We start from the raw sequence: 163,573 nt of genomic DNA on the forward strand, positions 1-163,573 counted from the left end.
CGCGTCGGAGGTCCCCATGTCGAAGTTGCCGCCGTTCGACCCCGCCGATCCGCTCGGGGTCGACGACCTGCTGAGCGCGGAGGACCTGGCGGTCCGGGACACCGTGCGGGCCTGGGCGGCGGACCGGGTGCTGCCGTACGTCGCCGAGTGGTACGAACAGGGTGAGCTGCCGGGGATCCGGGAACTGGCGCGGGAGTTGGGCGGGATCGGCGCCCTCGGGATGTCACTCGACGGATACGGGTGCGCCGGGGCCTCCGCCGTGCAGTACGGCCTCGCCTGTCTGGAGCTGGAGGCCGCCGACTCCGGGATCCGCTCGCTCGTCTCCGTGCAGGGCTCGCTCGCGATGTACGCGATCCACCGGTTCGGCAGTGAGGAGCAGAAGCAGACATGGCTGCCGCGGATGGCCGCCGGTGAGGTCATCGGCTGCTTCGGGCTGACGGAGCCCGACCACGGCTCGGACCCCGGCGCCATGCGGACGTACGCGAAGCGGGACGGCGGGGACTGGGTCCTCACCGGGCGCAAGATGTGGATCACCAACGGGTCGGTGGCGGGGGTGGCCGTCGTCTGGGCGCGGACCGACGACGGCATCCGCGGGTTCGTCGTGCCGACGGACAGCCCCGGCTTCTCCGCGCCGGAGATCAAGCACAAGTGGTCCCTGCGGGCGTCGGTCACCAGCGAGCTGGTCCTCGACGGGGTGCGGCTGCCCGGCGAAGCCGTACTGCCGGAGGTCACCGGGCTCAAGGGCCCGCTCAGCTGTCTGTCCCACGCCAGGTACGGCATCGTGTGGGGCTCGATGGGCGCCGCGCGGGCGAGTTTCGAGGCGGCGGTGGAGTACGCGAAGACGCGCGAGCAGTTCGGGCGGCCCATCGGCGGATTCCAGCTCACGCAGGCCAAGCTGGCCGACATGGCGGTCGAACTGCACAAGGGCATTCTGCTGGCCCACCATCTGGGCCGGCGGATGGACGCGGGACGGCTGCGTCCCGAGCAGATCAGTTTCGGCAAGCTCAACAACGTGCGGGAGGCGATCGACATCTGCCGTACGGCGCGCACGATCCTCGGCGCCAACGGGATCTCGCTCGAATACCCCGTGATGCGCCACGCGACGAACCTGGAGTCGGTGCTGACCTACGAGGGCACCGTCGAGATGCACCAACTGGTGCTGGGCAAGGCGCTCACCGGTCTCGACGCGTTCCGGTAGGGCCCGGTGGGACGCTCCCACCGCGGTGCCGGGAACGCGGGCCGGTGAGCGGCCTTGCCTAGCTCTGGTTGAAGAAGCCGTCCGTGCGACGGGCGGCCGGTTCCCCGCTGACGATCTCGGTGTCGGCGGGGGTCAGCAGGAAGACCCGGTTCGACACGCGCTCGATGGAGCCGCGCAGGCCGAAGATCAGGCCGGCCGCGAAGTCGACGACGCGCTTGGCGTCGGCGGCCTCCATGGCCGTGAGGTTCATGATGACGGGAACACCGTCACGGAAGAGCTCGCCGATGCCGCGGGCGTCCCGGAAGCTGTCCGGGGTCACCGTGCCGATCCGGCGGCCCTTCTCCTCGGCCGCCTCCGAGGCCACCTTGACCCGCGGGTCCGTGACCCAGACCTCCCGGCTCCCGGTCTCGGATCCCTCGGCGTAGTCGTCGTCGTAGTAACGCTCGTCATCGTTGTCGTCGACGAGGCCAAGCCAGGCACTCGCCTTGCGCACCGATCCCATGGACGCCTCCTCTCACAGCGGTCTTTCTTCTGTCCGCGTCCCCATGGTCGTCCATGATGCGGATGTCGCGCCAAGGGGATAGACGCCGCGCTGGGGTTTCGTGACGGTACTGGTGCACAGCGAATCCGTCGAGAGGCCGCGTACCCCAAGGGTCGTGACGTACACCGCTGCTGACTGTGAGTGAAATATGATTTCTCACGGCGGACGGGTGACGGCTGGAGCGTACGGGTGAACGAAGCGGTCGCTACGATGCCGCAGCTCAACGTCGTTCACACCACGGGGGATCGTCTTGTTCGGAATAGTGAAGCCCTGCCGTCATCGGCTGGGAGAGAACCTCGCCACGCAATGGATGGCGCATCTGTGCGGACTTTGTCTCGCGCTGCGCGGGGACCACGGGCAGTTCTCACGAGTCGTCACGAACTACGACGGCCTGCTGATATCGGTTCTGACGGAGGCTCAGGCCGCGCCCGGAATAGAGGGACGGCGTACGGCGGGGCCCTGCCCATTGCGCGGAATGCGGAGCGCGTCGGTCGCTCAGGGTGAGGGCGCGCGGCTCGCCGCCGCTGTCTCGCTGGTCCTCGCCTCCGCGAAGATGCGCGACCACATGGCCGACGGGGACGGACTGCTTGCACGCCGGCCGGTGGCGCTCGCGGCGCGCCGCGTTGCCACGAACTGGGGACGGGCGGGCGCCAGGACCGGTTCCGCCGTCGGGTTCGACACCGCCGTACTGGTCGACGCGGTGGACCGGCAGGTGGGCATCGAGACGCTCGCCGGCCCCGGCACACCGCTGCTGACCGTCACCGAACCGACCGAGACCGCGACCGCCGCGGCCTTCGCGCACACCGCGGTGCTGGCCGGCCGGCCCGGCAACGCGGAGCCGCTCGCCGAGGCCGGCCGGCTCTTCGGACGGCTCGCCCACCTGCTGGACGCCGTGGAGGACAGGGAGGCCGACGCGGCTGCCGGGGCCTGGAATCCGCTGACCGCCACCGGGGCCTCCCTCACGGAGGCCCGGCGCCTCGCCGACGACGCGCTGCACGGGATACGGCTCGCGCTGCGCGACATCGAGTTCACCGACGGCAGGCTGGCGCACGTGCTGCTCGCGCACGAGCTGCGGAACTCGGTGGACCGGGCGTTCGGTACCGCGTCCTGTTCGCACGGCAACCCCTACGCCCCGTCCGGGCCCGGCGGTACGCCCCCGCCGCCCGAGCCGCCGCGCCGTGACCGGCGCGGGCTTCTCGCGGGGTGCGCCGTGTGGGCGGGGCTGGCCTGTACGTGCCAGTTGTGCTGCGGCGAGTACCACGATCCCTGGTCCGGGGAGCGGAAGCCCGGGTTCTGCCAGCGGTGCGACAACTGCAGTGACTGCTGTGAGTGCTGCGACTGCTGCGGCAAGTGCGGTGACTGCTGTGGGAACTGCTGTGACGGCTGCGGCTGCGACTGCAGTTGTTGACGGCTTCCGCCGGGGGCGGGAGGGGAAGGACGAAGGGCGGGGAGAGCGCGAGGGGAGGGGTGCGCGTGTGAGGGCGTCAAGGGGTGGGGGCGGTGCCGAGAACGCGGAGGGCGCCCGCCCTTGAAGGGCCCGGGCGCGCAGCGGGTCAGCTCAACAGGACGAGGACCACACTCGACCGAAGTCGATGTGGGAGCGTGTGACCAGCCACGGCTGCGAATGCATGCGCATAAGTGGAACAGGCATTCGGTTGCGCGTCAACTGACGTGAGACGCACGGCTCATAGTGTGGACGACCTTGACAGGCGGGGGAAACGCCCCCGTACTCTCGACGGACGCGGCCCTGCTGAGGGGCTCGGCCGCGTCTGCCGTACGACGCCTCCGGGCATCCGGCACACCTTGCGTGACCTGTGTGAAGGCACCACCCGTGCTCTATTCGACGCATCACGGAGCCTTCGCATGTCCTCGCACACCCTCATAGAGGTGGCCGCACCGAAGGACGCGGTACCCGCAACCGCGTCCGCCCCCGACTTCGCCCTCGGCGCCCTGCCGCACGAGGTTGCCGGAGCGCGCAGCCCGAGCCGGTGGCGCCACCGATGGAGAGTCTTGCCGCCGTGGGCCGTCGACCGCCCGGCCGGGAACGGCAGTCATGAGCGGGTGCCCGAGCCGTGGGACCCGTCGAGCGCGGCCGTACCGACGTCACGGACCAAGCAGCCGGGCCTGCCGCAGATCTGACACCGCGTCGGCGTCGCCTCGCGAGCCCCGCCGGTCCCACCCCGCCGGTCCCACCCCCGTCGACCCCGTTCCGCCGCGGCCGCTCGCCGCGGCGGAACGGGAACTCCCAGAGAGGTCCTCCCTTTCATGACTGCCCCGAACGGCCGGGGGCTCCTGCACCTGGCCGCAGCCGTCGATCAGGAGGCGCCGCACGACGCCTCGGCGCACGTCGAGCTGGCGCGGCTCGCGGAGCGCGGCAGCCTCGACTTCGTGACGCTGGGCGACACCTTCGCGCGGCCCGGCCTCGACGCGCTCGCCGTGCTGGCGCGCGTCGCGCCCGAGACGACCCGTATCGGTCTGGTGCCGACCGTGACGACCACGCACACCGAGCCGTTCCACGTCCAGGCCGCCGTGGCGACCCTCGACTGGGTGAGCCGCGGGCGGGCCGGCTGGTGTATCGACGTGTCGACGACCGAGGGCGAGGCCCGCCTCTTCGGCCGTCGGCACGCCGCGCCGGCCGACGCGCTGTGGCACGAGGCGGGACAGGTCGCCGAGGTGGCCGCGCGGCTGTGGGACAGCCGGGAGGGCGACGCCGGGACACGCGAGGGCGACCGGCCGGACGGGCTGCACCGGGTCGACTTCGCGGGCGACACCTTCGCCGTACGCGGCCCGTCGACCGTGCCCCGGCCTCCGCAGGGGCACCCCGTGCGGGTCGTCGACGCCACGGACCGGCATGCCCGGGCGACCGCGGCCCGGTACGCGGACGTGGCACTCGTCCAGGGGGCGACCCCGGCGCACATCGGCGCCGTCCGCGCCGAGTTGCACGCCTCCGCGCTCGCCCACGGCCGGGACCCGGACGAACTGCGGGTCCTCGCCGCCCTCGCCGTCGACCTCGGTGACGGTGAGCGTGCGGCCGAGCGCGGCCACGGCGGGGGCGGCCCCCGGCAGACCCCGCAGGGCCCGCTGTACCGCGGCGGCCCCGTCGACCTCGCCGAACTGATCACCGCCTGGCACGAGACCGGTACCGCCGACGGTTTCCACCTCACCCCGGTCGAGCCGAGGCGGGACCTGGAACGCCTGGTCAACGGCACGGTCGCCCTGCTGCAGCACCGCGGTCTGTTCCGCACCTTCTACCCGGGCAGCACACTCCGCGAGCACCTCGGGCTGGCCAGACCCGCCAACCAATACGCCGTGACAGGGGGAACGCCATGACCGTACGCACGCCCGCCGGACCGCCACCCGGACCACCCGCCGAATCGCCTGCCGAACCGTCCGCCCGTCGGCGGATCCATCTCGCCGCGCTCCTGCCGGAGATCGCTTACGCGTCCTGCGAGCGGCTCGCGCGCACCGCCGAACGCGGTCTGTTCGACTTCCTCCTGCTCGCCGGGGAGCCGCGGCCGGGCGGGCCCCAGGACGGGAGGCGCGGCCCGGAGGCGACCGGAGGTCCCGAGTCGCTCACCGTGCTGAACGCGCTCTCCGCCGTCACCGGGCGGCTGGGGCTCGCCGCCCCGGTCGACACCACCTTCAACGAGCCGTACGAACTCGCGCGCAGGCTCGCCACGGCGGACCATCTCAGCGGCGGACGTGCCGCGTGGCACGTGGTGTCCTCCTCCGACGCGTCCGGCGGGGCGAACTTCAGGCGCGGCGACTTCCTCGGCGGGACCGGCACCGGCCTGCCCCCTGTCCGGCGTCGCCCGCACCGGGAGGCGGCCCGCGCCCGCGCCGCCGAGTTCCTCACCACCGCACGGGAGGTGTGGGACGCCTGGACGCCGGACGGCGTCTCGCGTCCGTTCGCGCACCACGGCCGGCACTTCGACATCGCGGGCGAGTCCACCGTGCCCCGCTCCCCGCAGGGGTACCCCGTCGTCCTGTGGGCCGGGGACTCGCCCGCGGACCGTGAGTTCGCCGCCTCGGCCGCCGACGTCCTCCTCACCCGGCACGGGACCCTGGAGGAGAGCCGTGCGCTCTACGCCGACGTGAAGGGACGCCTCGCCGGGCACGGCCGTGACCGCGACGACCTGAAGGTCATGCCCGTGGCCGACCTCGCGCTCGCCGGCCCTCTCGCCTTACCCACCGCCCCGGCTGCCACCGGCGTACCCGCTGCCACCGCCGTGGCCGAGAAGCGGCGGTCCCTCACCGGCACACCCGAAGCGGTCGCCGCCGAGATCGACGCGTGCGTCCGGGCCGGCGCGGCCGACGGCTTCGTCCTCGTACCGCGGGCGACGCCGGACGGCCTCGACGCCTTCGTGGACCGGGTCGTGCCGCTGCTCCAGGAGCGGGGCGCGTTCCGGACGGAGTACTCCGGCGCGACGCTCCGTTCACACCTGGGGTTGCCCGATCCCGTATGGAAGGGTTGATCGGATGACGACGGACGCGTCGCAGGACTGGGAGATCTGGCACGAGCGCCGCACCAGGACGGTGTCCGCGCCCCACGGACCACTCGCGCTCCGCGGCACGCACTGGATCGAGAACCATCCAGAGGGGCGAATTCCAGCCATGCCCGGCCGGTGGACCGTGGACGGCGACGCGGTCGTGCTGACGGCCGGGGAGTCCGACGGCATCCTCGTGGACGGGCAGCCCCTGACCGGCGAGGTCCGGCTCGGGGCCGACCTCGGCGCGGCCGAGGACGCCCGTGTCGCACACGGCGGGCGCCGGTTCGTCGTCCTGGTGCGCGAAGGCGTGTGGGGCGTACGCGACTTCGACCCGGACTCTCCGGCGCGGCGGGCGTTCCGCGGCATCGAGGCCACCCCGTACGACCCGCGCTGGTCGGTGCCGGGGCGCTTCACGCCGTACCGGGAGAGCCGGACCGTGCGGGTGGGGAACGCCGACGGGCGCGAGCGGGGACTGGGGCTCGGCGGTGACCTCGTCTTCACGCTGGACGGCCAGGACCTCGCTTCCGCTTCCGCTTCCGCTTCCTGCGCCCGGCGGCTCCCGACACCCGGGGGCGCACGACGGTGGACTTCAACCGTGCCCTGCTCCCGCCGTGCGCATTCGCGGACCATTTCATCTGCCCGTTCCCGCCGCCGGGCAATACCCTGGGCGCGGGCATCGCCGCCGGAGAGCGCGGTCTGCTCCGGTGAACGAACGCCTTTCCACGCATCGGCGCCGACAAGATCAACTCCTCTAGGGCATACGCAAGTTGAACGCCGTACGGCCGAAAGGCGCCCTTGCGTCCGTCGGGTGCGCGGCCAAATACTCCCCCCAGCGCCTTGTCAGGGGCACGGCGTATCCGGAATCCGGACACTCTGCCTCTGGCGTGCGCCTCACGGGCCCCGACCCCACGCGGGCCCCCGACTTCCCTTTGGAGGGAACGAACAGTGAGGACCAAGCGCACCACCCCCCGTAGCGGCATAGCGAGACGGACCCGGCTGATCGCCGTGACCTCCGGACTCGTGGCCGCGGCCGCGTTCACCGTCCCCGCGGCGAACGCGAACGACGCATCGACGTTCAGTGCGTCGGAGCTGAAGAGCGCCAACTCCTCGGTGCTCAAGGCCGATGTGCCGGGCACCGCCTGGGTGACCGACGCCAGGACCGGCAAGGTCGTGGTCACGGTCGACAGCACCGTCTCCGCGGCGGAGATCGCGAAGATCAAGCAGGCCGCGGGCGACAACGCCGCTGCCCTGCAGATCAAGCACACCCCCGGAAAGTTCACCAAGCTGATCAAGGGCGGCGACGCCATCTACTCGGGCTCGGGGCGCTGCTCCCTGGGCTTCAACGTGCGCAACAGCGCGGGGACCATCTCCTTCCTGACCGCCGGTCACTGCACTGAGGGCGGAGGCACCTGGTACGCCAACTCCGCCCGTACGACGGTCCTCGGCCCGACCGCCGCCAGCAGCTTCCCGACGAACGACTACGGGCGGGTGAGCTACAGCAACACCACGATCGCCAAGGCGGGCACCGCGGGCAACGTGGACATCACCAGCGCGGCCACCCCGAGCGTGGGCACCAACGTCATCCGCACCGGCTCCACCACCGGTACGCGCACCGGACGGGTCACGGCCCTCAACGCGACCGTCAACTACGGTGGCGGCGACGTCGTCTACGGCATGATCCAGACCACGGTCTGCGCCGAGCCCGGCGACTCCGGCGGTCCGCTCTACGGCAGCAACGGTGTCGCCTACGGTCTGACCTCCGGCGGCAGCGGCAACTGCAGCTCCGGCGGCACCACGTTCTTCCAGCCGGTCACCGAGGCGCTGAGCGCCTACGGCGTCAGCGTGTTCTGACCGGTACGAAGGAGCGACACCCGCACCACCTGACCGCAGCCGGCAGCAGACGGGCCCCCGCACACCGTTCGCGGTGCGGGGGCCCGTCCCCGGTCGGCCCGGAGCCGCGGGCCGGCGCCCCTGGGGCGTCAGGGGCCGCGGTTCCGGCTCAGCCGACGGTCCGTGGTGCCGCGCACAGCCAGTCCAGTACGTCCGGGAGGGCCTCCAGCGCCGAGAAGTGGCCGCCCTTCGGGTCCAGGACCGGGCGGGCGCGGGGAATGTGCCGCGCCAGCCACTCGAAGTGGCCCACCGGCGCGAAGGTGTCCTCGGCGCCGTGCCACAGCAGCACGGGGCGGGTGATGCCCGCCGGGTCGAACCCCCAGTGGCTCAGCAGCGCGAGATGGTCGTCGAGCCAGCCGTACGCCGAGGTGCGCAGCGCCGCACGGTAGGAACGCAGCAGCAGGTCGCTCACGGCCGGCGTGGAGACGATCCGCCGGTCGGAGTCGGTGAGCCCGTCACGGATCGACGCGAAGAACTGAGCCGGGTCCGCCCGGATCGCGGCGGCCCGGGCGGCGAGCCGGTCCGCGTGGTCCAGCGGGTCCGTCAGCGCCCGCGTGAACTCCTCGACGCAGGACGCCGCCATCCCCTCGAACCAGTTCAGCCCCTCGGCGACGGGCGGCGCGGTGCTCGCCAGTGCGGCGACCCGCCGTACCCGGGCCGGCAGCAGCGCCGCACAGGCCAGCGCGTGCGGGGCGCCGCCCGCCCTGCCGAGCACCGCGAACCGGCCGAGCCCGAGTGCGTCCGCCAGCGCGGCCACGTCCCGCGCGGCCTGTGCCACCCGGCGGCCGGGGCCGCGGTCGGAGTCCCCGTACCCCGGTCGGTCGTACGCGATGAACCGCACCCCGGGCCGGGCCCCGATCAGGTCGTGCGGCACCGCCCCGAGCCGGCAGCCCGGTGTGCCGTGCAGCAGGACCACCGGCGTGCCGTCCGGGTCGCCCCACTCCTCGAACGCCAGCCGCCGTCCGTCCCGCATCCGTATCCCGCTCGGCACCTCGGTCCTCCATCTCCCCTTCGCCCGCGCGCCGGAGTTACCGTCGAAGTACACACCTTTTGCGCCCGTCACGGACCCCGGGGGGTCGTCATGGTCGAGGAACTGGTGGCGGCGGGAGTGACACTCGCGTCAGCCGGAGCGGTGTACGCGATGACCGCGGCCCGGGTCATCAGACAGTACGAGCGCGGAGTGGTCCTCCGGCTCGGAAAGCTGCGATCCGGGGTGCGCGGTCCGGGATTCACCATGATCGTGCCCTTCGTGGACCGGCTCCAGAAGGTCAACATGCAGATCGTGACGATGCCGGTGCCCGCCCAGGAGGGGATCACCCGGGACAACGTCACGGTCAGGGTGGACGCCGTCGTCTACTTCAAGGTGGTGTCCGCCTCCGACGCGGTCATCCAGGTCGAGGACTACCGGTTCGCCGTCTCGCAGATGGCGCAGACCTCGCTGCGCTCGATCATCGGCAAGAGCGAGCTGGACGACCTGCTCTCCAACCGGGAGAAACTGAACCAGGGCCTGGAGCTGATGATCGACAGCCCCGCCGTCGAGTGGGGTGTCTCCATCGACCGGGTCGAGATCAAGGACGTGTCGCTGCCGGAGACGATGAAGCGGTCCATGGCGCGGCAGGCGGAGGCCGACCGTGAGCGGCGGGCCCGGGTCATCAACGCGGACGCCGAGCTGCAGGCGTCGAAGAAGCTGGCGGAGGCCGCCGGAGTGATGTCGGAGCAGCCCGCGGCGCTCCAGCTGAGGCTGCTGCAGACCGTGGTGGCGGTCGCGGCCGAGAAGAACTCCACGCTCGTCCTGCCCTTCCCGGTCGAGCTGTTGCGGTTCCTGGAGCGGGCACAGCAGCCACCGACACCCCAGCCACCGACACCGCAGCCACCGACACCGCAGGTGTCACAACAGCAGGCGCCCCAAGGGTCCCAGGCGACGCAGGCGGCGCAACAGCCGCAGTCGCCCTCGGCCGGGACTCCGCAGCCGTCGGCCCTGCCCCCGGACCTGTCGGCGCAGGCGCAACTGCTGCTGGCGGAGTGGCAGAAAACGACGCAGGAGCAACTCCCGCCCGTGGAGGCACCGCTGGATCCGGACTTCGGAGGGTCGAAATCCAGCCAGGACTAGACCTCACGGAAGGTCATTAGTTACTCGCCCGTAGTATTTGCAATGGGGATCGACGTGGTGTGACAGCGGTCTTGTCAACGCGCGTCAACCGTGCGGGGGCGCGTGCCGGTTCTGGCGCGCGCGTCCTGAAGTCGACCTTGTGTGCTCCGGTACGGCCTCGGAATAGTGGTCGGCGTCCGTTGGCATGGACGCGGCTTTTTTCGTGAGTCGCCGTCATTGCCGTGCACCTTTCGGTCGCGGTGGTCCCCACAACCGTCGCGTCCGCCCCCCCACAGGAGGACACGAGTTGAAGCATCGACGCATACCCGGACGACGGGCGGCCGTGGCCGGCGCGGGCATCGCGGCCCTGGTCGCCGGCGGAGTCACCTTGCAGAGTGCGAACGCGAGTGAGAACGCGCCCGCTCCCGAGCCGAAGACCCTCTCGGTCACGGCGGCCGGAAAGCTCGCCTCGACGCTCGGCAAGGATCTCGGCGCCGACGCGGCCGGAACGTACTACGACGCACAGGCCAAGAGCCTCGTCGTGAACGTCCTCGACGAGGCCGCGGCCGAGACCGTCGAGTCGGCCGGCGCCGAGGCCAGAGTCGTCGAGAACTCCCTCGCCGAACTGAAGAGCGCCCGTACGACGCTGAAGCAGGACGCGACCATCCCCGGCACCGCGTGGGCGCTCGACCCCGCGGCCAACAAGGTCGTCGTCACCGCGGACCGTACGGTCACGGGTGCCGAGCTGGCCGAGCTGACCGAGGTCGTCGACGGGCTCGGCGGCACGACCGAACTGAAGCGGACGAAGGGGGAGTTCAAGCCCTTCGTCGCCGGCGGTGACGCCATCACCGGGGGCACCGGCCGCTGCTCGCTCGGCTTCAACGTGGTCAAGGGCGGCGAGCCGTTCTTCCTCACCGCGGGGCACTGCACCGAGGGGATCACCACCTGGTCCGACTCCTCGGGCACCGAGATCGGGCAGAACGCGGCCTCCAGCTTCCCCGGCGACGACTACGGCCTGGTGAAGTACACCGCGGACGTGGCGCACCCGAGCGAGGTGAACCTCTACAACGGTTCCGCGCAGCAGATCTCCGGCGCGGCGGAGGCCACCGTCGGTATGCAGGTCACCCGGAGCGGGTCCACGACCCAGGTCCACGACGGGTCGGTGACCGGGCTGGACGCCACCGTGAACTACGGCAACGGTGACATCGTCAACGGGCTCATCCAGACCGATGTCTGCGCGGAGCCGGGGGACAGCGGCGGGTCGCTGTTCTCGGGGAGCAGCGCGGTGGGACTCACGTCCGGTGGCAGCGGCGACTGCACCTCCGGTGGGGAGACGTTCTTCCAGCCGGTGACCGAGGCACTGTCCGCGACCGGTACGCAGATCGGCTGACGGCTTCGCCGTCTTGCCGAGTACGCGTGAGCCCCGTTCCCCCGGTCTGGTGGGGGCGGGGTTCTGGCGTCGTTCGGAGGGTGCGGGTCCGCTGTGGCTGGGCGCGCAGTTCCCCGCGCCCCTCAAGGGCGCCCCTGTGGGCCGGGGTGTAGGGGATTACCCCTCCGGCGTGAACCCACTGCCAGGGTGATCGCGGTGCCCACGGCCGCCCAGGCCGTCAGGACCAGGAGGGAAGCGGTGACGTCGTTGCCCTCGAAGTAGGCGATCGAGCGGGCCGCCCAGGTGCCCGCGCCCGGGGGGAGGGCCGGGCCGATCGCGTGCCAGAACGGGGGCAGCATCGGTGGGGGGAGTGCGCCGCCCGCGCTCGGGTTGCCCAGGATCACCACCAGCAGGACGGCCACCCCGATGCCGACGATGCCGAAGACGCGCTGGAGCGCGAGGGTGGCGGCGCCCACCGCGAAGGTGATGAGCGCGCCGAGTCCCCACAGGGCCGCCACGCTCCCCGGCAGGGCCCCCAGGACCGGGCCGACGACGACCGCTCCACCGAGTCCGCCGACGACCGCGACCAGGGCCATGGTGGCGAGCCGGATCACCGCGCGCCGCGGATCGGCCGGCCGCGCCCCCGCGCTGATCGCCAGCGCCGACGCGCACAGATAGCCGCCCACGCACCAGCCGACGACCAGGTAGAACGGCGTGAGCCCGTTGGCGTCCTGCGCGTCGGCCGGGGCCACGTCGACGGTCCGTACCGTGCGCCCCTGGTCCTTCTCCAGCTCGGTGGTGAGGGAGAGCAGCGCGCGGGAGAGTGCCGCGCCGCCGCCGGAGGCGACCAGCAGGGTGTCGGTGGTGCCGTCCGGAGCGATCAGCAGGGCGCCGTCGAGGTCGCGGTGCGCGATCTGCTCGCGGGCCGTCGCCTCGTCGGCGAGCGCGCGGGGATCCAGCGGGCCGCCCGGCAGCCGCTCCAGCCGGGTCACCGTCCGATCCGCGGCGGCGCCCGGTGCGACCACCCCGAACGGCACGTCCTTCGGCTTCGGATGGTGCAGCGCCCCCACATAGGAGGCGATGAAGAGCAACTGCAGGGCGACCACACCGAGGACCAGCAGCGTGGCCCGCGGGGTGACCGCGTCCTTCACCTCGTCGAGGAAGGACCTGGACGGGGCCGCCGCTGTCCGTGTCATACCCCCACGGTCCGCTTCGCGGGGTGTTTGCGCAGGTGGGACGGGTCCGAATGGACGTCGCACACGCGTTCGAAAATTGGTCTATGGTGGAGAAGAGGAAGTTGGGAACTGATGTTCGAGGGCTGGCCCGGGCCCCTGGTGGTGGAGGTGCGTGTGCCCGGTTTCACGCATCTGCACACCGCCTCCGGGTTCTCCCCGCGGTACGGGGCCTCGCACCCGGAGCGGCTGGCCGAGCGGGCCTCCGTGCGGGGCATGGACGCGCTGGCGCTCACCGACCGGGACACCGTCTCGGGCGCGGTCCGGTTCGCGAAAGCCTGCGCCGCGCAGGACGTGCGCCCGCTGTTCGGGGTCGACCTCGCGGTCGCGGGGCCCCCGCTCGCGGAGCCCGGGCGGGGGGAGCGGCGCCGGACTCCCGTGCGGGGCGGTGCCTTCGTCGACGAATCGATGCCCCGGGTCACCTTTCTCGCCCGGGACGGCGCCAAGGGCTGGGCCGATCTGTGCAGAATCGTTACTGCATCCCATGCGGGAGAAGGACGGCCGCTGCTGCCCTGGGCGGAGAACCACGCCGAAGGGCTGACCGTCCTGCTCGGTCCCGCCTCCGACGTCGGCCGAGCGCTCACCGCCGGACGCCCCGACCGGGCCGCGCGACTGCTCGCGCCCTGGCGGGAGGTGTACGGCGACGCCCTGCGCCTCGAAGCGGTCTGGCACGGACGTGAGGGCACGGGGCCGGGCTCCCTGCGGCTGGCCGCCCGTACCGTCGGCTTCGCCGCCGAGCAGGGGGTGCGCCCGGTGCTCGCCAACGCCGTCCGGTACGCCGACCCCGGCATGGGCCCGGTCGCCGACGTACTGGACGCCGCCCGCCGGCTGGTCCCCGTGGACCCCCGCAAGGAGCTGGACAGCGGCGAGGCATGGCTCAAGGACGCGGACGCCATGCTCGTCGCCGCCGAACGGGTCGTCGAGGCCGCCGGCTACCGCCTCGACACCGCCCACCGGCTGCTCGAACAGACCCGGGCCACCGCCGCCGAGTGCCGGGTCGACCCGGAGGACGACCTCGGGATCGGCGCCGTGCACTTCCCCGAGGCGCACCTCGTCGGTGCCGGACGCCGCACCGCGCAGCGCGTACTGGCGTCACGGGCGACGGCGGGCATGCTGCGGCTCGGATACGACCGTTCCTCCCAGGCGCGTGAGTACTGGGAGCGGATGCACCGCGAGCTGGACATCATCGCCCACCACCACTTCGCCTCCTACTTCCTCACGGTGTCCCAGGTCGTGGACGACATCAAGGGAATGGGCATCCGGGTGGCCGCCCGCGGCTCCGGGGCGGGCTCCCTCGTCAACCACCTCCTCGGCATCGCGCACGCCGACCCCCTCGAACACGGGCTGCTGATGGAACGCTTCCTGTCCAAGCGCCGGCCGGTCCTGCCCGACATCGACATCGACGTGGAGTCCGCGCGCCGCATCGAGGTCTACCGCGCGATCATCGACCGGTTCGGCACCGAGCGGGTCGCGACCGTGGCGATGCCCGAGACGTACCGCGTACGGCATGCCGTACGGGATGTCGGCGCCGCGCTCTCCATGGACCCGGCGGACATCGACCGGATCGCCAAGGCGTTCCCGCACATCCGCGCCCGCGACGCCCGCGCGGCGCTGGCGGAACTGCCCGAGCTCCAGGCCCTGGCGGGGGAACTCCACCGGAAAGGGGCCAGGTACGGACGGCTGTGGGAACTGGTGGAGGCGCTGGACGCCCTGCCGCGCGGGGTCGCCATGCACCCGTGCGGGGTCCTCCTCTCCGACGCCTCGCTCCTCTCCCGTACGCCGGTCGTGCCGACCAGTGGCGAAGGGCTGCCCATGTCGCAGTTCGACAAGGAGGACGTCGAGGACCTCGGGCTGCTCAAGCTCGACGTGCTGGGCGTACGGATGCAGTCCTCGATGGCGCACGCGGTGGCCGAGGTGGAACGGACGACGGGGGACCGGATCGACCTGGACGCCGTCGGGGAGGGCGACCCGGCGACGTACCGGCTCATCCGGTCGACCGAGACGCTGGGCTGCTTCCAGATCGAGTCGCCGGGGCAGCGGGACCTGGTCGGCAGGCTCCAGCCCGCGACCTTCCACGACCTGGTCGTCGACATCTCCCTCTTCCGCCCCGGACCGGTGGCGGCCGACATGGTGCGCCCGTTCATCGAGGCACGGCACGGCCGGGCGCCGGCCCGCTACCCGCACCCGGACCTGGAGGACGCGCTGAAGAGCACGTACGGGATCGTGGTCTTCCACGAGCAGATCATCGACATCGTCGACATCATGACCGGCTGCGGGCGCGACGAGGCGGACCGGGTGCGGCGCGGGCTGTCCGACGCCGAGTCGCAGGCACGGATCAGCCGCTGGTTCGCGCAGCACGCGGCCGCGCGGGGATACGACGCGGAGACGATCACGCGTACCTGGGGGATCGTCGAAGCCTTCGGGTCGTACGGCTTCTGCAAGGCGCACGCGGTCGCCTTCGCGGTGCCGACCTACCAGTCGGCGTGGCTGAAGGCGCACCACCCGGCCGCCTTCTACGCGGGGCTGCTCACCCACGACCCGGGGATGTACCCGAAGCGGCTGCTGCTCGCGGACGCCCGTCGGCGGGGGGTGCCGATCCTGCCGCTGGACGTGAACCGGTCCGCGGTCGCCCACCGTATCGAACTGGTGTCTGAATCCGATGGATCGGGGGCGTCCAAGGAGTCCTGGGGCGTCCGGCTCGCGCTCTCCGACGTGCACGGGATCAGCGAGGCCGAGGCGGCGCGGATCGAGGAGGGCCAGCCGTACGCCTCGCTGCTCGACTTCTGGGAACGGGCCCGGCCGAGCCGTCCGCTGGCCGGCCGCCTCGCGCAGGTCGGCGCGCTGGACGCCTTCGGTGCCAACCGCCGCGACCTGCAACTGCACCTGACCGAACTGCACCGGGGCGCGCGCGGTGGCGGCGGCTCCCAGCTCCCGCTCTCCGGCGGACAGGAGACCGCGCCGGCCGGGCTGCCCGACCTCTCCTCGTCGGAGCGGCTCAGCGCCGAACTGGGCGTGCTCTCCATGGACGCCTCCCGCAATCTGATGGACGACCACCGGACGTTCCTCGACGAACTGGGCGTCGTCACGGCACGCCGGCTGCGGACGGCCCGGCACGGCGAGACGGTCCTGGTCGCGGGCACCAAGGCGGCCACCCAGACCCCGCCGATCCGCTCCGGCAGACGGATCATCTTCACCACCCTGGACGACGGTACGGGCCTGCTCGACCTCGCCTTCTTCGACGACTCCCACGACACGTGCGCGCACACCGTCTTCCACTCCTGGCTGCTGCTCGTGCGCGGAGTGGTGCACAGGCGCGGCCCGCGCAGCCTCAGCGTGGTCGGGACGGCCGTCTGGAACCTCGCCGACCTGGCGGAACTGCGGCGCGCGGAAGGACTGGACGGAGTGGCGCTGAAGCTGTCCGAGTCGCAGAAGGCGCCCGAGGGCGAGGCCGGTCCCCGGGACACGGGGGACGCGACGGGCGGCCGGCGAATCCAGTTGCCCACGGGATTCGCAATGCATCCGTGGGCGGATCTGCGCCCGGCCGGCGAAGGACCCGCCGGCGGACGGAAGTTGTGGCACCAGAGCCCGGGGAGTGCGGGATGACCATCCTCTGCGTACGTTTCCAGCTGCCGCCGACGCGCGAGGCCGCCCTGCCCGGGCTCCTCGGCACGGTGGAGGAGTTCACCCCCGTCGTCGAGGCGCTGCCGCCCGACGGGGCGCTGGCCGATCTGCGGGGCGCCGAGCGGTACTTCCGGCGGGACGTCGTGGAACTGGCCGCGCTGATCCGGGTACGGGCCCTCGCCTGGCACGGCGCCGACTGCGCGATCGGGGCCGGGCCCGGCCCGATGTTCGCACGGCTGGCCCTGCGGGAGGCCGCCCTCGGGGAGACGAAGGTGGTCCCCGAAGAGCCCGGTGCCCGCGCGGAGTTCCTGGCGGTGCGGCCGGTGCGCGCACTGCCCGGAGTCGGCGCCGCCACCGCCCGCACCCTGTGCGAGTACGGCCTGGAGAGCATCGGCGAGGTGGCCGCCGCGCCGCTGTCCACGCTGCAACGGCTCACCGGCGCCCGGACCGGCCGCGCACTGCACGAGATGGCACAGGGCGTCGACCGCGGCCGGGTCGTGCCGAACGCCGTCTCCCGGTCACTGGTCGCGGAACGGCCGTTCCCGCGCGACGAGTTGGACCCCGACCAGCACCGGCGGGCGCTGCTCTCCGCGGCCGAGGAACTGGGCTCGCGGCTGCGCGCCCTGGAGAAGGTGTGCCGCACGCTCACCCTGACCGTCCGGTACGCCGACCTCCCGCCCTCCCGAACGGGCGCGGGCGGCGGGACCCCCGCCACCACGACCCGCAGCCGCACGCTCTCCGAGCCGACCGCCCATTCGCCGGCGCTCACCGGTGCGGCGTACCGCATGTACGAGGCGCTCGGCCTGCAGCGGGCCCGGGTCCGGGCGGTGGCGCTGCGGGCCGAGGGGCTCGATCCCGCCGATCGGGCTTCCCACCAGCTCACGTTCGATCCGGTGGACGAGAAGGTGCGGCGTGTCGAGGAGGTGGCGGACCGGGTACGGGCGAGGTTCGGCCCCCGCGCCCTGATGCCGGGTACGTGCGCCGCGTGACGCCCGGCCGGGGGAGCGGCTAGTTGGCCCAGGGCGGGGCGAGGGTCGTCCCGTCCGCCAGCTTCGCCCGGAGGCCGATCGAGGTGGTGACCCAGGAGACCGCGGTGTCGTCGGTCGGGTTCTCCACGGTGAGCGTCGTGCCGGGGGTGACGATCACCGTGTCGCCGGGGGCGATCCGTTCGGTGCGGTCGTCGAGTGTCATCAGCAGTTCCCCCGCGAGGAGATGGAAGATCTCCTCCCGGTCGACGGTGTGCGCGGGAGCCCTGGTGCCCGCGGGGATCTCGCCCCGCCAGGCGCACAGCTCCCTGCTTCCCCTGAGCGGACTGGCGTACGAGACGAAGCGGGCGCCATGGATCTCGTGGACGACGCCTTCGGACGAGCGGACTACGGGCACGGCTGCCTCCTGTGCTGACGCTGGATACTGGTTACCTGATGGTCAAGCTGCTTGACCATCTGCGTGAATATAGTCAATCAGCTTGACCGGTTCGTCAAGGGTGTTTCAATGCATGCGTGCAGAACTCCGAGGCCATGGCCCTATCCGCCGCCCTGCTCGCCGTCGCGGGTGAGCTCACGCAGCGCATCCATGACGGAGTCGTCGCCCGTGGCTTCGAAGGGCTGCGGCCCGCGCACGGGTTCGCCTTCGCCCGGATGGCGCCCGGCGGGGCGACGGTCACCGAACTCGCCGCCCACCTGGGAGTGACCAAGCAGGCCGCGAGTCAACTCGTCGACGAGATCGTCCGTAAGGGATACGCGGAGCGGCGGCCACACCCCGACGACGCGCGCGCCCGGCTGGTCGTGCTGACCGCGCGGGGCCGGGAGTGCACGCGGGCGGCGGAGGAGGCGGCCATGGAGGCTGTTCGGCCGTGGATCGAACTGCTCGGTGAGGGTGAAGTTCGTGCGTTGTGCGACCGTTTGCTGCGCATTGCGCCCTACGGTCCTATCAGGCCCGCCTGGTGACGGTTCAACGTCACGTGTCAGTGCTCCCAGCCAGCACGGGAAGTTTTTACTGACACACAACTTCACACTTTTACTACTCACTCGTAACTTGAAGCAAGAACAGCATCCTCGTGATCCGGATCACAGGGCGTACGCCTCGTCACTCCCTTGAGCCGCAAGGAGATCACCCGATGCTGCCCTGGAAACACCTGCTCAGACCCGTGTCCGCGCTGCTGCTCGCCCTCGCGGTCACGATCGTCCCCGCCGCCACCGCCACCGCCGACCCCTCGGCGACCGACCGGGCCGGAGCCGCGACCAGTAGGGGCTGGAACGACTACTCCTGCAAACCGTCCGCCGCCCACCCGCGCCCCGTCGTCCTCGTCCACGGCACCTTCGCCAACTCCGTCGACAACTGGCTGGGCCTCGCGCCCTACCTGGTGAACCGCGACTACTGCGTCTACGCCCTCGACTACGGGCAACTTCCCGGCGTACCGCTCTTCCACGGCCTCGGCCCCATCGACAGGTCGGCCGAACAGCTGAAGACCTTCGTCGACAAGGTGCTCGCCGCGACCGGAGCGGCCGAGGCGGACCTCGTCGGCCACTCTCAGGGCGGCCTGATGCCCCGCCACTACCTGAAGTTCCTCGGTGGGGCCGCCAAGGTGAACGCCCTCGTCGGTATCGCGCCCAGCAACCACGGCACCACCCTGAACGGGCTGGCCAACCTGCTCCCGTACTTCCCCGGTGCGGCCGACCTGCTCTCCACGGCCACCCCGGCCCTCGCCGACCAGGTGGCCGGCTCCGCCTTCCTCACCAGGCTCAACGCGGGCGGCGACACCGTGCCAGGTGTCCGCTACACCGTCATCGCCACCCGGTACGACAGGGTCGTCACGCCATACAGGTCGCAGTACCTCGACGGTCCGGACGTACGCAACGTCCTGATCCAGGACCTGTGCGCGCTCGACCTCTCCGAGCACGCGGCGATCGGACTCGTCGACCGGATCGCCTTCCACGAGGTGGCGAACGCCCTGGACCCGGCCCACGCCACCCCCACCACCTGCCTGTCGGCGATCGGCTGACGCCGTGCGGGAGCGCCCCTTCAGGGGGCGCCCCCTGAAGGGGCGCGGAGAACGGCGCGACCAGCCACCGCCGGACCCGCAGATCCCCTCCCTCAGCACCCTTTACGGCGCCCCCCGCGGAGCGGCTAGCGGCTGCCGGTGGCCCGGCGGCGGACCGAGGCGAACAACGCGGCGGCACCGACCGCCAGCGCGGCCGCTCCGCCGACCGCGATGTACGGGGTCGAGCCGGCCCCGCCGGTCTCGGCGAGGTTCTGCGCGCCGCCGGCGGGTTCGGCATCGTTCGCGGAGCCGTCCGCGGCTTCGCCGGACCCCGCCGTCTCCTCGGCTCCGGCCCCGGAAACGGTGCCGGAGTTCGCATCGGTGCCGGAGTCCGTGTCGGAGGTGGTGTCCGCGGCGGCGGCCGCGGTGACCGTGGCCTGGGTCTTCGGGTCGTCGTCGCCGTGGCCGCCGTGCTCCACGGACGACTTGTCGGTGCCGTCCGCGATCACCTCGTCGGACGGGGCCGAAGCGGTCGGCGCGGCGGAGGCTTCCGCACCCTGGCCGCCCTCGCCGAAGACGACGTCCGAGCAGGTGTAGAAAGCCTCGGGGGAATCCGAGCGCTGCCAGATCGAGTAGATGAGATGACGGCCCGACTTGACCGGGACGACCCCGCTGAAGACGTAGTCGCCGTTCTCCAGCCGCGGGTCGGTGACCTTGGCGAACGGCTTCGACTCCAGGTCCGACCACTTCAGCGGCTTCGTCGGGTCGTACCCGTCCTTGGTGACGTACAGCTCGAACGAGCCCTTGTGCGGGGCGGTCCCCTTGTAGCGGAAGGTGCGGTTGCCCGAGGTCAGCCGGCTGGCCGGCCAGTCGGCGCGGGCGAGGTCGAGACCCCTGTACTTGTCGTTGCCGGCGCTGCACAGCTTCCCGTCGGGGATGATCTCCTTCGACTTGCCGGCCGCGTTGGCGATGTTGACGCCGTTCCAGTCGTAGAGGGCCTGCGTGCCACTGGCCGCGACCGCCGCCTTGCAGGCGGCGGACCTCGGGTTCTCCGGGCCCTCCGCGAAGCATCCCGCGACCCGGCTCACCGGGTCCGTCATCGAGCCGTGCGCGGCGGCCGGGGCTGCGGCGAGAGCCGTCAGGGCGAGCGGGGCGACGCCGGCCACGGCGACGGTGGCGATGCGGGCGGCCTGGTGGCGAGCGGGCATGGGGGAACTCCTCGGACGGCGGATCGAAGGATCCGGGGGGCCTGTGATGCCTGGGGGGCGATCAGCAAGCTAGCCCCTCGAAACCGCGAAATCCCCTGCTGGGAGCGGGTGGAGGCGATCCTTATGGCGCCGTTAAGGGAGTACTGAGACTGCGCTCAGGTAGCCGCCGCCGCGGCGGACACTCACCCGTCAGGCCACCAGGTGCGACGGATGTCCTTGCGGATCTCCGGGCGCTCGGCCGGACGCTGGTCGGCCTCCTCCCGCACACGGCGGGAGTCCGACTTCCTCAGGGGCTTCTGCACGGTTGTGCGGCGCATAAGGGCCTCCTCGCGGCCACCGGGTTCCGCGTTCTCACGGAGGTGGACCGTTCCCGGGAGGGTGACTCATCGGTGGACGCCTGTCAGTGGCGGCTGTCACGTTTCACCTGTGGTGCCGTATGCCGGACAGCCTGTCGGCCGGACGAACGGCGGAGCCCGGGACCGGGCGCGGGCCCACTGTCAGTGCCGGGTGTCACTCTGGGCACATGACGAGTGACAGCGCTGGTGAAGACCGGTCCGTCGTCGACTGGGACGCCGAGTCCGCCACCTTCGACGACGAACCGGACCACGGTCTGCGGGACCCCGCCGTGCGCGAGGCGTGGGCGGCCAGACTGCGCGGCTGGCTGCCCCGCGGCCCCGTCGACGTGCTCGATCTGGGCTGCGGCACGGGCAGCCTGGCACTCCTCGCCTCCGAGGCGCGGCACCGCGTCACGGGTGTCGACCTCTCGCCCCGCATGGTGGAGCTGGCCCGCGCCAAGCTGGCCGGCCGCGACGCCGCGTTCCTGGTCGGTGACGCCGCCGCGCCACCCGTCGGGGAGCAGCGGTTCGACGTCGTCCTCGTCCGCCATGTGCTGTGGACACTGTCCGATCCCGGCCGCGTCCTGCGGCACTGGCGCGGGTTGCTGCGCCCCGGAGGACGGCTCGTCCTCATCGAGGGCGTCTGGGGGACGACGAGCCCGGTCGGGATACCCGCCGACCGGCTGACCGGTCTGCTCGCGCCCCTCGCGGCGGACGTACGAGTGGAACGGCTGTCGGACGACCCCGTGCTGTGGGGCCGGGAGGTGGCGGACGAGCGCTACGCGGCGATCGCGGTGATCGCCGCGCCCTGAGCCGGCCGGGCCGGTCGCGCGGGCAGCCGTCCGGGCAAATGGGGGCAGCCGCTCGGCTCAGTGGGTCGCGTCGGCGGGTGGGATCAGCAGTGCCTCGAAGCCGTCCTCCAGGGCGGCGCGTTCCAGTTCGTCCAGGGCGGCCCGGGCCGCCGACGCGGCCGGCGGGTCGGTGTTCTCCAGGCCGCTCTCCGCGAACTCGTCCTCGTCCAGGCGCAGTACGGTCCTGCCGTCGGCGGAGCGCCACAGGTCCAGGTCGAGGTCCTCACAGACCACCTCGCCCGCGGTCACGACGGCCGGGCGGGCGATGTCGCAGTACCAGCCCTTCAGTACGCCCTCGCCGTCCCGGACCTCCTTCACCGAGTACCAGCGGTCGCGCCAGTAGTACTCGGTGAACACGTCACCCGGCTCGAACCGCACGAAGCCGAAGTCGCGGACGCCGGCCCCCGCCCAGGCCGCCCGGACCGTGACACGCGTGCCGTCGTCGTGCAGCAGTTCCGCCCGGTAGCGGATCTTCGTGCGGCCCGCCTTGACCAGGACGACGTCCAGGACCCGCGGGGCGTCGCGGCGGCTCCCGGGGTCAGCCGAGCTCGCGGACATACTGCACCTCCGTCGCGCAGATCTCGTAGCCGAACCACTTGTTGATCGCCAGCATCGGTTCGTTGCCGGAGTCGTTGCCCGTGAACGCCTCCGTGAGACCGGCGGCGCGGGCGCGGTGCAGGGAGTCGCTCTTGGCCAGCTTGGCGAGACCCCGGCCGCGGTGGGCGCGGGCGGTGCCGGTCATCACCGTGCCGTACCGGATGCCGCCGTCGGTACGGGCCGCGCTGAAGGCGGCGGGCCGGCCGTCGACGACCGCGACGGAGGTCAGCTCATGGCTGAGGAGCGGGTGGTGCCAGGTCTCCTTCAGCCATGCCTCGTAGTCGGTGAACTCGTGCGTGATGTCGCCCGGTTCGTCCTGGAGTGTCTCCGCGTCCAGGGCGAAGAGGGGGCGCGGGTCGTCCGTGAAGTCCGCGCCCGTACGCAGTTCGACGTCCGCGGGCGGTTCCCGGCGCGGCGGCAGCGGGCTGTTCGCCAGGTCCAGGCGGAGGAAGTGCGCGGAACGGCTCGGGCGGTAGCCGCGGCGCTCGGCGAAGGCACGGTTGGCGGGCTCGTCGAGGACCCAGGCGAAGAGCTTCGTCGCGGACACCTCGGCGAGGCGTTCCTCGGCGGTCCGTACGAGCAGGGCGCCGGCGCCGCGGCCCCGGCGCTCCGGGTGCACGTACACGTTCAGACAGCCCTGGCCGGGCTGCGGGCTGTCGTACACGATGCCCGTCTGGGCCGTGCCGACGAGCTCACCGTCCTCCTCGGCCACCAGCAGCCGGTGATGCGCGTCGCGGTGGGCGTGCGCGACGTCGTGCAGGACGGACTCCGGCGTGGCGAGCATGAAGGGGAGCGCCAGCCGCCGGATGTGGGCGAAGCCACCGGCGTCCTCGGCGCGGAAGTCGCGGACGATCACGGTCATGGCATCGCACGCTACGCGCGAGGTGGGGCGGGACGCCTCTCATTTTCCCGCGGGTGCGGGACAATCACCGGGTGACGTTGAAGATCGACATCGATGACGGGACCGGGGTCGCGCCCTACGAGCAGGTGCGCGCCCAGATTTCCGAGCAGGCCAGGGCCGGGGCGCTGCCGGTGGGGTACCGGCTGCCCACCGTGCGGGGGCTGGCCGAGGAGCTCGGCCTCGCCGCGAACACGGTCGCCAAGGCGTACCGGGCCCTTGAGTCGGACGGGGTCATCGAGACGCGGGGGCGCAACGGAACGGTCGTCGCCGCCGCGGGCTCGGCGGCGGACCGGGCGGCCGCGTCGGAGGCGCAGGCGTATGCCGACCGGGTGCGGCGGCTGGGATTGTCGGAGGAGGCCGCGCTCGACGCGGTACGGGACGCGCTGCGCGCGGCTTATGGAGACTCCGGCTGAGATCTGGCCTGCCGGCCGGCTGGGCGGGCCCCGCTCGACTGCCGGCCGGCCGGGTCCGACACCGGCCCACCTGCCGGTCCGGACCGGCACCGGGCGGGTCCGACGCCGGCCGGGTTCGACACCGGACCGGTTCGATACCGGACCTGCCGGTCGTGCGCCGCGGTCCGGGGGCGGATGGCAGGGATGGAGACGGGCGGGGTGGGAAATCGGCACCGCCGGGGTGCGCCGCGGTGGTTGCTCGCCGTCTCAGCGGGAGAAACGGGCCGTGGCCCCTGCCCGCCGAGGAAGGGGCACAGCCCCTGCCCGCCGCGCGTGGGGGCAAGAGCACGGCGTCGGGTGCGGGGCCGTGCCCCTGCCGGCTGCGGGAGGGGCCGTGTGGCTACAGGTACAGGCCCGCGTCCGGGCCCTCTCTCTGGGAGGGGACCGATGTCGGGGTCGTGCCGCGGCGCAGGGCGTACAGCTCGGCCAGGGTGGCTCCGTCCCGGCCCAGGCCCTCGTCCGTGCCGAGCCAGGCGGTGGACTCCCGGCGGGTGAGGGGGCCGACCTCGATACGGGCCAGGCAGCGGCCGGGGCGGACCACCGCCGGGTGCAGGCGCTCCAGGTCCTCGTTGGTCGTGACGCCCACCAGGACGTTGCGGCCCTGGCCCAGCAGCCCGTCCGTGAGGTTGAGCAGGCGCGACAGCGCCTGCCCCGCCGTGTGCTTGGCCTCGCCGCGGATCAGCTCGTCGCAGTCCTCCAGGAGGAGCAGCCGCCAACGCCCCTTCCCCGTGCCGTCCTCCTCGCCGATGGCGATGTCCATCAGATAACCCACGTCGGAGAACAGCCGCTCCGGGTCCAGCACACAGTCCACCTGGCACCAGTCACGCCACGAACGCGCCAGCGTCCGGAGCGCCGACGTCTTGCCCGTGCCCGGCGGGCCGTGCAGCAGCAGGAGACGGCCCGCGATGTCCTCCGGGGTCGTCTTCATCAGGCCGTCCATCGCGTCCGCCACCGGCGCCGTGTAGTTGCCGCGCACCTCTTCCCACGTACCCGCCGAGATCTGGCGGGTCGTGCGGTGCGGGCCGCGCCGCGGCGACACGTACCAGAACCCCATGGTCACGTTCTCCGGCTGGGGTTCGGGCTCGTCGGCCGCCCCGTCCGTCGCCTCGCCGAGGACCTTCTCGGCGAGCTCCGCGCTGGTCGCGGTGACCGTCACGTCGGCGCCGCGGTTCCAGCGGGACACGAGCAGGGTCCAGCCGTCGCCCTCCGCGAGCGTCGCGCTGCGGTCGTCGTCGCGGGTGGACCGCACCACGCGGGCGCCCGGCGGGAGGAGCGAGACCCCGGACCGTACGCGGTCGATGTTCGCCGCGTGGGAGTGCGGCTGCTCGCCCGTCGCGAAGCGGCCGAGGAACAGCGCGTCGACGACGTCCGACGGTGAGTCGCTGTCGTCGACGTTGAGCCGGATCGGCAGAGCGTCGTGGAGGTTGGCAGACATGCCGCCATGATCTGTCACCCGGACGCCCCGTGCATCCGGTTTCCGTGTTGCGTCCCCGGACGGGCCCCGGTGTCGGCTCTGTCCGGACTTCCCGGTGTACCCCCTCCGTCCTGTTACAGGGCTGTGGAGTACGGAACCTGTTCCACCGCCGACACGCGCGGTTACTGTTGCCCATGATGGGACGTCATGGGTGGAATTCGGCAGCTCGGCGGTGGCGCCTCACCGCTCTGCTCGGCGTGGGCGTGACCGCTCTCGCCCTGGTGCTCACGCTGCTGCACACGCTGCCCGGGGACACCGGAAGCGTGGCGGGCACGACCCGCGACGGCGGCAAGGCGCACGGCACACCGTCCGTCCCGGCGAAGACCGGACCGGAAGTGGGCTGGGGCTTCACCCACACCCAGTTCAGCGCCGACGAAGGCAGCGCGGCCGCCACGAAGCGCGTGGAGCGGCGCCTCGCCGAGCGGCCCCCGCCGCAGATCCAGCACATCATGGGCTGGGGGGCGGACAATCCGGAGCCGGTCAAGGGGCGGTACGACTTCGAGGCCATGGACCGCCGGATCGACTTCGTCCGTGCGACGGGTGGCACCCCGGTCGTCACGCTGTGCTGCGCGCCGGACTGGATGAAGGGCGGCACACCCGGCTCCGACAGGACCGACTGGAGCCAGGAGGCCCTGGAGACGGCCCCGGACCGCGCCCACTACAAGGACTACGCCGCACTCGCCGCGACCGTCGCCAGACGCTATCCGGACGTGCGCCACTTCATCGTGTGGAACGAGTTCAAGGGTTTCTGGAACGACAGCGAGGCCCGGTGGGACTACGAGGGGTACACCGAGCTCTACAACCTCGTCTACAAGGCGCTCAAGAAGGTCGACGAGGACATCGAGGTCGGTGGGCCCTATCTGGTGATGGACAGCCTCGATCCGCGTCAGCGCGAGGACGCCTCCGCGTCGCTGAAGGGGAGTTGGGGCGCGATGGACCAGCGGGTCCTCGACGCCTTCGACTACTGGAACGAGAACAGGACGGGCGCGGACTTCGTCGTCGTCGACGGGGCCAGTTACACCAAGGACGACGATCTGCTGCCGGACGAGTTCACGGCGACCGAGAAGTTCACGGCGGTGAGCCGGTGGGTGCGGGAGCGGACCGGTGACCTGCCGCTGTGGTGGGCCGAGTACTACGTGGAGCCGGCGGACGCTGAGGACGTGCGGGACGGGTGGTCCGAGGCGCGCCGGGTCGCCGTGCACGCCACGGGGTTGATCGCGATGGCTCGGGGTGGGGCGACCTCCGCGTTCTACTGGAACCCGGAGACCGAGAACGGTGCCGGGTGCGCGGGGTGTCTGTGGACGCCGACCGACCGGGCGTCGGGCGGGAAGCCGTTGCCGATGCTCGGGCTGCTCACGCGGTTCGGGGCGGAGTTCCCTCCTGGGACCGCGTATGAGGGGGTTTCTGTTGCGGGGGGTGGGCGGGGGGATGTGCGGGTGCTTGCCGATGACGGGGTTGTTCTGGTGGTGAACACGGTGGGGCGGGGGGTTCGTGTGGAGGTTGATGGGCGGCGGGTTGTGTTGGGTGCGTATGGGGTGACGTGGCTCAGTCGGTAGGAGTGGGAGTGGGGTGGGGCGGGGCGGTCGGGTGCCGGCCGGTGGGGGCTTGTCGCGCAGTTCCCCGCGCCCCTAAAGGATTGCGCCGTTCCCCGCGCCCCCAAAAAAGACTGCGCAGTTCCCCGCGCCCCTTCAAAGGGGCGCGGGGAACTGCGCAGTCTTTTGTTCTAGGCCATCGTCAGGAATCTTTGGGTCAGGGAAGCGAGTAGTACGGCCAGTAGGGGGAGGGAGAACCAGAAGGTGCTCTGTAGGTAGTGGAGTTGGCGGACGCTCGGGCGGGTGGACACGCGGACCACTTCCCGCGCGGTGAGCAGGACGATCAGGGCGATCGCGGCCAGCGCTCCGACCACCGACCAGGGGGTCCAGGTGACCTGCGGGCCGACCGGCCCCGGATCCGCCTTCGCCGGCCTGCCACCGGGCTCGCCGCGCAGGGTGTAGATCGTCGCGTCGTCGTTGACGAAGACCTTGCGGAGCTCCTGGCGGGCATCGAGGTTGCGGATGAGACGCTGGTCCCAGGTCCTGGAGTAGCCGATGTCCAGCTGGAGGTAGGTCACCTGGCTGCGGTTGACGATGAGGTACGAGTTCGGGCCCGCGTCCTTCAGCGACTTGACCAGGCTCGACACGAGCACCGGGTCGGCCGGCGCGAGCGTGGGAACGTACTCCACCTTCTCCATGTCCTGCCGCCCCCACGGCATCGCGGGCGTCACGTTGTTCACCGTGTCGTCGCTCAGCCACAGCAGCCTGGCGGTCGGCTCGTCATGGGCGTAGACGTACTCCATGGCGGCGACCTCGCCCGGCCGGATCCGCTCGAACGGCTCGTTGCCCCAGCGGGCCACCAGGAAGCCGCCCATCAGGACGAGACCCGCCATCAGGGCCGCCAGCGGTGCGAGGCTCACCCGGTCCTGGTCCCGTTCCTTCGCGGTGACGCCGGTCCGCGGGAAGAGCGCGAGGCCGGCGAGCAGGGCCGCGCCCGGCAGGGCGAACATGAAGACGCGCAGCGCCATCTCGCCGCCGTACGACTGCATGCCGAAGCCGAGGAACGGGACGAACGCGAGGACGAGCAGGGACCGCTCGCGGTACTTGTGGTCGCGCCGGCGCCAGTAGCCCCAGCAGGCCAGCGCCAGCACGCCGCCCGCCAGTGCCACACGCGCGTAGAGGACGAGCTTGTGGGACGAACTGCCCTCACCGATACGGCCGGAGACCGACGACGACACATTGCCGCCGACCCCGCCGACCCCGCCGAACAGTTCGTCGAAGTGCCCCGACCAGTACGGCTCGGCGAGGAAGCCGATCCAGGCGCAGACCACGACGGCGAACAGGATGGGCAGGCCGCGCAGTTCGGAGCGGCCGACCAGGACGAGGACCGTGAGGACACCCAGCATCACGAACGGCGTCAGCTGGTGTGCCGGCACGGTCGCGACGAACAGGCCGATCAGCACCATGAGCAGGACGGCCCGTTGGCGCCGGTCGGTCGGCTCGACCTCCAGCTCGCCGGGTCGCGCCTTCGTCCACAGCACCCGCGGCGCCCGGAACCACACCAGCAGGATCGCCACGAAGACGAGGTAGAGAAGGTAGGTGAAGCCCTGCGGGGAGAAGTAGTCCTGACCGACCCAGCCGCTGAGCACGAAGATCCAGATGCCGGTCCACCGGGCGCGCCAGCTCGCCCGCATGTGGCGCACCAGCAGGAACAGCGGTGCCAGGTACAGGAGCTGCATGGCCGTCGGCCACCAGCGGATGACCTCCGTGAGGTCGTCGACCCCACAGGCTTCGGCGAAGAACGCGGCCGCCGCGAAGAAGCCCGGCCAGCTCCAGCGCGCGTCGAGGTCGGGCACGGCCGAGCCGGTGCGGTCGATGTAGTCGATGAACCCGAGGTGCTGCCAGGCCGTCGCGAACCGCGGTTCCGTCTCGATCACGGCGGGCAGCGCGTGCAGCGACACCACCGTGGCCAGCAGCGTGACCATGAGCAGGGCCTTGTGCTCGCGGCCCAGCCAGAGCAGCGAGGCGAACACCGTGACCAGCAGACCGGCCCCGACCAGGGTCGGCGTCGGCAGGACGGAGACCAGGCCGAGTCCGTCCATCCGGTCGAGATCGCGTTCCCCGAGCCCGGACACCGGCACCCAGTACAGGACGAGCGCGGCCGTCAGCAGCGAGCCGAGCAGCACGCCGAGCCGGGTCGGCCGCAGCCGCCGCCACCCGGACGCCGGCGGCTCCGGCGGTACGGGGCCGTCCGCCTCCCGTACGGCCGCCGAGGAGTCGCCCGTGCCGGACGGGCCGCCCGGACCGGCTCCGCGTACGCCCTCCGGGTGCTCGACGTCGTCCCCCTCCTCGAAGCGCCCGCCCATCGGTGACTCGAACGGGGCGTCCACCTCGATCTCGGACGGGCTCACCGAGGTCTCCGAGCCCGGTTCCCGCTTCTCCACGGGCAGGCCCACCTCCACCCGCGAGGAGGGCAGGCCGAGCGGTGCCCTGAGCGCCCACGTGGGCCGGTGGTCCGGCCGGGGCCCCGGGGCGCGGGCGGGCCGGTCGGCCGCGGGCGTACCGGCCGAGGGTGTCCCCGGACCCGGCCGCACGTCGGGCCGTCGTTCCAGGTGGTCGAAGTCGAGCTGCACGCCGAGCGCCAGCGTGTCCGTGTCGAGCCGCTGCGCCCAGGCGGGCCCGCGGCCCTTCCTCGGCTCGTCCCGCTGCGCCGCGGGCACGTCGCGGGCACCGAGGTCGGCCAGGTCCCCGTCGGGCGCCGCGTTCCGGGGAAGGTCATCGGGCGGCGCGGCCCTGACGATCCGGTACAGCCGGGGAGCGGCGAGCAGGACGATCACCGCGAGGCTGGAGATCTCCGCGACGCCCGCGCCGGTCAGTCCCATGCGGGGCAGCAGGATCAGGGTGAGGCCGAGCACCAGCGCGCACAGCAGCCCCTGCAGCCAGGCGAGTCCCGCGGTGCGGCTCTGGGCCCGCAGCACCGCGAAGTACGTCTCCATGACGACCCGCAGCACTGCGCCGACCGCGAACCAGCGCAGCAGCGGCGTCGCCGCGTCCGCGTACCCCTGGCCGAACACACCGAGGATCCACGGCGCTCCGAAGAACAGCACCCCGGCCACCGGCAGCATGATCCGCGCCATCCGCCGCAGCGCCGCCCGGGTGTTCGCCGCCAGCCGCGCCGGGTCGTGCGAGCCCTCGACGGTCAGGGAGGCGCCCATGTTGATGGCCAGCAGGTTGACCGTGCCGCCGATGGTGGTGGTGATGTAGAAGTACGCGTTGTCGGCGGAGCTGACCTGTGAGGCGACGAGCACCGGGACCAGGTAGACGACCGCGAGCGAGAACAGCGAACCGGTGTAGTCGCCCGCCAGGAACCGCCCGATCTCCCGTGTGCTGGGCGGCTCGGCGTCGTCCGCCGTCGCTCCCACGTGCCGGGGCACCAGGCGCCGGAACACCAGCCAGCCCAGCGGCAGCACGGACACCGCGATGGCCGCGATCCATGACACGAAGACGCCCATGGTCGGGATCGCCGTGGCGAACGCCACCAGCAGCGCCAGCTTCACCGCCGAGAACACCGTGTTGCCGACGGGCACCCACAGAGCGCTCCGCAGTCCGGTCAGCACCCCGTCCTGGAGGGTCAGTACCGACCAGGCGACGACGGACAGGACGAAACAGAGACCGATGAGCGGGTCGTGCAGGAAGCGGTACGAGGATCCCCAGAAGCCCAGGGTGAGCAGGAAGACGCCCGCTGCCACCGCCACGATCAGCGAACTGCCCGCATAGGTACGGAAGATGAGGCGTCCGGTGCCACGGCCGGCCACCGGGATGAAGCGGGCCAGGGCGCCCGTCAGCGTGACCGCGGTGAGCCCCGCGAGGAGCTTCATCGCGGCGATCGCGGCGGAACCCTGGCCGACCGCCGACTCGGAGTAGTAGCGGGCGGCGGCCAGCCAGTAGCCGAGCCCGAGCACGGCGGAGATACCGGTGTTGAGCATCAGGGCGTAGGCGTTCCGGAACAGCTGGCTGCCTCCGGACGACGGGCCCAGCCGGGGCAGGCGGAGGCGGCGCCCGGACTGCTCGGCCGGCCCGGGCGGGGGAGTGTCGGCCTTGGCCGTGGTCGTGTCAGACACGGGAGCGGATGGCCTTCCGGCGAACCTGTCGTGCTCTGCGGACCATGGCGTACCCCTTGGTGAGGGCACGGTCCCTGGCGAAGGTACGGGCGATCGAGCGGCCCTCGACGAGCCCCTCGAACTCCTCGATCCCGGTGCCGCGGCGCACGGTGACCCGACGCAGCGCGTACGGTCCCTGGCGGCGGCGTGCGAGGACGTTGCCCACGGCGAGCGCCTGGGCGAAGCCCGCCTCGCGCACGATCCCGCGCACCCGCCGGCTGGAGTAGCCGTACGGATACGCGAACGACGCGGGACGCACGCCCAGTTCGGCGGTGATGATCTCCCGGCACCGCAGCAGCTCGAACCGGAGCGCGTCGTCGGAGAGCTGGTCCAGCTGGGGATGCGTATGGCTGTGGCCGCCGATCTCGACCCCGTGGGTGGCGAGTTCGCGCACCTGGTCCCAGCCGAGCATCTCGTCGAGACCGCCCCCGGTGTCGTGCTCCCCGCGCAGCCAGCCCGTCGACACGAACAGCGTGGCCGCGAAACCGTGCTCGGCCAGCACGGGCAGGGCATGCCGGTGCACGCCTTCGTAACCGTCGTCGAAGGTCACCAGCACGGGCCGCTCCGGCAGCGGACCGGACGTACGCCACCCACGGGCCAGGTCCGCGGTGCCGATGGGGCTGAAGCCCGAACCGCTCAGCAGCGCCATCTGCTCGGAGAACGCCTCGGGCGTCACGGACAGGGCGCGGGTGGCGTCGTTCGGAGCCTTGGCCACCGCGTGGTACATGAGGATCGGCACGCGTGGCTCGCGTGGTCCGCTCATCCCTCGGCCCCCTCGCTCCGTGCGACCGGGACGACTGCGAACTCCGTCCCGCCCCTGCGTGCCCGGACGCTCCCGAGAACGTACCCTCCCGCCGCCGTCACCACTCCGGCGACGATGGCGGCGGCCCGGCCCGCGCCGCCGGGGCGGGCGAGCACCGCGTCGCGCAGTCCGCGCGCGACCCCGGCGGGCAGCACCCGGGTGGCGTAGCGGCGCTCCGACTGGAGCCCCTTGTCCGCGCCGACACTGCGCGCGACCAGGGCCTTCGACAGACCCTCGGCGTACGTGCGGGTGCGGAAGTACGCGAAGTGCTCGCGCACCTCCGGCACCCGGTGGTGGATCACCGCGCGGTCGTCGATCAGCAGCACCGCGTCCGGCCTGGCGCGGGTGAGGCGGATGCACAGCTCCGTCTCCTCGCAGCCCAGCGGGCGCTTGTCGCCGTCGCGTCCGATGCCGGTCGCGAAGCCGCCCGCCGCGTCGAAGGCCGTACGGCGGAACGAGGCGTTGCCGCCGAGCACGTTGCGCACCCGGACCCGGCCGGGAGGCAGGCCCCTGTACGTGCAGCCCACCACCCAGTCGAACTCGGCCGGGAACCAGGCCGGCCGGCGGCCCGACGCCCAGATGGGCACCGTCCGGCCGCCGACGGCCATCACCAGCGGATCCTCGTATCCCTCGGCGAAGTGCAGGAGCCAGTCGCGCTCGGCGACCGCGTCGTCGTCGAGGAAGGCGATGACGTCTCCGCGGGAGGCCGCGATGCCCGTGTTGCGGCCCGCGGACAGGCCGCGGGGTCCCGCGTTGGCGAGCACCCGCACCTCCCCTGTCTCCTTGTACTCCTTCGACAGCCGGTCCAGGAGCGCCTGGTTGTGGTCCACGACCAGGAGGGTCTCCCGGGCAGGCCGGGACTGCGCCCGCACCGAGGCGACCGCCGCGAGGATGTCCTCCCAGCGGTCCTCGGTGTAGACACAGATGACGACGGAGATGTCAGGCGTGCTCACGGCATGTCTCCGGAACCGGAGCCGAGCGCCACGGCGCGCGGACGGCGGCGCAGCGACCGCCGGTTGGAGCGCTCCTTGAGGATCACCTTGAGCACCCGCAGCCCGTCCCGTACGGCGCGCAGATTGCTCGCGCCGTGGATCCGCAGATACTCGTGGCTCGGTATCTCCTGGACCCTCAGGCCCGCCTTGACCACCCTGATGTTCATCAGCGTCTCCACCTCGAAGCCCGTGCAGTCGAGGTCGATCTTGTCCAGGCAGTGCCGCCAGAACGCGTTGTATCCATAGCAGAGATCGGTGTAGCGCGCTCCGAACTTGCGGTTGACGGCTGTGCACAGCGCCCAGTTGCCGAGTTTGCGGACCGGTGTCATGTCGTCCGTGCCGCCGCCGTTGGCGAACCGCGAGCCCTTGGCGAAGTCCGCGCCGGAGACCAGCGCGGAGACGTAACTGACGATCTCGTGCCCGTCGGCCGAACCGTCCGCGTCGACCATCACGATGATGTCGCCGGTGCACGCCGCGAAACCGGTGATCAGGGCGTCGCCCTTGCCTTTGCCGAGCTGGGTGACGACTTTGACGTCGGGCCACAGTTCGCGGGCCACCTGCACGGTGTCGTCGGTGGAATTGCCGTCGACGAGAACCACTTCGTGAATCCACTGCGGAAGTGTCTTGAAGACGTACGGGAGATTCTCCGCCTCGTTCATGGCGGGGATCACGACACTCACCGGCGGCGCGATGGCCAGGTGAGTGGAAATGGGCCGGTACCTGTGGGCTGACAGCGGATCTTGGCCCGAGACCGCCGGGCGCAGAAAAGAAGTCATGAGTCTGGTCCCTCTCGTCCGGTGGACCGCCCACCCCCGGGCGGTCCGGTTCTTTGTCCGGTTCGAAAGGGGGGTTTCTCACTTACGGCATGCCGAGATGGACCTCCGTGCATGCCGTGTGAGCTGGCAGAACTAGCCGACTCTCCAGGTCGGTCGCGCGGCACGACTCGGCACACTTGCGCGCCGAGCACGGCACCCCCCTACCGCGCCCCGCACCGGCCCCTCGCGCGATCCTGAGCCCTCCCCTGGATCGCATGTGCACTGATGGGCTGATGCAGGTATATCCAAGACGATATTGATGCTTGTGATGCCATGGCAAGACTTCTGACCGGACATCACCTTGTTGTTGATTTGACCGTTACCTCTCCTCTCGAACGGGTTTTCCCCATCCGTTTGAGTATCTTGTCGGCCGGCTCGAACAGCTCCGGCCGGGACAGCACCGTGTTCCGCAGCGCCCGGACGGGGGCGCGTCGCGCCCGGTGTCCGAGCGCCACGGGATGACGGCGCGTGACCCACCCCTCGGACACGGTGAGTTCCCGTGTCTTCAGGGAGTCCTTGTATTCCTTCTGCCCCCGGCCCAGATCCAGATAGGCGATGCCGTCGGCGGCTGCCGCCTCGGCCATCCGCAGATGCAGGACCAGGCCCGGGGAGTACTTGGAGAACGCCGGGTCGTACGCGGGGAACCAGCACGCCAGCACCCGCTCGGAACGGAGTCCGAAGTGCGCGGCGATCGGTCTGCCGCCCGCGTAGAGCACCGACAGGACTCCGGCGAACGACTCGGAACGGCTGTGGAAGAGCTGATGCGTCAGCCGTGAGATCCAGTCCTGTGCGAACCGGTCGCTGCGCCCGGTCCTGCGGTACTGCGCCGACTTCCACCGCATCAGCGTGTGCAGCACCTCGGGGTCGCGCTCGTCGTGCACGTACCGTACGTCCGCGTGGTCGCGGCCCAGCCGGCGTTCCTTGGCGAGCGTGCTCCTGGTGAACTTCGGTGCCCTGGCGCGCAGTTCACCCAGGTAGGTCTCGTAGCCCCGGTCGATGTCGATGACCGGGGACGGGAAGGTGCCGGAGGCCGCCGCCTCGAACGGCGGCTGGTCCGCAGCCAGGTGGTCGAACTCCCACACGGCGAGCCCGCAGGCCCGCAGCAGCTCGCGTGCGTCCCAGGTGAAGCCGGGCCGGTGGACCAGGCCCTGGCAGTCCGAGACGCCGAGCCCCACGGCTCTGCCGACGCCGGCGGCGGTCGTCTGGAACGGGAAGAACGCCGCGGGTTCGCCGTCCTCCCGGACGACCGCGATCCGCACGCCGCGGCGGCAGCGGCCCACGGCGAGGGTGAACTCCGGTGACAGGAACGGGTTCGCGAGTCCGGGCATGTCGTGCAGGTGCGCCTTCGACTGGAAGGCCGTCCATGCCGACCGGTCGGCGGAGGTCAGTTCGCCGGGGCGGTACACGCCGATGTCCACGTCAGGAAGCCCGTCTTCTCACCGTACGGCCGCGCAGCCGCCGTACCAGGACCAGCAGGAGAATGAGGGAACTGAGCGCGGCCACGGCCGCGATCCCGCCCGGGACCGACCACCGGTGCACGGCGAGCATGCCCTGGGCGACCAGGAGATTGACGGCCACCGCTGCCGACACGGACGCCACGAGGCGGCCGAACGGTTCCAGGCCGCGCAGTGCGGCCGCGACGGCGGCGGCGGGCGCGGCCAGCAGGAAGAAGAGCGTGAACGGAGCGCGCAGCGGGGAGTCCACGTCGACCAGCGCCAGGACGGCGCCGACGCCCGCGATCGTGGTGGCGGCTCCGGCGAGCAGTGGCAGCAGGTCCCTCCCCGGATCCTGCCGCGACCCGTCCGCACCGTCCGGTGTGGATGGGCCTGCTGAAGATGAGTTGACACCTATCGTCTGCATTGGCGACTTTGCCCCCTGAAGCGCCGGATGCCGGGCTTCAATGTCGCGCAGCTGTCCGGGGGCAGTCAAGACGTCTACGGCGTCTCGGCCATTTCCCTGCGGGGGAGTGGAGGCCGGGTGTATAGGCGCGGGGCCGCTGTGGCCTGTCGCCCCGCTCCCGCGCCCCCACGTCGGGTTCCGTCATCGGACGGAACATCAGACAGGTCGGTCTACGGGCGTAGCGCGGGGCGGTTGAGGGTATGTCACAACCCTGTCATGAGCACGCAATCGAACGTGTGGTGAACGGCAGGAAGAGATCCCGCTCGGTCCGGAGAAGTCTTGGCATGTGCACTTCCTGTCAACACGCGTGGCTGGTACCAAAGTTTCGGCAGAGATCCTGCTAAAGGGAGGTTCCATGAGACGTTCCCGATTTACGGCATACGTGGCCGCGTTCTTCGCCGCCACCGCCCTCGCCCTCACCGGTGCCGCGGGGGCCCAGGCGGCTCCGCAGGCCGCCGCCACGGGCTATGTGGCCCTCGGCGACTCCTACTCCTCCGGCGTCGGAGCGGGCAGCTACATCAGCTCCAGCGGCGACTGCAAGCGCAGCACGAAGGCGTACCCCTACCTCTGGTCGGCCGCGAACTCACCCTCGTCGTTCGACTTCACGGCCTGCTCGGGCGCCCGTACGGGTGATGTTCTGGCGAACCAGCTGGGCCCGCTCGGTTCCGGCACCGGCCTCGTCTCGATCTCCGTCGGCGGCAACGACGCCGGCTTCGCCGACGTCATGACGACCTGCGTCCTGCAGTCCGAGAGCGCCTGCGTGGCGCGCGTCAACACGGCGAGGGCATACGTCGACTCGACGCTGCCCGGCCAACTCGACTCGGTCTACTCGGCGATCACCGCCAGGGCTCCGGCGGCCCAGGTCGTCGTCCTGGGCTACCCCAGGTTCTACAAGCTGAGCGGCACGTGCGTGACCGGCCTCTCGGAGACGGAACGGGCCGCCATCAACGGCGCCGCGGACCACCTGAACAGCGCCATCGCCAAGCGGGCCGCCGACCACGGCTTCGCCTTCGGCGACGTACGCCCCACGTTCACGAACCACGAGATCTGCTCGGGCAGCGCCTGGCTGCACAGCGTCAACTGGCTGAACATCGGCGAGTCCTACCACCCGACCGCCGCCGGCCAATCGGGCGGCTACCTGCCCGTCTTCACCGCCGCGGCCTGATCGACAGCGCCCCCTCCTGACCGCCGCCGCGGCCTCCTCACCGCCGCGGCCTCCTCACGACCGTGGCCCGGCCGCACCGGCCGGGGCCGGCACCCGAGGAGAACCGGAGCCGGAGGTCCCGCCCGTCGGGGCCTCCGGCTCGCAGGTGACCGAGAAGGGCACCGAGTTGGACGTGGCCTCCTTCGGGCCCCGGACCTCCACACCGATCGTGTTCCGGTACGTCCCGGACTCCTCGTACGTCGTCACGACGACCGTGTTCCGTCCGGTCCTGCCCCCGCCCTCGGGGAACGAGAGGGTCCTCCAGCCCGGGTCGGACACCTCACCGGTCTCCGTCACCCAGCGGTATTCCACGTCCGCAGGCACGACACCCACGGTGAACGTCGCCGTGAAGGTGGGAGCCTCCGCGTCGGGCGGCGGACAGACGCCGGTGTAGTCGGTGTGCGAGCCCGAGACCGTCACCTTCACGGACTGGACGGGCGCGGGCGTCGTCCGGGCGCCACCGGTGGTCGCGCCGCCGTCGTCCGCTCCGCCCGTGCCGGAGTTCTCCGTCGTCGAGCCCCCGCCGGTGCCGCCCCCGCCGTCCCCTCCGTCGGTCTCCTCGCCCGCACTCCCGCCACCCGTCGAACCGCCGGTGGTCGTCCCGCTGCCGGAGCTTGTGCCGCCCTCGCCCCCGCCGTCGCGATCGATCAGCGCGTAGGTCAGACCCGCGATCGCGAGGGCGAGAGCGGCGAGGCCCGCGATCACCGCGAGCATCGCGCGCCGCGGATGAGCGGGACCAGGGGCCGTCGTCGCGGCGGTCGGGCCCTGTCCCGTCGTCTGCCGCGGGGTGGAGGCGGAGGGCGTGTACGCGGGTACGGCACTCGGCACGGTCGTGGCCGGCCGGGGGAACGCCGCCACCGTCGGCGGGTAGGCCGCGGTGCCCGCACGGGGCGTACCGCCGGCCGAGACGCTCCGCAGATCCTGCTCGGCGTCCTCGGCGGACGTGCGCTCCGCCGGATCCTTGCGCAGCAGGCCCTCGATGACCGGAGCGAGCGGGCCCGCCCGGCGCGGGGCCGGCAACTCCTCGTCGACGACCGCCCGCAGGGTGCTGAGCGGGGTGTTCTGCCGGAACGGCGAATGGCCCTCGACGGCCGCGTAGAGGAGTACACCCAGCGACCACAGGTCGGACTCGGGCCCCGGCGTACGGCCGAGCGCCCGCTCCGGGGCGAGGAACTCGGGTGAGCCGATCACCTCACCGGTCATGGTGAGCGCCGAACTGCCCTCGACCGTGGCGATCCCGAAGTCGGTGAGCACCACACGGCCGTCGTTCGACATCAGGACGTTGCCCGGCTTGACGTCCCGGTGCAGGACGCCCGCCTCGTGGGCGGCCCGCAGCGCGGCGAGCACCTCCGCGCCGATGTGGGCGGTGCGCTGCGGGGACAACGGGCCCTCGGCGTCCAGCAGATCGGAGAGCGCGATCCCGCGGACCAGCTCCATGACGATCCACGGGCGGCCGTCCTCCAGCGCCACGTCGTAGACCGTCACCACATTGCGGTGCGAGACGCGGGCCGCCGCCCACGCCTCCCGCTCCAGACGGGCGTACATCCGCTCGACGTCGGGGCCCGGCAGCCCGTGCGGGGCCCGCACCTCCTTGACGGCGACCTCCCGGTGCAGCACCTCGTCACGGGCCCGCCACACCGTTCCCATGCCGCCCTCGCCCAGAGGGGACAGCAGCCGGTAGCGGCCCGAGATCACGCGTTCACTGCCTGGTTCCCCGGACACGGGCGTCCCCCCTTCGCATCCGCACGATTCTGAACAAAAGTAGCTCAACCGAGCGCGGTTGCGGCCCCCTTGAACACCAGCCCGGCGCCGAGGGCCACCACGACGAACGCGGATCCGATGGGCGTGGCCCGGCGCAGCCGCGCCGCGGTACGGCCCCCCGACCACCTGGCGCCGTTCTCGATCGCCTTCGCGACCCTGCTGCCGACCCTGACCACGGCGAACCCGGCCGCCGTGAGCGTGAGGGCGAGCCCGGCGCCGTACGCCAGCACGAGCAGCAGCCCGAACCACGCCTTGCCGAGCGCCGCGGCGCCGACGAGCACGACGACGGCGGAGGGGCTGGGCACGAGTCCTCCGGCGAAGCCGAGAAGAAGGGTGTCCTTGAGCTTGAACGCCGGGCCGTGCGGGTGCGGGTGGGGATGGGGATGGGGATGCGCGTGAGAGTGGGGGTGGGACTCGGGCCGAGGGTGCGCCTGGTCGTGGTCGTGTCCGTGGTCGTGGTCGTGGTCGTGGTCGTGTCCGTGGTCGTGGTCGTGGTCGGGCGTGGGGCCGTGGCTGTGCGGGTGGCCGTTCCCCGGGGAGTGGCTGTGGGAGTGGCCGTGTCCGTGGCCGCGCTGTCGCCAGGCCCGGCGTACGAGGGTCGCGCCGGCCACCGTGACGATGATGCCGCTCGTCACGCCCAGCCAGGCGATGACCGAGGGGGCCGCCGCCGAACCGGCCGTGACGAGGATGCCGAGGGCGACCACACCGAGCGTGTGGGTGACGGTCACGGAGACGGCGAGCGGCAGCACGTCGCGCATCGTGGCGTCGCCCCGGGCGGCGGCCGTGGCGGCCATGATCGTCTTTCCGTGCCCCGGAGCGAGGGCGTGCAGCGCGCCGAGCAGCACGGCGATGCCGAGGGCGAGCGCGGCGAAGCCCAGGGTCAGGTCGTGGCGGGACACCAGGTCGTCCAGAGCGCGGGTGAAGCGGTCCGCGCCGCGCGGCAGTACGGAGGAGGCGGGCGCGTCGGAACTCTCCTCGACGAGCGCGGGTCCACCGGGGCGGACGCGCAGCGAGGCGGTCGACGTGTCGGCCGGGGACGACAGCAACTCGGCGGGATACTCGCTCAGTTCACCCGATATGGACTTCTCGGGTACGTCCGACGCGGCCAGCGTCGTCCGGTCGCCGCGTGCCGTGACCTCGCGCCAGCCGGGTCCGTCGTCCACGGAGGCCCGGAAGCGCAGCGACAGGTCGCCCTCGGGCAGCGGAGCCGTCCAACGGCACTCCACCCGCAGGGTCTTGAGGCCGGCCTGCCCCGGCCGCACCCTGGCACGGCTCTCGCCGGCCGTCAGGGCGACGGGCTTCCCGCCCACGGCCACCCTGCTCCTCCCGGCCGCCGTCGTGCACCGCTCGCGGGCCCAGTTCTCCCGGCCCGCCTTCTCGATGGCGGGCCCGGCCTGGGTCGCCGGGATCTCCGCCAGGTCCTCCACGTGGAGGACCCGCAGCTCTCCCGGGGCGACGACGAGCCCGTCGTACCGGTTGACGGTGAAGTTGCCCAGCGGATGCGCCGAGGCCGTCGTGGAGGGGATCAGCACGAGCGCACAGACGGCCAGGAGCACGGCCAGGCAGGACCCGGACGCACGACGGCGCACGGACGTCCTCCGCGGGACGGGCCGGGAGCGGCGGGCACGCGGGACGAGGACGCTCACCGGGCACCGCCCAGCGCCCGCAGGGTCCGCTCGGCCAGCTTCGCGCCCACCGGTGAGAAGCCCGGGTTGAGCCGCAGCGCCGACGACAGACTGTCGCGGGCCTCCTTCTCGTGGCCGGTGGCGTGTTCGATCATGCCGCGGTGGTAGCGGAACGTCGCGTCGCGGTAGCCGGTGGCCGTGGCGCGGCGGGCGTAGGGCAGGGCCTCGTCGTCGCGGCCGTTGACGTGCAGGGCCCAGGCGAGCGCGTCGGCGGTGTGGACGGTCCTGCGGCGCTCCCACTCGGCGCGCGCCGCGCGCAGGGCGGCCTTGCGGTCGCCGTGATCCGCGGCGGCCAGCGCGGTGTCCAGGTCGGCGTTCACCCCGTTCGCGCGGGCCAGCGCCGTCCAGGCGTTGACCAGGGCGTACTGGTCGCGGGCGGTCACCCGGTCGCCGGTGCCGTCGCGTGCCTCGTACAGCTCGCCCAGGACGACCAGCGGGCCGGGCAGCGGGAAGCGCGCCACGACCTCCTCCATCCCGGCGATCGCGGCGGCCGTGTCCCCGTTCGCGGCCTGCGCCCGGGCCCGCCCCTCCAGCGCCGGCAGGTAGGTCCCGTCGGCCCGCAGCGCCCGCTCGTAGTAGGTCAGCGCCGTCCCGTACGCGCCCTCGCGCCAGGAGAGCTGGCCCAGGGACGAGGCCACGTACGCGATGTCGCCGGGCGCGGTCGCACCGGCCAGGGCCTGTTCCAGGACACGGCGGGCCGTACGGACGTCGCCGCGCAGCTCGCGCACATAGGCGTACCGCGTGAAGACCGGGACGCCGGGGCGGCGGGAGTCGGCCTGGTCGGCGGCCTTCGACGCCTCCTTGTAGCGGCCCAGTTCCACCAGGGCGTCGATACGGACCGACAGCGCGCGCTCGTTGAACGCGTTCTCGTCCAGCGCCCGGTCCGCGTAGCGCAGTGCCTGCGGGAACTCGTGCCGGGCCGCGGCCAGCGCCGCCCGGCCCGCGAGCGCCGGATCGTTGTCCGGGCGCAGGCGCAGCGACCGCTCCAGCGCGCGCTGCGCCTGCGGATAGCGGGACGGGTCGCCGTTGGTGCGGGCCTGCTCGACGTAGGCGACGCCCAGCGTGGCCCAGCCGCCGAAGTCCTCGGGCTGCGCCTTCAGATGGGACTGAAGCGCGGAGATGCCCGACGCCAGGGTGCCGCTCGCCAGGAGTTCGGGAGCGAGCTCCGGCGCGGCCGACACCGTGTCCGTACCGCGGTCGCCCCTGCCGCCCAGCACCACGGCCCCCGCGGTCATCGCGACGGCGAGAGCCAGGACGCACGCCGCGAGCTGCAGCACCCGGTGACGCCCGGTCTCCCGCCGCCCCTCCGCACCGGCGCCCCGGACCCCGTTGACCCCCGCCCCCGCGCCCCCCGCGGACGGCTCCGCGGGCAGTGCCGGTCCGGGCGGCTCCGTGGGCGCGGTGCCCGGCGTCCCGGGTGCGGTGGGGGCCTCTTCGGCGGGGTTCCTCTCCTGCGCGTCGTCGTTGCTGCGCGGGGACATCGCTCTCCTCGATCGCCCTGGCGGGACGCCCTGGTGGGTCGCCCTGGTGGAAACGGTGGTTCGCGTGACGGGTGGCGCGGCCCGTGCGCCGTGGGGGACGGACACGCACGGACCGCGCCGGTCCGAGTGCGGCTCAGTAGGCCCGGCGGCGGCCGCGCCACCACAGCAGACCCGTGCCGACGAGCAGGAACCCGGCGGCGCCGGACGCCGCCGAGACGGCGATCAGCGTGGTGTCGTCCATACCGGCCGTGCCGGTCGTCCCGCCGGCGGGCTGCAGCGCGTCACCGAGCTGGTTGCGGACGTCGTTGGTGCCGGTCGTGCCCTTGGCCAGCGGTCCGCGCGAACCGGAGGTCGGCAGGGCGACGTACGGGAACGTCCCCCCGAACTTCTGGTCGTTCTCGTCGACCGCGTCACCCAGGTCGTTCTTGGCGCCGACCAGTTCGCCCTCGACGACCTGCAGCGCGATGTCCAGCACGTCGTCGCCCAGGCGGCGGCCGTTCGGGAAGCCCGCGTTGTCGCCGTCCAGCACACCGAGGCGCTTCTCCTCGGCGGCCGGCTTGATCGAGGTGTTGAGGCGCAGCATCTCCGAAGGACGCACGTTCGGCGGCTGGTTGAGGCCCTCCACGCCCTTCAGGAACACGTCGACCAGGTCGTTGCGGGGCTCGGCGGGCGCCTCGATCTTGTAGATCGCCTCGATGAGCTTCGGCAGCTCGGGGTTGGTGACGTTCTTCAGGAAGTCACCGTCGTTCCAGGGCGCGGACGCGTTGAACTTGTCCTTGTCCTTGATCGGGTTGACCACCTCGTTCACCAGCGGCATCCCGAGGCGGGAGACCTGCCGGAAGTGACCGCCCGCGTTCTTGCGCTGCGTCGTCGACCAGATGCCCACGACCGGCTGCTCCGCCGACTCCTGGATCATGTCGTTCGGCACCTGGAGGGCGACGCTGTTGACGTTGTAGCCCTTCAGCGTGTCGTTGCCGACCTCGGACAGGTTCCCGCCGTACAGCAGGTCGAAGACCCGCAGGTCCAGGAAGAACGGGTCGTCGGCCTGGCCGGCGAACGTCGTCGCCCCGCCCGGCAGTTCGTGCACCGCCTGGTCACGGAGCTTGGCGTAGTCCGGCATGGACGCCTTGCCGACGTTCGACGGCGCCACCGGCACGTCGTCCGCGACCTTCGTCCGCTTGACCAGGTGCTGGTCCTTCAGTTGCAGCAGATCTATGTCGTAGGTCTGCGTGATGTTGAGGTCCGGGTCGTCGAGGCTCTCGACCGGACCCGTGTTGTAGAGGAAGGTCTTGTCGTTCTTCGTGTGCGTCCTGAACGTGTAGCGGAAGACCAGTTCGCCCTGCGCGTCACCGTTGTTGTCGATGTGCAGGTCGTACTGGGCGTCCTCGGCGAACGGGAAGAAGTTCGGCCCGCCGGCCGGTTCCTCGAACGGGATCCAGTTCGCGACGATGGTCGTCGTATCCGGTTTGTCGGGGCTCGCGAACGCGTACACGTCCGTGTTGTCGTACTGCGGCTGCCCGGAGATCAGCGGAGCCTCCCGGTGGCTGGAGGCGCTCGCGCTCCCCGGTTGGAGCGCGGTCACACCGGCGGCCGCGAGCCCGCCGGTGGCCAGCGCACCGCAGACAAGGGTCGCGAGGCTCCTGCGTCCCACGAACCCACTGGTGAAAGGTGTCATGCCGTCCGTCCTCTGTCCCAAAGCCGTGTCCGGCGGTGATCCGGGCCGGAGCGACCTGTGGAGTGGTCCGCTCCCGCGCTCGTACCGCGGCGGTCGGTGTTGCCTGATGCACGCCATTCGGAGCCGGCGGGAGAAAGGATTGGTTCGGGATTCACCCGCGTTTTCGAGCGGTTGATCCGTAACCCCATCCGACGGCGTTCCTGCGCCGAATACGTGGGGACGGGACGGACCGTTCACAGTTGGAGAAGGGGGAGACGGGTGGAGGCGGACGAACTCCTGGTGCTCGTCGCCGGAGGCGACCAGAAAGCCTTCGAGGATCTGTACGCCCTGGTGTCCGGGCCGGTCTTCGGGCTGGTGCGCCGGGTGGTGCGGGACCCGGCCCAGTCGGAGGAGGTGGCGCAGGAGGTACTCCTCGAACTCTGGCGCTCCGCGGCGCGCTACGACCCCGGCCGGGGCAGCGCGCTCGCCTGGGTGCTGACCCTCGCGCACCGCAGGGCGGTCGACCGGGTCCGCAGCGCCCGCGCCGCCGGGGAGCGCGAACTGCGCATGGCCCGGCGGGCGAACGGCCCCGCCTTCGACCACGTCGCCGAGGAGGTCGAGGCCGGCCTCGAACGGGAATGGGTACGCCGCTGCCTCGACCGGCTCACCGCCCTGCAACGTCAGTCCGTCACCCTCGCCTACTACGACGGCTACACCTACCGCGAAGTCGCCGAACGGCTCTCCCTGCCGCTCGGCACCGTCAAGACGCGCATGCGTGACGGACTCACGCGGCTGCGCAACTGCCTGGGAGGTGTCGCATGACCAGCATCTTCCGGCGCGGCGAACTGCACTCACTGGCCGCCCCGTACGCCCTCGACGCCTTGGAACCCCATGAGCACAAACGATTCGAGAAGCACCTGAAGCGCTGCGAGCACTGCGCCGCCGAGGTGCGCGCCCTGCGTGAGGACGCGGTGCGCCTCGCCTGGTCCACGGCCGCCCCGGCCCCCGCCGCGCTGCGCGACCGGGTCCTCATGGCCGTACGGACGACCCCTCAGGAACCGGCGGGCGCACCGCCGCACACCCGCTCACGCGGGGAGCGCGCGCCGTCGCGCGCCCGCCGCTCGGCCTTCTCCCCCTTCCTCGTCCCGCTCGCCTCCACGACGGCGGCCGCCGCCCTCGTCGTCGCCGCGCTCTTCGGCATGCAGGCGTCGCGTACGCAGGACCGGCTGGCCGAGGAGCGGGCGCAGGCGCGTGAGATCGCCCACGTTCTCGCGGCACCCGACGCCCGTGCGGGCGCCGGACGCGACCCGGACGGCCAGGGGATCGGGGTCGTCGCGTCCGCCTCGCAGCGCACCGCCGTGGTGACCGCGGCCGGTCTCACGACGCCTGCGGACGAAAGGGTCCACCAGCTGTGGCTCATGCGACCGGAGGGGAAGCCGCGGTCCCTGGGGCTACTCGACGGCGACACGCCCTTGGTCGCCACCGGACTGAACCCGGACGCGACCTCACTCGCTGTCACCGTCGAGCCGCAGGGCGGCTCTCCGCAGCCCACCACCGCACCGGTTGTCCAACTCGCCCTGGAATCACTCGGATTCGGAGAGTAATCATCAACACCCGTACTGGGGAGTGGAATCCCGTGCCCGGGATACACGAGTGTGTCGAGGGAGCGATAGGGTTAACCTGCCCGGGCCGGGTGCCCTCGTATGGGTGGGGAGTGACATGGAACAGATAACAGTGCGTGGCAGGGCGCGAGTCCCTGCGATCACGTGTGGGAGCAGCGCGACCAGTTCGCGCCTCGACCGCCATCTTTCGGTGATGGGCGGCCCTGCCGTCCCGCAGCGCGAGGCGGCCGAGGCGACGTTGCTGATGCGTGAGCTGACCTCGCGTGACACCGCGCACGACCGCACCGGCAGGGGCGCGCGAGTGAGGCGGGTCTCGCTCTTCGCACCGCTGCGCCGGCTGCGCCGTTCCCTCTTCGGCGGCCGCTGACCGGCGGCCCCGGTCGCTGACAGGCGGCCGAATCCGAGCGGGAACAGCAGGATCAGCGGGACCCCGACCCGCGCTCAGGCGGACACACCGTCCCGGCGCAGTGCTGCGATCTCATCGTCCGTCATCCCCACGGCACGCAGCACCGCCTCGGTGTGTCCCCCGAGCGCGGGTACGGGCCCCATCCTCGCCGCCTCCCCGCCCGGCAGCGTGATCGGCGGCAGCAGGGCCCTCAGCGGCCCGGCCGGCGACGCCACTTCCCGCCACCGGTCCCGTGCCGCGAGCTGCGGATGCTCCGCCACCTCCGTCACGTCCCGCAACAGCGCGCAGGCGATCCCGGCCGCCTCCAGCCGCGCCACCGCCTCTTGTGCGGTGAGCGCCAGCAACACCCCGGCCACCAACTCGTCGGTACGGTAACGGTGTTCGACACGTGCCGCGTTCGTCGCGTACGTCGGATCATGGGCCAAATCCGGCCGCTCCAGCACCTGCTCGGCGAGCCGGCGCCACTCCCGGTCGTTCTGCACCGACAGCAGCACCCGCCCGCCGTCACGGGTCGGGTAGCCGTCGTAGGGGGCGATGACGGCGTGCGCGAGCCCGGTGCGCGCCGGGGGAGTTCCTCCGTGCATCGCATGGTGCAGCGGATGCCCCATCCACTCCGCCAGCGCATCGAGCATCGACACCTCCACCGGGCCGCCGCGCCCTGTCGTACCCCGCCGCACCAGCGCCGCGAGCACCCCGGAGAAGGCGTACATCGCCGCCGCGATGTCGGCCGCCGGGATGCCCGCCTTGACCGGTTGCCCGGCCGTGCCCGTCACCGACACCAGCCCCGCCTCGCACTGCACGAGCATGTCGTACGCGCGCTTGTCGGCGTACGGTCCCGAGGGCCCGTAGCCGGAGATGTCCACGGCGATCAGCCGCGGGTGCGCCGCGCACAGCGTGGCGGCGTCCAGGCCGAGCCGGGCGGCCGCGCCCTGGGCGAGGTTCTGCACGAAGACGTCGGCGCCGGCCACGAGGCGGTGCACCACGTCGAGTCCGCGCGGGTCCTTCAGGTCGAGGGCGACGGACTCCTTGCCGCGGTTGCACCACACGAAGTGCGAGGCGAGGCCGCTTGCCGCGGTGTCGTAGCCGCGGGCGAAGTCGCCGCCGTCGAGGCGCTCGACCTTGACGACCCGCGCGCCGAGGTCGGCGAGCTGCCGGGTGGCGAAGGGGGCTGCGACGGCCTGTTCCACGGCGACGACCGTGATGCCGGTCAGGGGCAGCGGCTGGGGTGGGGGGTATGGGGGTGGGGGCATGAGGTGATCATGGCTTGTGGGTGCGGGTTTGTCAGTGGCTGGTCGCGCAGTTCCCCGCGCCCCTGAAGGACTGCGCCGTTCCCCGCGCCCCTGAAAAACTGCGCAGTTCCCCGCGCCCCCTGAAAGGTCGCGCCGTTCCCCGCGGCCCTTGACGACTGCGCCGTTCCCCGTGCCCCTAGGGGATCGTGGCGTTCTCCGTGGGTCGGTGGGTGGTGGGTCAGAGTAGGGTGAATTGGCCTTCTGGGCCTTCCTCGGGGTGGGTCAGGACTGTGGCGGGGCGGCGGGTCCGGTTGGGGGGTGGGAGTACGCCTGCCTTGTGCAGGGCCTTCGTGGTGAGGGGGGAGCGCAGTTCCAGGGCGGCCTGCTGCGGGCGCAGTTCGGCGAGGAGCGCCAGTACCGTCACCACCTCCAGCAGTTCCGACGTCCACGGCTGGGGCCACGCCGTGGGACGGATCGCCTCCAGCGTGCCGGGCTCGGGGCGGGTGATCCGGCCGCCGAACCACTGCTCCAGGACACGCACTCCGCCCACCTCGAAGTCCCAGGCCGCGGGCGGGACGGGGGAGATGCGGCCCTCGTCCAGGTGGAGGGTCTCCTCGTCGCGGTCGTAGCGCAGGGCGACGGGAAAGGCGGGGAGCGGCGCCCGTACGTAGGGGCGGCGGCCGCCGGGGAGTCTGGGGCGTTCGCCGTCGCGGCGCGCCAGCCGCAGCATGCGGTGGCCCAGGTCCGTGCCGCGCGCCCACAGTTCGGGGTCGGTCGTGAGGGGGACCGTGGGCCCGTTCGGTCCCGGACGCGCGAGGGCGAGCGTCCACGCGAGGACGTCCAGGGCGGTGGGGGTGTGGCCGAGGTGCCCGGTCAGCAGCTCCAGGAGGCCCGGTACGAGGTTCGGTTCGAGGCCGCCGGGGCGCCGGTACAAGGGACGGACGCGTCCGGGGCGGGCGGCGGGGGCCGTCTTCGGATGGGGCGGGGTCACCGGGAGGACGGACGCGGCCAGCAGGGCCGGGCCGTCCGGAGCGGGGGCCTGCTCGACCGCGAAGACCTGGTGTGCGTCCGCCACCCGCCACAGCTCCGGCCGCGCCGCGTCGATGAGCCGGTGGTCGGGGATGAGCCACTGCTCGTCGAACGGCCCGGCCAGGACCCGCACCGGCTCCGCGCAGGGACCCGACGCACGGGCCAGCCGGACCGTTCCGGAGGACTGGCCGGGCAGCTGCCCCACCGCCGAGTGCAGATTCCGCGCGCGGGTGACGCCGAACAACGCCTCCCGGTCGGGCCCTTCGGCCTTCACGAGGGCGTCCCACCGTGCCTTCAGGGACGCCGCGTCGGGCGCCGCCGGCCACGCCCGGCCCAGCCGGGGAGGTGCGACGGACCACGGCATGAGGTCCGCGAGCAGCGGAGCGTCGTCGTGCGTCACGTCCGGCATCGTACGACGTGGGCCCTCGGCCGCGACCCGGTCCCGCACGGTCAGTGGGCGTCGAGGGTGACCGTGAACGAGAAACGGTCCCCCCGGTAGTGGATGCGGGCCACGTCCAGCGCCCGGCCGTCCTCACCGTGCACGACGCCCGTGTAGTGCAGGATCGGGCTCAGCAGCGGGACCTGGAGCAGCCGCGCCGTCTCCGGGTCGGCGAGCCGCGCCTCCACGGTGTCGGTGATCTGGCCGATCCGTGCCCCCGCGACGTCCCGCAGGACCTTGGTCATGGGCCAGCGGACCAGGTCCTCGGGGTCGATCAGGGCGGCCAGTTCGGGCCGGACGTAGTTGCGCGCGTGGTTGGTCGGTTCGCCGGTCTTCTCGTCGCTGCGCAGCCGGTGGTACGTCGCCACCTCCGCGAGATCGGGGAAGTGCTCGGCGAGTTCGCCCGACACCGGTTCGCTGCCGTGGTCCAGCAGTTCCGTCGTCATGCCCGACTGCTGGGCCACGATGGCGTCGACCGAGCCGAGGAGCCGGACCGGGGTGCCCCGCGTGGCGCTCGGCTCGATGAACGTGCCGCGCCTGCGGTGGCGCGAGATGAGCCCCTCGTCCTCCAGCTCCTTGAGCGCCTGCCGCATGGTCAGCACGCTCACCCCGTAGTGCTCCGCCAGTTGTTCCTCGGTGGGCAGACGCAGCGGATCCTGCGGCGACCGCCCCAGTATCGAGGCGCGCAGGGACTGCGACACCTGATACCAGAGCGGCAGCTTGCGGTTCAGGACGATCGAGTCCGGGGCGAAGGAGGTCACGAAGGTATCCGTACCGGTCGCGGGCCTTCGGTGCAACGGGCGGTCGTCCAGCGGCCGTCCAGCGGTCGTCGACGGGGCATCCGGACGGGGCATCCGGACGGGGCGTCCCATGGTGACCGGCCCGTCTCGGGCGTCACGGACGGTCGGCGGGCCGGAAGTGGCGCTCCAGGCCCCGCCACACGTCGTCGTACGCGGTCTGCAGGTGTCCGGCCCCGGCGGCCTGCGCGGTGGCGGTGACCGGCCAGCGCGTCTCGAACATGAAGGCCAGTCCGTCGTCGACCTTCTGCGGCCGCAGCTCGGCGGCGCTCGCCCGCTCGAACGTCTCACGGTCGGGACCGTGCGCCGACATCATGTTGTGCAGCGAACCGCCGCCGGGCACGAAACCCCCTTCACCGGCGGTCTTGGCGTCGTACGCGCCCTCGATGAGCCCCATGTACTCGCTCATCACGTTCCGGTGGAAGTAGGGCGGCCGGAAGGTGTCCTCGCCCACCAGCCAGCGCGGCGCGAACACCACGAAGTCGACCCCGGCCAGGCCGGGTGTGTCGGACGGCGACGTCAGCACGGTGAAGATCGAGGGGTCGGGGTGGTCGTAGCTGATGGTGCCGATCACATTGAAGAGGCGCAGGTCGTAGACGTACGGCAGGTGGTTGCCGTGCCAGGCCACGACGTCCAGCGGCGAGTGGTCGTACATCGCCGTCCAGAGGTTCCCGCAGAACTTGTTGACCACCTCGACCGGTCCCGGGGTGTCACCGTCGTCCTCGTACGCGGCGACCGGTGCCCGGAAGTCCCGGGCGTTGGCGAGGCCGTTGGCACCGATCGGGCCGAGGTCGGGGAGCTGGAAGGGGGCGCCGTAGTTCTCGCACACGTATCCCCGGGCGGACACGTTCCGGTCGTCGCCGGGCGTGGTGTCCAGCAGCTCCACACGGAAGCGCACCCCACGGGGGATCAGCGCCACATGTCCTGGCTCCACGTGCAGCAGCCCGAACTCGGTGCGCAGCAGCAGCCCGCCGCGCTCCGGGACGATCAGCAGCTCGCCGTCGGCGTCGCTGAACACCCGGCGCATGGAGGAGTTGGCGTGATACAGGTGCACGGCCATGCCGGTGCGCTGCGTGGCGTCGCCGTTGCCGCCCAGCGTCCACAGGCCGGCCAGGAAGTCGGTGCCGGGCGCGGGCTCCGGCAGCGGGTTCCAGCGCAGCCGGTTCGGGTCCGGCACCGTCTCCGTGAAGGGGGCCGTGCGCAGGGTGCCGTTGCCGGTGCGGGTGAACGCGGGATGCGCGGCCGACGGACGGATGCGGTACAGCCAGGAGCGGCGGTTGTGCGCCCTCGGCTCGGTGAACGCCGACCCGCTCAGCTGTTCCGCGTACAGCCCGAGCGGGACCCGCTGGGGTGAGTTGCGGCCGAGCGGGAGGGCGCCGGGCACCGCCTCCGAGCTGTGCTCGTTGCCGAACCCGGAGAGATACGTCAGCGCCTCGGCGGTCTTCCGCAGTGCCCCGGCGCCGTGGTGCGCGTCCCCGCTCATGATGGCTCCCTCGTTCCCGATTCCTATGCATCACCGTAGGATTCGGCGCATCGGTGCGCAAGGGGGAATCCGCCGGGCCCGGTGGGAGACCGCGTGATCCCGCCAAGGGCGCCGCGGTGGCCCGGAACCCGACCTGAGGGGGATCCGGCTGTCGGACCGGTGCTCTAATCTCCCGGGCATGTCGTGGACGCGCGTACTCCTCACCGCTGTCGCGGTCTGTGCGCTGCTCGGCGCTCTGCTCGTCGGAGCCACGGGCTGCGGGTCCGGCGGCGCGCGCGAGGACGAAGAGGACGAAGGGGTGCGGCCGTCGCCGGCGGGCGAGGTGCTCAAGGACACCGACGAGGAGGGGCGGCACTACCGTGAGATCGACAAGCGCGGCGCGCCCGGGGTCGAGATCGAGATACAGCCCGACGGCGACGACGGGTGGGACGTCCGGCTGACCGTCCACGCGTTCCGCTTCTCGCCGGCCGGTACGGCGAAGAAGGCCGAGCCGGGCCGCGGGTACGCCCTGCTGCGGCTGGACGACCGCCCCCTGTCCGTTCTGCGCGGACCGGTCCACCACCTCGCGGGCAACGTTGTCCCGCGCGGCACGCACCAGGTGACCGTGCGGCTGCACGCCGACGACGACACGGTGTGGGCCGTCGACGGCGAGCCCGTCCAGAGCACGGCCGACATCACGGTGTCCGACCCCGGCCCCGCCCGCCCGGCGCGGACCACGGCGACCGGTGTGCCGCTCCGGGCCCCGGCGGCCGGCGTGTTGCCGCCCGCCGTTTCCGTACGCGGTGGTGGACGTCAGGTGACGCGCGGCACGGGCCCCGGTGGACGAGAGGTGCGGGCAACGTCGTCGTACGCAAGGGCAACGTTCACCGGACCCCGTTCACCGGCCCTCGGCGGAGAGGCATCATGAAACCTGTGCCCCACGCCACCTCGCTGCGCCGCGCGCCCGTCCAACGCCGTAGCGCCGAACGACTCACCCGCATCCTCGACGCCTGCGCCGATCTCCTGGACGAGATCGGCTACGACGCCTTGAGCACCCGCGCGGTCGCCCAGCGCGCCGGGGTGCCCATCGGATCCGTCTACCGGTTCTTCGGCAACAAACGGGCCATGGCCGACGCGCTGGCCCAGCGCAACTTCGACATCTTCACCGACCGGGTCTCCCGGCGCCTGCGGGAGACCGGCGAGGGGGCGGGCTGGCGGGAGGCCGTGGACGCGGTGCTCGACGAGTTCCTCGCCATGAAGCGCACCGCGCCCGGATTCACCCTGGTCGACTTCGGCAACCAGATACCCGTCGGCACCCGCGACGCCGAACCCAACACCCGGGTCGCCGAGGGTCTGACGGACCTGCTCTCCGCCCACATCGACCGCGCTCCCGACGAGGACCTCCGCCGCGCGTTCCTCATCGCCGTCGAGACCGCCGACACCCTGGTCCAACTCGCCTTCCGCCTCACTCCGTCGGGCGACGAGCAAGTCATAGCGGAGACCCGGGAACTACTGCGCGCATACCTGTCACGCTCACTGGACTGACCCCCACGCCCCAGCCCCGCGACGCGCGAAGGCGTCACATGGCCGCACCGCACAACCGCGCGGCACGGCCGACCCGCCGGGGCGCGACGCATGGCCGCGCCGCGCAGGCGGGGCGCGTGGCCGGTGTCATCGCTGCGGCGCAGGGCCGTGACCCGCACCGGGGCGCAGGGCCGCGTCCCGCAGTGCGGGCGCACGGCTGCACCGCACAACCGCGTCGCACGGCCGACCCGCCGGGGCACGTGGCCGGTGCCATCGCTGCGGCGCAGAGCCGCGACGCCGCAGCCGGGGCGCGCGGCCGCGGCGCAAGGCCGCCACGCACGGCCGCGAGTCGCACCGGGGCGCAGGGTCGCGACCCGCAGTCCGGGCGCACGGCTGCGACGTACAACCGGGGCGCAGGGGCGACCCGCCGGGGCGTGACACATGGCTGCGGCGCGGGGCCGTGACGCACAACCGGGGCCGCAGGGCCGCCATGCACGGCTGCGACTCAGAGCTGCGGCGCAGGGCCGCCACCCGCAGCCGGGGCACATGGCTGCGACTCACGGCTGCGAGGCGCAGCCAGGCCGCACGGCTGCGGGGCGGGGTCGTAATCCGCAGCCCGGGCGCATGGCCGCGACGCAGAATCGCGACCCGCAGACGGTGCCCATCGCTGCGGCGCTGGGCTGCGACCCGCAGCCCGGACGTGCCGTCGCCACGCGCGACCGCGCCGCGCGGCCGGCCCGCCCAAGCGCGACGCGCAACCGCGGCGCGCAGTCGGTCCGAGTGGTGGGTTTGTGGCTCGATCGGTGGGGACCCCTCCCCAGCGTCCATACCGGTCGGTATGCTCGGCCCGTCAGTGCGTCGCCGTTGCCGCCATTCCCTTCGGGAGGACCCGTGTCCACCACCACCGACTCCCGCACAGCCCTGCGCATCTGCCCACTGTGCGAGGCCACCTGCGGGTTGACCCTGACCATCGAGGGGACCCGGGTGACGAGCGCGCGCGGTGACCGCGACGACGTGTTCAGCCAGGGGTTCATCTGCCCGAAGGGCGCCTCGTTCGGGGCCGCCGACGGCGACCCGGACCGCCTGCGCACCCCTCTCGTGCGCAAGGACGGCGAACTGCGCGAGGCCACCTGGGAGGAGGCGTTCGACGCGGTCGCCGCCGGACTGCGGCCGGTCGTCGACCGGTACGGGCCGCACTCCGTCGGAGTCGTCCTCGGCAACCCGAACGTGCACACCATGGCAGGCGCCCTCTACCCGCCCGTCCTGCTCGCCGGACTCGGCACGCACAGCGTGTTCACCGCGTCCACCCTCGACCAGATGCCCAAACACGTCTCCAGCGGCCTCCTCTACGGCGACGCGAACGCGATCCCCGTACCCGATCTCGACCACACCGACCACCTGCTGCTGATCGGCGCCAACCCCCTGGAGTCCAACGGGAGTCTGTGCACCGCCCCCGACTTCCCCGGCAAACTCAAGGCCCTCAAGGCCCGCGGCGGCACACTCACGGTCATCGACCCCCGCCGCACCCGCACCGCCAAGCTCGCCGACCGGCACGTCGCCGTCCGCCCCGGCACCGACGCCCTGCTCCTCGCGGCGATGGCGTACGTCCTCTTCTACGAGCACCTGACCGACCTCGGTGAACTGGCCGAACTGGTCCAAGGACTCGACGAACTCCGGGAAGCCGTAAGGGACTTCACCCCGGAGGCCGCCGCCGGGGCCTGCGACGTCGACGCCGACACGATCCGGACGCTCGCCCGCGAACTGGCCGCCGCGCCCACCGCCGCCGTCTACGGCCGCATCGGCAGCTGCACCGTCCCGCACGGCACCCTGGCCAGCTGGCTGGTCGACGTCCTCAACATCCTCACCGGCAATCTCGACCGGCCGGGCGGCGCCCTCTTCCCGCGGGCCGCCACCGACCGCACCCCCCGCCCCGCCGGACCCGGGCGCGGCTTCGCACTCGGCCGCTGGCACAGCCGGGTGAGCCGGCACCCGGAGGCCAAGGGCGAACTGCCGCTCGCCGCGCTGGCCGAGGAGATCGACACGGCGACCGCCGAGGGCGAGCCCGTCCGCGCGCTCGTCGTCATCGCCGCCAACCCGGTCCTCTCCGCCCCCGACGGCGACCGCCTCGACAAGGCCCTCGGCTCGCTCGACTTCATGGTCAGCGTCGACCCGTACCTGAACGAGACCTCCCGCCACGCCCACGTCGTGCTGCCGCCGCCCCCGCCCTCGCAGAGCCCGCACCACGACTTCGCCTTCAACACCCTCGCCGTACGCAATCAGGTCCGTTACACCCGGGCCGCCGTCCCGCTGGAACCCGGCAGGATGGCCGAGACGGAGATCCTCGCCCGGCTCGTCCTCGCCGCCACCGGCATGCACGGTGCCGACCCCTCCGCCGTCGACACCCTGGTCATCGACCAGACCCTCGGCAAGGCGGTCGAGGAAGCGCACTCCCCGGTGCACGGCCGCGACCCCCGCGAACTCGCCGCCGCCCTCACCGGTGACACCGGCCCGGAACGGCGCCTCGACATGATGCTGCGCCTCGGCCCGTACGGCGACGGATTCGGGGCCCGCGACGAGGGGCTGAACCTGCGCAGGCTGCTCGACCACCCGCACGGCATCGACCTCGGACCGCTCCAGTCGCGGCTGCCGGGCCCCCTCAAGACCCGCAGCGGACGGGTCGAACTGCTCCCGCGGCCCCTCGCCGAAGACCTCCCGCGCCTCAGGGACGCCCTGCGCTCGCGCCCCGGCGGCCTCGTCCTGGTCGGCCGCCGCCATCTGCGGTCCAACAACAGCTGGATGCACAACATCCCCGCCCTCACGGGCGGCACCAACCGCTGCACCCTGCACATCCACCCCGAGGACGCCGACCGCCTCGGAGTCACCGACGGGGCACCGGTGCGCGTCAAGGGCGCCGGGGGAGAGGTCGTCGCCCCCGCCGAGGTCACCGACGCCGTCCGCCGCGGAGTGGTGAGCCTGCCGCACGGCTGGGGCCACGACCGGCCCGGCACCCGGCTGCGGCACGCCGCCGCGGACCCCGGTGTCAACGTCAACCAGCTCCTGGACGGCAGCCTGCTCGACCCGCTGTCCGGCACGGCGGTGCTGAACGGCGTACCCGTCGAGGTCGCACCCGCCGGCACCACACCATGACCACAATGAACGCTGTGACCTGGAGTTCTGCGCTTATTGCTCTCACGTCAACATCTTGTTAAGGCTTGTCGGCCCGACCTAACGTCACTCGAACCGCCGGCCCTGGTGGGAGTTCAAGGGCGAACGTTAGGTATCCACTCATGCTGACCATCCTCGGCTTCACCATGATCGCGACCTTCCTGGTCCTGATCATGATGAAGAAGATGTCGCCGATCGCGGCGCTCGTGCTGATCCCGGCACTCTTCTGCGTGTTCGTCGGAAAGGGCGCCCACCTCGGCGACTACGTCATCGAAGGGGTGGGCACCCTGGCGCCCACCGCCGCGATGCTGATGTTCGCCATCGTGTACTTCGGCGTCATGATCGACGTCGGCCTCTTCGACCCGGTCGTCCGGGGCATCCTCAAGTTCTGCAAGGCCGACCCGATGCGCATCGTCGTCGGTACGGCCCTGCTCGCCGCGATCGTCTCCCTGGACGGCGACGGCTCGACCACCTTCATGATCACGGTGTCGGCGATGTACCCGCTCTACAAGCGCCTCGGGATGAGCCTCGTGGTGATGACCGGTGTCGCCGCCACCGCCAACGGCGTGATGAACACCCTGCCCTGGGGCGGCCCGACGGCCCGCGCCGCCACCGCGCTCAAGCTCGACGCCGGCGACATCTTCGTGCCCATGATCCCGGCGCTCGCCGTCGGCCTGGTCTGCGTGATCGCCCTCTCGTACGTCCTCGGCCTCCGCGAGCGCAAGCGCCTCGGCGTGCTGAGCCTGGCCGACGTCCTGGAGAGGGAGAAGGAGGAGGAGAACGAGAACGAGACGGTCCTGGTCGGTGCCGGTGCCTCCAGCGGCTCCGGTGACGGCAAGGTGCGTCTCGCCAAGGCCACGGGCGGGTCGGGCTCCGGTACCGAGGCCGGCGCCCCGGCCGGGTCCGGGGGCGGACCCGACGCGGACGACGTGGACGACGTACGCCTCCAGGGCCTGGACCCGAACCGCCCGACGCTGCGACCCAAGCTGTACTGGTTCAACGCGCTGCTCACGGCGGTCCTCATCGCCGCCATGATCATGGAACTGCTGCCGATCCCGGTCCTCTTCCTGCTCGCCGCCGCGCTCGCCCTGACGGTCAACTTCCCGCACATCCCGGACCAGCGGGAACGTCTCGCCGCCCACGCCGACAACGTCCTCAACGTCTCCGGCATGGTCTTCGCCGCCGCCGTCTTCACCGGCGTCCTCCAGGGCACCGGCATGGTCGACTCCATGGCGAAGTGGCTCGTCGACGGCATCCCCGACGGCATGGGCCCGCACATGGCCCTCGTCACCGGCGCCCTGAGCCTCCCGCTCACCTACTTCATGTCGAACGACGGCTTCTACTTCGGTGTCCTGCCGGTCCTCGCCGAGGCCGGCGCCGCGCACGGCGTCTCACCGCTGGAGATCGCCCGCGCCTCCCTCGTCGGCCAGCCGCTGCACATGTCGAGCCCGCTCGTCCCGGCCGTGTACGTCCTGGTCGGCATGGCCAGGGTCGACTTCGGCGACCACACGAAGTTCGTGGTCAAGTGGGCCGTCCTCACCTCGCTCGTGGTGCTCGGCGCCGGAATCCTGTTCGGCATCATCTGACCCATGGCCGTCCGATGAAGAACGTCACCGTGCGGCCCGGCGGGAGCCGCGGCTGGCTGCTCCGCCTGGTCATCGCCTTCAGCTTCGCGCAGGGGGCGGTGTCCATGGCGCGGCCCGCCGTCTCCTACCGGGCCCTCGCGCTCGGCGCCGACGAACGCGCGATCGGCGTGATGGCCGGGGTGTACGCGCTGCTCCCGCTCTTCGCCGCCGTACCGCTCGGCCGCAGGACCGACCACGGCCGGTGCGCCCCGCTGCTCCCGGTGGGCGTGGTCCTCATCGCCGGCGGCTGTGCCCTCAGCGGTACGGCGGGCAACCTCTCCGCGATGGCGGCCTGGAGCGGTGTGATGGGCCTCGGGCACCTCTCCTTCGTGATCGGCGCCCAGTCGCTGGTGGCCCGGCAGTCCGCGCCGCACGAACAGGACCGCAACTTCGGCCACTTCACCATCGGCGCCTCCCTCGGCCAGCTCGTCGGGCCGATCGCCGCGGGAGCCATGATCGGCGGCCCCGACATGGCGGGCACCAGCGCCCTCGCCCTGCTGGCCGCGGGCGGCGTCGCCGCGTTCTCGTTCGTGTCCCTGTGGCGCATCGAGCACCGTACGCGGGGCACGTCCCGCGGTGGACGGGGCGACCGCGTGCCCGTGCACCGCATCCTGCGCACCCGGGGCGTGCCGGCGGGCATCTTCATCAGTCTCGCCGTGCTCTCCGCCACGGACATCCTCACCGCGTACCTGCCGGTGGTCGGCGAGCACCGGGGCATCGCCCCCTCCGTGATCGGTCTGCTGCTCAGCCTGCGCGCGGCGGCGACCATCGCCTGCCGGCTGGTGATGACACCGATGCTGCGGCTGCTGGGCCGGGCCGCGCTGCTCACCACGACCTGCCTGCTGGCGGCCCTGCTGTGCGCGGCGATCGCCCTGCCCGTACCGGTCTGGGGCCTCGCCGTCGTCCTCGCCGTGCTCGGCTTCTGCCTGGGCGCGGGCCAGCCGCTGTCCATGACCACGGTCGTCCAGGCCGCTCCGGACGACGCCCGCTCCACGGCCCTCGCCCTGCGGCTGACCGGCAACCGGCTCGGTCAGGTCGCCGCGCCCGCCGCCGCCGGCCTGATCGCCGGGTTCGCCGGCGTGGCCGCGCCGTTCGTGATGCTCGGCGGGCTGCTGCTGATCGCCTCGGGCCTTGGGCTGCGGCAGGGCCGTACCGCCGCCGTGTCCGAAACGGGCCGCCGCCGCGAGGAGCCCGCCCCTGCGCCCGAACGCGGAGAACGACCCACGGAACGCCGAACGACGCGCCGGCGCCCCTGAGTTGGTTTGTCCAAAGTCTTCCCCGCGCATGCGCGGTGCGTTAGCTTCCGTGACTCACAGGTCCCGTGCGAACCCGTACGAGCCGTCCGTCCGCGGAGCACCAGCGCCCCGTGGGACCCCGGGGGTCACGTCTCATGCCACGTGCCGTCTCTCTGCACCAGGTGAGCAAGTCCTACACGCCGGGCGTCCGCGTGGTGGAGCGGCTGTCGCTCGACATCGCCCCCGGTGAGTTCCTCGTGCTGCTCGGCCCGTCCGGCTGCGGCAAGTCGACCGTGCTGCGCATGATCGCCGGCCTGGAGGAGCCCACGGAGGGGGAGGTACGGCTCGACGGCGCGTACGCCAACGACCTCCCGCCCTCCGAACGGGACATGGCGATGGTCTTCCAGAACTACGCCCTCTACCCGACCATGAGCAGCCGCGGGAACATCGGTTTCCCCCTGCGCATCGAGGCACCGGGGCAGGATCCCTCGCCGCGCGTGGAGGCCACGGCCCGGATGCTCGGCATCGAGGAGCTCCTCGACCGCTTCCCCCACCAGCTCTCCGGCGGGGAACGCCAGCGCGTGGCGATGGGGCGGGCGATCGCCCGCCACCCCTCCGCCTTCCTGATGGACGAGCCGCTGGCCAATCTCGACGCCAAGCTCCGCAACCACCTGCGGGCCGAGATGGCGCGGCTCACCCGGGACCTGGACGTCACCACCGTGTACGTCACCCACGACCAGTCGGAGGCGATGTCGCTCGGCGACCGGGTCGCCGTCCTGCGCGGCGGTGTCCTCCAGCAGGTCGGCACCCCGCGCGCGGTCTACGCGCTGCCGGAGAACGTCTTCGTCGCCGCGTTCATCGGCACGCCCAGGATCAACCTGCTCCGGGGTGTCGTCCTCGCCCCGCTCGACGGTGCCATGTCGATCGGCCTCGGCCGCCAGTCCCTCGTCCTGCCCGAACCGCTGTCGCCTGACCACCGGCTGCTCCGTGTGCAGCAGGGCCGCGAGGTGATCGTCGGGCTCCGCTCGGAGGCCGTGCGCCTTGCCAGGCCCGGGCAGGCCAGGCCCGGCGAGGTGGCGATCAGCGGGCTCGTCGAGCATGTGGAGTTCCAGGGCCACGAGGTGCTCGTGCACCTCAACACGGGGTCGCAGCCGGCGCTCGTACCGGAGCTGGAGGCGCCCAGGCCGGTGGCGCGGCCGTTTCGGCGCCGCCGTCGGGAGGGCGGGGTCCTGGACCGGCTGCGGGACCGGGCGGGCAGCCTGCGGGCCGGGCCCGTCGTGGTGCTGGACCGCGATGCGGCGGATGCCGAGGCCGAGGCGGAGCGGGTGGCGGACCGGGAGCGGATGCGGGAGCGGGCGCCGGGGTCCGCCGAGGCGCGGCTGCCGGGGGACCTCATCGTGCGGACGACGCCCGACCACGCCCTGCGCCACGGTATGCAGGTGCCGCTGCTGGTGGACCTCGCCCACCTGTACGTCTTCGACCACCACGGCGTACGCATCTGCCCGACCCCGGCCCGTCTGCCGGACCTGGAGGCGTGACGCCGGCTTCGGGTACGCCGCGGCCCATCACGCGGTTCCCCCGCGGCCCTGAACGGGCGCCTTTTGAAGGGCGCTCCTGACGGGGCGCCGGGACCGCCGGCGGGCGGTCACTGGTGTCACAAAACTAACAGCGCTAGTTTGGGGCGCGGACGACGGCTAGGTTGGGGGGCGGACGACGACGCCCACCCGGGAGGAACGCATGAAGGCACACGACGGCATGTACATCGACGGCGAGTGGCGCCCCGCGGCCGGGGCGGACACGATCGCCGTCGTGAACCCGGCCGACGAGCAGGTCATCGCCCTCGTCCCGGCCGGCACGATCGAGGACGTCGACGCCGCCGTGCGCGCCGCGCGCGCCGCCTTCCCGGCCTGGGCCGCCACCCCGCCCGCCGAACGCGCCGCGCGACTCGCCGCCCTGCGGGACGTCCTCGTCGCCCGCAAGGACGAGATCGCCGGGACGGTCACCGCCGAACTCGGCTCGCCGCTCAAGTTCTCCCAGGCCGTGCACGTCGGAGCGCCGATCGCGGTCGCCGGTTCGTACGCCGACCTCGCCGCCTCGTACGCCTTCGAGGAGAAGGTCGGGAACTCGACCGTCTATCTGGAGCCGGTCGGCGTCGTCGGAGCGATCACGCCGTGGAACTACCCGCTGCACCAGATCGTCGCCAAGGTCGCCCCCGCCCTCGCGGCCGGGTGCACGGTGGTGCTGAAGCCCGCCGAGGACACCCCCCTGACCGCGCAGATCTTCGCTGAGGCGGTCCACGAGGCGGGTGTGCCGGCCGGCGTCTTCAACCTCGTCACCGGCCTCGGCCCGGTCGCCGGCCAGGCGCTCGCCGAGCACGAGGGCGTGGACCTGGTCTCCTTCACGGGCTCGACGGCCGTCGGCCGGCAGATCGGCGCGACCGCGGGCGCGGCCGTCAAGAAGGTCGCCCTGGAACTGGGCGGCAAGTCCGCCAACGTCATCCTGCCCAGCGCCGACCTGGCCAAGGCCGTGAACGTCGGCGTGGCCAACGTGATGTCCAACTCCGGCCAGACGTGCAGCGCCTGGACCCGCATGCTGGTGCACGAGGCCCAGTACGACGAGGCGGTCGCCCTGGCCGCCGACGCCGCCGCGAAGTACGGCGAGCGCATCGGCCCGGTCGTCAACGCCAAACAGCGCGAACGCGTGGTCGGGTACATCGAGAAGGGCGTGAGCGAGGGCGCACGGCTCGTCGCGGGCGGACCCGAAGCCCCGCGCAAGGAGGGCTACTTCGTCAGCCCGACCGTCTTCGCGGACGTCACGCCCGAGATGGCGATCGCCCAGGAGGAGATCTTCGGCCCGGTCCTGTCGATCATCCGGTACGAGGACGAGGCGGACGCCCTGCGCATCGCGAACGGCACGGTGTACGGGCTCGCGGGCGCCGTCTGGGCCGGGGACGAGACGGAGGCCGTGGCCTTCGCGCGACGCCTGGAGACCGGACAGGTCGACATCAACGGCGGACGCTTCAACCCCCGGGCGCCCTTCGGCGGTTACAAGCAGTCGGGCGTCGGCCGCGAGCTGGGCTCGCACGGACTGTCCGAGTACCTCCAGACCAAGTCCCTGCAGTTCTAGAGTTCCGAAGTCCAGAGTCCTAGGAGCGTTGTACGTCATGACTCGCGCCGCTGTGCTGCCCGCCGTCGGGGCTCCCCTGGAGATCACCGGGATCGACCTGCCGGAGCCCGGCCCCGGCCAGGTGCGGGTCCGCCTCGCCGCCGCCGGGGTCTGCCACTCCGACCTCTCACTGACCAACGGCACCATGCGGCTCCCGGTGCCGGCCGTACTCGGCCACGAAGGGGCGGGGACCGTGGTCTCCGTCGGCCCCGGCGTGGCAGGCATCACGCCCGGCGACGAGGTGGTGCTCAACTGGGCGCCGTCCTGCGGACGGTGTCACGCGTGCTCACTCGGCGAGATCTGGCTGTGCGCCGACGCGCTGGCCGGGGCCGCGAACGTCTACGCCCACCGCTCCTCGGACGGCACGGACCTGCACCCGGGCCTGAACGTCGCCGCGTTCGCCGAGGAGACGGTGGTGCCGGCCGCCTGCGTGCTGCCGGCGCCGGCCGGGATCCCGCTGGCGGACGCGGCCCTGCTCGGCTGCGCCGTACTGACCGGCTACGGGGCCGTGCACCACTCGGCCAAGGTCCGGGCCGGCGAGACCGTCGCCGTCTTCGGCGTCGGCGGGGTCGGGCTCGCGGCGATCCAGGCCGCGCGGATCGCGGGTGCCTCGACGATCGTGGCGGTCGACGTGTCGTCGGAGAAGGAGACCCTGGCGCGCGAGGCCGGAGCCACCGAGTACGTCATCGCCTCGGACAGCACGGCTCGGGAGATCCGCGGCCTCACCGGCAGACAGGGTGTGGACGTGGCCGTGGAGTGCGCCGGCCGTGCCGTCACGATCCGTACCGCGTGGGAGTCCACCCGCCGGGGCGGGCGCACGACGGTCGTCGGCATCGGCGGCAAGGACCAGCAGGTCACCTTCAACGCGCTGGAGATCTTCCACTGGGGCCGCACGCTCGCCGGCTGCGTCTACGGGAACTCCGCCCCGGCCCGTGACCTGCCCCTCCTCGCCGAGCACGTGCGGGCCGGACGGCTGGACCTCGGCGCCCTCGTCACCGAACGGATCGGGCTCGACGGCATCCCGTCGGCGTTCGAGAACATGCTGGCGGGCAAGGGCGGCCGGGCGCTGGTGATGTTCTAGGCACCGGCCCCTGGAATCAGCTCGGGACCGGCGCCTGGAACCGGTCCCGGGCCGGCGCACCCCGGCCCGCCGGCTAGGAGCCCTCGGACCGCGGCTGCGGACCTGGCTCCGGAGCCGCGCCGACCGCCGTGGCGGGGGGAGCGGTCGTGGCCGTCGCGACCGCTCCCGCCCCGGGTCCGGATCCCGCCCGGGGCCCGGACCGCGACACCGCCACCCCCGCGAGACACACCAGACCGCCGACGAGGGTGATCCAGCCCGGCACCTCGTCGAGCGCCACCCAGGACATCAGCACCACCAGCGCGGGCACCGCGTACGTCGTGGCGCCCATCCGCCCGGCCGTCGTACGGGCCAGCGCGAACGCCCACGTGGTGAAGGCCAGGGCGGTCGGGAAGACGCCCAGGTACACCATGTTGAGGGTCGCGGACAGGGGGGCGTCCTGGGCGTCGGACACCAGTTGTCCCGCGAACGGCAGGCAGGCCACCGCGCCGATCACGCATCCGTACGTCGTCACCTGGAGTGCGGAGCCGTGCCGCAGGGCCGGCTTCTGCGCGACCACACCGCCCGCGTACGCCACCGCGGCGAGCAGGCAGAGCAGGACGCCGAGCACGGAGGCGCTGCCCTCGCCCGACATCGAGAGGCCGACGACCGCCGCGCCGGCGAAGGAGACCGCCATGCCGGCGAGCAGCCGTGACGGCAGCCCTTCGTCGAGCAGCCACCCGGCGAGCAGGGCCATGATCAGTGGCCCGACGTTCACCACGAGGGCGGCGGTGCCCGCGTCGACCTTCTGCTCGCCCCAGTTCAGCACGACCATGTAGAGGCCGAACCAGAGCAGCCCGGACACCACGATCCCGGGCCACGCGGCCCGCGGCGGGAGTCCTTCGCGGCGTATCAGGCAGATCACGCCGAGGACCAGCGCGCCGGAGAGGAGACGGCCGAGGGCCAGTGCGCCGGGTGAGTACGCCTCGCCGGCGCTGCGGATGGACACGAAGGCGGAGGCCCACAGCAGCACGGTGACGCCGGCCGCGGCGGCGGCGAGCAGTTCCGTACGGGGGGCGGTGGGCCGGCGGGAGATCATCACGTTCCAGAGGCTAGGCGGGGCGGTGGAAAAGGGCTCGCGGTTTTCGGACCCGTCGCTGCCGGAGGGGGCCGGGGTCGTGCCGAGTCCGCGGGCCGGTGGGGGCCGGTCGCGCAGTTCCCCGCGCCCCTGAAGGGCGCGTACGCACCAGCCCGTGTCCAGGGCGTGCCGGCACGGTCAGTCGTCATCGGACCTGATCCGCGCAGCGGCTTCGAGGGGCGCGGGGAACGGCGCGAGCACCCGTCACGGACGGTCAGCCGTCATCGGACCTGATCCGCGCAGCGACATTGAGGGGCGCGGGGAACGGCGCGAGCACCCGTCACGGACGGTCAGTCGTCATCGGACCTGATCCGCGCAGCGGCTTCGAGGGGCGCGGGGAACGGCGCGAGCAACCCCCACGGGCCGGCAGACGGCAACCCGCCCCCGCCACTACCCCCTCCGCCCCCCCGGGCCCCTACCCCCGCAACCCCTCGAACTGCAGACTCAACCCGTCCAGCAACGCGGAAAGCCCCGTCTCGAACGCCCGCTCGTCGATCTTCTCCTGCTGCTCGGCCAGCAGATGCGCCTGCCCGAGGTGCGGATAGTCCGCGGGATCGTAGGCCGTCTCGTCGTCCACGAACCCCCCGGCGAACGAGGAGAGCGCGGACCCGGTCACGAAGTACCGCATCAGCGCCCCGATGGACGTGGCCTGCGCCGGGGGCCACCCCGCGGCCACCATCGCCCCGAAGACCGCGTCCGCGACCCGCAGGCCGGCCGGCCTGCGCCCCGGCCCCCGCGCCAGCAGGGGCACGATGTGGGGATGGTCGCGCAGCGCGGCCCGGTAGGACACGGCCCAGTCGTGCAGCGCGGTCCGCCAGTCCCGTCCGTCCTCGAACATCGACAGGTCGACCTGCGCGCTCACGGAGTCCGCGACGGCCTCCAGGATCTGGTCCTTCGTACGGAAGTGGTTGTAGAGGGAGGGCCCGCTCACCCCCAGCTCCGCCGCCAGCCGCCGCGTCGACACCGCGGCGAGCCCTTCGGCGTCCACCAGGGTCCGTGCCGTCGCGACGATGCGGTCGGTGCTGAGGAGGGGCTTGCGCGGTCGGGCCATGGCGCACATAGTAGGGCTGGGCCTCAGAAACTAGCAGTGCTAATTAAAAGCAGGAGTGATCACGGTGAACCTGGAACTCAGCGAGGAGCAGACCGCCGTCCGGCAGCTGGCCAGGGACTTCGTCGCCCGCGAGATCACCCCGCACGTGATCGCCTGGGACCGCGCCGAGGACGTGGACCGTTCGATCGTCAAGAAGCTCGGCGAGGTCGGCTTCCTCGGCCTCACCGTCGACGAGGAGTACGGCGGCAGCGGCGGCGACCACCTCGCGTACTGCCTGGTGACGGAGGAGCTGGGCCGGGGCGACTCCTCGGTCCGCGGCATCGTCTCCGTCTCCCTCGGACTCGTCGCCAAGACCATCGCGTCCTGGGGGGACGAGAGCCAGAAGCGACGCTGGCTGCCGGGGCTCACCTCCGGCGAGTACGTCGGCTGCTTCGGTCTCACGGAACCGGGCACCGGATCCGACGCCGGCAACCTGTCCACCAGGGCCGTGCGCGACGGCGACGCATATGTCATCAGCGGCACCAAGATGTTCATCACCAACGGCACCTGGGCGGACGTCGTGCTGCTCTTCGCCCGCTCCACCGACGCGCCCGGCCACCGGGGCGTGTCCGCCTTCCTGGTGCCGGCCGACACCCCCGGCCTGACCCGCCGCACGATCCACGGCAAGCTCGGACTGCGCGGCCAGGCCACGGCCGAACTGGTCCTGGAGGACGTCCGCGTGCCCGCCTCGGCGATGCTCGGTCCCGAGGGCAAGGGCTTCGCCGTCGCCATGTCGGCGCTGGCCAAGGGCCGCATGTCGGTGGCGGCGGGCTGCGTGGGGATCGCCCAGGCCGCGCTGGAGGCCGCCGTGACGTACGCGACCGAGCGCGAGCAGTTCGGCAAGGCCATCGCCCGCCACCAGCTGGTCCAGGAACTGATCAGCGACATCGCCGTGGACGTGGACGCGGCCCGGCTCCTCACCTGGCGCGTCGCCGATCTCGTCGACCGCGGTGAGCCGTTCGCCACCGAGTCCTCGAAGGCCAAGCTCTTCGCCTCGGAGGCCGCGGTGCGCGCCGCGAACAACGCGCTCCAGGTCTTCGGCGGCTACGGCTACATCGACGAGTACCCGGTCGGGAAGCTGCTGCGCGACGCCCGGGTGATGACGCTGTACGAGGGCACCAGCCAGATACAGAAGCTGGTCATCGGCCGTGCGCTGACCGGCGTCTCGGCGTTCTGAGGCGCACCCGGTCCACGCCCCGGACCCGCGGCGGAGCGCACCGCCGGACCCGCCACAAAACCCGCGACCTGAGTACGCGGTCTGAGTACCCGGGCGGATGTGGTTCCGGCCACCTCCGCCGACCCTGGTCGCATGAGTGAGACACAGGTCAAGCAGCAGTCCACCGCCGCCTTCTACGGCCAGGCGGTCGCCTCGTTCGGCGTCGCCATCGTCGCGACCGCCATCGGCATCTACAAGCTGGAGGCCGACACCTGGGTGCGGGCCTTCCTGGGCATCGCCGTGCTGTACCTCGTCACCTCGGCGTTCACCCTGGCCAAGGTGATCCGTGACCGCCAGGAGGCGGGCCAGATCGTCAGCCGCGTCGACCAGGCCCGCCTGGAGAAGCTCCTCGCAGAGCACGACCCTTTCGACAAGCTGTGAGGCCGTGACGTCGTGCCGGGGTGGAGCCGCGATTCCGGGCGGCTCCGAACGGGCGCTCTAAGCGCCCGCTCAGTATCGGAGGTATGGTGTTCGTCCTGTCACTGGAAGGGGCGAGCGAGCGATGAGTACGGCGGAGGAGACGGCCGGCGGCGAACTGCAGCCGTGGGCCGAGGTCACCCCGGACGCGGCACGGCGGCTGCTCGTCGCCGCCGTGGACGCCTTCGCCGAGCGCGGCTATCACGCGACCACGACCCGGGACATCGCGGGCCGGGCGGGAATGAGCCCCGCCGCGCTCTACATCCACTACAAGACCAAGGAAGAGCTGCTCCACCGGATCAGCAGGATCGGCCACGAGAAGGCCCTCGACATCCTGCGGACCGCGGGCAGCCGCGAGGGCAGCCCGACCGAGCGGCTCGCCGACGCCGTGAGCTCCTTCGTCCGCTGGCACGCCGGGGGGCGCACCACCGCGCGGGTCGTGCAGTACGAACTGGACTCGCTCGGCGCGGACGCCCGTGCCGAGATCATCGCCCTGCGCCGGCAGGTCGACGCCGAGGTGCGCGCGATCATCGAGGACGGCGTGGCCGCGGGCGAGTTCGACGTCCCCGACGTCCCCGGCACCACCCTCGCCATCCTCTCCCTGTGCATCGACGTGGCCCGCTGGTTCAACGTCAACGGCCCGCGCACCCCGGAGATGGTCGGCGACCTGTACGCGGATCTGGTGCTCAGGATGGTCGGGGCCGAGAAGTAGCGCCGCGTCGGGGGCGCGGGAAGCCGCGCGCGCCGCGACAGCGCACCCGCGCCCGGCGGTCTGTCACCCGCGTCCGGCACCCGGCCGTCCGGCACCCGGCGGTCTGTCACCCGCGTCCGGCACCCGGCGGTCTGTCACCCGCGCCCGGCCCCCGGCCCCCGGCCGTCCGTGACCCGCCCCCGGCGCTCGGCCCTCCGTCATCCGCCCCCGGCGCCCGGCCGCCCCGCCCCCGGCCGCCCGGCACCCGCCCCCGGCCGTCCGTGACCCGCCCCCGGCGCCCGGCGTCCGTCACCCGCGCCCGGCGTCCGGCGCCCGGCGGCCCGGCGTCCGGCGTCCGGCGGCCCCGCGCCCGGCCCCCGGCCGTCCGGCACCCGCCCCCGTCCGTCAGAAGTAGTACCGGGAGACGGACTCCGCCACGCAGACCGGCTTGTCGCCGCCTTCCCGCTCGACGGTGAAGCCGACGGAGACCTGGACACCGCCCGTCACCTCGTCGACCCCGGTGATCCTCGCCGTGGCGCGCAGCCGCGACCCCACCGGCACCGGCGCGGGGAAACGCACCTTGTTCGTCCCGTAGTTGACACCCATCGTGACGCCCTCGACCGCGATCAGCTGAGGGCCGAACAAGGGCAGCAACGACAGCGTCAGATACCCGTGCGCGATCGTCGTCCCGAAGGGACCGGCCGCGGCCTTCTCCGGGTCCACGTGGATCCACTGGTGGTCACCCGTCGCCTCGGCGAACAGATCGATCCGCTTCTGGTCGACCTCCAGCCAGTCGCTGTGCCCCAACTGCTCGCCCACCGCCGCCTTCAGTTCGTCGGCGGACGTGAAGATCCTCGGCTCTGCCATGTCCCGGCCTCTCGCGTCGCAGTATGTCTAAGCAACTGCTTAGCATGGTCGCCGCGGGGTTCCCTGTCAACGGACCGGAAGCGTGCCGGGCTGGGTAGGGTTCGAGGGGTGCCCCAGATTCCCGAGAAGATCCACGAACTCACGGTCGGCCAGTTGTCGGCCCGCAGCGGAGCAGCCGTCTCGGCCCTGCACTTCTACGAGTCCAAGGGCCTCATCAGCAGCCGCCGCACCGCGGGCAACCAGCGCCGCTACCACCGTGACGCGCTGCGCCGGGTCGCCTTCGTACGGGCCGCGCAGCGCGTCGGCATCCCGCTGGCCACGATCCGTGACGCGCTCGCCGAACTCCCCGAGGAACGCACGCCGACACGGGAGGACTGGGCCCGTCTCTCCGAGGCGTGGCGCTCCGAACTCGACGAGCGCATCAAGCAGTTGGGCCGGCTGCGCGACCACCTCACCGACTGCATCGGCTGCGGCTGTCTCTCCCTGGAGACCTGCGTGCTGTCCAACCCCGACGACGTCTTCGGCGAGCGGCAGAGCGGCTCCCGCCTGATGGTGGAGCGCGGCGGACGGCACGGACGCCGACCCCGGACGCCGGAGCCGCGGCAGGAGCCCGAGAACTGCGGCTGAGCCGACCCGTCAGCCCGGCGGTGCGGTACGCCCCAGCCGCAGCGCCGTCCGTCACGACCGCCGGCGGTCGGATCCCGCATCAGCGGATCCCGCATCAGCGGATCCCGCTTCGGCGGATCCCGCCTCGGCCGCATACCGGGCCAGGGCCTCCGTCACCAGCTGGGCGTTCGAGACGGCCCGCCGGCCGTCGGGGAGGACCAGCGTGTCCTCCAGGCCGATGCGGGTCGCCAGGCCGAGGCGCGCGGCGAGGCCCAGCACGGGCCAGGCGCCGCCCTGCTCCCCGTGCAGCAGCACCGGGCGGCCGTGCGCGGCGCCGAGCGCGGCCAGCAGACCGCGGGCCGTGTCCTCGGCCGAACGCGGATCCGGGTCGGTCACCTCCGCCAGTACCCGCAGGACGCGCGGTCCGAGTGGTGAGGCCGCGAACCGCTCGGCCCCGTCCGTGCCGGACCAGATGCCCGCCTCCACCCCCACGCCCCGCTCCAGGAGCGCCGCGGCGACGTCCTCCGCGCCCGGCTCGTGCCAGTTGACGGAGGCGTGGTCCGGCAGGACGGTCCATGCGTGGACGCGCGCGACACGGGCCGCCGGGTCGGGCTCGGCCCAGGCGCCGGTGGTCACTCCGACGGGAACGGCCACCCGCGACCGGATTTCGTCCAGCGTGGCCGCAACCGCTTTCGGCGACAGGGTGTCTTCTCCACAGGGGGACTTGGGATGCACATGGATGTCCGACGCCCCGGCCGCGACCGCTTCCGCCGCGGAGCCGGCCATCGCTCTCGGGGACAACGGCACGAGCGCGCCGTCGCCCGACCCGCGCCCTCCGTTCACACAGACCTGCACCATGCCCCCGATGGTGCCAGGCGGCACGGACAACCGGAGACCGGAAGGGGAACACGCGATGAGCCTGGCCATCTGCTCACTCAAATGGGAAGCCGCGCACACGGGGGCCCAGCGGATCACGTACGACAGCGACGGGTACCACCTCGTCCGCTTCCCGTACGTCACGGGTGAGGAGCAGTACGACCGCTGGGACATGCACGACCCGGCGAAGGGCGGCGCCACCGCGTCGAAGTTCCCCGACCCCCGCTCGGGTCTCATCTGGCCGAGCCACGACGGCTGGGGCGTCCTGTCCGCGCTGGTCTTCTGGGAGGCGGACGCCGACGGACTCGAGTACCGGGCGCGCTTCGTCCGCGACCCGCTGAACCTCACGACGCGCTACAACTCGACGGCCACCACCGACTGCGCGCCCACCCGGGGCGGCCAGTACCGCACCTACATGTGGCAGATGTTCGTCCACCCGGAGACGCCGATCGGCCTGAAGGTGTCCGTGCGCGGCGCGGGGGACGTGAAGGTTCCCACACCGCTGATGTGCGCCGAGCTCAAGCTCGCCATCCACACCGACGTCAAGGTCCCCTGAGCGCGTGCCCGGGGGTGCGGTTCCGCCGACGCACCCCCGGCGCTTCTCAGCCTCCGACCGCCACCAGCAGACGTCCTCTGCGGCAGTCCGCCAGCGCCTCGGGTGTGAGGACCGGCCGGGGGACCACGATGCCGCAGGCCGTGCAGACCGGGCCCGAGGACGGCTCGTGCGCCAGATCGTACTTCCAGACGAGGCGCTCGCCCGAGCAGACCGGGCAGCCGGCTCCCGGCTCCCGCTCCAGCGCCGCGATCAGCCGGCGCAGCACCTCGGCCAGCGGCTCATGGGGGTGGACCCGCGGGTCGTCGCACCAGGCGACCCCGAAACCGCCCCAGGTGAGCCGGTGCCAGTCGTCCACGCTGCCGGGACTGCGCAGACCGTCGTGCTTCTCCTTCTTGCGGCGCCGGGCGAACCCCGCCTCGTAGGCGAGCCAGACGGAGCGGGCCTCCTCCAGTTCGTCCAGTGCGGCCACGAGCCGCGCCGGATCGGGGGACCGGTCCTCGGGGCCGAACCCGGCCCGGGAGCACAGATGGTCCCAGGTCGCCCGGTGACCGTAGGGAGCGAACCTCTCCAGGCACTTGCGCAGTGAATAGCGCCGCAGTGCCAGATCGCTCCTGGGGTCGCGCACCTGTCTCGCCAGACTCCGGAATCCCGCCATCGCCCTGCACCTCCGTCACACCTGCACCTGTACTTCGGTCACTTCGGCGTCGTCATAAGGACGTCGCCGAATAGACGTATCGACACGCGATTCGGCTCCATCTGTTTTTCGGCTGCCGCCGTAAAACCGTCGACCGGCTGGTTGTCGGCCACGCGCAAGGCGGTTGTCGGCCGTCCGCCGGGACATTCCCGGCCGTCGCCCGGTGGCGCCCGGCGGCACCGGCGGGGCTCTTCCGGCCCCTCCGGCGCCAAAATGACGCATGTTCATCTTCAAAACCGCGAGGACACCGGCGCCGACGTCCGGCGCACCCCCGTCGTGAGGAATCAGCCATGCCACGGCGTACCCCACGCACCATCCTCTACAGACTGAGAACTCCCCGCCGATTCCCCAAGTTCCTCATGGGCGCTTCCGTATGCGTTCTCATTGCCGGTCTTTTGTCACCGCTTTCCCAGTCGGTCGCCGCCGACACCACCCTCGCCGCCGTGGACGATCACTGCGGCGACCGGTGTTCCGGCATTCGCCCGGCAGGTCAGAACGGGAACACGACCCTCGCGGAGATCGTCCTCGACCGGGCGGGTGGCGGGTCAGCGGACGACGCGGCCCGCCGCCAGTACCACCTGGGCCAGTTCCCGGTGGCAGATGTCGCTGTGGGCGCCCGCGGGACGGCCACCCCGTCGCACCACCGCGGACGCGTCGACGTTCACGCACCCCGACACGGGCATCCTCGCCCGCAGCGCGTCGGAGAGCGTGAGCGCCTCCGTACCGGGCACCGCCCGCACCCCGTTGCGGCCCAACGCGCCCCACCTGGGTCCGAGAAGACGGGGGAGACCGGGGCCGGCGGCCGTCCGGTCGTCGCCCGCCGTCCGGGAGGCCAGCGGGTAGATCGTGCCGAGCGCCGAGTCGAAGCGGGAGAAGCAGCAGACCAGCGGGCCGTCGATACGGTTCTGCTGCCCGTGCAGGACACCGCTGTCCCGCACGTCGTGCGGCAGCTCGGCCGCGAACGCGTAGTGCGAGAAGGCGGCCTGGAGCAGCGTCACGGACTTGACGGTCCGCACGCCCCTGGGCATCCCGCGCAGCGCGAACGACACCAGGCGCCCACCGAAGCTGTGTCCCACGAGGTGCACGCGCACTCCGGGCGCCACCTGTGCGAGGCGCCCGATCATCCGCCCGAGCCCGCGCTCACCGACCGCGCCCGCACGCCGCTTCATCGCGAAGTACGTGGCCTGCCGCAGCAGTTCGTGCGCCCCGTCCCAGGCCCGTGGCAGTACGGGCGCCACCCCGGCCGCCCCCTCCGGCGTGGTCCCGGCGCCGGTCCCGGCAGCCGCGTCCTCCGTCAGCGCCTGCGCGAACTCCCGGCACATCCCTGCCGCGTTCCGGAGGAACATCTCCGGCTCGAAGGGCGGGCCGGCCCCCGCCGAGGCGTCCGCCACGGTGTCCGGGGCGAACGCGGCTCCCGGCGCCTCCGGCCGCAGCTCGACGAGCAGGTGCACCAGCCGCCCGTACTCCTCCAGCGCCGTCTCGCCCTCCGGCTGCCGGTCGAGCATGCGGGCGATCTGGTCGACCAGGGTGGCCCGGCCCGGAAAGACCGTCTGGAGGGCGCTGCGGGTGCCCTCGTTGAGGGCGGGGCCCACGGACACCGCGGTCACGGTCCGCTCGAAGCCGGGGACCGGCTCGTCGGTGAACCGCATCGACGGCCACAGCACGCCCACGTACCCGAGCCGGGCGTTCGGCGCGAGGGCGGGGATCGGCTCGAAGAAGCGGCTGTAGAGGCGGTTCGCGCCCGAGCGGTCGTTGTGCCGGCCGTGCGCGAACACGATCAGGTCCTTGACCCCCCGCTCCACGACCTCCCTGAGCAGCCGGTCGCGCTGCCCGGCGTGCACATCGCCGTCCGCATCGAACGTCAGCTCCCAGTAGGGAGTCACGCCCGTCCCAGGATCCGCCATGACGAGCCCCCTTCGGCCTCCGCGACCGTGCGCGGTGCACGCATCGTCCCGCCGGCAGGGCGAGTCGGCCAGCGGCCACGTCCGGTATGACCAGCCCGGACTCAGGTCTCGGCGGATGATCAGGAACAGGGGGTCCAGGATAGGTGATCCGGTGCGGGTGGGACGCCGAGGCCCCCCGGGCCGACCGTCCCGGCGATACAACGGCGGTTCCCCGGGTGACTGCCCGCCGGTGCCTCAGCGGTAGAGGAGGTATTCCTTGCGGACGCGCCGGAACGCGGCCAGTTCGTCCCGCCAGCCGGCCACGACCTCGTCGGCCGACGCGCCCGCGTCGATCATCGTGCGCACCTGCGTGGACCCCGTCAGCCTGTCGATCCAGTTGTCCGGGCGCCAGGCGAAACCGCTCCACGCCCGCCTGGCGGTCACCAGCAGCGCGATCCCGGTGCGTACGGGGTCGTACGCGGCACGGTCGTGGACGTGGACCTGCACGCCGCCCACGGTCTTCCCCTGGAACTTCGAGAACGTCGGCGCGAAGTACGCCTCCCTGAAGTGCACTCCGGGCAGGCCGAGCTGCTCGGCCTCGGCGGCCCACCGCCGGTCGACGCCCTCCGCGCCGAGCAGCTCGAACGGGCGGGTCGTGCCCCGCCCCTCCGACAGGTTCGTCCCCTCGAAGAGGCAGGTGCCGGAGTACACGAGAGCGGTGTCGGCCGTCGGCATGTTGGGGCTCGGCGGCACCCAGGGCAGCCCCGACGCGTCGTGGAAGTCCGACCGCCGCCAGCCCGACATCCGCACGGTGTCCAGCGGCACCGGTGCCGTGAGGAACTCTGTGTTGAACAGGCGGGCCAGCTCGGCGACCGTCATGCCGTGCGCCTGCGCGATCGGCTCCCGGCCCACGAAGGTCGCGAACTCCTTGTGCAGCACCGGCCCGTACGCGCCGCGCCCCGTCACCGGGTTCGGCCGGTCGAGCACCACGAACCGCCTGCCCGCGAGCCGGGCCGCCTCCATGCAGTCGTACAGGGTCCAGATGTAGGTGTAGAAGCGGGCGCCGACGTCCTGGATGTCGAAGACGACCGTGTCCACACCGGAGGCCGTGAAGATGTCGGCGAGCGGCTGCCCGCTCTTGAGGTACGTGTCGTAGACGGGCAGGCCGGTCGCCGGGTCGTCGTGGCGGCCCTCCGAGCCGCCCGCCTGAGCGGTACCGCGGAAGCCGTGCTCGGGGCCGAAGACCGCGGTCAGATTCACCCGGTCGTCGACGTGCATCACGTCGACGATGTGGCGGGCGTCCCGGGTGATGCCCGTGGGGTTGGTGACGATGCCGACGCGGTCGCCCTCCAGGAGGGCGTAGCCGCTCGCGGCGAGCTGGTCGAAGCCGGTCCGCAACCGGCGGGGCGCCGGGTGCGGGGTGGCACCGGCACCCGTGCCGGCGGCCGCGGCGGGTGTGCCCGCCGAGACCGCCGCCGCGGTCGTCGTCGCGGCCAGGAGACTCCGTCTGGACAGGTGGCGCATGGGGACCTCCGTGATCGCGGCGGGCGGCGCTGGCATGTGCACGTTAGGGCTTCCGCGGGGTGTTCGTAAGCCGCGGGCCGGCTGTGGCTGGTCGCGCGGTTCCCCGCGCCCCTGACGGGGCACGCCCGCGCCGGGTCTTCCCTCGGTACATACCGACTGGTTAGTCTGTCGTGGAGTGGAGCCGTGTTGCTCGTCGTGTCGAAGGAGACCGATGGTGGAAGCCATGCAGGATGCCCATGTGGTCGTCACCGGAGCGGGAGGTGGCATCGGGGCCGCGCTGGCCCGCCGGTTCGCCGCCGCGGGAGCCCGGGTCGTCGTCAACGACCTGGACGGGGCGAAGGCCGGGGCCGTCGCCGACGAGATCGGCGGGATCGCGCTCCCCGGGGACGCCTCCGCGATCGTGGCCGAGGCCCGGGACGCCCTCGGCGGCACCGTCGACGTCTACTGCGCCAACGCGGGCGTGGGCTCGGGCGGCACGGAAGCGGCTCCGGAGCAGGTCTGGGAGCTCGCCTGGGACGTGAACGTGATGGCACACGTCCGTGCGGCCAACCAGCTGATCCCCGCCTGGCTGGAGCGCGGCGGCGGCCGTTTCGTCTCCACGGTCTCGGCGGCCGGACTGCTCACCATGGTCGGCGCGGCCCCGTACAGCGTCACCAAGCACGGCGCGTACGCCTTCGCCGAGTGGCTCTCCCTCACGTACCGCCACCGCGGTGTGAAGGTCCACGCGATCTGTCCGCAGGGCGTCCGCACCGACATGCTCGCCGGCTCCGGCAGTGCCGGGGACCTCGTCCTGCGGCCGACCGCCATCGAGCCCGAGGCCGTCGCGGACGCCCTCTTCACGGGCATCGAGGAGGACCGCTTCCTGATCCTTCCGCACCCGGAGGTCGCCGGGTACTACCAGGCACGGGCCGCCGCCCCCGACCGCTGGCTGACGAACATGAACCACCTCCAGCAGAAGTGGGAGGCGAACCGCCGATGACCACCTCCCTGTACGCGGCCAAGCCGTGGGTCGCGCTCCTCAACGAGGTGCAGCGGGGGCCGGTCCATCCCGACGACTCGCCCGTGCACGCCCTGCGCCGGGCCGTCGCGCAGGCCCCCGACCGCACCTTCCTCGCCTACTTCGACGGAACGCTCAGCTACCGCGAGGTGGACGAGCTGAGCGACTCCGTCGCGGGGCACCTGGCCGGCCGCGGCCTGGCGCGCGGCGACCGGGTCGCGGTCCTGCTGCAGAACAGCCCGCTCTTCGTGCTCGCCGTCCTCGGCGCCTGGAAGGCGGGCGCGACCGTCCTGCCCGTGAACCCGATGTACAAGTCCGGCGAGGTGGCCCACGTCCTGCGGGACGGTGAGGTCACCGCGCTGATCTGCTCCGACCGGGCCTGGGAGTCGTACCTGCGCGACACGGCCGCCGACTCGCCCGTACACGTCGTGCTGACCGGCTGCGAGCTGGACCTCCAGACACGGGACGACCCGCGCGTGCTGACCTTCGAGCGGCTGCCGCAGGCACCGGACGCCGACGATCTCCTGACCGTGGCGAAGTCCGGCCACCCGGCCCCCGGGGACCGCGGCCTCGGCCCGGCGGACATCGCGCTGATCAGCTACACCTCGGGCACCAGCGGCGCCCCCAAGGGAGCCACCAACACCCACGGCAACGTCATGTACAACGCCGAGCGGCAGCGGACGGGCCTCGCCCTGCCCGAGGCGCCGGTGTACTTCGCGCTGGCGCCGCTGTTCCACATCACCGGCATGGTCTGCCAGTTCGTGGCGTGCCTGAACAGCGGGGGCACGCTGGTCCTCACGTACCGCTTCGAGGCGGGAGTCGTCCTGGACGCGTTCGCCGAGCACCGGCCGCACTACACGGTCGGCCCGTCGACCGCCTTCATGGCCCTGGCCGCGCACCCGTCCGTGACACCGGACCACTTCTCCTCCTTCCGCAACATCTCCTCCGGCGGTGCTCCGCTACCGCCCGCGCTCGTCGAGAAGTTCCGGGCGGGCTTCGGGCCGTACATCCGCAACGGCTACGGGCTCACCGAGTGCACCGCGCCCTGCGCCTCGGTGCCGCCCGGTCTGGAGGCACCGGTCGACCCTGTCTCCGGAACGCTCGCCGTCGGCCTGCCCGGTCCGGACGGCGTCGTACGCATCGTCGACGACCAGGGCCAGGAGGTGCCGTTCGGGGAGCAGGGCGAGATCGTCGTACGGGGCCCGCAGGTCGTGCCCGGCTACTGGCGCCGCCCCGAGGCCACCGCCCAGACCTTCCCGGACGGGGAACTGCGGACCGGCGACATCGGGTTCATGGATGCCAAGGGCTGGCTCTACGTGGTCGACCGCAAGAAGGACATGATCAACGCGTCCGGCTTCAAGGTGTGGCCGCGCGAGGTCGAGGACGTCCTCTACACCCACCCCGCCGTGCGCGAGGCGGCCGTCGTCGGGGTGCCCGACGGGTACCGCGGCGAGACCGTCAAGGCGTACATCAGCCTCCGGCCCGGCGCGGAGGAGGACCCGGCCGCACTCGCCGCGTACTGCAAGGAGAGACTGGCCGCCTACAAGTACCCGCGGCAGGTCGAGATCCTGCCCGACTTGCCGAAGACGGCGAGTGGGAAGATCCTCCGTCGGGAGTTGCGCTCCCGGCCGTGAGGCGGCCGCACGACGCGTGGAACACACAGCACAGAACACTGGAAGGCAGGTGGCGGCAGTGCCCAGGACGACGGACGGGGACGGCACGCCCGTTCCGCGGCGGCTGCTGGCCGCCGCCACCCGGCTCTTCGCCGAGCGCGGCTACGACCGCACCTCGGTGCAGGAGATCGTCGAGGCGGCCGGCGTCACCAAGGGCGCGCTGTACCACTACTTCGGCTCCAAGGACGACCTGCTCCACGAGGTGTACGCGCGCGTGCTGCGGGTGCAGCAGGAACGCCTCGACGCCTTCGCGGACGCCGAGGCGCCGGTGGAGGAGCGCTTGCGGGGGGCCGCCGCCGATGTCGTCGTGACGACGATCGACAACCTCGACGACGCGTCGATCTTCTTCCGCTCGATGCACCACCTGAGCCCCGAGAAGAACAAGCAGGTACGGGCGGAGCGGCGGCGGTACCACGAGCGGTTCCGGGCGCTGATCGAGGAGGGACAGCAGTCGGGGGTCTTCTCCAAGGCCACTCCCGCGGACCTCGTGGTCGACTACCACTTCGGCTCGGTGCACCACCTGTCGACGTGGTACCGCCCGGACGGCCCCCTGACCCAGCAGGAGGTCGCCGACCAACTGGCGGACCTCCTGCTACGGGCCCTGCGCCCGTAAAAGTTTCCAGGGGCGCGGAACTGCTGTCTCAGGGTCGCGGGGAACCGCCATCTCCGGGGCGCGGAGAGCGGCTTTTTCAGGGGCGCGGGGAACTGCGCACCGGGGCCCGGAGGCGGAGCCCCCGAGTCGGTGACCTGAGCCACCCCCCGGCGGCTCAGAGATACCGCTTCAGCTCCGCCCGCGCCAGCGACCGCTGGTGCACCTCGTCCGGCCCGTCGGCCAGCTTCAGCGTGCGGGCCGCGGCCCACAGCTCGGCCAGCGGGAAGTCCTGGCTGACCCCGCCCGCCCCGTGCAGCTGAACCGCCTTGTCGATGATGTCGACCACCGTCCGGGGCGTCGCGATCTTGATCGCCTGGATCTCCGTGTGGGCGCCCTTGTTGCCGACGGTGTCCATCATCCAGGCCGTCTTCAGCACCAGCAGACGAAGCTGCTCGACGGCCACCCGCGCGTCCGCGATCCAGTTGTGGACGACGCCCTGCTGGGCCAGCGGCTTGCCGAACGCCTCCCGCGCGACCGCCCGCCGGCACATCAGCTCGATCGCCCGCTCGGCCATGCCGATCAGCCGCATGCAGTGGTGGATGCGGCCCGGCCCGAGCCGCGCCTGCGCGATGGCGAAACCGCCGCCCTCCTCGCCGATGAGGTGGGTGACCGGGACGCGCGCGCCGTGGAAGACGACCTCCGCGTGCCCCCCGTGGGAGTGGTCCTCGTAGCCGTACACCTGCATCGCGCGCCTGACCTCGACGCCCGGGATGTCGCGCGGCACCAGCACCATCGACTGCTGGCGGCGGATGTCGGACCCGTCCGGATCCGTCTTGCCCATCACGATGAAGATCTTGCAGTCGGGGTTCATCGCCCCGGAGATGTACCACTTGCGGCCGGTGACGACGTACTCGTCGGCGCCGTCCGGGCCACCGGACGTCCGCTCGATCCGCGTCGTGATGTTCGTCGCGTCGGACGAGGCCACCTCCGGCTCGGTCATCGCGAACGCCGACCGGATCTCACCGGCGAGCAGCGGCTCCAGCCACTGCTTGCGCTGCTGCTCGTCGCCGAACTGGGCCAGCACCTCCATGTTGCCGGTGTCGGGCGCCGCGCAGTTCAGCGCGGTGGGCGCCAGGTGCGGGGACCGGCCGGTGATCTCGGCGAGCGGCGCGTACTGGAGGTTCGTCAGACCGGCCCCGTACTCGGAGTCCGGCAGGAAGAGGTTCCACAGCCCCTGGCGGCGGGCCTCGGCCTTCAGCTCCCCGACCACGGCCGGGGTGTCCCACGGTGAGGCCAGCCGCTCGCGCTGCTCGTGGGCGACCGCCTCCGCCGGATAGACGTACTCGTCCATGAAGGCGAGCAGCTTGGCACGCAGCTCCTCGGTGCGTGCGTCGAATGCGAAGTCCATGATCCGTCAGCCTTCCTGAAGGGTGGTCAGGCCGTGCTCGATGAACACGGGGACCAGGTCGCCGATGCGGTCGAAGCCCGCGCCGACGGTCTGGCCGAGCGTGTAGCGGTAGTGGATGCCCTCCAGGATCACGGCGAGCTTGAACCAGGCGAACGCCGTGTACCAGGCGACGGCGGACACGTCGCGCCCCGAGCGCGTGGCGTACCGCTCGATCAGCTCGGCCGGCGACGGGTGCCCGGCGGCCGTCGCGGTCGTGGAGACGGGGGAGTCGGTCAGCCCCAGCGGCATGCTGTACATGACCAGCAGGCCCAGGTCGGTGAGCGGGTCGCCGAGTGTGGACATCTCCCAGTCGAGGATCGCCTTGATCTGGTCGTCCTCGCCGATCAGCACGTTGTCGAGGCGGTAGTCGCCGTGCACGACCGTCGCCGTGGGGGAGTGCGGCAGCTCGCGGCCCAGCGCGGCGTGCAGTTCGTCGATGCCGGCCAGCTCACGGTTGCGGGAGGCGTCCAACTGCTTGCCCCAGCGCCGCAGTTGACGGTCGAGGAAGCCCTCGGGACGGCCGAAGTCGGCGAGGCCCACCTCGGCGGGGTCCACCGCGTGCAGTTCGACCAGGGTGTCGACGAGACCGAGCACCGCGCCGCGCGTGCGCTGCGGACCGAGCGGAGCGAGCTGCTCGGCGGTCCGGTAGGGCGTGCCCTCGACGAAGTCCATGACGTAGAAGGGCGCGCCGAGCACCTCCACGTCCTCGCACAGCAGCAGTGTGCGCGGCACGGGTACGGCGGTCGGGTGCAGCGCGCTGATCACCCGGTGCTCACGCTTCATGTCGTGCGCGGTGGCCAGTACGTGCCCCAGCGGCGGTCGGCGTACCACCCACCGCGCGGTGCCGTCCGTCACCGCGTACGTGAGGTTCGACCGTCCGCCCTCGATCAGCCGGCCGGTCAGCGGGCCGTGGACCAGCCCGGGCCGCTCGCTGTCGAGCAGGCCGCGCAGCCGGTCGAGATCGAGACCTGGCGGGTGGTCTGGACTCATCGTGTTGCCTCCGTTGGCGGGGATCAGGACCTTACACATGATGCCGACCGGTCGGTATGCCGTCCAGTAGGGGAACGAAACGTGACCGTCGTCTCGGCCACGAAGACCCCCTGCACGTCCCCGGCGACCCTGCTGAAGGTCCCGGTGTCCCAGGCAGCCGGAGGTCCCGGTGTCCTGGGGAGGCGGGGGTCCTCAGAGGACGAGGGCCGTCGCGCAGGCCGCCAGGGCGATCGTGCAGAGTGCGGCCGTGCTCGCATGCCGCGGGGTGAACGCCGCCGGGGGTACGGGCCCGGACAGCGCGCCGATCCGCCGGTGCGCGACGGCGAGGAAGCCCAGCCACAGGCCGCAGCACAGCGCGCACATCAGGAACGCCGTCGCGCCCGGTCCGTCGCGCAGCGCCGACTTCCCCGCGAGGACGGCGACCACGGTCGCCGTCAACGTCGTACGCCGCCATGCCAGCCGCGTGCGCTCCGGCTGCAGACCGGGATCCCGGTCGCCGACGCCGGTTCTGACGCCGGCTCCGGCGCGCTCGCTGTGCCGGTCCCGGGGCTCCGGGGCGCGTGCCGTCACGCCTCCCACCCGAACAGCACGACCACGACCATCGCCACGGCCACCAGGGCCACACCGATGCTCAGCAGCGCCGGAAAGCGGGACACCGGCAGATCCTCGCCCCGGCGCATCGCGCGCTCGCAGCGGACCCAGTGGTTCACCGACCGCAACGCGCACAGCACTCCGGCGGCCAGCAGTCCGAGCGCGAGACCGGCCCGCCACGCCCACCGCAGATCGGGCAGGAACTGGTCCACGGCGAAGCCGCCGCCGATCAGGGCGAGCGAGGTCCGCAGCCACGCCAGGAACGTCCGCTCGTTGGCCAGCGAGAACCGGTAGTCGGGGGTGCTCCCGTCCTCCCTGATCCGTTCGGGCACGAACCACAACTGGACGTTCCGCACAAAAGAGATCACGCCGGCGACCCTACCGGGGGGCCGCCGGCCGCTCAGGCCGCGGGGAACCGCACACCCGGCCCCCGCTCACCCGCGCGGCGAGACGGAACGGGACGGAACCCTCACCCCGCGTCCCGGACGGCCCGCAGCCGCGCATACGCGGCCAGCCCGTCCGGCACCCACTCCCACCGCGCCAGCCGCTCCCGCACCTCGTCCTCCGGCAGGAACGCGTGCCACGCGACCTCCTCCGCCTGCGGGGAGACCGCCGTCTCGCACCGCACCTCGTACACGGCCGACCACCAGCTCTTCCCGGCCCCGTCGTCGTACAGGAACCTGAACAGGAAGGACGGCCGGGCCAGCCCGGACACCCCGAGCTCCTCCTCCGCCTCCCGCAGCGCCGCGTCGTCGTACGTCTCGCCCGCCCCCACGACCCCGCCGACGAACATGTCGTACAGCGACGGGAACACCAGCTTGGTCGAGGTGCGCCGGTGCACGAAAAGCCGGCCGGCCGCATCTTTTACCTGGATGAACACACACCGGTGCCGCAGCCCCCGCTCGTACACGTCCCCGCGCCTGGCCCGGCCCACCACCACGTCGTGCTCGTCGACGACGTCGAGAATCTCGTCAGCGGAACTCATCCGGCCATCAAAGCAGTCCGCCCGCGTCAGCGCGACTGCAGATCCCGCACCCGTGCCCTGGGCGCGGCACCGGTCGGCATCGCGGGATGCAGTCCCAGCAGGACGACGCCCACCACGATCCCGGCGAGTCCGGCGGCCTCCCAGGCCAGCGCCCCGGAACCGGTCCGCAGCCGGTCGCCGAGGAAGCCCACCCCGCACGCGATCCCGGCGAGCGGCTGGGCCGCGGTCAGCGCCGGCAGCGACCTCCGCAGCGGGGCGGTCTCGAAGGCGCTCTGCACGAGGACCAGCCCGGTGATCCCGAGGGCGACGACCGCGTACACCTGCCAGCCGGTGACGAGCGCCGTCCATCCGCCGTCCGAGAACCGCTGCCCGCTCACCCGGGTCAGGGCGTCCTGCACCCCGTACAGCAGCCCCGCCGCCACTCCGAGCAGCGCGGGTCCGGCACTGAGCCGGGAGCGCTTGGCCCATGTGGTGAGCAGCAGGGCGAGACCGACCATCACGCCGATGACCAGCCAGTGCCGCAGCGGGTCGGAGACGTCGTCGCCGCCCCTCGGCCGCCCGGCCACGACGAAGGCCGTCACGCCGCCCGCGAGCAGCAGGAGCCCGCCCCAGCCCTGCCTGCCGAGCGCCTGCCGGGTCCGGTACCGGGACAGCACGAGCGCGAAGAGCAGGTTCGTCGCGAGGAGCGGTTCGACCAGGGACACCTCGCCGTGCGACAGCGCGATCGCGCCGAGCACCATGCCGGCCACCATGAACGCGATCCCGCCCAGCCAGCGCGGCACCTTCACCAGGTCGAGCAGCAGCCGGGGGGAGAGGAAGTCGCCGAGGGGGGCGTGCGCCGCCGCGTTCTGCTGGAGGACGAAGCCGAAGCCCAGGCAGCAGGCCGCGCCGAGGGAAAGGACGAGAACGAGGACCGACACGCTGCGTACCTCAAGACTTCATACGGTGACGGGGCGAGGTGTGGGTGTCGACCGACTGTAGCCCGACTGCTCGGAACCGGGCAGTTGACTGGGTCACTCCGGTGCCCAAGGATCTGACCGATCAGTAACAAGGCCGAGGAGGACCTGCTCATGGCGTACGACGCAGACGTGATCGTGATCGGAGCGGGTCTCGCCGGCCTCGCGGCGACCGCGGAACTCGTCGACGCGGGGCGCAAGGTGATCCTCCTCGACCAGGAGCCGGAGCAGTCGATCGGCGGCCAGGCGCACTGGTCGTTCGGCGGCCTGTTCTTCGTGGACTCCCCCGAGCAGCGCCGGATGCGGATCAAGGACAGTCACGCGCTGGCCCTCCAGGACTGGATGGGCACCGCGGCCTTCGACCGCCCGGAGGACCACTGGCCGCGCAAGTGGGCCGAGGCGTACGTGGACTTCGCGGCCGGCGAGAAGCGGAGCTGGCTGCACCGGCAGGGCGTCCGCTGGTTCCCGGTGGTCGGGTGGGCCGAGCGCGGAGGATATGACGCGAACGGCCACGGCAACTCCGTACCGCGCTTCCACATCACCTGGGGTACGGGTCCGGGCCTCGTCGCCCCCTTCGAGCGGCGGGTCCGCGCGGGCGTCGCCCGCGGCCTCGTCCGGCTCGCGTTCCGCCACCGCGTCACGGGCCTGTCGCGCAGCGCGGGCACGGTGGACACGGTGAGCGGCGAGATCCTCGAACCCTCGGGCGTCGAGCGCGGGCAGGCCAGCAGCCGTACCGTCACCGGTGCCTTCGAGTTCAGGGCCCAGGCGGTGATCGTCACGTCGGGCGGCATCGGCGGCAACCACGACCTCGTGCGCGCCCACTGGCCCGAGCGCCTCGGTACCCCGCCCGAGCGGATGATCTCCGGTGTGCCCGCGCACGTCGACGGCAAGATGCTCGGCATCGCGGAGGCCGCGGGCGCGCGCCTCATCAACCGCGACCGCATGTGGCACTACACCGAGGGCATCCAGAACTGGAACCCCATCTGGGAGAAGCACGGCATCCGCATCCTGCCCGGCCCCTCCTCGCTCTGGCTGGACGCCCGCGGCAACCGGCTGCCCGTACCGCTGTTCCCCGGCTTCGACACGCTCGGCACGCTCGAACACATCATGAGGACGGGCTACGACCACACGTGGTTCGTGCTCGACCAGAAGATCATCGGCAAGGAGTTCGCCCTCTCGGGGTCCGAGCAGAACCCCGACCTCACCGGCAAGTCCGTCAGGGGCGTCCTCCAGCGGGCCCGGGCCGATGTGCCGGGGCCGGTACAGGCGTTCATGGACCACGGCGCCGACTTCGTCGTCGAGAAGGACCTGAGCGCACTCGTCCGCGGCATGAACGCGCTCACCGAGGAGCCGCTGATCGACGAGGCGGAGCTGCGCCGCGAGATCACCGCGCGCGACCGGGAGATCGCCAACCCCTTCACCAAGGACCTCCAGGTGATGGCCGTGCGCGGCGCCCGCGCCTACCTCGGCGACAAGCTGATCCGCACGGCCACCCCCCACCGCATCCTCGACCCCAAGGCCGGGCCGCTCATCGCCGTCCGCCTCAACATCCTCACCCGCAAGACCCTCGGCGGGATGGAGACCGACCTCTCCTCCCAGGTGCTGACGGAGGGCGGCGACCCGCTGTCCGGGGTGTACGCGGCCGGTGAGGCGGCCGGGTTCGGCGGCGGCGGAGTGCACGGATACCGGTCCCTCGAAGGCACGTTCCTCGGCGGCTGCCTGTTCTCCGGACGGACGGCGGGGCGGGCCGCGGCGAAGGCGGTCGGCTGACGGACGGGAGCCGGCCCCTCTGCCGCGGGGGGCGCTCTGCTGCGGGGGTGGGGCGTCCGTCCGTGCTCGCTGTCAGTTGTTACGGAACACTGACGGGCACCCCCGGCCCCTGGTGTCCGGACGCCCGGGGTGCTCGAATCGGTGCGTGAACCCGGAACTGTCGTCAGCCGCCGCGGACGGACCCGCACCGCGAGCACCCGAAACGGGCGGACCAGAAGTGGGCGGCCCCGAAGCGGGCGGTGCCCCGGTGGGGCGCCGGCTCATGCTCGGGATGCTCGGACTCGGCGTCCTCGGCGTGGCCACCGCGCCCACCCTCCAACGCGGCCTGGAGTCCTTCCTCGGCGGCGCCGCGGACAAGGACCCCACGGGCCTGACCGGCCTCCTCCCCAACGGCGGCGGCTTCCGCTACTACTCGGTCACCTCCTCCGTCCCGCGCAAGGACGAGGACTCGTACCGCCTGAGGATCGACGGTCTGGTCGACCACCCCACCACGTACACCCTGTCCGACCTGCGCGCCCTGCCGCAGACGCGGATGGTCCGGGACGTCCAGTGCGTCACCGGCTGGCGGGTGCCCGACACCCCCTTCGAAGGGGTCCGCCTGTCCCGGCTGCTGGACGCGGCCGGGGTGCGCCCCTCGGCCGGCGCGGTGCGCTTCACATGCTTCGACGGCGCGTACACGGAGAGCCTGACCATGGCCCAGGCCCGCCGCGCCGACATGCTCGTGGCGCTGCGCATGCAGGACAAGGACCTGAACCACGCCCACGGCGGCCCCGTCCGCCTCTACGCGGCCCCCATGTACTTCTACAAGTCGGCGAAGTGGCTCTCCGGCATCACCGTCACGAAGGACGTCCGTCCCGGCTACTGGGAGGAGCGGGGCTACGACGTGGACGCGTGGGTCGGCCGCTCGAACGGACGGCAAGATGACGCGGCCTGAGACGGACACCTCACCGGCACCGCGCCCCGCAAGCCCCGGGGAACGCCTCGCGGATGCGGTGCGCGTGCGCCGCTTCACGCCCGCCGAGCGCTGGGTGCACCGCACGACGGCGTTCCTGATGGGCCTGTGCGTGCTGACCGCGGCCTGCCTCTACCTGCCCGAGTTCGCCGAACTCGTCGGCCGCCGCGAACTGGTCGTCAGGCTGCACGAGTGGTCGGGACTGCTGCTGCCGGTTCCGGTCCTCGCCGGGCTCGCCTCCCGCGCCTTCCGGGCGGACCTGCGCCTGCTCAACCGCTTCGGACCGCACGACCGGGTCTGGCTGCGGGCCGCGCTGCGCCGGGACGCCCGGCCCGGGTCCCGGCCGGCCGGAAAGTTCAACGCGGGGCAGAAGACGTACGCGGCCTGGATCGCCGGGGCCGTTCTGGTCATGCTCGGCACCGGGCTGCTGATGTGGTTCACCGACCTCGCCCCGCTGGTCTGGCGCACCAGCGCGACCTTCGTCCACGACTGGCTCGCGCTGACCGTCGGACTCGTCCTCGCGGGACACATCGGGATGGCCCTGGCCCGCCCGGAGTCCCGCAGGGGACTGCGGACGGGCTCGGTCGACCGGGAGTGGGCGGAGCGGGAACATCCGCTGTGGCGGCCCCGGCCGCACTCGGACGACTCCCGCCCGGAGCCGCCGGACAAGGCCCGGGACGATGAAGTGAGAGAGACGACCTAGCCCAGCGCCGCGGCCAGCAGTTCGGCGGACCTGGCGACGAGTTCGTCGTCCTTCGGGGCGTCGGGGTCGGACGTGGTGGACAGGACGGCCAGCACGACCGGAGCCCCGTCCGGCGTCCACGCGACGCCCACGTCGTTGGTCGTGCCGTACCGGCCCGTACCCGTCTTGTCGCCGAGGGACCAGTCCGCGGGCAGACCCGCCCGGAAACGGTCGGTGCTCGTGGTGTTGGCCAGCAGCCACTCGGTCAGCTGCCGCCTGTCCCGGGGCACGAGCGCGTCACCGAGGACGAGCCTGCCGTACGTCCGCCCGATCGCGCCCGGCGAGGTGAGGTCCGTCGTACGCCAGGGCTCGGCCGAGTTCAGCGCGGGCTCCCACCGGTCGAGACGGGTCGTGGTGTCCCCGATCGAACGGCAGAAGCGGGTGACGGCGGTGGGGCCGCCCAGCTCGCGGAGCAGGAGGTTCGCCGCGGCGTTGTCGCTGTGCGCGATGGCGGCGTGGCACAGCGCGGCGACGGTCATGCCGCCGGCGAGGTTGTCCGGCCGGCCCGTGACGGGGGAGCCGCCCGCGTCCTCGAGGTCCTGTGCGGTGTACCGGATCCGCAGCTCCAGGAACTCGCCGCGCCGGTCCAGGTCCCGCAGGACGGCCGCGGCGGCGAGGGTCTTGAAGACCGAGCACATCGGGAACGTCTCGGCCGCCCGGTACCGCACGGTTTCGCCGGTGACCGTGTTGCGGGCGTGGACGCCGAGGCGGGCGCCATGGGCGCGCTCCAGCTCCGCGAGGGCCTTGACCACGGCGGGTCGGGTCGGGTTTCCCTTCGCCGCCGCGCCCGCCTTCGTCACAGCGCCCTTCTTCGAGGTCGCGCCCGCCTTCGCCGCCGAGTAGGCCGACGGGGCAGCGGCTGCCGCCAGGGCGGCGCCCGCGCCTGCGCCCAGGGCGAGGACGGTTCGGCGGCTGCGGTGGGGTGTTGAGCTTTCCACGGTGGGGTCTCTCTTCCGCTGCGAACGATGATCGGCTGCGTAGAGGAAGACTTCGGAGGAGCTCGTGTGGTTCCGGTCGCGCCGTGAGGTGGCGGCCCGGGGGCGGTCCGGCACGCGCGAGCCGGCGGTGCCGGGGCCCGGGCCGGCGCGGGGACCGTACCCCGGCCGGACCCGGTGGTCACACGGTCGTGCCCGGCTAGATCACCAGTGACAGCAGCAGGACCAGGGCTCCGGCGACCACCGAGATGATGGTCTCCATGACCGACCAGGTCTTGATCGTCTGGCCGACGCTCAGTCCGAAGTACTCCTTCACCAGCCAGAAACCGGCGTCGTTCACATGGCTGAAGAACAGCGAACCGGCGCCGATCGCGAGCACCAGCAGCGAGGCGTGCGCGGTCGACATGTCGGCCGCCAGCGGGGCCACGAGCCCGGCCGCCGAGATGGTGGCGACGGTCGCGGAACCGGTCGCGAGCCGGATCGCCACCGCGATCAGCCAGGCCAGCAGCAGCGCGGGGATCGACCAGTCCTTGGAGATGTCCAGGATCATCGCGCCCACACCGGAGTCGATCAGCGTCTGCTTGAAGCCGCCACCCGCGCCGACGATCAGCAGGATGCCGGCGATCGGGGCGAGGGACTTCTCGACGGTCGAGGAGATGCGGTCCTTGGTGAAGCCGGCCGCCCGGCCGAGGGTGAAGAGGGCCACGAGCACGGCCGCGAGCAGCGCGATCAGCGGGGAGCCGATCACGTCGAACACGCGCTGCACCATGTTCTCGGGGTCGTCCACGACGATGTCGACCAGTGCCTTGGCCAGCATCAGCACGACCGGCAGCAGGACGGTGGCGATGGTGACGCCGAACCCGGGACGCTTGTCCAGGTCCTCGGAGGCGCGCTGCGGAATCATCTTCTCCGGCGCCGGGACGTCCACCCAGCGGGCCGCGTACTTCGAGAAGAGCGGCCCCGCGATGATCACCGTCGGGATGGCGACGAGGATGCCGAGGGCGAGGGTGACGCCGAGGTTCGCCTTGACGGCGTCGATCGCGACCAGCGGGCCGGGGTGCGGCGGGATCAGCCCGTGCATCACGGACAGGCCCGCGAGCGCCGGGATGCCGATGCGCATCAGCGAGTAGTTGCCGCGCTTGGCCACCATCAGGACGACCGGGATCAGCAGCACGATGCCGACCTCGAAGAAGAGCGGCAGGCCGATCACCGAGGCGATCAGCACCATCGCCCAGGGCATCGAACGGCCGCCCGCCTTCTCCAGGATCGTGTCGACGATCTGGTCGGCACCGCCGGAGTCCGCCAGCAGCTTGCCGAGGATCGCACCGAGCGCGATCAGCACACCCACGCCGGCGACGGTCGAACCGAGACCCGCCGAGAAACTGGCGATCGCCTTGTCGAGCGGCGCCCCGGCGAAGGCGCCGAGCGCCAGCGAGCCGATGGTCAGCGCGAGAAAGGCGTGGAGCTTGAACTTGGTGATGAGCAGGACGATGACGGCGATGCCCGCCAGAACAGCGATGCCCAGCTGGGCATGGCCCGCCGAGGTGATCGATTCGACGGGATCCGCTGCCAGCATCTCGACGCTGAGTCTGGTCACGGTGCTTTTCCTTGAGAGGGGAGGGGGAGAAGAGGAGAGGGCGGGGACGGGGGAGCGCGCGGGCGCTACCGGGCGAGGCCGCGCAGCGCGGTCACGGCCCGTTCGGTGATCTCGTCGGGGTCGCCGCTGACATCCACCGCGACACCCGTCTCGTCCGCTTCGAGCGGCTGCAGGGTGGCGAACTGCGAGTCCAGGAGCGCCGTGGGCATGAAGTGGCCCTTCCGCTGCGCCATGCGGTCCGCGATGAGTTCGCGGTCACCGGTGAGGTGGACGAAGACGACCTCGGGGGCGGCCGCCCTGATCCGGTCCCGGTAGCCGCGCTTCAGCGCGGAACAGCTGACCACGCCGCCGAGACCGGCCCGCCCGTGGGCCCAGACGCCGATGGCGTCCAGCCAGGGGCGGCGGTCCTCGTCGGTGAGGGGGGTACCGGCCGTCATCTTGGCGATGTTGGCCTCGGGGTGGAAGTCGTCGGCCTCGGCGTAGGGGACGCCGAGCCGGTCCGCCAGCAGGGGGCCGATGGTGGTCTTGCCCGTGCCTGCCACGCCCATGACCACGATGACGTCGGGGGTAGTCATTGCTGCCTCGCTGTCTTCTTCGACATCGGATACCGGATGAACGTCCGGTGCCGCATCCGTCACGACACTGAAACGTATAGGTCAGACGAATTCAAGAGTCTGTGACATATAAGTCTGACTTTTTGAAGCGCCTCTACTCCTCGTACCCTGAACTCATGAGCACATTGGGCCGGGGGCTGCACGGCCATGTACTGGAGAGCCTCGGTCCTTCGATCACCGCAGGTGAGTTCCCCCCGGGCAGCGTGCTGCGGACCGACGAGCTGGCGCAGCGTTTCGAGGTGTCACGTTCCGTGATGCGGGAGGCCGTCCGGGTCCTGGAGTCGATGCACCTCGTGGAGTCCCGGCGCCGGGTGGGCGTGACCGTACGCCCGACGAACGAGTGGAACGTCTACGACCCGCAGGTCATCCGGTGGCGGCTGGCCGGCGCCGACCGGCCGCGGCAGCTGCGGTCGCTCACCGTGCTGCGGTGTGCAGTGGAGCCCGTGGCGGCGGGGCTGGCCGCCAAGCACGCCACGGCCGAGCAGTGTGCCGAGCTGACCGAGTGCGCGCTCGGCATGGTGGCCAATTCGCGGGGGCAGCGGCTGGAGGGGTACCTCGTCCATGACGTGGCGTTCCACCGGATCGTGCTGAACGCGTCCGGCAACGAGATGTTCGCGCGTCTCGGAGACGTCGTCGCCGAGGTGCTGGCGGGGCGCACCCACCACCAGGTCATGTTCGAGGACCCCGATCCGGCGGCCGTCACGCTGCACGTGCAGGTCGCCGAGGCGGTGCGGGCGGGGGACGCGGTGCGGGCCGAGGCACTGACGCGGGAGGTCGTGCTCGGGGCACTGCAGGAGCTGGACATCCTCAGCCCGGAAAACTAGGCCCGCGCCCCTCGTTGCTGACGTCGCCGTCCAGGTACGTCCAGGCGCCGGCGACGCGTTCGAAGCGGCTCCGTTCGTGGAGGGCGCCTCCGGCGTAGGACGCCCGGAAGGTGACCGTTCCCGTGGTGTGGAACGGTGTGCCCTCCGTCGTGGAGAGGATCTCCAGGCCCGTCCAGCGGGTGGCCGCGTCCAGGTCGAGGCGGGGTGGGCGCGTGCGCGGGTGCCAGGTCCGCAGCAGATAGGCCACGTCCCGCCGCACGAACGCGCAGTAGCGCGAACGCATCAGCGCCTCGGCGGTAGGCGCCACGGCCTCCCCCCGATGAAACCGACCACAGCACGCTTCGTACGCCGCCACCAGCCCACAAGGACACGAGGAATCGCGCACGCCGACGGAACGACCCTGATCACGAGAGCGCGGATTACGTCGAGACATACCCCCATCCTCCCGCACCCCCCAGCCCAGCCGACACCTATCCAGCCCGGCACCACCCCCACCCCCTAGGGGCGCGGGGAACGGCGCGCCAAGCCACGGCCGGGCGGCACCCGACCACAAGGCGCCACCCCCACCCCTACACCCCGCGGGGCGGATACGGCGGCGGCGCCGGAATCCCCACCCCCACCCCCGGCGACGGCAACGGCGGCAACGCCGTCTCCTCCACCCACGCACCGAACAACGCATCCAACGGCTCCACCGCATACCGCGCCACATGCGACGTGAACGCCGAGGTGGTCACCGACCCACCCCGATGCACCGCGGCCCACCCCCGCAGCATCCGGAAGAACGCCTCGTCCCCCAGCGCACACCGCACCGCGTGCACCACCAGCCCGCCCCGCTCGTACAGCCGGTCGTCGAACATCAGCTTGCGCCCCGGATCGGCCAGCCGAAGATCCTGCGGCTTCCCGGCCAGCCCCCGGTGGGCCACCCCCGCGAGAGCCTGCGCCGAGGGCCCACCCGACCGCTCCGACCACAACCACTCCGCGTACTTCGCGAAGCCCTCGTTCAGCCAGATGTGCCGCCAGTCGGCGATGCTCACACTGTTCCCGAACCACTGGTGCGCCAGCTCGTGCGCCACCAGCCGCTCCCACCCCCGCGCCCCGTCCACATGGTTGGCACCGAACAGCGAGAGCCCCTGCGCCTCCACGGGGACGTCCAGCTCCTCCTCGGTGACGACCACCGCGTACTCACCGAACGGATACGGCCCGAACAGCTCCTCGAACAGCGTCATCATCGCCGGCTGCCGCGCGAAGTCCCGCGAGAACTCCGTGAGCAGCCGCGCCGGAATGTGCCCGGTCTGCGGCACCCCGCCCAGCCCCGGGTCGCCGAGCAGCACGGTCTGGTACTTGCCGATGGACAGCCCGACCAGATAGCTGGAGGTCGGCGCCGACTGCTCGTACACCCAGGTCGTCGTGGACGCCTTCGGCGTGCGGGTCAGCAGCCGCCCGCCCGCCACCACGGAGTACGCCGACGGCGTGGTGACGGCGATCTGGTACGAGGCTTTGTCGGCGGGCCGGTCGTTGCACGGGTACCAGGACGGCGCGCCCACCGGCTGGCTCGCCACCAGCGCCCCGTCCTCCAGTTCCTCCCAGCCGATCCCGCCCCACGGGCTGCGCACCGGCTCGGGGTTGCCCGACCACTGCACCTCCACGGTGAACGCGGCCCCGGCCCGGACCGGCTTCGCCGGGCGGATCCGCAGCCGGCCGCCCCGGTGCGTGTAGTGCGTGGTACGCCCGTCGACCCGGACCCGGCCGACCCGGAAGTCGGCGAGGTTCAGCTGGAACTCGGCGAGCGGCGACCGGCCCGCTATGGCGTTCAGGCGCGCGGTGCCGGACAGCCGGTTGGGACCCGGACGGTAGTCCAGGGCGAGTTCGTACCGGTGCACCCGGTAACGGGGATCACCGTTCCCCGGGAAGTACGGATCCGCTCCCACTGTCTGCTGAACCACTGAAGTGTCTGCTCCCCTGCGCTGTGCTCGTACGGCGGCCGGTGCGCCGACCGCTGCCCGGTCCGCCCGCGCGCCGCCGTACGGGGCCGCGTCAGGGACGCCACGCCTCGATCGGGTTGCCCAGCCAGCGGGTGTCGTCGGGAACGGATTCCGCCGCCATGACGAGGGACGCGGGTCCCAGTGTGCTGCGCGCCCCGACGGTGCTGCCGGGCAGAACGATTCCGCCCGGGCCCAGGGTGGCGCCCTCACGGAGGACCACAGTATCCGTCCGCAAGATCCGGTCGTGGAAGAGGTGGGTCTGCAGCACACAGCCACGGTTGACCGTCACCGCGTCCTCCAGTGTCACCAGATCCGTCTCGGGGAGCCAGTAGCTCTCCACCCACACACCCTTGCCGATCCGGGCGCCCAGACCGCGCAGCCACAGGCTCATCACCGGCGTACCCGGCACGTTCCCGGCCAGCCACGGTACGGCGACCACCTCGACGAACGTGTCGGCCAGCTCGTTGCGCCACACGAAACCGCTCCACAGCGGGTGCTCACCGGCCCGGTGACGCCCCACGAGCAGCCACTTCGCGACCACGGACAGCACTCCGGCGGCCGCTCCCGCACCCAGCAGCACCACTCCGGCGAGCGCCCAGGCCCACACGCCCAGCGCGCTCAGCGCCGCCACCGACAGCACGGCGAGCGCCGCCGAGCAGAAGACCGGCACGATCCGGCACAGCTCGACGAGAGCGCGCGCGACCAGCAGCCGCGCGGGCGGCTCGTACGTACGGCTCTGGTCGCCGCCCTGCGTCGAACGCGGCAGCCTGACCGGCGGCAGCCCCAGGTACGAGCTGCCCTTCTTCGCCTTCTTCGGCGTCGCGGACAGCACCCCGACCAGGCCGCCGTCCGGCACCGAACGGCCCGGCGCGGTCATCCCGGAGTTCCCGAGGAAGGCCCGGCGCCCGATCTCCGCCCGGCCGATCCGCATCCAGCCGCCCCCGAGCTCGTACGGCGCGGTCAGCGTGTCGTCGGCCAGGAACGCGCCCTCGCCGACCGTCGTCAGGCTCGGCAGCGCCAGCACCGTCGACACCTCGGCGCCCCGCCCGATCCGCATGCCGAGCAGCCGCAGCCACACCGGCGTGACCAGCCCGGCGTAGAGCGGGAACAGCGTCTCGCGCGAGCGGTCCATCAGCTGCGTGACCGTCCACGCCTGCCAGCCGATCCTGCTGTGCGTCGGATGCGTACCCGGCCGCAGCCCGAGGCTCAGCAGCCGCACCGCGACCAGCAGGAGCAGCGCGTACGCGAGACCGAAGGCGAGGGTCGCCGGCACCAGGGCCACGGCCGCGCCCCGCAGCGCCGCACCCAGCCCGGCGTCCGGCGCGACGAAGACGCTCGCCACGAGCAGCGCGGCGAGCCCCGCGACCAGCGGCAGCACCGTCAGCGCGAACCCGGACGCCCCGTACATGGCACGCCAGCGGGCCCCCTTGCGGGGCCGCTCCTTGGGCCAGTCCCGCTTGGCCTTGCCGAGCTTGGCCGCGGGCGCGCCGGCCCACCGCTGACCGGTCGGGACGTGCCCGGAGACGGCCGAACCGGGGACCACTTCCGCCCGCTTGCCCACGCGGACACCGGGGAACAGGATGCTCCGGGTGCCGACCACGGCGTGCGCGCCCACCTTGACCGGGCCGATCTCCAGCCGGTCGCCGTCCAGCCAGTGCCCCGACAGGTCCACCTCGGACTCCACGGCGGCACCCCGGCCCAGCTTCAGCATGCCGGTCACGGGCGGCAGCGAGTGCAGGTCGACGTCGGGGCCGACCTTGGCGCCGAGCGCCCGCGCGTACCGCTCCAGCCAGGAGCCGGTCAGCGAGGTCGCCCCGCTGAACTCGGCCAGCCGCTCCGCCGTCCACAGCCGCAGGTGCACACTCCCGCCCCGCGCATAGCGCCCGGGCCGTACGTCGCGCAGCAGCAGCCGTGCGCCACCGGCGCCGATCGCGAGCCGCCCGGGCGGACTGAAGAGCAGGACGGCCAGGGGCCCGACCAGCCACCAGGAGGCGGTCGGCGCCCACGGGTACGCCCCGAACCAGTGCAGCGCGTTGCCGAGCGCGGCCAGCGCCACCGACCAGCGCAGACCGAGCAGCGCGAACAGCGGGAGCAGGACGAGCAGTTGCACCACCTTGGCCCGCGTCGGGACCGGCGCGACGACCCGCTCGGCGCCGTCGCCCTGCGCGGACCTCTCCAGGTGACGGGCGAGCTTGCGCAGCACCGGCTGCTGGTAGATGTCGAGCACGGCGGCGCTCGGGTAGCGGGTGCGCAGCCTGGTGGTCAGCTGGGCGGCGGCGAGACTGCCGCCGCCGATCGCGAAGAAGTCGTCCCGGGCGGAGCCCACCGGGATGCCGAGCACCTCGCTCCACTGCTCGGCGAGCCACGCCTCGGTCCCGTAGAGCTGCTCGGCGGCGCCGGCGATCTCCAGGTTCTCCAGCGGCCAGGGCAGCGCGTTCCGGTCGACCTTGCCGGACGTACGGGTCGGCAGGTCGGACACGGGCGCGAGCAGCGGCACCAGGGCCGCGGGCAGCTCCGCCCGCAGCTTCTCCACGGCCGTCGCCTGGTCCCAGTCGTCCTGGACCACCACGTAACCGACGAGCAGCTGGTTCCCGCCGCGCGCGGTCCGCACGGCGGCCGCGGCGCCCGCGACGCCGGGCAGCGCCTGCAGCGCGGTGTCCACCTCGCCCAGCTCGATCCGGCGTCCGCCGAGCTTGATCTGCTCGTCGGCCCGCCCGAGGAAGACCAGCCCCTGCGGCTCCGCCCTGACCAGGTCGCCGCTGCGGTACGCGCGCTCCCAGCCCAGCGACTCCAGTGGGGCGTACTTCTCGGCGTCCTTCTCCGCGTCGAGGTAGCGGGCGAGCCCGACCCCGCCGATCACGAGCTGGCCGCTGCCGCCCATCGCCACGGGCTCGCCGGCCTCGTCGACGACGGCCAGCTCCCAGCCGTCCAGCGGCAGCCCGATCCGCACGGGCTCCTCGCCGGTCATCAGCGAGGCGCAGGCCACGACGGTGGCCTCGGTGGGCCCGTAGGTGTTCCACACCTCGCGCCCCTCGGTGACCAGGCGCTGCACCAGCTCGGGCGGACACGCCTCGCCGCCGAAGATCAGCAGCCGCACCTCGTTGAGTGCCTCCGGCTCCCACAGGGCGGCCAGCGTCGGCACGGTGGAGACGACGGTGATCTCCTGCTCGACCAGCCAGGGCCCGAGGTCGGCGCCGCTGCGCACCTGGGAGCGCGGTACGGGCACCAGGCAGGCCCCGTACCGCCAGGCCAGCCACATCTCCTCGCAGGAGGCGTCGAAGGCCACGGACAGACCGGCCATGACGCGGTCACCGGGCCCGACGGGGTCCTCGGTGAGGAAGAGACGGGCCTCGGCGTCCACGAAGGCGGCGGCGTTGCGATGCGTGACGGCCACACCCTTGGGCCTGCCGGTCGAACCGGAGGTGAAGATGATCCACGCGTCGTGTTCGGTCCCGGGGCGCGCGGCGGGCGTCTCGCCGCGCCCCCGCACGGTCAGCTCGTGCCCGGCCCCGACGACGGCGCGGACGTCCGCCTCGCCGAAGACCAGCTCGGCCCGCTCGTCCGGGTCCTCGGCGTCCACCGGGACGTAGGCGGCGCCCGCGGCCAGCACGGCGAGGACGGCGACGTACAGCTCGTTGGTGCCCGACGGCACGCGTACGCCGACGCGGTCGCCGAGTCCGACCCCGGCGGCAGCGAGCCGCTGCCGCAACGCCTCGACCTCCACGGCGAGGGCACGGTAGGTCAGGGCCCGGCGGCCGTCGTCCAGCGCGGGCTCGTCGGGATACTCCCGCACGGAGGCGTCGAGGATGTCGACGAGCGTGCGCGGGGAAGGTGCGGAGGATGCGGAGAAACGTGCCCGGTCGCCGAACTCGGCCCGCACTTCGTCGTCGGACAGCTGGAACGCGGGGCCGTGCTGGAGGGCTGCCATCGTGTCCTCACATGTCGTTTCCCGGTTCACCCGGGGGAGCCGGCGGGCCGCAGGTACGCCTGGGGATATTCCGGTCAGCTCCGAACAAGCGTGGAATTTTAGTACGACGCTAGCCCCGGACGCGCGTCCCAGCCATGCGGGAGGGCCGGCCGGCACCCTTCGGAGGGCTGCCCGCGCCCTTCTGACGTGGAGGTATGTCACCCTGACGAGATCTACCCCACATATGGCGGAAACACGGAGACGAACGCCGTCCGGGCGCCGACGGAGACGGACAGCGCCCGCCGCCGGGTGTCCCGAAAACAGCAGAGTGTCCCGAAAACAGAAAGACCCCGGACGGACCGGGGTCTTCACTGATGCTGGTGTCCGAGGGGGGACTTGAACCCCCACGCCCGATAAAGGGCACTAGCACCTCAAGCTAGCGCGTCTGCCATTCCGCCACCCGGACAAGGTGTCTGTCGCGCGGGGTTCCCCTCGCGGCGACGAAGGAAACATTACCAGGCTTTCCCGACCCCCCGATCACCGGCCGTCGCGGCGTGAACGGCGCGTGACGGGCGTGGTCCGGCCTTGGGCGGGGAGGACCGGAGAGAGAGGATGAGAGGGACCACCAGCAGTGACAGTGGGAGGAAGCAGCGTGAGCGAGCAGGACACGACCAGGGACATCAAGGGTGAGGACGAGGTCGTCGACCTCTGCCGCGAGCTGATCCGGATCGACACGAGCAACTACGGCGACCACTCGGGGCCGGGCGAGCGCAAGGCCGCCGAGTACGTCGCGGAGAAGCTCGCCGAGGTGGGTCTCGAACCGCAGATCTTCGAGTCGCACCAGGGCCGCGCCTCCACGGTGGTCAGGATCGAGGGGGAGGACCGCTCGCGGCCCGGACTGCTCATCCACGGCCACACCGACGTCGTACCGGCGAACGCGCAGGACTGGACGCATCACCCGTTCTCCGGCGAGATCGCCGACGGCTGTGTGTGGGGCCGCGGCGCGGTCGACATGAAGGACATGGACGCGATGACCCTCGCGGTCGTACGCGACCGGGTGCGCAGCGGCCGCAAGCCCCCGCGGGACCTCGTGCTGGCCTTCCTGGCCGACGAGGAGGCGGGCGGCACGTTCGGCGCCAAGCACCTCGTCACGAAGCACCCCGACCTCTTCGAAGGGGTGACGGAGGCGATCGGCGAGGTCGGCGGCTTCTCCTTCACGGTCAACGAGGAGCTGCGGCTGTACCTCGTGGAGACCGCCCAGAAGGGCATGCACTGGATGAAGCTGACCGTGGACGGCACCGCCGGGCACGGCTCGATGATCCACAAGGACAACGCGATCACCGAGCTGTCCGAGGCGGTCGGGCGGCTCGGCCGGCACAAGTTCCCCGTCCGCGTGACGAAGACGCTGCGGCACTTCCTGGACGAGCTCGGCGACGCCCTCGGCACCGAGCTGGACCCGGAGGACATGGACGCGACGCTGGCCAGGCTCGGCGGTATCGCCAAGCTCATCGGAGCCTCGCTGCAGAACACCGCCAACCCGACCCAGCTGGGCGCGGGCTACAAGGTGAACGTGATCCCCGGCCAGGCCACCGCGCACGTCGACGCCCGCTACCTGCCGGGTTACGAGGAGGAGTTCCTCGCCGACCTGGACCGGATCCTCGGCCCGAACGTGCGGCGCGAGGACGTGCACGCGGACAAGGCCCTGGAGACGACCTTCGACGGGGCCCTGGTGGACGCCATGCAGACCGCGCTGGTCGCCGAGGACCCGATCGCCCGCGCCGTCCCGTACATGCTCTCGGCCGGCACCGACGCCAAGTCCTTCGACGACCTGGGCATCCGCTGCTTCGGCTTCGCCCCGCTGAAGCTGCCGCCGGAGCTGGACTTCGCCGGGATGTTCCACGGTGTCGACGAGCGGGTTCCGGTGGACGCCCTGAAGTTCGGTGTGCGGGTGCTCGACCGTTTCATCGAGGCGTCCTGAATTAACCCGCTGAAACGACACTCCAATAATCGTCAGCACGTACGGAGCCGACTGAGAAGAGTGAATGCGCTCATAAGCTCGTAGCCCTATTACTCCGTCCTCGTTACTGGTGATGTGATCCGCGGCTGGGATCACCTTTGCCAACTAGGAGGAATAATGATCAAGAAGATCGTCGCCGTTGCGGCTGCCACGGGTGGCCTCGTTCTCGCCGGTGCGGGTCTCGCCGCCGCCGACTCCGGTGCCCAGGGTGCTGCCGCGCACTCTCCCGGTGTGCTCTCGGGCAACGTCGTCCAGGCGCCCATCCACGTACCGGTGAACGTCTGCGGCAACACGATCTCCGTGATCGGGCTGCTGAACCCCGCCTTCGGCAACACCTGCGTCAACGCCTGACGTTGTGCTCACCTCATGAGGGCCTTACCCCATGAAGGCTTGAAGTCATGAGGGTCTGCGTCTGCGGCCCCGGAGTGCGCGCCATGCGCTCCGGGGCCGCCGACATTCCGTATTCCGCGCACGCGCGTCTCGCGCGTGCGCATTCCTGAAGCAACAGGGCTCACAAGGCAGGGAAAAGCTATGCGACAGGTCACCCGCAAAGGTCTGATGACGGTGGCGGCGGCGACCGGTGTCCTCGCGGCCACCGGCGGTTACGCGCACGCCGACTCGGGGGCGCACGGCACCGCTTCGGGCTCCCCGGGCGTACTCTCCGGGAACTCGGTGCAGGTGCCCGTGCACGCCCCGGTCACCGTCTGCGGCAACACGGTGAACGTGGTCGGGGTGCTCAACCCGGCGGTCGGCAACAAGTGCGCCGACAAGGGCGGCGGTTCCGGCCACCACGGACCGGGCGGCGGGTCGCAGGCCGGGGGGCACACGAACGACTCGCCCGGCGTGGGCTCCGGCAACCATGTGCAGATCCCGGTGGACGTACCGGTGAACGTCTGCGGCAACAGCGTCTCCGTCGCCGGCGTCGGGAACACGGCCACGGGCGACGCCTGCGGACACTCCGGCGGCGGACACGGCGGGACGCCGCCCGGTCACGGCGGCCCGCACGCTCCGGGCAAGCCGGGGCAGCCGGGTGGCCCGGGCGATCCCGGTGAGCACGGCCAGTCCGGACGGCCGGGCGATTCAGGCAAGCCCGGTGGCCCCGACGGTGCCGGTGGATCCGGTGACGGAGACACCCGCGGCACGTACGCGAACGGCCCGGGCACCCGTGCCGCCGGCCAGGCCGACGGCACCGCGCACCTCGCACAGACCGGCAGCGACGTGCCGCTCGGTCTCGCACTGCCGATGGGCGCCGGCGCGCTGCTGGCGGGTGCCGTGCTCTACCGCAAGGCCCGCGCTTCGGCGTGACAGTCGGGTGATAACAGCCCGAACCGGGCCATTGCGGGACAAGTGTCCCTCCCGGTACGGGACATAAGCCCTCAGCAGGCCGAACGGTGCGGGCCACGCGCGCGGGCCCGCACCCTCGGGGGCCCGCTCGTTTCAGCCGTCCCGCGTCACCACGTGGCACGCACCTGGCGGATGATCCGCCGCCGCAGCCGCACCCTGCGGCTGCCGTCCCGGTGCAGGCTGAGGCGGTCCAACTCCCAGTGTCCGTACTCCGCATGGTCCGTCAGCAGTCGTGTCGCCTCCTTGCGGGAGACCCCGCGTGGCACATACACGTCGACAAATTCGTATTCCGGCATCGCATCTATTGTGCGTGCGGAGGCCGTGTACGGATAGCGTCTGCACTATGTCTGATGCTGCGCAGCCCACCGCTGCCGAGGTACGCGCCGCCGCCGAGGCGGTCAAGACCGCGCTCGACCGCCACCTGGCGGCGGTCGAGCGCAGGTCGGGTGAGGACGACCCGGCCGTCTACGAGGCGTTCAACGAGCTGGCGGCGGCCGCCGAGGAGTACGACGAACTCCTCTACGACCGCTACGACGAGGTCACCCCCTTCGAGATCCCCGGCTCCGAGGACGCCCTGCCGCCGTACACCGGTCCGGAGGAGCCCAACGCGCTGAGCGTGCTGATCCGCCGGGACTACTCGGTGGTGGAGCCGCAGCGGCTGCTGGCGCAGGCCCAGCGGGTCGAGGCCGTCGAGGAGGCCGGGGTGGTGACGGCGGGCTTCGACGCGGCGTCCGGGACCGTGCACGGTGCGCTCGGTGTCCTCTTCGGTGAGTTCGAGCCCGACGAGATCGCCTCCCGGCACAAGGAGTTCGGTCTGGAGGAGGGCGACTCCACGCTGTGGGTGACCGCCTCGGACGAACCGGCGGAGGCGGGGGAGTGGCTGGAGGCCCCGTTCGACCAGGCCGACACCCACCAGGTGGTGTGCCGCTTCGACGTCAGCGCGGTCTTCGACGACGACGCGGACGACGACATCGACCCGGACCTCACGGACCCCCTGGAAGAAGACGAAGCCCTACAACCCCACCAGGCCCCCCGCCCCTGACCCCACCCCGCGCCCCACCAGGGGCGCGGGTTCGGGGGCGCGGCCCTGCAAGGGGCGCGGGGAACGGCGCGCTCAACCCCCACCAAGCGGCACCCGCCAATCAACCACAAACGGCCCTGGGGGGCGCGGGTTCGGGGGCGCGGCCCCGCAAGGGGCGCGGGGAACGGCGCGCCAAACCCCCACCGAGCCGCACCCGCCAATCAACCACAAGCGGCCCCCCGAGCGGCGCTCTCCCAGGGCAGGGGCCGCGTAAACGGCACCCTCAACCCGCCGCCGCCGGAACCTGCGTCGTCACCAGGCCGGCGAGCCTGGTGGTCCGTGGCTTGGCCACAACCTCCCCCACCGCCCGAGGCAACGCCTGCTCCACACCGTGCACCACGGACAGATGCTGCTCGGCCCGCCCGAAAGCGGTGTAGACCCAGGGCCGCGACAGCACCGGCGCGGCATCGCCAGGCAGCACCACGACCGCGGCGGGCCAACGGACACCGACGGCCTGGTGGGCGGTGACCGCCCACCCGTGCCGCACGGTCGACTCCACCCGCTCCTTCGGCACCACGACCGCCACGCCCGCGCACTCCAGATGCAGCCCGGCGGCGTCGGCCTTCACCACCCGCCCCGGCACGGAACGCCCCGGCGCGGGGGTGTACGCGATCCGGTCACCCGGGTCGAAACCGCCGAAGCGGCCGGGCCCCGGGTTCAACCGTTCCTTCAGCGCCGCGTTCAGCACCCGCGTGCCCGCCGCCCCACCGTGCCCCGGAGTGATCACCTGGGTCTGCTCGGCCGGGATGCCGATCGCGCGCGGCACCGAGTCGGCGACCAGCTGCACGGTGCGGTGGACCGCCTCCCCGGCGTCCCGCACCGGGATGATCACCACTTCCTTGCCGGGCGCCTCGACCTGGTTCAGCTCGCCGATGCCGATGCCCGAGACCAGTTCGCCCACGGGACCCGGATCCGGGGTCCGCGAGGCGACCTGCGGGCACACCCGCGCGGCGAGCAGATCCGCGAAGACCCGCCCGGGCCCCGCCGACCACAGCACCCCGGGGTCCCCGCTCAGCACCAGCCGGGCACCGTCGGGCAGCGACTCGGCGAGCATCGCCGCGTTCTCGACGTCGAGCTGCGGCGCGTCGAGCACGACCAGCAGGTCGGTGCGGAGCATGCCGTCCGCGTCCCGCCCCGGCCCCTCCCCGCCGGCCAGCAGACCGGCGACGGTGACCACGGTCTCGTCGGCCCGGCCGCCGTCGTCCGGCCCGCGGCCCTGATCCCCGGACACCGACGCGGGCGCCGACGACGGGGCCACGGCAGGGGCCGCGCCCTGCGCCGCCCGTGCGGGGCCGAGCAGCTCGGCGAACCGGCGGCGGCCGTCCGGATGGTGGGCGGCGGCGCACACCCGCAGCCCGAGGGAACGCGCGGCGGCCACCAGGGCCGCACACTCGGCGCGGGACGCCTCACCGCCGGTGTGCAGCACGAGGCCGTGTCCCGCGACCGCCCGGATCAGCTCGGCGGCCGAGCCGGTGGCGGCCGGCTCCCAGGCCGCGGCGGCGCCGTCCTCCTTGGGCAGGGAGTTCATCACCCGGGCGAGCCCGTCGGCGAGGCTCTCCTCGGCGAGTGCGTACCGCTCGAGACCGATGAGGACGCGCACCGGACGTACGTCGTCGTCCTCGGCATCCTCCCCGCTGTCGTCCGCGTCCTCCTCCGACCGCCGGGGCGCCGGCGGCACGCCGGGCTCGTCCAGCGCGTCCTGGAAGACCAGCGCGTCACCCTCGGCCAGGGCGCTCTGCACGGCGGCGTCGGGATCGGGCACCGAGCGCTGGGCGAGCGCGGCGTGCAGCGCCGGGGCCTCCAGGGCGGTGTGGCCCGCCAGCGCGGCCTGTTCGAGAAGCCAGACCGTGACGGCGCGGCCCCGCCGCTCGTCGTCCGGCCCGGCCTCCGCGCCGAGGAGGGCCCGGGCGAACCCGTCGGCCTGCTCGGGCCGCACTCCCGCCACCCGCAGCAGCTGCCACGGGTCCGCACGCAGCTGCCCGTCCGCTCCCTCGCCGAGCGTGGCGGCGGTCTGCGGCGCCAGCGTCTCCGGGGCGCCGCCCCGGACGAGCACCGCGCGGACCGCGTCGACGGACTCGGCGGCCATCGCCACCGGGGCGCCGGAGGCGGCGGGCACGGGCTGCGGGCGCCGCACCGGCTCCGGCGCGACCCTGCGCGGTGTGGGCTCCGGGTCGCTGAAGACGCTCGCGGGCGCCTTCTCCCCGCTCTCCACCGCCCGGACGGCCGCGAGCAGATCGGCGGCCTTCCCGCTCAGGCCCGTCCCCGCCCGGACGGGTCCTTCCTTCTCCGCCTTCCGCCGCTCGATCCGCTCCCGGAGCTCCCGCTGCGCGGCCAGCTCGGCCTCGGCCTCCGACAACTGGGCCGCGCCGCCGGCGGCGCCCTCGCCGCCGCCCCCGGTGGTGCCCTCGGCGGAGCCGTCGCCCGCGTCCCCCTCGCGCTCGCCGTCGCCCTCACCCTGGTCCGGCGTGGCGGACGCGCGGGCCTCGGAGTCCGGCAGGGCCCCCGCGCCGGGACCTTCGGACTCGGGACCGGCGCTCGGCGTCCCCGGCTCGGCTTCCTCCGCGGCGGACGGCTCCGTGGTCACAGCGTGCTCCAGTCGTGATCGGGATAGTGGTGCACCGGCGCCGACACGTCGTCGAGCGCCAGGCAGATCTCGTCAGGAAGACTAAGGGTCTCCACTGACAACGCGGCCGTGAGCTGCAGCGCGTTGCGCGCGCCGATGATGGGGGCGGCCACCCCTGGCCGGTCCCGGACCCACGCCAGCGCCACCTGCAGCGGGGTCACCGCGAGGCCGTCCGCCGCCGTCGACACCGCGTCCACGATGCGGCTGGCCGCGTCGTCCAGGTACGGCGCGACGAACGGCGCCAGGTGTTCGGAGGCGCCCCGCGAGTCGGCGGGCGTCCCGTGCCGGTACTTGCCCGTGAGGACGCCCCGGCCCAGCGGGGAGGACGGCAGCAGGCCGATGCCGAGGTCCAGCGCCGCCGGGAGCACCTCGCGCTCGACACCGCGCTGCAGCAGGGAGTACTCCATCTGCGTACTGGCCAGTCGCGTGCGTATGCCGGGAGCCGCGAGCTGCCAGGTCGCCGCCTTGGCGAGCTGCCAGCCGCAGAAGTTGGAGACCCCCGCATAGCGCGCCCGGCCGCTGCTGACAGCGATGTCGAGCGCCTGCAGTGTCTCCTCCAACGGGGCCTCGGGGTCGAAGGCGTGGATCTGCCACAGGTCCACGTACTCCGTGCCCAGCCGTGCCAGCGAGGCGTCGAGCGCGGACAGCAGGTGTCCCCGCGAGCCGTCGAACCGCCGGTCCGGGTCGGGCACGCTGCCCGCCTTGGTGGAGATCACCAGATCCCGGCGCGGCACCAGGCCCTCCATGAGCTGTCCGAGCAGATACTCGGCCTCCCCGTCCCCGTACACGTCGGCCGTGTCGACGAGCGTGCCGCCCGCCTCCCAGAACGACTTCAACAGGTCCGCGGCGTCGTGCTCGTCGGTGTCCCTGCCCCAGGTGAGGGTGCCGAGCCCGATGCGGGACACGCGCAGGCCGGTACGGCCGAGATGCCTCTGCTCCATGGGGGCTGAGATTACTGGCCACAAGTCGACGTGTGGGGCCCTGTGGACAACCCGGATCACATGATCCGCAACGCTCTCCCTGCCGCTCGGCCCGGTGGCGCGCTAGGGTGCCCGACAAGGGACGTTACTGATCAGTAAGGGGAATCGGCCATGCAGCTCGGGATCAACCTCGGCTACTGGGGTGCCGGAATGGACGCGGACAACCTCGCCGTGGCCAAGGAGGCCGACCGCCTCGGATACGCGGTCTGCTGGGCCGCCGAAGCCTACGGCTCGGACGCCGCCACCGTGCTGACCTGGGTCGCCGCCCAGACCGAGCGCATCGACGTCGGTTCGGCCATCTTCCAGATCCCGGCCCGCCAGCCCGCGATGACCGCGATGACCGCCGCCACCCTGGACTCGCTCTCCGGCGGCCGCTTCCGCCTCGGCCTCGGCGTCTCGGGACCGCAGGTCTCCGAGGGCTGGTACGGCGTCAAGTTCGACAAGCCGCTGGCCCGCACCCGCGAGTACGTCGAGATCGTACGCAAGGCGATGACCCGCGAGCGCCTGTCGTACGAGGGCAGGCACTGGACCCTGCCGCTGCCGGACGGCCCCGGCAAGCCGATCAAGCTGACCGTGCACCCGGAGCGCGAGCACATCCCGCTCTACATCGCCGCGATCGGCCCGAAGAACCTGGAGCAGACCGGCGAGATCGCCGACGGCGCCCTGCTGATCTTCCCGTCCGCCGAGCACCTGGAGGACACCGCGATCAAGCACCTGCGCGCGGGCCGCGAGAAGACCGGCCTCACCATGGACGGCTTCGACGTCTGTCCGACGGTGCCGCTCGCGCTCGGCGCTGACCAGGACGTACCGGCGCTCGCCGACATGTTCCGCCCCTACACCGCTCTCTACGTGGGCGGCATGGGCAGCCGCAAGCAGAACTTCTACAACCAGCTCGCCCAGCGCATGGGCTACGAGAAGGAGGCCGCCGAGATCCAGGACAAGTACCTGGCCCGCGACAAGGAGGGCGCGGCGGCCGCCGTCCCGCACCAGCTCATCGACCAGACCACACTGCTCGGTTCCGTGGAGCGCATCGCCGACCGGATGGCGGCCTACGCGGCCGCCGGCGTCACCACGCTCACGCTGGCCCCGGCGGGCCTCACCCTGGACGACCGCCTCGCCTCGCTGCGGGCCGGCACCGACGCCCTGGAGCGGGCGGGACTCGCGTAGCGACGGGACCGGGAGGGGCGCGACCGCCCGGGATCCGGAGCGGCGCGGTCGCGCGGAACCGGGACGGAGAAGTTCTACGGCCGTGGTGGGGGCTCGGGGGTCTTCCCCGCCACGGCCGTCAGGGAGAACAACGCGCCACGGCCCGCTCGGTTACGCGCCTGTCATTGCCTGCCCGTCCTCCGTTCGGCGGATTTGTCCGACACAGATGTTGCCGCACCCCTGGCTGCCCATTTGACTCGTTCTTTGCGGAGTCCCGCACGGAGGTGGGAGCCGCGTGGAGGTGGCAGACATGCTTTCGGCCAGGAGTCTCTTCCAGGAGATCATCGACAACGACGAGTCGTTCCGGCTCTTCTGCTCCATCGCCGCCAGCGGTGAGACACAGGGAGGCTGGGAGAACGCGCGCATCGCGGCGCTCGTCCCGGAGAGCGAGCGCGCGCTCGCACCCAAGATCACCCGGCACGGCGCGGACGAGGACAAGCACGGGCGGATCTTCAACGCCCTGATGAAGAAGCGGGGCCTGACACCCGTCGAGATCCCGCCAGGCACCGACTACACGCTGCTCCTGGAACAGAACGGCATCGGCCTCGCGCACGACAAGCTCAAGCGCGACGAGCCGCTCACCGTCCAGGACATCGTCACCTACCTGTCCCACAGCAGGGTCACCGAGCAGCGCGCCGCGGACCAGATGATCATGCTCCGCAAGGACTTCGGTGACCACCCGGAGATCGGCAACGCCGTGCGGATGATCTCCGACGACGAGGACAACCACCTCGCGTACTGCCACGAGGAACTGCTGCGCTACGCCGAGGAGGGCCACGGGCGGGCCATCCAGCGGACCCTGCGCGACTGCGCGCTCGCCGAGATCGGCGTCTACCGGGACGTCAGCCTCGCCGTCATGGCCCACATGGGGCGCATCCTCGGCTGGTCCAGGCCCAAGGCGGCGCTGCTCGCCACCGGCATCCGCGCCATGTACGCGTACGAGCGGCTGGTCGGCTGGCGGCGGATGGTCTCGCTGACGATGCCGGAGCGGCGCGACGCCCTGGGCGGACCGGCGACGGCGGCACCCGGCTTCGCCTGACCGTGCGCCACGCGCGTGTGCCGTTCGGGAGCGCCACGCGCGTATGCCGCCATCGAAGGCGGCACGCGCGCGTGGTGCCCCGGAAGCCGGTCGCGGCCGGCCGCGGTCACAGCCAGCCGCGCTGCTTGAAGAGCCGGAACAGCAGGATCTCCAGGACCACCATCAGCGCGATGACCGCCGGATAGGCCCAGACCCAGCGCAGCTCCGGCATGTGTTCGAAGTTCATTCCGTAGATGCCCGCGATCATCGTGGGGACCGCGGCCATGGCCGCCCACGACGAGATCTTCCGCATGTCGTCGTTCTGCCGCACACTCATCTGCGCCAGGTGCGCCGACAGGACGTCCGAGACCAGCCGGTCCAGAGCCTCCACGGACTCGTTGACGCGGGTCAGATGGTCGTTGACGTCCCGGAAGAACGGCTGCGCCCGGTCGTCGACGAAGGGCACCGCGGGACCGGCGGCACCCGAGCCCGCGAGGCGGCTCACCGGCGGGGACAGCGGTCCGGTGGCCCGGCGGAACTCCAGGATCTGCCGCTTGAAGGTGTAGATGCGGGACGCGATGTTCCGGGACCCGCCGCCGTCCGGCGAGAACACCTCCGCCTCCAGCTCCTCCAGGTCGGTCTGCAGCTCGGTCGCCACCTCCAGATAGTGGTCGACGGTGGCGTCGGCGATCGAGTAGAGCACCGACGTCGGGCCGAGACGCAGCATCTCCGGGTCCTTCTCCAGCCGGGCGCGCAGCGACTTCAGCGGCGAACCCTCACCGTGACGCACGGTCACCACGAAGGAGTCGCCCAAGAAGATCATGAGCTCGCCCGTCGACACGGTGTCGCTGTCCGGCTCGTACGTCACCGGCTTGAGGACCGCGAACAGCGAGTCGTCGTACACCTCCAGCTTGGGCCGCTGATGCGCCTTGAGCGCGTCCTCGACGGCCAGGGGGTGCAGCCCGAACTCCGCGGTGACGAGATCGAACTCCCGCTCCGTCGGCTCGTGCAGCCCGATCCACACGAACGCGTCCCCGGAGGAACGTGCGGAGTCCAGCGCGTCGGAGAGGTCCTCCGGCCCCTCCGTCCGGTGCCCGTCCCGGTAGATGGCACAGTCCACGATCACAGAGCGTATTCTCCTGTCACTCGTTCTTCGGCGCACGTGCCCGCACGCCTACGCTGGGCCGCATGCCCACCCTGATCCTCGTCCGGCACGGACGTTCCACCGCCAACACCGCGGGACTGCTCGCCGGGTGGACCCCCGGCGTCGCCCTCGACGAGCGCGGTGCCGCGCAGGCCGCCGCGCTGCCGGGGCGCCTCGCGCAGCTGCCGCTCTCCGAGATCGTCAGCAGCCCCCTCCAGCGCTGCCAGGAGACGATCCGGCCGCTCCTCGACGCCCGTCCCGGACTGCGCGCCCACTCCGACGACCGCATCGGGGAGTGCCACTACGGGGACTGGTCCGGGCGCAAGCTCGCCGAGCTGGCGGACGAGCCGCTGATGGAGGTCGTCCAGTCGCACCCCTCCGCCGCCGCGTTCCCGGGCGGTGAGTCGATGCGCGCCATGCAGACCCGGGCCGCCGAAGCGGTACGGGAGTGGAACGCGCGCGTGGAGCGCGACCACGGCGGCGACGCCGTGTACCTCATGTGCTCGCACGGAGACATCATCAAGTCCCTCGTCGCGGACGCACTCGGTCTTCATCTGGACCTCTTTCAGCGGATCTCTGTAGAACCGTGTTCCATCACCGCGATCCGTTACACACGACTGCGGCCCTTTCTCGTGCGTCTCGGGGACACCGGTGATCTCACCTCCCTCGCGCCGCGCGAGGAACGGTCCGGCAGCGACGCGGCGGTCGGGGGCGGTGCGGGCGCACCGTGATCGTCGGCCGCAGTAGGGTGAAGCGGTCGGAGCAGGGCAGCAGTTGTCAGCAGCCGCCACAAGTGACGGCAGAAGCAGTCGATCGATCCAATGGAGACAGGACGTGTCCCGTCAGGTGTTCCTCTACGACCCGCCGGACCGTTTCGTGGCCGGTACGGTCGGGCTGCCAGGGCGCCGCACCTTCTTCCTGCAGGCCACCTCCGGCCCGCGGGTGACCAGCGTGGCCCTGGAGAAGACGCAGGTAGCGGCGCTCGCCGAACGCATGGACGAGCTTCTCGACGAGGTCGTACGGCGTACCGGGGGCAGCGCCCCCGTTCCCGCGGTGGTCCCGGCGGAGGTCTCCGACTCCGCCCCGCTCGACACGCCCGTGGAGGAGGAGTTCCGCGTCGGCACCATGGCCCTCGCCTGGGACGGTGACGAGCAGCGCATGATCGTCGAGGCGCAGGCGCTCGTGGAACTGGACGCCGACTCCGAGGAGGACCTCGCCGCCGCCGAGGAGGAGCTCCTCCAGGACGAGGAGAACGGCCCGCCGATGCTGCGGGTCCGCCTCACCGGCGCACAGGCCCGCGCCTTCGCCAAACGTGCTCTCGACGTCGTCAACGCCGGCCGGCCACCCTGCCCGCTGTGCAGTCTCCCGCTAGACCCGGAAGGACACGTATGTCCGCGCCAGAACGGATACCGCCGCGAGGCGTGACCACGGCCGAACTGCTCGCCGAGGGCGAGCTGACGGTGCGCGGCCGCATCCGTGAGGCATCGAACGCGGTGCTGTTCTGCGACGTGTCCCACCAGGGCCGCGCGGCGTCCTGCGTCTACAAGCCGGTGGTCGGCGAGCGGCCGCTGTGGGACTTCCCCGACGGGACCCTCGCCCAGCGCGAGGTCGCCGCGTACGAGGTCTCCGAGGCGATGGGCTGGGGGCTGGTGCCCACGACCGTGCTGCGCGACGGGCCGTACGGCGAGGGCATGTGCCAGCTGTGGATCGAGCCGCCGGACGGCCGGGGCGACGCCGGGACCGGCGACCCGGAGGCGGCCGACGCTGGTACGGGCGACGGGGAGGCGGGCGACGGCGGTGCCGGGCTGCTCGCGCTCGTCGACGCCGAGGAGCCGGGCGAGGGCTGGAAGGCCGTCGGCCTCGCCGAGGTCGGCGAGGGACGCACGGCGCTGCTCGTGCACGCCGACGACGACCGGCTGCGCCGCCTCGCCGTCCTCGACGCGGTGATCAACAACGCCGACCGCAAGGGCGGACACCTGCTGCCCGCCGCCGGAGGACGGCTGTACGGGATCGACCACGGGGTCACCTTCAACACCGAGAACAAGCTGCGCACGCTGCTGTGGGGCTGGGCGGGGGAGAAGCTCACCCCCGAGGCGGTGGACGCCCTGGAGCGGCTCAGGGACGCCCTGGGAGGGGCGCTGGGCGTGCGTCTGGGGGAACTGATCACCGAGGCGGAACTGGACGCCACGCGCGCGCGTGTGGCCGCTCTGCTCGCCTCCGGACGGCACCCGGAACCCTCGGGGGAGTGGCCCGCGATCCCGTGGCCGCCCGTGTAGCCGCACCGCACAGGTCGAGGCGCCGGGCAAGAGCGCCTGTCCGGCCATCCGGCCTGGTCCGGTTCGTATACGGAACATCCGTCCGGTTAGGCTCAAGGTATGCATGCCTGGCCCGCTTCCGACGTCCCCGCCCTGCCCGGCGAGGGCCGCGACCTCCGGATCCACGACACCGCGACCGGGGGTCCCGTGACCCTCGACCCCGGTCCCGTCGCCCGTATCTACGTCTGCGGCATCACCCCGTACGACGCGACCCACATCGGGCACGCGGCGACCTACAACGCGTTCGACCTCGTGCAGCGCGTGTGGCTCGACACCAAGCGGCAGGTTCACTACGTCCAGAACGTGACGGACGTCGACGACCCGCTGCTGGAGCGTGCCGCGCGGGACGACGTCGACTGGGTCTCGCTCGCCGAGCAGGAGACCGCCCTCTTCCGTGAGGACATGACCGCCCTGCGGATGCTGCCCCCGCGGCACTACATCGGCGCCGTCGAGGCCATACCCGGGATCGTCCCGCTCGTCGAGCGGCTGCGGGACTCCGGGGCCGCGTACGAACTCGACGGGGACGTCTACTTCTCCGTCGAGGCCGATCCGCACTTCGGCGGGGTGTCCCACCTCGACGCGGCGGCGATGCGGCTGCTCTCCGCCGAGCGCGGCGGCGACCCTGACCGGCCGGGCAAGAAGAACCCGCTCGACCCCATGCTGTGGATGGCCGCCCGTGAGGGCGAGCCGAGCTGGGACGGCGCCTCCCTCGGACAGGGCCGGCCCGGCTGGCACATCGAATGCGTCGCGATCGCGCTCGACCACCTGGGCATGGGCTTCGACGTCCAGGGCGGCGGCTCCGACCTCGTCTTCCCGCACCACGAGATGGGCGCCTCCCACGCGCAGGCGCTGACCGGCGAGTTCCCCATGGCCAAGGCGTACGTGCACGCCGGCATGGTGGCGCTCGACGGCGAGAAGATGTCCAAGTCCAAGGGGAACCTGGTCTTCGTGTCGGCGCTGCGCCGCGCCGGCGTCGACCCGGCGGCCATCCGGCTCGCCCTGCTCGCGCACCACTACCGGGCCGACTGGGAGTGGACCGACCAGGTGCTCCAGGACGCCGTCGCGCGGCTGGAGCGCTGGCGGGCAGCCGTGTCACGGCCCGACGGTCCCCCGGCCGAGGCACTCGTCGAGGAGATCCGCGAGGCCCTCGCGAACGACCTGGACGCCCCGGCGGCCCTCGTGGCCGTCGACCGCTGGGCCGCACTCCAGGAGGAGTCGGGCGGCACCGACGAGGGCGCCCCCGGCGTCGTCTCGCGTGCCGTGGACGCCCTCATGGGCGTGGCCCTCTAGAGGCACCGCACACGATCGGGCGCCGGACGGGGCCATGCCCCGACCGGCGCCTTCTGTCTTCTTCCGCTGCTTCCTGCTTGCTGCTTGCTGTCTTTCGCCGACCGCGTGTCACGCGCCCGGCCGACCGTGCGTCAGGTCAGTGCTTGTTGTTGCATCCCACTCCGTCGGGCCCGGCCCGGACGCTCCCGGGCTCCTCCCGGACGGACTCGTCCACCCCCGAGTTCGCCAACTGCTCCTGGCCTCAAGTTGAATTGGGTACCGTGCACATTCCGCCTTGAAGACGATGTCACGCCCCAATCAGGCCAAATGCCGAGGAGGCGGATGTCATGTGCTGGGGAGACCGGGGCGCCGCGCAGGACGCGGGAAGGGGCGGTGCGCCTGAGCGCACCGCCCCTTCCCGTGGTCGGTCCTCCGAGGAATCCGCGGTGTGCGAGGAACCCCAGGACTCCGGAAGTCCTACGACTCCGGTGAATCGGAGGGATCGGCCGGACCGGCGGAGCCCGGCGGCTCCTTCGAGGGTCCGGCGGAGTCCGAAGGCCCCGCGGAGCCCGCAGCCTCCTCGGGAGAACCGGAGGAACCGGGAGAGCCGGGTGCTTCGGAGGCATCCCCGGCCGGGCCGGCGCCGGCGCCGGTGGTGCCCCCGGCCTCGTCACCGGAGGCGTCTGTGGTCTCCGGCCGCTGCGGCCTCGGCGGCCTGGTGCGGCCGCCCGGGCTGTCCCGCAGATACGTGCCGGGGTCGCCGCTCTCCGTGGCGTGACCGCCGGGCGGCGCCGTGGGACCGCTCCCGTCCCGTCTGCGCAGATAGCGTTCGAACTCGCGGGCGATCGCCTCGCCCGACGCCTCCGGCAGCTCGGCGGTGTCCCGGGCCTCCTCCAGCGTCTGCACGTACTCGGCGACCTCGGTGTCCTCCGCGGCGAGCTGGTCCACGCCCACCTGCCAGGCACGGGCGTCCTCGGGCAGCTCACCCAGCGGGATCCGCAGGTCGATGAGGTCCTCCAGGCGGTTCAGGAGGGCCAGCGTCGCCTTCGGGTTCGGGGGCTGCGACACGTAGTGCGGCACGGCCGCCCACAGGGACACCGCGGGTACGCCCGCGTGCGTGCACGCCTCCTGGAGGATGCCGACGATGCCCGTGGGGCCCTCGTACTTGGTCTCCTCCAGATCCATCGTGCGCGCCAGGTCGGGGTCGGACGTGACCCCGCTGACCGGCACCGGACGGGTGTGCGGGGTGTCGCCGAGCAGCGCGCCCAGGATCACCACCAGCTCGACGCCCAGTTCATGGGCGAAGCCGAGCAGCTCGTTGCAGAAGGACCGCCAGCGCATCGACGGCTCGATGCCCCGCACCAGCACCAGGTCCCGCGGTTTCTCGCCGCCTACGCGGACCACCGACAACCTTGTCGTCGGCCAGGTGATCTTGCGGACACCGCCGTCCAGCCACACGGTGGGGCGGTTCACCTGGAAGTCGTAGTAGTCCTCGGCGTCGAGCGCCGCGAAGACCTCGCCCTTCCATTCACTGTCCAGATGCGCGACCGCGGTGGAGGCGGCGTCGCCGGCGTCGTTCCAGCCCTCGAACGCGGCCACCATGACCGGGTCGACCAGCTCGGGAACCCCCTCGAGCTCGATCACCCAGCGCCTCCTTCACTTCCGACATGCCCTCGCGTACGCCCCAACCTTACGACTTGCGCGGAGGGCGTCCGCAGCCCCCTCGCGTGGGGGAGTGACCGGATCACTGCCCCGTTCACCGCCTCCGGACACCAGGGCGTGCGGCCGGGTCCGAGGCCCTCACAGGGCCGAGCGCAGCCACTGCTCCACACTCGCGATGTGCACGGTCGCCCAGGAGCGCGCCGCCTCCGCGTCCCGGTCGCGCAGGGCGCCGAGGATCGCGCGGTGCTCGTGCAGCGTGCGGCTGACCGCGTCCTCCTGGGTCAGGCCCCGCCAGACACGGGCGCGGGTCGTGGGCCCGGAGAGCCCGTCGAGGAGGGAGCAGAGCACGGAGTTCCCGGCGCTGCGCACGATGCCCCGGTGGAACTCCAGGTCACAGGCGACGAGATCCTCCACCGAGGGCTCCTCGCCCAGCGCGTCCAACCGGGCGGTCAACGCGTCCACCTGCTGTTCGCTGATCCGCAGGGCCGCCATCGCCGTCGCCGCCGGTTCCAGGATGCGGCGCACCGCGAGGAACTCCAGGACCGTGTCGTCGCGGTGGAAGTCCACCACGAAGCTCAGCGCCTCCAGGAGGAGTTGCGGGTCCAGGCTCGTGACGTACGTGCCGTCGCCCTGCCGTACGTCCAGGATGCGGATCAGGGAGAGCGCGCGCACCGCCTCCCGCAACGAGTTGCGCGACAGGCCCAGGGCGGCGGCGAGTTCGCTCTCCTTGGGGAGCCGGTCCCCGGGGCGCAGCGCGCCGGAGACGATCATTCCCTTGATCTTCTCGATCGCCTCGTCCGTGACCGCCATCGCGGGCCTCCCCCTGCCACTCGGGATCGTCGCCAAGACCTCCGATGTGTCCCATCGAACGCGTGGCGATCACACAAGGCCGGACCGTGGCACGAGAGCGGCCGGCTCCGCAAGCGCGGCAGTCCCGTCGACGGTCACAGCGCGCGCTCCGCCGCCTCGGCCAGCAGCCGCAGCGCCTCCAGCGCGACCACACCGCCGCGCCGCACGCCCGCCGCGACGACCTCGCGGTGCGGGTCGTAGCCGCCGGTACCGGCCTCGCCGACCAGCTCGTCCGCGTTCGCGCCGTCGATGACGAGCACGCCGCCCGCGGTCAGCCCGCGCAGCGAGGCCGTCACGTACAGCGCGGACAGCTCCATCTCGATCGCCGCGAGCCCCGCCCCCTCGTACGAGAACAGCGGCAGCGGACCCGGCTGGAACGCGGCCCGCGTCCACACGAGACCCCGGTGGTGCGCGGCGCCCTGCTCACGCGCCGCCAACTCCAGGGCCAACACCGCCTCGGGCGTGGCGACCGCCGGGTACTCGGGCGGCAGCAGCTGCTGGGTCACGCCGTCGTCGCGTACGGCCGCCTCCGCGATGACCAGGTCGCCGTCCTGGATCCCGGGCCGCATCGCACCCGCCGTGCCGAACCGCAGGAAGGTGCTCACCCCGGCGTCCGCCAGCTCCCGGAACAGCAGGATCGCCCCCGGCGCGCCGATCCCGTGGGAGGCGACGACCACCGGCACCCCCTTCCAACTGCCGGTGAAGGCACGGTACTCGCGGTGGTACGACACCTCCGTGGCGCCGTCGAGCAGCGCGGCGACGGCCTGTGCGCGGGCCGGGTCCCCGACGACGACTGCACGCGGCGGCAGCCCGGCGCGGGGTATGCGCGTGACGGGGGCGAGGTCCTGGTCCTGCGTCATGGGGCGACTCCACTGGTACGGGTGCCGGGGCGGCGGCGACGGGTCGTCGGCAGTGCCCCGCACGCCGAGGATCGTACGCAGCGCAGGACCTCCGCCGCCGCGCACCTCGGAGGCCGGGGGGGGGCGACCGTGCGGCGAGGGGCGGCTGCCCCCGTGGCAGCCGCCCCTCGTCACCGCAGCGCGCCGTGTCCCTACTTCTCGTCGAGCAGGTCCTGCACCTTGCCCCGCACCTCGTCGTCCGCGAGCCCGCGGATCGTCAGGGTCGTACGGCGGCGCAGCACGTCGTCCGCCGTCTCGGCCCACTCGTTGTCCCGGGCGTACACGACCTGCGCCCAGATCTCCGGAGCGTCCTCGTGGACGCGCTCGGCCAGCTCCGGGTTGTCGTTCGCGAGCCGCGCGATGTCGAAGGCCAGCGAACCGTAGTGCGTCGCCAGGTGCTTCGCGGTGTCGGCGGCCATCCGCGGACCGGGCGCGGGACCGTCGACCAGGAGCCGGTGCGCGACCGCGCGCGGGTTGGCGACACCCGGCAGCGGCAGCTTCTTCGGCAGCGCGGAGACCGGCTCGAAGTCCTCGCCGAGCGGGCGGCCCGGCAGCGACTCCAGCTGCTTCATGACGGTCCGGCCGATGTGCCGGAAGGTCGTCCACTTGCCGCCCGCGACCGACAGCATGCCGCCCCGGCCCTCGGTGACGACCGTCTCCCGCTTCGCCTTCGACGTGTCGCCCGGACCACCGGGCAGTACCCGCAGACCCGCGAAGGAGTACGTGATCAGATCACGGGTCAGCTGCTTGTCCCGGATGGAGAACGCCGCCTCGTCCAGGATCTGGGCTATGTCCTTCTCGGTGACCGAGACGTCCGCGGGGTCGCCCTCGTACTCCTCGTCGGTCGTACCGAGCAGCAGCATGTCCTCCCAGGGGAGGGCGAAGGTGATGCGGTACTTGTCGATCGGCGTGGCCAGCGCGGCCCGCCACGGCGAGGTGCGCTTGAGGACCAGGTGCGCGCCCTTCGACAGGCGGATGGACGGCGCCGCGTCCGGGTCCTCCATCCTGCGCAGGTGGTCCACCCACGGCCCGGTCGCGTTCAGCACCAGACGCGCCGACACGCCGAACTCGTCACCGGAGAGCCGGTCCCTGAGTTCGGCGCCGCTCACCCGGCCCCGCGTGAAGCGCAGGCCCGTGACCTCGGCGTGGTTGAGCACGGTGGCACCCGAGTCGACGGCCGCGCGGACCGTCATCAGCGCCATCCGGGAGTCGTTCATCTGGTCGTCGCCGTACACGGCCACGGCCTTGAGGTCTTCCGTACGCAGCTCGGGGACGTCCCGCGCGGCCTTCGACGGCGAGAGCAGGTGCCCGACACCGTCACCGAAGGCCGACAGGGCCGAGTACGCGAAGACACCCGCGCCCAGCTTCGCCGCGCCGTGCGGCCCGCCCTTGTACACGGGGAGGTAGAACGTGAGCGGGTTCGCCAGGTGGGGGGCCACCTGGCGGGAGACCGCACGGCGCTCGAAGTGGTTCTCCGCCACCAGCTTCACCGCGCCGGTCTGCAGGTAGCGCAGACCGCCGTGGAGCAGCTTGGAGGAGGCGGAGGAGGTCGCGCCGGCGAAGTCGCCGGCGTCGACCAGGGCCACCCGCAGCCCCGACTGCGCGGCATGCCAGGCGGTGGAGATGCCCAGGATCCCGCCACCGATCACCAGGAGGTCGTATGTCGCCTTGGACAGCTGCTCCCGGGTCTCGGCGCGGCCCCCCGCCTTCACGTCGGCGGCGGAGCCGTTGGCCGGGTGTGTCCCGGGAGCCGGGACACTCTGCACGGTGGTCATTGCGAATTACTCCTCGTCAGAGTTTCCGTCGAGCCAGCCCATGGACCGCTCGACGGCCTTGAGCCAGCTCTTGTACTCACGGTCACGGGTTTCCGCGGCCATGTTCGGGGTCCACTCCGCGGCCCTGCGCCAGTTGGCGCGCAGGTCCTCGGTGTTGGTCCAGAAGCCGACGGCGAGACCGGCGGCGTAGGCGGCGCCGAGGCAGGTGGTCTCGGCGACCATCGGACGCACCACGGGGGCGTCCAGGACGTCGGCCAGGGTCTGCATCAGCAGGTTGTTGGAGGTCATGCCGCCGTCGACCTTGAGGGCCGTGAGCTCGACGCCGGAGTCCTTCGTCATGGCGTCGCTGATCTCACGGGTCTGCCAGGCCGTGGCCTCCAGGACGGCGCGCGCGATGTGCGCCTTGGTGACGTACCGGGTCAGGCCGGCGATCACACCGCGGGCGTCGGGACGCCAGTACGGGGCGAACAGGCCGGAGAAGGCCGGTACGAAGTACGCGCCGCCGTTGTCCTCGACCGACAGCGCGAGCGTCTCGATCTCGGCGGCGGACTTGATCAGGCCCATCTGGTCGCGCATCCACTGGACGAGCGAGCCGGTGACGGCGATGGAGCCCTCGAGGGCGTAGACCGGCTTCTGGTCGCCGATCTGGTAGCCGACGGTGGTCAGCAGCCCGCTGTAGGAGTTGATGAGCTTGTCACCGGTGTTCATCAGCATGAACGTGCCGGTGCCGTACGTGGACTTGGCCTCGCCCTCGGAGAAACAGGTCTGGCCGAACAGGGCCGCCTGCTGGTCGCCGAGCGCGGAGGCGACCGGGATGCCGCCGAGCAGGTCGCCCAGCCTGCCGCCGGTGATCTCGCCGTACACCTCGGCGGAGGAGCGGATCTCGGGCAGCATCGCCATCGGGACACCGATGGACTCGGCGATGCGCTGGTCCCACTGCATGGTGTGCAGGTTCATCAGCATCGTGCGGGAGGCGTTGGTGACGTCGGTGACGTGCCGGCCGCCGTTCACCCCGCCCGTCAGGTTCCAGATGACCCAGCTGTCCATGGTGCCGAAGAGGATGTCGCCGGCCTCGGCGCGCTCGCGCAGGCCCTCGACGTTGTCGAGCAGCCAGCGGGCCTTCGGACCGGCGAAGTACGACGCGAGCGGCAGCCCCGTCTCGCGGCGGAAGCGGTCCTGGCCGACGTTGCGGCCCAGTTCCTTGCAGAGCGCGTCGGTGCGGGTGTCCTGCCACACGAGGGCGTTGTGGACGGGCTCACCGGTGTTCTTGTCCCACAGCAGCGTCGTCTCGCGCTGGTTGGTGATGCCGATGGCCTTGATGTCGTCGCGGGTGATACCGGCCTTCTCGACGGCACTGGCGACGACCTCCTGGACGTTGGTCCAGATCTCGGTGGCGTCGTGCTCGACCCAGCCCGGCTTCGGGAAGATCTGCTCGTGCTCCTTCTGGTCGACGGAGACGATCCGGCCGTCCCGGTCGAAGACGATGCAGCGGCTGGAGGTGGTGCCCTGGTCGATGGCGGCGATGAACGGTCCTGCGCCGTGGGAATGCGTGGCGGCGGTGTGCGCGTCGGTCACGGTGTGCTCCTGGAAGGGCGTGGGTATGGGGCTGGCTTACGGCGTATTGCTCCCGGCTCCGCGCCGGCGTCCGTCCCGTACCGGAGGACGCCGGGGCCGAGCGGACGTGCGGCTCTAAGCAAAAGCGACGTTGTAGAGCCCTGCGGCGATCGCTCCGCCGATCAGCGGACCCACGACCGGGATCCAGGCGTAGCTCCAGTCCGACGCACCCTTGTTGGGCAGGGGCAGCAGGGCGTGCACGATGCGCGGACCGAGGTCACGGGCCGGGTTGATCGCGTACCCCGTCGGGCCACCGAGCGAGAGGCCGATGCTCACGACCACGAGGGCGGTGATCAGCGCACCCAGCGTGCCGAGACCCTTGCCGCTGTCGTTGAGCCCCTGCGTGAGGACCGCGAGCACCAGCACGGTGGTGCCGATGACCTCCGTGGCGACGTTCTGCCACGCGACCCGGACCTCCGGGCCGGTGGAGAAGATGCCGAGCACCGGGCCCGCCTTGGCCTCCCGCGCCTCCACGGACTTGACGTCCTGCGCACCGGGACCGCCCACGATCTCGCGGTCGGTGAGGTGCGCGAGGAACTGCCCGTAGTACGCGACCCACACGAGCGCCGCACCGATCATGGCGCCGAGGAGCTGGCCCGACCAGTAGGTCAGGACGTTGCTCCAGTCGTCGTCCTTGATCGCGATGCCGAGCGTCACGGCCGGGTTCAGGTGCGCGCCGGAGAGGGGCGCCGAGGTGTACACGGCGGTCAGTACCGCGAAACCCCACCCGAAGGTGATGGCGAGCCATCCGGCGTTGCGTGCCTTGGAGGCTTTCAGTGTGACGGCGGCGCACACGCCACCGCCCAGCAGGATGAGTATGGCGGTACCGATGGTCTCGCCGATGAAGATGTCGGAGCTGGACACCCGCGACTCCTTTGTCCTTCGTCCAGGGGAAGGCGAACCCCGGGTCCCTCCGGTGGTCCGCGACCTCAGGTGAGGTCGTTGCCGGCCCTTGGCCTTGTCACACTCTAACGCGTATTGCCGGTAGGTGTTCGACAATGCCGACCGATGGACGGGAGTCTCGCTCTGGCAATACCACCTCGTCAAGGTCTCCGTTATCGAAAACACGATCGTTATTGATTGCTGTGGGTCATCGATCACCCGGGACGCGGCGCACCGCGTACGGACAGGCACGTCGCGTGGCCGCCGAAGCGCCGGGAAGGCCGGTACGTCGACGACGTACCGGCCTTCTTCCCACACCGCTCGGCGCGGACTCCCGATCTACCGGACGGGCTCCGGCGCGGACCTCAGAACCGCCCGGCGCCCAGGTCCCTGGAGACGGCGCGGGCGCAGTCGCGGACGGCGGCGATCAGCTCGGGGCGCAGCTCACCGTCCTTGCAGACCCGCTCCACCGCCCCCGTGACCCCCACCGCGCCGACGGGCATCCGTCGCTGGTTGTGGATGGGCGCGGCCACCGACGCCACCCCCGTCCAGGTCTCCTCGACGTCGGCCGCGTACCCCCGCGCCCGAGCGAGGTCGAGGACACCCTCGAACGCCTCGGGCGCGCTGACGGTGCGCGGCGTGAACTCCTTGCGCTCGGCCTCCAGCGCCTCGCTGTGCGCCACCGGGTCGTAGGCCGACAGGACCTTGCCCAGTGCCGTGGAGTGCAGCGGCTGCATGGCCCCCACCTCCAGCACCTGCCGGCTGTCGTCGGGCCTGAACACGTGGTGCACGATCAGCACGCCCTGCTGGTGCAGCACCCCCAGATACACGCTCTCCCCGCTGGAGCGCGCCAGGTCGTCGGTCCACACCAGGGCGCGGGCCCGCAGCTCGTGCACATCGAGATACGTCGTCCCGAGGCGCAGCAGCTCGGCGCCCAGCTGATAGCGCCCGGAGGCCCCGTCCTGCTCGACGAACCCCTCCTGCTGCAGCGTGCGCAGTATCCCGTGGGCCGTGCCCTTGGCCAGGCCCAGCGACGAGGCGATGTCCGACAGGCCGAGCCGTCGCTCCCCGCCCGCGAGCAGCCGCAGCATCGCGGCCGCCCGTTCGAGCGACTGGATGTTCCGTGCCATCGCCGTCCTGCCCTCCGTCCCCTAGGTCCGCCGGTCGCCGCTTCGCTGCCACCGTTCGGCAATGTCGAACATTACCGCTCACCGTCAACCCCCCGCTAATGGGTGGTCATAGTCCGTCGCGAGCGCTGCCCCACCGGAGCGGGGTACTCATGGCTCGTCCGCCCCGTGGACGCCCTCGCCCGTCCGGCGTGCCCGCGGGCTACCCTGACGGCGTGCGTCTTCCAGGAGAAGCGCAAAGCCGACAGCCGTCGCACCCCAGGGAGCATCTTCCATGGCCTCGTTGCCGAACCCGTCCCGCACACCCGAGTCCGGCCACAGCCGGACCCGAACCGACGCCCTCCGTGAGGCGCTCGCCACCCGGGTGGTGGTGGCCGACGGCGCGATGGGCACGATGCTCCAGGCCCAGGATCCGACCCTCGAGGACTTCGAGAACCTCGAAGGCTGCAACGAGATCCTGAACCTCACCCGCCCCGACATCGTGCGCTCCGTCCACCAGGAGTACTTCGCCGTCGGCGTCGACTGCGTCGAGACCAACACCTTCGGCGCCAACCACGCGGCCCTCGGCGAGTACGACATCGCCGACCGCGTCTTCGAACTCTCCGAGGCCGGCGCCCGCATCGCCCGAGAGGTCGCCGACGAGTTCACCGACTCCACGGGGCAGCAGCGCTGGGTGCTGGGCTCCATGGGCCCCGGCACCAAACTGCCGACCCTCGGCCACGCCCCCTACACCCTGCTGCGCGACGCCTACCAGCAGAACGCCGAAGGCATGATCACCGGCGGCGCCGACGCGCTGCTCGTGGAGACCACCCAGGACCTGCTGCAGACCAAGGCGTCGGTACTGGGCGCCCGCCGCGCCCTGGACGCCCTCGGCGCCGACCTGCCGCTGATCGTCTCGGTCACCGTCGAGACCACCGGCACCATGCTCCTCGGCTCCGAGATCGGCGCCGCGCTCACCGCCCTCGAACCGCTCGGCATCGACATGATCGGCCTGAACTGCGCCACCGGGCCCGCCGAGATGAGCGAGCACCTGCGCTACCTGGCCCGCCACTCCCGCGTCCCGCTGTCCTGCATGCCCAACGCCGGCCTCCCGGTGCTCGGCAAGAACGGCGCCCACTACCCGCTGACGGCACCCGAACTCGCCGACGCCCAGGAGACCTTCGTCACCGAGTACGGCCTCTCCCTGATCGGCGGCTGCTGCGGCACGACCCCCGAGCACCTGCGGCAGGTCGTCGAGCGCGTACGGGACCTCACGCCGGCCCGCCGCGACCCGCACCCCGAGCCCGGCGCCGCCTCGCTCTACCAGACCGTCCCGTTCCGCCAGGACACCGCGTACATGGCGATCGGCGAGCGCACCAACGCCAACGGCTCGAAGAAGTTCCGCGAGGCCATGCTGGAGGGCCGCTGGGACGACTGCGTCGAGATGGCCCGCGACCAGATCCGCGAGGGCGCGCACATGCTCGACCTGTGCGTCGACTACGTGGGCCGCGACGGCGTCGCCGACATGGAGGAGCTGGCCGGGCGCTTCGCCACCGCCTCCACCCTGCCCATCGTGCTGGACTCCACCGAGGTCCCGGTCATCCGCGCCGGCCTGGAGAAGCTCGGCGGGCGCGCGGTCATCAACTCCGTCAACTACGAGGACGGCGACGGCCCCGAGTCACGGTTCGCGAAGGTCACCAAGCTCGCGCAAGAACACGGTGCCGCGCTGATCGCCCTGACCATCGACGAGGAGGGCCAGGCCCGCACCCCCGAGACGAAGGTCGCCATCGCGGAGCGCCTCATCGCGGACCTCACCGGCAACTGGGGCATCCACGAGTCGGACATCCTCATCGACACCCTGACCTTCACCATCTGCACCGGCCAGGAGGAGTCCCGCGGCGACGGCGTCGCCACCATCGAGGCCATCCGCCGGCTCAAGGAGCGCCACCCCGACGTCCAGACCACCCTGGGCCTGTCGAACATCTCCTTCGGCCTCAACCCGGCCGCCCGCGTCCTGCTCAACTCCGTCTTCCTCGACGAGTGCGTCAAGGCCGGCCTCGACTCGGCGATCGTGCACGCCTCCAAGATCCTCCCCATCGCGCGCTTCAGCGAGGAGGAGGTCACCACCGCCCTCGACCTCATCTACGACCGCCGCCGCGAGGGCTACGACCCGCTGCAGAAGCTGATGGCGCTCTTCGAGGGCGCCACCACCAAGTCCCTCAAGGCCGGCCGCGCCGAGGAACTCGCCGCGCTGCCCTTGGACGAGCGGCTCAAGCGCCGCATCATCGACGGCGAGAAGAACGGCCTCGAACAGGACCTCGACGACGCCCTGAAGGAACGCCCCGCCCTCGACATCGTCAACGAGACGCTCCTCGACGGCATGAAGGTCGTCGGCGAGCTGTTCGGCTCGGGCCAGATGCAGCTGCCGTTCGTGCTCCAGTCGGCCGAGGTCATGAAGACCGCGGTGGCCCACCTGGAACCCCACATGGAGAAGACCGACGACGAGGGCAAGGGCACCATCGTGCTCGCCACCGTCCGCGGCGACGTCCACGACATCGGCAAGAACCTCGTGGACATCATCCTGTCCAACAACGGCTACACGGTGGTCAACCTCGGGATCAAGCAGCCCGTCTCCGCGATCCTGGAGGCCGCCCAGGAACACCGGGCGGACGTCATCGGCATGTCCGGACTGCTGGTCAAGTCCACGGTGATCATGAAGGAGAACCTGGAGGAGCTCAACCAGCGCAAGCTGGCCGCCGACTACCCGGTGATCCTCGGCGGCGCCGCCCTGACCCGGGCCTACGTCGAGCAGGACCTCCACGAGGTCTACGAGGGCGAGGTCCGCTACGCCCGCGACGCGTTCGAGGGCCTGCGCCTGATGGACGCCCTGATCGCGGTCAAGCGGGGCGTACCCGGCGCGACCCTGCCGGAACTGAAGCAGCGCCGGGTCAGGCCCACCGCGCAGGCCGTCGTCGAGGAGACACCGGAAGAGGGCGCGGTCCGCTCCGACGTGGCCACCGACAACCCGGTCCCCGAGCCGCCGTTCTGGGGCACCCGTGTCATCAAGGGCATCCAGCTCAAGGAGTACGCGTCCTGGCTCGACGAGGGCGCCCTGTTCAAGGGCCAGTGGGGCCTCAAGCAGGCCCGCACGGGCGACGGGCCGACGTACGAGGAGCTGGTGGAGGCCGAGGGCCGGCCGCGGCTGCGCGGCCTCCTGGACCAGCTGCAGACCGGCAACCTGCTCGAAGCCGCCGTCGTCTACGGCTACTTCCCCTGTGTGTCCAAGGACGACGACCTGATCCTGCTGGACGAGCAGGGCAACGAACGCACCCGCTTCACCTTCCCGCGCCAGCGCCGCGGCCGCCGGCTGTGCCTGGCCGACTTCTTCCGCCCGGAGGAGTCCGGTGAGACGGACGTGGTCGGCCTCCAGGTCGTCACCGTGGGCTCCCGGATCGGCGAGGAGACCGCCAGGCTCTTCGAGGCCAACTCCTACCGGGACTACCTCGAACTGCACGGTCTGTCCGTGCAGTTGGCCGAGGCCCTCGCCGAGTACTGGCACGCGCGCGTGCGCTCCGAACTCGGCTTCGCGGGGGACGACCCGGCCGAGATGGAGGACATGTTCGCCCTCAAGTACCGCGGCGCCCGCTTCTCCCTCGGCTACGGCGCCTGCCCCGACCTGGAGGACCGCGCCAAGATCGCCCGCCTCCTGGAGCCCGAACGGATCGGCGTCCACCTCTCCGAGGAGTTCCAGCTCCACCCGGAACAGTCCACGGACGCCATCGTCATCCACCACCCGGAAGCCAAGTACTTCAACGCCCGCTGAGACGCCCCCGGGGGCGTCCCGCAGGGGCGCCTCCCAGGGGCGCGGGGAACTGCGCGAGCAACCACGACGCACCGGCACCCCCGACAGAAGATTCCCGGCCCTCCGTCGGCCCCCGCACGCCCCCGGCAGGGGAAAGGCGGCATTCCGAACGGCGACGTACACTGGTCGGTCCAGTGCAGGCCGGTCCCCACCCGGGGCCGGCCTTCTCGTCCCCCTACGGAGGTGCGCCACATGACCAGTACGGTCCCCGCGTCAGGCACCCGTACGGCCGAGGGCTCAGCCCTCCAGGCCGTGCTCCTCGACATGGACGGCACCCTGGTGGACACCGAGGGCTTCTGGTGGGACGCCGAGGTCGAGGTGTTCGCGAAACTGGGCCACGAACTGGACGAGTCCTGGCGGCACGTGGTGGTCGGCGGCCCCATGACCCGCAGCGCCGGCTTCCTCATCGAGGCGACCGGCGCGAAGATCACCCTCTCCGAGCTCACGGTGCTCCTGAACGACGGGTTCGAGGACCGCATCGGCCGGACCCTGCCGCTGATGCCGGGCGCCGCGAGACTCCTGGCCGAACTCGCCGCGCACCGCGTCCCCACGGCGCTGGTCTCCGCCTCGCACCGCCGCATCATCGACCGCGTCCTGGTCTCGATCGGCGCCCACCACTTCGATCTGACGGTCGCCGGCGACGAGGTGGAGCGCACCAAGCCCTTCCCCGACCCGTACCTCGTCGCGGCCGCCGGGCTGGGGGCGGATCCGGCCAGGTGCGCGGTCGTCGAGGACACCGCGACGGGGGTGGCCGCTGCCGAGGCGGCGGGCTGCCAGGTCGTGGCGGTGCCGTCGGTGGCACCGATCGCACCGGCCCCAGGACGGACCGTGGTGTCCTCCCTCGAACAGGTCGACCTGCCTTTTCTCCAAGATCTGATGACGCTTAAGCGCTAATCGTTCACCCACGGTGCACGAGTGAATGCGAAAAACCACGTGGTAATGGCATCGAAATTATATGATCGTCTCCGGCGGCGTTCGACCGGCCGAATTCCGTTACCCGCTAACGCAGTTGAACGTGTGACGTTCACCACTCGCGCGGGGGTCGACAGGAGCCCTCAGGTGTGACGGAGGAGCCGCTTCGATGGTGATCTGCGTGCCCTTGTGTCCGGATTCGTGGATCCCTGTACGAATCCTTCCGCTGTCGGTTTTTCGGTGTGTCCGCACCCGGTTTCGCAGCGTGATGAGAACCCCTGGCCGGTACCTGCGGGGCGCCCCGCCGACGCGGACTAATCTCATCGCGAGAACATCGACGTGACCCCCGTTTCCCGTACGCGACACCCCGGCCTGCCGGGATAGCGGGATCTACAGCCTGGAGAACTTCGAGCATGAACCGTAAGACTTTGGTGCTGCCGGCCGTGATCGGTCTGCTCGCGCCGGTCCTCGCCGCCTGTGGGGGTTCCGACAGCGGGGGCGAGGGTGCCAAGGCCATCGTTGTCGGCACCACCGACGCGTTCACCGCCTCGAAAGAGACCCCGGCGCCGTTCGACCCGGCCTACGCGTACGACGTCGGCTCCTGGAACGTCCTGCGCCAGACGGTGCAGACCCTGATGGCCATGCCCAACGGCGGCGGCGACCCGACCCCGGAGGCGGCCGAGGAGTGCGGCTTCACCGACTCGGGCAACGAGCGCTACGCCTGCACCCTGCGCAAGGACCTCAAGTTCTCGAACGGTGACGCGGTCACCGCCGAGGCCGTGAAGTTCTCCATCGACCGCGCGATGCGGATCAAGGCCGACACCGAGGTCGCCTCGCTGCTGTCGACGGTCGACGCCGTCGAGACCAAGGGCGACCGTGAGGTGATCTTCCACCTCAACACCGCCGACGCCACCTTCCCGTTCAAGCTGTCCACTCCGGTCGCGGGCATCGTCAACCCCGAGGACTACGACAAGGGCAAGCTCCGGGACGGCCTCGAAGTGAGCAGCTCCGGCCCCTACACCCTCAAGGCCGAGACCAAGGGCGAGAGCGTCTCGAAGATCACCTTCACCAAGAACCCCAACTACCAGGGGATCTCCGAAGTGAAGAACGACAAGGTCGAACTGCGCTCCTTCGCCGACGCCGACGCCATGGGCGCCGCGCTCGACAAGGGCGACATCGACATGATGACCCGCACCATGTCGCCCGAGCAGATCAAGAAGCTGCAGAACGCCAAAGACAGCAACATCGATGTCATCGAGCAGCCCGGTCTCGAGATCCGCTACATCGGCTTCGACGTCGAGAAGCCGACGCTGAAGGAGAAGGCGGTCCGCCAGGCGGTCGCCCACGTCGTCAACCGCGGCGAACTGACCTCCAAGGTCTACGGCTCCGGCGCCGACCCGCTGTACTCGATGGTCCCCGCCACGGTCACCGGCCACGCCAACTCGTTCTTCAACCAGTACGGCGAGCCGAGCGTCGCGAAGGCCAAGGCGGTGCTCGCCGCGGCGAACGTCACGACGCCGGTCAAGTTCACGATGAACTACACGACGGACCACTACGGCCCCGCCACGAAGACCGAGTTCGAGACGCTGCAGAAGCAGCTCAACGACACCGGGCTCTTCGACGTCGACATCGCGGGCGAGAAGTGGGACACCTACCGCCCCAAGCAGCGCGAGGGCAAGTTCGCGGTCTACGGCATGGGCTGGTTCCCCGACTTCCCGGACGCCGAGACCTTCCTCACGCCGTTCCTCGACAAGGACAACACCATCGCGTCGCCGTACGCGAACAAGCACATCCGCGACGAGCTGATCCCGCAGTCCCGCCGCGAGGCCGACCGGCTCACCGCCTCGGACAGCATCGTCGAGATCCAGAGCATCGTCGCCGACGACGTCCCGCTCCTCCCGCTCTGGCAGGGCAAGCAGTACGTCGCCGTACGGGACGACATCACCGGCGCCGAGTACGCGATCAACTCGTCCGCGACGCTGCAGCTCTGGGAGCTGGGACGCGGAGTGGGCAGCGACTGACGCCCACCGTGAAAGCGTGAAGAAGACAGGATGGCCGCCCCCTTCGAAGGGGGCGGCCATCCTGTCCTGTGTGCGGCCCCGCGGGGCCGCACCGCTCACTGCGCGCCCGGACGCACCAGACCGCTCTCGTACGCGTACACCGCGGCCTGCACACGGTCCCGCAGCCCCAACTTGGTGAGGACATGGCCCACATGCGTCTTCACGGTGGTCTCACTGACGAACAGGTCGGCGGCGATCTCCGCGTTCGACAGCCCGCGGGCCACCAGCTTCAGGACCTCCACCTCGCGCTCGGTCAGCGTGTGCAGGGTGTCCGGCACGGGCTCGTCGCCCGACGGCAGATGGCCCGCGTACTTGTCGAGCAGCCGGCGCGTGATGCTGGGGGCCAGCATGGCCTCACCCGCGGCCACCACACGGATCGCCTGCACCAGCTCGTTGGCCGGCGCGTCCTTCAGGAGGAAACCGCTGGCGCCGGCGCGCAGGGCCTCCACCACGTACTCGTCGAGGTCGAACGTCGTCAGGACCAGCACCTTCGCCGGACCGTCCCGGCCGGGACCGGTGATCTGCCGGGTCGCCTCGACCCCGTCCATCCTCGGCATACGGATGTCCATCAGAACCACATCGGGCTGCAGGGCCCGCACCTGATCGAGTGCCTGGAGACCGTCACCGGCCTCACCGACGACCGCGATGTCCTGCTCGGCCTCCAGAATCATCCGGAAGCCCGTGCGCAGCAGCGGCTGGTCGTCGACCAGTAGGACGCGGATGGCCACGTGAGTCTCCTTCGCTAGTCCGACCCATTCTGCCCTGCGGCCGCCACCCGGCCGGCCCGCGGGGCACCCCACGGCCCCCGCGGCTCACATACCGCCGGACATCTCACCGGACGTCCCGCCGGACACACCGCCGGAGGTCCCGCCGGACGCGGCACCGGACCCGGGCGCCCGCACCGGCAGCGGATACGGTGGGGGAGTGCCACCGAACTCCGGACAGACCGACCGGTGGTCGCACCAGCCGCACAGCTTGGTGGGCCGCGGACGCCAGTCACCGGTCTCCGTGGCGAGCCGGATCGCCTCCCACAGCGAGTGCAGCTTGCGCTCCACCCGTTCCAGATCGGCCGGCACCGGGTCGTACGTCAGCACGTCGCCGCTGCCCAGATAGACGAGCTGCAGGCGGCGCGGCACGACCTGCTTCAGCCGCCACACCACGAGCGCGTAGAACTTCATCTGGAACAGGGCGCCCTCCGCGTACTCCGGGCGCGGGGCCTTGCCCGTCTTGTAGTCGACGATCCGCACCTCACCGGTGGGCGCCACGTCGACGCGATCGATGATGCCGCGCAGCTTCAGGCCGGAGTCGAGCTGCGCCTCCACGAACAGCTCACGCTCGGCCGGTTCGAGACGGGTCGGGTCCTCCAGCGTGAACCAGCGCTCGACCAGCCGCTCCGCCTCGGTGAGCCAGCGCGCCAGCCTCTCGCCCGCGCTCTGCTCGTCGGAGTCCGCGAACAGCTCGGCCAGCTCCGGCTTCGCCGCACGCAGCCGGTCCCACTGGCCCGGGATCAGCGACTTGGCCCGCGGCGCGGTCCGCTCCCGGGCCGGGGCGTCGAAGAGCCGCTCCAGCACCGCGTGCACCAGCGTCCCGCGGGTCGCCGCCTCGCTCGGCTTCTCGGGCAGCTTGTCGATCACCCGGAACCGGTACAGCAGCGGACACTGCATGAAGTCCCCGGCCCGCGACGGCGACAACGAGGCCGGAGGCACCGCACCGGCGACCCGGCCGGACGACCCCGCCGCAGCACCGGCGGCCCCGGGCCCACCCGCACCGTCCACGGCCTGCGGCACGACCGCCTCGACGACCGCCGCGCCGCCGTCTGCCTGCTCGGCGGGCCCGGGCACGGCGGCCCCGGGGCCGGCCGGGACGACGCCGTCGGTGCTGGTTTCCATGAGGACAGACCTTACGACCCGGCACTGACAGCGCGACACACGGTGACCTGCGGGCCGCACCCCCGCACGGGAAACGGAAGGGGTGCCGGGGCCGAACACATCGCGACGGCCGCATACCATCGACCACAAGACCTCCCGCGTGCAGGACCGCGGGCGGGACACGCGTCGAACGAGGGGACATCGTGGACGAGAGCGGCGGGAGCGGGCAGCCGCGATCCGGCACGGACGAGGCGGACGAGCGCCGCACGGGTCAGCCGCGACCCGGCGACCCGGCGACCACGACGGCCCGGCCGCCCTCCGACCAGGAACCGCCCACCACCGGGCCCCCGGCGGACCCCACGGACCCGGCACACCCCGATCCGGCCCACCCCGACCCGGCGGACGACGGCACGACGACGGAACGATTCCGGAAGGCGCCGGAGACCGGGAACGCCTCGGCCGGCAATCAGGACGAGGGACGGCCGGCGCCCGCCCCACCCGCCGGCACCGGCCACCACCCCACCCCCGGACCCACCCCGGAGCCCGCCCGCGGGAAGAGCCGTAAAGGCCCCACCCGCAGAGCCAAGGAACCCGGCGGCGGCCTCCTCATGGGACGCCCCTTCGGCGTACCCGTGTACGTGGCACCGAGCTGGTTCCTCGTCGCCGCGCTCATCACCTGGGTCTTCGGCGGCCAGCTCGACCGCGTCCTGCCCGAACTGGGCATGGCCCGCTACCTCGTCTCCCTCTTCTTCGCCGTCGCCTTCTACGCCTCCGTCCTCGTCCACGAACTGGCGCACACGGTCGCGGCGCTGCGCTTCGGGCTGCCCGTGCGCCGGATCCAGCTGCAGTTCTTCGGCGGCGTCTCCGAGATCGAGAAGGAGTCCGAGACACCGGGACGCGAGTTCGTCCTCGCCTTCGTCGGCCCGCTGCTCTCCGTGATCCTCGGCGGCCTCTTCTACCTCGCCCTCCTGGCCGTCGAACCCGGCACGGTCCCCGGCGTCCTGCTCGCCGGCCTGATGATCTCGAACCTCATCGTCGCCGCGTTCAACCTGCTTCCCGGCCTGCCCCTCGACGGCGGCCGCATGCTCCGCGCCGTCGTCTGGAAGATCACCGGCAGACCCATGAGCGGCACCATCGCCGCCGCCTGGGTCGGCCGCGCCCTCGCCATCTCCGTCCTCATCGGACTGCCCCTGCTCACCCACTCCGGCGCGCTCGGCGCCGACGCCGAGGACATCGGCGGCATGGACACCGTCATGGACGCCCTGCTCGCCGCGATCCTCGCCGCGATCATCTGGACCGGCGCCGGAAACAGCCTGCGCATGGCCCGCCTGCGCGAACACCTGCCCGAACTGAGAGCCCGCGCCCTCACCCGGCGCGCCGTCCCCGTCGAGACCGACACCCCGCTCTCCGAAGCACTGCGCCGGGCCAACGACGCCGGCGCACGCGCCCTGGTCGTGGTGGACGCCGACGGCGAACCCCTCTCCCTCGTCCGCGAGGCCGCCATCGTGGGCGTACCGGAACACCGCCGCCCCTGGGTCGCCGTCGGCGGACTCGCCCAGGACCTGACCGACGGCATGCGCGTCTCCGCCGAACTGGCCGGCGAGGACCTCCTGGAGGTCCTGCGCGCCACCCCGGCGACCGAGTACCTCGTGGTGGAGGACTCCGGCGAGATCTACGGAGTCCTCTCGGCGGCAGACGTGGAGAAAGCCTTCGTCAAGGCGATGGCCCGCCCGTCCTGAAGCCCCGTGAGGGGCGCGGGGAACTGCGCGACCAGCCACGAAGCACCCGCACCCCGCCATGCCTCCCAGTGCACCGGGACCGTGGTCGGCCATCACCGCAATCGCCGGTAGGCTTGCTCACATGTCCGAACCGACCGGTGCCGCCCGCCGACGCGGGCCCTTCAAGGTCGGGGACCAGGTACAGCTGACCGACCCCAAGGGCCGCCACTACACGTTCACGCTCGAAGCGGGGAAGAACTTCCACACCCACAAGGGTTCCTTCCCGCACGACGAGCTGATCGGCGCACCCGAGGGCAGCGTTGTCCGCACCACGGGGAACGTCGCCTATCTGGCGCTGCGCCCCCTGCTCCCCGACTACGTCCTGTCCATGCCCCGCGGCGCCGCCGTGGTCTACCCCAAGGACGCGGGACAGATCCTGTCCTTCGCGGACATCTTCCCCGGCGCACGCGTCGTGGAGGCGGGCGTGGGCTCCGGATCGCTCAGCAGCTTCCTGCTCCGCGCCATCGGCGACCAGGGCATGCTGCACTCGTACGAGCGCCGCGAGGACTTCGCGGAAATCGCCCGGCAGAACGTCGAGCGCTACTTCGGCGGCCCGCACCCCGCCTGGCAGCTCACCGTCGGCGACCTCCAGGACAACCTGTCGGACACCGACGTCGACCGCGTCGTCCTCGACATGCTCGCCCCCTGGGAGTGCCTGGAGGCCGTCTCCAAGGCGCTCGTCCCCGGCGGCATCGTCTGCTGCTACGTGGCCACCACCACCCAGCTCGCACGGACCGTCGAGTCCATCCGCGAGATCGGCTGCTTCAACGAGCCGACCGCCTGGGAGTCGATGGTCCGCAACTGGCACATCGAAGGACTGGCCGTCCGCCCCGACCACCGGATGATCGGCCACACCGGCTTCCTCCTCACCGCCCGCCGCCTCGCGGACGGCGTCGAGCCGCCCATGCGCCGCCGCCGCCCCTCCAAGGGCGCCTACGGCGAGGACTACTCCGGCCCGAACGCCGACGGGGGCGCCCCCGGCCGCTGAGCCGGCCCGCACGCCTGTACCGCACACACAACGCGCGACCACGGTGGCCGAGTTCCCGGGAACCCCCCGGAACTCGGCCACCGCGCTTTTCCCTTGACCCACCGCCAGTACCGCCGACCCCACCGTTCCCCCACGGTGTGACGTGTGGCACCATGCTGGCCATCCCACCGGTACAGCCCTCACGGGAGACACTTCCTAGTGCAGCAATCCGCCGTCCCGGAACTGGCCCACACCCACACCCGCCCGATCCACTGGGTCGCCACGGCGGCAGCGCTCGCCGCGGTCGTCGCGGCCTCCGCCTTCCTGCAGCCCGACGCCGCCACGGCCGCCCAGCACGGCCCGCAGGCGAAGACCGCCCCGGCAGCCGCGACACCCCCCGACCCGGCCCGCGCCGACTTCCCCCTCGACTGCGGACCCGCGAAGGTCCTCGTCCAGAAGCAGGCATCAGGTGACCTCGACGGCGACGGCCGCCCCGAGACGGTCGCCGTCGTCCGCTGCGACGCGGGCTCCGGCACCCCGCCCAGCGGCGTCTACGTCCTCACCGCAACCGACGGCACCTCGAAGGCACGCGTCGTCGCCACCCTCGTCGACCCCGAGGAACGGCTCTCCGTCCAGGACTTCACCCTGCGCGACGCCACCATCACCGCGACCCTGCTCGGTTACTCCTCGCCCGACGTACCCAGTTGCTGCCCCGACGTGAACGAGGGCGCCAAGTGGCAGTGGAAGAACGGCGCATTCGTCCGCTCGACACCACCCGCCGCCCGGAGCATGTGAGCGACGGGCACAGACGAGGAACAGGCACGCACGAGAAACCCTCGCACGCGAGCCGTGTGTGACGAGGAAGACAGTCGAGAGCCGGTCGGGCCCCTCAGGAGAACGAGGCGCCCGACCAACTCACTCGGCGTCCGGACCGTAGACCTCGACACCGTCGGACACCCGGCGCACATGGATGCAGTCGCCCGGACACTCCTTCGCGGAGTCGGCGACATCACGCAGAAGCGTCAGGGGCACGGGCGTTGTCGCCCCCGGGGTCTGCAGAAGCTCGTCACCGGGGCTCTTCACATACGCCAGGCCGTCGATGTCCAGTTCGAAGACCTCGGGCGCGTACTGCGCGCAGATCCCGTCGCCGGTGCACAGATCCTGGTCGATCCAGACCTCAAGCGCCTCGCCGTCGACTCCGGCCTCCTGCTGCACGGTCATTTCTCCTGCCATTTCCTGCGCAGAGCGGTCCGAAGACGGGGAATCGGGCCAGCTCCGACGGGTGTTGAACACTTCGACCCTACCTCCGTCGGCTTCCCAATCATGTTGGGTGGGTATTCCACTGGCGTGAGGGAGAGCGCAAGGGTGAAGATCGGACACACCCCGACCGTCTTTATGATCTAGGGGTTTCAATCGACACCCACCCAGGTAGGGTCTGGAAGCGTCCAGCTCCCCTTGGAGGAGGTGAGGACCGTGGCAGCCCACGACGACGACATGAACCGCGGCATCCGCCCGGGACGAGGGTCCGACGACCCGTCCGGGCAGATTGCCTACCTTGAGCAGGAGATCGCCGTCCTGCGACGCAAGCTCGCCGACTCTCCGCGACACACGAGGATTCTCGAAGAGCGGATCGTCGAGCTGCAGACAAACCTGGCCGGCGTGTCCGCACAGAACGAGCGGCTCGCCAACACCCTCCGAGAGGCCCGCGACCAGATCGTGGCACTCAAGGAGGAGGTCGACCGGCTCGCACAGCCGCCGGCCGGCTTCGGTGTATTTCTCACGGCGAACGAAGACGGCACCGCCGACATCTTCACCGGAGGCCGCAAACTCCGGGTGAACGTCAGTCCCGGCGTCGAGCTCGAAGAGCTCCGGCGCGGCCAGGAACTGATGCTCAACGAAGCTCTCAACGTGGTCGAGGCCATGGAGTACGAGAGCGTCGGCGACATCGTCACCCTCAAAGAGATCCTCGAGGACGGCGAGCGCGCCCTCGTGCAGGGGCACACCGACGAGGAACGGGTGGTGCGGCTCGCCGAGCCACTCCTGGACATCACCATCCGCCCCGGCGACGCCCTGCTCCTCGAACCCCGCTCGGGCTACGTCTACGAGGTCGTGCCCAAGAGCGAGGTCGAGGAACTCGTCCTCGAAGAGGTCCCGGACATCGGCTATGAGCAGATCGGCGGTCTGGGCGGCCAGATCGAGATGATCCGCGACGCCGTCGAGCTCCCCTACCTCTACCCCGACCTGTTCAAGGAGCACGAACTGCGCCCACCCAAGGGCGTGCTCCTGTACGGGCCCCCCGGATGCGGCAAGACACTCATCGCCAAGGCCGTCGCCAACTCACTGGCCAAAAAGGTCGCCGAGGTCACCGGACAGGCCACCGGCAAGAGCTTCTTCCTCAACATCAAGGGCCCCGAGCTCCTCAACAAGTACGTCGGCGAGACCGAGCGGCAGATCCGGCTCGTCTTCCAGCGTGCCCGTGAGAAGGCCAGCGAGGGCACCCCCGTCATCGTCTTCTTCGACGAGATGGAATCCCTCTTCCGCACCCGTGGATCAGGCGTCAGCTCGGACGTGGAGAACACCATCGTCCCGCAGCTGCTCGCCGAGATCGACGGCGTGGAGGGCCTGCAGAACGTGGTGGTCATCGGCGCCTCGAACCGCGAGGACATGATCGACCCCGCGATCCTGCGGCCCGGCCGGCTCGACGTCAAGATCAAGATCGAGCGTCCGGACGCCGAAGCGGCCAAGGACATCTTCGCCAAGTACCTCACCGAGCGCCTCCCCCTGCACTCCGACGACGTCGGCGAGCACGGCGGCAGCAAGAGCACCACCGTCCAGAGCATGATCCAGACCGCCGTCGAGCACATGTACACCGAATCCGAGGAGAACCGCTTCCTCGAGGTCACGTACGCCAACGGCGACAAGGAAGTCCTCTACTTCAAGGACTTCAACTCCGGCGCCATGATCGAGAACATCGTCGGCCGCGCCAAGAAGATGGCGATCAAGGACTTCCTCGAACACAGCCAGAAGGGCCTGCGGGTCTCCCACCTGCTCCAAGCCTGCGTGGACGAGTTCAAGGAGAACGAGGACCTGCCGAACACCACCAACCCGGACGACTGGGCCCGCATCTCCGGAAAGAAGGGCGAACGGATCGTGTACATCCGCACGCTCATCACCGGAAAGCAGGGCGCGGACACCGGACGCTCCATCGACACGGTGGCGAACACCGGTCAGTACCTGTAAAAGACAGGGTGGCTGCGGGTGCCCTCACCGGGTACCCGCAGCCGACTGCTTTTCCGGGCACGGCAGGAGCCGAGCAATGACGCAAATGATCTCCACACCAGCGCAAAGGCGCTCTAGGCTCTTCGGTACCGCCGAGTCGCGCAGTGCGGGGACGGGCACCGCACACGCACCGGAGCGCCAGCGGTACGTGAGCGGCGTCCCCGACCGAGGACACCGCCGGGCAAGGAGGGCCGCATGACCGTACGGCGAGTAATGGGCATCGAGACGGAGTACGGGATCTCCGTCCCCGGCCACCCCAACGCCAATGCCATGCTCACCTCGTCCCAGATCGTCAACGCCTACGCGGCGGCGATGCACCGGGCCCGACGTGCCCGCTGGGACTTCGAGGAGGAGAACCCGCTGCGGGACGCGCGGGGCTTCGACCTCGCCCGCGAAGCCGCCGACTCCAGCCAGCTCACCGACGAGGACATCGGCCTCGCCAACGTCATCCTCACCAACGGAGCACGGCTCTACGTCGACCACGCACACCCCGAGTACAGCGCCCCCGAGGTGACCAACCCCCTCGACGCCGTCCTCTGGGACAAGGCCGGCGAACGCATCATGGCCGAGGCCGCCGAACGCGCGGCCCAGCTCCCCGGCGCCCAGCCCATCCACCTCTACAAGAACAACACCGACAACAAGGGCGCCTCCTACGGCACGCACGAGAACTACCTGATGAAGCGGGAGACGCCCTTCTCGGACATCGTGCGCCACCTCACGCCGTTCTTCGTCTCGCGCCAGGTCGTCACCGGAGCCGGCCGCGTCGGAATCGGCCAGGACGGACACGAACACGGCTTCCAGCTCAGCCAGCGCGCCGACTACTTCGAGGTCGAGGTGGGCCTGGAGACCACCCTCAAACGCCCCATCATCAACACCCGCGACGAGCCGCACGCGGACGCCGAGAAATACCGCCGCCTGCACGTGATCATCGGCGACGCCAACCTCTCCGAGATCTCGACCTACCTCAAGCTCGGCACGACCGCCCTCGTCCTGTCCATGATCGAGGACGGCTTCATCGCCGTCGACCTCGCCGTGGACCAGCCCGTGCGCACCCTCCACCAGGTCTCGCACGACCCCTCCCTCAAGCGCCTCGTCACCCTGCGCAGCGGCCGGACACTCACCGCGGTCCAGCTCCAGATGGAGTACTACGAACTGGCCCGCAAGTACGTCGAGGAACGCTACGGCGCCGACGCGGACGACCAGACCAAGGACGTGCTGGCCCGCTGGGAGGACGTCCTGGGCCGCCTGGAGACCAATCCGATGAGTCTCGCGGGCGAACTGGACTGGGTGGCCAAACGGGAGCTCATGGAGGGCTACCGGCGCCGTGACAGCCTCGACTGGGACGCCGCCCGGCTGCACCTCGTCGACCTCCAGTACGCCGACGTACGCGCCGACAAGGGCCTCTACAACCGACTCGTCGCCCGCGGCCGTATCAAGCGGCTGCTGGACGAGACGGCCGTCGAGCGGGCCGAGACCAAGCCGCCGGAGGACACCCGCGCGTACTTCCGCGGCCGCTGCCTGGAGCAGTACGCCGACGACGTCGCGGCCGCCTCCTGGGACTCCGTGATCTTCGACCTGCCGGGCCGGGACTCGCTCCAGCGCGTCCCAACCCTTGAGCCGCTTCGCGGAACGCGTAATCACGTCAAGGAGCTCCTGGACCGCTGTCGCACGGCGGAAGACCTGGTCAAGGTCCTGTCGGGCAACTGAGACGGTCACCGGGCCGATCCCGCCCCACAGGGTGGAAAAGCCGCCGTCCGGGAATCATGGAGGTGGCTCCCGGACGTTGTGACAACTGCGGGGCCGATGTCGGACCCTGCTTGTAGGGTCTGATCAAGAACGTCGAAACCGAGCGGGGTGAGGGTTATGGCGACCAAGGACACCGGCGGCGGACAGCAGAAGGCGACGCGCGAGACCGAGCAGGTCGAGGAAGCGCCCGAGGCACAGGCATCGGAGGACCTCAAGGAGCGCCAGGAGAAGCTGAGCGACGACGTCGACTCGGTCCTGGACGAGATCGACGATGTCCTGGAGGAGAACGCAGAGGACTTCGTGAGGTCCTTCGTGCAAAAGGGTGGCGAGTAAAGCCTGACCGGCCAGTGTGCCTTTGAATTGAAGGTGTGGGGGATGCCGGGAAAGCTGCCGGAGAAGCGGTGCACAGGCTGCGAGAGGGTTCTCCCTCTCGCAGCCTGTGCGGCAGGACCACCTCAGGCGTCAGTACGGCATCACCGACGCCGAGCGTGACGAGTCGGTCGCCTCGCAAATGGGGCTCTGCGTGATCTGCCTGAAAGCTCCGGCCGTTCATGTGGATCACCGCCATGAGGCGGGTAGGGTCCGTGGCGTACTGTGCTTCAACTGCAATTCGGCCATCGGCAAGTTGGGAGATGATCCCGACACAGTTCGTCGGGCTGCCGCCTACTTGGAGGGATCCTCGTGGAAGCCAACACTCGTAGCACCGGGCGTCTACCAGCTGCCTTCCTGACGCCCGGGTCGTCGTCCTTCATGGACTTCCTGTCCGCGCACCAGCCCGAGATGCTCCCGGGCAAGCGGCAGTTGCCGCCCACGCAGGGAGTGATCGAGGCCCCGCACGGCACGACCATCGTCGCCGTCACCTTCCCCGGCGGCGTCGTGCTCGCCGGTGACCGGCGGGCCACGATGGGGAACGTGATCGCGCAGCGGGACATCGAGAAGGTCTTCCCGGCGGACGAGTACTCGGCCGTCGGTATCGCCGGTACGGCGGGCCTGGCCGTCGAGATGGTGAAGCTGTTCCAGCTGGAGCTGGAGCACTTCGAGAAGGTGGAGGGCACCACGCTCTCCCTGGAGGGCAAGGCCAACCGCCTCTCCACGATGATCCGTTCGAACCTCGGCATGGCGATGCAGGGCCTCGCCGTGGTCCCGCTCTTCGCCGGTTTCGACGTCGACCGTGACAGGGGCCGCATCTTCTCGTACGACGTGACGGGCGGTCGCTCCGAGGAGCACGGCTTCGCGGCCACGGGTTCCGGTTCGCTCTTCGCGCGCGGTGCGATGAAGAAGCTCTTCCACAAGGACCTGACGGAGGAGCAGGCCACGACGCTCGTCGTGCAGGCGCTGTACGACGCGGCAGACGACGACTCGGCGACCGGTGGTCCCGATGTCGCCCGCCGGATCTACCCGATCGTCACCGTGATCACCGAGGACGGTTTCCGCCGGCTCACGGACCAGGAGTCCTCCGAGATCGCCCGGGCGATCCTGGAGCGGCGCCTGGAGCAGCCCGACGGTCCGCGTGCCGCGCTGCTCTGACAGCGGCCCGCTTTCTCAGGTGATCCAGTGACTTCCACAGAAAGGGACGGATAGCCGGTGTCGACGCCGTTCTATGTATCACCCCAGCAGGCCATGGCCGACCGGGCGGAATACGCCCGCAAGGGCATCGCCCGTGGCCGCAGCCTCGTTGTGCTGCAGTTCGCCGACGGCATCGTGTTCGTCGGTGAGAACCCGTCCCGTGCGCTGCACAAGTTCAGCGAGATCTATGACCGGATCGGTTTCGCGGCCGCCGGCAAGTACAACGAGTACGAGAATCTCCGGATCGGCGGTGTGCGCTACGCCGACCTGCGGGGTTACACCTACGACCGTGACGACGTGACCGCCCGTGGTCTCGCCAACGTCTACGCGCAGACGCTGGGCACGATCTTCTCGTCCGCGGCGGAGAAGCCGTACGAGGTGGAGCTGGTGGTCGCCGAGGTGGGGGAGACCCCCGAGGGCGACCAGATCTACCGGCTGCCGCACGACGGGTCGATCGTGGACGAGCACGGCTCGGTCGCGGTGGGCGGTAACGCGGAGACGATCAGTACGTATCTGGATCAGCGGCACGAGGACGGGATGTCGCTGGCCGCCGCTCTGAAGCTGGCCGTCCAGGCGTTGTCCCGCGACACGAACGGCAGTGAGCGGGAGATTCCCGCGGAGCGGCTGGAGGTCGCGGTGCTGGACCGGACGCGGCCGCAGCAGCGGAAGTTCAAGCGGATCACCGGGCGGCAGCTCGGCCGGTTGCTGGAGGAGGGCGGGGCCTCCACCGCGGCGGAGGCGGAGGAGCCCGAGGACGAGGAGTGAGTTCCTCGGTCGTCTTGACTGTCGTGTGCCCCCGGCCGATGTGACGGCCGGGGGCACACGGCGTTCTGGGGGCAGTGGCCGGGTGCGGCCGGCCGGGGGCGGGTCGCGTAGTTCCCCGTGCCCCTGCGGGGCTCTAGGGGGTGCTCGGTGGGGCCGTGGAGCCTCTGACGATCAGGTTCACGGGGATGTCCTGGCGGGGTGGGGTGCGGCCGTCCAGGACTGCCAGGAGGGCCTGCATGCCGTGTTCGCCGAAGAGTTCGGCGTCGAGGCGGACCGTGGTGAGTTCGGGGTCGAGGGCGGTGGCGAGGGCCAGGTCGTCGAGGCCGGTGACGGAGAGGTCGTCGGGGATGCGCAGGCCGAGCCGGCGGGCGGCCTTGTAGGCGCCGGCGGCGAGTTTGTCGTCGTCGCAGACGACGGCGGTGGGGCGGGGTCCGGGGGCGGAGAGGGCGGTTTCCGCGGCGGCGAGGGCGCCGTCGATGGAGATCGGTGCCGGGGCCGTGCGGAGTTCGGTGCCCGGGACCGCGGCCAGGCGGCGGGTGAGTTCGCGGGCGCGTTCGTCGAAGGTCCAGGACGGGATGTCGGCGGCGAGGTGCAGGAAGCGGCGGTGTCCGAGGGCGAGCAGGTGGTGTGCGACCTGCCGGACGCCGTCGCGGATGTCGAGGTTGACGGTGGCGGCGCCGGTGCTGCCGGCCGGGTCGCTGTCGAGCATGACCAGGGGCAGCTGGTCGCCGCGGATGGCGGTGAGGGCGTCGGCGGCCATGGAGGAGGCGATGACGCCGTCCAGGGCGGCCTGTGCGGAGGCGAAGGGGTCCCGGGCGGGTCCGATGCCCTCGGGGGAGGGGTAGAGGACCACGCCGAACCCGTGCTCTGCGGCCACGCGGGCGGCGCCGGTGTACACGCCGGCGAAGAACTCGGTGGTGAGGGCCGGCACCACGAGGAGGACGGTGCGGGTGCTGCCGAGGCGGAGGTTGCGGGCGGCCAGGTTGGGGCGGTAGCCGAGTTCCCGTGCGGCCTCCCGTACGCGGTCCGCGGTGCGTTCGGAGACGCGGCCGCGCCATTTCTCGCCGAGCACGAGGGAGACGGCCGCCTGGGAGACCCCGGCGGCCCGGGCGACGTCTCGGCTCGTGGGGCGGGGGCTGCCTGCTGCCACCGTCGACCTGTCTTTCTGCTGGACTCGTGGACTGCGCACATGGTACGTATGACGGACGACGTTATACGTACAACTTCCGGCGCTCGTGACACCGGCGAGCGGAACCGCGGGGCCGTGGATCGTGGGCGGCGCGGAGGCGAGAGGGGCAGGACATGGCCGCGGGATACCTGGAGATCCTCCGGACGAGACACGCCGCACGGCTGCTCGTGGGCACCCTGGTGGGCCGGCTGCCGAACGCCGCCGGGGCCATCGCCGTCGTGCTCTTCGTCCGTGCGGAGGGCGGCAGCTACAGCCTGGCCGGGGCGCTCACCGCCGTCTACGGGGTGTCCAACGCCGTGGGGCAGCCGCTGCTGGGCCGTCTGGTGGACCTCTACGGGCAGCCGCGGATCCAGTTGCCCGCGGCGCTCCTCTCCGCCCTCGGCATCACCGTGTTCGCCCTCACCGGCACCGGGTCGCTCCCGCTCGCGTACGTCCTGGTCGTGGTCGCGGGGTTCTTCACGCCGCCCCTGGAGGGCGGACTGCGGGCGCTGTGGCCCGCCGTGCTGCACAAGGAGGGGCAGGTGCACACGGCGTACGCGATGGACGCCGTGGCGCAGGAGGTGATGTTCACGGTCGGGCCGCTGCTGGTGACACTGTGCGTGTCGCTGTGGTCCGCCCAGGCCGCGCTGATCGTCCTCAACGTCATCGGTGTCCTCGGGGCGCTCTCGGTGGTCGTCTCGGGGCCCTCGCGGGCGTGGCGTTCGGCGCCCCGCGAGGCGCACTGGCTCGGTGCGCTGCGCTCGCCGGGACTCGTCGCGCTGCTGGGCGCGTTCCTTTTTGTGGGTATCGCGCTGGGGTCGATCACGGTCGCCGCCGTGTCGTACGCGGACGGTCACGGCGGCGACGCGACGTACGGCTGGCTGATGGCGGCGCTCGGGCTGGGCGCGCTCGTCGGTGGCACGGTCTACGGGGCGCGGCGGTGGAGCGGTGCGCCGGAGCGGCGGCTGCGGGTGCTGGTGGCTCTTCTGGCGGTGTGTTACCTGCCGTTGATGCTCATGCCGGATGTGGTCGCGATGACGGGGCTGGTGGCGCTGGCGGGCGTCTTCCTGGCGCCCTGTATCGCGTGTGCGTTCATCATCGTCGACCGGCACGCGCCGAGGGGGACGGTCACCGAGGCGTTCTCGTGGCTTGTGACGACGTTCACCGTGGGGGCGTCGGTGGGAACGGGTGTCGCGGGACCGGTCGTGGAGTGGGGCGGAGCGGTGCGGGGCTTCGCCGTGCCGGGGGTCGCGGGGGGTGCCGCGCTGCTGGTTCTGCTGGCCACGGGGCGGGTCCTCGCAGCTACGGGCGGCGGTGCGGTGGTTGAGGGAAGTTCGGAAAATGATCGAAACGGTGCTGCCGAACCCCGTTTCAGCACAGGCTCTCAGGCGTAATGTTCAGTCATGGACCGCCGCATTTTCGGGCTGGAGAACGAGTACGGCGTCACGTGTACGTTCAGGGGACAGCGGCGCCTGTCTCCCGACGAGGTGGCGCGGTACCTCTTCCGCCGTGTCGTGTCATGGGGCCGCAGCAGCAATGTCTTTCTGCGAAACGGTGCCCGCCTCTATCTCGACGTGGGATCACATCCGGAATACGCCACTCCCGAATGTGACAATCTGACGGAGCTCGTCACCCACGACAAGGCCGGCGAACGCATTCTGGAAGGACTCCTGGTAGACGCGGAGCGACGCCTGCACGAGGAAGGAATCGCGGGCGACGTCTACCTCTTCAAGAACAACACCGACTCGGCGGGCAACTCCTACGGCTGCCACGAGAACTATCTGGTGGCCCGTCACGGGGAGTTCTCCCGGCTCGCGGACATTCTCATTCCCTTCCTCGTCACGAGGCAGCTCCTCTGCGGTGCCGGCAAGGTGCTGCAGACCCCGCGGGGCGCGGTGTACTGCGTCAGCCAGCGGGCGGAGCACATCTGGGAGGGCGTCTCCTCGGCGACGACCCGCTCCCGGCCGATCATCAACACCCGCGACGAGCCGCACGCGGACGCGGAGCGCTACCGCAGGCTGCACGTCATCGTCGGCGACTCGAACATGTCCGAGACGACCATGCTGCTGAAGGTCGGTGCCACCGACCTCGTGCTGCGCATGATCGAGGCGGGCACGGTGATGCGCGACCTGACCCTGGAGAACCCGATCCGGGCGATCCGCGAGGTCAGCCACGACATCACGGGGCGCCGCAAGGTGCGCCTGGCCAGTGGCCGGGAGGCGTCGGCGCTGGAGGTGCAGCGCGAGTACTACGAGAAGGCCGTGGACTTCGTGGAGCGCCGCGGCATCCGTACCGGGGTCGTGGACCAGGTCCTGGAGCTGTGGGGCCGCACGCTGGACTCGATCGAGTCCGAGGACCTCGACCGGATCGGTACCGAGATCGACTGGGTCATGAAGTACAAGCTCATCGAGCGGTACCGCGCCAAGCACAACATGACGATGTCGCATCCGCGCGTCGCCCAGATAGACCTCGCCTACCACGACATCCACCGTCGCCGGGGTCTCTACTACCTGCTGGAGAAGCGGGGCCAGGCCGCCAGGATCTGCAACGACCTGAAGATCTTCGAGGGCAAGTCGGTGCCGCCGCAGACCACTCGGGCCCGGTTGCGCGGCGACTTCATCCGGCGCGCGCAGGAACAGCGCCGCGATTTCACCGTCGACTGGGTCCATCTGAAGCTCAACGACCAGGCGCAGCGCACCGTGTTGTGCAAGGACCCGTTCCGTTCCGTCGACGACCGGGTGGAGAAGCTGATCGCCGGAATGTGAGTCACCGCGTGTCCGGGACGAGGGCTCCGGTGCCGGAGTGGGGCCGGGTCCCGGGTTTGCGGAACGCAACGCTGGGCGCCGTACGTTTCCCGTACGGCGCCCTTCTCACGTCGTAGAGTTGCGCGCACGCCATCAACCAAGATCGACCGATACGAGGCCCCCACCGTGCGCCGACGCTCACTTCTTCTCACCGTTCCCGCTGGACTGGTCACTCTCGCCGGATGCGGTGACGACGACAAGTCGGACAAGGCCAAGTCCAGCGACAGCCCGTCCCCCTCGGCCTCGCCGTCGGCCTCGGCCGCTCCGCCGCCGAAGATCGTCGACGGACCGCTGCCGGCCGTCACCGCGGGGGAGAAGTTCGGTGCGAAGCCCACGGTGGCCAAGGGCGGCGGTGACCCCTCGAAGGACCTGGCGGTCAAGACGCTCATCGTGGGCACGGGCCAGACGGTCGCGGAGAACGACTACATCCAGGCCCACTACCTGGGCCAGGTCTGGTCCACGGCGAAGGTCTTCGACAACTCCTACGACCGTAAGACGCCGCTGCTCATCCAGCTGGCGCAGGGGCAGATCATCGACGGCTGGCGCTACGCCCTGACCGGCAAGAAGGCCGGCAGCCGTGTCCAGACGGCGGTGCCCCCGACCTGGGGCTACGGCACGTCGGGCAACGAGCAGGCGGGGATCAAGGGCACCGACACGCTGGTCTTCGTCGTCGACATCCAGCAGGTGTTCAACGGCAAGAGCTCCGCCAAGGGCACGTCCGTGGCGCAGGACGACACCGGTCTGCCGAAGGTCGGCACGAACACCGACGGCAAGGCCCCGTCCATCGACGTGCCGAAGAAGACCGCGCCGAAGAAGCTCGTCGCGAACTACGTGCTGGAGGGCGACGGGGACGAGGTCGGCGAGAGCGAGACCGTCCTGGTGCAGTACAAGGGCGTGCTGTGGGCGGACGGCAAGGAGTTCGACTCCACGTACAGCCGCGGGCAGCTGACGTCGTTCTCGCTGCAGCAGGTCGTCAAGGGCTGGGCGCAGGGCCTGGCGGGCAAGAAGGTCGGCAGCCGCGTCCTGATCGTGGTTCCGCCGGATCTGGGCTACGGAGACAACCCGCCGCAGGGCAGCGGCATCAAGAAGGACTCGGTGCTCGTCTTCACCGTCGACATCCTCGCGAAGATGTGACCGGCCGGGGAATGCGAGACTGTCCGTGTTGCCTTGTTGTACGAAGGCGTCGCCAGACATGTGCCTTACACGAGCAGGAGCCTGAAACGTGAGCATCGAGAAGCCCGAGATCGACTTCCCGGGCGGCGAGCCCCCCAAGGACCTCGAGATCAAGGACATCTGGGAGGGCGACGGCCCGGTGGCCAAGGCGGGCGACACCGTCTCCGTCCACTACGTCGGCGTGGCCTTCTCCACCGGTGAGGAGTTCGACGCGTCCTGGAACCGCGGTACGCCGCTCAGCTTCAAGCTGGGTGTCGGTCAGGTCATCGCCGGCTGGGACCAGGGTGTGCAGGGCATGAAGGTCGGCGGCCGCCGCCAGCTGACCATCCCGTCGCACCTCGCGTACGGCGATCGTGGAGCGGGCGGCCGTATCGGCCCGGGCGAGACGCTGATCTTCGTCTGTGACCTCGTCGGGGTCTGACGTTCCGGTCCCGGTCGGCCGGGCGACCGAGTCCGACCGGACCTGATCATTCGGAGCCCATGCCTGTCCGGGCATGGGCCCTCGGCTTTTGCCCGGACACCCCGGGGCGGTACGGTCATCGGTCGGAAGCACCATAGGAAGGGCGTCGATGGCCATTGCCAAGGCAGAGCGGCTGATGAACCTGGCGCTGTGTCTGCTCGGGACGCGGCGACCGCTCAGCAAGCGTGAGCTCCGCGAGTCCATCGAGGCATATCTGGAGGCCGGCTCGGACGACTCCTTCAACCGGATGTTCGAGCGGGACAAGGACGATCTGCGGGAACTCGGCCTGGTCATCGAGACGGTGGAGAACCTCGACGGCGAGGTCGGTTATCTGGCCCGCCGTGACAGCAACCGGCTGCCGCCCATCACGCTCGACGCCGAGGAGGCCGCCGCCCTCGGTCTGGCCGCCAAGGTCTGGCAGCAGGCCCGGCTCGCGGGCGCGGCGAGCGGCGCCCTGCAGAAGCTGCGCGCCGCGGGACTGCCCGAGGGCGTCGACCCGTACGAGCCGCACGGCGCTCTGGAGCCGCGCATCCCCGTGCACGAGGCCGCCTTCGAGCCGCTGATGCTGGCCTGCCGCGACCGGCGCCCCGTCACCTTCGACTACCGCAAGGCGACCGCGGCCCGCCCCGGACCCCGCCATGTGGAGCCCTGGGCCCTGGAGTGCTGGCGCGGGCACTGGTACCTGGCCGGCTGGGACCGCGACCGGGGGGCCGAGCGGGTCTTCCGGCTGTCCCGGATCACCGGCAAGGTCCGTACCCGCAGTGGCAGGTACACGGCCGAGGTGCCCGACGTCGTGACCGTGCGGGAGACCGTCGCGGGCTGGGCGGGGGACATCACCGACCGTTCCGCGCGGATCCGGCTGCGGACCGGCTCCGGCTACCCGCTGCGCGCCAAGGCGGCGTCGGTCCGGGAACTCGGCGACGGGTGGGACGAGTTGGAGATTCCGTACGGGCACGGTCTGGACGCCTGGCTGGTGGAGTTCGGGCCCGACGTGGTGGTCCTGGAGCCGGCCGAGCTGCGGGCCGACGTCGTGGACCGGCTGCGCGCCGTGGCCAAGGGCTGAGGGGGAACGTAGGACGTGGCAGGAAAACCGGCCAGGCCCACGAACGCGATCGACCAGACGCGGCGGATGCTCTCCCTGGTGACGTATCTGCGCGAGCGGCCCGGCGCGCGGATCGAGGACGTGGCGCGGGCCTTCGGGATCACCGAGGACGAGCTGATCTCCGACCTCGACGTGCTGCCGCTGTGCGGGACGAGTTTCCGGGGCGGCGACCTGCTCGACATCGACACCGACGGCGACCGGATCTGGTGGCACAACCCCGACGACGTCGCGGAGCCGCTGCGGATCGCCGCCGACGAGGCGACCGCGCTGCTGGTGGCCGCGCGGGCCGTGTCGACGCTGCCGGGCCTGCGGGAGGGCGACCGGCAGGCGCTGCTGCGGGCCACCGCGAAGGTGGAGGCCGCCTCGGGCGAGGCGGCGGGCGCCAGCTCCCGCCTCTCGGTCACCTTCGAGGCGGAGGGCGGGGTCTTCGCGGACGTCGACCGGGCGATCTCCGAGCGGCGCAGGCTGTGGATCCGCTACTACTCGCCCTCGCGGGACGAGCTCAGCGAGCGCGAGATCGACCCGATCCGCCTGGTCAGCGTCGGGCACACCTATGTCGAGGCATGGTGCCGCCGCTCGGAGGCCCGGCGTACGTTCCGGCTGGACCGGGTCGCCGAGATCAAGATCCTCGACGAGCCGTCCGCGCCGCCGGAGATCGAGCTGCGGGACCTCTCGGAGGGACTGGTGCAGCCGGCCGCCGAGGATCCCGAGGTGGTGGTGGAGGTCGGTCCCGCCGGCCGCTGGGTCGCCGAGTACTACCCCCACGACAGTGCCGAGGAGCTGCCGGACGGAGGGCTGCGCATCACGCTGCGCACCCCCGACCCGGCGTCGTTGCGCCGTCTGGCGCTGCGGCTGGGGCGCGACGGCCGGATCGTCTCGCCGCCGGAGGTCGCGGACAGCGCCCGCCGGGCGGCCCGTGAGGCGCTCGCGGCGTACGACGGACCGCAGGACGTGTACGAGCGGGAGGACCGGCCGGGGACGCTCCCGGGTGCGCCGCGCGACGGCGGCGCGCCCACCCCCCTCGGCGAGGGGTCGCGGCTTCCGGACAGCGGGCCGCACGCGGTTCATGACGGGCTGTACGACAGGCAGGAGCAGGGGCTGTGAGCGGGTCGGCGATGTCCGGTACGAGTGACATGTCTGTTGCGTCCGCGTTCTCGGGGATGACGAGGGTGTATCCGGTGGTCTTCAGGGCCGCGTGCCCCGACTGCCGGGCCGGCTTCGAACTTGCCGCGAGCGCCCTGCGCCTGGTGATCGGCGCCACACATCGGACCACTTTCTACTCCTTCACCTGCCCGGAGTGCCTGACGGCGGTGCGCAAGCCGGCCGGGGAACGCATCGTCGAGCTGCTCACCGGGGGAGGGGTGCGGGCCCTGCGCCTGCACTCGACGCTCTAGAGGGCGCAGGGACTAGAGTCGAGCCATGTTCTGGCCGATGTTCGCGATCGCTGTGGGTTTCCTGGGAATCGCCGTCCTCGGCGTGCTCGCCGTCCGGGTCTTCGTGGAGGCCGAGCGGCTGGGCAGGCAGGTCGACGCGTCGGCGCGGCGGATCAGCCGCGCGGCCGAGGACCTGGAGCACGCCTCCGCCGGTGCGGCCCGTGCGGCGGACGCCCTCTGAAGTCTTCCTCGCCGTACGCTTCGAGTCACTGCGACCTGTCAACTTCGCGGGGTCGGCAGGTACGCTGCTGGTCGCGGCCCGGAGAGCGAGGCGCGGACCGCGAACTGGGAGTACGCACAGGGATTGCCCCGCGTTCACCCCTGAGCGTTACGATCGCTGCCAGCACGACCTTCGGGCAGAGGTCCGACCGGTCGGGCAGCAACCCAACCACGCCGCCTCGGTGAGAAGGTAAAAGCTTATGTTCGGAAGGCTCGGCGCTCCCGAGATCATTCTCATCCTCGTCGTCATCATCCTGCTGTTCGGCGCGAAGAAGCTTCCCGACATGGCCCGCTCCCTGGGCAAGTCCGCCCGCATCCTCAAGAGCGAGGCCAAGGCGATGAAGACCGAGGGCAAGGACGACAGCGCCGCCCCGGCCGCCCCGCCGCACGACGACCAGCAGCCGCACCGCACCATCCAGGCCGCGCCCGGCGACGTGACCAGCTCCCGCCCGGTCACCGAGCCGACGGACACGACCAAGCGCTGACGCAGGGCCGGTGACCTCCGGTCCGCCGCACGAGATGGGAACGTGGGTTGCTCAAGTCCGCCCGCAAGAAGGAAGAGAAGGATCCGGAGGGGCGGATGCCCCTCGCGGAGCACCTTCGTGAGCTCCGCAACCGGCTCGCGAAGGCGATGCTGGCCATCGTCCTCGTCACGGTCGTCGCCGCCTTCTTCTACAACGACATCATCAACTTCTTCACGGAGCCGATCCTCCGCGAAGTCGGCTGTGACAAGACCTTCCAGCAGTTGGCCAGGTCGTCGTCCGACGACCCCTGTGCGCAGATCACGATCAACGGTCTCCTCACACCCTTCACGCTGGCCCTGAAGGTCTCCCTCATGGCAGGTGTCGTGCTCGCCTCGCCGGTCTGGCTCTACCAGCTCTGGGCGTTCGTCGCGCCCGGACTGCACCGCAGCGAGAAGAAGTACGCCTACGCGTTCGTCGCCTCCGGCGTCCCGCTCTTCCTCGGCGGTGCCTTCTTCGCCTACAAGGTGCTTCCCACCACCGCGAAGGTCCTGATCGAGTTCACGCCGTTCGGCGTCGACAACCTGCTGCCCCTGGACGACCTGCTCGACCTCGTGACCCGCATGGTCGTCGTCTTCGGCCTCTCCTTCGAACTGCCGCTGCTCCTGGTGATGCTCAACATGACCGGAGTGATCACCGGCAGGCGCATGGCCGGCTGGTGGCGCGGCATGATCATGGGCATCACCGTCTTCGCCGCGATCGCCACGCCCAGCACGGACCCGCTGACGATGCTGGCGCTCGCCGGCCCCATCTGGATCCTGTACTTCCTGGCCACCGCCTTCTCCCTGCTGAACGACCGCCGCCGGGCCCGTCGCGAGGCCGCGGGGCCCGACGACGACGAAGCCTCCGAGCTGGATCTCACCCCCGAGGACATCGGCGAGATCGAGCCCGTGTCGGCGAACCGGGCGCTGCCCGCGCAGGCCGACGGCGAGCGGGAGCGGGTCAACGGTTACGACGACGTGACCTGACGCCGCCGGGGACCTTGTAGGGTCCGGCCGTGACCAGCGAGATCACCCTCGTCGTCAACCCCACCGCGGGACGCGGCCGGGGCGCCCGCGCGGCGCAGCCGGCTGCCTCGGCCCTGCGGGCGGCGGGCTTCTCCGTCCGCACGGTCCTCGGCGAGAACACGCGGGACGCCCTCACACGTGCGCGGGCCGCCGTCGAGGCCGGTACCGGCGCCCTGGTGGCCGTCGGCGGCGACGGCATGGCGAACCTCGCCCTCCAGGCCGTCGCCGGGACGCGTACGCCCCTCGGGCTGGTCGCCGTCGGCACCGGGAACGACTTCGCCCGCGCCCTCGGGCTGCCCGTGCGCGACCCGGCGGGCGCCGGGCGGGTGGTCGCCGAGGCGCTCAAAGGGGGCCGGCTGCGGGACATCGACCTCGGACGGGTGGGCGGCACCTGGTTCGGCACGGTCCTCGCCTCCGGCTTCGACTCGCGGGTCAACGACCGCGGCAACCGTATGCGGTGGCCGAGCGGCCGCTTCAAGTACGACCTCGCGACCCTCGCCGAACTCGCCTCCTTCACGCCCTTCCCCTACCGGATCAGGCTGGACGACGGCGAGGTCCGCGAGGTCGAGGCGACGCTGGTGGCCGTGGGCAACGGCTCCTCCTACGGAGGCGGCATGAGGATCTGCGCGGACGCGGACCCGACCGACGGGCTCTTCGACGTCACCGTGGTCGGTGCCTGCAGCCGCGCCTCGCTGCTCCGCGTCTTTCCGCAGGTCTACAGGGGGACCCACCTGAACCATCCGAGCGTGACCGTGCACCGGGCCGCGCGGATCGAGCTGGCCGCGGAGGGCGTCACGGGCTACGCCGACGGCGAACCGCTCGGGCCGCTGCCGCTGACCGCGCACTGCGTACCGGGGGCGGTCCGCGTCGCGGGGCCCTGAACCGCGCCGCGCGCTGCGGGACACACGCCGCCATACGGACGGACCCGGATCCACGAGGTCCGATCGGATAATGATCGTCCTGTTGTCAGTGGTGGCCGGTAGTCTCGAAAGCACGATGACAGAGGACCTCTCACCGGCCGAGCGGTACGCGGCAGCACGGAAGCGCGCTGTCGAGCAGGCCACCGCGCTCGCCGGCTTCCGCGAGATGTACGACTTCGGCCTCGACCCCTTCCAGATCGAAGCCTGCGAAGCTCTTGAAGGGGGCAAGGGAGTCCTGGTGGCGGCGCCCACCGGATCGGGCAAGACGATCGTCGGCGAGTTCGCCGTCCACCTGGCCCTCAAGCAGGGCAAGAAGTGCTTCTACACGACACCCATCAAGGCGCTGTCGAACCAGAAGTACGCGGACCTCTCCCGCCGGTACGGCGCGGACAAGGTCGGCCTCCTCACCGGCGACAACAGCGTCAACTCCGACGCCCCGGTGGTCGTGATGACCACCGAGGTGCTGCGCAACATGCTGTACGCGGGCTCGCGCACCCTCCTCGGCCTCGGGTACGTCGTCATGGACGAGGTGCACTACCTCTCCGACCGCTTCCGCGGCGCCGTGTGGGAGGAAGTGATCATCCACCTGCCGGAGTCGGTCACCCTGGTGTCGCTCTCGGCCACCGTGTCGAACGCGGAGGAGTTCGGGGACTGGCTCGACACGGTGCGCGGCGACACCCAGGTGATCGTCTCCGAGCACCGGCCCGTCCCGCTGTTCCAGCACGTGCTCGCCGGACGCCGGATGTACGACCTCTTCGAGGAGGGGGAGGGCCACAAGAAGGCGGTCAACCCCGACCTCACGCGCCTGGCGCGCATGGAGGCGAGCCGTCCGTCCTACCAGGACCGCAAGCGGGGCCGCGCCATGCGGGACGCCGACCGGGAGCGCGAGCGGCGCCAGCGGTCCCGGGTGTGGACGCCGGGCCGGCCCGAGGTCATCGAGCGGCTCGACTCCGAGGGGCTGCTGCCCGCCATCACGTTCATCTTCAGCCGCGCCGCCTGCGAGGCCGCCGTCCAGCAGTGCCTGTACGCGGGCCTGCGGCTGAACGACGAGGACGCCCGGGAACGGGTCCGTGCCCTCGTCGAGGAGCGCACGGCGTCCATCCCGAACGAGGACCTGCACGTCCTCGGCTACTACGAGTGGCTGGAAGGGCTGGAGCGCGGCATCGCGGCCCACCACGCGGGCATGCTGCCGACGTTCAAGGAGGTCGTGGAGGAGCTGTTCGTCCGCGGCCTGGTGAAGGCCGTGTTCGCCACGGAGACCCTCGCGCTGGGCATCAACATGCCGGCCCGCTCGGTGGTCCTGGAGAAGCTCGTCAAGTGGAACGGCGAGCAGCACGCGGACATCACCCCCGGCGAGTACACCCAGCTCACCGGGCGGGCGGGCCGCCGTGGCATCGATGTCGAGGGCCACGCCGTGGTGCTGTGGCAGCGCGGTATGAACCCCGACCACCTCGCGGGACTCGCCGGCACGCGCACCTACCCGCTGCGCTCCAGCTTCAAGCCCTCGTACAACATGGCGGTGAACCTCGTCGAGCAGTTCGGGCGGCACCGCTCGCGTGAGCTCCTCGAGACGTCCTTCGCGCAGTTCCAGGCCGACAAGTCGGTCGTCGGGATCTCCCGCCAGGTCCAGCGCAACGAGGAAGGACTCGAGGGCTACAAGGAGTCCATGACCTGCCACCTCGGGGACTTCGACGAGTACGCGCGCCTGCGCCGCGAGCTGAAGGACCGGGAGACCGAGCTGGCCAAGCAGGGCGCCTCCCAGCGGCGCGCCGAGGCGGCCGTCGCCCTGGAGAAGCTCAAGCCCGGCGACATCATCCACGTCCCGACCGGCAAGTTCGCGGGACTCGCGCTGGTCCTGGACCCCGGGCTGCCCGCGGGGCGGTCCAACGGCCACCGGGGCTTCGAGCACCACGACGGGCCCCGGCCGCTCGTCCTCACCGCCGAGCGCCAGGTCAAGCGGCTCGCCTCGATGGACTTTCCGGTGCCCGTGGAGGCCCTGGAGCGGATGCGCATCCCGAAGTCGTTCAACGCGCGCTCCCCGCAGTCGCGCCGCGACCTGGCCTCCGCGCTGCGCACCAAGGCCGGGCACATCGTCCCGGACCGGCACCGCAAGAAGCGGGCGGAGGCCGCCGACGACCGCGAGATCGCCCGGCTGCGGACCGCCATCCGGGCCCACCCCTGCCACGGGTGCAACGACCGCGAGGACCACGCCCGGTGGGCCGAGCGCTACCACCGGCTGCGGCGCGACACCGCACAGCTGGAACAGCGCATAGAGGGCCGGACGAACACCATCGCCCGCACCTTCGACCGCATCGTCGCGCTGCTGACCGAGATGGACTACCTGCGCGGCGACGAGGTCACCGAGCACGGCAGACGACTCGCCCGGCTGTACGGCGAGATGGACCTGCTCTCCAGCGAGTGCCTGCGCGAAGGGGTCTGGGAGGGCCTGGGCCCGGCCGAACTGGCCGCGTGTGTCTCCGCGTTGGTGTACGAGTCCAGGGTCGGCGACGACGCGATGGCGCCCAAGCTGCCGTCCGGCAGGGCGAAGGCCGCGCTGGGCGAGATGGTCCGCATCTGGGGCCGGCTCGACGCCCTGGAGGAGGACTTCCGCATCACCCAGACCGAGGGCGTGGGTCAGCGCGAGCCCGACCTGGGCTTCGCGTGGGCCGCGCACGAGTGGGCGTCGGGCAAGGGCCTCGACGAGGTGCTGCGCGAGGCGGAGATGCCCGCGGGTGACTTCGTGCGCTGGTGCAAGCAGGTCATCGACGTGCTCGGTCAGATCTCGGCCGCGGCGCCGACGTCGTCCGCCGCCAGTTCGACGGTCGCGAAGAACGCGCGCAAGGCGGTCGACCAGCTGCTGCGCGGAGTGGTGGCCTACTCGTCGGTGGGCTGAGCCGCCGCGTCGGACGGACCCGGGACCCGGAGTGTGCGGGTGCCCGGGTCCCGTCGTCTCCCGAGCACGGACGCCGAGCCGTGCGGCCACCGCCGCGAGCACTCCCGCGGCCACCCCTTCCGGCCATCCCGTCGAGAAGGGGTTTCGTATGCCTGTACGCAATTACACAGTGTGTTCGTATGGATGCTGGGCGTGTGAATGGGGCAGAGCGTACTCCTGGAACGAGGGTGATTTCAGGTGCTTGCTGAATATGACACAGCGATGATCCGGTCGGTCTAAGCTCGCCCGCAGCGCACCGAGTTGAGATGCAATCGTGCGCTTGTTCCCCGAAGTTCCGAAGATCCAGTTACCTCCCCCCCCCCCCCCGACCTCCAGTCGACCTGTCTTTAGAGGGCATACATGGTGAGTGTTCAATTGCCTCCCGGTGGCCGCGAAGTTCCCTACGCGCGCGTGTTGCTGCTGCCGGCCATAGTGATGGCCGCGGCGACCGGCGCAGCCGTCGCCCTGGTGGCGCAGCCGGCCCGGACGGCCGTCGGCTGGTGCGGCGCCCTGGCGACCCTGCTCGTGATCGCGACGGCGGCCGAAGCGGTCCGCCGCGGCCGAGTCATCCGTGCGGTGCGCGCCGAGCTGACCCGCCGCACCGAGGCCATGCAACGGCGCGTCTCCCTGCACGACGCCGAGATCGACCACCTGCGCGAGCAGCTGCTGCCCACCGTGCTCAAGGGCATGCGCGGCGGCCGGGCGCCCGAGGAGGTCGTCCGGCGGCTCATCGACAGCGACCCCGCCCAGCGGAACATCCCGCGCTCCCAGCGCGCGCTCCTCATCGAAGTAATGAAGATCATCGATCACGAGGAGCTGCAGCGCGAGGCGGCCCAGCGCTCGTTCGTCAACATCGCCCGCCGCGTCCAGGCGATCGTCCACCAGCAGAACGTGGAACTCCGCGAGATGGAGGAGGACCACGGACGCAACCCCGAGGTCTTCGACGACCTGCTGCGCATCGACCACGGCACCGCGCTGATCGGCCGCCTCGCCGACTCCATCGCCGTCCTCGGCGGCGGCCGCCCCGGCCGCCAGTGGCCCGCGCCCGTCCCGCTCTACAGCGTGCTGCGCGGTGCCATGTCCCGGATCCTGGAGTACCGGCGCATCGAGCTGCACTCCATCGCCAAGGTCGCCGTCAACGGCATCCACGTCGAGCCGGTCATCCACGCCGCCGCCGAGCTCCTCGACAACGCCACGCGCTACTCGCCGCCGCACACCAAGGTGCACGTCACCGCCGTCGAGGTGCAGACCGGCGTCGCCATCGAGATCGAGGACGCCGGCGTCAGCCTCAGCGAGGAGGCCCGCACACGGGCCGAGCGGATGCTCGAGCAGGCCGCGAAGGGGCCCGACCTCAACCAGCTCGGCGAGGACCCACGGCTCGGCCTCGCCGTCGTGGGCCGCCTGATGGACACGTACGACATGCAGGTCTCGCTGCGGCAGTCCGCCTACGGCGGTGTGCGCGCCGTCCTCGTCGTACCGCGCAAGCTCCTCACGACGGACGAGGACGCTCCCGGTCTCGCCCACGGCATCGGTGCCGCGGCCGTGCCGAAGGTCGACTTCGACGGCGTCGAGGGTCCCCAGCGCCAGGAGAAGAAGCGCCGCCCCACCACCGGACCCCGGATCAACGTGCCGGAGGGCATGGAGGACGACGACGTCCCCGTGGTCACCGAGTGGACCGAGGGCGGTCTGCCGCAGCGCCGCAGCAAGGTTAAGGTCCCCTACAGCCAGCGGGTCAGGGAGGCCCGGGCCGCCGCCGCGGAGGCGGAGGCCGCGCGCAAGGAGGGGCGCCCCGTCATCGACTGGACCCGGTCGTCCACCCAGGTGCCCAAGAAGAAGAAGGAAGAGAAGGAACCCGGGCTGTGGGTCGAGGCGTTCATGGCCGGCCTCAAGGGCGGAGACGGCGACCAGCAGCAGACACCAGGAGCGACGAACAGCCCGGCCCGCACCGAGGCCGACGACGAGGGGGACCCCAAGTGATCCAGCAGCGCGCCAACTTCGACTGGATGCTCAAGGAGCTGTCCGACGGGGTGTACGGGACCCGGCAGGTCGTCGTGCTCTCCGCGGACGGCCTGCGCATCGCCCGGTACGGGGGCGACCCCGACGCCGCCGACCGCATCGCCGCCGCCTGCGCCGGGCTGCAGAGCCTCGCCGGGGCCGTCGCCACCGAGATCCCCGACACCGACGGCAAGATGCGCATGGTGATCATCGAGATGGAGGGCGGCTACTTCTACATGATGGCCGCGGGGCCCAACGCCTATCTCGCGGTGCTGGCGGAGGCCCACGTCGACGCCGGACTCATGAGCGCCCGCATGCGCGACCTCGTCGTCCGGATCGGCGCACACCTGACGAGTCCGCCCCGGCGGAACGGGCAGACCGTATGAGTCCTCCTCAACGACGCCGGCGCTTCCCCAAGGCGGCGCCGCGACAGGAGAAACCCGCGGCCCCGGCCGAGGGGTCCGGCGGTCAGGGCCAGCCACGCGATCCGGAACGGCTGTACGTCGTCACCGGCCAGGTCGAGGGCGGCGACCGTGCCGAACTCGACCTGGTGACCCTGATCGTGGCGTGCGCCGAACCCCCGCCCTCCGCCCAGCCGGAGCAGTCGGCCCTGCTCCGGCTCTGCCGGGCCCCCATGTCCGTGGCCGAGGTCTCGGCCTATCTCAATCTGCCGTTCAGCGTGGTGACCGTACTGCTGACCGAGCTGCTGACGGCTGAACTGGTGCAGGCGCGCGTTCCGATCGTCCGCTCGGAGCTCCCCGACCGTTCCCTCCTCGAAGCGGTGATGCATGGACTTCAAAAGCTCTGAGACCATCCCGGGACCTCGCGCCGAGGACCATCTCCCGCACACGGCGACCGCCGCGGTGAAGATCGTCATCGTGGGTGGCTTCGGCGTCGGCAAGACGACGATGGTCGGTTCCGTCAGCGAGATCAGGCCGCTGACCACCGAAGAGACCATGACGCAGGCCGGCATCGGTGTCGACGACAACTACGGCTCCGAGACGAAGACGGCCACCACCGTCGCGATGGACTTCGGCCGTATCAGCATCACCGAGCAACTGGTGCTGTACCTGTTCGGCACCCCCGGCCAGGAGCGTTTCTGGTTCCTGTGGAACGGCCTGTTCGAGGGCGCGCTGGGCGCGGTCGTCCTCGTCGACACCCGCCGCCTGGAGGTCAGCTTCGACGTCATCGGACGCCTGGAGGAACGCGGCGTGCCGTTCGTCGTCGCCGTCAACGACTTCCCGGACGGGCCCCGTTACCCCATGGACGACCTGCGTGCGGCGCTCGACCTGTCCGAGGAGATCCCCATGGTGAAGTGCGACGCGCGCCGGCGGGCCTCCAGCCGGGACGTGCTGATGACGCTGATGCGTTTCCTGCACTCGATCGCCATGGCCTCGACGTGAGCGCTCCGCGTCGGCACTCCGCTGTCGGTGCGGTGGTGAGCTGCGGGTTTGTGGGGGCTGGTCGCGCAGTTCCCCGCGCCCCTTCGGGGCTCGGCACGGCAGCGGGTGTGCCGGCCCTGTTCGAACTTCTGACATATCGACCCAGCTTCGAAAGCGATCATCGTGACGCCTGAAACCCCCTCCCCGACCGGCACGGACGACCTCATGGCCGGGCCGCCGCCGGGCTGCCCCGCCCACGGCACGGGTCCCGGCGGACTGCGCCGCCTGTACGGGCCCGACGCGCAGGACCTGGCGGCCCTGTACGAGAAGCTGCGGGCCGAGCACGGCTCCGTCGCGCCCGTCCTGCTCCACAACGACGTGCCCATCTGGCTGGTCCTCGGGCACGGCGAGAACCTCCACATGGTCAGCAATCCCTCGGTCTACACCCGGGACAGCCGCATCTGGACCGCGCTCCTGGACGGTACGGCAGGCCCCGACCATCCGCTGATGCCGCTCATCACCTGGCAGCCGATCTGTTCGCACGCCGAGGGCGACGAGCACCAGCGGCTGCGCGGCGCGGTGATGGGCGCCATGTCGACCATCAACACCCGCGACCTGCGGCGCCACATCAACCACTACACCCAGGAACTGGTCAACCAGTTCTGCCGGCGGGGCACCGCCGACCTGGTCTCGCAGTTCGCCGAACACCTGCCGATGGCCGTGCTGTGCGAGATCCTCGGCATGCCCGAGGAGTACGACGACCGGATGGTGCAGGCCACCCGCGACCTGCTCAAGGGCACCGAGACCGCGATCGCGAGCAACGAGTACGTCATGAGCGTGCTGATGCGGCTCACCCTCCGCCGGCGCGCCGAGCCCGCCGAGGACTTCACCAGCCACCTCCTCAACCACCCGGCCGGGCTGACCGACGAGGAGGTGGGCCAGCATCTGCGGCTCGTCCTCCTCGCCGCGTACGAGGCCACGGCGAACCTCCTCGCCAACGTCCTGCGGGTGGTCCTCACGGACCCGGGCTTCCGCGCCCAGCTCAACGGCGGCCAGATGACCGTGCCGCAGGCGGTGGAGCAGTCCCTCTGGAACGAGCCGCCGTTCAGCAACGTCCTCGGCTACTTCGCCAAGCAGGACACGGAGCTGGGCGGGCAGCGCATCCGCAAGGGCGACGGGCTGCTCCTCGGGATGGCGGCCGGCAACGTCGACCCGCACGTGCGTCCGGACCTCAAGGCGAACATGAAGGGCAACCGCTCGCACCTGGCCTTCGGCGGCGGCCCGCACGAGTGCCCTGGACAGGACATCGGCCGTGCCATCGCCGACGTCGGCGTCGACGCGCTCCTCAAACGGCTTCCGGACGTCCAGCTCGCCGTCCACGAGGACGACCTGAAACGGACCGCGTCCATCTCCTCACGGCATCTGGTGGAACTGCCGGTCGTGTTCCAGCCGGCGTCGCCGCAGGACGTCATGGACCGGCCCGGCGTCAGCGAACTGCCCCGCCCACGGCCGGACTGGGACCTCTCCGACCCGTCCCCGGACGCCGCTCCGGCTCCGCGCCCCACGATCGACATGCTGGAGACGCAGCTTCCCGACCCGGCCGCCGAGCCCGGCCACCGGCTCGGCGCCTGGCAGCGCTTCGTGCGCTGGTGGCGCGGTTACTGAGCCGGCCCGGCACCGGCCCAGTCGTCGTGGGCGGACCATGCCCGGAGCGTCCGTCCACTGCGGAAGGCATGCCTGAGTCCCGTGACCGGATCGGTGAACTCCAGCGCCCGCGCGAGCAGTTGCAGCGGGCGCCGGAAGTCACCGGCCGGTACGGGGCCGGTGACCACCGGGTACAGCGGGTCGCCGAGGATCGGCACGCCCAACGCGTTCATGTGCACCCGCAGCTGATGGGTCTGGCCCGTCCGGGGAAGGAGCCGGTAACGGGCCAGGGTCTCCCGGTGCTCCAGCAGCTCGATCCGGCTCTCGGCGTTGGGCTCGCCCGGCACCTCCCGGGCGGCGAGCACACCCCGTTCCTTGAGGATCCGGCTGCGGACGGTACGGGGCAGCTCCAGGGCCGCCGCGTACGGGGCGACCGCCTCGTACTCCTTGCGCACCAGCCGGTCGCGGAACAGCGTCTGGTACGCGCCCCGCTCCTCGGGCCGCACCGTGAACAGCACGAGTCCGGCGGTGAGCCGGTCGAGCCGGTGCGCCGCCCCCAGCGCCGGCAGCCCCAGATCCCGCCGCAGCCGCGCCAGGACCGTCTCGGTGACATGACTGCCCCGGGGGGTGGTGGCGATGAAGTGCGGCTTGTCGGCGACCACGATGTGCTCGTCGCGGTAGGCGACCTGCACGGGGAACGGCACCCGCTCCTCGTCGGCCCGCTCCCGGTGGAACCACACGAACATGCCCGGCACGTACGCCGTGTCCGGTGTCACGGCCCGCCCGTCGGCCCCCACGACCAGCCCCGCGGCGACCATCTCCTCGACGACCGCGCCCCGGGACGCGAGCCGCGCGACCAGGTACTCCCGCACGGTCGTCCACTCCCCGCCGCCCGGCAACCGCATCCGTACGGCGTCCACCCCGTCCCGCTGGGGCAGGGGGGAGGGGGGAACCACTCTTCTCCGAGGCACCCGCACAACCCTACGCAGCCGCCCCGTCGGGGGCGTGCCCGGAGCGGGCCGGGCGGGCCGCAGGCCACGGCGCGGGCTAGGCAGCAGGGGGCGCAGCCTCCTGTTCGGCCTCCACCCGCGCGTTCCAGTCCCGCTTCGCGGCCTGCCACCCGTCCTCGTCGTGCCCCAGCCGCCAGTACCCGGAGATGGAGATGTCCTCGCGCGGAACCTGGTGCTCGACCCGCAGCAGCCGCCGCAGTTCCTTCACGAAGCCCGCCTCGCCGTGCACGAACGCGTGCACCCGGCCCGCCAGGAACTCCAGCGCCTGTACGGCCGCCACCAGGGCCTCGCCGACCGGTCGGTCCCCGCGGTGCAGCCAGACGACCTCCACGTCCGAGTCGATCTTCTGCTCCTCCGCGGGCCCGGCGACCTCCACGAAGACCCGCACCTGCGCGCCGGCGGGCATCGCCTCCAGCGTGGCGGCGACGGCGGGCAGTGCGCTCTCGTCACCGGCCAGCAGATGCCAGTCGGCGGTGGGATCGGGGGCGTACGCCCCGCCCGGTCCGAGCAACCGGACCAGTTCGCCTTCCTGGACGCGGGTGGCCCACGGCCCGGCGAGTCCCTCGTCGCCGTGGATGACGAAGTCGAGGGTCAGCTCGCGCTGTTCGGGGTCCCAGTGACGCACGGTGTACGTGCGCGTCACGGGCCACTGCTCGCGCGGGAACTCCTCACGGATGCGCGTCATGTCGAAGGGCTCCGGGTACGTCACGCCCTCGGCCCCGAACAGCAGCTTCACGTAGTGGTCGGTGCTGGTGCCCGCCGTGAACTCGGCGAGCCCTTCGCCACCGAGGACCACACGCTGCATATGAGGGGTCAGCCGCTCGGTGCGGACGACGCGCGCGGAGTGCGGCTTGGGGGCCCTGCGTGCCGGACGCTCTGCCATAACGGCCTCCTGGATAAGCTCGCTAAGGCTTACCTAAGTTAGCACCTTCCCCTGGGTGACACCCCTCGGCCACCGGGCTCAGGACCACCTTCTGCAGACCTCAGGAGTCGCGGGTCTCCCGAACGGCCGTGCCGAACCGCAGGCACTGTACGGAGAAGTGGCGCGATCCCACGCGTCCCAGTGTGCTCCTCAGGACGCCAGTGTCGACAGCAGCCGTTTCAGCGAACCACCGAGACCCCAGCGCGCCGCGAGCGCGTCGAGGGCGTCCGGATCACGCGGCGCGTGCGGCAGCGCGGTCTCCACCTCCGGCAGCGGCACGTCGCCGGCCACCTTGACGACCTTCGGCGCGACGGAGACGTACGGCCGCGACTCGTCCAGACGCCTGCGCTGCGACGGTGTGAGCCGGGACTTCGGGTCGTCGACCGCCGCCATGATCCCGGCCAGGTCCCCGAACTCGGCCAGCAGTCTGGCGGCCGTCTTCTCGCCGATGCCCGGCACGCCGGGCAGTCCGTCGCTCGGATCGCCGCGCAGCAGCGCCAGGTCCGCGTACCCGGGGCCGTCGACGCCGTACTTCTCGCGCAGCCACGCCTCGTCCGTGATCTGCAGGGTGCCGACGCCCTTGAGCGGGTACAGCACGCGGATGCCCCGCCCGTCGTCGACCAGTTGGTACAGGTCACGGTCGCCGGTGACGATGTCGACCGGGCCCGTGGCGCGGCCGGTGAACGTGCCGATCACGTCATCCGCCTCGTATCCCTCGACCCCCACGCGCGCGATGCCCAGCGCGTCCAGGACCTCCTCGATGACCGGCACCTGCGGCGACAGGGTGTCGGGCACCTCCTCCTCGTCCGGCCCGGTCGCGGTCTCCGCGGCGACGCGGTGCGCCTTGTAGGAGGGGATGAGGTCCACCCGCCACTGCGGCCGCCAGTCCGCGTCCATGCACGCCACCAGGTCGTCCGGCCGGTGGTCCTTGACCAGGCGGTCGATGAACTCGAGCAGGCCCCGCACGGCGTTCACCGGGGTGCCGTCCGGGGCCTTCACGGATTCCGGCACGCCGAAATAGGCCCGGAAGTACAGGGAGGCGGTGTCGAGGAGCATGGTTCGCCGAGGCTGCTGAGTCTGCTGCGTCACGCCCCGCATCATGCCGTACGCCACTGACAGTCACCCTTCGGCGCGGACAGTGGGCGAAAGCGGGTTCCACAACCGTCGGGACGTAAACACCGTGTGAACTGGGGCACGGGCGGGTTTGAGTCATCCGGGTCGGGGCAGGTGCGCGGCCGGAGCGAACCCGGTCGTGCTTTCAACCACATAGGCGTGTGCAGGACCGGATGAGCGGGCGGACCCCGCATCGCTCCACGGCCCGCCGGCGGGGGAGGCGGGCCGTCTTCGTTCGACCGGAGAGGTACTCGTGTCATCCAGGCTGCAGGCGGAACAGCTCTACAAGGTGTTCGGCAGACGACCCGGCGAGGCGGTGGAGCGGCTGCGCGGGGGAGCCGACCGTGAGGAGCTGCGCGCCGACCGCATCACCGCCGCGGTGATCGACGCCTCCTTCACGGTGGAACCGGGGGAGATCTTCGTCGTGATGGGGCTGTCCGGATCCGGCAAGTCCACGTTGCTGCGCATGCTGAACGGTCTTCTGGAGCCGACCGCGGGACGCGTGGTCTTCGACGGGCAGGACCTGACCGCGCTGAACGACCGCGAGATGCGCGAGGTCCGCTCCCGGAAGGTCAGCATGGTCTTCCAGCACTTCGCGCTCTTCCCGCACCGCAGCGTCCTGGAGAACGCCGCGTACGGACTGGAGGTGCAGGGCGTGCCGCGCGCCGAGCGCCACGAGCGCGCGACCAAGGCCCTGGTGCTGGCCGGGCTCGCCGGCTGGGAGAAGTCCTGGCCCGACGAACTCTCCGGCGGTATGCAGCAGCGCGTGGGGCTCGCCCGGGCCCTCGCCACCGACGCCGACCTGCTGCTGATGGACGAGTCCTTCAGCGCGCTCGACCCGCTGATCCGCCGGGACATGCAGGACCAGCTGATCGAGCTCCAGAAGAAGCTGAAGAAGACCATCGTCTTCATCACCCACGACCTCAACGAGGCCATGCGCCTCGGCGACCGCATCGCCGTCATGCGGGACGGCCGGATCGTCCAGATCGGCACCGCCGAGGACATCCTCGTCCGCCCGGCGAACGACTACGTCGCCTCCTTCACCCAGGACGTCGACCGGTCCCGGGTCCTCACCGCGGCCTCCGTCATGGACACGGACCTGCGCGGCGACGAGGCGGACTGCGGCTGCGAGACCGCGCGGCCCGACTCGTCCTTCGGTGAACTGTGCGCCGTCAGCGCGCGGGTGACGCACCCCGTCGCCGTCGTCGACAAGAAGGGCGAACTGGTCGGAGTCGTGCCCAGACAACGGCTCGTCGGCTTCCTCGGCGACGAACAGGGCGAACCCGCGCCCTGCGACACCCCGCGCGGCAAGACCTCCGGGGCGGTGAAGGCCGATGCCTAGAATCCCCTTCGGCGACTGGGTCAACGACACGGTCGACTGGCTGCTGAACCACATGGCGTGGCTCTTCGACTTCCTCAAGACCGTCTTCCTCGGCACCTACGACGGCATCAACGCCGTCCTCCAGGCCCCCGAACCACTGCTCCTCGCGGGCATCTTCGCCGTCATCGCGTTCTGGCTGCGCGGCACCTCGGCAGGTCTCCTCACCTTCGTGGGATTCGCGTTCATCGACTCCCTCGAACTGTGGGAGAACGCGATGATCACCCTGTCGCTCGTCCTGGTGGCGACGATCATCGCGCTCGTCATATCCGTGCCCGTCGGCGTCTGGGCGGCCCGCTCGGACCGGGTCAGCAGCGTGGTGCGGCCCGTGCTGGACTTCATGCAGACGCTGCCGGCGATGATCTACCTGATCCCGGCGATCCTGTTCTTCGGCACCGGCGCCCCCGCGGGCATCGTGGCCACCCTGATCTTCGCCCTGGCACCCGGCGTCCGGATGACCGAGCTGGGCATCCGCCAGGTCGACAAGGAACTGGTCGAGGCGGCCGACGCGTTCGGCACCACCCCCGGCAACATCCTGCTGCGCGTCCAGCTCCCGCTGGCCCTGCCCACCGTCATGGCGGGCGTCAACCAGGTCATCATGCTGGGCCTGTCCATGGCCGCCATCGCGGGCATGGTCGGCACCGGCGGCCTCGGCGGCGACGTGAACGAGGCCATCGGCCAGCTGAACGTCGGCCTCGGCTCCGAGGCGGGCGTCGCCATCGTCATCCTCGCCATCTACCTGGACCGCATGACCAGCGCGCTGGGCACCCAGGTCTCCCCGCTCGGCCGCCGCGCCGCGGCCAGGGCGCGCACCGCGCAGGGCCTGAAGATCTGGTCCTACCGTCCTCGGCCCACCGTCGCGGTGGTCGGCGTCGTCGTCCTCGCGCTCGTCGCGGGCGGCATGGGCGTGTTCGGCTCCGACGACAGCGAGAGCGCCGCGTCCGACTCGGGGAACGTCGGCCAGGGCAGGCAGGTCAGCATCGGCTACATCCCCTGGGACGAGGGCGTCGCCTCCACCTTCCTCTGGAAGGAGATCCTGGAGCGGCGCGGCTACGAGGTCGACGTCAAGCAGTTCGATGCGGGCCCGCTCTACACCTCCCTCGCGCAGGGTGACATCGACTTCCAGACCGACTCCTGGCTGCCCGTCACGCACGAGCAGTACTGGAAGAAGTACGGAAAGCAGCTCGACGACCTGGGCTCCTGGTACGGCCCCACGTCCCTGGAGCTGAGCGTGCCCGCCTACATGAAGGGCATCGACTCCCTGGAGGACCTCAAGGGCAAGGGCGGCCGGTTCGGCGGGAAGATCACCGGCATCGAGTCCAGCGCCGGAATGATGGGCCTGCTCAAGACCAAGGTTCTCAAGGAGTACGGGCTCGACAAGGAGTACAAGGTCGTGGACAGCTCCACGCCGGCGATGCTGGCCGAGCTGAAGCGCGCGTACGCCAAGAAGGAGCCGTTCGTCGGCACACTCTGGTCGCCGCACTGGGCGTACAGCGAGTACGAGCTGAAGAAGCTCAAGGACCCGAAGGGTTCCTGGGGCAAGGGCGACGGCGTGCACACGCTCTCCCGCAAGGGATTCGCGCAGGACAACCCGCTCGTCGCCAAGTGGCTCAAGAACTTCAGGATGACCGAGAAGCAGCTCACGAGTCTCGAGGCCGAGATCAACAAGGCCGGCAAGGGCGCACAGCAGGAAGCGGTGCGCACCTGGCTCAAGAGCAACGCGAAGGTCGTCGACGCGCTGGCCCCGGTCGGCGGCTCGTCCGGCACGCCCGCCGAGGCGAAGCGCGCGATCGACGTCGCCTGGTTCCCGTGGGACGAGTGCGTCGCCGTCACCTACCTGTGGAAGAACGTCCTGGGCCGGCGCGGCTACACGCTCAACCTCAAGCAGATGGACGTCGGCCCGGTCTACACCGGCCTCGCCTCCGGCGACCTCGACCTCAACTTCGACGCGTGGCTGCCCTACGGCCAGGCGAACTACTGGAAGAAGCACAAGGACGACCTGCGGGACCTCGGCACCTGGTACGAGCCGACCTCCCTGGAGGTCTCGGTGCCCTCCTACGTCAAGGACGTGAAGTCCCTCGCGGACCTCAAGGGCAAGGCGGACACCTTCGACGGGAAGATCATCGGGATCGAGCCGGGCACCGGCGAGATGAACCTCCTGAAGAAGGACGTGCTGCCGGGCTACGGCCTGGACAAGGAGTACGAGGTCGTCGACGGCTCCTCGCCGGCGATGCTGGCCGAGCTGAAGCGCGCGTACGCCAAGAAGGAGCCGATCGCCGTCACCCTCTGGTCGCCGCACTGGGCGTACAGCGAGTACGAGCTGACCAAGCTGTCGGATGAGAAGAAGCTGTTCGGCGAGGGCAACACGATCCGCACCATCTCCAGTGAGAAGTTCCCCGAGCAGTATCCGCAGCTCACGAAGTGGATCAAGAACTTCAAGATGACCGAGGACGAACTCGGCACCCTGGAGGCCGAGATCAAGGACCGCGGCCAGGGACACGAGGAGGAGGCCGTGGCCGCGTGGCTCAAGGAGCACCCGGACATCGTCGAGCGGATGACTCCGCAGTGATCGCCCGATGAATGCGCGGTAGTCCCGCGAACGGCAGCGAGGGGTGGGGGGGGGCGGGCGGGGGGGCGCCCCCCCCCCCCGCGCCCGCGGGGGGGGGGGGGGGGGGTTGTTTTTTTGGGGGTGGGGGGGCCGATACACATTGGGGCAAACAACC

At 71.6% G+C, this 163,573-nt stretch carries 139 protein-coding genes, 1 tRNA gene and 2 pseudogenes; 81 read left to right on the forward strand and 61 right to left on the reverse strand.

Features of this window, described 5'->3' with window-relative positions:
• Nucleotides 1-16 precede the first annotated feature (16 nt).
• Nucleotides 17-1,198 (forward strand): acyl-CoA dehydrogenase family protein, encoded by a 1,182-nt coding sequence (locus ACFYXC_RS27535; protein ID WP_389554491.1) that lies wholly within the window; start codon nucleotides 17-19, stop codon nucleotides 1,196-1,198.
• A 58-nt stretch (nucleotides 1,199-1,256) separates the two neighbouring features.
• Here the strand turns inward: ACFYXC_RS27535 and ACFYXC_RS27540 are convergent, their stop codons facing one another.
• The gene (locus tag ACFYXC_RS27540) at nucleotides 1,257-1,700 is read right to left on the reverse strand and encodes a cell division protein SepF (protein ID WP_217459371.1); all 444 of its coding nucleotides are present in this window, start codon (nucleotides 1,698-1,700) and stop codon (nucleotides 1,257-1,259) included.
• 289 nt (nucleotides 1,701-1,989) lie between these two features.
• Between ACFYXC_RS27540 and ACFYXC_RS27545 the strand changes: the two genes are divergently transcribed.
• From ACFYXC_RS27545 to ACFYXC_RS27570, 6 genes and pseudogenes are all read left to right on the forward strand, one after another.
• Nucleotides 1,990-3,147: a DUF5685 family protein gene (locus tag ACFYXC_RS27545; protein ID WP_388914047.1), complete on the forward strand. Its 1,158-nt coding sequence runs from the start codon at nucleotides 1,990-1,992 to the stop codon at nucleotides 3,145-3,147.
• A gap of 455 nt (nucleotides 3,148-3,602) precedes the next feature.
• Nucleotides 3,603-3,878 (forward strand): hypothetical protein, encoded by a 276-nt coding sequence (locus tag ACFYXC_RS27550; protein WP_389554494.1) that lies wholly within the window; start codon nucleotides 3,603-3,605, stop codon nucleotides 3,876-3,878.
• A 126-nt stretch (nucleotides 3,879-4,004) separates the two neighbouring features.
• Nucleotides 4,005-5,069 carry an LLM class flavin-dependent oxidoreductase gene (locus ACFYXC_RS27555; protein ID WP_389554496.1) on the forward strand — a complete coding sequence of 355 codons (1,065 nt, stop codon included), beginning with the start codon at nucleotides 4,005-4,007 and terminating at the stop codon, nucleotides 5,067-5,069.
• Complete coding sequence (locus tag ACFYXC_RS27560; protein WP_389554498.1) at nucleotides 5,066-6,214, forward strand: LLM class flavin-dependent oxidoreductase; 1,149 nt, start codon at nucleotides 5,066-5,068, stop codon at nucleotides 6,212-6,214. Before ACFYXC_RS27555 ends, ACFYXC_RS27560 begins: the two co-directional genes overlap by 4 nt.
• Nucleotides 6,215-6,218: 4 nt before the next feature.
• Nucleotides 6,219-6,937: pseudogene (locus ACFYXC_RS27565) on the forward strand (DUF1684 domain-containing protein).
• A gap of 237 nt (nucleotides 6,938-7,174) precedes the next feature.
• The gene (locus ACFYXC_RS27570) at nucleotides 7,175-8,080 is read left to right on the forward strand and encodes a S1 family peptidase (RefSeq protein ID WP_388914038.1); all 906 of its coding nucleotides are present in this window, start codon (nucleotides 7,175-7,177) and stop codon (nucleotides 8,078-8,080) included.
• Nucleotides 8,081-8,228: 148 nt separating this feature from the next.
• Here the strand turns inward: ACFYXC_RS27570 and ACFYXC_RS27575 are convergent, their stop codons facing one another.
• On the reverse strand, nucleotides 8,229-9,092 hold the full coding sequence (locus ACFYXC_RS27575) for an alpha/beta fold hydrolase (protein ID WP_389554639.1): 864 nt from the start codon (nucleotides 9,090-9,092) through the stop codon (nucleotides 8,229-8,231).
• A gap of 108 nt (nucleotides 9,093-9,200) precedes the next feature.
• On the opposite strand from ACFYXC_RS27575, the gene ACFYXC_RS27580 reads away from it, so the two are divergent.
• Both ACFYXC_RS27580 and ACFYXC_RS27585 read left to right on the forward strand, forming a co-directional pair.
• Nucleotides 9,201-10,229: a slipin family protein gene (locus ACFYXC_RS27580; protein WP_389554500.1), complete on the forward strand. Its 1,029-nt coding sequence runs from the start codon at nucleotides 9,201-9,203 to the stop codon at nucleotides 10,227-10,229.
• A gap of 286 nt (nucleotides 10,230-10,515) precedes the next feature.
• Complete coding sequence (locus ACFYXC_RS27585; protein WP_389554502.1) at nucleotides 10,516-11,598, forward strand: S1 family peptidase; 1,083 nt, start codon at nucleotides 10,516-10,518, stop codon at nucleotides 11,596-11,598.
• Nucleotides 11,599-11,720: 122 nt separating this feature from the next.
• Here ACFYXC_RS27585 and ACFYXC_RS27590 read toward each other — a convergent pair whose 3' ends face one another.
• Nucleotides 11,721-12,773 (reverse strand): DUF3533 domain-containing protein, encoded by a 1,053-nt coding sequence (locus tag ACFYXC_RS27590; RefSeq protein ID WP_388914029.1) that lies wholly within the window; start codon nucleotides 12,771-12,773, stop codon nucleotides 11,721-11,723.
• Between the two features lie 153 nt (nucleotides 12,774-12,926).
• Between ACFYXC_RS27590 and ACFYXC_RS27595 the strand changes: the two genes are divergently transcribed.
• Nucleotides 12,927-16,412 carry a DNA polymerase III subunit alpha gene (locus ACFYXC_RS27595; protein WP_389554640.1) on the forward strand — a complete coding sequence of 1,162 codons (3,486 nt, stop codon included), beginning with the start codon at nucleotides 12,927-12,929 and terminating at the stop codon, nucleotides 16,410-16,412.
• Nucleotides 16,409-17,419, forward strand: a complete 1,011-nt coding sequence (locus ACFYXC_RS27600) for a hypothetical protein (RefSeq protein WP_389554503.1) — start codon at nucleotides 16,409-16,411, stop codon at nucleotides 17,417-17,419. Before ACFYXC_RS27595 ends, ACFYXC_RS27600 begins: the two co-directional genes overlap by 4 nt.
• A gap of 19 nt (nucleotides 17,420-17,438) precedes the next feature.
• Here the strand turns inward: ACFYXC_RS27600 and ACFYXC_RS27605 are convergent, their stop codons facing one another.
• A complete protein-coding gene (locus tag ACFYXC_RS27605; RefSeq protein WP_389554504.1) occupies nucleotides 17,439-17,813 on the reverse strand; it encodes a cupin domain-containing protein in 375 nt (124 codons plus the stop codon).
• Between the two features lie 116 nt (nucleotides 17,814-17,929).
• Here ACFYXC_RS27605 and ACFYXC_RS27610 point away from each other — a divergent pair, with 116 nt between their 5' ends.
• Together ACFYXC_RS27610 and ACFYXC_RS27615 are read left to right on the forward strand one after the other, a co-directional pair.
• A complete protein-coding gene (locus tag ACFYXC_RS27610) occupies nucleotides 17,930-18,376 on the forward strand; it encodes a MarR family winged helix-turn-helix transcriptional regulator (protein WP_388914020.1) in 447 nt (148 codons plus the stop codon).
• 170 nt (nucleotides 18,377-18,546) lie between these two features.
• Complete coding sequence (locus ACFYXC_RS27615; protein WP_388914016.1) at nucleotides 18,547-19,431, forward strand: esterase/lipase family protein; 885 nt, start codon at nucleotides 18,547-18,549, stop codon at nucleotides 19,429-19,431.
• Between the two features lie 125 nt (nucleotides 19,432-19,556).
• Here the strand turns inward: ACFYXC_RS27615 and ACFYXC_RS27620 are convergent, their stop codons facing one another.
• Both ACFYXC_RS27620 and ACFYXC_RS27625 read right to left on the reverse strand, forming a co-directional pair.
• Nucleotides 19,557-20,618 (reverse strand): lytic polysaccharide monooxygenase, encoded by a 1,062-nt coding sequence (locus tag ACFYXC_RS27620; protein ID WP_389554507.1) that lies wholly within the window; start codon nucleotides 20,616-20,618, stop codon nucleotides 19,557-19,559.
• A 182-nt stretch (nucleotides 20,619-20,800) separates the two neighbouring features.
• Nucleotides 20,801-20,935 (reverse strand): hypothetical protein, encoded by a 135-nt coding sequence (locus ACFYXC_RS27625; protein ID WP_388914010.1) that lies wholly within the window; start codon nucleotides 20,933-20,935, stop codon nucleotides 20,801-20,803.
• Between the two features lie 206 nt (nucleotides 20,936-21,141).
• Here ACFYXC_RS27625 and ACFYXC_RS27630 point away from each other — a divergent pair, with 206 nt between their 5' ends.
• Nucleotides 21,142-21,765, forward strand: coding sequence for a class I SAM-dependent methyltransferase (locus ACFYXC_RS27630; RefSeq protein WP_388914007.1), 624 nt, complete (start codon nucleotides 21,142-21,144; stop codon nucleotides 21,763-21,765).
• Between the two features lie 57 nt (nucleotides 21,766-21,822).
• On the opposite strand, the gene ACFYXC_RS27635 is transcribed toward ACFYXC_RS27630, so the two are convergent.
• Nucleotides 21,823-22,362 carry a DUF402 domain-containing protein gene (locus ACFYXC_RS27635; RefSeq protein WP_389554510.1) on the reverse strand — a complete coding sequence of 180 codons (540 nt, stop codon included), beginning with the start codon at nucleotides 22,360-22,362 and terminating at the stop codon, nucleotides 21,823-21,825.
• Nucleotides 22,343-23,263 carry a GNAT family N-acetyltransferase gene (locus ACFYXC_RS27640; protein WP_389554512.1) on the reverse strand — a complete coding sequence of 307 codons (921 nt, stop codon included), beginning with the start codon at nucleotides 23,261-23,263 and terminating at the stop codon, nucleotides 22,343-22,345. Before ACFYXC_RS27640 ends, ACFYXC_RS27635 begins: the two co-directional genes overlap by 20 nt.
• 71 nt (nucleotides 23,264-23,334) lie before the next feature.
• Here ACFYXC_RS27640 and ACFYXC_RS27645 point away from each other — a divergent pair, with 71 nt between their 5' ends.
• Entirely contained in the window at nucleotides 23,335-23,715 is a 381-nt protein-coding gene (locus ACFYXC_RS27645) for a GntR family transcriptional regulator (protein WP_389554514.1), read from the forward strand.
• 379 nt (nucleotides 23,716-24,094) lie between these two features.
• Here the strand turns inward: ACFYXC_RS27645 and ACFYXC_RS27650 are convergent, their stop codons facing one another.
• Complete coding sequence (locus tag ACFYXC_RS27650; protein ID WP_388913995.1) at nucleotides 24,095-25,189, reverse strand: DUF5925 domain-containing protein; 1,095 nt, start codon at nucleotides 25,187-25,189, stop codon at nucleotides 24,095-24,097.
• A gap of 176 nt (nucleotides 25,190-25,365) precedes the next feature.
• On the opposite strand from ACFYXC_RS27650, the gene ACFYXC_RS27655 reads away from it, so the two are divergent.
• Nucleotides 25,366-26,784, forward strand: coding sequence for a xylan 1,4-beta-xylosidase (locus ACFYXC_RS27655; protein ID WP_389554642.1), 1,419 nt, complete (start codon nucleotides 25,366-25,368; stop codon nucleotides 26,782-26,784).
• A 167-nt stretch (nucleotides 26,785-26,951) separates the two neighbouring features.
• On the opposite strand, the gene ACFYXC_RS27660 is transcribed toward ACFYXC_RS27655, so the two are convergent.
• The 6 genes from ACFYXC_RS27660 to ACFYXC_RS27685 all read right to left on the reverse strand — a co-directional run bounded on the left by ACFYXC_RS27660 (nucleotide 26,952) and on the right by ACFYXC_RS27685 (nucleotide 35,389).
• Nucleotides 26,952-30,881: a polysaccharide biosynthesis C-terminal domain-containing protein gene (locus tag ACFYXC_RS27660; RefSeq protein WP_389554516.1), complete on the reverse strand. Its 3,930-nt coding sequence runs from the start codon at nucleotides 30,879-30,881 to the stop codon at nucleotides 26,952-26,954.
• Nucleotides 30,874-31,683 (reverse strand): polysaccharide deacetylase family protein, encoded by an 810-nt coding sequence (locus tag ACFYXC_RS27665; protein ID WP_389554518.1) that lies wholly within the window; start codon nucleotides 31,681-31,683, stop codon nucleotides 30,874-30,876. The genes ACFYXC_RS27660 and ACFYXC_RS27665 overlap by 8 nt, the downstream gene beginning before the upstream one ends.
• The gene (locus ACFYXC_RS27670) at nucleotides 31,680-32,675 is read right to left on the reverse strand and encodes a glycosyltransferase family 2 protein (protein ID WP_389554519.1); all 996 of its coding nucleotides are present in this window, start codon (nucleotides 32,673-32,675) and stop codon (nucleotides 31,680-31,682) included. Before ACFYXC_RS27670 ends, ACFYXC_RS27665 begins: the two co-directional genes overlap by 4 nt.
• Nucleotides 32,672-33,490 (reverse strand): glycosyltransferase family 2 protein, encoded by an 819-nt coding sequence (locus tag ACFYXC_RS27675; protein ID WP_388913980.1) that lies wholly within the window; start codon nucleotides 33,488-33,490, stop codon nucleotides 32,672-32,674. The genes ACFYXC_RS27670 and ACFYXC_RS27675 overlap by 4 nt, the downstream gene beginning before the upstream one ends.
• A 335-nt stretch (nucleotides 33,491-33,825) precedes the next feature.
• On the reverse strand, nucleotides 33,826-34,947 hold the full coding sequence (locus tag ACFYXC_RS27680) for a GNAT family N-acetyltransferase (protein WP_389554521.1): 1,122 nt from the start codon (nucleotides 34,945-34,947) through the stop codon (nucleotides 33,826-33,828).
• Nucleotide 34,948: 1 nt separating this feature from the next.
• A complete protein-coding gene (locus tag ACFYXC_RS27685) occupies nucleotides 34,949-35,389 on the reverse strand; it encodes a hypothetical protein (protein ID WP_389554523.1) in 441 nt (146 codons plus the stop codon).
• Nucleotides 35,390-35,783: 394 nt separating this feature from the next.
• Here ACFYXC_RS27685 and ACFYXC_RS27690 point away from each other — a divergent pair, with 394 nt between their 5' ends.
• Nucleotides 35,784-36,593, forward strand: coding sequence for an SGNH/GDSL hydrolase family protein (locus tag ACFYXC_RS27690; RefSeq protein WP_389554525.1), 810 nt, complete (start codon nucleotides 35,784-35,786; stop codon nucleotides 36,591-36,593).
• 54 nt (nucleotides 36,594-36,647) lie between these two features.
• Here ACFYXC_RS27690 and ACFYXC_RS27695 read toward each other — a convergent pair whose 3' ends face one another.
• The 4 genes from ACFYXC_RS27695 to ACFYXC_RS27710 form a co-directional block, all read right to left on the reverse strand.
• Nucleotides 36,648-38,354, reverse strand: coding sequence for a protein kinase (locus ACFYXC_RS27695; protein ID WP_389554526.1), 1,707 nt, complete (start codon nucleotides 38,352-38,354; stop codon nucleotides 36,648-36,650).
• A 44-nt stretch (nucleotides 38,355-38,398) separates the two neighbouring features.
• Complete coding sequence (locus ACFYXC_RS27700) at nucleotides 38,399-39,982, reverse strand: nickel transporter (RefSeq protein ID WP_389554528.1); 1,584 nt, start codon at nucleotides 39,980-39,982, stop codon at nucleotides 38,399-38,401.
• Nucleotides 39,983-40,035: 53 nt separating this feature from the next.
• Nucleotides 40,036-41,559, reverse strand: coding sequence for a tetratricopeptide repeat protein (locus tag ACFYXC_RS27705; RefSeq protein ID WP_389554530.1), 1,524 nt, complete (start codon nucleotides 41,557-41,559; stop codon nucleotides 40,036-40,038).
• A 133-nt stretch (nucleotides 41,560-41,692) separates the two neighbouring features.
• Nucleotides 41,693-43,234, reverse strand: coding sequence for a DUF4331 domain-containing protein (locus tag ACFYXC_RS27710; protein ID WP_389554531.1), 1,542 nt, complete (start codon nucleotides 43,232-43,234; stop codon nucleotides 41,693-41,695).
• A 258-nt stretch (nucleotides 43,235-43,492) separates the two neighbouring features.
• Between ACFYXC_RS27710 and ACFYXC_RS27715 the strand changes: the two genes are divergently transcribed.
• The 3 genes from ACFYXC_RS27715 (at nucleotide 43,493) to ACFYXC_RS27725 (ending at nucleotide 45,202) form a co-directional block, all read left to right on the forward strand.
• Nucleotides 43,493-44,035 carry a sigma-70 family RNA polymerase sigma factor gene (locus ACFYXC_RS27715; protein WP_388913957.1) on the forward strand — a complete coding sequence of 181 codons (543 nt, stop codon included), beginning with the start codon at nucleotides 43,493-43,495 and terminating at the stop codon, nucleotides 44,033-44,035.
• Nucleotides 44,032-44,817 carry an anti-sigma factor domain-containing protein gene (locus tag ACFYXC_RS27720; RefSeq protein WP_389554533.1) on the forward strand — a complete coding sequence of 262 codons (786 nt, stop codon included), beginning with the start codon at nucleotides 44,032-44,034 and terminating at the stop codon, nucleotides 44,815-44,817. Before ACFYXC_RS27715 ends, ACFYXC_RS27720 begins: the two co-directional genes overlap by 4 nt.
• A 115-nt stretch (nucleotides 44,818-44,932) precedes the next feature.
• On the forward strand, nucleotides 44,933-45,202 hold the full coding sequence (locus tag ACFYXC_RS27725; protein ID WP_388913951.1) for a hypothetical protein: 270 nt from the start codon (nucleotides 44,933-44,935) through the stop codon (nucleotides 45,200-45,202).
• 74 nt (nucleotides 45,203-45,276) lie between these two features.
• On the opposite strand, the gene ACFYXC_RS27730 is transcribed toward ACFYXC_RS27725, so the two are convergent.
• From ACFYXC_RS27730 to hmgA, 4 genes are all read right to left on the reverse strand, one after another.
• A complete protein-coding gene (locus tag ACFYXC_RS27730) occupies nucleotides 45,277-46,491 on the reverse strand; it encodes a CaiB/BaiF CoA transferase family protein (protein WP_389554535.1) in 1,215 nt (404 codons plus the stop codon).
• A 217-nt stretch (nucleotides 46,492-46,708) separates the two neighbouring features.
• On the reverse strand, nucleotides 46,709-47,908 hold the full coding sequence (locus ACFYXC_RS27735) for a type ISP restriction/modification enzyme (protein WP_389554536.1): 1,200 nt from the start codon (nucleotides 47,906-47,908) through the stop codon (nucleotides 46,709-46,711).
• A gap of 41 nt (nucleotides 47,909-47,949) precedes the next feature.
• Nucleotides 47,950-48,699, reverse strand: a complete 750-nt coding sequence (locus ACFYXC_RS27740; protein ID WP_388913942.1) for a GntR family transcriptional regulator — start codon at nucleotides 48,697-48,699, stop codon at nucleotides 47,950-47,952.
• A gap of 133 nt (nucleotides 48,700-48,832) precedes the next feature.
• The gene (hmgA, locus tag ACFYXC_RS27745) at nucleotides 48,833-50,218 is read right to left on the reverse strand and encodes a homogentisate 1,2-dioxygenase (RefSeq protein ID WP_389554539.1); all 1,386 of its coding nucleotides are present in this window, start codon (nucleotides 50,216-50,218) and stop codon (nucleotides 48,833-48,835) included.
• A 178-nt stretch (nucleotides 50,219-50,396) separates the two neighbouring features.
• On the opposite strand from hmgA, the gene ACFYXC_RS27750 reads away from it, so the two are divergent.
• From ACFYXC_RS27750 to ACFYXC_RS27785, 8 genes are all read left to right on the forward strand, one after another.
• Nucleotides 50,397-51,125, forward strand: a complete 729-nt coding sequence (locus ACFYXC_RS27750; protein ID WP_389554541.1) for a nuclear transport factor 2 family protein — start codon at nucleotides 50,397-50,399, stop codon at nucleotides 51,123-51,125.
• The gene (locus ACFYXC_RS27755) at nucleotides 51,122-51,742 is read left to right on the forward strand and encodes a TetR family transcriptional regulator (protein WP_389554542.1); all 621 of its coding nucleotides are present in this window, start codon (nucleotides 51,122-51,124) and stop codon (nucleotides 51,740-51,742) included. Before ACFYXC_RS27750 ends, ACFYXC_RS27755 begins: the two co-directional genes overlap by 4 nt.
• An 870-nt stretch (nucleotides 51,743-52,612) precedes the next feature.
• On the forward strand, nucleotides 52,613-54,868 hold the full coding sequence (locus ACFYXC_RS27760) for a molybdopterin oxidoreductase family protein (protein ID WP_389554543.1): 2,256 nt from the start codon (nucleotides 52,613-52,615) through the stop codon (nucleotides 54,866-54,868).
• A gap of 140 nt (nucleotides 54,869-55,008) precedes the next feature.
• The gene (locus ACFYXC_RS27765) at nucleotides 55,009-56,472 is read left to right on the forward strand and encodes a CitMHS family transporter (protein WP_389554545.1); all 1,464 of its coding nucleotides are present in this window, start codon (nucleotides 55,009-55,011) and stop codon (nucleotides 56,470-56,472) included.
• Nucleotides 56,473-56,501: 29 nt separating this feature from the next.
• A complete protein-coding gene (locus ACFYXC_RS27770) occupies nucleotides 56,502-57,767 on the forward strand; it encodes an MFS transporter (RefSeq protein ID WP_389554643.1) in 1,266 nt (421 codons plus the stop codon).
• A 134-nt stretch (nucleotides 57,768-57,901) separates the two neighbouring features.
• Complete coding sequence (locus ACFYXC_RS27775) at nucleotides 57,902-59,284, forward strand: ABC transporter ATP-binding protein (protein ID WP_389554547.1); 1,383 nt, start codon at nucleotides 57,902-57,904, stop codon at nucleotides 59,282-59,284.
• Between the two features lie 199 nt (nucleotides 59,285-59,483).
• Nucleotides 59,484-60,872, forward strand: a complete 1,389-nt coding sequence (locus tag ACFYXC_RS27780) for an aldehyde dehydrogenase family protein (protein WP_389554549.1) — start codon at nucleotides 59,484-59,486, stop codon at nucleotides 60,870-60,872.
• Nucleotides 60,873-60,909: 37 nt separating this feature from the next.
• Nucleotides 60,910-61,992: a Zn-dependent alcohol dehydrogenase gene (locus tag ACFYXC_RS27785; protein ID WP_389554551.1), complete on the forward strand. Its 1,083-nt coding sequence runs from the start codon at nucleotides 60,910-60,912 to the stop codon at nucleotides 61,990-61,992.
• A 73-nt stretch (nucleotides 61,993-62,065) separates the two neighbouring features.
• Here ACFYXC_RS27785 and ACFYXC_RS27790 read toward each other — a convergent pair whose 3' ends face one another.
• Entirely contained in the window at nucleotides 62,066-63,067 is a 1,002-nt protein-coding gene (locus tag ACFYXC_RS27790; RefSeq protein ID WP_389554645.1) for a DMT family transporter, read from the reverse strand.
• 454 nt (nucleotides 63,068-63,521) lie between these two features.
• Nucleotides 63,522-64,157 carry a TetR/AcrR family transcriptional regulator gene (locus tag ACFYXC_RS27795; RefSeq protein ID WP_388913916.1) on the reverse strand — a complete coding sequence of 212 codons (636 nt, stop codon included), beginning with the start codon at nucleotides 64,155-64,157 and terminating at the stop codon, nucleotides 63,522-63,524.
• A 64-nt stretch (nucleotides 64,158-64,221) separates the two neighbouring features.
• On the opposite strand from ACFYXC_RS27795, the gene ACFYXC_RS27800 reads away from it, so the two are divergent.
• From ACFYXC_RS27800 to ACFYXC_RS27810, 3 genes are all read left to right on the forward strand, one after another.
• Nucleotides 64,222-65,373 (forward strand): acyl-CoA dehydrogenase family protein, encoded by a 1,152-nt coding sequence (locus tag ACFYXC_RS27800; protein WP_389554553.1) that lies wholly within the window; start codon nucleotides 64,222-64,224, stop codon nucleotides 65,371-65,373.
• A 132-nt stretch (nucleotides 65,374-65,505) separates the two neighbouring features.
• Nucleotides 65,506-65,793, forward strand: a complete 288-nt coding sequence (locus tag ACFYXC_RS27805) for a YiaA/YiaB family inner membrane protein (protein ID WP_388913910.1) — start codon at nucleotides 65,506-65,508, stop codon at nucleotides 65,791-65,793.
• Nucleotides 65,794-65,914: 121 nt separating this feature from the next.
• A complete protein-coding gene (locus tag ACFYXC_RS27810; protein WP_388913907.1) occupies nucleotides 65,915-66,541 on the forward strand; it encodes a TetR/AcrR family transcriptional regulator in 627 nt (208 codons plus the stop codon).
• Between the two features lie 384 nt (nucleotides 66,542-66,925).
• Here ACFYXC_RS27810 and ACFYXC_RS27815 read toward each other — a convergent pair whose 3' ends face one another.
• Nucleotides 66,926-67,387 carry a MaoC family dehydratase gene (locus ACFYXC_RS27815; protein WP_388913905.1) on the reverse strand — a complete coding sequence of 154 codons (462 nt, stop codon included), beginning with the start codon at nucleotides 67,385-67,387 and terminating at the stop codon, nucleotides 66,926-66,928.
• A gap of 108 nt (nucleotides 67,388-67,495) precedes the next feature.
• Between ACFYXC_RS27815 and soxR the strand changes: the two genes are divergently transcribed.
• A complete protein-coding gene (soxR, locus tag ACFYXC_RS27820) occupies nucleotides 67,496-68,014 on the forward strand; it encodes a redox-sensitive transcriptional activator SoxR (RefSeq protein WP_388913902.1) in 519 nt (172 codons plus the stop codon).
• A gap of 51 nt (nucleotides 68,015-68,065) precedes the next feature.
• On the opposite strand, the gene ACFYXC_RS27825 is transcribed toward soxR, so the two are convergent.
• A complete protein-coding gene (locus ACFYXC_RS27825) occupies nucleotides 68,066-68,851 on the reverse strand; it encodes a 3-keto-5-aminohexanoate cleavage protein (RefSeq protein WP_389554555.1) in 786 nt (261 codons plus the stop codon).
• A 55-nt stretch (nucleotides 68,852-68,906) separates the two neighbouring features.
• Between ACFYXC_RS27825 and ACFYXC_RS27830 the strand changes: the two genes are divergently transcribed.
• Nucleotides 68,907-69,425, forward strand: coding sequence for a hypothetical protein (locus ACFYXC_RS27830; protein WP_388913896.1), 519 nt, complete (start codon nucleotides 68,907-68,909; stop codon nucleotides 69,423-69,425).
• 46 nt (nucleotides 69,426-69,471) lie between these two features.
• Here ACFYXC_RS27830 and ACFYXC_RS27835 read toward each other — a convergent pair whose 3' ends face one another.
• The 3 genes from ACFYXC_RS27835 to ACFYXC_RS27845 form a co-directional block, all read right to left on the reverse strand.
• Nucleotides 69,472-70,080, reverse strand: coding sequence for a hypothetical protein (locus tag ACFYXC_RS27835; protein ID WP_388913893.1), 609 nt, complete (start codon nucleotides 70,078-70,080; stop codon nucleotides 69,472-69,474).
• 584 nt (nucleotides 70,081-70,664) lie between these two features.
• Entirely contained in the window at nucleotides 70,665-72,023 is a 1,359-nt protein-coding gene (locus tag ACFYXC_RS27840; protein WP_389554557.1) for a serine-threonine protein kinase, read from the reverse strand.
• Between the two features lie 234 nt (nucleotides 72,024-72,257).
• Entirely contained in the window at nucleotides 72,258-73,526 is a 1,269-nt protein-coding gene (locus ACFYXC_RS27845) for an exo-beta-N-acetylmuramidase NamZ domain-containing protein (RefSeq protein WP_389554558.1), read from the reverse strand.
• Between the two features lie 211 nt (nucleotides 73,527-73,737).
• Between ACFYXC_RS27845 and ACFYXC_RS27850 the strand changes: the two genes are divergently transcribed.
• Genes ACFYXC_RS27850 through ACFYXC_RS27860 form a run of 3 tightly spaced genes read left to right on the forward strand, consistent with a single transcriptional unit; the run spans nucleotide 73,738 to nucleotide 76,809 of the window.
• The gene (locus ACFYXC_RS27850; RefSeq protein ID WP_389554560.1) at nucleotides 73,738-74,505 is read left to right on the forward strand and encodes an SDR family oxidoreductase; all 768 of its coding nucleotides are present in this window, start codon (nucleotides 73,738-73,740) and stop codon (nucleotides 74,503-74,505) included.
• A complete protein-coding gene (locus tag ACFYXC_RS27855) occupies nucleotides 74,502-76,157 on the forward strand; it encodes a class I adenylate-forming enzyme family protein (RefSeq protein WP_389554562.1) in 1,656 nt (551 codons plus the stop codon). The genes ACFYXC_RS27850 and ACFYXC_RS27855 overlap by 4 nt, the downstream gene beginning before the upstream one ends.
• A gap of 58 nt (nucleotides 76,158-76,215) precedes the next feature.
• Nucleotides 76,216-76,809, forward strand: coding sequence for a TetR/AcrR family transcriptional regulator (locus ACFYXC_RS27860; RefSeq protein WP_388913879.1), 594 nt, complete (start codon nucleotides 76,216-76,218; stop codon nucleotides 76,807-76,809).
• A 154-nt stretch (nucleotides 76,810-76,963) separates the two neighbouring features.
• Here the strand turns inward: ACFYXC_RS27860 and ACFYXC_RS27865 are convergent, their stop codons facing one another.
• The 6 genes from ACFYXC_RS27865 to ACFYXC_RS27890 form a co-directional block, all read right to left on the reverse strand.
• Nucleotides 76,964-78,196, reverse strand: coding sequence for an acyl-CoA dehydrogenase family protein (locus ACFYXC_RS27865; RefSeq protein WP_389554563.1), 1,233 nt, complete (start codon nucleotides 78,194-78,196; stop codon nucleotides 76,964-76,966).
• 6 nt (nucleotides 78,197-78,202) lie between these two features.
• Nucleotides 78,203-79,225, reverse strand: a complete 1,023-nt coding sequence (locus ACFYXC_RS27870) for a phosphotransferase family protein (protein ID WP_389554565.1) — start codon at nucleotides 79,223-79,225, stop codon at nucleotides 78,203-78,205.
• Between the two features lie 192 nt (nucleotides 79,226-79,417).
• A complete protein-coding gene (locus ACFYXC_RS27875; protein ID WP_389554646.1) occupies nucleotides 79,418-79,705 on the reverse strand; it encodes a DUF202 domain-containing protein in 288 nt (95 codons plus the stop codon).
• An 86-nt stretch (nucleotides 79,706-79,791) separates the two neighbouring features.
• Nucleotides 79,792-80,184, reverse strand: a complete 393-nt coding sequence (locus tag ACFYXC_RS27880; RefSeq protein ID WP_389554567.1) for a YidH family protein — start codon at nucleotides 80,182-80,184, stop codon at nucleotides 79,792-79,794.
• Nucleotides 80,185-80,285: 101 nt separating this feature from the next.
• Nucleotides 80,286-80,801: an NUDIX hydrolase gene (locus ACFYXC_RS27885; RefSeq protein WP_389554569.1), complete on the reverse strand. Its 516-nt coding sequence runs from the start codon at nucleotides 80,799-80,801 to the stop codon at nucleotides 80,286-80,288.
• 26 nt (nucleotides 80,802-80,827) lie between these two features.
• Nucleotides 80,828-81,721, reverse strand: a complete 894-nt coding sequence (locus ACFYXC_RS27890; protein WP_389554571.1) for a DMT family transporter — start codon at nucleotides 81,719-81,721, stop codon at nucleotides 80,828-80,830.
• A 150-nt stretch (nucleotides 81,722-81,871) separates the two neighbouring features.
• Between ACFYXC_RS27890 and ACFYXC_RS27895 the strand changes: the two genes are divergently transcribed.
• From ACFYXC_RS27895 to ACFYXC_RS27905, 3 genes are all read left to right on the forward strand, one after another.
• Entirely contained in the window at nucleotides 81,872-83,527 is a 1,656-nt protein-coding gene (locus ACFYXC_RS27895; protein ID WP_389554573.1) for an FAD-binding dehydrogenase, read from the forward strand.
• Between the two features lie 262 nt (nucleotides 83,528-83,789).
• Nucleotides 83,790-84,461, forward strand: a complete 672-nt coding sequence (locus tag ACFYXC_RS27900; protein ID WP_389554648.1) for a molybdopterin-dependent oxidoreductase — start codon at nucleotides 83,790-83,792, stop codon at nucleotides 84,459-84,461.
• The gene (locus ACFYXC_RS27905; protein ID WP_389554575.1) at nucleotides 84,448-85,182 is read left to right on the forward strand and encodes a cytochrome b/b6 domain-containing protein; all 735 of its coding nucleotides are present in this window, start codon (nucleotides 84,448-84,450) and stop codon (nucleotides 85,180-85,182) included. The genes ACFYXC_RS27900 and ACFYXC_RS27905 overlap by 14 nt, the downstream gene beginning before the upstream one ends.
• Here ACFYXC_RS27905 and bla read toward each other — a convergent pair.
• The 3 genes from bla to ACFYXC_RS27920 form a co-directional block, all read right to left on the reverse strand.
• Nucleotides 85,179-86,159 (reverse strand): class A beta-lactamase, encoded by a 981-nt coding sequence (bla, locus tag ACFYXC_RS27910; protein ID WP_389554576.1) that lies wholly within the window; start codon nucleotides 86,157-86,159, stop codon nucleotides 85,179-85,181. The two genes, ACFYXC_RS27905 and bla, sit on opposite strands and share 4 nt — an antisense overlap.
• A gap of 196 nt (nucleotides 86,160-86,355) precedes the next feature.
• On the reverse strand, nucleotides 86,356-87,753 hold the full coding sequence (locus tag ACFYXC_RS27915; protein ID WP_389554578.1) for a gluconate:H+ symporter: 1,398 nt from the start codon (nucleotides 87,751-87,753) through the stop codon (nucleotides 86,356-86,358).
• 65 nt (nucleotides 87,754-87,818) lie between these two features.
• Nucleotides 87,819-88,328 (reverse strand): gluconokinase, encoded by a 510-nt coding sequence (locus tag ACFYXC_RS27920; protein ID WP_388913854.1) that lies wholly within the window; start codon nucleotides 88,326-88,328, stop codon nucleotides 87,819-87,821.
• A gap of 155 nt (nucleotides 88,329-88,483) precedes the next feature.
• Here ACFYXC_RS27920 and ACFYXC_RS27925 point away from each other — a divergent pair, with 155 nt between their 5' ends.
• Entirely contained in the window at nucleotides 88,484-89,191 is a 708-nt protein-coding gene (locus ACFYXC_RS27925) for a FadR/GntR family transcriptional regulator (RefSeq protein WP_389554579.1), read from the forward strand.
• Here the strand turns inward: ACFYXC_RS27925 and ACFYXC_RS27930 are convergent.
• The 4 genes from ACFYXC_RS27930 to ACFYXC_RS27945 form a co-directional block, all read right to left on the reverse strand.
• The gene (locus tag ACFYXC_RS27930; protein ID WP_389554580.1) at nucleotides 89,175-89,624 is read right to left on the reverse strand and encodes a YchJ family protein; all 450 of its coding nucleotides are present in this window, start codon (nucleotides 89,622-89,624) and stop codon (nucleotides 89,175-89,177) included. The two genes, ACFYXC_RS27925 and ACFYXC_RS27930, sit on opposite strands and share 17 nt — an antisense overlap.
• 136 nt (nucleotides 89,625-89,760) lie before the next feature.
• Nucleotides 89,761-91,134, reverse strand: coding sequence for a M1 family metallopeptidase (locus ACFYXC_RS27935; protein ID WP_388913847.1), 1,374 nt, complete (start codon nucleotides 91,132-91,134; stop codon nucleotides 89,761-89,763).
• A gap of 91 nt (nucleotides 91,135-91,225) precedes the next feature.
• Complete coding sequence (locus tag ACFYXC_RS27940) at nucleotides 91,226-95,101, reverse strand: Pls/PosA family non-ribosomal peptide synthetase (RefSeq protein ID WP_389554582.1); 3,876 nt, start codon at nucleotides 95,099-95,101, stop codon at nucleotides 91,226-91,228.
• Nucleotides 95,102-95,458: 357 nt separating this feature from the next.
• A tRNA-Leu gene (locus ACFYXC_RS27945) sits at nucleotides 95,459-95,546 on the reverse strand.
• Between the two features lie 186 nt (nucleotides 95,547-95,732).
• Between ACFYXC_RS27945 and ACFYXC_RS27950 the strand changes: the two genes are divergently transcribed.
• From ACFYXC_RS27950 to ACFYXC_RS27960, 3 genes are all read left to right on the forward strand, one after another.
• The gene (locus ACFYXC_RS27950; protein WP_388913841.1) at nucleotides 95,733-97,058 is read left to right on the forward strand and encodes a M20/M25/M40 family metallo-hydrolase; all 1,326 of its coding nucleotides are present in this window, start codon (nucleotides 95,733-95,735) and stop codon (nucleotides 97,056-97,058) included.
• Nucleotides 97,059-97,214: 156 nt separating this feature from the next.
• Nucleotides 97,215-97,448 carry a chaplin ChpH gene (gene chpH / locus ACFYXC_RS27955; RefSeq protein WP_388913838.1) on the forward strand — a complete coding sequence of 78 codons (234 nt, stop codon included), beginning with the start codon at nucleotides 97,215-97,217 and terminating at the stop codon, nucleotides 97,446-97,448.
• 180 nt (nucleotides 97,449-97,628) lie between these two features.
• Nucleotides 97,629-98,402: a chaplin gene (locus ACFYXC_RS27960; protein ID WP_389554584.1), complete on the forward strand. Its 774-nt coding sequence runs from the start codon at nucleotides 97,629-97,631 to the stop codon at nucleotides 98,400-98,402.
• Between the two features lie 146 nt (nucleotides 98,403-98,548).
• Here ACFYXC_RS27960 and ACFYXC_RS27965 read toward each other — a convergent pair whose 3' ends face one another.
• A complete protein-coding gene (locus tag ACFYXC_RS27965; RefSeq protein WP_005319466.1) occupies nucleotides 98,549-98,737 on the reverse strand; it encodes a DUF5703 family protein in 189 nt (62 codons plus the stop codon).
• 47 nt (nucleotides 98,738-98,784) lie between these two features.
• Here ACFYXC_RS27965 and ACFYXC_RS27970 point away from each other — a divergent pair, with 47 nt between their 5' ends.
• Nucleotides 98,785-99,483, forward strand: coding sequence for a hypothetical protein (locus ACFYXC_RS27970; protein ID WP_389554585.1), 699 nt, complete (start codon nucleotides 98,785-98,787; stop codon nucleotides 99,481-99,483).
• A gap of 262 nt (nucleotides 99,484-99,745) precedes the next feature.
• On the opposite strand, the gene ACFYXC_RS27975 is transcribed toward ACFYXC_RS27970, so the two are convergent.
• Together ACFYXC_RS27975 and ACFYXC_RS27980 are read right to left on the reverse strand one after the other, a co-directional pair.
• Nucleotides 99,746-102,106: a helix-hairpin-helix domain-containing protein gene (locus ACFYXC_RS27975; protein WP_389554586.1), complete on the reverse strand. Its 2,361-nt coding sequence runs from the start codon at nucleotides 102,104-102,106 to the stop codon at nucleotides 99,746-99,748.
• The gene (locus tag ACFYXC_RS27980; protein WP_389554588.1) at nucleotides 102,103-103,086 is read right to left on the reverse strand and encodes an aldo/keto reductase; all 984 of its coding nucleotides are present in this window, start codon (nucleotides 103,084-103,086) and stop codon (nucleotides 102,103-102,105) included. The genes ACFYXC_RS27975 and ACFYXC_RS27980 overlap by 4 nt, the downstream gene beginning before the upstream one ends.
• Nucleotides 103,087-103,236: 150 nt before the next feature.
• Here ACFYXC_RS27980 and ACFYXC_RS27985 point away from each other — a divergent pair, with 150 nt between their 5' ends.
• Both ACFYXC_RS27985 and ACFYXC_RS27990 read left to right on the forward strand, forming a co-directional pair.
• Nucleotides 103,237-104,292 (forward strand): LLM class F420-dependent oxidoreductase, encoded by a 1,056-nt coding sequence (locus ACFYXC_RS27985; RefSeq protein WP_389554590.1) that lies wholly within the window; start codon nucleotides 103,237-103,239, stop codon nucleotides 104,290-104,292.
• A 289-nt stretch (nucleotides 104,293-104,581) separates the two neighbouring features.
• Entirely contained in the window at nucleotides 104,582-105,370 is a 789-nt protein-coding gene (locus tag ACFYXC_RS27990; RefSeq protein WP_389554591.1) for a ferritin-like domain-containing protein, read from the forward strand.
• Nucleotides 105,371-105,476: 106 nt separating this feature from the next.
• Here the strand turns inward: ACFYXC_RS27990 and corA are convergent, their stop codons facing one another.
• Complete coding sequence (gene corA, locus ACFYXC_RS27995) at nucleotides 105,477-106,475, reverse strand: magnesium/cobalt transporter CorA (RefSeq protein ID WP_388913819.1); 999 nt, start codon at nucleotides 106,473-106,475, stop codon at nucleotides 105,477-105,479.
• A 62-nt stretch (nucleotides 106,476-106,537) separates the two neighbouring features.
• Between corA and ACFYXC_RS28000 the strand changes: the two genes are divergently transcribed.
• The 4 genes from ACFYXC_RS28000 to mshC all read left to right on the forward strand — a co-directional run bounded on the left by ACFYXC_RS28000 (nucleotide 106,538) and on the right by mshC (nucleotide 110,098).
• On the forward strand, nucleotides 106,538-107,224 hold the full coding sequence (locus tag ACFYXC_RS28000; protein ID WP_388913816.1) for a histidine phosphatase family protein: 687 nt from the start codon (nucleotides 106,538-106,540) through the stop codon (nucleotides 107,222-107,224).
• Between the two features lie 103 nt (nucleotides 107,225-107,327).
• Nucleotides 107,328-107,918: a DUF3090 domain-containing protein gene (locus tag ACFYXC_RS28005; protein WP_388913813.1), complete on the forward strand. Its 591-nt coding sequence runs from the start codon at nucleotides 107,328-107,330 to the stop codon at nucleotides 107,916-107,918.
• Nucleotides 107,882-108,769, forward strand: a complete 888-nt coding sequence (locus tag ACFYXC_RS28010) for an SCO1664 family protein (protein WP_389554592.1) — start codon at nucleotides 107,882-107,884, stop codon at nucleotides 108,767-108,769. Before ACFYXC_RS28005 ends, ACFYXC_RS28010 begins: the two co-directional genes overlap by 37 nt.
• Nucleotides 108,770-108,868: 99 nt before the next feature.
• Entirely contained in the window at nucleotides 108,869-110,098 is a 1,230-nt protein-coding gene (gene mshC / locus ACFYXC_RS28015; protein ID WP_389554594.1) for a cysteine--1-D-myo-inosityl 2-amino-2-deoxy-alpha-D-glucopyranoside ligase, read from the forward strand.
• A gap of 456 nt (nucleotides 110,099-110,554) precedes the next feature.
• Here mshC and ACFYXC_RS28020 read toward each other — a convergent pair whose 3' ends face one another.
• From ACFYXC_RS28020 to ACFYXC_RS28050, 7 genes are all read right to left on the reverse strand, one after another.
• Nucleotides 110,555-111,721, reverse strand: coding sequence for a PAC2 family protein (locus tag ACFYXC_RS28020; RefSeq protein WP_389554596.1), 1,167 nt, complete (start codon nucleotides 111,719-111,721; stop codon nucleotides 110,555-110,557).
• A 156-nt stretch (nucleotides 111,722-111,877) separates the two neighbouring features.
• On the reverse strand, nucleotides 111,878-112,549 hold the full coding sequence (locus ACFYXC_RS28025; RefSeq protein ID WP_388913801.1) for a FadR/GntR family transcriptional regulator: 672 nt from the start codon (nucleotides 112,547-112,549) through the stop codon (nucleotides 111,878-111,880).
• A 134-nt stretch (nucleotides 112,550-112,683) separates the two neighbouring features.
• Nucleotides 112,684-113,448, reverse strand: a complete 765-nt coding sequence (locus ACFYXC_RS28030) for a nucleoside phosphorylase (protein ID WP_389554598.1) — start codon at nucleotides 113,446-113,448, stop codon at nucleotides 112,684-112,686.
• Nucleotides 113,449-113,639: 191 nt separating this feature from the next.
• Nucleotides 113,640-115,262, reverse strand: coding sequence for an FAD-dependent oxidoreductase (locus tag ACFYXC_RS28035; protein WP_389554599.1), 1,623 nt, complete (start codon nucleotides 115,260-115,262; stop codon nucleotides 113,640-113,642).
• A 6-nt stretch (nucleotides 115,263-115,268) separates the two neighbouring features.
• Nucleotides 115,269-116,837 carry a glycerol kinase GlpK gene (glpK, locus tag ACFYXC_RS28040; RefSeq protein WP_388913792.1) on the reverse strand — a complete coding sequence of 523 codons (1,569 nt, stop codon included), beginning with the start codon at nucleotides 116,835-116,837 and terminating at the stop codon, nucleotides 115,269-115,271.
• 114 nt (nucleotides 116,838-116,951) lie between these two features.
• Nucleotides 116,952-117,740 carry an MIP/aquaporin family protein gene (locus ACFYXC_RS28045; RefSeq protein ID WP_388913789.1) on the reverse strand — a complete coding sequence of 263 codons (789 nt, stop codon included), beginning with the start codon at nucleotides 117,738-117,740 and terminating at the stop codon, nucleotides 116,952-116,954.
• 383 nt (nucleotides 117,741-118,123) lie between these two features.
• Nucleotides 118,124-118,888, reverse strand: a complete 765-nt coding sequence (locus tag ACFYXC_RS28050) for an IclR family transcriptional regulator (RefSeq protein WP_389554602.1) — start codon at nucleotides 118,886-118,888, stop codon at nucleotides 118,124-118,126.
• Nucleotides 118,889-119,159: 271 nt separating this feature from the next.
• On the opposite strand from ACFYXC_RS28050, the gene metH reads away from it, so the two are divergent.
• The 3 genes from metH (at nucleotide 119,160) to ACFYXC_RS28065 (ending at nucleotide 125,659) form a co-directional block, all read left to right on the forward strand.
• Nucleotides 119,160-122,687 carry a methionine synthase gene (gene metH / locus ACFYXC_RS28055; protein WP_389554604.1) on the forward strand — a complete coding sequence of 1,176 codons (3,528 nt, stop codon included), beginning with the start codon at nucleotides 119,160-119,162 and terminating at the stop codon, nucleotides 122,685-122,687.
• A 231-nt stretch (nucleotides 122,688-122,918) separates the two neighbouring features.
• Entirely contained in the window at nucleotides 122,919-123,620 is a 702-nt protein-coding gene (locus tag ACFYXC_RS28060) for an HAD-IA family hydrolase (RefSeq protein WP_388913780.1), read from the forward strand.
• A gap of 431 nt (nucleotides 123,621-124,051) precedes the next feature.
• Complete coding sequence (locus ACFYXC_RS28065; protein WP_388913777.1) at nucleotides 124,052-125,659, forward strand: ABC transporter substrate-binding protein; 1,608 nt, start codon at nucleotides 124,052-124,054, stop codon at nucleotides 125,657-125,659.
• A gap of 95 nt (nucleotides 125,660-125,754) precedes the next feature.
• Here the strand turns inward: ACFYXC_RS28065 and ACFYXC_RS28070 are convergent, their stop codons facing one another.
• Both ACFYXC_RS28070 and ACFYXC_RS28075 read right to left on the reverse strand, forming a co-directional pair.
• The gene (locus ACFYXC_RS28070) at nucleotides 125,755-126,426 is read right to left on the reverse strand and encodes a response regulator transcription factor (protein ID WP_016639462.1); all 672 of its coding nucleotides are present in this window, start codon (nucleotides 126,424-126,426) and stop codon (nucleotides 125,755-125,757) included.
• An 84-nt stretch (nucleotides 126,427-126,510) separates the two neighbouring features.
• Entirely contained in the window at nucleotides 126,511-127,587 is a 1,077-nt protein-coding gene (locus tag ACFYXC_RS28075; protein ID WP_389554606.1) for a RecB family exonuclease, read from the reverse strand.
• A 182-nt stretch (nucleotides 127,588-127,769) separates the two neighbouring features.
• Between ACFYXC_RS28075 and ACFYXC_RS28080 the strand changes: the two genes are divergently transcribed.
• The 3 genes from ACFYXC_RS28080 to ACFYXC_RS28090 all read left to right on the forward strand — a co-directional run bounded on the left by ACFYXC_RS28080 (nucleotide 127,770) and on the right by ACFYXC_RS28090 (nucleotide 131,106).
• Complete coding sequence (locus ACFYXC_RS28080; protein WP_389554607.1) at nucleotides 127,770-129,305, forward strand: site-2 protease family protein; 1,536 nt, start codon at nucleotides 127,770-127,772, stop codon at nucleotides 129,303-129,305.
• Nucleotides 129,306-129,426: 121 nt separating this feature from the next.
• Nucleotides 129,427-130,332, forward strand: coding sequence for a tRNA (adenine-N1)-methyltransferase (locus ACFYXC_RS28085; protein ID WP_388913768.1), 906 nt, complete (start codon nucleotides 129,427-129,429; stop codon nucleotides 130,330-130,332).
• A 198-nt stretch (nucleotides 130,333-130,530) separates the two neighbouring features.
• Nucleotides 130,531-131,106 carry a hypothetical protein gene (locus ACFYXC_RS28090; protein WP_389554608.1) on the forward strand — a complete coding sequence of 192 codons (576 nt, stop codon included), beginning with the start codon at nucleotides 130,531-130,533 and terminating at the stop codon, nucleotides 131,104-131,106.
• A 120-nt stretch (nucleotides 131,107-131,226) separates the two neighbouring features.
• Here ACFYXC_RS28090 and ACFYXC_RS28095 read toward each other — a convergent pair whose 3' ends face one another.
• Nucleotides 131,227-131,532, reverse strand: a complete 306-nt coding sequence (locus ACFYXC_RS28095; protein WP_389554610.1) for a ferredoxin — start codon at nucleotides 131,530-131,532, stop codon at nucleotides 131,227-131,229.
• A gap of 252 nt (nucleotides 131,533-131,784) precedes the next feature.
• Between ACFYXC_RS28095 and arc the strand changes: the two genes are divergently transcribed.
• The 6 genes and pseudogenes from arc (at nucleotide 131,785) to prcA (ending at nucleotide 137,667) form a co-directional block, all read left to right on the forward strand.
• The gene (arc, locus tag ACFYXC_RS28100) at nucleotides 131,785-133,551 is read left to right on the forward strand and encodes a proteasome ATPase (RefSeq protein WP_388913761.1); all 1,767 of its coding nucleotides are present in this window, start codon (nucleotides 131,785-131,787) and stop codon (nucleotides 133,549-133,551) included.
• Nucleotides 133,552-133,785: 234 nt separating this feature from the next.
• Nucleotides 133,786-135,297 (forward strand): depupylase/deamidase Dop, encoded by a 1,512-nt coding sequence (gene dop / locus ACFYXC_RS28105; protein WP_389554611.1) that lies wholly within the window; start codon nucleotides 133,786-133,788, stop codon nucleotides 135,295-135,297.
• A 156-nt stretch (nucleotides 135,298-135,453) separates the two neighbouring features.
• On the forward strand, nucleotides 135,454-135,669 hold the full coding sequence (locus tag ACFYXC_RS28110; protein WP_267025476.1) for a ubiquitin-like protein Pup: 216 nt from the start codon (nucleotides 135,454-135,456) through the stop codon (nucleotides 135,667-135,669).
• Nucleotides 135,670-135,778: 109 nt separating this feature from the next.
• Nucleotides 135,779-136,066, forward strand: a pseudogene (locus ACFYXC_RS28115) (endonuclease VII domain-containing protein); the annotation flags it as partial.
• Entirely contained in the window at nucleotides 136,018-136,863 is an 846-nt protein-coding gene (gene prcB, locus ACFYXC_RS28120; protein WP_388913754.1) for a proteasome subunit beta, read from the forward strand. The pseudogene ACFYXC_RS28115 and the gene prcB, both read left to right, overlap by 49 nt.
• A 57-nt stretch (nucleotides 136,864-136,920) precedes the next feature.
• Nucleotides 136,921-137,667: a proteasome subunit alpha gene (gene prcA / locus ACFYXC_RS28125; RefSeq protein ID WP_388913751.1), complete on the forward strand. Its 747-nt coding sequence runs from the start codon at nucleotides 136,921-136,923 to the stop codon at nucleotides 137,665-137,667.
• Nucleotides 137,668-137,800: 133 nt separating this feature from the next.
• Here the strand turns inward: prcA and ACFYXC_RS28130 are convergent, their stop codons facing one another.
• On the reverse strand, nucleotides 137,801-138,817 hold the full coding sequence (locus ACFYXC_RS28130; protein WP_389554613.1) for a LacI family DNA-binding transcriptional regulator: 1,017 nt from the start codon (nucleotides 138,815-138,817) through the stop codon (nucleotides 137,801-137,803).
• A 152-nt stretch (nucleotides 138,818-138,969) separates the two neighbouring features.
• Here ACFYXC_RS28130 and ACFYXC_RS28135 point away from each other — a divergent pair, with 152 nt between their 5' ends.
• From ACFYXC_RS28135 to ACFYXC_RS28215, 17 genes are all read left to right on the forward strand, one after another.
• Nucleotides 138,970-140,229 (forward strand): MFS transporter, encoded by a 1,260-nt coding sequence (locus ACFYXC_RS28135; RefSeq protein WP_389554615.1) that lies wholly within the window; start codon nucleotides 138,970-138,972, stop codon nucleotides 140,227-140,229.
• 9 nt (nucleotides 140,230-140,238) lie between these two features.
• Nucleotides 140,239-141,600 carry a Pup--protein ligase gene (gene pafA / locus ACFYXC_RS28140; RefSeq protein WP_149512755.1) on the forward strand — a complete coding sequence of 454 codons (1,362 nt, stop codon included), beginning with the start codon at nucleotides 140,239-140,241 and terminating at the stop codon, nucleotides 141,598-141,600.
• A 165-nt stretch (nucleotides 141,601-141,765) separates the two neighbouring features.
• Complete coding sequence (locus tag ACFYXC_RS28145; protein ID WP_389554617.1) at nucleotides 141,766-142,773, forward strand: FKBP-type peptidyl-prolyl cis-trans isomerase; 1,008 nt, start codon at nucleotides 141,766-141,768, stop codon at nucleotides 142,771-142,773.
• 88 nt (nucleotides 142,774-142,861) lie between these two features.
• Nucleotides 142,862-143,233, forward strand: a complete 372-nt coding sequence (locus tag ACFYXC_RS28150; protein ID WP_388913738.1) for an FKBP-type peptidyl-prolyl cis-trans isomerase — start codon at nucleotides 142,862-142,864, stop codon at nucleotides 143,231-143,233.
• Nucleotides 143,234-143,381: 148 nt separating this feature from the next.
• Complete coding sequence (locus ACFYXC_RS28155; RefSeq protein ID WP_388913735.1) at nucleotides 143,382-144,335, forward strand: helix-turn-helix transcriptional regulator; 954 nt, start codon at nucleotides 143,382-143,384, stop codon at nucleotides 144,333-144,335.
• Between the two features lie 15 nt (nucleotides 144,336-144,350).
• Nucleotides 144,351-145,478, forward strand: a complete 1,128-nt coding sequence (locus ACFYXC_RS28160) for a helix-turn-helix transcriptional regulator (RefSeq protein ID WP_389554620.1) — start codon at nucleotides 144,351-144,353, stop codon at nucleotides 145,476-145,478.
• Between the two features lie 29 nt (nucleotides 145,479-145,507).
• Nucleotides 145,508-145,768, forward strand: coding sequence for a hypothetical protein (locus ACFYXC_RS28165; protein WP_389554622.1), 261 nt, complete (start codon nucleotides 145,508-145,510; stop codon nucleotides 145,766-145,768).
• Between the two features lie 25 nt (nucleotides 145,769-145,793).
• Nucleotides 145,794-145,988, forward strand: coding sequence for a hypothetical protein (locus ACFYXC_RS28170; RefSeq protein WP_388913726.1), 195 nt, complete (start codon nucleotides 145,794-145,796; stop codon nucleotides 145,986-145,988).
• A gap of 238 nt (nucleotides 145,989-146,226) precedes the next feature.
• Nucleotides 146,227-146,511 carry a Sec-independent protein translocase subunit TatA gene (gene tatA / locus ACFYXC_RS28175; protein ID WP_388913723.1) on the forward strand — a complete coding sequence of 95 codons (285 nt, stop codon included), beginning with the start codon at nucleotides 146,227-146,229 and terminating at the stop codon, nucleotides 146,509-146,511.
• A 47-nt stretch (nucleotides 146,512-146,558) separates the two neighbouring features.
• Nucleotides 146,559-147,515 carry a twin-arginine translocase subunit TatC gene (gene tatC / locus ACFYXC_RS28180; RefSeq protein WP_389554624.1) on the forward strand — a complete coding sequence of 319 codons (957 nt, stop codon included), beginning with the start codon at nucleotides 146,559-146,561 and terminating at the stop codon, nucleotides 147,513-147,515.
• Between the two features lie 29 nt (nucleotides 147,516-147,544).
• Nucleotides 147,545-148,435 (forward strand): diacylglycerol kinase, encoded by an 891-nt coding sequence (locus tag ACFYXC_RS28185; protein WP_389554626.1) that lies wholly within the window; start codon nucleotides 147,545-147,547, stop codon nucleotides 148,433-148,435.
• A gap of 70 nt (nucleotides 148,436-148,505) precedes the next feature.
• Nucleotides 148,506-151,367, forward strand: coding sequence for a DEAD/DEAH box helicase (locus ACFYXC_RS28190; protein ID WP_389554627.1), 2,862 nt, complete (start codon nucleotides 148,506-148,508; stop codon nucleotides 151,365-151,367).
• A 399-nt stretch (nucleotides 151,368-151,766) separates the two neighbouring features.
• Nucleotides 151,767-153,383, forward strand: coding sequence for a sensor histidine kinase (locus ACFYXC_RS28195; RefSeq protein ID WP_388913710.1), 1,617 nt, complete (start codon nucleotides 151,767-151,769; stop codon nucleotides 153,381-153,383).
• The gene (locus ACFYXC_RS28200; RefSeq protein ID WP_107019841.1) at nucleotides 153,380-153,787 is read left to right on the forward strand and encodes a roadblock/LC7 domain-containing protein; all 408 of its coding nucleotides are present in this window, start codon (nucleotides 153,380-153,382) and stop codon (nucleotides 153,785-153,787) included. Before ACFYXC_RS28195 ends, ACFYXC_RS28200 begins: the two co-directional genes overlap by 4 nt.
• The gene (locus ACFYXC_RS28205) at nucleotides 153,784-154,209 is read left to right on the forward strand and encodes a DUF742 domain-containing protein (protein WP_388913707.1); all 426 of its coding nucleotides are present in this window, start codon (nucleotides 153,784-153,786) and stop codon (nucleotides 154,207-154,209) included. Before ACFYXC_RS28200 ends, ACFYXC_RS28205 begins: the two co-directional genes overlap by 4 nt.
• On the forward strand, nucleotides 154,190-154,804 hold the full coding sequence (locus tag ACFYXC_RS28210) for an ATP/GTP-binding protein (RefSeq protein WP_388913704.1): 615 nt from the start codon (nucleotides 154,190-154,192) through the stop codon (nucleotides 154,802-154,804). Before ACFYXC_RS28205 ends, ACFYXC_RS28210 begins: the two co-directional genes overlap by 20 nt.
• 162 nt (nucleotides 154,805-154,966) lie before the next feature.
• Nucleotides 154,967-156,448 (forward strand): cytochrome P450, encoded by a 1,482-nt coding sequence (locus ACFYXC_RS28215; RefSeq protein WP_389554629.1) that lies wholly within the window; start codon nucleotides 154,967-154,969, stop codon nucleotides 156,446-156,448.
• On the opposite strand, the gene ACFYXC_RS28220 is transcribed toward ACFYXC_RS28215, so the two are convergent.
• The 3 genes from ACFYXC_RS28220 to ACFYXC_RS28230 form a co-directional block, all read right to left on the reverse strand.
• Nucleotides 156,442-157,332, reverse strand: coding sequence for an RluA family pseudouridine synthase (locus tag ACFYXC_RS28220; protein WP_389554649.1), 891 nt, complete (start codon nucleotides 157,330-157,332; stop codon nucleotides 156,442-156,444). The genes ACFYXC_RS28215 and ACFYXC_RS28220 overlap by 7 nt on opposite strands.
• Nucleotides 157,333-157,474: 142 nt before the next feature.
• The gene (locus tag ACFYXC_RS28225) at nucleotides 157,475-158,320 is read right to left on the reverse strand and encodes a siderophore-interacting protein (RefSeq protein ID WP_389554630.1); all 846 of its coding nucleotides are present in this window, start codon (nucleotides 158,318-158,320) and stop codon (nucleotides 157,475-157,477) included.
• A 189-nt stretch (nucleotides 158,321-158,509) separates the two neighbouring features.
• The gene (locus ACFYXC_RS28230; RefSeq protein ID WP_389554651.1) at nucleotides 158,510-159,457 is read right to left on the reverse strand and encodes a 5'-3' exonuclease H3TH domain-containing protein; all 948 of its coding nucleotides are present in this window, start codon (nucleotides 159,455-159,457) and stop codon (nucleotides 158,510-158,512) included.
• Nucleotides 159,458-159,725: 268 nt separating this feature from the next.
• Between ACFYXC_RS28230 and ACFYXC_RS28235 the strand changes: the two genes are divergently transcribed.
• Nucleotides 159,726-160,814, forward strand: a complete 1,089-nt coding sequence (locus ACFYXC_RS28235; RefSeq protein WP_389554631.1) for a glycine betaine/L-proline ABC transporter ATP-binding protein — start codon at nucleotides 159,726-159,728, stop codon at nucleotides 160,812-160,814.
• The gene (locus ACFYXC_RS28240) at nucleotides 160,807-163,419 is read left to right on the forward strand and encodes an ABC transporter permease/substrate binding protein (RefSeq protein ID WP_389554632.1); all 2,613 of its coding nucleotides are present in this window, start codon (nucleotides 160,807-160,809) and stop codon (nucleotides 163,417-163,419) included. The genes ACFYXC_RS28235 and ACFYXC_RS28240 overlap by 8 nt, the downstream gene beginning before the upstream one ends.
• The last annotated feature ends 154 nt before the right edge of the window (nucleotides 163,420-163,573 follow it).

This window comes from Streptomyces sp. NPDC002701 (genome assembly GCF_042889045.1).
Lineage (GTDB): Bacteria > Actinomycetota > Actinomycetes > Streptomycetales > Streptomycetaceae > Streptomyces.

What these genes read in the sequence shown, in the direction of transcription:
- ACFYXC_RS27535 (WP_389554491.1), top strand. Translation starts at nt 17, where the DNA reads ATGTCGAAGTTGCCGCCGTTCGACCCCGCCGATCCGCTCGGGGTCGAC.
- ACFYXC_RS27540 (WP_217459371.1), bottom strand. Translation starts at nt 1,700, where the DNA reads ATGGGATCGGTGCGCAAGGCGAGTGCCTGGCTTGGCCTCGTCGACGAC.
- ACFYXC_RS27550 (WP_389554494.1), top strand. Translation starts at nt 3,603, where the DNA reads ATGTCCTCGCACACCCTCATAGAGGTGGCCGCACCGAAGGACGCGGTA.
- ACFYXC_RS27555 (WP_389554496.1), top strand. Translation starts at nt 4,005, where the DNA reads ATGACTGCCCCGAACGGCCGGGGGCTCCTGCACCTGGCCGCAGCCGTC.
- ACFYXC_RS27560 (WP_389554498.1), top strand. Translation starts at nt 5,066, where the DNA reads ATGACCGTACGCACGCCCGCCGGACCGCCACCCGGACCACCCGCCGAA.
- ACFYXC_RS27575 (WP_389554639.1), bottom strand. Translation starts at nt 9,092, where the DNA reads ATGCGGGACGGACGGCGGCTGGCGTTCGAGGAGTGGGGCGACCCGGAC.
- ACFYXC_RS27580 (WP_389554500.1), top strand. Translation starts at nt 9,201, where the DNA reads ATGGTCGAGGAACTGGTGGCGGCGGGAGTGACACTCGCGTCAGCCGGA.
- ACFYXC_RS27590 (WP_388914029.1), bottom strand. Translation starts at nt 12,773, where the DNA reads ATGACACGGACAGCGGCGGCCCCGTCCAGGTCCTTCCTCGACGAGGTG.
- ACFYXC_RS27600 (WP_389554503.1), top strand. Translation starts at nt 16,409, where the DNA reads ATGACCATCCTCTGCGTACGTTTCCAGCTGCCGCCGACGCGCGAGGCC.
- ACFYXC_RS27615 (WP_388914016.1), top strand. Translation starts at nt 18,547, where the DNA reads ATGCTGCCCTGGAAACACCTGCTCAGACCCGTGTCCGCGCTGCTGCTC.
- ACFYXC_RS27620 (WP_389554507.1), bottom strand. Translation starts at nt 20,618, where the DNA reads ATGCCCGCTCGCCACCAGGCCGCCCGCATCGCCACCGTCGCCGTGGCC.
- ACFYXC_RS27625 (WP_388914010.1), bottom strand. Translation starts at nt 20,935, where the DNA reads ATGCGCCGCACAACCGTGCAGAAGCCCCTGAGGAAGTCGGACTCCCGC.
- ACFYXC_RS27630 (WP_388914007.1), top strand. Translation starts at nt 21,142, where the DNA reads ATGACGAGTGACAGCGCTGGTGAAGACCGGTCCGTCGTCGACTGGGAC.
- ACFYXC_RS27635 (WP_389554510.1), bottom strand. Translation starts at nt 22,362, where the DNA reads ATGTCCGCGAGCTCGGCTGACCCCGGGAGCCGCCGCGACGCCCCGCGG.
- ACFYXC_RS27640 (WP_389554512.1), bottom strand. Translation starts at nt 23,263, where the DNA reads ATGACCGTGATCGTCCGCGACTTCCGCGCCGAGGACGCCGGTGGCTTC.
- ACFYXC_RS27650 (WP_388913995.1), bottom strand. Translation starts at nt 25,189, where the DNA reads ATGTCTGCCAACCTCCACGACGCTCTGCCGATCCGGCTCAACGTCGAC.
- ACFYXC_RS27655 (WP_389554642.1), top strand. Translation starts at nt 25,366, where the DNA reads ATGGGACGTCATGGGTGGAATTCGGCAGCTCGGCGGTGGCGCCTCACC.
- ACFYXC_RS27665 (WP_389554518.1), bottom strand. Translation starts at nt 31,683, where the DNA reads ATGAGCGGACCACGCGAGCCACGCGTGCCGATCCTCATGTACCACGCG.
- ACFYXC_RS27675 (WP_388913980.1), bottom strand. Translation starts at nt 33,490, where the DNA reads ATGACTTCTTTTCTGCGCCCGGCGGTCTCGGGCCAAGATCCGCTGTCA.
- ACFYXC_RS27685 (WP_389554523.1), bottom strand. Translation starts at nt 35,389, where the DNA reads ATGCAGACGATAGGTGTCAACTCATCTTCAGCAGGCCCATCCACACCG.
- ACFYXC_RS27690 (WP_389554525.1), top strand. Translation starts at nt 35,784, where the DNA reads ATGAGACGTTCCCGATTTACGGCATACGTGGCCGCGTTCTTCGCCGCC.
- ACFYXC_RS27705 (WP_389554530.1), bottom strand. Translation starts at nt 41,559, where the DNA reads ATGTCCCCGCGCAGCAACGACGACGCGCAGGAGAGGAACCCCGCCGAA.
- ACFYXC_RS27710 (WP_389554531.1), bottom strand. Translation starts at nt 43,234, where the DNA reads ATGACACCTTTCACCAGTGGGTTCGTGGGACGCAGGAGCCTCGCGACC.
- ACFYXC_RS27720 (WP_389554533.1), top strand. Translation starts at nt 44,032, where the DNA reads ATGACCAGCATCTTCCGGCGCGGCGAACTGCACTCACTGGCCGCCCCG.
- ACFYXC_RS27725 (WP_388913951.1), top strand. Translation starts at nt 44,933, where the DNA reads ATGGAACAGATAACAGTGCGTGGCAGGGCGCGAGTCCCTGCGATCACG.
- ACFYXC_RS27730 (WP_389554535.1), bottom strand. Translation starts at nt 46,491, where the DNA reads ATGCCCCCACCCCCATACCCCCCACCCCAGCCGCTGCCCCTGACCGGC.
- ACFYXC_RS27735 (WP_389554536.1), bottom strand. Translation starts at nt 47,908, where the DNA reads ATGCCGGACGTGACGCACGACGACGCTCCGCTGCTCGCGGACCTCATG.
- hmgA (WP_389554539.1), bottom strand. Translation starts at nt 50,218, where the DNA reads ATGAGCGGGGACGCGCACCACGGCGCCGGGGCACTGCGGAAGACCGCC.
- ACFYXC_RS27750 (WP_389554541.1), top strand. Translation starts at nt 50,397, where the DNA reads ATGTCGTGGACGCGCGTACTCCTCACCGCTGTCGCGGTCTGTGCGCTG.
- ACFYXC_RS27755 (WP_389554542.1), top strand. Translation starts at nt 51,122, where the DNA reads ATGAAACCTGTGCCCCACGCCACCTCGCTGCGCCGCGCGCCCGTCCAA.
- ACFYXC_RS27765 (WP_389554545.1), top strand. Translation starts at nt 55,009, where the DNA reads ATGCTGACCATCCTCGGCTTCACCATGATCGCGACCTTCCTGGTCCTG.
- ACFYXC_RS27775 (WP_389554547.1), top strand. Translation starts at nt 57,902, where the DNA reads ATGCCACGTGCCGTCTCTCTGCACCAGGTGAGCAAGTCCTACACGCCG.
- ACFYXC_RS27780 (WP_389554549.1), top strand. Translation starts at nt 59,484, where the DNA reads ATGAAGGCACACGACGGCATGTACATCGACGGCGAGTGGCGCCCCGCG.
- ACFYXC_RS27785 (WP_389554551.1), top strand. Translation starts at nt 60,910, where the DNA reads ATGACTCGCGCCGCTGTGCTGCCCGCCGTCGGGGCTCCCCTGGAGATC.
- ACFYXC_RS27790 (WP_389554645.1), bottom strand. Translation starts at nt 63,067, where the DNA reads ATGATCTCCCGCCGGCCCACCGCCCCCCGTACGGAACTGCTCGCCGCC.
- ACFYXC_RS27795 (WP_388913916.1), bottom strand. Translation starts at nt 64,157, where the DNA reads ATGGCCCGACCGCGCAAGCCCCTCCTCAGCACCGACCGCATCGTCGCG.
- ACFYXC_RS27805 (WP_388913910.1), top strand. Translation starts at nt 65,506, where the DNA reads ATGAGTGAGACACAGGTCAAGCAGCAGTCCACCGCCGCCTTCTACGGC.
- ACFYXC_RS27810 (WP_388913907.1), top strand. Translation starts at nt 65,915, where the DNA reads ATGAGTACGGCGGAGGAGACGGCCGGCGGCGAACTGCAGCCGTGGGCC.
- ACFYXC_RS27815 (WP_388913905.1), bottom strand. Translation starts at nt 67,387, where the DNA reads ATGGCAGAGCCGAGGATCTTCACGTCCGCCGACGAACTGAAGGCGGCG.
- ACFYXC_RS27825 (WP_389554555.1), bottom strand. Translation starts at nt 68,851, where the DNA reads ATGGTGCAGGTCTGTGTGAACGGAGGGCGCGGGTCGGGCGACGGCGCG.
- ACFYXC_RS27830 (WP_388913896.1), top strand. Translation starts at nt 68,907, where the DNA reads ATGAGCCTGGCCATCTGCTCACTCAAATGGGAAGCCGCGCACACGGGG.
- ACFYXC_RS27835 (WP_388913893.1), bottom strand. Translation starts at nt 70,080, where the DNA reads ATGGCGGGATTCCGGAGTCTGGCGAGACAGGTGCGCGACCCCAGGAGC.
- ACFYXC_RS27840 (WP_389554557.1), bottom strand. Translation starts at nt 72,023, where the DNA reads ATGGCGGATCCTGGGACGGGCGTGACTCCCTACTGGGAGCTGACGTTC.
- ACFYXC_RS27845 (WP_389554558.1), bottom strand. Translation starts at nt 73,526, where the DNA reads ATGCGCCACCTGTCCAGACGGAGTCTCCTGGCCGCGACGACGACCGCG.
- ACFYXC_RS27850 (WP_389554560.1), top strand. Translation starts at nt 73,738, where the DNA reads ATGGTGGAAGCCATGCAGGATGCCCATGTGGTCGTCACCGGAGCGGGA.
- ACFYXC_RS27855 (WP_389554562.1), top strand. Translation starts at nt 74,502, where the DNA reads ATGACCACCTCCCTGTACGCGGCCAAGCCGTGGGTCGCGCTCCTCAAC.
- ACFYXC_RS27865 (WP_389554563.1), bottom strand. Translation starts at nt 78,196, where the DNA reads ATGGACTTCGCATTCGACGCACGCACCGAGGAGCTGCGTGCCAAGCTG.
- ACFYXC_RS27870 (WP_389554565.1), bottom strand. Translation starts at nt 79,225, where the DNA reads ATGAGTCCAGACCACCCGCCAGGTCTCGATCTCGACCGGCTGCGCGGC.
- ACFYXC_RS27885 (WP_389554569.1), bottom strand. Translation starts at nt 80,801, where the DNA reads ATGAGTTCCGCTGACGAGATTCTCGACGTCGTCGACGAGCACGACGTG.
- ACFYXC_RS27895 (WP_389554573.1), top strand. Translation starts at nt 81,872, where the DNA reads ATGGCGTACGACGCAGACGTGATCGTGATCGGAGCGGGTCTCGCCGGC.
- ACFYXC_RS27900 (WP_389554648.1), top strand. Translation starts at nt 83,790, where the DNA reads ATGCTCGGGATGCTCGGACTCGGCGTCCTCGGCGTGGCCACCGCGCCC.
- ACFYXC_RS27905 (WP_389554575.1), top strand. Translation starts at nt 84,448, where the DNA reads ATGACGCGGCCTGAGACGGACACCTCACCGGCACCGCGCCCCGCAAGC.
- ACFYXC_RS27920 (WP_388913854.1), bottom strand. Translation starts at nt 88,328, where the DNA reads ATGACTACCCCCGACGTCATCGTGGTCATGGGCGTGGCAGGCACGGGC.
- ACFYXC_RS27925 (WP_389554579.1), top strand. Translation starts at nt 88,484, where the DNA reads ATGAGCACATTGGGCCGGGGGCTGCACGGCCATGTACTGGAGAGCCTC.
- ACFYXC_RS27930 (WP_389554580.1), bottom strand. Translation starts at nt 89,624, where the DNA reads ATGTCTCGACGTAATCCGCGCTCTCGTGATCAGGGTCGTTCCGTCGGC.
- ACFYXC_RS27940 (WP_389554582.1), bottom strand. Translation starts at nt 95,101, where the DNA reads ATGGCAGCCCTCCAGCACGGCCCCGCGTTCCAGCTGTCCGACGACGAA.
- chpH (WP_388913838.1), top strand. Translation starts at nt 97,215, where the DNA reads ATGATCAAGAAGATCGTCGCCGTTGCGGCTGCCACGGGTGGCCTCGTT.
- ACFYXC_RS27960 (WP_389554584.1), top strand. Translation starts at nt 97,629, where the DNA reads ATGCGACAGGTCACCCGCAAAGGTCTGATGACGGTGGCGGCGGCGACC.
- ACFYXC_RS27965 (WP_005319466.1), bottom strand. Translation starts at nt 98,737, where the DNA reads ATGCCGGAATACGAATTTGTCGACGTGTATGTGCCACGCGGGGTCTCC.
- ACFYXC_RS27970 (WP_389554585.1), top strand. Translation starts at nt 98,785, where the DNA reads ATGTCTGATGCTGCGCAGCCCACCGCTGCCGAGGTACGCGCCGCCGCC.
- ACFYXC_RS27980 (WP_389554588.1), bottom strand. Translation starts at nt 103,086, where the DNA reads ATGGAGCAGAGGCATCTCGGCCGTACCGGCCTGCGCGTGTCCCGCATC.
- ACFYXC_RS27985 (WP_389554590.1), top strand. Translation starts at nt 103,237, where the DNA reads ATGCAGCTCGGGATCAACCTCGGCTACTGGGGTGCCGGAATGGACGCG.
- ACFYXC_RS27990 (WP_389554591.1), top strand. Translation starts at nt 104,582, where the DNA reads ATGCTTTCGGCCAGGAGTCTCTTCCAGGAGATCATCGACAACGACGAG.
- ACFYXC_RS28000 (WP_388913816.1), top strand. Translation starts at nt 106,538, where the DNA reads ATGCCCACCCTGATCCTCGTCCGGCACGGACGTTCCACCGCCAACACC.
- ACFYXC_RS28010 (WP_389554592.1), top strand. Translation starts at nt 107,882, where the DNA reads ATGTCCGCGCCAGAACGGATACCGCCGCGAGGCGTGACCACGGCCGAA.
- mshC (WP_389554594.1), top strand. Translation starts at nt 108,869, where the DNA reads ATGCATGCCTGGCCCGCTTCCGACGTCCCCGCCCTGCCCGGCGAGGGC.
- ACFYXC_RS28025 (WP_388913801.1), bottom strand. Translation starts at nt 112,549, where the DNA reads ATGGCGGTCACGGACGAGGCGATCGAGAAGATCAAGGGAATGATCGTC.
- ACFYXC_RS28030 (WP_389554598.1), bottom strand. Translation starts at nt 113,448, where the DNA reads ATGACGCAGGACCAGGACCTCGCCCCCGTCACGCGCATACCCCGCGCC.
- ACFYXC_RS28035 (WP_389554599.1), bottom strand. Translation starts at nt 115,262, where the DNA reads ATGACCACCGTGCAGAGTGTCCCGGCTCCCGGGACACACCCGGCCAAC.
- ACFYXC_RS28050 (WP_389554602.1), bottom strand. Translation starts at nt 118,888, where the DNA reads ATGGCACGGAACATCCAGTCGCTCGAACGGGCGGCCGCGATGCTGCGG.
- metH (WP_389554604.1), top strand. Translation starts at nt 119,160, where the DNA reads ATGGCCTCGTTGCCGAACCCGTCCCGCACACCCGAGTCCGGCCACAGC.
- ACFYXC_RS28060 (WP_388913780.1), top strand. Translation starts at nt 122,919, where the DNA reads ATGACCAGTACGGTCCCCGCGTCAGGCACCCGTACGGCCGAGGGCTCA.
- ACFYXC_RS28065 (WP_388913777.1), top strand. Translation starts at nt 124,052, where the DNA reads ATGAACCGTAAGACTTTGGTGCTGCCGGCCGTGATCGGTCTGCTCGCG.
- ACFYXC_RS28075 (WP_389554606.1), bottom strand. Translation starts at nt 127,587, where the DNA reads ATGGAAACCAGCACCGACGGCGTCGTCCCGGCCGGCCCCGGGGCCGCC.
- ACFYXC_RS28085 (WP_388913768.1), top strand. Translation starts at nt 129,427, where the DNA reads ATGTCCGAACCGACCGGTGCCGCCCGCCGACGCGGGCCCTTCAAGGTC.
- ACFYXC_RS28095 (WP_389554610.1), bottom strand. Translation starts at nt 131,532, where the DNA reads ATGACCGTGCAGCAGGAGGCCGGAGTCGACGGCGAGGCGCTTGAGGTC.
- dop (WP_389554611.1), top strand. Translation starts at nt 133,786, where the DNA reads ATGACCGTACGGCGAGTAATGGGCATCGAGACGGAGTACGGGATCTCC.
- ACFYXC_RS28110 (WP_267025476.1), top strand. Translation starts at nt 135,454, where the DNA reads ATGGCGACCAAGGACACCGGCGGCGGACAGCAGAAGGCGACGCGCGAG.
- ACFYXC_RS28135 (WP_389554615.1), top strand. Translation starts at nt 138,970, where the DNA reads ATGGCCGCGGGATACCTGGAGATCCTCCGGACGAGACACGCCGCACGG.
- pafA (WP_149512755.1), top strand. Translation starts at nt 140,239, where the DNA reads ATGGACCGCCGCATTTTCGGGCTGGAGAACGAGTACGGCGTCACGTGT.
- ACFYXC_RS28155 (WP_388913735.1), top strand. Translation starts at nt 143,382, where the DNA reads ATGGCCATTGCCAAGGCAGAGCGGCTGATGAACCTGGCGCTGTGTCTG.
- ACFYXC_RS28165 (WP_389554622.1), top strand. Translation starts at nt 145,508, where the DNA reads ATGTCTGTTGCGTCCGCGTTCTCGGGGATGACGAGGGTGTATCCGGTG.
- ACFYXC_RS28170 (WP_388913726.1), top strand. Translation starts at nt 145,794, where the DNA reads ATGTTCTGGCCGATGTTCGCGATCGCTGTGGGTTTCCTGGGAATCGCC.
- tatA (WP_388913723.1), top strand. Translation starts at nt 146,227, where the DNA reads ATGTTCGGAAGGCTCGGCGCTCCCGAGATCATTCTCATCCTCGTCGTC.
- ACFYXC_RS28190 (WP_389554627.1), top strand. Translation starts at nt 148,506, where the DNA reads ATGATCGTCCTGTTGTCAGTGGTGGCCGGTAGTCTCGAAAGCACGATG.
- ACFYXC_RS28195 (WP_388913710.1), top strand. Translation starts at nt 151,767, where the DNA reads ATGGTGAGTGTTCAATTGCCTCCCGGTGGCCGCGAAGTTCCCTACGCG.
- ACFYXC_RS28205 (WP_388913707.1), top strand. Translation starts at nt 153,784, where the DNA reads ATGAGTCCTCCTCAACGACGCCGGCGCTTCCCCAAGGCGGCGCCGCGA.
- ACFYXC_RS28210 (WP_388913704.1), top strand. Translation starts at nt 154,190, where the DNA reads ATGGACTTCAAAAGCTCTGAGACCATCCCGGGACCTCGCGCCGAGGAC.
- ACFYXC_RS28220 (WP_389554649.1), bottom strand. Translation starts at nt 157,332, where the DNA reads ATGCGGTTGCCGGGCGGCGGGGAGTGGACGACCGTGCGGGAGTACCTG.
- ACFYXC_RS28225 (WP_389554630.1), bottom strand. Translation starts at nt 158,320, where the DNA reads ATGGCAGAGCGTCCGGCACGCAGGGCCCCCAAGCCGCACTCCGCGCGC.
- ACFYXC_RS28230 (WP_389554651.1), bottom strand. Translation starts at nt 159,457, where the DNA reads ATGCGGGGCGTGACGCAGCAGACTCAGCAGCCTCGGCGAACCATGCTC.
- ACFYXC_RS28240 (WP_389554632.1), top strand. Translation starts at nt 160,807, where the DNA reads ATGCCTAGAATCCCCTTCGGCGACTGGGTCAACGACACGGTCGACTGG.